The sequence below is a fragment of the Kutzneria sp. NPDC051319 genome (assembly GCF_040682195.1).
Lineage (GTDB): Bacteria > Actinomycetota > Actinomycetes > Mycobacteriales > Pseudonocardiaceae > Kutzneria.
On the sequence record NZ_JBFBAM010000010.1, the window covers coordinates 1 to 228,780 of the forward strand.

Genomic DNA, 228,780 nt, shown 5'->3' on the forward strand with positions numbered 1-228,780 from the left:
GCCGCACCGGCCGAACCGGTGCGGCGGCGACCCTAAACTCCGGCCCGTGCTCAACGGCGTCGCCCTGGTGGCCCTCCTGTCCGCGGCGACCCTCGCCCCCGCTCCGGCTGCCCAGACCTGCCGGGATGTGGCCATCCCCGTGACGATGCCGGTGGCCGGCCGGCAGACCGTCGCCGGCTCCCTGTGCTGGGCCGGGGACAAGCCCGCGCCGACGGTGCAGATCCTGTTGGCCGGGGCCACGTACAACCGCTCGTACTGGGATTTCCCGTACCAGCCGGAGACCTACTCCTACGTCCGCCGGGCCACCGCCGCCGGCTACACCACGCTGGCACTGGACCGCCCCGGCACCGGGGCCAGCTCCCGCCCGGCCGGCGCGTTGCTGACCAACGCCACCGAGGCCAGCGCCGTGCACCAGGTGGTGAACGCGGCCAGGCTGGGCACGTTCGGCACCGCCTTCACCCGGGTCCTGCTGGCCGGCCACTCCTACGGCTCCGTCGTCGCCTGGCACGAGGCCGCCACCTACGCCGACGTCGACGCCCTGTTGATCACCGGCATGGCCCACGAGGTGCAACCCGCCGCCGCCGTCCCCGTTGCCACCTCGCTGGTCCCGGCGTCGCTCGATCCCACCTACCTGACGACCCGCCCCGGCACCCGCGCGGTGTTCTGGCACGGCCCGCACGACGACCCCGCGGTCATCGCCGCCGACGAGGCGGCCAAGGACACCGTCACCACGTCCGAGCTGGCGGACACCCTTGTCGCGCAAGGATCTTCGATCACTGACGACATCGCGGTGCCGGTGTTGGTCGCCGAGGGCCAGCAGGATCTCGCCTACGCCGCCGCCCTACACACCGAAGCCGCGCACTATCCCAAGGCCCCGTGCGTCGACACGTACGAGCTGTCCGACGCCGGCCACGACCTCAACCTCGCGCCCCACGCCCAGGACTGGTCCGCCAAGGCCGTCCAGTGGGCCGACCGCGTCCTGGGCACCACGGGTGCCCCACCGCACTGCTAGCCGAAGTACCGCCCAGCGCCGATGTCGCAGCCCAGTTCACGCCACCAGCCGGCCTGCTCCTCCGACGCGATGCCGTTCACGGCCACGGTGACCCCGGACTCGTGGGCCAGATCAACCAGCTGCGTCAGCGAGCGTTGAACGACGGCGCCGGGACCCTCGGGCCGCGCCTGCCGCTCCACCAGCCAGCGGGCGATCCGCACCGACCGGAACTCCAGGTCCTCCAGGTACGAGAGGTCCTGCATGCCGACGCCGAACTCCTCGACCACCACGCCGATGCCGTTCTCGGCCAGGAATCCGACGTTGTCGGCGGCGGCCCCGGCGAGGGAAACGGCCGGCAGGCCCAGCCGCAGCCGTGACGCCGGCAGCCCGCTGTGGCCCAGCTCGCCGAGCACCCGGGCGACCAGCTCCTCGTCGTTGGCCAGGCACATCGGCAGGCTGATCTCCACCGGCGTCTCGCTGTCCAGCCCCGCGCCCTGCTCGCAGGCGCTGCGCAGCAGCCAGCCGCCCAGCGGCAGCATCATCCCGGTCTGCTCGGCCAGGTCCACGCACTGCCAGTGGTCGACCACGCCGTGGCCGGGCCGGTCCCACTGGAGTTGGGCCTGCACGGAATGCGTGCGGCCGGTGGCCAGCCGGACCTGGCGGTCGAACACCAGCCGCACCTCGCCGGTCTCCCACGCGCCGGGCAGCGCCGCGGCCATGGCCGAGCGGTCCTGGTCCTCGGCGTCGAGACGGGCGTCGTGCAGCTCCCACGGCGTGCCCTTGCGGCGGGCCCGGCGCAGCGTCAGGTCGGCGGTCTGGAACACGTCCTCCATCGACATTCCGGCCGGCGGCCGGTGCACCACGCCGATGGTCGCCGACGCGGCGACGCCCTGCCCGCCGGCCAGGTAGACCGGCTCGGCCAGCTCTTCGTTGATGCGCTCGACCATCGCCGTGACGCCGGGCGTGGCCGGCGTGTTCTCCACCAGCACGGCGAACTCGTCATGGCCGATGCGCGCGATCATGGCCCGCTCGCCCAGGAACACCGTGCGCAGACGGTCGGCGACGCTGCACAGCACCTGCTCCCCGGCGCGGCTGCCGAGCCCGTCGGTGATCACCGAGAAGGCGTCGAGGTCGAGCTGGTACAGCGTGGTGCCGGTGCCCTGGTCGACCTGGTTGAGCACGGCTTCCAGCCGGGTGCTCAGGTACTGGCGGTTGGGCAGGCCGGTCAGCACGTCGTGCAGCGACTGGTGTTTGAGCTGGTTCTGCAGCAGCTGGAGCTCGGAGTCGTCGTCGAGGATGACGACCAGCTCCCGCCCGCCGCGGACCGGCGCGATCGACAGCAGCGGCTGCACGGCCTCCTCGCCGGAGAACAACACGGTGCGGCGGTGGCGGATCCGTTCCACGCGGCCGTCGGTGAGCTCGGTGCAGGCGGTGCGGATGCGGGTCGCCTCGGGCGGCGGCATGAGGTCGAACAGCGTCCGCTCGGACAGCTCCGTCTCGCTGACGTCGAGGATCGCGCGCAGCGACTCGTTGCTGCGCAGGAAGCGGCCGGCGTGGTCGACGACGCCGATGCCGCTGGCCGAGGCGCCGCAGACCTCGTCGAACCGGGCCAGCGCCGCCAGCAGGCTCTGCTGGGTCTCGTTGGCCGCGCTGAACAGCGCCTTGGTCAGGTTCTGCTGCTGTTCGTAGATCGACTGCTTGGTGGCGTCGGCGTAGCCGGCGGCCAGCGCGCCCAGCACGGTCACGATGCGCTCGGTCACCTGCCGGCGGCCCCTCAGCTCGGGTTGCAGGAGCAGCCCGCCGCCGAGCACCTCGACGGTGCTGGACAGGCTGTCCTCGCTGACGCAGTTGAGGGCGACCAGCTGCCGCCCGACGCGGGCCGCGGCCGCGGTGTCCAGCGGCTCCGCCTCGGCCGCCCGGACCAGTTGGTCGAGCATCGTGCCGAAGCGCTCCTCGGCCTCGCCGTGCGAGAGCGGCAGGTAGTTGGACTGCGAGACCAGATAGGCCCACTTCTTGGTGAGCCGGGTCCGCTCGCGCGACCCGATCGGTTGACGCGGCTGCGGGACGCTCATGCCGATCGGCCTGCGCCTGCGCCGCCCCAAGAAGTGTCACAGTTGTGGACTACCGACAGCACTCGGGTTCACCTCGCCGTTGCCATGCCCCGCGGTGGCGGAAGCGTACCGGCCGGTTGAACCCGTCCATGATCGCTCGGCCTTGTTCACTCGAACGAGCGAACAAGGCCGAGGGGGACCCACGCAGACTAGCTGCGAACGGTTGCAGCCAGCTTGTCCAGCATCGCAGTGTGAATACGGCGCAGTCCGAGCGGCGCGAAGGTGCCCTCGAAGAAGCCGGCCACCCCGCCCGCGCCCTGCCACGTCGTCTGCACGTGCACGGCGCTGGACCCCTCGCCCCGCGGCTTGACCGTCCAGGTCGTCACCATGGTCGAGTTGGCGTCGGACTCCACCAGCGTGCCCGGCGCGGGCTCGCTGACCTCCAGCAGGCAGTCCCGCACCCGCTTCTTGGTGGCCTGGAGCTTCCAGTGCACCCTGGTGCCGGCGCCCGTGCCGCCGGCCAGCACCTCGTACTCGCTGTAGTTCTCGGGCAGGATCCCCGCCCGGGTGCCGGCGTAGTCCGCCAGCGCCGCGTAGACCGCGTCCGAGGGCTTGTCGATGACCCGCTCGGCGGTTGCCTTCACCTCTGCCATGGGTCCGATTCTCGCAGCGTCCCCCGGGGCGGGCGCGCTGGCCCGGCCGTGAACGTCGATCAACGAGATGCGTCACACGGGTCACGTTCGGTAAAACCGCGGTCACAATGGACCCGATCGATGACATCGACGGGCACAGTGCGTGACTGTGTGTTCACTCGTGCTGGACGCGGCCGCGACGGCGCGATAGGAACTGCGCACTGGCAGACAACCTCTGGCTGGAGGTGGCGCACATGCAGATCCGGGTGCTCGGGCAGTTCGAGGTGATCCGCGGCGAGGAGCGCATCACCCCCTCGCAGCCGAAACTGCGCCAGCTGTTCGCCCTGCTCGCCCTCAACACCAACACCGTGGTGCGGGTCGAGCAGCTCATCGAGGAGGTCTGGGGCTCCGAGCCGCCGACCAAGGCGATGGGCACCCTCCAGACCTATATGTCACATCTGCGCCGCCTACTGGCCGCCGACGACTCCACGGTCTCGGTCCTGCACACCAGGCACGTCGGCTATGCCCTCACGCTGCCGGAACAGGACGTGGACGCCGGTCGGTTCGGGCGTCTGGTCGCACGTGGACGGTCCGAGCTGGACAGCGGGCACATCGAGTCGGCCGCCGAGACGCTGCGCGCGGCGCTGGCGGTGTGGCGCGGCTCCGCGCTCAGTGACGTCGACGCCGGCCCGGTGCTCGGGCACCACATCCGCAGCCTGGAGGAGACCAAGGTCGGCGTGATCGACCAGCGCATGGAGGTCGAGCTCATGCTCGGCCACCACCACGAGGTCATCAACGACCTGAGCACGCTGGTCCGCGACTATCCGGCGCACGAGGGCCTGCACGTCAAGCTGATGATGGCCCTGCACCTGCTGGGCCGGCGCTCCGAGGCGCTGCACGTCTTCCAGCGCATCCGATCCACGCTCGTCGACGATCTCGGGCTGGAGCCCGGGCAGCAGCTCCAGCAGGTCCACCGGGGCCTGCTGGTCGGCAATCCCCAGCTCGACGCGTTGACGCCGACCGGCGCCATCCGGACCGGGCGTTGGGTGGAGCCGCCGGCGCAGCTGCCGGCCGACCTGCCGGTCTTCGTCGGCCGAACGGTGGAGCTGGCGGCGGCGGAGAGCCAGCTGCAACAGCCGGCCCGGTCCGCCCCGGCCGTGGTCTCCGTGGTCGGGCCGCCGGGCTCGGGCAAGACCGCCTTCTGCACGCACCTCGCGCACCGTGTGCGGGCCCGTTTCCCGCACGGCCAGCTGCACGCCGACCTGGCCGAGCAGACCCCGGTCGAGGCGCTCACCGGCTTCCTCCGGGCCATCCGCGGCACGGACGCGCAGCTGCCGGACAGCATCGAGGAGCGCAGCCACCTGCTGCGGGGCTGGACGGCCGAGCGCCGGGTGCTGATCATGATCGACAACGCCGTGAGCACGATCGAGCTGGCCCCGCTGATGCCCAGCGGCGGCGGGTGCGCGGTGATCGTCGGCTGCCGCACGCGGTTGCCGCTGCGGGGCACCAGCCTGGCCGTCGACCTGCAGCCGCCGGCCGAGGACGAGGCGTTGGAACTGCTGGGCTCGGTGATCGGCTGGCGGCGCATGCGGGCCGAACTGCCCCAGGCCCGCAAGCTGATCCGGCTGTTCGAGGCCTCCCCGATGGCCCTGGTGGCCGCGGCCAACCGGCTGGCCATCCGTCCACACTGGACGATCGCGGTGCTGCTGGAACGACTGCGGCATCGCGAGGACTGGCTCGACGAGCTGGTCAACGCCCGCGTCGACCTGGTCAGCAGCATCGAGCTGAGCTGCCGGTCGCTGTCCCCGACCCACCACGACGCCTTCTTCCGGCTGGCCGCCGCCGCGGACGAGCCGCTGACCACCCGCGGCGCGTCCGCGCTGCTGGGCTGCGACCAGCGGACCGCCGAGGCCATCCTGGAGTCGCTGGTCGAGCACCAGTTGGCCACGGTCGCGCCGGACACCTTCGGCGGGCAGTTCCACTACCGCTTCGCCCCGCTCGTGCGGGTCGCGGCCAGCTCGCTCAGCCAGTTCGCCGCCGCCTCCGCCCCGCCGGCCGACGCGAACGACCTCTGGATCCGCCGCGCGCCTTCGGTGTAGCCCAGGGCTTCGGTGATGGCCGTTGTCAACTGCTCTGTCGTGACCCGGCCGAACCGGACCCGCACACCGGCGCCGGCGTCGACAACCTGTTGGGCGACAATGGGTTGGTCGTCATGGATGGGGGCGACGACCAGCGGCACGCCGTGGCTCAGCGTCTCGCAGACCGTGTTGTGTCCGGCATGGCAGACCACCACGGCGCACTTCGGCAGCAACGCCAGCTGCGGAACCCGGCGCACGTCGGTCACCTCGCCCGTCGGGTCGACGACAACGCCTTGGTAGTCCGGGAGTTCGGCCAGCGCTTCGACAGCCGTCCTGAGGAACTTCTCGCCGGCCTCGGCGTTGGCGGTGCCGAGCGAGACCAGAACGACCGGACGGCCGTCCAGCTCGGGAAACGGCGTGTCGTCGGGCCGCTGGGTGATCGACGGCCCGACGTAGACGATGTGGCCCTTGGTCGGGCCGACCAGTTCCTCGGTGCTGAACGCCAACACGCCGTGCGGGGAGAACCGCAGGTCGTGCGTGGCTTCCGGCGATCCGTGGCGTTCGCGGAGGCCGTTGAGCAGCTCGTCCAGCCACGCCGCCACCTTCGGCAGCTCCGCCAGCGGCCGCACCAGCTCCGCCGAGGTCGTGGCCGAGGTGGCGAACGGAATGCCCCGCCTTTCGGCCACGAGCGCCCCGGCCAGCGCCTGCTGGTCCACCAGCATCGCGTCCGGCCGGAACTCCTCCACGGCCGCATCGACCAGCGGGGCCATGCCGTCGGCGAGGGGGATGAGGAACTCCTCCCAGAGGAACTTGAGGGAGGCGAAGCCCCGGAGCTGCGCGGGCCTCCCCACCACCGCCACCTCGGACAACGGCCGCCGCGAGGGATAGAAGGCAGCATCCTTTCCGACCAGTGGAGCCAAAGCCTTGGTCGGACCCACCCACCCCACTTCGTGGCCTTCCGCGGTGAGGCGCGCCGCCACCCCCACGGTCGGGTTGATGTGCCCGACCAGCGGGGGAACGACGAACAAGATCCGGCTCACGCGATCAGCTCTCGGGCCTGCACCGCCGCGTTGATCCACGGCACGTCGGTGTGGATCCCGCGCACCCACGGGATCAGCAGCTCCCGCACATTCCGATGGGCGTCGACCAGCACCGAGTGGTCCTGCCCGGGAATCACGACCGTCCGGCAGTGCGACAACGCCCGTTCGAGGGCGTGCGGATCCCCGCCCTGAAGTCCTTCGCCACCAAGGATGTGCAACACCGGCGTGGGCAGCGCCCGCAGGTCCTCGGCCGACATCAGCCGGCCGCTGGGCACCTCGGTGGTCATGGTCGTGGCGAACAGCTTGGCCGCGGCCTTGCGGGCCAGCTTGGCGTGGTGCGCCCCGTTCTGCGCCTCCAGGTCGAGGAACGTCTGCTCGCTGGACAGCTGCACGACCATGTACTCCATGGCCTGCACCATCCGATCCGACCACGGCTGCGTCGGCGGCTCGGACTCGATCGACACGATGCTGGCCACCTGCCACGGCCGGGCGAACGCGTGTCCGAAAGCGACAGTGCCGCCGAAGCTGTTGCCCACCAGGTGAACCGGGCCACGCAGCTCCAGAACATCCAGCAGGGCCCCGAGATCCTCGACGAAATGCTGGAACGTGTAGCCCGTGTCGGGGCCGTCGCTGCGACCGTGGCCGCGCAGGTCGTAGGCCAGCACGTTGATCCCGGCCGAGGCGACCGGCGCGGCCAGCGTCAGGTAGAAGCTGGCCAGGCTGTCGGTGCCGAGGCCGTGGATGAACACCACCGTCGGCGCCGTCTCCGGGTCGACGCCCTTGGCCGGCATCCGCTGGTAGTGCGTGTCGATGCCGTTGGCCAGGATCTTGCCCACATCAGCCTCCCGCGCGGGCCAGCGCCCCGGACACGAAGTCGACCAGGTCGCCGACCTTGAGCGCGATGACCTCGTCGAGGTCCTTGTCGGCCAGGAACTCGGCCAGGTTCACCGGCTCGCCCCAGCGCTCGGAGATCAGCGCGGTCAGCGTGACCAGGTCGATGCTCTCCAGCTCCAGGTCCTCGTTGAAGGAGCTCTGCTCGGTGATCTCCGCGTCGTCCACGCCGAGCTCGGCGAGCACCGTGCGCAGCATGTCGGCGATCTCGGTGAAGACGACGTCGCGGGACGCCTCGGTGGTGGTCATGCTTCCTCCTGATCGGCGGGACCGGCGGTCCACGCGACGACGTACTGCCGGGCCGGCAGGTCCGCCGGATTGCTGACGGCCACGCGTTCCAGGCCGTCACCGGGTGCTTCGGTGGCCGGATCCTCGATCGCGATGCTGACCGGCTCACGGCCGAACCGCGCGATCGAGACCCCGAGTTCGTGGGAGTGGGCCAGGGAAACGGCGACTTCGGGCAGCGGGAAGCCGTTGTGCCCGGACACCGTCACGCGGCCGTCGCTGTCGTCGACGAGGATCTCCGCCGGGAACACCGGTCCGGAACCGTTGTCCCACAACAGGTTACGCACGGCATCCTTGACGGCGATCCGGCCGAGCAGCCAGTGACGGCGGTTGCGCGGCGGCAGCTGGTCGTAGCAGGCCCGCTCGCGGCCGCTGAGGTACTTGCTCAGGTACAGCTCGCGCGAGGCCAGGTCCGGCCAGCGTTCGGCGACCGCCACCCAGCCGCCGGGTTGCCGCTGGGACAAGGCATTGCGCTCCGGGAAACGCCAGGCCTCGTCCAGCTCCATGTGGCTGTCGAAGCGGCGGTCGCGCCAGTCGGCGATCTGCGCCCACACCACGCCGTTCACCGTCAGCTGGGCGTCGACCTGGTAGATCCGGTCGCTGACGTCGACCACCTTGATCAGGCAGTCCACGGCCGTGCCCGGCGCCGGGTGCGGGCCGAAGAACTCGATGCGGCCCATCTGCACCGGGAAGGCGATCCGCTTGGTCGTCTGGGTGACCCAGATCCAGTAGCCCAGCAGCTGGCCGACGTTGTCCATCAGGCCGCCGGGCACGTCCGGGCTGGTGATCACGCCGCCGACGTGGTCGGCCCCGACGGTGGTCAGCGCCGTGATTCCTTGCAGCGCCGGGCCGTGGAACATCACGCGGCGCTCGTAGAATTCCCGCGCCGTCATGTCCGGCGTCGTGCGGTTCGCCACCGACCACACCCGATGCGGCCGCGGGGCCCATTCCGGCGCCAGCTCCACGACCGCCTGCGAGTGATCGCCGACCGCGACGCGAACCCGGTCCGGCCCAATGGGTTCCACGGTGATGGTCACGTCGACCGCCGGCGCGCCGATGAGCCAGCGCTGCAACCGCACGTCGTGCACGCGCACGGCTTTCAGCCCGGGGGCGGCCTCCTCGGCGGCGTCCATCATCAGCTGGATCAACGTGGTGCCGGGCACGACCGGGCGGCGGTCGGCCAGGTCGGGCCAGCCGTCCCGTTGCGGGGCAAAGCAATGGTCCAGCAGGAACGGCATCGAGTCGGTGGAGATGGTCAGCCGCTTGGTCAACGGCCGGATCGCCGGCATCCGCCGGGCGGCGATCACCTGCGCCGCCGACTCTGCGGTCTCCCTCAGCAACGCCTCCAACTCCGCCGCGATGGGGAAGTCGGCCGTCAGTTTGTCCAAACGGGACGGTCCGCCGGTGCTGATCGTCGTGTCGACCTTCACTAGCGGCGATCCGAGTTGCAGCGTGACCGGCTGACGGGTCGGCTCCAGCAGGGAGAAGTCCGGCGCCGCGCCTTCCACCCACAGTGCCGCGGCCACCAGGCGGAGCTGGTCGACACCACCGCGCTGGGTCGAATTCGCGGCCACGGTGAGGTGTTCGGCACCCTTCAAAGTGTCGTCGATCAGCGACCCCAGTTGCCCGCCGCCGACCTGGACGAACACCTTGACGCCGGCGTCGTGCATGGCTTGCACCGTGGCCCGGAACCGCACGGGCTCAATCAGGTGCCGGACGTACAGCTCTCGCACGCCGTCCGGGTCGGTCGGATACGGCGAAGCCGTGGTGGCCGACCAGATCGGCAGTGCCGCCCGGCCCATCTCCAGGCGGTCGGCCAGGTCGATGAACGGTTGCAGATACGGCTTGAGCATCGGCGTGTGGAAGCCGGAGCGGAACGGCAGCACCGCGCTGACCACGGCCCGCTGCCGGAACTCCGCGACCAGCTCGGCGATCTCGGCCGGCGGCCCGCAGACGATCGTCGAGTTCGGCGAATTGTCATGGGAAAGCACGATGTTCGGCCGGCTGGCGATGGCCTCGGCCACTCGCTCGACCCCGCAACCCAGGGTGGCGAACTCGACGCCCGGCACCTCGACGCCCGTGGGATCGAACGTGGCCAGCTGGTCGTCGACCGCCCGGTCGGAGAACATGCCGCTGACCGACATCGCGGTCCACTCGCCGATGCTGTGCCCGGCCAGCGCTGTCGGCGCGATTCCGATGCGCCGCAACGCCGTGTCCAGCAGCCGGCCGACCCCGAGCACGCTCATGCCGTGCCGGCCGAGGTCCCCGTTTCCCACGGATCGCTGCCGCAGCCCGAAATGGTCGGCGACATCGTCGACCCGAGGATCGAACTCCGCCTCCAGGCCCGGGAAAACGAAGGCGATGCCACCCGTGGGCAGCAGCGGTGACGGGCTGAACCAGACGTTGCTCCGCCCGCGCCAGGCCACGCCCTTGGCGATCACCTTCTCCGCCAGGGCGATTCGCTTGACGCTCGGATCCACAATGGCCAGACGCAGCCGACCGGCCTCGTTGTTCTGGCCTTGGTGCAGCCGCCGCAGCAGCTCCTCGGGCGTGTCGGCGGCGATCCGCAGGACCCGCACCGGCTCGTCGACGACGATCGCCGCCGGGGCCGGCCTGGCCGAAGGCGCCTGCTCCAGCACCACATGGGCGTTGATGCCGCCGAACCCGAAGGCGTTCACCCCGGCCCGACGCACCTCGTCGGTCCAGACCTCGGCCCGGTCGATCGGCCGGAACCGGGTGGCGTCCAATGCCGGGTTGGGGTCGTCGCAGTGCAGGGTCGGCAACAGCACGCCGTGATGCACGGCCAGAGCCGCCTTGATCAGACCGGCGATGCCGGCCGCCGGCATGGTGTGGCCGATCATCGACTTCACCGAGCCGATGACCGCCTTGGTGCCCTGCGCACCGCCGAACACGGTGGCCACCGTGGACAGTTCGGCCGAGTCGCCGGCCGGTGTCGCCGTGCCGTGCGCTTCCAACAGTCCGATGGAATCCGCGGCCGTCGGGTCCAATCCCGCTGCGTCCCAAGCCTTTCGCACCGCGAGGACCTGACCGCCGGGATCGGGGTTGAACAGGCTGGCGCTGCGACCGTCACTGGCCACGCCGGTGCCGCGCACCACCGCGTAGATCCGGTCGCCGTCCCGCTCCGCGTCGGCCAGCCGCTTGAGCACGACGATCCCGGTGCCCTCGCCGATCAGGATCCCGTCCGCGTCGCGGTGGAACGGCCGGATCCGCTGGCTGGTCGACAGGGCCTTGAGCTGCGTGAACACGCTCCAGAACGTGATGTCGTGGCAGTGGTGCACGCCGCCGGCCAACACCACGTCACAACGCCCGCTGCTCAGTTCGTGCACCGCGTGGTCGACGGCGATCAGCGAGGACGCGCAGGCCGCGTCAACCGTGTAGGCCGGGCCCCGGAGGTCGAGGCGGTTGGCCACGCGGGACGCCGCCAGGTTGGGCACCAGGCCGATCGCCGACTCCGGTTGTTCCGGCCCGAGCTGCTCGGTGAAGGCCGCCCGCACTCGCTCCAGCTCGGCCGCACCGAGGCCCGGCACCAACTCTCCCAGCGTGCGCACCAGCTGCACGGCGGTCCGCACCCGCTGGTCGAGCCGCACCACGCCCGGCGTGAGGTAGCCGCCGCGGCCGAGGATCACACCGATCCGGTCGCGGGCCGGCAGCCGGTCGTCGCCACCGGCATCGGCGATGGCCGACGCCGCCACCCGCATGGCGATCAGCTGGTCCGGCTCGGCCCCGGCCACCGAGTTAGGCATGATCCCGAACCGCGTCGGGTCCACGTCCGCGTACTCGTCGACGAACCCGCCGCGCCGGCAGTACAGCCGGTCGGCCCGCGCCGGGCCCGCCGGGTCGTAGTAAGCGGGATCCCAGCGCTGCTCGGGCACGTCGGTGATCGCGTCCACGCCGGTGACCAGGTTCCGCCAGTACGTCCGGAGATCCGGGGCGCCCGGCAGCAGCACCGACATGCCGACGATCGCGACATCGGACATCCGCGTCACCAACCGGAGGCCGTGTAGACCACGGCCCGCACGTCGTGGTCGCCGAACGCCAGCTCCCGCAGCAGGGCCATCGTGCCCTCCTCGGGGTCGATCAGCTCGATGCCGCGGCGGCCGTACTCCTGCTGCAACTCGGGCGTCACCATGCCGCCGTGCCGCGGGTCCGGCGCCCACGGTCCCCAGTGGACGGTCAGCGCCCGTGTGCCGGTCTTGGCCGCCCACAGGGAACCCAGCGTCTGCAACGCGTCGTTCGCCGCCGAGTAGTCGATCTGTCCGCGGTTGCCCAGCGCCGCCGCGATACTGCCGAACAGCGTCACGAAACGGGGCGGGGTCGGCAGTTCCTCGACCGCCGACAGCAGCGCCCGGGCCCCGTCGACCTTGGTGTCGAAGACGCGCCGGAACGAGTCGGAGTCCTTGTCGGCGATCAATTTGTCCTCGATCACGCCGGCCGCGTAGCAGACGCCGTCGATCCGGCCGTGGTCCGTGTAGATCTCCTTGACGATGCGGTGCAGCGCCTCCTGGTCGCGCACGTCCGCCGAGTGGTAGCCGACCGTGCTGCCCAGCGCCCGCAGCTCGTCCAGCGTCGCCCGCACCTCCCGGGCCGCGAGGATCTTCGCCGACAGGCGCTCGATGTCCGCCGGGTTGCGCTGTCCCTGCGCGATCAACGCCGCCCGCAGCGCCGTCTTGTCCTTCGCCGACGCCGTCGCCGGGTCTTCCGGCTCCGCCGGCAGCTGCGTGCGGCCGATCAGTTCGATGCGGCAGCCGGTGGTCGCCGCCAGCTTGGTCGCGAACTGCGCCGTGATGCCCCGGGCCCCGCCGACCAGCAGTACCACCGAGTCCCGGTCCAGCCCGATGGCCTGCGCCTCGGCCGTCCCGTCGCCCGCCGGCCCCGCCCCGGTCGTGCCCAGCGAGCCGAGCTCCACCGGCAGCATGTCGATCGTCTTCCGCGTCGCTTCGCCTCGCACGATCACCGGGTGCCGATCGTCGGCCAGCAGCTCGGCCATCAGCCCCTCGGTGGCCGCCGCCGGATCGACCTCGACCAGCTTGGCCACCGTCTCCGGGTACTCGCGGGAGATGGTCCGGAAGAAGCCCCGCAGGCCCACCACCCGGTCATCGGCTCGCTCGGCCACCGGCGACACCGCGAGCACCCACTGGGGCTCCCTCGCCAGCGCCGCCTTGAACTCCGTGAACGCCCCCGGCAGCACCGGATCGTCCCCGGGGGAGAGCGCCCCGAGATAGACCAGGTTGTCCGCGTTGTCGGTCACGGCCGCCCCGTGCAGTCCCAGCGCCGCGCCCACCTCGGCCACCAGTGCCGGATGCCCGCCGATGATGCGGAACTCCTTGCCGGATAAGACGGTCGACTCCAGCAACCGCGCCGGCCCGATCTCGGTCGGCACCATCTCGAAACGCCGAGGCGCCCGCCCACCCAGGACGGCGACCGGCTCGACCGCGACCGGCTCGGCGGCGGCAATCGGCTTCACTACCGAAACCGGTTCGGCGGCGGCAATCGGTTCGAGTGCTGGAACCGGCTCGGCGGCAGCCGGCGTCGCGTCGAACAGATCCGCGATCTGCTGGGCGGTCCGGGCCTTGGTCAGCTCCTCCACGTCCGAGGTCGCCGCCGCGCCCAGCCTGGTGACCAGGGTGCCGGCGATCTCCGTCCGCTTGATGGAGTCGATCGAGAGGTCGGCCTCCAGGTCCAGGGTGGGGTCGATCATGTCGGTGGGGTAGCCGGTCTGCTGGCTGATGACGTCCAGCACGGTGGTCAGCACGTCGACGACAACGGGCGCGGCGGGGGCCGCCACCTCGACCGCGGCCGGAACGGCCTGGGGGATCTCCACGGCGGGCACGGCCACGTGCTCGACGATGCGGGCCGGGGCGTTGGCGGTGCCGCCGAAGTAGGCGAGCAGCACGTCACGCTGGGCGGCGACCATCTCGCGGCTGGTGCGCAGGTACTCGCTGATCAGCGCGTCCTGCCCGACGCTCGGGGACCCCATCGACAACTCCACTCGTCGGGCGGGCACCAGCCCGCCGGCCAGGTACTGCCCGTCGGCGGTACGGACCAGCTGACCGTCGATCGTCCATCCGGGACGCCTCGGCGGGGTGGAAGTGCTGACGTCCAGGGCATCGCGCCCGCGGAACAGCCAGCTCGTGCGGACACTGACGCCGGAGACGGCCAGCTGGGCCACGGCGGCGAGGAAGCCCGGCACGCCGCCGTCGGTGGTGACGCGGACGTGCGCGCGGTCGCCGAGAATGGCCTCGACCAGCCGGGACAACACCTTGCCCGGCCCGACCTCCACGAACACCCGAGCCCCGGCCGCGTACATCGACTCGACCTGGTCGACGAACCGCACCGGCGCGCCGATCTGCGCGGCCAGTCCGGCCCGCACATCGCCCTCGTACGGGGCGGCGGTCCGGTTGGACCACACGGGAAGCTCCGGATCGCGAATGTCCTGAGTGGACAGAACGGAGCCGAACACCACGCCGGCTCCGGCCACCAGCGGGCTGTGGAACGCGCAGGCGACGGGCAGCCGTTTGCCGGAGATGCCCTGCGCCCGCAACGTCTCCACGGCGGCACGGACCTGGGCAGTCGGACCGGAGATCACGGCCTGCTTGGGGGCGTTGTGGTTGGCCAGCACCAACTCCTCGGTCAGCACGGACGCGATGTCCGCCGCCGGGGCCGTGAATGCCGCCATGGCGCCGGGATCATCCCCGGCCGCACCGAGAATGCTCTCGGCCCGGGCCCGGCTCAACGCCAACAACGTTGCCGGGCCGAAGGATCCGGCGGCGCTCAGCGCCACCAGCTCGCCGTAGCTGTGACCGGCCAACAGATCCGGTCGAATTCCGAGCCGACCCAGCAGCTGGTTGACCGCCAACCCGGCGATACCCAGCGTCGGCTGCGCGGCCCGGGTGTCGGTGATCCGGTCCTTACGCCGTTGCGCGCCGTCCGGGTCGAACGCCGCCGGCGGGAACAGCGCATCGGCCCATTCTCGCCCGAGGTGCAGCAGGTGCTGGATCTCCGGGAAGGCCACGAAGAGCTCGGCCAGCATGCCCGGCCGCTGGCTCCCCTGACCGGGGAACAGGAACGCGACCTTGCCCTCGACGCCGTGCGAGACAAAGACTCCGCGCTTCGGATCAGCCTGCCCCGCCGCGCCGGCTCGAAGCAGCTCCGGCAGCTCGCCCAGATTCCTTGCCACGATGGCGATCTGCACCGGCTCGCTGCGCTGCTCGGCCCGCCGCGACGCCGTCTTGGCCAGATCCCGCAACCGCCAGGGGCCCTTGGCCATGAGGTCGAGCAGCCACTCCACCGACCGTGCCGCCGACGCGTGGTCCGCGCCACGGAAGGTGAACAGCTCGGCCGCCCACTCGTCGTTGCTGTGCCGGGGAGTCGGGGCCTTGTCGTAGGCGGACAGCACCAGGTGGAAGTTGGTGCCGCCGAAGCCGAACGCGCTGACGGCCGCGATCCGTTCCGCCGCCGGGGCCGCCCATGGGGCCGCCTCGGCGTGCAGGACGAAGGGGTTGCCCTCGGTGTCCCACGCCGCGTTCGGCTGCGTCACGTGCAGCGTGGGCGGCTTGATTCCGTTGTGCAGGGCCAAAGTCGTCTTGATCAGCCCGGCGAGGCCGGCCGCGCACTTGGTGTGCCCGATCTGCGACTTCACCGACCCGATGGCGCAGGTGCCCGGCTGGGCCCCGTGCTCGCTGAACACCTTGGCCAGCGCGCCCAGTTCGGTGCGGTCGCCGACGACCGTGCCCGTGCCGTGGGCCTCGACCAGGCCGACCTGGGCCGGCGACACCCCGGCGTTGCGGTACGCCCGCTCCACCGCGTTGCGCTGGCCCTCCGGCCGCGGGGCCGTCAGCCCCAACGACTTGCCGTCGCTGGCGCTGCCGATGCCCTTGATCACCGCGTAGATCTTGTCGCCGTCCCGCTCGGCGTCGGCCAGCCGTTTGAGCACCACGCAGGCGACACCTTCGCCCAGTGTGGTTCCGTCGGCGCTGCTGTCGAACGTCTTACAGCGGCCGGACGGCGACAGCGCGCCGACCGAGCTGAACATCAGGTAGTCGTTGATGCCGTTGTGCAGGTCGGCCGCCCCGCACAGCACCATGTCGCTGGTGCCGAGGACGAGTTCCTTGCACGCCACGTCCACCGCCGCCATCGACGAGGCACACGCCGCGTCCACGGTGTAGTTCGCGCCGCCGAGATCCAGCCGGTTGGCGATGCGCCCGGCGATGACGTTGGCCAGCACGCCCGGGAACGTGTCCTCGGTCAGCCGCGGCAGCTGGCTGTCCAGCGCCTCGGGCAGTGTGCCCAGATAGGACGGCAACACCGTGCGCAGCGTGGTCGCGCTGGCCATGTCGCTGCCCGACTCCGCGCCGAACACCACGCTGGTCCGGGCTCGGTCGAAGGCCCGGTCGCCGTAACCCGCGTGCACGAGCGATCGATGCGCGGCCTCCAACGCCAGCAGCTGTACCGGCTCGATGCTGGCCAGCGAGGCCGGCGGAATGCCGTAGCGCAGCGGGTCGAACGGGATTTCCGGCAGGAAACCGCCCCACTTGGACGGCGTCCGGTCGGTTTCCCCGGCGGCCGAGTAGTAGACGCCGGCATCCCAGCGCTCCGGCGGAACCTCGGTCACGGCGTCGATGCCGGCCAGCACATTGGCCCAGAATGTCGGCAGATCCGGGGCTTGCGGGAACATGCAGGCCATGCCGACGATCGCCACGTCCAGCGGCTGAGGCTCGGGCTCGTCGGGGACATCACGGGTGACGCCGAGCTCTGCGGCCCGTGCCGCGTGAAACCGCATGGCGCCGTTGCTCACGCTGTCGTGCAGCGCCGCCACCGTGGTCACGGCGTCCCGCAGCACGGCGACCTGCCCGGCCATGAACATGCCCTCGCCCAGCTGGCGGTCCTCGTCCACGTCGAGCAGCTCGGCGCCGTCGCGCTCCACGCCCTTGCTGGCGATCCGCAGCCGTCCGATGTTGAGCTGCTCCAGCCGTTCCCAGACCTCGCGGTCCGGCACGCCCTGGCCGCGCAGTTCGTCCCGCAACGCCAGGAACTCCTCGGCGAATGGGCTGGTCACGCACCGCGTGGCGTGACCGGGGGCCGTCTCCAGCAGCGCCGTCCCGGAGGCGTCGATCACCTGCCGCTGGAACAGCGGCTGGACCGCCCCGTCGCGGACGGCCTCCTCGGTGAACAGGTAAGCGGTTCCCATCAGCACGCCGACGTCGCAGCGGTAGGCCCGCAGCGGTGTGGCCAGCGCGCCGACCATCGCCGCCGACCGCTCGTCGTGAATGCCGCCGGCGAACAACACGTCCATCTCGGCGTCCGGATTGGCGCCGAGGAATTCCAGCAATACCCCGAGCTGCGCTTCCCACAAGGGGAAACTCGACCGCGGGCCGACGTGGCCGCCGCATTCCGAGCCCTCGAAGATGAATCTCCGCGCGCCGGCGTCCAGGAACTGCTTGAGCAGTCCGGGCGACGGCACATGGAGGAACGTGGTGATGCCCAGCCGCTCCAGCGCGGCGGCCTGCGCCGGCCGTCCGCCGGCGATGATCGCGTACCGCGGGCGCAGCTCCTCGATGACCTCCAGCTGGCCCGTGCGGACCTCCTCGGCCGCGAAGCCGAGAATGCCGGCGCCCCAGGGGCGATCGCCCAGCCGGTCCATTGTCTCCCGGAGCAAAGCTCGGGTCTGCTCCTTGGTCGCCAGCGCCAACGCCACGAACGGCAGGCCGCCGTTTTCCGCGACGGAAGCGGCAAAAGCCGCGCGGTCGCTCACCCGGGTCATCGGACCCTGCGCGATCATGCTTGGGCCAGAAGGCTCTTGCGTCAGCGCCGCGAGCACCGCATCCTTGACCGCCCGCACGACGCGGTCGACGGTGCCGTGGTCGGCGGCGAACCGGGTGGCCAGAAAACCGTCCTGCCCCACGGGAATCCGGGCCTGCGAGGCCCCGCGCCGGACCCATCCGCCGCCGAGGCGGACCAACTGTCGCAGACCGTCCACGATGGTCGTCTCGGAACCATCCATTGGGCGGATTGCGGCGGCGGTCTCGTCGTCCACATCGGACTCCGAGAGCAGGGCCAGTTGTGTGTCGAGGACAACGCCGGCCGCGCCGCCGACCACGGCCGCCGCCGCGGTGTGCACGCCGATGCCGCCCCAGGCCCAAACCGGCAGGTCAACGGCGTCGACAAGCTGTTGCAGCAGGACAAAAGTGCTCAACTCGCCCACCGGGCCGCCGGCCTCGTGTCCACGGGCGACGATCCCGTGCGCACCCCGTTCGGCGGCTTGCACGGCCTCGGCCCTGCTCGTCACCTCGACCAGAACCCGGTGGTGCGCGGCCAGATCTGGAATAGACCACTTCGCGTCGTGTCCGAGCAGGACGGTGTGCACGTGATCACGGGGAAGATCGTCCGGTTGCAGTGCGCAGGCACCCGTGACCCGCACGCCGAACGGACCACCGGCCCAGCTCAGCAGCAGGTCAAGCGCCTCGCGGGCCCGCCGGTCGCCGACGCCGAGATCGAGGACTCCGAGACCGCCCGCGCGACACACCGCGGAAACCAATCGTGCGTCGGGAACGGTGAACGGGCTGACTCCGAGCACGAGATTCTGTGTGAATCCAGAGCCGGAGGTGTGTGCAACCATCGAGCCTCCGCGGGGATACGCCGACCGGTGGGTGCGCACATCGGTGTAGCCACACCCTAATTGGGTGGATCCGAGCGGAAAGGCTATGGCCGAAGCTGCCATTCCGTCAATTGAGGAACTGGGTAGTTCAGGAAGGTTTGCGTGGGAGTTCAGCGCGGCTCAAGCGTCGGCCTGGGCTGTGCGGCCGGATGACAACCGCGCTGACCTGGCTTGCTGCTCCGATCGGGTCGCGACCGATCGAGGTGGACGGGGCCAGGCCCTGCGGATGTCCGCGTCGTTGCCCGCTCGTATAAAGCAGATGAATTGGCAGGTCAGAAACTTATAGCTCGTCGTACTTGGCCGATTTTCCCCGTGACTTCTCGACCGGGTACCGCAATTCGTTGCGGGCCATCTTGTCCAACGTCGCCTGGGCCAGATCGATGCCGGTCACATCCGCGAAACGGAGCAGATACATGAACACGTCGGCCAGCTCCATTCGGACCCGGTCGCGTCGGTCCTGTTCGGACAGCGCCGCGGCGATCTCCTCGTCGCCGAGCCACTGCAACTCGGCCAGCAGCTCCCCGGCCTCGCCGGCCAGCGCCATCGCGAGGTTCTTGGGCGTGTGGAACTGTTCCCAGGCCCGGGCTTCCGCGAACGCGCGGATCCGGGACATGAGGTCCTCGATGTCCGTCACGGTCGCCACCGTAGCGGCTGAACTCGGGTCATCGGCCGGAATTACCGAGTAGGTGTCAAGTTCGGCCGAGTGACGCCGAGATCGGCCTGATCGGCCGCCGCCGTGCCGGCCTGCCATCCCGCCGCGCTGCCGACCGTGTACGACTTCTTGACGGTGGCCGGATGGAGCTCCTCGAACAGCTCTGACACCGCCTTCTCGCGGTCGGCCAGCACCGGCAGCAGCCGGTCGTCGGCCGCGTGGTCGTCGCTCTCCTCGGCCGCCGCGCGCAGCCGTTGGCCGATGCGAACGGCGTAGGCCAGCAGGAACGACTGCCGGTAGGTGCGGCTGCGGGTGTCGACGCCCGCGCCGGCGGCCACCATCGCCCGCGTCGCCTGCAACAACAGGGAGGTCGACAGCAGCTCGGTGATCTCCAGGTCGAGATCGGCCCCGATCAACGCGATGAAGCCGAGCTTCTCGTACACCACGCCCCGCGACCGGTTGGCCGCCGCGACCGCCGCCACCAGTTGCGCCTTGGCCCCCACGTAAGGCGTGTCCAGCCACACCCGACGGGAACTCGCCGTCTGCGCCACGTGTTCGTCGGCGTCGAGCAGCGCCCGCTCGAAGGCGTGCCGGCTCATCAGCTCCTGGGCCTTGGCCGACAACGCCTCGGCCTCCTCCGGAAACTCCGTCGACTCCGCTTTCGCGAGCAACCCTCGGACCTTGGCCAACACCTTCTGGTCCACGCCCGCGCCCAATAGCACGTCGGCCACGGAGGAACTGCCCGGCAACGGAAGGATCAACGGCAGCTTGGGCAGGGCCATCAAGGTCGCCAGCGCGACGATGGCCACCTCCAGCCCTTCCTGCTTGGACAGGATGTGCCGGGCCAACCACTGCTCGAAGTGCTGCCGGTCGTGCGGCCACCACGGCCGGGCCTCGATCTGCCGGAGCTGGTCGCGCCAGCGCTCGTGCAGGGTCGCCTCGGCGTGCTGGGACATGTCGACGGCGATCACGTCGGTGACGAAGCCGACGGCGAACCCGTCGCACTCCCGGCTGATCACCTGCACCAGGTCGTAGGGCAGCCAGCCGCTGGGCCACAGGAAGTTCAGCGCCCGGTGGAACACCCCGGCCACGGCGATCCCGAGCTGCCGGTCGTCGGCGTCGGCCAGGTACTCGGCCTCGGCGGCGGCGGTGTGCTTCTGTCCGTACGAGTAGTCGTTCGCCGTGGCCCACAGCCGCCCCGCGATGCCGTTGGCGTCGAGCGACCGTGCGTCGGCGCCGTTGGCCATCCGCTGCGCGTGTCGGGCGCGCGCCTGCTGCTTCGCGGCGCGCCGGGCCCGGTCTGAACTCCCCACGCGAAGAGGTTAGCGACCGAACCCGGCGTCACCGCGTGTTCACTCCACTGTCACGCTTTTCGCCAGGTTCCGTGGATGATCGACATCGTGTCCGAGCAGCACGGCGGCGTGATACGCCAGGAGTTGCAAGGGGATGCCCAGCAAGATCGGGTCCAGCTCCGGCTCGGCCTTGGGCACCACGATCGTGTGGTCGGCCAGCGCGCCCGGCAGCTCCCGATGGGCCAGCGCGAGGATCCGCCCGCCGCGGGCCTTGATCTCGCCCAGCGTGGTGAGGTTCTTGTCGTACAGCTCGTCGTCCGGGACGATCGCCACGGTCGGCGTCTCCGGGCTGATCAGGGCCAGCGGCCCGTGCTTGAGCTCCGAGGCCGGGTAGGCCTCCGCGTGCACGTAGGAGACCTCCTTCAGCTTCAGCGCGCCCTCACGGGCGACCGGCCAGCCCCGCACCCGGCCGATGAACATGACGTTGGGACACGTGCCGTACTCCTGGGCCAGACCGGCGATGTGGTCCTCCAGCTTGAGGATCTCCCCGATCTGCGACGGCAGCGCCCGCAACCCCCGCACGAGCCGCTGGCCGTCGGCCGGCGACAGGTCGCGGACCCGGGCCAGGTGCAGCGCCAGCAGGGCGAAGTCGACGGTGGTCACGGTGAACGCCTTGGTGGAGGTCACCGAGATCTCCGGACCGGCGTGCAGGTAGATGCCGCCGTCGCACTGCCGCGCGATGGAGCTGCCGACGGCGTTGACGACGCCCAGCACCCGGCCGCCCTTGCGCTGGATCTCCTGCACCGTGGCCAGCGTGTCGTAGGTCTCGCCGGACTGGCTGACCGCCACGTACAGCGTGTCGGGGTCGATCAGCGGGTTGCGGTAGCGGAACTCCGACGCCGGCTCGGAGTCCGCCGGCACCCGGGCCAGTTCCTCGATCAGCTGCGCGCCGATCTGCCCGGCGTAGTGGGCCGAGCCGCAGCCGAGGATCTTGACCCGCTTGAACTCGCGGGACTCGCGCGGCGTGAGGTTGAGCCCGCCCAGGTGGGCGGTGCCGAACCGGTCGTCCAGCCGCCCGCGCAGGGTCCGCTCCACGGCCGTCGGCTGGTCGTGGATCTCCTTGCGCATGAAGTGGCCGTAGCCCTCGGCCTGATAGTCGTCGTCCTCGACGTCCACGGTCGTCGGCGGGCGGGTGGTTACCCTGGCGTCCAGGGTGCGGGTGCTGAAGCCGTCGGCCGTCAGCACCGCGACCTCGCCGTCCTCCAGGTGCACGACCTGCGAGGTGTGCCGGACCAGCGCCATCACGTCGGAGGCGACGAACAGCTCCTTGTCGCCGACGCCGAGGATCACCGGACTGCCGTTGCGGGCGGCGATGATCCGGTCGGGCTGGCGGGTGTCGACCACGGCGATGCCGTAGGTGCCGACGATCTCCGGCAGCACCCGCCGGACCGCCTCCTCGATGTCGTCCACGTCCACCGCGGCGATCAGGTGAGCCAGCACCTCGGTGTCGGTCTCCGAGACGAGGACCACGCCGTTCGCGGTCAGCTTGGCCCGCAGCTCCTCGGCGTTCTCGATCACGCCGTTGTGCACCACGGCGACCCGACCCGAGCCGTCGACGTGCGGATGGGCGTTCTCCTCGCTCGGCACGCCGTGCGTGGCCCAGCGGGTGTGGCCGATGCCGACCGGCCCGGTCAGGCGGGCCGGCACGTCCTGCGCCAGCTGCCCGACCCGGCCCTTGACCTTGCGCACCCGCAGCTTGCCCCGGCCGACCACGGCCACCCCGGCCGAGTCGTAGCCGCGGTACTCCAGCCGCGCCAGGCCCTCAAGCAGGATCGGCACGCAGTCGCGCGACCCCACGTATCCCACGATTCCGCACATGGTCGTTCCTCACCCGTAGACGATGCGGCGCAGCTGCCGGAGCGACAGCTCCGGCGCCGCGACCCGGCGTTGCGGCAGCTCGGCCGCGATGCGTTCGAAGATCTGCTCGTTGGTCAGGCCGGCCGACCTGAGCTCGGCGTGGCGGCGGCGCACGACCGCCTCCACCGACTCGTCGAAGTAGGCCAGCACGTCGGCGACCACCCGGGTGGCCTCGCCCGGACCGAGCGCGGTGGTGCGCATCAGGTGCGAAACGAGCTCCCCGAACGGGTGATTGGCGGCGGACACGAGGAGCGACTCTGCCCGGGTTCAGAGGCGAAGGCAACGATCCTGCCCGAAATCGGGCAGGATCGTGTGACCAGAGCGGACAAAGCAAGGGCCGCGCCCCTCACACGGAGTGCGGCCCTGGACAGTGTGTCTGCCGGGTGTGTCTGCCGGCGCGGATCAGCCCTTGGCGGCGCTGCCCTTCTGCCAGTCGGCCCAGCTGAGCTCCCAGTCGCCGTAGGTGTCCCACAGCGGCAACTTGCCGCCGCCGGAGTTGGTCACCTCGACCACGTCGCCCAGGTTGAAGTGGTTGAAGAACCACTGCGCGTTCTCCGGGCTCAGGTTGACGCAGCCGTGCGAGACGTTGGAGCTGCCCTGCTGGTTGACGGTGTTCGGGTTCTCGTGCACGAACTCGCCGTCGTTGGAGATCCGCAGGTCCCAGTACTCGGTGGACTTGTAGTAGCCGGGCGAGCCGGGCATCACGCCGTAGGTCGCCGAGTCCATCACGACCTGCTGCTGCTTGTCGGAGATCACGTGCGGGCCGATCTGGGTCGGCGTCGAGTCCTTGCCCAGGCTGATCGGCATGGTGTTGACCACGGCGCCGTTGTGCAGGATGGCCATCTGCTTGGTGTTGCCGTCGGCCTTGGCGATCCACGAGTCGTGGATGGTGTAGGTGACCGAACGGTCGGTCTTGCCGTACACGCCGCCGCCCAGGTTGACGCCGTACAGGTTGGCGTCCAGCTTGATGGTGGTGCCGGCCTGCCAGTACTCGGCCGGGCGGTAGTGCACGGTCTTGGCGTCGATCCAGTACCAGGAGCCCTGCTGCGCCGGGGTCGAGGTCACGACCAGCGCCTTCTCGGCGGCGGCCTTGTCGGTCACGTTCTTGTCGAAGGACACGCCGATGATCTGGCCGACGCCGAAGGTCTGGCCCTGGCCCGGCGGCGCCGGGATCAGCGACGGGTAGGCCTGGTCCTTGGGCGTGAGCGTGGTGTACGTGCTCTTCTGCTCGGTCTGCTTACCGTCGGCGTTGGTGGCGTCGGCGACCACGGCGTAGCTGGAGCCGTAGCCCAGCGGCTCGGTAGTCGTCCAGGTCAGGCCGTCGGCCGACAGGTCGCCCTTGACCACGTTGCCCTTGGCCGTGTTGGTCACCACGACGTTGGTGATCTTGCCGCCGGACGCCTTGATGGTGATCGGCGTCGTCGGGCTGACCTGGTCGCCGGCGGTGATCGTGACCTGTGCGGCCGGCGCGGGGGGCTTGACCGATGTGGTCGCCACCGCCGAGCCGTCCGTGCTGGACGAGCAGGCGCTCAGCGCCAGCGCCGCCACGGCGAGCCCGACGATCCCCGCGGACCCCAGGCGCCGACGGCGTCCCGTGCTTCCTCCGACAAGCATGCAGCAACCCTCTTTACTCACGGCCGTGTCTCGGATCAGCCCGGACCGATTCGTGGCCGACCTCGCCCCCCAGAAGAGTAGGCGGCGGCCTCACTACCGATAAGACGTGGTGGGGCCTCCTGCGTTGCCTCGTTCCTTGAGGGGACCCGCGATCCGGTGAGGTTTGGTCCGCGTGATGCACCCGGCGGACCCGTTCCACGGGGGCTCATATCCCCGGAACGGGCGCTATTGGGCTGTTCGGGTGATCACCATGCGTGCCAATGGGGCAATTGCTGAAAGTTGGCTCAGAGAGTGCTGTCACGCCCTTCCGGTTCGCCGTTTCGGACCGTTCGAAACGTCGCCGGCGGCCCGGCGGGCGGCCGATCGGGCCGAAAACCGGTTCGACCTGCTCAGCCGGGTGAAGTCGATCAGGTGGCGTACGACACTCCCGTGGTCGCCGGATGGGGTGTTCCCCGCCGGTGGGACGGCGGGTGGACCGGCCACCGCGGGCCACCGCCCTGGATCGGTTCCGGCCAGGGCCGCTGACCTGGAGGAATGTTCAGCGGAAAGGCGTTTTCGCAGTACAGAGGGGGTACCCCCGTGGTTGTCCCACCCCGGCCTGCGCCCGCCCTCGCCGTGAACTCCGTGTGAGCCCCGGTTCACCTGGTTGAACTTATTCCGCTCGTCCGGTGTCACTGGAAAGGCTGGCGTAGCGTCACCCACGGGGTTGCCGCGACGCGCCAACAGGCGCGAACGCTGACGAAAGTCGTGGTCAGCGTGCATGATGGCGGTCGAGCAACCCCTCGTCGTGAGAAAGGACCATGAAGTTGGCTCTGCCCACACTGACCCCTGAGCAGCGTGCGGAAGCGCTGGCGAAGGCTGCGGAAGCCCGCAAGGCCCGCACCGCGCTGCTTGCTTCGATCAAGTCCGGTGAGACGACCTTCGGTGAGGTGCTCAAGCGGGCCAAGGACGACAAGACCGTCGGCAAGACGAAGGTCGCCCAGCTGTTGAAGGCCGTTCCCGGGCTCGGCGCCGTCAAGGTCGCCAAGCTGCTCGAGGAGACCGGCATCGACGCCGACCGTCGTGCCGCCGGCCTCGGCGACCGGCAGCGCCAGGCGCTGCTCGACGCGATCGGCTGAGCACGGCCATGTGCTCGAAGACCGATAAAGGTCCGGTTGACCGATATCGAGTCAGTCCGACCCGGCGCAGCTGTCGCGCCGGGTCGGACCGCTTTAGTCACCAGCCCGGATAACGCTCCAGCCAGGCGTCGTCGGTGGGCGGGTTCGTCCCGAACTCGGCCAGCGCGTCCCTGGTCACGGCCGTGATCGTCGGGCGAAGCTCCAGCCGCTCCAGCCACTCGGCCGGGATCGCGGCCACACCGTGCCACGCCCCGGCCAGGTTGCCGCAGACCGAGCCGGTGGAGTCGCTGTCGCCGGAGTGGTTCACCGAGATCCGCAGCGCCTCGGGCAGGTCGTCGGTCACCAGCATCGCGTAGACCGCGATCGCCAGCGTCTCCTCGCCGACCCAGCCCCCGCCCAGCTCCTCAGCCATCCGCTCGGGGCTGACCGGCCCCTCGTCGGCCAGCCGCACCGCCGCGGTCAGCCGTGCCAGCTGCTCCTCGTGCCCCGGCCACCGCGTCAGCACGGGCGTCAGCGCCGCGATGCAGTCCGGCAGCGAGGTGCCTTTCAGCAGGCCGTGCACCAGGAACGCCAGCGAGGCCGCCGACAGATAGCCGCTCGGATGGCCGTGCGTAAGGGCGGCGGTGGCTGCCCCCAGCGCGAACACCACCTCGGGATCCGTCGACCACAGCGCGACCGGCGCCGCCCGCATGACGCCGCCGCAGCCCTTCGAGTCGTTCAGCGGGTTGGCCATCGAGCCGGCCGGATTGCCGGCGGCGTACACCCGCAGCGCCGTCACGCACGTGTTGCCCGGGGCGCGGCGCGCGAACAGGCCGCGCTCGGTGATCAGCCAGCCGTCCGGCTGCGACCGGCCCTCGGCGAACGGGCCGCCGGCCTGCGCCCAGTCGAAGCCCTGCGTGTGCAGCCAGCGCTGCAGGGCGTGCTGCACCACCGGCACCGGATCGTCCACGCCGGAGACGCGGTCGCGGACATGGGCCCGGATCAGGCCCTCCAGCGTGAACAGGGTCATCTGGGTGTCGTCGGTGACCGTGCCGTCCGGGCCGCCCGGCCCGAAGCCGGTGACGCCGCGCTCGCCGTGCTGGCGCCGGATCATGTCGATCGGCAGGAACTCGATCGAGGCCCCCAGCGCGTCCCCGACCGCGCCGGCCAGCACGCAGCCCAGCACCCGGTCCGACCAGGTCAGCGCGGGCAGCGGCATCGGGAACTTGCGGCCGCTCTCGTCCAGGCCGATCGGGAAGTCGTGCCGGCCCGGGTCCGACGGCCGCAGCCGCTGTTCCACCGGCACGGCCAGGCTGTCCATGTGGAACCGGGTGATCCGGTCGATGTGCTCCTGGCCGGTGCCGGGAGCCCACTCCCACTCGCTCATCGCCATGTCAGCCCAGTTCCTCCAGTGCGATGTCCCAGCCCTTGATGCTCGGGTAGTACCGCTTTCCGGTGACGCGGAACGTCGCCCCCGGGCCGAACACCACCTCGCCGAACTGCTCGCCGTCCTCGGAGATGGCCCCGATCAGCTTGCCGCCGTGCCGGGCGTCGATGGTGTAGCGGACCAGGCCGTCGCCGGTGTAGGCCGGATTGGCCGAGGTGCTCAGGAAGGTCCGCTCGACGATCGTGTCGCCCAGCTGGTACTCGGCCGCGATGGACGCCGCCCGCTCCGGATCCCGCACGCCCAGCACCCGGGTCACCACCCCGGTGTAGGACGGCAGCTTGCTCAGCGCGCTCATCACGTGCTCGATCTGGCTGCCGCTGTCCGACGTCTGGTCGGGTGCCGGCGGTGCCGGATCCTGGATGGCGACCGGCGTCGGGACGGGGTCCAGCGCCGGCTCCGGGGCCGCGACCGGTTCCTGCTGCGGCGGCGGTTGCGTGAAGTCCGGCTCGGCGAAGGTCGGCTCCGTGAACGGCTTCTGTTCGAACGACGGCTGCTCGAACTGCTCCTCGGCGAAGAGGGCCTGCTCGGCCGGGTTCGACTCCAGGATCGGCGGCGGCCCGGCGGCGTGCTGCGGCTCTGGCTCTGGCTCCGGTTGCTGCTCAGGCTCCGGTTGCGGAACGTCGTCCGGCTCGGTCGCGTCGGCCCCTACCTGCCGCATCGCCTCGCGCACGGCGTCGGCCACCGCGTCGGCCAGGCTCGCCGGCGTGTGCTGCTCGAACGCGTCGCGGTCGAACGAGAGCCGGCGCAGGCCACCCACGCCGTCGACGACCACCGTCACCATGCGGTCCGGTGACTGGGCCAGACCCGTGCGCGCCCGCAGATCACGGTTGAGCTGCTGGACATGGGCCAGCTGCTGCTGCGCGCCGGCCAGCAGCTGGCCCATCGAGTCCAGCATCGCGGCGTTGCGCGCCAGCAGCTCCGCCATCTGCTCCGAATCGGTCATCCTCGCCCCTCTGATCGGCAGACAGGACGGTACCCAGCCGATGGGCCGATCACGGGGAAGTTGACGCAACGGCCGGCACAAAGCGGGGTTGAACTGCCCTGATCGGCCCGAGTGACGTACGCCACCGACAGCAACGCCCCCGGAGCGCCGGGCTCCGGGGGCGTTGCTCGTGGAGAAGGAGGGTCAGCCGTGCAGCGCCGACTTGGCCAGCCACTGGTCCCAGCCGACGGCCCAGTCGTAGAAGTCGCCGTCCTCCGGGCCGAGCTGCTGGGTGGAGCCGGTGATCTCCACCGGGTCGCCCGGCAGCACCTCGTTGAAGACGACCTGCGCGTTGGCCGGGGCCAGGTTCACGCAGCCGTGCGAGACGTTGGTGTTGCCCTGGGCCCAGATGCTGGGCGCGTAGCCGTGCACGAACTCGCCGTTGTTGGAGATGCGGACCGCCCACGGCACCACCACGTTCTCGTAGTGGTACTTCGGGTTGGTCATGGCGAAGGTAGCGCTCTTGGACATCACGATGTGCGTGCCGCTGTTGGTGACGCGGCCCGGGTCGGAGTCCAGGCCGTAGCTGGCCGGGTAGTCGGCGATCTGCTTGCCGTCCTGGATGACCAGCAGGTGGTGGGTCTGGGTGTTGCCCTGCAGGATCAGGCTGCGGCCCACGTTGAAGGACACCGACATGTCCTCCGCGCCGTACGCGCCGCCGCCGAACGACGTGCCGTACAGCTTGGCCATCACCGTGACCTTGGTGTTGGCCGGCCAGTAGTCCTTGGTGCGGTAGTGCAGGGTCTCGTTGTCCATCCACGCCCACGAGCCGGTGCTCGGGTTCGAGGTCTGCACGGTCAGCGCCCGCTCGACCGAGGCCTTGTCCTGCACCGGCGAGCTGAAGTTCAGCACGATCGGCTCGGCCACGCCGACGGTGGCGTTGTCGGCCACGTTGATCTGCGCGCTGATCGTTCGGCCCGGGCGCAGCGTGTGGAACGAGCCGCCCAGCGCCACCTTCTTGCCGTCCGCGCCCAGTGCCGAGCCCGACCATGTGTAGGTGTGGTCGTAGCCGAGCGACTCGGTCGCGGTCCAGCTGTGCTTGTCCGGCGCCACCAGGCCTCCGACCTCGCGGCCCTGGTCGTTGACCAGGTGCACGTCGGTGAGCCCGCCGTCGGCCACGATCACCTGGACCGGGTCGGCCGGCGAGACGTTCTGCGCGGTGTCACCGGGAATCTGCGTGACCTTGGCCGGCTTGGAGACCGCGGCCGGCGAGACCTTCTGCTCGGTCTGGGTCGGCTTGGTCTCCGGCGTGCTGGTCGAGCTGCACGCGGCCAGGCCGAGGACGGTGGCGAACACGCCTAACGTCACTGCCCAGCGAGTTCCTCCGACAGATCGGCGCACGGCCACCCCTTCCCCCGAAATCCCACTTCACCCCTGCACACCAATCGACGCCCCAGGTGCAGACCACGTTGACCGAGGTAAACGTGATTCGCATCACACGATTGGGTGACGTGTCGACCGATTCTTGAACGTTACCGGCGGACACCGACGTGAACGCTCTCGATCTGATCAAGGATTGGCCACTGTCCAGGGTGTCGCGTCACTGCCCCGAGGAGATGCTGCCGGCCAGGATCTGCCCCAGGCCGCTGCGGGTCGCCACCACCATCAGCCGGTCCCGGGGCACCAGTTGGTGCTCGGCCGAGGGCTGCCAGTCCAGGCGCTGCTCGGTGCGTCGCTGCAGGCCGATGACCCGGACCTCGAAGCGCTGCTCGACCTCCTGGATGGTCAGCCGGTTGAGGCCGGTTCCGTCGCCGACCGGAACCTCGGCGATCAGCAGCACCCGCCGGCCGACCGGGATCGTGCCGATGACCTGCCGTTCCACCATTGCCGCCGCGAAGGCCGGCGCGGCCAGGAAGGACACGCTGCGCGAGACGTTGATGTCGAAGCGGCGCTCCACCAGGCGGGCGAAGTCGTTGTCGAACAGGCGAAGGATCACCAGCAGGTCGTCGCGAATGGCGCGGGCGGTCAGCGCCGCCTCCAGGTTGACCACGTCGTGCGAACTCAGCGTGACCAGCGCCCGGCTGGTGCCGATGTAGGCCGCGCGCAGCGTGTCGTCCCGGCTGGCGTCCCCGATGATCACCGGCAGGCCCAGGCGCTTGGCCAGCGGGATGCCGCGGGCGTTGTCGTTCTTGTCGATGCACACCACCGGCACGCCCAGGTCGTGCAGCTGGGCCACCACCCGCACGCCGACCTGGCCCAGCCCGATGACCACCACGTGATCACGGAACGGGCCCTTCGGTCCGGCCGCCGCCGCCAGCCGCGCGCTGACCACCGCGTCCAGGGCCACCGCCGTGATGATCGGGATGATCGAGATGCCGACGATCGTCACCATCACCTGGGTGATCTTGTTCAGCACCGGCAGGCTGTCCAGCGGCTGCGCCGCCCCGGCCACGTCCAGCGCCGTCTCGTAGATCGCGTTCCACCACGTGTAGCCGCCGAACGTGGCGAACAGCGTGGTGCCGATGGCCAGCAGCACGAGAAGCGCCAGCGCCGCCGCGCCCACCTTGCGGTTGAACACCGATCCGAAGTTCCGGCGCACCGCCGCCATGAACCGCCCGCGCTGGCGACCGACCGCCCGCACCACGTCCGGGCCGTTGGTGAAAGCCAGCACCAGGTCGCCCGAGTGCGGCTCCGCCGGCAGCAGATCCGCGTTCGTGCTGTCGCTCGTGTCAGCCAGGCCGCAAATGATCCGCTCGGCGTCCACCTCGTCGCGCCGCACCACATACAAGGTGCGGCCGCTCACCCGGATGTGCGTCGGCCCCTCACGCCCCAGCGCCGCCGCGACGAACGACGGCGCCGCCATCGCCGCGTCCGACAGCACCGCGCAGTCCGCGAACAGCGTCCGCACCCGGTGGCCCAGGCTCATATTGAACTGCCGGAGCACCAGCCGCAGATCAGGGTTGATGTCCTGCGCCAGCAGCGCCGCGTGGATATTGCCCGCGTCATCGCTGCCCAGCAGCGCCAGCGCCCGCGCCGACCCCAGCTTCGCCTGCTGGAACGCCCCGTTGTCCGGCGCCGCCGCCTCGATGACCTTCACCCGGCTCAGCTGGGCGATTCTCGGCCCGTAGTTCTCCTGCTTGGACCGCAGGATCACGGTGACGTCCTCGTCGTACCGGTTGATCAGCTCGTCGACCAGTCGGAAGGCCAGTGGAGAGTCCCCACACACCACCAGATGCCGACGCCGGTCGTTCCTGCGGAGCTGGAGCGTCGGCACCCGTTGATCGTATGCGAGGCCCGCCCGCCCGGTGGGCGGTTGCCGCAGGAGACATCGCCCGTTCGGCGGCCGGGTCGGGTGCGGAAAGCCGAGGCCGACCAGCGAGGCCGGGCAGCACTGTGCGCAACAGGCCGGGCTGGTCGGGCGTGCTGGTCGATGCGTGAGGGGCATCGGCTGGCCAGCGGGGCCGGGTCGGCCGGGGTGGTGCGGCCGGTGGGCCGGACCGGGCTGGTCAGCGGGTGAGGGGGACCGGGCGGGTCAGCTGGGCCGAGTGGCCGCGAGAGGCTGATCAGCGGGGTCCGGGGTGGTCGGCCGAGGGCGGCCGACCGGGGGAGCGCTCAGTAGCGCCCGTTCTCCTGGTTCTGGGACTCCCAGGCCAGTCGCTGGGTGATCCACTCCTGGGCCAGGGCCTGCGGGGAGGTCTGGTGCACGGCGGCGAGCTCGCGCAGCTGCTCGTTCGCGGTCAGCGTCAGGCGCAGCTGATAGACCTGCGCGTTGCCGAAGCGGCGGCCGGACCCGGTGGTCTCGACGTCGCCCTCGGGCGCCAGCGCGGCCAGGTAGTTCTCCAGCTCGTGGTCCGGAGCGGCTTCCTGCTGCTCACGGGCGGGTTCGCGGTGTCTAGCGTCTTTTTTCCGTCCAAGCGAGGGAAGAGGCACGCCGAAGAGGATAACGGTTCGGTTGCGGGCCCATGACAGGTGTGTCCCCCGCCACACCCCGCCGGCATGGAGAGGCCCCCGCGTCAGGGGGAGGAACGCGGGGGCCGGAGGGGATCTCCACAGGCGCTGACCGGGGGTATGTCAGCTCAGACGATTGTGACATGGGTCGTTGTCGCGTGCGAGGGTTTCGCGGTGGATTCATGCCCGAATTTCCCCGCTTGAAAACCAGGTAGTCGGGCCGACCCGCGGCGATCATTGCCCACCCGGCTGAGTGGGGCTGCTCCGGACAGCGCCTTGCGTTCGACAGCGTTCGACCGCTACGGCGACGTTGAAACGGTGAAGATGTGAAACCGTCACGACTGCACGGAGTGTGACCGTTACCGTGACTCGTTACTCTTCGTCGCTTTCGCGTGCTACCTCGACTATGTGTCACTGCATTGGCGACGTGCGACCGCAAACGACACCCCGCGCCCCGCATACCCCCTGGCCTGCGGATACGTCCGTGCCGGACTCGGCAACCTGCTTCTCAGTGGAACCGTCTTGTTCGCCTGGCCGAACCGAACGGCGTCCCCGTGGCTCACGGTGAGCATCACCCATTGACATTCGTTCGGCAGTGCCTTCCCGAACCGGCTACCCCTCGCCGCCTCGCCCCTCCCGGTGTCCGGCTCGCGGCCCGCTCGAAAGATCGTCGAGTGCCCCCGGGATAGACGAAGTCTTCCGAACCGTGGAAGGTCACCCGTTTCCGCATTGCGGGATCCGCGACGTAAACCCCCCTGTGCGCCGTCTTCCCGATCGGGCGTTCGGCCCCGCAACTGCGCCATTTCAACGTTGTTCCGATCCGGCTTTGCCGCTGCCCCGCCGCCTCCGCCCGGTGATCCACACCCGCCACCGACCCCGCTCCCTCTCCGACCCCGCCACTCCCGCCCGCCCCTCGCCGTCCCCGGCCCGCCCGCTCCGCCACCCGCCCCGTGCCTGCTGCCCCCTGCGTCACATGTGCTCCGCGTGTGACGCAGGGAGACAAGTACGACGCGCATGTGCCATCTGATGCCCGTGGGCGCCTGCCGGCTCTCTACGCCACATGCGCTCCATATGTGGCACAGAGTGGCAAGTGGGAAGCGCATGTGACATTGCTGGCGTGCGGGCCGGAGGCCAGTAGGCCCCGATCGCCCCCAGGAAGAGCGGATCGAACCCGGTCGGCCCAGTCGGGCGGCGGCCTGTCCGGCGGCCCAGCAGACCGGCGCCCTGCCCAGCGGTCCAGCCGACCGGCAGCCTGTCCAGTGGTCTCGCCCGACGGGATCCGGCCTGGCAGCGCCGTCGCCGGCTGACCGATTGACGGGCCGAGGCCGGCATCATCGGGCAACTGGCTAGCTTTCCTCATCTTCTGCCGAGGGCGGACAAGCAAGATCGACTGGTCCCGCGGCGTAGTCGTGTGGAGTGGGGACCTGGGGCGCGAGCAGGGGACTGGACCGATGCAGGTGTTGGCGCAGTTGATCAGTAACCGGTCCGGTGCATAACTCACGGTCACTCTGCGTCTGAGGGGAATCACTCTCCGGGGGGCTGCAAGGGGTGGCACGGCTCGCTTAGCCTCGCCGCCGAGAGCTGAGTCGGGGAGGCACCATGAGCGGGTCCCTTGAAGTCCGAAAGTTCCTCTGGCAGCACGACGACTCGATGCCGCGAGGCTCGACCAACGGCGTGCCGGCCCAGCGCAGCGACGAACCGTCCAAGATCTCGGCCGATCAGGTGCACCGCGCCCGTCTCGCGGTGGCCCGAGGCGCGCTCGACGTGGACGACTGCCGCCAGCTGCTGGACATGCTCGGCCTGGCGCCGGGCGACGACGACGGCGTGCCGCCGGTCCGCCGCTGAGGCGGCGAAGCGGGGCACGGACGGCCATCGACCAGGACCGGTCGTCGGGGCCAACGGCGTTCGGGGCGCCGCCCGGCGGTCGGTCATCCCTCAAGCAAACGGGCGAACGCGAGACTTCGTCACCTCCGGGTTCGTGAGGTGTCCTCGCCTGGCCAATCGCCGCCAACAGATCGGGTGGCCCCGGCCAAATGTCGGTCCATGGCGACAAGTGGATGCGCGGGTGGTCCATTCGGTCGCTTGCTGACATGAATTGTCCGGCCGTGAATATCTGACGGCTGATGCCGCGTGAAGAATCATCAGAATTGTCGAACGCGGTGGGTGGGCCGGCGGCGGCGGAGTGTGGCGCAGCCCACTCGAACTGGTCGGGCGGCTCGGCGGGCTCCGGGAGGCCCTGAACAGGGCTTGATCGACCGCCCCGGGTCGCCGTGTGCTGCGAAAGTGCAGGTGGGGGGCGTCTGGGACAGTGGATTTGGAAGTTAACCCCGACCCGTTCTATGCTACTCGTGCTTCCAGCGGACAGCCGTTGGAGGGCCCGGAAGCCAAGGTCCCTCATGACGAGGTCCAAGGAAGACGGAGTCCTCATCGTCTAGCGGCCTAGGACCCCGCCCTTTCAAGGCGGTAGCACGGGTTCGAATCCCGTTGGGGGCACGGCAGTACAACAGTAAGGCCCAGTGGCGCAGTTGGTTAGCGCGTCGCCCTGTCACGGCGAAGGTCGCGGGTTCGAGTCCCGTCTGGGTCGCAAGAGTTCGATCGGGCTTCCGGTCTTCTCTGGCCAGGTAGCTCAGTTGGTACGAGCGACCGCCTGAAAAGCGGTAGGTCGGCGGTTCGACCCCGCCCCTGGCCACTCGCTCAGGGGGCGTGTGTCTGCGGAAAGCGCAGACATCGTCGCTCGTTGTTCGTTCTGGGGGGCGACCCCCAGACCCCCGAGGCCGGGCTTCGCCCGGCACGTGGTCGTAGCTGTCAAAGGGCGCAGGACACCATTGGTGTTCTGCGCCCTTTGTGCTATTCGCCGGCCGTGCGTTTCTTCGCTTACTTGTGACCCGCCACCCGCCCGGGTGGCGCAGCCGTGTCCTGCCCACGGATGGGCGTCACGTTCGGTTCAACAAAAGCCGTAACTTTTCCGTATAACCACCCCTATCGAGTTACTCGTCACTCAAGTGGGGGATATTTGGTCATGCCTATGGAACTGTTCGGCGGTAGAAGGAATAACCTGTCTGCCTAATCGTCATGGTCGTGAGTCGGATATCGTCCACGCCGACCCCGGCCGCCCTTCGAGCACGGCCGTGGGTTCTCGGTGGCTCTCACGCCCCGAATCAGTTGATCTTGGGAGACGGGATGCGGGTTCGGGTGAGACAGCTCAGACGGGGCGACGCCGCCGGCGCGGTGTCGATCCCGGCGCCCCCCGGCGTCCCGCAGCGCCAGCCGGCCGGCAGCAACCAGACCGAGAACAGGCCGATCGAGAACAGGCCGATCGAGAACAGGCCGATCGAGAACAGGCCGATCGAGAACAGGCCGATCGAGAACAGGCCGATCGAGAACAGACCCGCTCAGGACATGCCGGCCGAAGCCAGGACCGCAGCGAGCGGGTCGGTCGAGAGCAGGACCTCGGCGGTCAAGACGGCTGCGAGTAGTCAGATCGAGAGCAGGACCTCGGCGGTCAAGACGGCCGAGAGCGAGCTGGTCGAGAACAGGACCGTGCAGACCAGGCCGGTTGCGAGCAGTCGGACCGAGGGCAGGACCATCGGGGGCTGGCCGACCGAGGACATGGTGGCCGAGAACAGGTCCGTCGAGTTCAGGACCATCGGCGGCCGGCTGGAGCTGGACGAGAACAAGCCGGCCGAGAGCCGGACCGTCCAGGACAGGGCGGCCGCAAACACCCTGACCGAGAACTGGCTCGTCGAGAACAGGCCGGCCGAGAACAACAGGGCCGCCCAGAACTGGCCCGCCCAGAACAGGATCGCCCAGAGCTGGCCCGTCCAGGACAAGACCGCCGAGAACGGTTCCGCCGCCACTAGCGCCGCCGGCAGCAGCGCCGCCGGAGGCCGGACGGCCGAGGACGGACATCTCAGCGGCAGGCCCATCGAGAACCGGCCCGTCGAGAACCGGCCCGTCGAGGACCGGCCCGCTGCCCGGCCGGTGGCGACGTGGGAGGTCAAGTACCGGCGCGTGGTCATCGCCAGCGACCTCGGCGCGATCCTCGCGGTGGTGGTGCTGGTCGGGGCATTCGTGGCGAACTCGGCGACGGCGGGGGACTTTCCACAGGCGCTGGTGGCGATGGCCACCGTGGTCACGGTGCTGGCCTCGCTCACGGCGTGCCGGGCCTGGAGCACGGCGGTGCTCGGACAGGAGGCGGAAGAGTTCCGCCGCCTGGGCAAAGCGGTTGTCGCCGCGGCGGTGGTGCTGGCGGTGGTGAGCCTCGGCCTCGGCCTGCCGGGAGTGCGCGGCTGGATCTTCCTGGTGGTGCCGGCGATCGCGGTGGTGGCCTTCCCCCTGAGGTACATCCTGCGTCAACTGCTGCACCAGCGCCGCCGCGCGGGTCGGTGTCTGCTGCCGGTGCTGGTCGCTGGCAGCGTGGACACGGCGACGGACCTGATCGCCCGAACGCGACGCGAGCCGCACAACGGCTGGCGGGTCGAGGCCGTGTGCGCCAGCGGGACGTCGAAGTGGTTCGGCCCGGGCGATATCGACGGCGTGCCGATCGTGGGCCACCTCGACGAACTCGCCGACCACGTCCGGCGCGGCGGCTACCGAGTCGTCGCCATCACGTCCGATCCGTACTGGACGCCGCTGCGGCTCCAGCGCCTGGCCTGGCAACTAGAGGGAACCTCGGCCGAGATGGTCGTCGCCCCCGTCCTGATGGAGGTCGCCGGCCCGCGCGTGCACGTCACGGGCGTGCTGGGCATGCCGCTGCTCCGCGTGAGCGCGCCGACCTTCACGGGAGCCCGCCGAGTGGTGAAGGAGATCGTCGACAGGATCGGCGCGCTCCTGCTGCTGACGGTGCTGGCCCCGATCCTGATCACCATCGCCGCCGCCATCCGCGTCGGCGACCGCGGCCCCGCCCTGTACCGGCAGCAGCGCGTGGGCAAGGACGGAAAACCGTTCACCATCCTCAAGTTCCGCACGATGGTGGTCGACGCCGACCGCCGCCGCGCCACCCTGCTCGGCGGCAACGAGGCCGCCGGGCCGCTGTTCAAGATGCGCCGGGACCCCCGCGTGACGCCGATCGGCGCGGTGTTGCGACGCTTCTCCATCGACGAGCTGCCCCAGCTGGTCAACGTGTTGCGCGGCACCATGTCCCTGGTCGGGCCGCGGCCGCCGTTGCCCAAGGAGGTCGAGGCCTACGGGCCCGACATGCTGCGGCGGCTGCTGGTCAAGCCGGGCCTGACCGGCCTGTGGCAGGTCAGCGGGCGCAGCGACCTGACGTGGGACGAGTCCGTGCGGCTGGACCTGCGCTACGTCGAGGACTGGTCGCTCGCCCTCGACGCGCTGATCCTCTGGAAGACGGTGCGCGCGGTCGTGCGGGGCCAAGGGGCGTACTGATCGTGTCCCCAAGGGAACGGACCGAGGTGTCCTCGTGAAGGTCGTGCTGTTCTGCGGTGGTTACGGCATGCGCATGCGGGACGGAGCCGCCGACGACATCCCCAAGCCCATGCAGCGGGTGGGCCCGCGGCCGTTGCTGTGGCACGTGATGCGCTACTACGCCCATTTCGGACACACGGACTTCGTGCTGTGCCTGGGTTACGGCGGCCACCACATCAAGGACTTCTTCCTCGACTACCGCGAGACGGCATCCAACGACTTCGTGCTGAGCAACGGCCGGGTCGAGCTGCTCTCGTCGGACATCTCGGAGTGGACGATCACCTTCGCCCACACCGGCATCGACGCCCCGATCGGCGAGCGCCTGCGCCGCGTGCGGCACCTGCTCGACGGTGAGGACATGTTCCTGGCCAACTACGCCGACGTGCTGACCGACGCCCCGCTGGACGTCATGGTCGACCGCTTCGCCGGGGCCGAGGCCACCGCGTCGATGATGGTCGTGCCGCCGCAGTCCTCGTTCCACTGCGTGGAACTGGGCGAGCACGGCACAGCGACGGGCATCACGCCCGTGAGCCAGCTGCCGCTGTGGGAGAACGGCGGCTACTTCGTGCTGCGGCAGGAGATCTTCGACCACCTGCCGCCCGGCGGCGACCTGGTCGAGGACGCGTGCGGCGACCTGGCCAAGCGTGGCCGGCTGCGGGCCTATCCGTACCGGGGTTTCTGGCAGCCGGCCGACACCGTGAAGGAACGAGTCGCGCTGGAGCAGGCGTACAGGTCCGGTGATCGCCCGTGGATGCTGTGGGAGCGAGCATGAGACAAACGGAGGACACGGGACCTTGCCGGATGGAGGACGGTGGCCGACCCTGCACCGGTGATCCCGCCGTCAGCCCCGGAGGTCAGGTGAACCGGAAGTCCGCGCCGCCGCTGATCGGCACGGCGAGTGCGTCGGTGGCGGTCGGATTGCCCGTGTACAACGGCGAGCCGTATCTGAGCACCGCGCTGGCCAGCCTGCGCGAGCAGCGCGACGTCGACTTCGAGCTGTGGATCGGGGACAACTGTTCCACCGACGGCACGGAGGAGATCTGCCGCGAGGCCGCCCGCCAGGACGACCGCATCCGCTACCGGCGGCGTGAGCGTAACCTCGGCTCCACCGGCAACCACAACCGCCTGGTGCACGAGGCCAAGGGCCGCTACTTCACCTGGGCCGCCGCGGACGACGCGTACGAGCCGGACCGCTTGCGCAAGATGGTCGAGGCGCTGGCCGACCGTCCCGACGCGGTGCTGTCGTTCACCTCGGCCCGCCAGATCGACTCCGCCGGGCAGACGGTCGGGCACTGGGACAACCCGTGCCGCACCGACCACCGAGACCCCGTGGTCCGCATCCGCGACCTGGTCGGCATGGAACACGAGAACTACCACTGCTACGGCCTGTACCGGCGGGACGTGCTGGCCAGGACGCACCTGCTGCCGCCGGTGAAGAACAACGACCGGATCCTGATCGCCGAACTGGCGCTGTACGGCCGTTTTGTGGAGATCCGCGAGGAACTTCTGTTGCACCGCCTGCACGACCAGCGGCTCACGCAGTCGGTGTCGCAGCGGGACTGGTACCGCACCCAGCGCACCGACGGCAAACGCCTGGTAATGCCCAATGTGGAGGAAGCGGGCTGGTACCTGAAGGCGATCGCGGGGGCTCCCCTACGGCGCCGTGAGCGGGTGCTGGCACTGTTGGCGCTGCGGCCGTGGATTCGGGAGAACGCGGCGCCGATGGCCCACAACGTGGTGCGGGCGGCCGTCGACGGGGCCCGGATCGCCGCCTCGGCCCTGCGCAAATGACAGCGCGCAAGTGAGACTTCGACCGCGGGTGGCAGCCGGCGGTGTTCGGGTGAAGCGAAAGGGAACACGGACGTGGACGCGTTGGACATCCTGCGAGTGCTGCGACGGCGGTGGAAGATCACCGCGATGGTCGCCGCTGCGCTCGTGGTCCTGGTCGGCGCCGTGCTGTTCCTGGTGCCCCAGCAGTACAAGGTCACCGCGATCAGCCTGATCACGCCGTCGAGCAGCCAGGACGTGCAGAACCCGTACACCGCCGCGGGCCGGGCCGAGTCGCAGATGGCGGCGCTGCTGGTGACCGTGCTGACCTCCTCGGCCGTCACCGACGGCTACGAGGAGAAGGGCGCCACCGGGACCATCGAGGTCACCAACGCCAACGGCGTCACCGACACCTCGCAGACCGACAGCCCGTTCATCACGATCACCGTCACGGACAAGACGCCCGACGGCGCGGTCCGCGGCGCGCAACTGGTGCGGCAGCGGGCGATCGACGAGCTGAAGAACCGTCAGGACGCGGCCAAGGTGGCCGACGCGCAGCGGCTGACCGTCACCGACGTGCTGCCGGCGGCGAACCCGATCACCACTCGCGCCTCCCAGTACCGGGCCGTCGGCCTGGTCGCCGCGCTCGGGCTGGTGCTGGGCGTGCTCGGCGTGGTCATCGCCGACCGTGTCCTCACCCGCCGCAAGCGCGAAGACGAGCCGGAGAAGGACAAGGACGGCGACAAAGCCGACGGCGAACGCCGCCAGGGAGTGCTGCCCGAGTTCCTGCCGAGTCCGGCTCCGCCCAAGACTCCGTTGCAGCCCCCGACCGTCGAGCCGGCGACGATCAAGTTCTCACCCATGCGCAGCGAAGAGAAGCAAGGCGGGGGTAGCCGCCGATGACGATGGCAGCGGCCGGCAGACGGACGCCGGCCACCGCTGTCGCGGCCCACGCGCTGTTCCGGGTCTCCCCGCACGTCATCCTGTCGATCTACGTGCTGCTGCTGGCCTTGCCGCAGAACAACGTGCTGGTCGGCGGCGGCGGTGGGATCACGCCGGCCCGCGTGGTGGCCGGCGGCTGCCTGTTGTGGTGGCTGGTGGCGCGGTTCGCCGGCGGCTTCCGGCTCGCGGTCGGGGAGAGCCCGATCCGCCGAGTGTTGTTGCTGGCGTTGGCTTTGCTCGCCGCGGCGGATGCGGTGGCCTTCATGGGCGGCGTGCAGGACTCGCGGATCGCCAACGCCGATCGCGGCGCGATGCTGTTCGTGCTGGCGGCGGGCGCCGCCCTGCTGGTGTGCGACGGACTGAGCAGCACCCGGGCCCTGCGCGCGGTTTTCGCCGGCGCCGTGGTGGGATTCACCGGCTCGGCCGTGTGCGCCATCCTCCAGTTCGGCACCAGCGTCGACCTGCGCAAACTGACCGTCTTTCCGGGACTGGTCGCGCAGGGGCTCGGCGACCTCGCCCTCGGCCGTGGCGGCCTTGAGCGGTCCATCGGCTTCTCGGGCCATCCCATCGAGCTGGCCGCGACCACCGTCGCGATGCTGCCGCTGGCCCTGCATCTCGCGCGGTACGGGCGATTCAAGCCGTTGTGGTGGATCTGCGCGGTGCTGCTCATCGGCGGCCCGCTGGTGTCGATCTCCCGCACCGGCCTGCTCGGCCTGGCCGTGATCGGAATGTTCCTGCTGCCCCGCTACGGCCTGGTGCGCTGGCTGTTCGTGGCCGGCGTGCTCAGCAGCGCGGTGTTCGCCGCCGGTGTCGTCTGGCCGCGGCTGCTCGACGTGCTCATCGACACGGTCACCGGGTCCAGCAAGGACTCCAGCATCTGGTCGCGGCTGACCAAGTACGACTACGTGTGGTCGCACTTCCTGGCCAAACCGCTTGGCGGGCAGGGCTTCGGCACCTACGTGGCGCCGATCCAGCCCTATCTGGACAACCAGTACCTGCTGATCACCGTGGAGGCGGGGCTGCCGGGCCTGATCGCGTTCATCGCGCTGCTGGCCGTGCCGCTGTGGTGGGCCTTCCGGATCTGGCGGTCCAAGCACATCGACTCGCCGCCCCAGGTGCGGGACGCGGCCTGGGCCGTCGCGGTGGCGCTGCTGGTGTGCACGATCAGCTTCGGCACCTACGACGGGCTGGCTTTCCCCCAGATGGCTGGAATTTCGCTGTTGCTCGTCGGCTGCGCCGGTGCGCTGTACCGGATCGCCCAGCGAACCGAGGTGGCCGTATGACGCGGGTGATGGTCGCGGTCGTGACCTACAACTCCGCCGCCGATCTGCCGAGCCTCGTGGCCAGCCTGCCGGCCGGTCTGGACGGTGTCGACTGGCGGCTTGTCTTTGCGGACAACAACTCCGCCGACGACAGCGTCGAGGTGATCCGACGCCTGGCCCCGGCGGCGACGGTGGTGGAGACCGGCGCGAACCTGGGTTATGCCGCCGGCATCAACGCCTGCGCCGAGCTGGCCGAGCCGGACGAGGCCCTGTTGGTGTTGAACGCCGACGTTGTCCTTCAGCGTGGCTGCGCGCGGGCCCTGCTGGCCGCGTGCGCATCGGGCTCGGTCGGTGTGGCCGTCCCGTTTGTCACTCGATCGGATGGACTTGTCGAGCCGACATTGCGTCGTCGTCCGACGGTTTCACGCGTGCTGGCCGAGGCTTTGCTCGGGGCGCATGCCGGTTCGTTCGGGGAACGCGTGGCCACGCCGGCTCCGCCGCGTGACATCGACGTCGACTGGGCCAACGGCGCCGTGCTGCTGATTCCCGCCGATGTCCGGCGGCGCATCGGCCGGTGGCAGGAGGATTTGTTCCTCTACTCCGAGGAAGTCGACTACTGCCGCCGCGTCGTCGACGCCGGCTGGCGGGTTCGGCAGTGCGCGAATGCCCGCGCCATTCACCGCGGCGGCGATGTCACGGCGTCGCCGGCGCTGTGGGCCCAGCTGATCACCAACAAGGTCGCGCACGTGGCCCGCTGGGAGGGTCGCGCTGCCGCCGAACTCGTGTGGGCCACGTTGTTGCTGGCTCAACTCGTCCGACTACCGTTGCGCCGCGGCACCCATCGCCGCGCGCTGTTCGAACTCCTGCGTGGCCGTCGGGCGTTGCTCGCTGGCCTGCCGACCAATCCGGCCGCGCCGCCGGAGTTCCGCCGCCGCATCCCGGTGACCGGGACGATTGGAGGCCGTGCTTGAAGGACTACGCCCTGCTGCCGAGGCCGGTGAAGGACCTGCTCCGGCAGTCGGTCGGCCGCAACGTGGTCGGCGAGAACTGGTGGCGCCTGCGGTTCGCGGCCGAGCGGTTCGACGCCGAGCGGGCCGAGCACACCGAGGTCGTCGCGCTGGCGGCCGCTCTCGGCCGCGCGCCGTCGGCCACGGTCGCCGTTGTCATGCCGACCTATCGCCGTCCGGAGCGCCTGGTCGCCGCGGTCACCAGCGCCCTGAACCAGACGGTGCAGGACGTCGTGGTGATCGTCGTGGACGACGGTGGCGGCGAAGTCCGTGACCTGCCGGACGATCCCCGGATCGTCGCGTTGAGACTGTCGAAGAACCACGGCAGCCCAGGGTTGGCGCGCAATGTGGCCCTGCGGCTGAGTCGCTCGCCGTACGTGGCCTTCCTCGACGACGACAACACGTGGCGGCCGGACCACCTGGAACGGTCGCTGGCCGCGCTGAAATCCGGCGCGGGCATGGTCTACACGGCACTGCGGCGGCTGCGTGAGGACGGCAGCGAGCTCGACGTGCTGAGCCGGCCGTTCAACCGCGCGGCCCATCGCGACGGCGAGTGGGTCGACATCAATGCCGTGGTGCTGCGGCGTTTCCCCGGTGTCAGGTTCGATCCGTGGGCCCGGCCGCGCTGGGTGCATCCCCGTGAGGACTGGGAGTTCGTGCACCGCGTCTCCGGCAGGTTACGGGTCCACCACATTCCGGTGGCCACTGTGGACTATTCGGTGCACAGTGGCAGCTACTTCACCGACTGGGACGCGACCGCGATCGGAGCCACCACGTGAGCGAGGTCGTCGAGGACCCGCCGGACACCGACCGTGCCCTGTCCGGACAGGTCAAGCTGGGCCTGCGGTTCAGCCTGATCAACACGGTGTTCTCCCGCCTGGCGACCTTCGCCGTCGGCGTGCTGCTGGCCCGGCTGCTGGTGCCGGAGCAGTTCGGCCTCTACACGACCGCGCTGGTCGTGCAGACGCTGCTGCTCACCTTCAACGACTTCGGCACCGCGACCGCGCTGGTCCGCCACAAGGGCGACGTGCGGCCGATGCTGCCGACGGTGTGGACCATCTCCGTCGGCGGCGCGACCATCGTCTACCTGCTGTGCCTGCTGACGGCCCCGTTCCTGGCTTCTGGCCTCGGCTCACCGCAGGCCGCGGACCTGGTGCGGGTGCTGTCGCTCAACGTTCTGCTCGACGGTTTCGCGGCGGTTCCCGGCGCGTTGCTGACGAGAAACCTGAGACAGGCCAGGCGTCTCATCGCCGACGTCGCCGGACTGGTGGTCAACCTGGCCCTGACCGCCACGTTGGCGGTCACCGGGTTCGGCGCGTGGGCGCTGGTGATCGGCCACGTCAGCGGCACCGCCGTGGTCACCGTGCTGCTGCTGATCGTGACAAAGCAGCTGCCGAGATTTGGCATCAGCCGCAGGCATGTCAACGAGGTCGCCAAGTACGGCGGCGCGGTTGTGGTGTCATCGGTGGTGATGGTGCTGCTCCAATACGCCCCGCAGACGATCACCGGCCGCATGCTCGGCGCCACCGCGCTCGGTTTCTTCTACCTGGCCTCGAACGTGTCGAGCTGGCCGGCCTCGGTGATCACGACGACGGTGGAACGCGTTGGCCTGGCCACGTTTTCCCGGGCCCGTGACGCCGGCGTCGACCTCGATCGCGCCGCCTCCGCGGTGATCGGCATGGTCGCCATGGCGGTGCTGCCCGGCGGTGCGGCGCTGGCGCTGTTGGCCCCGCAGATCGTCGACCTTGTCTACGGCGACAAGTGGGCCCCGGCAGCCCCCGTGCTGGCCGGCCTGGCCGTGGCCACCGTCGCCCGCGTGCTGGCCGACCTCGTCTTCAACCTGATGATTACTGCGGGTTCGGCGTTGTCTTCCGTGCTGGTGCAGGTGGTCTGGCTGGTGGCGTTGGTGCCGACGGCCATCTTCGCCACGGCCCAATGGGGACTGGTCGGCATGGGCTGGGCGGTGGCCGCCGTCGCCTGCGTTGTGGCGCTTCCCGTGCACGCCTGGGGTTTGTGGCGGGCCGGAGTGCACGTGCCGGCGCTGTTGCGTGGCCTGGCGGTGCCGTTGCTGGCCACCGCGGCGGTGGTCGCGGCCATGCTGGCCACGGAACTGGTGCTGCACCACTCGTTGCTCTACCTGATCGCCGGTCTGCTCATCACCGGCACGGTCGTGGCCGCCGGCTGGTTTCTCGGACGGGACCGGTTGGCCACGGCACTGGACGCCCGGGCGGAGGCCTAAGTGGACGATGCCCGGTGCACTATCGTTGATGATCAAGGGATAGGGTCTCGCCCCATGCGATCGGGTATGCCCACGATTACCGTTCTCGGTGTGCCGGTCGCCGCGCTCACGGCGCGGCAGGCGATCAGCGAGGTGTCCGGCCTGCTCGCCGCGCCCGGACCGCAGACCCTGATGTACGTCAACGCGCACTCGATGAACCTGGCCCGCTCCCACCGCCGATACCGAGCCTGCCTCGCCGACGCCGACCTGGTGCTCAACGACGGGTCCGGCCTGGCCATGGCGGCCCGTGTGCGCGGCCGTCGGTTTCCGGCCAACCTCAACGGCACGGACTTCACGCCCGAGGTGCTGCGGCTGGCCGCCCAGGAGGGCCTCAGTGTCTACCTGCTTGGCGGTCGCCCCGGCGTGGCGGCGCGGGCGGCGGATCGGCTTGCCGAGCGCATGCCCGAGCTGAAAATCGTCGGCCACCACCACGGCTACTTCCGTGACGACGAGGGCGCCGCGGTCGCCGCGCGGATCCGGGAGACCGGGGCCGACGTCGTGCTGGTGGCGATGGGCAATCCACGGCAGGAGCTGTGGCTGTCCGAGCACCTCCCGGCCACCGGCGCGGCGCTGGGTGTGGCGGTCGGAGCCTTCCTCGACTTCGCCGCCGAGCTGGTTCCGCGCGCTCCCCGGTGGATGCGGCAGGCCGGGATCGAGTGGGTGTACCGGCTCATCCGGGAGCCGATGCGCCTGTTCACCCGTTACGTGGTCGGCAATCCGCTGTTCGTGGCGCGGGTGCTGGCCGACCGGGTCCTCGCGGCCCTTCGCTAGGGAGAAAGCCATGATCTGCTTCGTCACCAGCTATCCGTTGTCCCGTCAGGACCTGGGCGGCAGCGGATGGGTGGACCGGCGGCTGCTCCCCGTCTTCGCCGGCCTGGCTGACGAGGTCGAGGTGCTGTGCGTGACCGGTCCCGAGGGGGAGTGGCGGGAGCGGGTCGATGGCGTCGAGGTGACGGCCCGTGCGGCCGGCGACGTGCCGTTGGAGCTGCGGAGCGACCGGCTTTCCCTGGCCCGCGTGGCCGCCGGCATGCTGATCAGCCCGGAGCCCTATCTGGCCCGCAAGTTCACGGTGTTTCCCGGCTGGCGCAAGGCAGTTGAGCTGCTGCGCTCCCGTGCCGCCGGCCGGCGGGTGGTGACCAGCGGCTGGCCGGGCCTGGTGCTCGCGGCCGCCGCCGGGGTGCCGGTGGCCGCGCACGTGGCGCACAACGTGGAGTCGGTGATCGCCGAGGAGCACTCGCCGCGGCCGCTGCGGATGCTCGGCGAGATCCCGCGCCTGCGCCGGATGGAACGCCGGCTGCTCGCCCTGCCCGACCACGTCTACGCCCTGTCCCGGCAGGACGCTGCTGATCTTCATGCGACGGCGCTGCCGATCCCGCTGTCGCCGGCCGGCACCCCGGCCGGCCGCACGGTCGGCTTCATCGGCAAGGCGAGCTGGCCGCCCAACGCCCGAGCGCTGGAGGTGCTGCTCGGGCCGGTGCACGACCGGTTGACGGCCATGGGCGTCGATGTGGGCTTCGTGTTGGCCGGCAAGGGGACCGAGCAGTTCGCCGCGCATCCCCGGGTCGTCGCCAGCGGGGCCGTGGACGACGTCGCCGACTTCTACCGGCAGGTGGGGGTGGCCGTTGTGCCTCGGTTCGGCGCCAGCACGGGCGTCAGCGTGAAGGTGTTGGAGGCGGCCGAGTTCGGGGTGCCGTCGGTGCTGCCCCGGTCGCTGGCCGAGGCGATCGACCCTGACGGCCCGTGGCTGGTTGCCGAGACGGCCGACGAGGTGGCGGAGGCGATTCGACGATGGCGGTCCGGAGAGCAGGCGCCCGACGCCGTGGAATGGGCGCGCAAGCAGGACACCGCTCGTACCGCCGTCCTGCTGCGTGACGTGTTCGTCTGATGACCGAGGGATGCTCACCTAGGTCCCTACGGCCGGGTGGCGTTCTCGCACGGCGGGCGTAACAAAATCGCCCAAAAGGGGCATATACCCCGCGTTGGTGGACTTGGATTGGCGTCGCGACCCATCCGTCGCAGGATGGTCGTCGCGTCGACGGTGAGGAGGTCAGGTGCCGGGTCTGATCCGTCAGGCGTTGCGTTTCCGGGTGGGCATGCCCAGCCCGGTCACGCTCGGCCCCGTCGTGACCAGGGGGAAGGTCGTCGAGCTGCGACCGCCCGCCACCACCGACGCTGCCGAGTGGTCGCGGCTGGTGCGCCCGGAGCGCGCCCGGCTGGAGCCGCGCTGGCCGGAGAGCGACCTCGACTGGCCGACGCGGACCAGCGAGGCCGCCTGGCGGGACCGCTGCGCCGAATTCCGGAGGCTGGGCCGCGTCGGCGCCGCCCTGCCCTTCCTGATCACAGTCGACGGTGACATCGCCGGCGAGGTCCACCTGGACCGGATCGACCGCGACCGCGGCTCGGCCGAGGTGCAGGTGTGGATCTCGCAGGAATGCGAGGGGGACTCGATAGCTGTCTCCGCGCTGCGTTTGCTGCTGCACCATGCTTTCGGCGAGCACGAATTGCGCCGGCTCACGGCCGCGATCGCCGCCGACGACCGCGGCGCCGCCGCCCTGTTCGGTCGCGCGGGTTTTCGGCGTGAAGGAATTCTCCGTGTCTACCGCGAAAACGCCGATTACGAGCTGTGGTCACTACTGGCCACGGACCGGCCTGAAGAGCCCATTTCGGACATGCATATGGTGTCGGCGATGGACATTCCCAGTGGCGGCAGGGGATTCAAGCGGTCCAGCGCGTTGCAGCGTCGGCTACACGAGCTGGTCCCCGGCGGCGCCCACACCTATGCCCGCGGCTCCGACCAGTATCCCGAGGACATGGCGCCCGTCCTGGTGCGCGGCGACGGCTGCCGGGTCTGGGACGCCGACGGCAACTGCTTCATCGAGTACGGCATGGGCCTGCGCTCGGTCACCCTCGGCCACGGCTACCGACCGGTGCTCGACGCCGTGCACAAGGCGCTGGCCGACGGCGTCAACTTCTCCCGGCCGACCGAGCTGGAAGTGGCCGCGGCCGAGGACTTCCTGCGCCTGGTGCCCGGCGCGGGCATGGTGAAGTTCGCCAAGAACGGCTCGGACGCCACCACCGCCGCCATCCGGCTGGCCCGCGCGGTCACCGGGCGGGACATGATCGCCGTGGCCGACCAGCCCTTCTTCTCGGCCGACGACTGGTTCATCGGCGCCGTGGAGATGAACGCCGGCGTGCCCGAGGCCACCCGTGACCAGACCGTGCGCTTCCAGTTCAATGATCTCGACTCGCTGCGCCTGCGCTTCGCCGAGAACGGCAACCAGATCGCGTGCGTGGTGATGGAGGCCGCGACCGCGCTGGCCGAGCCGGAACCCGGCTTCCTGGAAGGGGTTCGCGCGCTGTGCGACGCCCACGGGGCGCTGCTGGTCTTCGACGAGATGATCACCGGGTTCCGGTGGTCGGCCAGCGGTGCGCAGTCCGTGTACGGGGTGCGGCCCGACCTGTCCTGCTGGGGCAAGGCCATGGGCAACGGTTTCCCGATCTCCGCGCTGGCCGGCCGGCGTGACCTGATGGAGCTGGGCGGGCTGCGCACGGACTCGCCGCGGGTGTTCCTGCTCTCGACCACGCACGGCCCGGAAACCGTTTCCCTGGCGGCATTTCGCGCCGTGGTGAAGGCCTACACCGAGGACGATCCGATCGGCGTGATGGAGCGCCGAGGCACGGCGCTGGCCGACGGCGTCAACGCGGCCGCCCGCGAGCTCGGGGTCGAGGAGTTCGTCGCCGCCATCGGCCGGCCCTCGTGCATGGTGTTCACCACGCGGGGCCCGGACGGCCGGCCGTCGCAGCCGTTCCGCACGCTGTTCCTCCAGGAGATGCTCCGCCGCGGCGTGCTGGGGCAGTCGTTCGTCATCTCGGCCGCCCACACGGTGGCCGACGTCGAGCACACCGTCCAGGCCACCCGTGAGGCGCTGGCCGTCTATCGCCGTGCGCTCGAAGACGGTGCCGTGGACCGGTTCCTGATCGGTCGGCCGGTCGCGCCGGCGCTGCGCTCGCTCGCCTCGCCACGTCAACTCTGATCCCGGACATCGAGCCCTGGGCACAAAAAATGAGGACGCTGGCCGATTTCCGACCAGCGTCCTCGGTTGACCACCGGTGAGGGTGCTCCGGCTCTGCCCCTCGTAGTGCCGGGGAGACGATCACCGGTGGCCAAGTTGTGGAGCCCCGACGCCACGGGGGCACGCGACGCCGGGGCGCCAGCCCCCGACCTGACCGGGCGCGGTCGGCAGGTCGGGAAGATCCGGGACATCGGGGGAGGGTCGTCGCCCGCGGCATGACACAACCGGGAGGACGTGCTCGACGCGATTGCCCTGCGCGGCGGTGACCCACTTGCTTGGGGGCATCCCCGGGCCCGGATCGGCTCGGCGCGGCCGCGAGAGGGCACAAGGGTGCCCCGCGGCCATGGGCGTCGTCAGTCGGGCGAGGTGCTGGGCAGACCGGGAGCGCCGTCGCTGACGCGCTTGGCGCTGTGTTCCTCGGTCGTCGAGCCGGGGGTGGGACGGAAGCCCGTGCCCGGCGGCGTGAAGCCGGCGATGCCGTTGGCGCCGCCGAGGTCGTGGCTGGCCGTGCCGCCGGTGGACGGGGCCGAGATGGGCTGCGCCGCCGGCTGTTGCAGCGGCAGGTCGATCGGCTGTTGCGGCAGGTCGGGCTGGACGCCGCTGGACGAGCCCATGGACGGCGCGGTGACCTTCGCGGCCGGCGGCGCGAGGTGGCTCACCGGCGGCGCGGCCGGCTGGACCGGCGGCACGGGCGGTGGGGTCGGCGCGGCCGGAGGCGGGGGCGGGGGCACGATCGGCTTCGTCGGCACCGAGACGGTCGTGGAACCCGTCCACACGTCGCCGGAGTCGCTGCCGGAGGAGGAGCTCTGCCCGCCGGTGGCGCCGCCGCCATGTCCGCCGGACTGGGGGCCGCCGGGATTGACCGAGCCGGAATCGGTTCCGCCGCCACCGCCCTGGTCGGACGGCGGCTGGATGGCCGACACGCCGCCGAGGTGGTGGTGATGGCCGCCGAGGCTGGTGACCAGGCCGTTGAACAGGTCGGACAGGTCCGACTGGAGTGTGTCGGCGGTGCTGCCGGCGGTGGCGTCGTTCTGGTGCGCGTCCGACGAGGTGGTGGCGTTGGCCACGGCGGCGCCGAACACGAAGGCCAGCAGCGTCAGGCCGCCGGTCACGGCGATGCGGATGACGGCAGCGCGCAGGGCGGCGCCGGCGCACCGCACCTCACTCGCGCTGGCCACTGTCACCACCACCGTCCGCCCTGCCGGCCCACAAACGTTGAAGTTGTCGGATCCGTCGTCGAGACATGTTGAGCATCGCGATGTCGATTTGCACATGTGCTCGTCGTCGACCGCTCGGATAGCGGCACGTCCGGGATCAGTCTCGCACAACGGGGCAACTGTGTGTCGTCATCGGCGGGCCGCCACTCGTTTGAGGGTTTTCGGCCGCGCGGTGGATCCGACCCGGGGCCGGACGCTTCTAACCCGGCGACCAACTCGCCCGCGGGGAGGAACGAGTGGAAGTCGACACAAGACCGGGCGCGGCCGAACTGCTCAGGGCCGCGGAACTCGGGGATCGGGCGGCCTGGCGCGAACTCGTCGCCCGGCACACGCCCACCGTCTGGGCTGTTGCCCGATCGCATCGGCTGGATCGTTCCGACGCCGCCGATGTCGTGCAGAACACCTGGCTGTCCTTGCTGGAAAATATGAATCGAATTCATGATCCGGCGGCGTTGGCGGCCTGGCTGGCCACCACCGCGCGGCGGCACTCGCTGCGCCTGCTGGCCGCTCGCCGCCGCGAGACCCCGGCTGACGAGGCACGATTGGACCTCGCCGAGGCCGATGCCGCCGACGTCGCCGTGCTGCGGGACGTTCGCGACGGCGTGCTGTGGCGGGCATTCACCCAGTTGTCCGAACACTGCCAGCGGGTGCTGCGGGTGGTCGTCCACTCGCCGGAACTGTCCTACCAGCAGGTCGCCGCCGCCCTCGGCATCCCGATCGGCAGCATTGGGCCGACAAGGGGAAGATGTCTGGCCGAACTCCGCCGAAAGGCATCGTTGTCGGGACTGTTCCGGGAGGATGCGCGATGACGCATGTGTCGGCCTGGGCGCTGGCCGGTGCGCTCGATCGCGCACTTCTCAAGCAACTCAGGGTGCTGCTGTGTGGAATCGACCCCGTTCCGCCCGCGGTCCTGATGGCCGCCTCTTCACTCGGTCAGCGCATTGTGCCGTCTCGGAGGGTAATGGCGAACACGGTGTTGATCGGGTGACTACGACAATGGGGTCCCGAACCTCTCGAGACCCCATTGTTACGGTTTGCCCGCTCGGGCGAGCTTGCGCAGCCGGGCGATCGCCTCGTCGATTACCTCGTCACGCTTGCAGAAAGCAAAACGCACCAGGTGCTGCCACTGCTCGGGATGATCGGTGAACACCTGCACCGGCACGCCCGCGACGCCGATCCGCTCCGGCAGCTGCCGGCACAGCTCGGCGCCGTCGGCGAAGCCCAGCGGCCGCACGTCCGCGCACACGAAGTAGGTGCCCGCGGCCTGCCGCACCGCGAACCCGGCGTCGGCCAGGCCCGCCGACAGCCGGTCGCGCTTGCGGCTCAGGTCGTCACGCAGCCGGTCCACCCAGGCCAGCTCGTTGCGCAGGGCGTAGGCGACGGCCGGCTGGAACGGCGCGCCGCCCACGAACGTGATGAACTGCTTGGCCGCGCGCACCGCCGCCACCAGTTCGGCCGGGCCGCACACCCAGCCGATCTTCCAGCCCGTGGCGTTGAACGTCTTGCCCGAGCTGGAGATGGCCACCGTGCGCTCGTACATGCCGGGCAGCGCCGACAGCGTCACGTGCTCGCGGCCGTCGTAGAGCAGGTGCTCGTACACCTCGTCGGTGATCGCGATCAGGTCGTGCTCGACGCACAGCTTCGCGACCTCCTCCAGCTCCTGCCGGGTGAAGACCGTGCCTGTCGGGTTGTGCGGCGAGTTCAGCAGCAGCGCCTTCGTGCGGGGCGTCACCGCCGCCCGCAGCGCGTCCACGTCCAGCGCGAACCGGTCGCCGTCCTCGACCAGCGGCACCACCTTGCGGGTGGCCCCGGCCAGCGCCACCGACGCCGCGTACGAGTCGTAGTACGGCTCGACCAGCAGCACCTCGTCGCCCGCCTCGACCAGCGCCAGCAGCGCCGCCGCGATCGCCTCCGTCGCGCCCACCGTGACCAGGACCTGCGTGTCCGGGTCGTACTCCGTGCCGTAGCGGCGGCGGTGCTCCGCGATCGCCTGCCGCAGCTCCGGCCGGCCGGAGCCCGGCGGGTACTGGTTGACGCCCTCGCCGATCGCCCGCTGGGCCGTCGCGAGCATCTCCACCGGGCCGTCCGTGTCCGGGAAGCCCTGGCCGAGGTTGACCGCGCCGGTTCGGGTGGCCAGCGCGGTCATCTCCGCGAAGATCGTCGAGGTGAACGGCCGCAGCCGGGGCACGAGAGCAGGTGTACGCACCCTCGGATCCTCGCCGATCCGTCCCCGAGATGTCATCCGCCCGTACCCCGATCTCCGTCACGCATCACGGCGCGTCGCCGTCCGCGCAGGGAGAATGGCCGATGTGGACCTGGAGAGACTCACCGCGGCGGAGCTGGTCAAGCGGCGTGCGCTGCGCCGGATGAAGGCCGTGGCCGTCGGACTGCTGGTGTTCGCCGCCATCGTCTACGTGCTCACCGGCGTCTTCGCCGGGCCGGTGTGGGTCGGCTACGTCCACGCCGCCGCCGAGGCCAGCATGGTCGGCGCCCTGGCCGACTGGTTCGCCGTCACCGCCCTGTTCCGCCGCCCCCTCGGCCTGCCCATCCCGCACACGGCCCTCATTCCCAACCGCAAGAACCTGCTCGGCGCCAGCCTCGGCGACTTCGTCGGCAGCAACTTCCTGTCCGAGCAGGTCGTCCGCGACCGCCTGCACCGGGCCGAGATCAGCAAGCGGGTCGGCGTGTGGCTTTCCCAGCGGGACAACGCCCAGCGCATCACCTCCGAGTTCTCCAACCTCGCCCGCGGCCTGGTCACCGTGCTCCGTGACGAGGACGTCCAGGCCGTCGTCGAGCACGCCGTCGTGCAGCGCCTCATGGCCATTCCCTGGGGGCCGCCCCTGGGCAAGCTGCTCGGCCAGGTCCTGGCGGACGGTTCCCACCACAAGCTCGTCGACCTCATGGCCGACCGGGCCTACGAGTGGGTCCGCGACAACCACGAGGCCATCAAGCGCATCGTCTCCGACCGCTCGCCGTCGTGGTCCCCCAAGTTCGTCGACTCCATCCTCGGCGAACGGATCTACAACGAGATCCTCGCCTTCGCCTGGGCCATGAAGACCGACGTCAACCACCCCATGCGGGACGCCGTCGACCGCTTCCTCATCGACTTCGCCGGCGACCTCCAGACCGATCCCCTCACCATGGAGCGGGCCGAGCAGGTCAAGCACCAGGTGCTCACCCATCCCGAGGTCCAGCACGTCATCGGCACCACCTGGGCCAACGCCAAGCGCATGCTGCTCGACGCCGCCGAGGACCCTTCCAGCGAACTGCGCCGCCGCGTCCTGGACGGCCTCATCTCCCTCGGCGTCCGCCTCGAGTCCGACGACTCCACCCGCTCCAAGGTCGAGGGCTGGATCGAGGGCGGCGCCGCCTACGTCGTCACCCACTACCGCGCCGAGATCCTCACCCTGATCACCGACACCATCGAGCGCTGGGACGCCGAGGAGACCTCCCGCAAGATCGAGCTCCAGGTCGGCCGGGACCTCCAGTTCATCCGCATCAACGGCACCGTCGTCGGCGCACTGGCCGGCCTGGTCATCTACGCCTGCTCGCAGCTGCTGTTCTGATCCCGCAAGCGTTTGCCCTACGTGAGTGGCTTATGTGCCCCCTGACGCCACCTAAGCCACTCACGTGCGTTCGAAGCCGGGGGTGCCGGGGCACGTGAGTGGCTTAGGTGGCCCTGGATGGCAAATGAGCCACTCACGTAGGGCAAGAGTGGTGGTGGGTCAGGACGCCGTGGCGCGGGCGCGTTCGCGCCAGGCGCGGGCCTTTTCGCGGTTGCCGCAGACGCGCATGGAGCACCAGGTGCGGGAGCGGTTGCGGGAGCGGTCGTAGAAGGCGAGGCGGCAGTCGGGGGCGGAGCAGATCTTGAGGCGGTCCCAGTAGCCGAGGACGGCGAGGCGGGCGGCGGCGGCGAGGACGGCGCCGAGGGCGTCGCCGGCGGTGAGGACGGGGACGCCGGCGCTGAGCTCGATGCGGATGGAGCCGTGGGCCACGGCGGGCGGCAGCGGGACGGCGGAGCCGTGATGGGCGAGGGCGGCGGCACGGAGGGCGTCGCGGCTGGATCGGGCCTTGGCGAGGGGGCCGGGGGCGCCGAGGCCGAGCGAGGTGGACCACTGGAGCCAGGAGCGCTCGTCGGAGAGCACGTCGGTGGACTCGGTCATGTTCACGGTGTTCAGGAAGGCGAGCAGCAGTTCGACGTCCCGCTCGGCGTCCCAACCGGTTTCCTGCACGGCGCGGGCGCCGGCGGCCGTACCAGTCACTACTCCACTGTAGGCGGAGAATCCAAGGGGCAAGATCGAGGCAGGTCAAATGCTATGCACCAGGGGTATAGCCCGAAGGTATACACCGGGGGTACAGTGGCGGGCATGTCGATCGGACTCACCCTGCTGGGCCTGCTGGAGACGGGGCCGCGCCACGGCTACGACCTCAAGCGGGCCTACGACGAGCACTTCGGACAGGACCGGCCGCTGCACTACGGCCAGGTCTACTCGACGCTGTCCCGCCTGCTGCGCGACGGCCTGGTCGAGGTGGACGGGGTGGAGGCGGGCGAAGGCCCGGAGCGCAAGCGGTACGCGATCACGGCATCGGGCGTGACGGACGTCCGCGACTGGCTGGTGACGCCGGAACGGCCGGAGCCGTACCTGCACAGCACGCTGTACACGAAGGTGGTGCTGGCCCTGATGTCCGGCCGCAGTGCGGCGGAGGTGCTGGACGTCCAGCGCGGGGCGCACCTGGAGACGATGCGGGCGCTGACCCGCCGCAAGCTGACGGGCGACCTCGCGGACCAGCTGATCTGCGACCACGCGCTTTTTCACCTGGAAGCCGACCTGCGCTGGCTGGAACTGACGGCGGCCCGGCTGGACCAGCTGTCGGCGGAGGTGCGGCGATGAGCGGGCCACTGTTGGAAGCCGTGAATCTGCACAAGTCCTTCGGCCCCACGCCGGCGCTGGATGGCGCGGGCATGAGCCTGTGGCCGGGCGAGGTCGTTGCGGTGATGGGCCCGTCCGGCTCGGGCAAGTCGACGCTGCTGCACTGCCTGGCCGGCATCCTGCGCCCGGACAGCGGGACGGTCTCCTACAACGGCACGGAGCTGAGCGCGCTGTCGGATGTGGCGCGGAGCGAGCTGCGGCGCACGGAGTTCGGGTTCGTCTTCCAGTTCGGGCAGCTGGTGCCGGAGCTGACAAGTCTGGAGAACGTGGCGCTTCCACTGCGGCTGGGCGGAATGCGCCGCCGCGAGGCGGAGCAGGCGGCGACGGAGTGGTTGGAGCGCCTGGAAGTCGCCGATGTGGCCGACAAGCGCCCGGGCGAGACGTCAGGTGGCCAGGGGCAGCGGGTCGCGGTGGCGCGGGCCCTGGTCACCCGGCCCAAGGTGGTCTTCGCGGACGAGCCGACGGGCGCCCTCGACTCCCTCAACGGCGAGCGCGTGATGCGGCTGCTGGTCGCCGCGGCCAAGGACACCACCGCGGCGGTCGTCCTGGTGACGCACGAGGCCCGCGTCGCGGCGTACTCCGATCGCGAAGTCGTTGTGCGCGACGGCAAGTCCACCCAGGTGGAGCTGATTCCGTGACGGTGTTGCGACTGCGGCCGCGACGAAGGCTCCGCCAGTGGTGGATCGACCTGATGCTGGGCATACGCCTGGCCGTCGGCGGCGGACGGGCGGGCTGGGGACGGCTGGCGCTGACGGCGGTCGGTGTCGGCCTGGGCGTGACGGTGCTGCTGGCCGCGACCTCGGTCAGCCACATGCTCCAGGCCCGCGACGACCGCGGCTACGCGCGAGCGGTCCCCACCAGCGAATCGGCGAAGATCCCCGGTGTCGACCCGGTCTACGCCGCCCTGCGGGAGACCACGTTCGACGACCGCGATTTCGAGGGCGTCATCGTCCAGAAGACCGGCCCGAACGCGCCACTGCCGCCCGGTGTCGACCGGCTGCCGGACGTCGGTGAGGTGGTGCTTTCCCCGGCGCTGCGCCAGTTGCTGGACTCGCCGCAAGGTGAGCTGTTGCGGCCCCGGTTCCCGGAACATGTTGTGGGAACGGTGGATCCGGGCGGGCTGACCGGTCCGCACGAGCTGTTCTTCTACGTCGGCGTGCCCGATGTGGCCGGGTCGTCCGGCTCGGCCGTCACCTACCAGTTCGGCCGGCCGAGCCAACCGCGCTACCTGGACGGCCTGCTGTGGCTGCTGATCGCGCTCGGCTCGGTCGCGCTGCTCATGCCGGTGGTGGTTTTTGTCGCGACGAGCACCAGACTTGCCGCCGCGGCAAGGGATCGGCGGCTGGCGGCGCTGCGGCTGGTCGGCGCGGACGGCGAGCAGGTGCGGCGGATCGCGGCCGGCGAGGCTTTTGTCGGCGCGCTGGTCGGACTGGCCGTCGGCGTGGGAATTTTCGCCCTCGGACGGGCGATCGTGCCGACCCTCGACCCGCCCGCCCTGCGCGGCGGCATCTTCGCCGCGGACGTCCGTCCTGATTGGACGCTCGTGGCGCTGATCCTGGTGGTCGTCCCGGTGCTCGCGGTGGTGATCGCGATGTTCTCGTTGCGGCGCGTCATGATCGAGCCGCTGGGCGTGGTGCGGCGGGCCCGCAACCAGCGCCGCCGGCTGTGGTGGCGGCTGGCGCCGCCGGTGGCCGGGGTCGCGCTGCTGGCCAGTCAGGGCGGCCGGCTCAGTCAGGCGCTCGACGGCGGCTCGCAGCTGCCGGTGACGGCGGGCATCGTGCTGCTGCTGTCCTCGGTGCCGCTGCTGCTGCCGTGGCTGGTGGAACGGGTGGTGGCCAAGCTGGGCGGCGGCTCCCCGGCCTGGCAGCTGGCGATCCGGCGGCTCCAGCTGGACAGCGGCACGCCGGCCCGGGTGGTCGGCGGCGTCGCGGTGGTGCTGGCCGGCGCGATCGCGTTGCAGACGCTGTTCATCCAGGCCGAGGAGGAGTACCTGCCGCCGGGCGGGATGCCGCCGGGCGTGTCGGTGAACATGACCGCGGCGCCGCTCGGCCAGGCGCTGGCCCTGGAGGCGGCGCTGCACAAGGTGCCGAACACGGCTACGGTCAACGCCTCCGTCACGGTCAACGTGCACGACGCCGCCAACGGGGCCACCATGCACGTCGGTCCGTGCCAGGAGTTGCTGCGGCTGACCGCGATCAGGCAGTGCCAGGACGGCGACCTGTTCACGTCGGCCAAGCCCCACAGCGGGGCGTTCGCACCGGTCGCCGGTCAGCACGTCATCCTCACCACCTACGGAAACGGGCAGCAGAAGGACACCGCATGGCAGATGCCGGCCGCCCTGCACACGACGACGCTGCTCACGGACGACACCGGGACCCTGTGGGCTACGCCGGGCGCCCTGGCCGGCCTCGACGCGGCGGTGGTCGATCTGCATGGGACCCTGCAGCCGACGTCGCCCGACGGCAACTACGTGGAGCACGTGCGCAACGCCCTGGCGCCGTTCGGCTGGAACGCCAACGCGTTCTCGGCGACGGACGCCTCCACCAGCACCTTCGTGCTGATCGCCCGGGTGCTGATGATCGGCTCGGTGATCACGCTGCTGCTGGCCGCGGCGAGCCTGCTGGTGGTGGCGCTGGAGCAGATCCGCGAGCGGCGACGGGCGCTGGCGGTGCTGGCCGCCAACGGCGTGCAGCGCATCGTGCTGGCCCGGTCGCAGTTGTGGCAGACGGCGGTGCCGATCGCCGTGGCGGTGATCGTGGCCCTGGTGTCGGGTCTGCTGCTGGCCGGTCTGCTGCTGTTCGTCACGAGGCAACCGCTCGACTTCGACTGGGCCACCATCGGGATCTTCGTGGCGACCGCCGTTGTCGCGGTCCTGATCAGCACCGGCTGCACGCTGCCGGCGCTGTGGCGGGCGGCGAACGCGGAAGGCCTGCGCGACGAGTGAAGCCGTCAGGCCTTGTGCGCCGAATCCTTGGCCAGGTGGTCCTGGATCCGCGCGTGCCGGAACTGGTAGCGCGCGCCGACCTGCCGGAGGACGCCCAGTTTGTGGGCGTCCTCCAAGAACTCCAGCAGCCGGTACGGCACCCGCCCGCGCATCGCCAGCCACGCCCGCGCCACGGTGAACCACCACCAGTTGCGCGACATCACGGCGAGCACGAAACCCAGCAGGGCGCCGGAACTGAAGCCCAGCCACACCATCCCGGTCCGCCCGGCCCCGAACAGCAACGCCGCCGCCGACCCGACGCCGACCCCGAACACCAGACACACCAACCCGACCAGAGCCCGATCCCGTGCCATGGTGGCCTCCGGGCTGGGTGGGCGGCTCAACTCCACCGGGCTGCCCAGCGAGAACCGCAGCGCCGTCGCGATGGCCACGCTCAGGCCGGAGATCAGCCCCGGATCCGCGCCGAACATGGCTCCGAACACCAGGCCGACCGCAGTGCCGGCGACCAGGCTCACCACCAGCATGCTGCGCGCGGCGCCGAACCGCATCGAGGCGGAAGCGTTGCGCCCCTTGGACGTCGCGTTGATCAGGGTGCCCACGCTGACAAGGCAGCCAGCGCTGGCCCCGGTCCACGAGGCCACGTCCAGCACGGTCAGCTTGTTCACCAGCGCCACCATCATGCCCACGCTCAGCGCCGTGAGCAGACCGAGCGAGACGGCGTTCAACACCGTCAGCCAGTACCGGTGCACCAGCCGCCGCAGCTCCCACCACGGCAGCTCCCGCTGCTGCATGCGCGCGGCGAGAAACTCCAGCCACACCTTGGCCTGCTCGGGCGGCCAGTGGTCCGAGGTCAGCGGCAGGTACTCGTTGTCCTCCTCCGGGAACAGCGTCGGCACCAGCTCGTCCAGCAGGAACTCCTCGATCGTGGCGCGATCGGGGAAACGGTTGGGGTCCAACAACTCCGTCGGGTTGGTGGCCACGTCCGCGTACTTGGTCCTGGTCAGCCACACCATCAGCGGGCTGCCCAGCGCCGCGGCCAGCGGACCGTTCGGGTCGTGCCGCAGCTGCATCAGCAGCGGCTCCCACCGGGACGCCCCGAACCGGCTCGAACTCCCGCGCAGCACCTCGGCCAGCGTCTCCTCGCCCACCGGCTCCAGCTCGACGACATGGGCGTTGCGCAGCGGGCCGGTCTTGGCCACCGTCGAGGTGTAGGCCCGGCGGCGTGACGTCAGCACGACCGGGGTGGCCGGCGGCATCGCGCGGTCGATGCCTTGCAGCGCCGAGATCCGGAGGTTGGCCGGCACCTCGTCGAAGGCGTCCAGGATCGGCAGCACCCGGCGCTGCTCGATGAGCAGGTCGGCGGCGTAGCTGCCGTACAGCTCGATGTTGCGCAGCGCCGGGTAGTCGTCCCTGAGCCGCTGCGTCATCCACGTGCGCAGGTCGACCCGCGGATTCCACGCCCCCAACGGAAGCACCAACGGCAGCGGGTCGTTCAACGCGGCGTCGTCCAGCAGCCCCAACGCCAACAGCGTGGCCAGCGACGACTTCCCCGAGCCGGCCGGCCCGAGCACCACCAGCCGACGACCCGGCAGCCGCCGGTACCAGGGCACCAGCTCCTCCAGCGAGCCGTACAGCTCCGCCGGCTGGCACTTAGGGTCGGCCAGCTCCGGCGAAGCCCCCAGCCACCGCACGTTCAGCTGGCACGGCGGCACCAGCTCCCGTCCCTCGGCCTCGGCCCGCAGCTGGGTCGTGGTGGCGGCCGCCAGGGCGCGGGTGGCCGCCGTGAGCTGGGCGGTCGTGCTGGGCTCGGTGGCGCCGGTCCGCCGCAGCCACGGGTCGAGCAGCCCGATCAACACGACGAACAGCAGCACCACCGCGCCCAGCCAGGTGGTCGGGTTGACGCCGTCCTGCGTCCACACCAGGCCGACCGTCGCCAACAGGGCGATCAGCACACAGGCGATGACAACGGCACGCTGCCGGATGAGGGACACGTCAGCATCATGACCGAACGGCCGTTACCGCGCGTCGGGAACCCATGGCGCGTCGTCACTCCGCATGCCGAATCGTTAACGGATGTGCGCCACGTGGTCGATGCTGGCCAGGTCGTCCTCGTCGTCAGTGACGTCGGCGGCGAACCACGCGTCGAGGATCTCGTCGAGCAGCGGCAGCGAGGTCATCCGCAGGCTCAGCGCCAGCACGTTGGCGTCGTTCCAGCGACGGGCGCCCTGCGCGGTGTAGGCGTCGGTGCACAGCGCCGCCCGCACGCCGGCCACCTTGTTGGCGGCGATGGACGCGCCGGTGCCGGTCCAGCAGCACACCACGCCCTGCTCGGCGCGGCCCTCGGCGACGTCGCGGGCGGCGGCTTCGCTGGCCCGGGCCCAGTCGCTGGACTCGCCGTCGCTGAGCGCGCCGTGCACCAGGACGTCGTGGCCGCGCTTGCGCAGTTCCTCGGCGATGTCGGCGCCGATCCCGTCGAGCATGTCCGCGGAAACCGAAATCTTCACTCGGCACACGCTACTCACCCCGCCGCCGGCCGGGCACGCAAGCGCCCTAGTCCAACGGCCAGCGGTGCGGTGAATCCGGGCTGTCCAGCCAGAACTCCTGTCCGCCGGGCGTGACCGTCAACCCGAACCGCTCGCGCGGCGGCTGCCCGAGCGACTCCCACTCCTCGTAGGCGGCCTCCGCGATGCTCCACAGCCGGCGCGGACCGCCCTCACTGACGCTGTGCCGCGAGTAGCACGCCCAGGAGCCGTCGGCATGGGCCAGCCACGTCTGGCTGCGGGTGTCCGACCACGCGCTCACGTGCGGCAGCGCCAGTCCCGCGAAGAACTCGAACCGATCGGCCGGCCGTAACAGCCGTTTCGGCGTCAACTCGGTCGTACGAGCCGATCCCTGGCTGCCGCGCACCTTGTCGGCCAGCTCGCTCACCCGCGGCCCGCGATGCGCCCGCAGCGGCATGAACCGCCCGTCCGAGGCCAGGACCCGGCCCGTGGCACGGCCGTCACCGTCCGGCGTGAGCTTGACCAGTCCGGCGCCGAGCTGTCGGTTCAGCGTCGTCACGATGTAGCCGCCGGGCGCGGTCTGGGCCAGCCACGCCAAGGGAATCGTCGACACCGAGCAGGTTCCCAGCACTCGGTCGTACGGAGCGTTGGCCGGATAGCCCTCGGCGCCGTCGGCGGCCACGCACGTGGGATGAAACCCCACGGCCGCAAGGTGTTCCGCCGCGCGGGCGGCGATCGCCGGGTCGACGTCGACGGTGGTGACGCGGTCCGGGCCGAGCCGGTGGCACAGCAGCGCCGCGTTGTAGCCGGTGCCGGCCCCGATCTCCAGCACGGTGTCGTCGTCGCGAATGTCCAAGGCGGCCAACATGATCGCCATGATCGAGGGCTCGCTGGAGGAGCAGGTCGGCGTGCCGCGCACCGGTCCGTCCAGCGCCGCCTGCCGCAGCGACTCGTCGCCGTCGAGCTGCGTGATGGCGACCCGGTTGCGATAAACGTTGCGCAGCCACGATTCCTCGGCGGAGGTGAGCAGGCTCCACGCCCCGTCGGGCCGCTGCTCGAACAGCCACGGCAGGAACTCGTGCCGTGGCACCTCCGCGAACGCCGCCAGCCAGCCGGCATCCAGCGGCAGGCCCTCCTCGACCAGCTCGTCCACCAGCCGGCCGCGCAGCCTGCGCGCCTCGGATTCCCGCTCGGCACGCATGCTGACCACGGTAGACCGGTGTGACAGCAACCACGCCACAACTGCAAGCACTGCGCTTGCAACTGCTAGCACTGGCACGTACGGTGGAAGCACGGAAGGAGGCGGGATGGACAACAAGCGCAGCGTCGCCGATCAGGCCGTGGACGCGGTCGCCGACCTGGGGCGAGACATCGGCGACTACATCCGCGAGCAGCGCAGCACCGCGCAGATCTCCCTGCGCCAGCTGGCGAAGCTGGCGGGAGTGTCCAACCCGTACCTGAGCCAGATCGAACGGGGCCTGCGCAAGCCCAGCGCGGAGATCCTGCAACAGATAGCCAAAGGGCTGCGGATCTCGGCCGAGGCGCTGTACGTGCAGGCCGGAATCCTGGAGCAGCGGGTGGGTGGCGCGGTGGTCGACGCCGTGCTCGCCGACACCGAGCTCACCGAGCGGCAGAAGCAGGTGCTGCTCGACGTCTACGAGACCTTCCGGCGGGAGAACGCTGCCAAGCGCCCCGCCGACGCAACCGAGGACACCGAGGAGTGATCCAGATGCCGACCCTTCCCACCACCGAGGACTTCCGCAAGACGGGCGAGACGGTCTCCGCCGCCTTCGCCGCGGTCCTGGAGCAGGCCAAGACCCCGCTGCTGGCCGCCCTCGGCGCCGGCGACCTGGCCGGCAAGGCCCTGACCGACGCCCTGACCAAGGCCCGCACCCAGGTCAACGAGCGCGCCGAGGCCGCCCGTGAGGCCGTCGAGGACCTGCCGGGCCTGCGCGAGAAGCTGGACCCGTCCGAGCTGCGCAAGCTGCTCGACACCTACACCTCCGCCGCCTCCAGCCTGTACGGCTACCTGGCCGAGCACGGCGAGGAGACGCTGAAGACGCTGCGCGAGCAGCCGCAGGTCAAGGTCGTCCTGGAGCAGGTCGGCGACCTGCAGAGCCGGGCCGACGAGGCGCTGGGCAACATCGCCCGCCGCACCCGCGCGACCGGCGAGAAGGTGGCCGAGGACATCGAGGACGCGGCCGAGAACATCGCCGAGGCCGTCGTGGACGCCGGTGGCGAGGCCGCCGCCGAGACCCGCAACGTGACCCGCAAGGCCGCCAACAAGGCGTCCGCGCCGAAGAAGCCGGCCGCCCCGAAGGTCGAGACGCCGGCCGACGAGACCCCCGAGGTCTGAGCCGTCGAACCGCGCCGGGGCACATCCTTCACGGGTGTGCCCCGGCACCGGCATTTCCGAGGGTCGCCTCCGGCACGTAGGGTGGGATCGTGACGTACGGGCTCGACTACTGGATCCTGTTCGCGATCTGGTGCGCAGGCATGCCGGTGGGCGCCTTCGCGTTCCTGCACGCGCTGGTCCAGCGCGCGGACGCGTTCACGGTCGCGGAGCGCATGACCAAGCTGGCGTGGTCGCTGATCACCGGCGGCGCCCTGGCCGGGCTCTACCTGTTCCGGCCGTACGGCACCACCTTCATCCTGTGGATGGCGGCGCTGGTCGCGGTGCTCGTCTACATCGTGGACGTCCGGCCGAAGCTCAACGAGGTCCAGCGCGGCGGCAATCGCTGGTGACCGGATCGCTGGCGAGCGGTCTGCGCTGGCAGGGGCACGGCCGGGACCTCCCGGTCACGCTGATCGCCCCCGGCCTCGGCGCGACGCCCGGCGAGGCCCGCATACCCGCATCCGGTTTGTCCGGTACGCGGGTTGTCGTCGCGTTTCCCTCGCACGGTGACGCCGCTGATGCCCCGGCCGGCTATTGGACGTACCCGACGATCGGCGCCGACCTGGAGCGCGTGGCCGACGAGGTCGGCGCCACGCGAGCGGTCGGTGTGTCGATGGGCGCCGGCGGCCTCACCGAGCTGCTGACCCGGCGGCCCGACCGTTTCGACCGTGTCGCCCTGCTGCTGCCGGCGGCGCTGGACAAGCCCCGCGCGACCCCGGCCATGTGGGCGTTCGAGCAGCTGGCCGACGCCGTCGAGGCCGGCGACGTGAATGGCCTGCGGGAGCTGGTCGCGGCCGAAGTGCCGGCCGGAATCGCCGTGGGGGAACACGTTTCCAGCCGTGTCGACGCGCTGATGAGGCTCGGCGACGCGTTGCGCACGCTGCCGGAGCAGGTGCCCGTCAATGACGCTTCGGCGTTGCAAGCCGTGCGGGCAGAGGTCCTGGTCATCGGGGCCGTCGGCGATCCGCTGCACCCCGAGCAGGTCGCCCGCGATGTCGCGGCGGCGCTGCCCTACGGCCGGCTGGAGCTCGTCGACTCGCCCGCGCCCCTGCTCACGCACCGCCGAGAGATCCGCTCGCTGCTGGTGGAATTCCTCGCTGGCTAGGGTGGCGTCATGGCGTGGAGCATTGCTGGCACCTTGCACGTGGAACCTGTCCTGAGCCGGACCGAACTGCTGGCCGAGCCCGTGCTCGCCGCGATTCGGGCGATGGACGCCGCCGACATCGAGCGCATCGGCGTCACGGAGATCGACCCCGACCTCGCCGACACGGCCGCGTTCTGCGAGCACTACGGCTCGCCGCTGGAGGCGTCCGCCAACTGCGTGGTCGTCGCGGGCAAACGGGCCGGGGAACTCCGCTATGCGGCCTGCATGATCCTGGCGACGACGCGGGCCGACGTGAACGGCGTGGTCAAGCGCCGCCTCGACGTGCGGAAGGCCTCGTTTGCGCCGATGGACGACGCCGTGGGCACCACCGGCATGCAGTACGGCGGCATCACGCCCATCGGCCTGCCGGCGGACTGGCCGCTGCTGCTCGACACCCGCGTGGCCGTCGCGCCGGAGCTGGTCATCGGCAGCGGCATCCGCGGCGGCAAGCTGCTCGTGCCCGGCGACCTGCTGGCCAAGCTGGCCGGCGCCGAGGTCATCGAGGGTCTGGCCAGCTAACAGTGCCGAACTAAAAGACCACCGTGCGGTTGCCGTGCACCAAAACGCGGTCCTCCAGGTGCCAGCGCAGCCCGCGGGCCAGCACGACCTTCTCGATGTCCCGGCCCTTGCGGACCATGTCCCGGTCCGAGTCGCTGTGGCTGACCCGGATCACGTCCTGCTCGATGATCGGGCCCGCGTCCAGCTCGGCCGTCACGTAGTGGCAGGTCGCGCCGACCAGTTTCACGCCACGGGTGTGGGCCTGGTGGTACGGCTTCGCGCCCACGAAGGACGGCAGGAAGCTGTGGTGGATGTTCACCGCGCGGCCCGCCCACGCCATGCACAGCTCGTGCGGCAGCACCTGCATGAACCGAGCCAGCACGATCGCGTGCGGCTGGTGGCTGTCCACCAGTTGCCGCAGCTGCGCGAACGAGGCGGCCTTGCCGTCGGCGTCGCCGACCGGGAACGTCACGTGGTGGAACGGGATGCCGTGGGCCTCGGTGATGCCGGCCAGCTCCCGGTGGTTGCCGATCACCGAGGTGATCTCCACGTCCAGCTCGCCCGAGGAGACCCGGCCGAGCAGGTCGTAGAGGCAGTGCCCCTCCCGCGACACGAGGATCACCGCCCGCTTGCGCTCGCCCGTGTCGGTGACCCGCCAGTCCGCCCGCGGCCCCAGCTCCCGGGCCACGCCCGCGAACCGCGCCGACAGCTCCCGCACGTCGAACGGCAGCGAGGAGGCCAGCACCTCCTGCCGCGTGAAGAACCAGTTCGTCGTCGGGTCCGTGTGATAGGCGGCCTCCACGATCCACCCGCCGGAGTCGGCCACGAAGCCGGCGATCTTGGCGACGATGCCGGTGCGGTCGGGACAGCCCAGGCTGATCACGTAGCGGCGTTCGGTGGAGGACACCCCGAGATTCTGGCAGAGATCACCACACGGCGACGCTGACCGGAAACGACCGGCCGAACCGGCCGCCGACCAAGATCAAGGGACCGATGCTGGCGTTCAGGCCGGCGCGACCGTCGACCAGGGCACCGTGAGCTCGCCCAGCCGCCAGCGCCGCCGGTCGTCCAGCACCGGCCAGCCCCGCTCGGCCACCATCCGGCACGTCTCCACCCAGCGCGCCCGCGGCCCGAACGGTGCGTACGGGGCGGCGGTCGCCCAGCAATCGTCCAGGGCCGCCAACAGCTCGTGTACCCGCTCGCCGGGCACGTTGCGGTGGATCAAGGCCTTGGGCAGCCGTTCGGCCACGTCGGACGGCGTCTCGATGTCCGAGGGCTTGCAGGCGATGGTGAACGTCAGGGGACCGGTCTCGTCGAGCAGCACCCAGCAGCACCGACGCCCGATCTCGTCGCACGTGCCCTCAACCAGCAGGCCGCCCGGCGCGAGGCGGCCGCGAAGGCCGTCCCACGCCTGCAGCGCGTCCTCCTCGGAGTACTGCCGCAGCACGTTGAACGCCCGCACCAGCATCGGCCGGAGCCCGGCCAGCTCGAAGCCGCCGCGCCGGAACACCAGCAGCGGGGGGTCGGCGGCATCCGAGGCCGCCGCCACCCGCTCCTGATCCAGCTCCAGGCCGACCATGCGCAGGTCGGGGCGCACGGTCCGGAGCCGAGCCGCCATCTCGACGGTCGTCACCGGCGTCGCGCCGTAGCCGAGGTCGACGACCAGGGCGCCGGGAACCAGCGCCTCCCGGACGGCGGCGCTGCCGACCATCCAGCGGTCGACCCGCCGCAGCCGGTTCGGGTTGGTGGTGCCTCGGGTCGGCAGCCCCAGCGCGCGGGCGCGGCCGGCCGCCAGCCGTGGTTGCTTGGCCATCAGCTCTGGTGCTCGTCCAACCAGGCCGTGGTGTGCTCGAACTCCTTGGTCAGCAGCTTCACGATCTGGCCGGAGACGACCTCCTCGACCTTGCCGCCGACGAACGGGATGCTCACCGCCACCTCGCCGCGCATCTCCATCAGCGACCCGCCGGCCGGCGCGTCGGACAACCGCATCGCGCCCCGGATGTGACCCGGGACACCCGGGATGCCGGCCTGCACGCGGCCCAGCCAGCCGCCGTCGCCGTTGCGGTCCCACTCCTCTGTGCGCTCGATCACCAGGTCGCCCTTGAGGAACGCGCGCACCGCCGAGGGCAGCTCGCTCGACGGCACGCCGTGTCGCAGCCGCAGGCTCACTTTCTCGCCGTTGACCTGGTGGTCCAGCAGGGAGGCGTCGGTGCCGCCGAGCTTGCTCAAGCGGTCGCGCAGGTAGGTCGGATCCACCAGGGCGGCGTGGACCTGGTCGGCGGTCCACCGGGTCGTCGCCTGGTGCTCAATGCGGCGTGCCATGCCGCGGAGGCTACCGTTGACGTCCGTGACCACCCCCCTGTCCAGCACCGAAGTTCGCACGTCCGTACCGCTGAGTCGGCACACGACGCTGCGGCTGGGCGGTCCGGCTGCCCGTTTCCTGCCGGCCACCAGCGCATCCGACGTCGTCGACGCGGTGCGGGCCGCCGATCAGGCGGGCGAGTCGCTGCTGCTGCTCGGGGGCGGGTCCAACGTGGTCGTCGCCGACGAGGGCTTCGCGGGCCTGGTCGTGCACATCGCGACCGAGGGGCGGTCCTTCGACCGGCTGGCCGACGGGCGGGTGGAGCTGACCATCGAGGCCGGCGAGGACTGGGACCGCACGGTCGCCTTCTCCGTGGAGCAGGGCCTCGGCGGGCTGGAGTGCCTGTCGGGCATCCCGGGCCAGGTCGGCGCGACGCCCGTGCAGAACGTCGGCGCGTACGGCGTGGAGATAGCCGACCTGCTGACCTCGGTGGACCTGTTGGACCGCCGCAGCGGCCGGGTGCACCAGGTGCAGGCCGAGGATCTGGGGCTGAGCTACCGGTCCAGCGTGCTCAAGGGCACCGACTCCGCCGTCGTGCTGCGGGCCCGGTTCGCGCTGCAGGACGGCGGCCGGTCCGCCCCCATTCGGTACGCGGAGCTGGCCCGGCTGCTCGATGTCGAGCTGGGGTCTCGTGTTCCCGTCGCCGACGCCCGCGCGGCCGTGCTGGAGCTGCGTCGGGGCAAGGGCATGGTGCTCGACCCCGAGGACCACGACACGTGGAGCGCGGGCTCGTTCTTCACCAACCCGATCGTCGACGACGCCGAGCTGCCGGGCGTGCTGGCCAAGATCGTGGCGCGGGTCGGCGCGGATGCGAAGGTGCCTCAGTACCCGGGCGGCCCCGGGCAGACCAAGCTCTCGGCGGCCTGGCTGATCGAGCGGGCCGGCTTCGGCAAGGGCCACCGGGCCGCCGACGGCCGGGTCTCGCTGTCCGGCAAGCACACGCTGGCCCTGACCAACCGGGGCGAGGCCTCCACCGGCGACCTGCTGGAGCTGGCCCGCGAGGTGCGCGACGGCGTGCTGACGGCGTTCGGCGTGCGGTTGCTGGCCGAGCCCGTGATGGTCGGCTGCCGGCTCTGACCAGGAACAACCCGTTCGGCCGCCGCTGAACGAGTGACAATGAGTCATCTGACACTCACCCCGCGTGTTTTCATGTTTTGAGGGGGACATGCGCTGGGGAGGAGGTCGCGATGACCACTGCGGACGAGCTGGTGCGGGCCGGAATCCGGCCGGTCAAGCGCCGGGTCGAGGTGGATCTGCTGTCCCGCCGGGGAGTCGTCGGCGTGGACATCGGCGAGAAGATCACCGGGGGCCGGCGCACCGGGCAGGTCGGCATCGTGGTGTACGTGCGGCGCAAGCACTCGGCGGTGCGGCCGGCCGACCTGGTGCCGGCCGAGATCGAGGGCATCGCGACCGACGTCGTCGACGATGACGTCGTGCTGCACCGAGCCCTGCTGGATGCCGAGTTCCCGCCCGCTCGTGGTGCGGAGCGACATCGTCAAGTGCTCGGCGGCATCAGCATGGGTCCATGGCGGACGGTTCTGCTGTCGCCGCCCGAGGCCCCGCGTCCCGGCGAGTACGCCATCGTCGGCACCCTGGGCGCGTTGGTGACCGACCGGACCGGCAACGGGCAGGTCATGGGGCTGACCACTTTTCACGCCGCGTGCGTGGACGACGCCTGGTCGGTCGGCGACGAGATGGTGCATCCGTCCCGTGTGGACAGTGGTGCCAGTCCTCGCGACACGGTTGGTTCACTGTGCCGCGCCGCGCTTTCCGGCTCCGTCGATGCCGCGGCCGTGCTGCTGACGCCCGGACGCGTATACCATCCGTCCATTGTGGACATCGGCGCGGTCACGGGACCCGCCGCCGCCGTGCGGGGGACCGTGGTGCGCAAACGCGGTCGCACCACGGGTTTGACCACCGGCCGCATCACGTCCGTCGACGCCACCGTGCTGCTGGACTACCGCGACGGCCTCGGCGTTCGGGTCCTGCGGGACCAGATCCGCATCGAGGCCGTCGGCGGTGTGCTGGGCGACTACGGCGATTCCGGCTCCGCCGTGGTCGATCCCGACAACCGGGTGGTCGGCCTCTACGTGGCCGGCAACCCCTCGGGCACGGTCGCTTTCGCCGGCCCCATCGGGAAAGTCCTCGACCAGCTGGACGTCGACCTGATCACCGACTAGTCGACCGGTGTCTCAGTCGCGGTGGGATCGCGTGGCCGAGGCCTGCGCCCGCGGCTTCATGACGATCTGGTCCAGGTTCACGTGCGGCGGCCGGGTCACCGCGAAGGCGATGACGTCCGCGACGTCGTCGGCCACCAGCGGCGTCAGGCCCTTGTACACGCCGGCCGCCCGGTCTGCGTCGCCGTCGAAGCGCACGACCGAGAACTCCGTCTCCACCAGGCCCGGCAGGACCTCGGTGAACCGGACCGGCTGGCCCAGTTCCTCGCCGCGCAGCGTGCGGTGCAGGGCCGACTGGGCGTGCTTGGCCGCGGTGTAACCCGCGCCGCCGTCGTAGATCTCCTGCGCGGCGATCGAGGTGACCGTGACGACGTGGCCGTTGCCGGAGGCGATCAGCTTGGGCAGCAGCGCCTTGGTCAGCCGCAGCGTGCCGATGACGTTGGTCTCCCACATCCGGCGCCAGTTGTCCTCGTCCGCGGCGTCCACGCGTTCGAGGCCGAAGGCCCCGCCCGCGTTGTTCACCAGGACGTTCGCCTCGGCGATCTGGTCGGTGAACGCCGCCACGGACTCGACGTCGGTCACGTCCAGCGACAGCGGCGTGCCGTCGATCTCGGCGGCGATCGCCTTGATCCGGTCGAAGCGGCGCGCGCCGAGCACGACGTGGAAGCCCTCGGCGGCCAGGCGGCGGGCGGTGGCCTCGCCGATGCCCGAGCTGGCTCCGGTGACGACTGCGATGGGGGGCTGAGTGCTCACGCCTTCGATCCTCTCGCCTGCGGCTGTATGCCCGCCACCGGTGGTCGGTGAGCAACCTCACAGGCACTTTCCGGTACCGATTCACATGATCAGACGTCGTCCTGATGGGGAGCAACGTGGGAGGCGATGGTGGGTACGGGTGCCCGGGTGAGAGCGGGTCTGGTGGTCGTGGCGGCGTTAGTGCTCGCGGGCTGTTCGGGCGGCGCGGGGCTGACGGCCATCGGCACAACTTCCGCCAAACCGCCTGCCCCGCCGGCCAAGCTGACGGCCACGCCGTTCGACGGGACCAAGGGGGTGACCGTCAACACGCCGGTGATCCTTACGGCGGTCGGCGGCACGGTCCGTGACATCAAGCTGGTCGACGCCGGCGGCAAGGCCGTCGAGGGTGTCGCGGCCCCCGACCGCGCGAGCTGGACCAACAGCGCGCCGCTGGACTTCGGGCAGACCTACACCTACAGCGGCGAGGCCGTGAACGCCGACGGCAAGGCCACCCCGCTGCACGGCAGCTTCACCACCGTCGCGCCGGGCACGCTGATCCGCGGCTCGCTCAACCTGGACGACGGCGCCACCGTCGGCGTGGCCGCGCCGATCGTGCTCCAGTTCGCCGGGCACGTCGACGAGAAGGCCCGGGCCGCCGTGGAGAAGGCCCTGACCGTGAAGTCCGACCAGGGCGACGTCGGGGCCTGGGGTTGGCTGCCCGACAACGACCAGGGCTCGCGCGTGCACTACCGGACCCAGGAGTACTGGAAGGCCGGCAGCAAGGTCTCCGTGGCCGCCAACCTGTACGGGGTGCCCCTGGGCGCCGACAACTACGGCAAGGCCAACCTGACCCTGGGCTTCACCATCGGCCGGTCCCAGATCGTGCGGGCCGACGTGAACTCGCACAGGATGACCGTGATCCGGGACGGCGCCACCGTCGCCACCTACGAGGCCAGCATGGGCTCCGGCGCGAGCCAGGACCGGGTCACCCGGTCCGGCACCCACATCGTGACCGAGAAGTGGCAGGACAAGGACATGTCCAACCCGCCGTACTACGAGCACGCCCACGAGCGCTGGGCGGTGCGGATCTCCAACAACGGCGAGTTCATCCACGCCAACCCCAACACCGTGGGTGAGCAGGGCAACAGCAATGTCACCCACGGCTGCGTCAACCTGTCCACCGCCGACGCCCAGGCCTACTTCGGCACCGCCATGTACGGCGACCCCGTCGAGGTCACGGGCTCGGACGTGGCCCTGTCGGCCGCCGACGGCGACCTCTACGACTGGGCCATGACCTGGGCCGCCTGGCAGGGCCTCTCGGCGCTGCGCTGAGGAGTTCGGACTGTGTCTGTTCGGGAAGAACTCGCCGCACCTTGGACGTTGACGACGTTGTGAGGGTGACGAGTGCCGACGGGACCGAGCTCGCCTGCCACGTGTCGGGACCGCAGGACGCGCCACCCGTGGTGCTGATCCACGGGTGGTCGGCCGCGGCGAGCAGCTGGGGCGATGTCGGGGCCGACCGTTTGCGAACTTTTGCCGTCGACCTTCGCGGCCACGGTTCGTCCGACCGCCCGGCCTCCGGCTACCGCTCGTCCGAGGTGTGGGCCGCCGACGTGGCCACCGTCCTCGATCTTGTCGGCGAGCCCGCCGTGCTGGTGGGCTGGTCCTACGGCGGGCTGGTCATCGCCGACTACCTGCGTCACTTCGGCTCCGCCGGGGTGGCCGGCATCGTGTTCGTCGGCGCCATCACCGAGATCGGCCGCCACCCCGGCGGCCGCGTCGGGCCGGCCATGCGGGCCGCCCTGCCGGCGGCCCTGTCCGAGGACGCCGACATCGCCGTGCCCGCCCTGCTGGAGCTGACCCGGCACATGACCGCGACGCCGCTGACCGGCGCCGCCCTCCAGGCCGGCCTCTCGGCGCCGTTGAGCGTGCCGCCGTTCGTGCGGGCCGAGATGTTCCAACGTGACGTCGACAACGCCGACCTCCTGCGGTCCGTCGACGTGCCCACACTGTTCATCCACGGCGCCGCCGACGCCGTGGTGGACGCCCGGGCCACCGAGTACGCCGCCGGGCTCGTTCCCGGCGCTGAGACCCGCATTTACGACGGCGTCGGGCACATGCCGTTCGCGGAACGTGCCTCGGAATTCAGCACCGACCTGGCCGCGTTCGTGGCCTCGACGAAGGCAGGATCCTGACGTGACTTCCCTGCACCGGGTGGCCGTGCTCTCCGTGCACACCTCGCCGCTGGAACAGCCCGGCACCGGCGACGCCGGCGGCATGAACGTCTACATCGCCCAGACCGCCCGGCGGATGGCCGACCGGGGCATCGCCGTCGAGGTCTTCACCCGGGCCACCTCCTCCGACCTGCCGCCCGTCGCCGAACTGGCGCCCGGCGTCACCGTCCGGCACATCGTCTCCGGGCCGTTCGAGGGCCTGGCCAAGGACGAGCTGCCCGGCCAGCTCTGCGCATTCACCGCCGGAGTGCTGCGGGCCGAGGCCCGGCACGAGCCCGGCTACTACGACGCCCTGCACTCCCACTACTGGTTGTCCGGGCAGGTCGGCTGGCTGGCCCGTGAGCGCTGGGGCGTGCCCCTCGTGCACACCGCGCACACGTTGGCCAAGGTCAAGAACGCCGCCCTCGCCCTCGGCGACACCCCCGAGCCCCGGATGCGGGTCATCGGCGAGGAGCAGGTCGTCGCCGAGGCCGACCGCCTGATCGCCAACACCGACGTCGAAGCCGGGGAGCTCGTGTCCCTCTACGACGCCGACCCGACCAAGGTCCTCACCGTGCCGCCCGGCGTCGACCTCGAGCGCTTCACCCCCGGCAGCCAGGCCGCCGCCCGGCTCGCCCTCGACCTTCCGCTGGACGCCGTCGTGCTGACCTTCGTCGGCCGCATCCAGCCCCTGAAGGCCCCCGACGTGCTGCTCCGTGCCGCCGCCTCGATGCTCGTCGCGGACCCCTCGCTGCGTTCGCGGCTCGTGGTCCTGGTCGTCGGGGGTCCTTCCGGTTCCGGTCTGGAGCAGCCCAAGGCCCTCCAGGAGCTGGCCGTCGAGCTCGACATCCTCGACGTCGTCCGCTTCATGCCGCCCCAGCGTGGCGAGTCGTTGGCCCAGGTCTACCGGGCCTCCGACGTCGTCGCCGTGCCCAGCCACAACGAGTCCTTCGGCCTGGTCGCCCTGGAGGCCCAGGCCTGCGGAACCCCCGTCGTCGCCGCCGCCGTCGGCGGGCTGCCCATCGCCGTCGTCGACGACGTCACCGGCCGTCTCGTCGGCTCCCACTCCGCGGACGACTGGGCCCGCGTCCTCGGCGACGTCGCCTCCCGTCGTGAGGACTTCGCCCGCAACGCCGTCGGCCACGCCCGCCGTTTCTCCTGGGACCGCACCACCGATGCCCTCCTGGCCGGGTACTCCTCGGCGCGGCGTGATTTCCTGTCGGAGGTGCGACGACGGGAGGTGACGGTGTGACCGCCACACTGGACGAGCTGGACGCTGTGATCGCTTCCGCCTTGCGGGACAGCGGCATTTCCTACGACCGCCGTGGTCCCGGGCGCTACTTCCTGTCCCTGCCCGGCACCAAGAAGCTCCAGACCAACTGCTGGCTCATCGTCACCGACCACGCCCTGCTCGTCGAGGCCTTCGTCTGCCGCCGCCCCGACGAGTCCTTCGAGGCCGTCTACCGCTTCCTGTTGCGCCGCAACGCCCGTCTCTACGGCGTGCACTACACCCTCGACGACCGCGGCGACATCTACCTCGTCGGCCGCATCGGCCTCCACGCCGTCACCCCCGACGAGCTCGACCGCCTCCTCGGCCAGGTCCTCGAGGCCGCCGACGGCGACTTCAACCCCCTGTTGGAGATCGGCTTCGCCGGCGCCATCCGCCGCGAATGGGACTGGCGCGTCTCCCGCGGCGAGTCCCTGGCCAACCTCAGCGCCTTCCAGCACCTCATCGGCGCCGCCGGCGACCACCCCGCCGTAGCCGACGAGAGCTGACGGGCAGCTTTCTTCCGGGCGAGTCCCGATCGTGACGTTCCGCCCGCAACGCCTGACCCTGCCTCCTCCGTCCCCTGGACGAATCCGAGAAGGGGAGGCGCAGGATGTCCCGTACCCGAAGAACACTGGCCGTTGTCACCGTCGCTGGAGCATTGCTCGCCGGCACTGTGCTCGCCGGCTGTTCCGCCGGCTCCAGCAGCAACACCGGCATGTCGGCCGTCGCCCCGAACAGCGCCGGCGGGTCGAGCGGCGGCGACTCGGCCAAGGCGCCACAGGTCAACGGCGCCCAACCGGGTAGCCAGTCCGGCGCCCAGTCCACGGCGCTGCCCGCCGCCGACGGCCGGCAGATCGTCCGCACGGCCACCATCAGCCTCAAGGCCAAGAAGACCGTCACCGAGGCCGTGACCGGCATTCGGCAGGCCGCCACGGCCGCCGGCGGCTACTCCAGCGACGAGAACTCCAGCGACGACCACGGCTCCCTCACCCTCAAGGTGCCCGCCGACAAGCTGGAGTCCGTGCTCGACCAGCTGCGATCCTTCGGCGACATCACCTCACGGGTCGAGCACACGCAGGACGTCACCGACGAGATGGTCGACGTGACCAGCCGGCTGGCTACTCAGCGTGCCAGCGTCGACCGCGTACGGGCGTTGATGGACAAGGCGTCGTCACTCAGCGACATCACCGCGTTGGAGAGCGAGCTGACCAAACGCGAGGCCGATCTCGAGTCCCTCGAACAGCGCCACGACTCCCTCGCCGCCCAGGTCGCCATGTCCACCGTGACCGTGGAAGTCAGCCGCACCGACACTCCCGCGCCTCCGCCCGAGGATCAGGCCAGCTTCCTCAGCGCACTCGCCGGCGGGTGGCACGCCCTGATTGCCACCCTCAACGGGATCGGCGTCGGTCTTGGCGCCCTGCTGCCGTTCGTGCTGGTCATCGGGATTCCCGCTGCCGTGGTGTACCTGGTGATCCGTCGTCGGAAGGCCAGGCCGCAGGCGGCGCCGTGAGGTGAACCGTGGGACGGTCCCGGGTCGAAGGGGAGTCGAGGCCCCGGGCCGTCCCACGTCAATTCACCCGCCGCGGCGGCGGTCCTGGGCGAGGGGGTGCCGCAGGGGGCCGTAGCGGGTCGGCGGTTCGACGGGGGGACGAACCGCACCGCACTCGCCGGATCGGGGAGTGTGAGAGCCGATCCGGTGGGCGAAGACAACTTCGCAGACCGATAATGCCCACCACAAGTAGATTCGCTACTCCATCAGTGTGAATCACGATGGAGTGTCGTAACGACGGTCCTTGCGGGAACAACATCAAGGTCGACTCGCGTGTGGGCTCGCTCACCACCGGTGCGCGTGGCAGGGTCCTCAGGGTCGCAGGTGTCGAAGCGAGCAAGGCAGGGTCGCCATGGTCTTTCGCAGTTCCCATCCCGATGTCGACATCCCCACGCAGCCCGTGCACGAGCTGATCTTCCGGGGCCTGTCCGAGAAGGCCGACCGACCCGCGCTGATCGACGGGATCAGCGGCCTCACCGTCACCTACGGCGAGTTCGCCGCCGCCGTCGACCGCCTCGCCGCCGCGCTGGCCGAGCGGGGCGTCGTCAAGGGCGATGTCATCGGCATCTTCGCCCCCAACAGCCCCGCCTACGCCATCACCCTGCACGGCGTCCTGCGGGCCGGCGCCGTCGCCACCACCGCCAACGCGCTCTACACCGCCGAGGAAGTCGCCGGCCAGCTCACCGACGCCGGCGCGAAGTCGCTGTTCACCGTCTCCGCCTTCCTCGACCGCGCCACCGCCGCCGCCAAGCTGGCCGGCATCACCGACGTGTTCGTGTTCGACAAGGCCGACGGGCACACCAGCCTCTCCGACCTGCTCGCCAGCACCGCCCCCGCGCCGTCGATCTCCTTCGACACCGCCGAGGACCTCGCCGTGCTGCCCTACTCCTCGGGCACCACCGGCCGGGCCAAGGGCGTCATGCTCACCCACCGGGCCCTGGTCGCCAACATCGTGCAGACCGACGCCATGGTCGACAGCTCCGCCATCAAGCGGGTGCTGGCCGTGCTGCCGTTCTTCCACATCTACGGCATGCAGGTCACCCTCAACCACGCGTTGGCCATCGGCGCCACCGTCGTCACCATGCCCAAGTTCGACCTCGTCGAGTTCCTCCGGGTCATCGCCGAGCACCGCACCGACCGCGTCTACATCGCGCCGCCCGTCGCCGTCGCCCTGGCCAAGCACCCCATCGTCGACTCCTACGACCTGTCGGCCATGAAGGTCCTCTTCTCCGGCGCCGCGCCCTTGGACGAGGAGCTCGCCGAGGCCGTCCACAAGCGCCTGGGCTGCAACATCAAGCAGGGCTACGGCATGACCGAGATGAGCCCCGTCAGCCACATCATCCCCGACACCCGCGACGACATCGCCATCGGAACCGTGGGGCTCATCGTCGCCAACATGGAGAACAAGATCGTCGACCTCACCACCGGCGACGAACTCGGCCCCGGCGAACGCGGCGAGCTCTGGTGCAAGGGGCCCAACGTCATGAAGGGCTACCTCAACAACCCCGAGGCCACCGCCGCCACCCTCGACTCCGACGGCTTCCTCCACACCGGCGACGTCGCCGTCATCGACGAGAACGGCATCGTCAGCATCGTCGACCGGGTCAAGGAGCTCATCAAGTACAAGGGCTACCAGGTTCCCCCCGCCGAGCTCGAGGCCCTGCTCCTCACCCACCCCCAGATCGCCGACGCCGCCGTCATCGGCGTCCACGACGCCGAGGGCGAGGAGGTCCCCAAGGCCTTCGTCGTCCCCCAGCCCTCCGCCACCCTCACCGCCGCCGACGTCATGACCTTCGTCGCCGACCGCGTCGCCCCCCACAAGAAGGTCCGCGTCGTCGAATTCCTCGACGCCATCCCCAAATCCGCCTCCGGCAAGATCCTCCGCAAGGACCTCCGGGCCCGGGAGACGGCCAAGTAGTCCCATTCCACCCCCCACGGCCCTCGGCGCTTCGCCGAGGGTCCGTCGGCGTCCGGTGATTGCCCGCCGCGTCCCTAGGGCAGCTCGTCGGTTTGGCGGCGTCGACGAGCCCTTGGCTATGTCAACTGATCCGTTGACATCTGTCGGCTGTCAACTAGCATGTTGACATGCCTGAGATGCCTACTCTGCCTGAGCTTGTCGGCTTGGTGCTCCTTGACGGCATCGCTGAGCCGCGCGATCCGGTGCGGCAGATCGCTGCGGCGGAGCGGATCGCCGGTGAGCTCAGCGCTCTCGGGGAAAGCCTGGTGGGCTTCTTCGTGGAGATGGCACGGGCCGAGGGGTGTTCGTGGACGGACATCGGCGCGCCCCGCGGCCTCAGTCGGCAAGGGGCGCAACAGCGGTATGCGCCGTTGATGGCGCAGCTGACTATCGACGATCTCATCCGCACGGGAGTCCTGGAGCGGTTTGACGACGGTGCGCTCGGGTGCCTTCGCCACGCCCAGGGGCGCGCGCAGCGGCTGGGCCATGATGCGGTGGACAGCGGGGATCTTCTGCTTGCGGTACTTGATGATCCGGCGGGGTTGGCCGGCGACGTCATCCGCGCGCTCGGCGCCGATCCGGCGGAGGTTCGCGCGGCCCTCGGGCTTGAGGCGGACGATGACGGGCCGGCCGCGGCGGACGGCCTCGCGCGGCCGGCGATCGGCCCGGACGTCCGCCGGGCGATCGACGGTGCGGTCGCGGAGGCGCACGGCCACGGCGTCACCGCGGGACACCTCTTCCTCGGCCTCCTGCGCGCACCGGGCAGCCGCGCCGGTCAGGTGCTCACGGCTCACGGGGTGACCAGGCAGGCGGCGCTCGCCCAGGTGCTCGGGCTCGCCGGACGTCCGACGGGGGACCAGGCATGACGGCTCTGCAGAAGGTCGTCGACGCGCTCGACGCCCTGCCGACCACGGCCTTTCTCGCGCTCGACCGGGGCCGGGTCGTGCTCGATCACGGCGCGACGGCCGTGCCGTCGTATCTGGCCTCAGCACGGAAAAGCGTCCTGTCCGTCCTCTATGGACCGGCGGTCGCCGCCGGAACGATCCGGCTCGACGCGACCCTCGACGAGCTCGGCATCGACGACATCGGCGGCCTGCTGCCGCAGGAGCGCCGCGCCACGGTGCGTGATCTGCTGACGTCGAGCTCCGGCGTCTATCACCCGCCGGCCACCGTGGCCGGCCCCGAGCGGGACGGGCCGGCTCGGGGCTCACAGCGGCCGGGAGTGTTGTTCCACTACAACAACTGGGACTTCAACGCCCTCGGCACGATCTACGAGCGGTGCACCGGACGGTCCGTCTTCGACGCGCTCGCCGAGGACCTGGCCGCGCCGCTCGGCTTCGACGACTTCGACCCGGGCCGCCAGCGACTGCTGGGCCGCGCGGACGTGTCCGAGCACCTCGCCCACCACTTCTTCCTTTCTGCCCGCGACCTCGGGCGGATCGGCGCGATGATGCTGCAACACGGTCAATGGGATGGCCGACAGGTGGTGCCCGAGTCGTGGGTGGCCGAGAGCACGTCGGTCCAGGTCGACCGCGGCGCCGGGGTGCAACTCGACTACGGCTACCTCTGGTGGCTCCCAAGGTTGTTGGGGCGCGGGTCTTTCCTGGCGATCGGCAACTTCGGCCAGTACCTGCTCTGCGCGCCGCCCGGGCTGGTGATCGTGCACCAGCGGGCCGTGCCCGACGACGTCGTCCTTGCCCGCTCTCAGGGTTCGGAGCCGCCGGTTCCGGTCGACACCGTGAGTCCACAGCAGTTCATGAAGGTGGCACTGATGGTGCGGGCCGCACTATGAGGTGGCGGGCTGAGTCGTCGCTGGGCGGAGCGATACTTCTGTGATGGACACGCCTGCGTCGTCGGAAAACGTCCAACAGGGCTGGGACGAACCCTGGTATCGCGTTCGCACGGACCGCTTCGAGGCGTCCTTCCTGCCGAACCCTGATGACGATCTGGACGCCGTGTGCGACATCGATGTCGTGGTTGTGCTGGCGGACGGATCGCGATGGACCGCGACGATGTTCACGCTCGAGGCGGTCGACCGGCTGATGGAGAAGTGGGCCCGCAGCGGTGAAGCCCTTGGCGGCCGCTTCTTCTGGTGCTCCGACGGCCTGATCGTCCGTGAGCCCGGCATCGAGAACATGGTCCAGGTGATCGGTGGCCTCCTCGACATCGAGGAGTTCGGCGACGTCTTCCGACGGTGCGAAGCCGAGTGATCAACGACCGCGTCATTTCGAAAACCCTTGCTGCCAAGGGGATTGAGCTCGTTCACCGGGGGACCCACTCGTCTTCCAGGATGCTGAACATCAGGGAGTCGCGCCAGCCGTCGCGGAGCAGGAGGGTGTGGCGGAGGCGGCCTTCGTAGGTCAGGCCCAGTTTGCGGAGGACGGCGGCGGAGCCGAGATTGCGGGGGTCGCAGGTGGCGTGGACGCGGTGCAGGCGGAGCTGGGAGAAGCCGATGGCCAGCAAGGCATGCCCGACGGAGGTGCCCAGACCACGGCCCCAGAGGTCGGGGTGGATGCCGTAGGCGATCTCGCCCTGACGATGGTCACGGCTGTGGAGGCGGATCTCGCCGGAGCCGATGGGGTGGCCGTCCACCAAGGCCATGTACACCCAACGTTCCCGCGGCGTGCGGGACCAAGCGGCGATCGCGGCCTGCACGTGTGCCCGCGACTGCTCCTCGGTATTGGGGCCCCAGGGCTGGAAACGGCAGAACTGCGGCAAGCGGCCCCAGGAATGCACCGCTGGCCAGTCATTGAACGTCATCGGCCGCAAGGTCAACGCGGGGGCGGTCATGACGTGATCAGTCCCAGTGGTTGAAGAGGAGTTCGCCGACGGTGGCGGGGCGCCAGTGGCGGATCTGGCGGTGCTCGGCCTCGTCCAACAGGGAGAGGTCGGCGCGGGCGAGGGGAGTCGCCAAGGCCTCGGCGGTCAGGGTGTCGAAACCGAAGAACGAGGAGGAGAGGTCGGGGCGGGAGAGGAAGGAGCCGTCGAAGGGCACGGGGGCGAAGGCGATCAAGGGCAGCGAGGCGTGGCAGACGACGCCGAGGTCGCCGGAGGGGAGCCGGAGGGTCAAGAGGTGGAAGTTGGGGGTGGGGCCGGCGGGGTGGAAATCGAGGACGTGGCCGACGGAATGTGCCATGGCCTTGAAGGCGCGGAGGTCGACGGGCGCGAGGGGTGGGGAGTCCACATGCCGGAAACCGGTGGCGCCGCGAGGGAGCTGCACGGTGCCGACGATAGACACGTGACGACGGCGTGAGCGACCGAGAAACGCAGCTGAGGAAGGTGGCCGGGTAAAGGGACTGCCCCGGACCAGGGGGGTGGGTTCCGGGGCAGTCGGTGCCCGCCTCCGTCATGGGGGGAGGGACGGGGCGTGCCCCATCAGGGTACGTCCATCGGGCGAGTTTCACCGGATCGGCGGGCAATTGCCGGTATCGCTGCTGATCAACGCGTTGTACCGTGCGGGGCATGGTGTCTGCGATCTGACATGGGCGGCGACGAGGAGAACGAGGAGCTGCTCCCGGACTACCGCGAACCACGCACGGTGTGTCACCTGTGCGGGGGCGTGGGCGAGATCGCGCACCCGGTGCTGGGTGTCCTCGGCGGCGTGCCGAGGACGGTGAACGCGGGACGCGTCTGTTACCTCTGTGAGGGGGACTCGGCGCTGCCGGGGCTGTGCCCGCCGCTGTGACGAACAAGGAAAACGCCACGGCGTAACCGGTTTCGAGGTCAGCTGACGTCGGCGGGGAACAGTCGAGGGGCGTACTCGGGCATCGACGAGCCGACGGCGGTGGGCACGCCGCTGACCAGGTCCAGGGACTGGAGCTGGGTGGTGACGGGCTGATGGATGCTCACGGGGTGGCTGTGCCGCAACAGGTAGAGCCGGCCGGGGTGGCGCGCGGAGAACGCGAGGCCGGCGATGGACGGCAGCGTCACGTCGAGCAGGGAGTAGGTGCGGCGGGCGCCGCCGGCAAGGTCGACGGTGATGACCTGGGTGGGCACGCCGGGCGACGGCGCGGAGACGCCGAAGGCGACGGACCGGCCGCCCGGTGAGAGAGCGCCGGGGGAGGAAAGACCGGCGAACCAGGCGTCGGGGAGCAGGGTGAACTGCCCACGGCGAAGCAGCCAGTAGCCGGCGAAGGTGTGCACGAGGGCGACGCCGTCGGAGCTGAGCTGGAGGCCGTCGGCGATGCTGCCGTCGGGGGCTTGTAGGGGCGAGAACTGGCCGCCGCGAACCGCGGAGACGATGGTGCCGGACTCGGTGGCGGAGTACAGCCGGTCGTCGCCGTAGGCCAGGGGGAAGTAGATGTCGGAGACGCCGAAACGAAGGGCGCCCTCGTACTGCAGGGCCAGCGAACCGAGACCGCCGAGGGCGGCGGGGTAGGTGCCGAGCACACGGGGACGGCCGTATCCGAACGCTGGGTGACCGCGGAGGATGTGGTCGCCGGCGACCGACTCCACCGTGATGATCTCGGTGCCGGACGGGTCCAGGTCGACGGGCACCTCGCCGGCGTGCACGGTCAGGTGCAGAGGAACGACCCAGGTGGCCTCGGCGGGACCGATGCCGAGGGTGAGAGTCCTTGTGCCGTCGGCATTGTCGACGTCGAGATCGAGGGCGTCGAACAGGAAGCGCGAGCCGCCACGGGAGGCGCCGCTGACGAAGGCGGAGGAGCTGACCGAGGACCCGAAGCGGAGGGAACGGGGCACCCGGTTGTCCTCGACGCGGACGCGGCCGTCGGAGCCGTAGACACGGAGCGTGGTGCCGCCGACCTCGTAGTGCTCGGCGGCGCCGAGCACGTGCTCCACCGACAGGGGCGTCGCCTGAGCGACGCCGGAGCTGATCAGGAGCAGGGCGGCCACAGCCGGCAGGAGCCTCACGGGAGGTGACGGTAGTGGATCACCACAACCGGTCTGGCAGGCTTGCCGCCATGAGCCTTGTCCTGCTTCGTCACGGTGAGAGCATCTGGAACGCCGAGAACCTGTTCACCGGCTGGGTGGACGTGCCCCTGTCCGAGAAGGGACTCGCGGAGGCGAAGCGGGGGGGTGAGCTGCTGAAGGACGCGAACCTGCTGCCGGACGTGCTGCACACCTCGCTGCTGCGCCGCGCGATCGCCACGGCCAACATCGCGCTGGACGGCGCCGACCGGCACTGGATCCCGGTCCGCCGCGACTGGCGCCTCAACGAGCGCCACTACGGCGCCCTTCAGGGCAAGAACAAGAAGCAGACCCTGGAGGAGTACGGCGAGGAGCAGTTCATGCTCTGGCGCCGCTCGTACGACACCCCGCCGCCGGAGATCGAGCTGGGCAGCGAGTTCAGCCAGGACGCCGACCCCCGCTACGCCGACCTCGGCCCGACGGCCCCGCGCACGGAGTGCCTGAAGGACGTCGTGACCCGCCTGCTGCCCTACTGGGAGTCGGCGATCGTGCCGGACCTCAAGGCCGGCAGGACGGTGCTGGTCGCGGCCCACGGCAACTCGCTGCGTGCCCTGGTCAAGCACCTGGACGGCGTCTCCGACGAGGCGATCGCCAAGCTGAACATCCCGACCGGCATCCCGCTGCGCTACGACCTGGACGAGAACCTGAAGCCGATCACGCCGGGCGGCACCTACCTCGACCCGGACGCGGCCGCGGACGCCATCCAGGCCGTCGCCAACCAGGGACGCTGACGCCCAGCACGCAACCGCGCAGGGCCGCCAGCGCCGCCGGCCCTGACACTCCTAACGCACGCCCAGGTCACGGGCCCGCAGCCCGGCCTGGAACCGGGAGTCGGCCGCCAGCAGCTCCATCAGCTCGGCCACGCGCCGCCGGTAGGTCCGCAGGGACAGGCCGAGCTTGCGCGCCGAGGCCTCGTCGGTGAGTCCGCTGCCCAGCATCTGCGCCACCTCGCGGTTGCGCTCGTCCAGCGCCGGCCCGTCGAACTCCCCGAGGTCCACGCCGGAATCCCAGGTGGCCTCGAACAGCATGGCCAGCCCGGCGACCACCTCAGGGGCCTGCACGACCGCGTAGTTGCGCACGCCGTCGACGGGCGGACCGGCGGTGATGGCGACCTTGCGGTCGATGATGATCGTCTCGTGGGACATGGGCGTGCGGCAGATCCGGATCCCCACGCCGACGCCGGCCAGCTGAGTCAGCTCGGCGGCCTCGGAGAGCACCTCGGGGTTGTAGACCTTGCGCACCCGCACGCCGGAGGAGATGCGCCGGCGCATCCGTTCGATGAGCCCGGCCCGCACCTCCATCGCGCCCCAGGTGGCCATGTCCCGCGCGGCGCACGTGAACTCGTGCTCGGCCATGAACAGATGCTGTGCCCGGGCCACGAGCTCGCGCTCCCCGTGCAGGACGACGACTTGGTCCACGGGGAAAGTCTCCGCCATCTTGGACACTTCTGGCCAACGGCGGGCGTTCGCCCGGCGCGAAGACGACGCTGGACCCATGACATCGAACATCTCGGCGACGCATGCCGGCCACTGGGACCTCGGCGGCCGCCAGGTGGCGCGGCTCGGGTACGGCACGATGCGGCTCACCGGCCCGGGCATCATGGGGCCGCCGAAGGACCACGACGAGGCGATCGCCGTGCTGCGTCGGGCCGTCGAGCTGGGCGTCAACCACTTCGACACCAGCGACTACTACGGCCCGTACGTGGCCAACGAGCTGCTCCGCGAGGCGCTGCGCCCCTACGACGGCCTCGTCCTCGTCACGAAGGTCGGCGCCCGCCGCAACGAGGAGGGCGCCTGGCTGAACGCGTTGGGCGCGGACGAGCTGCGCGAGGCGGTGCACGACAACCTCCGACGCCTGGGCGTGGAGCGGATCGACGTGGTCAACCTCCGCATGCCGGGATTCGCCGAACCAGAGGGCACCCCGCTGGAGGAGCAGTTCACGGTGCTGGCCCAGCTCCGTGAACAGGGCCTGATCGGCGAACTCGGTGTGAGTAACGTCACTCAGGACCAGCTCGCCCAGGCGCAGAAGATCGCGCCGGTGGTCTGCGTGCAGAACCTCTACAACATCAGCCAGCGCCGGGACGAGGAACTGGTCCGCACCTGCGCCGACCAGGGCATCGCCTACGTGCCGTTCTTCCCGCTGGGCGGCTTCGAGCTGGTCGACGACCCGCGCCTGAAGACGATCGCCGAGCACCACCACGCGACGGTTCCGCAGGTCGCGCTGGCCTGGCTGCTCCAGCGCTCGCCCAACCTGCTGGCCATTCCGGGCACGTCGTCGGTCGGGCACCTGGAGGAGAACGTCGCCGGGGCGTCGCTGCGCCTGTCGGCCGACGACGTCACCACGCTCGACGCCATCGCCTGACGTTCACCCCTCCGAGCGCACCTGTTGTCACATGCGCTTCCCATGTCGCGCCGAATGCCACATGGGAAGCGCATGTGACACCCCAAGGACACGACTGGGTGAACGGGAGCTGACGCGGCGTGGAACAGTGGCGTGCGGAGGTGTCACCGGTGTCACGGTTGCCGGTGCAGGGGTAGGCCGGCAGGCCCCTGACCTGCTTACGATGCGTGGTGTGACCGCATCGGGCTATCTCGCCCTGTCGATCGGCCTACTGGTGATCGGCTTGCTGGTTGGTTCCCTCATCGGCCGCACGCTGGCCAGACGGACCTCTTCGCAGCCGGTCGTCCTCACCGTCTCCGATCTCGTCCAGCGCGTGGTGCACTCCTCGCACAACGGCGTCGTCGTGCTCAACCACTTCGGCGACGTCGTCCTGCACAACCCCCGCGCCGCCGCCCTGGGCGTGGTCCGGGGCAGCCAGGTCGACGACCGCGCCCGCAAGGCCGCCGAGCTGGTGGCGGCCTCCGGCGAGGTGATGGAGGTCGACCTGTCGCCGCTCCAGTCGCGCGGCGGCCGGCAGCCGGAGGCGGTGCGCGGCGAGGTCCGCCCGCTGGGCGACGGCTTCACTGTTGTCGACGCCAACGACGAGTCCGAGGCCGTCCGGCTGGAGGCGATCCGCCGCGACTTCGTCGCCAACGTCAGCCACGAGCTCAAGACCCCGGTGGGCGCGCTCGCGCTGCTGGCCGAGGCCGTCCTGGACGCCGCCGACGACCAGATCGAGGTCCGCCGGTTCAGCAGCAAGATCCTGCACGAGGCGACCCGGCTGGGCCGGCTGGTCACCGAGCTGATCGCGCTGTCCCGGCTCCAGGGCGCCGAGCAGTTGCCGGAGTTGACCCCACTGGCCGTGGACGAGGTCGTGCGCGAGGCACTGGGCCGCAGTCGGCTGGCCGCCGAGTCGGGCGGCATCGAGATCACCACCGACGACAACAGCGACCTCGTCGTCGACGGGGACCGGACCCTGCTGGTCACGGCCCTGAGCAACCTGCTCGACAACGCCATCGCCTACTCGCAGCCCGGCAGCCCGGTCTCCGTGAGCCGCCGCACCGCGGACGGCTTCGTGGAGATCGCGGTCACCGACCGCGGCATGGGCATCGCCCCCGACCAGCAGCACCGGGTGTTCGAGCGGTTCTACCGGGCCGACCCGGCCCGCTCGCGCATGACCGGCGGCACCGGCCTGGGGCTGGCCATCGTCAAGCACATCGCCGTCAACCACGGCGGTGAGGTGAAGCTGTGGAGTCTGCCCGGCACCGGGTCGACCTTCACGCTGCGGATCCCGGCCCACGGCGCGCCCGCGCCGCGGTCCGGCGACGAACCGGAAGGAACGCGGCCCGCGCCGGCCGTCAACGACAGGAACAACGGGCTCGTCCCGACCGGAGACATCAGGCTCGTCCCGACCGGGGCGGACGGCGCGGACGCCGTCGACGGCGATCATGGAGGAAAGCTGTGACCAGGGTTTTGATCGTCGAGGACGAGGAATCCTTCGCCGACCCGCTCGCCTTCCTGCTGCGCAAGGAGGGCTTCACCGCCGCCCTGGCCGGCACCGGCCAGGAGGCGTTGGAGGAGTTCGACCGCAACGGCGCCGACATCGTGCTGCTGGACCTGATGCTGCCCGGCATGAGCGGCACCGACGTGTGCAAGGCGCTGCGCCAGCGCTCGGCCGTGCCGGTGATCATGGTCACGGCCCGGGACAGCGAGATCGACAAGGTGGTCGGCCTGGAGCTGGGCGCCGACGACTACGTCACCAAGCCGTACTCGGCCCGCGAGCTGATCGCCCGCATCCGGGCCGTGCTGCGCCGCGGCGGCGAGTCCGAGGAGCTGCTGCCGCAGGTCCTGGAGGCCGGCCCGGTCCGGATGGACGTGGAGCGGCACGTGGTGACCGTGGACGGCGTCGAGGTGTCGCTGCCGCTCAAGGAGTTCGACCTGCTGGAGTACCTGCTGCGCAACGTGGGCCGGGTGCTGACCAGGGGCCAGCTCATCGACCGGGTGTGGGGCGCGGACTACGTCGGCGACACCAAGACCCTGGACGTGCACGTCAAGCGGCTGCGGTCCAAGATCGAACCGGATCCGTCCGCCCCGCAGCACCTGGTCACCGTGCGCGGGCTCGGCTACAAGTTCGAGTCCTGATCCCGCGCCGTGCCCCATCCGGTGGACGCGCTTCACCGGATGGGGGATTACGGGATTGTCACGCCCGCCAGGTACGGTGCTCCGCGTGCGCCTAGGGGTGCTGGACGTCGGGTCGAACACTGTCCACCTGTTGGTGGTGGACGCGCATCGTGGTGCCCATCCGACGCCGATGTCGTCGGAGAAGTCGGTGCTGCGGCTGGCTGAGCAGCTCACCGGCAGCGGCACGCTGTCCCGGCACGGGGCCGACACGCTGATCAAGGCGGTGGCCGACGGCAAGGCCTCCGCCGTCCAGTTCGGCTGTGAGGACCTGATGGCCTTCGCCACCTCGGCCGTGCGCGAGGCCGGCAACTCCGCCGCCGTGCTCGACCGGGTCCGCAAGGAGACCGGCGTCGAGCTCGAGGTGCTGTCCGGCGAGGACGAGGCCCGGTACACCTTTCTCGCGGTGCGCCGCTGGTACGGCTGGTCGGCCGGCCGGCTGCTCAACCTGGACATCGGCGGCGGCTCGCTGGAGATCGCCGTCGGCCGGGACGAGAACCCCGACCTGGCCTGCTCGATCCCCATGGGCGCGGGCCGGGTGACCCGGACGCGGTTCAAGCACGACCCGCCGAGCCGGCACGAGCTGCGCGACACCGTGGAATGGCTGGACGAGCAGATCGCCCCGGTGGCCAAGCGGGTGCTGCGGCTGGGCGAGCCCGACCTGGTCGCCGCCACCTCGAAGACGTTCCGCACGCTGGCCCGGCTGACCGGCGCCGCCCCGTCCGACCGGGGGCCGCGGGTGCGGCGGGTGCTGACCCATGCCGGCCTGCGCCAGTTGATCGCGTTCATCTCCCGGATGTCCGCCGCGGACCTGGCCGAGCTGGAAGGCGTCAGCGCCGGCCGGTCGGCGCAGTTGGTCGCCGGCGCCCTCGTGGCGGAGGCCACCATGCGTGCGTTGTCACTCACAGAACTCGAGATCTGCCCCTGGGCTCTGCGCGAAGGTGTCATCCTTCGGCGACTGGACCACACGGACGGCGCGGCGCCGCCCGGCGAGACTGGACGGACGGCGCACTTCGGGGCACGGTGGAATCAATGAGTCGAGAAAGCGGTTCCGAGCGCAGTCAGCGCACGGTCGCGGAGTTGCTCGCCCAGTACGGGGCCAACTCCGAGGACAGTGCGCCCAGACGCCGTCGGCGCCGGGCCGACGAGCCGTCCGACACGTCACCCCAGACGATCATCGAACGGGTGCTGTCGGACAGCGGCGAGATGATGGCCATCCGCGACGACGTCGAGGAGACCACCGTCGGCGCCCAGCCGCCGGTGCGGCCCCAACAGCCGCTCCAGCAGCAGCCCCCGCCGCCGCCGGCCCCGCCCGTGGCGACGTCCTCGCAGCAGCTGCCCAAGCGGCCGATCCAGCAGCCCCCGCAGCCGGGCCCGCAGCAGCAGCCGCCCCCCATGCCCCAGTCCGGCCCTCCGCAGCCCCCGGTCGCTTCCCCGCAGCAGACCACCACGGGCATGCGCCCGCCGGTGCGCCCCGGCGCACCCGTCGCCGGCCGCCCGACTCCGCCGCCCCCGCCGCCGCGTATCGAGTCGTCCCGCACCAACCTCTCGCGTAACGACCTGATGCGGCAGGGTCCGCAGCAGCCGTCGGCCCAGCAGCAGGGCCCGCCGCAGCAGGCGCCCCAGCAGCCGTCGCAGGCCACTGGCTTCTACCGGCCGACGCCGCCCGGCACGCCACCGCCACCGCCGGTGGACGCCACCGCGGACACCACGTACCTGCCGCCGATCACCGCGGACACGCCGCCGCCGAACCCGCTGGTCAACCGGCTGTCCGGCGCGCCGCCGCAGGAGGGCGTCACCGATGTGATGCCGCGCATCCCGGCGGCGGTCGGCGAGAGCACGCAAGCCCACCCGGGCCCGCTCCTCGGCGACGATGATGGCGGCCCGTTCACCGGCCCCGGCACCCAGGCGCATCCCGGGCCGCTCGTCGATGACGACGACGACTACGAGTACGACTACCAGCAGGAGAACTCGTTCGCGTACGCCGTGGACCACGACGCGGCCCCGGCCGGTGTCGGCAGCGCGCTCGACGTGGACGAGAACGAGGACGATGAGCAGGCCGAGGGCTCCCCGGCCAAGCAGTGGCTGATGATGATCGCCCAGCTGGCCATCGGCGTCGTCGGCGGCGCCGCGCTCTGGCTGGGCTTCCAGTTCCTGTGGAACTGGCTGCCGGCGGCCGCGCTGGCCGCCGCGGTCGTGGTCATCGTCGCGCTGGTGATCGTCGTGCGGCGCATCCGCAAGGCCGACGACCTCCAGACCATGGTGCTCGCCGTGCTGGTCGGGCTGATCGTGACGGTGTCGCCGGCCGCGCTGCGGCTGATCGGGCACTAGTTGGCCAGTCGACACATCCCGATCGGGCTGTCCACGGCCTCGGTCTACCCGGAGTCGGCTGCCGCGGCCTTCGAGCTGGCCGGCGAGCTCGGCTACGACGGCGTCGAGGTGATGGTCTGGGCCGATCCCGTCAGCCAGAACATGGACGCCCTGCTCGACCTGTCCGACCGGCACGGCGTGCCGGTGCTGGCCGTGCACGCGCCGTGCCTGCTGATCAGCCAGCGGGTGTGGTCCTCCGACCCGGTGGTCCGGCTGCGCCGCGCGGTGACCGCCGCGCAGGTCCTGGACGCGCCGACCGTGGTCGTGCACCCGCCGTTCCGCTGGCAGCGCCGCTACGCCGAGCGCTTCCCGGAGCTGGTCGATGAGCTCAACGAGAGCAGCGGCGTGCAGATCGCCGTGGAGAACATGTTCCCCGTGCGGCTGCGCGGCACCGAGCTGTCGGCGTTCAAGCCGTCCGTCGACCCGACCGACGCCGGGCACAAGCACTACACGCTGGACCTCTCGCACACCGCCGCCGCGCAGATGGATCCGCTGGCCATGGCCGAGCGCATGGGCGAGGGCCTCGTGCACGTCCACCTGGCCGACGGCAGCGGCGCCGCGCGCGACGAGCACCTCGTGCCCGGTCGTGGCACCGCGCCGTGTGCCACGTTCTGTGAGCAGCTCGCCGCCGCCGACTTCGAGGGACAGGTCGTGCTGGAGGTCAACACCCGCAAGGCCCGCGGCCCGGGCGAGCGGGCGGCGGAACTGGCCGAGGCCTTGCTGTTCGCACGGCTCAATCTGGGGCAGAACTGATCGGTAACTTCGGTAACCGTGATCGTCGGATGGGACGTAGAGTCACGCCGTGCATCCGCTGCGAACCCTGATCCTCGCGGCCGGCGCCAACGATGCCGTCCGTAGGCTCGTGGCGACCGCGCCGGTGAGCCGGGACGTCGTGCGCCGGTTCGTCGCGGGTGAGGGCACCGACGACGTCGTCGGCGTCACCGCGCGGCTGGTGGCCGACGGGCTGTCGGTGTCGCTGGACTACCTCGGCGAGGACACCACCGACGAGGTGCAGGCCGAACAGACCGTGCAGGCCTACCTGCGGCTGCTCGACCGGCTGCACGCCGACGGGCTGTCCCGGCACGCCGAAGTCAGCGTGAAGCTCTCCGCCGTCGGGCAGGCGTTGGACGAGCGGCTGGCCCTCGACAACGCCTCCCGCATCGCCGCCGCGGCCGAGCAGTGCGGCACCACGATCACGTTGGACATGGAAGACCACACGACCACCGACTCCACCCTTCGGGTGCTGGCCGAGCTGCGGCGAACCTGGCCGTGGGTCGGGGCCGTGCTGCAGGCCTACCTTCGGCGCACGCTTGACGACTGCATGGCGCTGGCGGGCACGGGATCCCGGGTTCGGCTGTGCAAAGGGGCATACGCGGAACCGGTCACGGTGGCTTTTTCCAGCCCCCACGAGGTCGATCTCAGCTACGTACGCTGCGCAAACGCCCTCCTGGCGGGTCGCGGCTACCCCATGTTCGCCACCCACGATCCGAGACTTGTCGCCGTGATCGCCGAACGCGCGCTGTGGTACGGCCGTAAACCAGGTAGCTACGAATATCAGATGCTGTACGGAATCCGACCCGACGAGCAGCGACGGCTCGTCAACTCAGGTGAGGCGGTGCGTGTCTACGTGCCCTACGGCGAACAGTGGTACGGCTACCTGATGCGGCGGCTGGCCGAACGCCCCGCGAACACGGCTTTTTTCCTCCGGTCCCTGGTCGGTCGGTCATGAGCGCCGGACAGGCCTCGGCGATCCGGCCGTTCTCGGCCGCCTCCGCCGTGCGCCCGCTCGGCGACGGCACCGCCATCGCGGACCTGCCGCCGGACTGGACGGTCGGCACCAAGCCCCACGGCGGCTTCCTGCTCGCGCTGCTGGCCCGGGCCGGTGTCCAGGTGGTCGAGAGCACCGGCAGCGAGCTGCTGGACCCGCTCGCGGTCAGCGCCCAGTTCCTGCGCGCCCCGTCGGTCGGGCCCGTGATGCTCAAGACCGACATCCGCAAGGCCGGCCGCACGGTCGTGGTCGTCCGGGTCAGCCTCGAACAGCGGGGCTCCGCCTGCGTCGAGGCCATGGTCACCGTCGGCAAGCTGCCCGAGGAGCGCCCCGCCTGGCGTGACCTCCCCGAGCTGCCCGTGCTGCCGCCGGCCAACGCCATCGACCTGGGCTCCCTGCCCAACGCCGTCGGCGTCTTCAAGCTGGCCCGCGCCTGCGAGGTCCTCGTCGACCCCATCGGCGCCGGCTTCCTCGAACGCCGCACCGGCGACCCCCTCCGGCTGCGCATGTGGGTCCGCCCCCGCGGCGGCGAGCAGCCCGACCCCTACTTCGCCCTGGTCGCCGGCGACATCGCCATGCCGCTGACCTTCAACCTCGGCCGCTTCGGCTGGTCCCCCACCGTTCAGCTCACCGGCCTCGTCCGCGCCCGCCCCGAGCCCGGCTGGCTCCGCGCCCAGGTCGAGTCCCGCGCCGTCCATGGCCAGTGGTTCGACCAGGACGCCACCATCCTCGACGCCTCCGGCCGCCTGGTCTGCCAGGCCCGCCAGCTGGCCCTGAGCCCCCAGGAGACCAACAGCAGCTGAGCGGCTACAACCTGCTATAGCTTGTGCGAGCTGAGCGGTCCGCGGACGCGCTCGGACGTGAGCCCGGGATCGTGCCCGCGTTGTCGTGGGACCCCGGGCTTCGCGCTGTCTGGAGCACTTGAGCACGTCGATCGTGTGCGCCCGACTCAGCATCTCCCAGGCCTCCGGGTCGTCGTGCGGCTGTGAGGGCCGGGTTGTCTACAGTCCCGATCATGGACGACGGTCTCCGCAAGGCCCTGCTCGGGATCGCCGCGAACCCGTCCGCCCCGCCCGATGTCCTGCTCCGGCTGACCGTTCTGCGGGCAACCGCGGAGCACCTCGCCTGGCGACAGAAGAACCTTCCCGACATCGTGGTGGACGCACTGCTGGCTCTGGAGAACTCGACCGTCGCGCTGGCCCTGGACGGCCCACGGCAGCCCGGGGCCATCCGGCGCCGCATCGCCGAGCACCCCAACGTCGAGATCCGCGGGGCCTGGCGCCGATTCACCGAGGGCATGATCAACGTCGGAAACCGGGTGATGCCCGACGACCTGGCCGAATATGCCGGTCCGGACGGGCTGGCCGGTCTCGCCCGGCACGCCGACCCCGTGCTACGCACCGCCGTCGCGATGACGTGGGACACGATGCCCGTCGCGCTACGCCGGGACTTGCTGACCGATCCCGATCCCCGCGTCCGCACAGCCGCGGCCGGCCACCCACACCACTCCGCGCCCGACGACCTGCACGCCCGGCTGCTGGCCGACGAGGCCACCCGCAAAAAGGCGGCGGCCTACGCCACCCTGACGCCGCAGGCGATCCGGGAGTGTCTGGCCGGCGACGAAGGCGTTCGCGCCAATCTCGCGGCCAACCCCACCCTGCCGGCGCAGGCCCGTGACCAGTTGGCGGCGGATGCGCACCCGTACGTCCGCGCATGTCTATTGCTGCGCCAAGACCTGCCCGAGGACCACCGCCGACAGCTCTACGCGGAGCTAGTCGCCGAAAGCGACAGGTCCTTCGACGAAGCCGGCATCGCGTTGTGGGTGATCCGCCAGGATCAGCCATCCTGGCTTCGCTCCCTTGACCTCGCTGAGCGAATCGCCCACCTCGACTCGCCGATCCCGTGCTTCCGACTGTGTGCCGCGGACTCACCGGATCTGCCCCCGGAAGTGGTGCGGCGACTGCACACGCACGAGGACGTCGACGTGCGGCGCGTCGTCGCACGCCGTGACGACACCCCGCCCGAGGTGCTCGAACGGCTGGTCACCGAGCACGGCGAGGTGTGGCACCGCCGTCCGCTGATCGTCGAACACCCGAACTTCCCGCCGGCAGCGTTCATCAGGCTGGCCGCCAACGAAAGCCCACGTCGTCGCGTGATCGCCGTCCACGGCCCCGACCTGCCGGCCGACGTTGTCGCGGCACTGGCCGCCGATCCGATCGCCTCCGTGCGCGCCGGCGCCGCCCGTCATCGCAACATTCCCGTCGCGGCATGGGAAACCCTGCTTGCCGACGACGACCCCGAGGTTGTCGAAGCCGCCGGCGCCAACCCGGCGCTGCCGGTCGAGCTGATGCGCGACTTGCTCGATCGGGCTGGGTTGTAAGCACCTTTCCGGCCGAGTCTGCCCGCTGAGTTCGGTGGCCGCCTGAGCCCCGTGGCCCCGACACGTCAGAGCAGCTGGCGTACGCGGGCGGCCTCCCGCGTGAGGTGGTCGCGTTCCGGGACGGTGGTGGCCGCCCGGGCGGCCTCGGCGTAGAGGGCGGCGGCCTGGGTGAGGTTGCCGGCGCGTTCGTGGAGGTAGGCGGAGACGGCGGTATGGCGAGGCAGGGTGGGGTCGAGGTCGACCAAGGCCCGGAGGCCGGCCTGCGCGCCGTCGGCCTCGCCGACGGCCACCGCCCGGTTGAGCCGCACCACCGGGCTGTCGGTGATGGCCAACAGCTCGTCGTACCACTCGACGATCTGCACCCAGTCGGTGTCGGAGGTGCTGGGGGCGTCGGCGTGGAGGGCGGCGATGGCGGCCTGGGCCTGGTACTCGCCGAGGCGGTCGCGGGCGAGGGCGGCCTGGAGGACCGCGACGCCCTCGGTGATCAAACCGGTGTCCCAGAGGGAGCGGTCCTGGGAGGCGAGGGGGATGAGGCGGCCGCCGGGGCCGGTGCGGGAAGCGCGGCGGGCGTGGTGCAGGAGCATGAGGGCGAGCAGGCCGGAGACCTCGGGCTCGTCGGTCAGCACGAAGAGCTGGCGGGTGAGGCGGATGGCCTCGGCGGCGAGGTCGACGTCGCCGCTGTAGCCCTCGTTGAACACGAGGTAGAGCACCCGCAGCACGGTGCCGAGGTCGCCGGGGCGGTCGAGGCGCTGACCGTCGATCTTCTTCTTGGCCCGGCTGATGCGCTGGGCCATGGTGGCCTCGGGCACCAGGTAGGCGTCGGCGATCTGACGGGTGGTCAGGCCGCCGACGGCACGCAGCGTGAGGGCGACGGCGGCGGCCGGGGGTAGGGAAGGGTTGGCGCACAAGAAGAACAGCCGCAGGGTGTCGTCGCTGGCCGGCACGGGGCCGGCCGGGGGCTGCACCTCGACGGCCAGCTCCCGGCCCCGCCGCGACGACTCGGCCCGGACGGCGTCGAGGAACTTGCGCCACGCCGCCGCCACCAGCCAGGCCTTCGGGTCACGAGGCGGATCCGAGGGCCACGCCTCCAGCGCCCGGATCAAGGCCTCCTGCACGGCGTCCTCGGCCGACGCGAAGTCCGCGCCGCGCCGGACGAGGACGCCGATCACCGCGGGCACGAGCTCCCGCAGCAGGGATTCGTTCACTCCGTCACCGAGCTGTGCTCGCCGAGGAACGGCCGGACCTCCAGCCACTCGTGGATCGGCTCGCCGTTGGCGCCGGGCGCGGCCGACAGCTCGCCGGCCAGCTCCACGGCACGGTCCCAGGTGTCCACGTCGATGATCATCCAGCCGGCGATGAGGTCCTTGGTCTCGGCGAACGGCCCGTCGGTCACCGGCGGCCTGCCCTCGCCGTCCGAACGGACCCACGCGCCCTCGGGGGCCAGCGCCTGGCCGTCCACGTACTCGCCGGACTGCTCCAGCTTGGCCGCGAAGTCCCGCATGTACTGGATGTGCGCGTCCACCTCGGCCGGCGTCCACTTGTCCATCGGCACGCAGTTGATCGCCTCGGGGGCGCCGCGGTAGTGCTTGAGCAGCAGGTACTTCATGGCCGTTCTCCTTCGTTCGGTCCGTCCTGTGCCCCTGGGACGGAGCCGTCGCCCCATTCTCGACAACTCCGGGCAGATTTTTTTGACGAAACCGAAAACGCAGGTCAGACGCCCAGGTTGATGCCCTCGGTGCCGTCGGCGACCCGGCCGACGGCCTCGACGTCGTCGCCACGGCTGCTGGCGGAGAAGTGCCCGATGTTGATGGTCGCCCCGCGGTAGAAGGCCAGCACGACGATGAGCTCGCCGGGGCTGGCGGGGCCCCGGTCGCTGCACTGCCCGGGGCGGATGCCGACGGTCTCCATGCCGCCGCGGTTGGGCCACTGGAGCACGGCGTCGTAGTCGGCGAACCGGTCGACGCACAGCCGCACACCGCTGGCGGCGGGCGCCGCGGTCGCCACGACCGGGGCGACGAGGCCCAGTCCCACCGCGGCCATCGTCGCCGCGGTCGCCTTGGCCGCCGATGAAAGCATGTGTCTTCTCCTCAGCTCGGGGTCGTGTGGCACGGCTGCCACGCCGCGAACGTAGGAGCGATGTGCGGGCGGCGGGGACGGCCGAGCCGATCTTGGGGAAACCCCTCGGCAACCCCGGTCGCGAATCTCGGTGGCGGCGGCTGGCACGCTGGTGCGCATGACGACGATCGCGGTGCTGGGGGCAGGCAAGATCGGTGAGGCGCTGCTGTCCGGGCTGCTCGACGCCGGCTGGGGGCCGGGCGACCTGATGTTCACGGAGCGCTACGAGGAGCGCTGCCGGGAGCTGACGGAGCGGTACGGGGTGCGGGCGGTCACGGTGGCGGGGGCGGCAGCCACGGCCGAGGTACTGGTGGTGGCGGTGAAGCCGCAGGACATCGACCCGCTGCTGACGGAGCTGAACTCCCTGCTCAGACCGGGCACGCTGGTGGTGTCGCTGTGCGCGGGCCTGCCGACCGCGCTGTACGAGCGGGAGCTGCCGCAGGGCACGCCGGTGGTGCGGGTGATGCCGAACACGCCGATGCTGGTGGGCCAGGCGATGAGCGCGATCTCGGCCGGCGCGCACGCCACGCCGGAGCACATGGACCTGGTGGACAAGCTGCTGGGCAGCGTGGGCAAGGTGTTGCGGGTGCCGGAGTCCCAGCAGGACGCGGTGACGGCGCTGTCGGGCTCGGGCCCGGCCTACTTCTTCTTCCTGGTCGAGGCCATGATCGACGCCGGCATCCTGCTCGGGCTGCCCCGGGCGGTGGCGGCCCAGCTGATCATCCAGTCGGCGGTCGGCTCGGCGACGATGCTGGCGGACTCCGGCGAGCATCCGGTCACGCTGCGTGAGGCCGTGACCTCGCCGGCGGGCACCACCATCATGGCCATCCGCGAGCTGGAGAAGCACGGGGTGCGGGCGGCGCTGCTGGCGGCGATCGAGGCGGCGCGGGACCGGTCGGCGGAGCTGGGCCGCGCCCACGACGCCTGACCCCACCGCCCCGCAGAGATGTCACATGCGGTCCGCAGGTGCCTCTTGGAGGCAGGTATGCGCCGCATGTGACATTCGAAAGTGGGTGGTTGATCGGTGAGTGACGGTGGTGGGCTGCCGGATGGTCGAACCGCAGTGGCGGCGTGGTGCGTACGGGTGGATCCCGACACCACTGGGCGCACAGCGCGGCGCGGACGTCGCAGCAGCCCCATGCGTCCCGCTACGCTCGGGTGAGCACGTGCGTGTCGATACCGCCGGTGGGGAAGCCGACGGCGCGACACGTGTTTAAGGACGCGGTGACACATGCCGGCGCAGCAGCAGAAGGAGACACACCCCGGGCTCGCACAGGTGCAGTTCCTCACCATCGCCGAGGTGGCGAAGGTGATGCGGGTCTCGAAGATGACCGTGTACCGCCTGGTGCACTCGGGCGAACTGCCTGCCGTGAGGGTGGGCAAGTCGTTCCGCGTGACGGAAAGCGCGGTGCAGGACTACCTGGAGAACGCGTACTACGACGCGGGCTGAGTAGATCACAACAGCGCCCGGCTGGTACCTGTGCCAGCCGGGCTCGCCCGTGCGGGTAAAGTGACAGGTCGTTCGTGCTCGGTGCCATGGCCGCGTCCCCACGCGGCGGCAGGGGCTCGGCAGCCCTGGGCAGCACGAGGGCACCACCAAGATCACATCGTCTACACCTAAGGAACCCGTATGGGCTCGGTCATCAAGAAGCGTCGCAAGCGCATGTCGAAGAAGAAGCACCGCAAGCTGCTTCGCAAGACCCGGGTGCAGCGACGCAAGCGCGGCAAGTGAGGCGCTCGGCCTGAGGCCTGTTCGGCACCCGCGCGATCGCGCGGGTGCCGTCCTGCGTTACGGGTCCTTCACCAGATCCCGCCGATCGGGTGAGCCCGCGGTAAAACCCACGTGACCTGCGTCAATGCGGCGTACCTGGCCCCTGTTTCGGGCGGTCACGACGAGTAGCATCGCTCGGGTCGCCGCCTATGCAGGGAGTCGCATGGCGCCCAACATCGTCCTCGTCACCGGAGTCAGCCGCTTCCTCGGCGGCCATCTCGCCGCGCGCCTGGCCGCCGATCCGTCGATCGAGCGGGTGCTCGGGGTGGACACCGTGCCGCCGCCACGCGATCTGCTCCGGCGGATGGGCCGGGCCGAGTTCGTCCGGGCCGACATCCGCAACCCCCTGATCACCAAGGTCATCGCCAGCGCCCGGGTCGACACCGTGGTGCACGCCTCCGTCACCGCCAACCCGGCCGGTCCCACCGGCCGCACGGCGATGAAGGAGATGAACGTCATCGGCACCATGCAGCTGCTGGCCGCCTGCCAGCGGTCGCCCGCGGTGCGCAGGCTGGTGGTCAAGTCCACCAGCGCCGTGTACGGCGCCAGCTCGCGCGACCCGGCGATGTTCACCGAGGACATGGGGTCCAAGGCGCTGCCGTCCAGCGGCTACGCCAAGGACGCCGTCGAGGTCGAGGGCTATGTGCGCGGCTTCTCCCGCCGCCGCCCCGACGTGGCGGTGACCACGCTGCGTTTCACCAACTTCATCGGCCCGCGCATCGACACCGTGCTGACCAGGTACTTCGCCCTGCCGGTGGTGCCGACGATCTTCGGCTACGACGCCCGGATGCAGCTGCTGCACTCCGAGGACGCGCTGGCCGTGATGGAGCGGGCCACGCTGCACGACCTGCCCGGCGTGTTCAACGTCGGCGGTGACGGCGTGCTGATGCTGTCCCAGGCGATCCGCCGGGCCGGCCGGATCGCGCTGCCGGTGCCGAGCATGGCGGTGCCGACCGTCGGCCGGCTGGTGCGCAGCGCGCGGCTGGTCGACTTCTCGCCCGACCAGATGCGGTTCCTGAACTTCGGCCGCGTCGTGGACACCACCCTGCTCCAGCGGGACTTCGGCTTCACGCCGCGCTGGACGACCAAACAGGCGTTCGACGACTACGTCAGCGGCCGGGCGCTGCGCCCGGCGATCGACGTGGACACCCTCGCGGCGGCGGAGCGAGGCATTCTCGACCTCGCCGCGCGCATTCCGATCAGGTGAGTGAGGAGGTGGAACCCATGCCCGACGCACGCGTTATCCCGTTGCACGGCGCCGACCGGCCCGCGCCGAGAACGGCGCCGCCGGCGCGACCCCGGATGGAACAGGTGCCGCCACCCGCGGACACCGCACGCGACAAGGCCGTCGAGGCCGGCCCCGAGTGGGAGCGCAGGCTGGCCGACTCGCTGGCGTTCCTGCGTCGCCGCATCACCGGCGACTACCAGGTCGACGAGTTCGGTTTCGACCGGGAGCTGACCGACAACGTGATGATGCCGCTGCTGCGGCCGCTGTACGAGAAGTGGTTTCGGGTGGAGACCATCGGCCTGCACAACGTGCCGGCCGACAGCGGCGCGCTGCTGGTGGCCAACCACTCGGGCACGCTGCCGATGGACTCCGTGATGACCGCAGTGGCCGTGCACGAGCACCACCCGGCCAACCGGCACCTGCGCATGCTCGGCGCCGACCTGGTGTTCCGCACGCCGCTGCTGAGCTCCATCGCCCGCAAGACCGGCCAGACCCTGGCCTGCAACCCGGACGCGGAGCGGCTGCTGCGCGGCGGCGAGCTGGTCGGCGTGTGGCCGGAGGGCTTCAAGGGCGTCGGCAAACCGTACAAGGACCGGTACAAGCTGCAGCGGTTCGGCCGCGGCGGCTTCGTGTCGGCGGCGCTGAGGACCCGCACGCCGATCATCCCGGTGTCCATCGTGGGCGCCGAGGAGATCTACCCCAAGATCGGCGAGATCAAGCTGATCGCCCGGCTGTTCGGGCTGCCGTACTTCCCGGTGACGCCGACCTGGCCGCTGCTCGGGCCGCTGGGCGCGGTGCCGCTGCCGTCCAAGTGGTACATCGAGTTCGGCGAGCCGATCCGCACCGACCACTACGAGCCGGGGGCGGCCGAGGATCCGATGCTGGTGTTCAACCTGACCGACCAGGTCCGGGAGACCATCCAGCAGACCCTCTATCGGCTGCTCACCCAGCGTCGCAACGTCTGGCTGGGCTGACTCACTCGATCGGGTAGTCGACCGGCGCCATCGGGTCGCGGTGCCTACCGTGGTCGGATGGCGCTGTGGTCGCGGAGATCCGCATTGCTCGCGGCGCCGGCGATGGCCGCCGGCGGGCTGGTTGTCGCCGGCGCGCTGCCCGCGTCGGCGGCCACGAGCGACGCGCTGACGTTCGTCGCCTCGCGGGCCACCAGTTCGCCGTTGGACAAGGCCGTCGTCGGCACCACCTTCGGCGCGCTGCTCACGCTGTTCGACGCCAACTCGGCCGCCGCCGGTGACGGCTCGATGTTCGGCACCGTGGTCAACGTGACCGTGGACAACCCGGCCAAGCTCATCGTGCAGATGAAGATCGTGCTCCGGCTCAGCGCCGGGGCCAAGGGCGAGCTGCACCTGAGTTCCATGCACGCCATGGTTGTTCCGTCGCCGGTGCAGAACCCGCTGGCCATCGTCGGCGGGACCGGGCAGTACGCCAACGCCCGCGGCGAGGGCACGATCACCTATCCCACGCCGGACCGCATCAACATCACGCTGAACGTGGCGACCTGAGGCGTCAGACCAGTGCTTTGGTCAGGTCGGCCGCTTCCCGGGCGGTGCCCCAGGACAGGGTGACGCCCAGGCCGCCGTGGCCGTAGCAGTGGACGATGGGACGGCCGGCGAGCTCACGGGATTCGAGGCGGATGGCCGCGCGTTCGGGGCGTAGCCCGACCCGGTGTTCGAGGATCGGGGCGCCGGCCAGCCGGGGTTCGACGGCGGCGCAGCGGTCGAGGATGGCGGCGGCGATGGCCGGATCGGGGTCCATGCGCCAGTCGCCGACGGTGGACACGCCGCCGAGCACGATCTGGTCGCCGTGCGGGAAGTAGTGGGTGAACTCGGGCTCGGTGGAGATCTCCACGAAGAACTCCTCGATGCCGGGATTGGCCACCACGACCAGCTGCCCGCGGCTGGCCCGGACGGTCAGGTCGGGGACGAGCCGCCGAGCGCCGACGCCGGTGCAGTTGACCAACACCGGGGCCTCGTCGACGGCCTCGCTCAGGCGCGTGACGGTGCGGATGTCGAGACGCCCGCCGGCCGCGGTCAGGCGGCCGGTGAGATAGCCGAGATAGCGGGGCATGTCGATCAGGGGCACGCGGGCCCACTGGCCGCTGATGAAGCCAGGCGGAAGTTCGTTGCGGCCACACGTGATCAGGCCCGGGACCATGGTCACCTGGGGCGGCAGATCGTCCAGGGGCAGCGGGGTGCGGCTGGCCATCCGGCCGCGGGTGAGGCGGACGCCGGTGGCCGGATCGCGGGCCAGCCGGGTGAACTCCTCCAGCCCGACACGACTCCAGCCCAGCGCCCGATCGGCCGGTTCGGCGAACGCCGGGCCCCACATGGCGCCGGCCATCGCGGAGGTGGTCTGCCGCGGCAGGTCGGTGCTCATCACCCTGGTTCGCACGCCGGCCTCGGCCAGGCACACCGCGGTGGTCAGGCCGACCACCCCGGCCCCGATGACGAGCACGTCGTCACTCACGCTCGTCACGGTAGGGCATCGGGCAGCGAATACCGAGTCCGAAAGGGACAGTGCCGGCTACGATCCGCGACCATGTCCCAGCCAAGCGCACCCCCGCAGTTCCCCATCTTGATCTCGACCATGAACGACGTCCCCGGCTGCCGGGTCACGCACGTCTTCGGCGAGGTCTTCGGCCTCACCGTGCGCAGCCGCGCGATCGGCGTGAACTTCATGGCCGGCATCAAGTCCCTTGGCGGCGGCGAGGTGACCCAGTACACCCAGATGCTGTCCGACTCCCGCAACGAGGCGCTCGGCCGGCTCTGCCAGCAGGCCATGGGCTACGGCGCGAACGCCGTGCTGGCCATGCGCTTCGACTGCAACGAGATCGCCCAGACCATGAGCGAGGTCGCGGCCTACGGCACAGCCGTCTACATCGTGCCCAACGACCAGCCGGCCCAGCAGCACGCCGCCCAGGCCCACCAGCCGCCGGCCGCCCAGCAACAGCAGTACCAGCAGGCCCCGCAGCAGCAGCCACCGACGCAGCAGCCCCAGCGTTGATGCCGAAGGCGTGAAGGGACCATTCCTACACTCCGAGTGGAGGAATGGTCCCTTCCGAACGTGAAAGCGCTAAGCGCTGGGCGCTAGGAGGCGCGGCGGCGGTAGGCGATGCCGGCGGCTACGGCGCCGGCCAGGGCGCCGGCGCCGAGGACCGTGGGCACGCCGATGCGGGCGGCCTTGCGGCCGGTGCGGAAGTCACGGATCTCCCAGCCGCGGCGGCGGGCCAGCTCACGCAGGGCGGGGTCGGGGTTGACGGCCACGGCGGTGCCGGCGGTGGACAGCATCGGCACGTCGTTGATGGAGTCCGAGTAGGCGGTGCAGCGCCGCAGGTCGAGGCCCTCACGGGCGGCCAGCGCCCGCACGGCATGGGCCTTGGCCTTGCCGTGCAGCAGATCGCCCATGAGCCGACCGGTGTAGACGCCGTCCCGGGACTCGGCGACGGTTCCCAGCGCGCCGGTCAGCCCGAGCCGCCGGGCGATGATCGAGGCCAGCTCCACCGGCGTGGCGGTGACGAGCCAGACCCGCTGGCCGGCGTCCTGGTGCATCTGGGCCAGGGCCCGGGTGCCGGACCAGATCTTGGCCGCCATCAGCTCGTCGTAGATCTCCTCGCCGAGGTCGACGAGCTCTTGCACGCTGCGCCCGGCCACGAAACCCAGCGCCTGCTCGCGGCTGGCCCGCACGCTGTCGGGGTTCTCCTTGCCGCCGAGCCGGAACCGGAGCTGCCGCCAGGCGAAGCTGGCCAGGTCGGCGGTGGTGAAGTACTTCCGGCTGGCCAGGCCGCGGGCGAAGTGGAAGATCGAGGCGCCCATCATCATCGTGTTGTCGACGTCGAAGAACGCGGCGGCGGTCAGGTCCGGCGGCACCGCGAGGGCGGCCTCGAGGTCGGCGGCGGCCGCCACCGCCGCGTCGGCCGACGCCTCGCCGGCCACCTGGGCCATGCGGTCGAGTTCCGCCTGCTCCGCCTCGTCACGCCAGCGTGGCACCGCCGCGCCTCCCGCTTCGCCGCTCCTGCCGGGTCCTCATCGTGCAAGGGTAGCGATCAGCCGCCGAGCACAATGCCCGGTAGTCCGGGCAGCAGCGGCGGCAGGCTGATCACCGGCAGCGGCAGCGGCACGGAGACGTCGGTCGGCTTGGTGCTGGTGGTGGTCGGTCCGGACCCCTTGGACCCAGTGGTCACGGGTGAGGCCACCGTGGGCGTGGTGAAGGTGACGGTCGGCGTCGTGGTGGCGGTGCTCGACGACCCGCCGCCGGGCCCGGAGCCGCCCGGCCCGCCGCCGGGATGCGTGGCCGTGGTCGGCAGGGTGCTGTAGCTCTGCTGGACCGGCGGCCGCGTGGCGCAGGCGTCGGTGGCCGGCAGGGCTCCGACGTCGTCGGTGCCGCCAGCGGTGATCGTGTAGCAGTTCAGCCGCGCGATGAGGGCGTTGGCCCGCTCGGTGATGGCGGCCAGCAGGTCGGCGCTGGTGTCGGCGCGCTCGGGCAGTGACGGCCGCAGGGTCTTGAGCCGCTGCGACTGCGACGTGGCCCAGTCGCGCAGATAGGTCAGGCCGGAGCCGTCGCCGTTGGTGCTGAGCACGGTGAGCAGCCGCGAGCCGGCGGCGGCGTCGGTGTCGAAGTCGGTCAGCGCGGTCAGGTACGAACCGATGGGGGTGGCGCCGCGAGCGGCCATGCCCTCCATCTCGTCGATCCGCGCGGTGGCGAACTCGAGGTGCTTGCGGGCCTTGGCGGCGTCGTCGAAGGCGAGGCCGAAGGAGGCCGACTCGGCCGAGCGCTTGATCGCGTACAGCGGGTCGCCGGGCAGCGCGTCGCGGCTGAGCAGCAGGCTCATCGCGCCCAGCGACAGGATCAGGCAGAGGGCGGCGGCCAGGGCCACCATCAGACGGCCGGGTGCGGTGGACCGGGCGGCGGCTAAGTCCCGGACCGGGGCCGGCGGGGACTCGAAGTCCATGGCCTTGAACTCGGCGAGCACCCGCAGTCGCATGCGCTCCCGCTCCCGCGGGGTCGGCGCCACCGCGTCGGCCGAGCGCCGCAGCAGATCTGCGACGCGTTCGTGCTCCATCCGGGTCTCCACCTCACCACCTGTTCGTTCCCAATCCAGGAAACGACGGCGGCACTGCATCGGTTACGCGTAAGAGCATTGCGTCAGCGTTTGCGCACAGCTAGCGCAGTTCGGCCGGCAGCAGTTGGGCCAGCCGGCGTACCGCGCGATGCTGCAAAGCCTTGATCGCGCCCTCGTTCCGGCCCATCTGCTCGGCCGTCTCGGCCACCGACAGGCCCTGCAGGAAGCGCAACACGATGCACTCCCGCTGGTCGTCGTTGAGCTCGCTCACGCAGCGCAACAGCTCGGTTGATGTCGCCTCGTCCAGCACGGCCTGCTCGGGACCGGCCGTGACCTGGCGATTGTCGTCCAACTCGGCGGTGGTGACCTCCAGCCGGTACCGGCTCGACTTGACGTGGTCGAGCACGAGGTTGCGGGCGATGGTGACGAACCAGGCGCCGACGTCACGGCCCTGGTAACTGACCGTGGTGATGCGGCGCAGGGCCCGCAGGAACGTCTCGGAGGTCACGTCCTCGGCCAGCGTGCGGTCGCCGACCCGGAACAGCACGTACCGGAACACCTGGTCCACGTACCGGTCGTAGAGCAGGCCGAACGCCTCCACGTCGCCGCTCTGCGCCTTGTCCACGAGCTGCCACGCCTCGGCGTGCTCGTCGGCGGTGGGCGGCCGGCCACCTGGCTGTTTGGAACGGGCAGGGCTGCTCATAGGTCCAGCAGCACCTCCCTTGGTCGGCGTAGCGGCAGCATACGTGTTGTTACTTGCAGGTAGGTAGCGCTCACGGGCGGACCTTGATGGGACGTCGGGACCAGCTCCTGCGTGACGCGGGAGCACCGTGACAAAATCCAGCGGTCGGCTCGATGGGGAGGTCTCGTATGACCGGTGTCAGCAACGTGGCGGATCTGGTCCGCACCGCCGCGGTCCGTGGTCCGGATCACCCCGCGTTCATCGACGCGACCACCGGAGACATCCTGAGCTGGGCCGAGGTGGACGCCGCGACCGATGTCGAGGCCCACCGCCTGCGCGAGGCCGGCCTCCAGCCGGGCGACCGGGTCGCGGTGCGGCTGCCCACGTCCACGGAGTTCGCGGTGGCCGTGTTCGGCGCGCTGCGGGCCGGCGGCGTGGTGGTGCCGGTCAGCACCGGCGGCCCCATCCGTGAGCTGACCCGCGTGCTCAACGACAGCGACGCCTCGCTGCTCATCGGCGACGGCGACGGCGTGTCGACCAGGACGCTGCCCGCGCCGGTGCTGCGCGTCGACGGCGGCCTCACCGGCGAGTCGGTGCGCGGCGGCGAGGACGTGGCTGTGCTCGCGTACACGTCGGGTACCTCCGGTGTGCCGCGCGGGGCGATGCTGTCGCACCGCGCGTTGCTGGCGAACGTGGCGCAGTGCGCGGCGCTGCGCCCGGCGCCGGTGACCGCCGCCGACCGCGTGCTGCTCGCCTTGCCGCTGTTCCACTCCTACGGGCTTGGACCTGGACTGTTCCAGGTCGCGGCCGCCGGCGCGACCGCTGTTCTGCTGCAACGTTTCGACGCGGAGGCAGCAGTTGACACCATCGAGCAGCACCGGGTGACGACGTTGGTCGGCGTGCCCCCCATGTATCAGGCGCTGATGCACGTAGACGCCGCTCGCCTGCGTGACGCACTGGTCACGGTCCGGCTGCTGACCTCGGGCGCCGCGCCGCTGAGCCCGTCGCTGCTGGCGGCCGTGCAGCAGGCGACGAGCCTGCCGGTGTTCGAGGGCTACGGCCTCACCGAGACGGCCCCGGTGCTGACCTCCACGCTGGTCGGCGGCCAGATCAAGCCAGGCTCGGTCGGCCGCCCGCTGCCGGGCGTCGAGCTGCGGCTGGTGGACACCGACGGCCAGCCGTTCGCCGACGACGAGGAGTTCGTGCTGCCCGACGACGACGCCGGCCTGGTGTCGGTGCGCGGCGAGAACCTGTTCAGCGGCTACTGGCCGGACGGCGCGCACGGCCCCGACGCCGAGGGTTGGTTCCGCACCGGCGACGTCGGCTACCTCGACGCCGAGGGCGATCTGCACCTGGTCGACCGGGCCGGCGACCTGATCATCGTGAACGGCTTCAACGTCTACCCGCACGAGGTGGAGCAGGTCATCGCCGAGCTGCCCGGGGTCGCGGAGGCGGCCGTGGTGGGCGTGCCGAGCGAGACGACGGGCGAGGCGGTGAAGGCGGTGCTGGTGCTGGGCCAGGACGCCGAGCTCACGGCGGAGCAGGTGGTCGAGCACTGCGCGGAGCGGCTGGCCAAGTTCAAGGTGCCGGTCACGGTGGAGTTCGCCGAGGTCCTGCCGCACTCGGCGACCGGCAAGCTGGTGCGCAGCCGGCTGCGGCTGCCCCAGGGCTAGGTCGCCCGGGCGTAGGTTGATCCGCGTGAGCCACACCGTGACCGTGATGACGAGGGTCGGCTGCGACCACTGCGTGCAGGCCGAGGCCGATGTCCGGCGCATCTGCGACGAGCTGGGTGTGCCGTGGGCGGCTTCGGACGTGGACACCGATCCGGAGCTGCGGGCCGAGTACGGCGACCGGGTGCCGGTGATCCTGGTCGACGGCCGCGAGCACGGCTACTGGAAGGTCGAGGAGCCCCGCCTGCGGGCGGCGCTGGCCGACTGAGCCGAACGGCGGCCCCTCGGGGCAATGGGCAAGCACGGGACGGCCGTTCAGTGCTTGGCTGGGGGCATGACCCGCGAGATGTTCACGGAGCACTACTTCGCTCACGTGCACGAGTTCATGGCCACCGCCCGAGCCGAGGAGCCGGTGTTCCTCACCCGGTCGGTGAACGGCGTCCCGACCTGGGTCGTCACGCGCTACGACGACGTGCGGGCGCTGCTCACCGACGACCGGCTGAGCAAGGACTCCCCGCGGCTGGTCGAGCTGCTGACCGAGAAGCTGATCGCCGCCGGCCGCGAGCCCAAGCTGAACAACCTGTTCGGCAAGCACATGCTGAACTCCGACCCGCCCGACCACACCCGGCTGCGGCTGTTGCTGGCCAAGGGCTTCACCGCCCGCCGGGTGGCCTTGCTGCGGCCGTTCACCGAGCAGCTGACCGAGAACCTGCTGACCGCGTTGGCCACCGCCGACGGCCCGGTCGACGTCGTCGACGGCTTCTCGGTGGCGCTGCCGGCGATGGTGATCAGCGAGCTGCTGGGCGTTCCGCCCGAGGACCGGCACGAGTTCCAGGCCTGGACCGGCGCGCTGCTGTCCGGCGACCCCGTCCAGTACGTGCCGGCCGACCTGGCGATCAACGCCTACATGAGCAACCTCATCGCGCAGAAGTCGGCCACGCCGGGCGACGACCTGCTGTCGGCCATGACCAAAGCCAGTGAGGAGGGCGACCGGCTGTCCACGGACGAGGTGCTGGCCATGGCCTTACTGCTGCTGGTGGCCGGGCACGAGACGACCGCGAACCTGATCAGCTCCGGCATCCGGCGGCTGCTCACCACGCCGGGCCTGGCTGAGCAGCTGCTGGCCGACCCGGCGCCGGTGGTGGAGGAGATGCTGCGCGTCGACACCCCGGTGATGCTGGGGACCTCCCGGTTCACCACGGTGGACGTCCAGGTCGGCGGCGTGACCATTCCGGCCGGCGAGATCGTGGCGCTGTCGGTGGGGTCGGCCAACCACGACGAGGAGCGCTTCGCCGACAGCGCCGAGTTCGACCTGGACCGCGGGGCGCGCGGGCACATCGCGTTCGGGCACGGCCTGCACCACTGCCTCGGGGCGCCGCTGGCCCGACTGGAGGCCGAGGTCGCGCTGACGGCGTTCGCCCGCCAGTTCCCGGAGGCGCGGCTGGCGGTGCCGGTGGAGCAGTTGCCGCACCGTCACGCGGCGATCATGAACGGTCACTCCGAAATGCCCGTTGTGCTGGGCGCGCGGGCGGTCGTCACCAATTCGTAAGGCCGGATCGCTTGAACCTTCGGCCCCCGCGGCACGAAGTTGAAGTGTGGGTGCACCAACGACAGTCGAAGCTCCGCCGCGGCCGACCGAGGCGAGGATCCCGGCCGGCCCGGCGATGCTCATCGGACTGCTGGGCGTGGCGGCCGCGCTGGCCGCCGGCCATCTCGTCGCCGCGTTCATCGATCCGAACGCGTCGCCGTTCCTGGCCGTCGGCAACGCGGCGATCGACCTGACGCCGGCCTGGCTCAAGGAGTTCGCCGTCACGGCGTTCGGCACCGCCGACAAGCTGGTGCTGCTCACCGGCATGGGGGCGTTCCTGGTGGTGGTCGCGGCCGTGGCCGGGCTGCTGTCGCGGCGCAGCCCGATCCCCGGCACGGCGCTGGCGGCGGTGCTCGGCGTGGCCGCGGTCGCCGCCGTGTTCAGCCGTTCCGACCTCGGCCAGCTGGCCAGCCTCGCGCCGCTGGCCAGTCTGGTCGCCGGGGTGATGACCTTCCGACGCCTGCACGCGGCGGCGCTCGGCGTCCAGGAGGCCGACAGCGGGCCGCACGGCGTGGAGCGGCGGAAGTTCCTCCAGGGGGCCGTCGGCGTTGCCGTCGGGGCGGGCATCGCCGGCGTGGCTGGCCAGCTCATCGGCACGCGCGTGGACGTGGAGGGCTCGCGGGCCACGGTGACCCGGCGGCTGGCCAAGTTCCGGGACGGGACCACCGTCGCCGGCGCGGACTTCGCCCAGGACGGCACGCCGACGTACCTGACGCGCAACGAGAACTTCTACCGGATCGACACCGCGCTGTCGGTGCCCCGGCTGACCGCCGAGGGCTGGTCGCTGCGCATCCACGGCCTGGTCGGCCGGGAGCTCACGCTGAACTTCGACGACGTCATGGCCATGGACCTGATCACCCGCACCATCACCATGACCTGCGTGTCCGACGACGTCGGCGGCCCCTACATCTCGACCGCGCAGTTCACCGGCGTGCCGCTGCGCGACCTGCTGGCCAAGGTCGGCGTGAAGGACGGCGCCGACCAGGTCTTCTCCACCAGCACCGACGGCTACACCGCCGGCAGCCCGCTGGAAGTGATCATGGATCCGGGCCGCAACGCCATGCTGGCCGTGGGCATGAACGGCGAGGCCCTGCCGCCCGAGCACGGCTTCCCGGCCCGGCTGGTCGTGCCCGGCCTGTACGGCTACGTCTCGGCCACCAAGTGGGTCACCGACATCGAGCTGACCACCTTCGGCGCGAAGACCCAGTACTGGGTGCCGCGCGGCTACTCGGAGAAGGCCCCGATCAAGACGGAGTCGCGCATCGACAGCCCCCGCGGCCTGGGCTCGGTGCCGGCCGGCAAGGTCGTCGTGGCCGGCATCGCGTGGGCCCAGACCAAGGGCATCGCCAAGGTGGAGCTCCAGATGGACGGCGGCCCGTGGCAGGAGGCCGACCTCGCCGTGCAGCCGACCAAGGAGGCCTGGCGGATGTGGCGGCGGTCCTACCAGCTGCGGCCGGGCTCGCACACCGTGGTGGTGCGGGCCACCGACGCCACCGGCTACACGCAGACCGCCGACGTGGCCGATCCGGTGCCGGACGGGGCCACCGGCCTGCACTCCGTGGTGTTCACGACGGCCTGAGCAGGGGCGTCTCGCCCGAACGGGCGACGGCTTTCCGCACGCCGAGCCGCCAACTTTGTGCACGCGTTCACAAGCGCTACGGTTGACCCATCACACCAATCGAGGGAGCAACCAGCGTGGGTGCACGGCGGGGTGAGGACGTCGAGGTCGTGGCTGCCCCCGGCCGGCTTCCGGACGAACCGGCCGTGCGCGAGCGGGCCCGGGCCATTCCCGAGGCCGCCGTCGCCCGCCTCGCGGTCTACCTGCGGGTGCTGTCGGGCCTGGCCGAGCAGGGCGTGACGAGCATCGCCAGCGAGGAGCTCTCGGCCGCCGCCGGCGTCAACTCGGCCAAGCTGCGCAAGGACCTGTCCTACATCGGGTCCTACGGCACCCGGGGCGTCGGCTACGAGGTCGAGGTGCTCGTCGACCAGATCGAGCGAATCCTCGGACTTACGCGAAAGCACTCGGTGTGCGTGGTCGGCATCGGTAACCTTGGTCACGCGCTGGCCAACTACGGGGGCTTCCCGGGCCGGGGTTTTCCGGTCTCGGCGCTGTTCGACGTGGACGAGGATCTGATCGGGGTCCCGGTCGGAGGAATCCTGGTCAGCCATGTCGACGACATCGTCCGGGTGTGCTCCGAGCGGGAGATCTCGATAGGGGTGATCGCCACGCCGCCACCCGCCGCGCAGGCGGTCTGCGACCGTTTGGTATCCGGGGGCGTGCAATGCATCCTGAACTTCGCACCCGTCGTGCTCCAGGTTCCCGACCACGTCGAGGTGCGCAAGGTCGACTTGGCGGTGGAGATGCAGATCCTGTCGTTCCACGTGGCACGGCGCGCGGACGAGGCTGCGAACGCGGACGAGAGCGGAATGGTGGTGCCGGGGTGAACTCGAAGGCCGGCTCGACCGTTCTAGCCTGGGGGTGGTCGAAATGAGCCTGCTCGCGGTCGGTGTGTCCCACCGCACGGCCGAGGTGCGCACGCTGGAACGACTGGCGGTGTCCTCGGACAACCTGCCCAAGCTGCTCGACGAGCTGCTGGGCCAGGAGAACGTCACCGAGGCCCTGCTGCTGTCGACGTGCAACCGGATCGAGGTGTACGCGGTCGTCGACGCCTTCCACGGCGGTCTGGCCGACGTCACCAACGTGCTCTCGCGGCACTCGGGCATCGAGGTCAACGAGCTCTGCGAGCACTTCTACGTGCACTACGCCGCGGCCGCGGTCGAGCACCTGTTCTCGGTGGCCGCCGGCCTCGACTCGATGGTCGTCGGCGAGGCCCAGATCCTCGGTCAGCTGCGCGGCGCCTACTCCGACGCGGACGCGGCCGGCACCGTCGGCAAGACCCTGCACGAGGTCGCTCAGCAGGCCCTGCGGGTCGGCAAGCGCGTGCACAGCGAGACCGGCATCGACCACGCCGGCGCGTCGGTGGTGTCCGAGGCCCTGGCCGACGCCGAGCGCGTGCTGGACGGCCTGGCCGGCCGCAAGGCGCTGCTGGTCGGCGCCGGCTCGATGGGTGGCCTGGCCGCCGCGCACCTGCGCCGCGCCGGCATCGGCGAGATCGTCATCGCCAACCGCACCCCGGCCAACGGGGACCGGCTGGCCGCGTCGCTGACCGGCGAGGGCGTGCCCGCCCGCGCGGTCGGGCTCGACCGGCTCGCCGATGAGATCTCCGCCACGGACGTGCTGCTCGCCTGCACCGGCGCGATGGACGTGGTGGTGGACGTCGACCGGTTCGCGCCGGGCGCCCGCCGCGGCCCGCTGGTGGTCTGCGACCTCGGCCTGCCCCGCGACGTCGACCCCGCGGTCGCCGACCTGGACGGCGTCACGCTGGTCGATCTGGAGACGTTGCAGCACCGCCTGGCCACCGCGCCGTCGGCGCTGGACACCGAGCGGGCCCGGCGCATCGTCGCCGACGGCGTGCGCGACTACCTGGCCGGTCAGCGGTCCTCGGCGGTCACCCCGACGGTGACCGCGCTGCGCCGCCGCGCGGCCGAGGTGGTGGACGCCGAACTGTTGCGATTGGACTCGCGGCTCCCGGACCTGGATGATTCCCTCCGTGCGGAGCTGGCCAGGACGGTCCGCAGGGTGGTGGACAAGCTGCTGCACACCCCGACCGTCCGCGTCAAAGAACTGGCTTCGTCGCCCGGCGGGGCCGGCTACGCGGACGCTTTGCGGGAGCTCTTCGAGCTCGACCCGCAGGCGCCGAGGGTGGTCAGCACGCCACGCACTGTAGAGACCGAACACGGTGGAGACCGGTGAACCGGACGTTGAGGATCGGAACCCGAGGCAGTGCCCTCGCACTGGCCCAGACCGGCATGATGGCCGAGCGGCTGGAGCGCGCGGGAGCCACGGTGGAGATCGTCACCGTGAGCACCCCGGGCGACCGGTCGAACGCGCCCGTCGCCGAGATCGGCGTCGGCGTGTTCACCTCGGCCCTGCGCGACGCGCTGGCCAACGACGAGGTGGACGTCGCCGTTCATTCGTACAAGGACCTGCCGACGGCGCCGGACCCGCGGCTCGTGCTGGCCGCCGTGCCGACCCGCGAGGACCCCAGGGACGCCCTGGTCGCGCGGGACGGCATGGTGCTCGGCGAGCTGCCGGCCGGCAGCCGGGTCGGCACCGGCGCGGCCCGTCGGGTCGCTCAGCTCGAGGCGCTGGGCCTCGGCCTGGAGATGGTGCCGATCCGCGGCAACGTGGACACCCGGATCCGCAAGGTGTTCGACGGCGAGCTCGACGCCGTCGTGGTCGCCGCGGCGGGCCTGTCCCGGCTCGGCCGGCTCGACGTCGTGACCGAGTTTCTCGACCCGATCCAGATGCTGCCCTCCCCCGCGCAGGGTGCGCTGGCGGTGGAGTGCCGGGTCGACGACGTCGACACCGAACACCTGCTTCGCTCCTGCCTGGATGATCAGGCCAGTAGGGCCGCTGTCACCGCCGAGCGCGCGATGCTTGCCGCGCTGGAGGCCGGGTGCAGCGCGCCCGTCGGCGCACTGGCCGATGTGGTGGAAGACCTCGACGACGACGGCCGCACTGTGTTGCGCCTGTCGTTGCGTGGGGTCGCCGCGACGCCGCAGAACGAGCTGCTGCGCGCCTCGGCCACCGGTGACTTGACCACAGCAGAGCAGTTGGGCCGGGCGCTCGCGGCCGAACTGCTTGATCTCGGCGCCACGGTGCTCAGTGGCCCGGGGAGCAAGTGATGGGGAGTGCCCTGATGTCGACCCGCGCACGTAAGACCCCCGGACGCGTCGCGTTCGTGGGTTCCGGCCCCGGCGACGCCGGGCTGCTGACGGTTCGGGCCACGGAGTTGCTGGCCAGGGCAGAGCTGGTGGTGACCGACCCGGACGTGCCGTCCGAGGTCCTCGGCCTGGCCGAGGGCGCCGAGGTGCGCCCGGCCGTCGGCGAGCCGGGAGATGTCGCGAAGGACCTGGTCAACGAGGCCCGCAACGGGCGCAGCGTCGTCCGGTTGGTCTCGGGTGACCCGCTGACCCTGGACTCGGTGGTGACCGAGGCCCAGTGCGTCGCCAGGTCCACTGTGGACTTCGATGTGGTGCCCGGAGTTCCCGGCGGCACCGCGGTTCCGGCCTACGCCGGCGTCGCGCTGGGCGCCGTGCACACCGAGGCCGACGTTCGGTCCACTGTGGACTGGGCCGGCCTCGCCGCCGCGCCCGGCACGCTTGTCCTGCACGCCACCGGATCCCACCTCGCCGAGGCCGCGTCCTCGTTGGTGGAGCACGGTCTGGCCCCGCAGACCCCGGTCGCGGTGACCGCCGGCGGCACCGCCTTCGGGCAGCGCACCGTGGACACCTCGCTGGCCGCGCTGGCCGCCGACGCCGGTGACCTCTCCGGGCAGCTGGTCGTGACGGTCGGCAGCAGCGTCGCCGGCCGGTCCAAGCTGTCCTGGTGGGAGTCGCGGGCGCTGTACGGCTGGCGGGTTCTGGTGCCGCGCACCAAGGAGCAGGCCGGCGCGATGAGCGAGCGGCTGCGTGAGCACGGGGCGATCCCGGTCGAGGTGCCGACGATCTCCGTCGAGCCGCCGCGCAGCCCGGCCCAGATGGAGCGCTCGGTCAAGGGCCTGGTCGACGGCCGTTACCAGTGGGTCATCTTCACCTCCACCAACGCGGTGCGCGCGGTGTGGGAGAAGTTCCGCGAGTTCGGCCTGGACGCCCGCGCCTTCTCCGGCGTGAAGATCGCCTGCGTCGGGGAGAGCACCGCGGCCAAGGTGCGGTCCTTCGGCATCATTCCCGAGCTGATCCCCTCCGGGGAGCAGTCCAGCGAGGGCCTGCTGGCTGACTTCCCGCCCTACGACGACATCCTGGACCCGGTGGACCGGGTGCTGCTGCCGCGGGCCGACATCGCCACCGAGACGCTGGCGGCCGGTCTGCGCGAGCGCGGCTGGGAGATCGACGACGTGACGGCGTACCGCACCGTGCGGGCCGCGCCGCCGCCCGCCGACACCCGCGAGATGATCAAGTCCGGCGGCTTCGACGCGGTCTGCTTCACGTCCTCGTCCACCGTGCGCAACCTGGTCGGCATCGCCGGCAAGCCGCACACCCGGACGCTGGTCGCCTGCATCGGCCCGCAGACCGCGGAGACCGCCCGCGAGTTCGGCCTGCGCGTCGACGTGCAGCCCGAGTTCGCCACCGTGCCGGCCCTGGTCGACGCGTTGGCCCAGCACGCGGCCCGGCTCCGCGCCGAGGGCGCGCTGCCGCCCCCGCGCAAGACCAAGCGCCTGCGCCGGTCGTGATTTTCTAGCTTGATCGAAGGGGGCGCTCCGGCAACGGGACCGCCCCCTTCGCCATTTTCGCCCCACAAAAGGGAGTACTCGTCGTGTTCCCCACGCACCGTCCCCGCCGGCTGCGCCGCACCCCGGCCCTGCGCCGCCTGGTCAGCGAGACCAGCGTCGAGCCGCGCCAGCTGATCCTGCCGATGTTCGTCAAGGAGGGGGCGACCGAGGCCATCCCGATCGCCTCCATGCCCGGCGTCGTCCAGCACACCCGCGACACCCTGCGCAAGGCGGCCGTGGAGGCCGTGCAGGCCGGCGTCGGCGGCCTGATGGTGTACGGCGTGCCGCTGACCCACGACGCCGTCGGCTCCGGCGCGACCGACCCCAACGGCATTCTCAACGTGGCCCTGCGCGACCTGCGCAACGAGCTCGGCGACGACACCGTGCTGATGTCCGACCTGTGCCTCGACGAGTTCACCGACCACGGCCACTGCGGCGTGCTCGACTCCGACGGCGCCGTGGACAACGACGCCACCCTGCGCGTCTACGCCGACATGGCCATCGAGCAGGCCCGCTCCGGCGCGCACATGGTCGGCACCAGCGGCATGATGGACGGCCAGGTCGGCGTGGTCCGCGAGGCGCTGGACGAGGCCGGTTACCTGGACACCGCGATCCTGGCCTACACCGCCAAGTACGCGTCGGCCTTCTACGGTCCGTTCCGCGAGGCCGTCGGGTCCCAGCTCAAGGGCGATCGCAAGACGTACCAACAGGATCCGGCCAACGCGCGGGAGGCGCTGCGCGAGCTGTCGCTGGACGTGGCCGAGGGCGCGGACATCGTGATGGTCAAGCCGGGCCTGCCGTACCTGGACGTGCTGCGGGTCGTCGCCGACAACTCCGAGGTGCCGGTCGCGGCCTACCAGGTGTCCGGCGAGTACGCGATGGTCGAGGCCGCGGCGGCCAACGGCTGGCTGGACCGGCAGCGCACCATCCTGGAGACGCTGACCTCGTTCCGCCGGGCCGGCGCCGACATGATCCTCACCTACTGGGCCGCCGAGGCCGCGCACTGGCTGTCCGCGTGACCGCTCCTCGTTCGGTCGACGTGGCGCGCTGGCTGTGGGTGGTCAGCGCGCTGCTGTCGGCCGTCCGGTCGCTGGTGGTGCTGGCCGACCGTCAGGGACTGCGCGACCAGGTCCGCGGCGTCGACCCGGCGCTGACCATGCAGCAGGTCGAGGCGGCCGTCAACGGCGAGATCCTTCTCGGCCTGCTGTTCAGCGCGGGCATCGTCGCGCTGTACGTGTTGGTGGCCAACAAGATGCGGGCCGGCAAGGCGTGGGCACGAGTGCTGCTCACCTTCTTCGGCATCATCTTCGTGGTGCTGGGCGCGCTGGGCATGGTCGGCCTCGCCGGCGGGCTGGCGGAGTCCCAGGGCCTCACCGTGGACCCGACCGAGGTGGCGCTGTCGGCCCTCGGGCTGGTGGTCGACGTGGCCGCGCTGGTGTCGATGTGGCTGCGCCCCTCCAACGACTACTTCCGGGCTGCGTCTCTGGCGCCGCCTCCGGCGTCGCCGCGAGGCCGCTCGTGACCGGTGCCTTCCCTGGCCGGACCAGGCGCCGGCGCGGCCTCGCGGCAGGACCAGTTCCCCGGCTTACTGTGCTGGTGGGGCGCGTGTAGCGTGCCGGCGTGACCATTGACGAATCGGGCGAGCAGGACGTCGCCTACCGGCCAAGGATCGTCACCACCGCCGTCGTGCTCTGGTCCCTGTCGGCCGTCGTCTACCTCGGCGGGTCGGCGTGGGTGATGAGCATGCACCAGGCCCAGGTCGACGCGGCGATGGTGAACCTGCCCAAGACCATCACCCGGGACCAGGTCAGCGGGCTGCTGACCGTCGGCGAGTTCAGCGCGCTGATCATCGGCGTGCTGGCCGCGGCCGGCGTGTACCTGCTGATGAAGGCCAACCGCCGGGTTCGGATCCTGCTGACCGTGGTCGTGTTCCTGGAGCTGCTGTCCCAGCTGCTGTTCGGCCTCATCGCCGCCGGCACCCTGCTGGGCGTGCTCGGCCTGGTGCTGCTGTACCTGCCGCGCTCCAACGCCTACTTCGCCGAGCTCAAGCGCCAGGCGGTGTGACCGTTCGCTATGCCGAGCCCGGCTCGTCGTTCTGGCCGGTGCTGTGGGCGCCGGGTTTCGCGCTGCTGGGCCTCGGCGTCGAGGCGCTGACCGGCACGGTGCACGTGCTGGGCTGGGCGCTGGCGGCGGTGCTGCTCGCGGGCGTGTGGGCGCTCTGGGTGGCCGCCCGTCGCCGGCTGCGGTCCGTGTCGCTCACGGACGAGGTGCTGCGCCTGGGCGAGGAAGAGCTGCCGGTCGCGGACATCGCCGCCGTCGAGGAGGACGAGCCCGAGGCGGCCAAGGTGCTCGGTGGCGGCTGGGGCACACCCAAGGGCACCGGCGCGGTCCCGCTGCGACTGCACGACGGCAAGATCGTGCTGGCCTGGGCCCGTCGCCCGGACGAGCTGAGGGCGGCGCTACAGGCCATGTTGGCGGCGTGAGACGCTGGTGGGCATGAGCAGCCCCCGGTTGAACCAGCCGTGGCGCGCCGCGGTGGCGGGCGGCCTGGTGGTCGTCGCCGCGCTCGCGGTGCTGGCCGCGGTGTGGAGCTGGCAGCACGGGATCGTCACGTACGACCTCCCGGCCGGCCAGGGCACGCCGGAGCTGGTGTCGACCCGCTTCGTCGGCAGCTGGATGGCCGGCGCGGTCGGCCTGGGCACGCTGGCGGCGCTGCTGCTGGTCGGCGCCGGCCGGCAGCTGGTGCTGGCCCTGCGCACCCGTGACAGCAATCCGCTGCCGCCGGTGCAGTCCGCGGAGCCCCCGGCCGCCTAGATCTTGGGCAGCACCGGCGGCGCGGGCAGCACCGGCCAGGTCCGCGGGGTCGACGGCCCGCCGGCCATGCGCAGCGCCAGCTCGATGTAGCGGCGGTGCATCTCGGTCGGCGTGAGCGAGCCGTCGTCACGGAACCATTCGCTGATCAGCCCGCACATGTCCAACACCGCCCGCGCGGTGGTGGCCGCGGAGCCGCCGACGAGGTCGAAGACGCCGGCCTCCTGCCCGGCGGTGAGGACGTCGGCCAGTTCGTCGCGCAGGCGCCGGCGGCTGGCGTTCACGTCCTCAAGCCGGCCGCCGGTGAGCCAGCGGTACTCGTGGTTGCCGACCCGCGAGCGCTCCCGGTACTGCGCGTGGGCGGCGACGTGCACCGCGACCAGGGCGGCGTACTGGTCGACCGGATCGTCGCCGGCGGTGGCGCGGGCCCGGCTGGTATGCCGTTCGAGCTCGGCGTGGATGTCCAGCACCAGGACGTACAGCAGCTCGTCCTTGGACGGGAAGTGGTTGTACAGCGCGCCCTGGGTGAAGCCGCAGGCCTGGGTGATCTCCTTCACGGAGGTGGCCAGGAAGCCGCGCTCGTAGAACAGCGTGGTGGCCGCGGCCAGCAGTCTGTCGCGGGACCGCAGGGTCTCCACACTCGTCATCGGTCAATAGTCGCCCACTTGACCGCGGCGGCGGACAACCGGTAGGACGTCCCGGGGTATATGAACGGTCATTTACCGTACGAACGTGAAGGGTCCACGTTGTCGTCCACTCGACTTGTCGCCTTGACCGCCGTGCTCGCCCTGGCGCTGACCGCCTGCTCCGGAATGTCGGGCACACCGAAGCCGACCAAGTCCTCGGTGGACTACAGCGCGCAGGCCATGCAGGCCACCCAGGCCGCCATCAGCGGCACCTACCACGAGCCCTCGGCCCAGTCCCGGCCCGCGGCCCCGGGCAAGAAGCTGGCGGTCATCTCCTCCGGCCAGAACGCGATCAGCTCGGTGGTGCCGGCCAACGCCGTGCTGGAGGCGGCCAAGGCGATCGGCTGGGACGCCCAGATCTACGACGGCAAGCTGAACCCGCAGTCCTGGCCCGAGCTGGTGGAGCAGGCGGTGACCAGCGGCGTGTCCGGCATCGTGCTGGTGGCGGTGGACTGCCCGGTGGTGGCCAAGCCGCTGGCCGAGGCCAAGGCCAAGGGCATCAAGGTGGTCGGCATCTTCGCCTTCGACTGCAACGACCCGCTGTTCGGCGGCAACGGCCCGTCGCTGTTCAGCTCGTACGTCGACTTCGGCCCGCCGGTCAACCGCAACATCGACGACTTCTCCGACCTCTACGGCGCCGACCAGGCCAACACCATCATCGCCCAGACCAACGGGTCGGCCAAGGTCGTGCTGGTGACCGACAACGAGTTCACCTCGATCCGGCACGTCATCCAGGGCTTCCGCAACACCATCGCCAAGTGCGCCACCTGTTCCGTCGTCGGCGAGGTCGACATCAAGGCCGCCGACCTGACCGGGCCCAACGCCGAGGCGGAGGTGGAGAAGGCGCTGCGCGACCACCCGGACGCCAACGCCGTGAAGAGCCCGTACGCCGCGGCCACGCTGGCCGCGGTGAGCCCGGCGGTGATGAAGGTCAACCGCGCGGCCTCGCTGTACGTCATGGGCGGCGAGGGTTTCGAGCCGGAGCTGGACCTGATCCGCAAGCACCAGGGCGTCTCGGCGGTCACGATCATCCCGTCCGACTGGTACGGCTGGGCCGCGGTCGACACCGTCAACAGCCTGTTCCTCGGCCAGGAGCCGGCCGACTCGGGACTGGGCTGGCAGCTGATCGACGACGAGGTGAACCCGCCGTCCAACAACGCCTACAAGCCGACAATCGACTTCCGCAGCGCATATCGGGCGGCCTGGGGAAAGACCGGCTGAGCCACCTTCAGGCAACTCACAGGCAGCGTCCAGTCTGGTGACAGGGTGAACACAGAAGATCGGAGGTGGACACCGCCCTGGGGCATGGAAGCTGCCGCGCTCCCCCAGGCAGGGAAGCGAGCAGAGTGAGGAACCCGTGTTGTCGAGATTTCGACTGCGCCTGACCAGACGGCGGGTGATCATCATCGTGGCCGCCGTGGTGGTGGCCACCGGCGGTGGCGTGGCGTGGGCCGCGACCAGACCGGCCGCCGACGCCACGACGACGTCCTTCGCCACCGCGACCACCGCGACGCTGAAGCAGACCGTCTCGTCGTCCGGCACCATCCAGCCGGCCCAGCAGCAGAACCTGAACTTCGCCGTCTCCGGCCAGGTCACCGGGGTCACCGCGACCGTGGGCCAGCAGGTGACCGCCGGCCAGGCCCTGGCCACCGTGAACTCCGCGGCGCTGGCCGCGAACGTCGCCGAGGCGCAGGCGACCGTGTCCACCGACCAGGCCCGGCTGAGCTCGGACCAGACGGCCGGGGCCTCCAGCGCGCAGATCGCCGCCGACCAGGCCGCGGTCACCGCCGCGCAGAACTCCCTGACCAACGCCCAGAACGCCCTGGGCGAAGCCACGCTCACCTCGCCCATCGACGGCACGGTCGCCTCCGTGAACCTGACGGTGGGTCAACAGGTTTCCGGCGGCAGCACGTCGTCGTCGAGCGGCTCGGGCTCGGGTTCCGGCGCTGTCGGCGGCGGTGGGGGACAGGGTGGCGGCGGCGGTGGCTCGACCGGGTCCTCCTCGTCGTCGAGCTCCAGCTCCAGCAGCACCGCTCAGGTCGTGGTGATCTCCACCAACACCTACATCGTCAACGCCAGCGTGGACGACACCGAGGTGGGGCAGGTCAAGAACGGCGAGCAGGCCACCATCACCGCCAACGGCAGCACCGAGCCGGTGTACGGCACTGTCACCTCGGTGGCGATGCTGGCCAGCTCCTCGGCCACGGTCCCGAGCTACCCGGTGACCATCGCCGTCACCGGCACGCCGACCGGCCTGCACCCGGGGGCCAGCGCCACCGTGGCCATCACGGTCAAGCAGGTCACCGACGCCGTGGTCGTGCCGACGGCCGCGATCCACTACGAGGGCGGCAATGCCGTCGTCTACCAGATGTCCGACGGCAAGCAGGTCTCCAAGCAGGTCACCACCGGCATGACGTCCGGCGGCCAGACCCAGATCGTCAGCGGCCTCAACGACGGCGACCAGATCGTGGCGCCCAGCCGTGGCACCGGAACCGGCACCGGCACCACGAGGGGCGGGACCGGCACGGGCGGGACCGGCCGCGGCGGCTTCGGCGGCGGCACGGGCGGTTTCGGGGGCGGGGCCGGCGGCTTCGGCGGTGGCGCCGGCGGTTTCGGTGGCGGCGGCCGCGGCGGCGGCGCGACCGGCGGGGCCCCGCAGGGGAATGGCGGCTGAGCCATGAGCCTCGACATGACCACGCCGATCCCCCCGGTGATCGGCGGGCCGAAGACGGTCATCGGCATCCAGGACGTCACCAAGATCTACCAGACCGGCTCGGTGGAGGTGGCCGCGCTCGGCGGCGTCTCGCTCCGTATCGACGAGGGCGAGTACGTGGCGATCATGGGGCCCTCGGGCTCCGGCAAGTCCACCCTGATGCACATCATCGGCTGCCTGGACGTGGCCACCGCCGGCCGCTACTTCCTGGCCGGCGAGGACGTGAGCGGGCTGTCCGAGAACGAGCTGGCGGTGATCCGCAACAAGCGCATCGGCTTCGTGTTCCAGCAGTTCAACCTGCTCACCTCGCTCACCGCCTGGCGCAACGTCGAGCTGCCGCTGAGCTACGCCGGCGTGCCCAAGGCCGAGCGCAAGCGGCGGGCCGTGGCCGAGCTGGAGCGAGTGGGCCTCGGCGACCGCGTGGAGCACAAGCCGACCGAGCTCTCCGGCGGCCAGCAGTCCCGCGTGGCGCTGGCCCGGGCCCTGGTCAACGCCCCGTCGCTGATCCTGGCCGACGAGCCGACCGGCGCGCTGGACTCCAAGGCCACCGCCGACGTGCTCAACGTCTTCTCCGACCTGCACCGCGCCGGCCACACCATCGTGCTCATCACGCACGAGGAGGACGTCGCCGCCCGCGCGCAGCGGGTCGTGCGGCTGCGGGACGGGTTCATCGAGTCGGACACCAGCAACCTTGTAGGGGGTGTCTGATGGGCTGGCTGGAAACTCTGCGGACCAGTTGGGACGCCATCAGATCGCACCGCCTGCGGTCCGGGCTGACCATGCTCGGCATCCTCATCGGCATCGCGGCCGTGATCCTCACCGTCGGCCTCGGTGAAGGGGCGCAGCAACAGGTCAGCAGCGCCATCAACGCCCTGGGCACCAACCTGCTCGTCGTCACGCCGGGCAGCTCGACCACCGGCGGCGTGCGCGGCGGCTCCGGCACCTCGGTGTCGCTGACCGCCAGCGACGCGACGGCGTTGGGGGACAAGGCGGTCGCGCCGGACATCCAGGCCGTGGCCCCGAGCAACAGCCGCTCCGAGTCGCTGACCGCCGGGTCCACCAACTGGACGACCTCGGTCGTCGGCACCACCCCGGACTGGCTGGGCGTGCGGGCGCGAACCGTTGACGTGGGACGGTTCCTCACCAATCAGGACATCAGCGGCGAAGCGGCCAATGTCGTGCTCGGCCCGTCGACCGCCCAGGAACTGTTCGGGGGAGCCGATCCCGTCGGTCGCACGGTGACGATCGGGAACATTCCCTTCACGGTGGTGGGCGTGCTGGCTTCCGAGGGAACCTCGTCCGCGCAGAACCAGGACGACCAGGCGGTGGTGCCGATCAGCACCGCCTCCGACCGGATCTTCGGCGGGTCGACCCGGACCTCCGTACAGTCGATATACGTGGAAGCGACGTCCGCGGACACCCTGTCGGCCGCCTACCAGGAGGCCAACCAGGAGCTGCTGACCCTGCACCACGTGACCGACCCGACCGCCGCCGACTTCACCATCGCCAGCCAGGAGTCGCTGCTGTCCACCGCGACCTCGGTCAGCAAGACGCTGACCATCCTGCTCGGCGGCGTGGCCGCGCTGTCGCTGCTGGTCGGCGGGATCGGCGTCATGAACATCATGCTGGTGTCGGTGACCGAGCGGATCCGCGAGATCGGCCTGCGCAAGGCGCTGGGCGCGAGTCCCACCCTGATCCGCCGGCAGTTCCTGGTCGAGGCGTCCGTGCTCGGCCTGGCCGGCGGCCTGCTGGGCGCGCTGCTGGGGATCGTGGGCGCGCTGGTGCTGCCGGGGCTGATCTCGTCCACCATCACCGTGTCCCCGACCGCCACCGTGCTGGCCATCCTGACCTCGATCGCCATCGGCATGGCCTTCGGCGTGTACCCGGCCAGTCGGGCCGCCCGCCTGGCCCCGATCGACGCACTCCGTAGCGAATGAGCTGGAGCCCAACGATGTCCGTGCAGATCCGCAAGGCCGCCCTCGGCGTTATGGCCGGTGCGCTGGCGTTCACGCTGGCCGCCTGCGGCGGCTCCTCGCCCGCCGCGCCGGCCGGCAACCCCAGCGGCAAGCAGCAGACCCCCGGCGGCAACCGCAACGGCGGCGCGCCGCCCGGGGTGTTCGGCAGCATCGCCGCGGTGTCCGGCCAGACGCTCCAGGTGCAGAACCCGCAGAGCGGCCAGACCGCCGTCACCTACGACGGCTCCACCAAGATCACCAACTCGGTGGCCGGCACGCTGGCCGACGTCACCTCCGGAGCCTGCGTGAGCGTGGTCGGCACCTCCAGCGGCCAGGGGCAGCCGGTCGGCGCCACCGCCGTGACGATCACCCAGGCCGGGGCCGACGGGTGCAACTTCGGCGGCGGCCAGCGGCCCTCCGGCTCCAACACGCCGCGGCCGTCCGGCTCCAACACGCCGCGGCCGTCCGGCTCGAACCGGCCGCGGCCCAGCGGCAGCAACGGCCCCCGGCCCAGCACCGGCAACAACCCGGCCGGCGGGCCGCGGGCCTTCGGGGCCGTGACCGCGGTGTCGGCCACCGGCTTCACCGTGCACTCGACCTTCGGCACCAACGCCACCGACGTCACGGTCACCGTCACGTCGGCGACGACGTACACCAAGACCGTCACCGCCGATCCCGCCGCGCTGGTTGTGGGCGCATGCGTTGCGGCGCAAGGGAAGGCCGACGACACCGGCGCGGTGGCGGCGACCTCCATCGCCGTCAGCAAGGCCGGTCCCAACGGCTGCACCGGCGGCTTCCGTGGCGGCCGTGGCGGCTTCGGCGGCGGCCGGGGTGGCGGCGGCAACGGTGGGGGTAACGGCGGCGGCAATGGTGGTGGCAATGGCAACGGCTGAGCCGAAAAGACGAGGGTTCCGCCGCTCCCGGGTGGTGATCGGCATCGTGGTGCTGGTCCTGCTCGGCGGCGGGGCGGCGGCCTACGCCGCGACCAGGAGCGACGATCCCTCGTATCGCACGACCACCGCCGGCCCGGCCAAGGTCACGTCGGTGCTCACCGGCACCGGCACCGTGCAGCCGGTTTCCGAGGCCACGGTGAGCTTCCCGGTCACCGGCCAGGTCGCGACCGTGAGCGTGAAGCAGGGCGACACGGTGACTTCCGGGCAGGTGCTGGCGCAGCTGAACACCACCACCCTGTCGGGCCAGCTCAGCTCGGCCCAGTCCACTTTGGCCACCGCGCAGGCCAAGCTGGCGGCCGACCAGAACAGCCAGACCACGGTCGTGCCGACCTCGTCGACGCCTTCGAGCGGGGGATCGGGCGGCGGCTCGTCGTCCAAGCTCACCCCGCTGCTGAAGTCCATCTCCACCGGGCAGAACGCGGTTCGCGGGGCGCAGCAGAAGGTGGACGCCGACCTCAAGCTGGCCGGCGCGGCGCTGAAGCAGGCGCAGACGACCTGCCCGGACATCATCAAGCAGCTCGGGTCCGGTGGGTCCACCCCGCCGGCGGGCACCACTGATCCGACTTCGACGTCGACTTCCACCCCGCCGACGTCTACAACCCCGCCGCCACCGGCCGCGCCGCCAGTGAGCGTCACCGACTGCACCGATCTGTTGCAGCAGGTTCAGGACGCGCAGGCCAAGACCGCCGCCGACGAGACGGCGCTGAGCCAGGCCGAGGCGTCATTGTCGACGGCCCTCGGCCAGGCGGCGGCCGCCGTGCAGCAGTCGTCCTCGTCTTCTTCCTCGACCGCAACGAAAACGCCCTCTGGTAGCACCGGCGGCAGCCAAGGCGGATCTCGTGGCGGCTCGTCGACGCCGCCCTCGGCCGACCAGATCGCCGCCGACCAGGCGTCCGTCGACGCGGCCGACGCGCAGCTGGCCGCCAACCAGCAGAACCTGGCCGCGGCCAGCCTGGTCAGCCCGATCGACGGCACCGTCGCCCAGGTCGACCTGGCCAGCGGCCAGAGCGCCTCGGCCAACTCGACCACCGCCAAGATCGTGGTCATCGGGACCGGCGGCAACCAGGTCACCACCTCGGTCAACGACAACCAGGTCGGCCAGGTCAAGCCCGGGCAGCCGGCCACCATCACCCCCGACGGCGCGGGCAAGCCGCTGACCGGCAAGGTCGTCGCCATCGGCGCGCTGGCCAGCACCACCACCGGCGGCGCGTCCGGCTTCCCGGTGACGATCTCCCTGGACGGCGGCGGCACCGCCCTGTTCGCCGGCTCCACCGCGACCGTGGCGATCACCCTCGGCAGCGCCCAGGCCGCCGTCACCGTGCCGACCTCGGCCGTGCACACCCTCGGCGCCACCAGCTTCGTGACGACGCTGGTGGACGGCACGCCGGCCAGCAAGCGGGTCACCGTCGGCGTGATCGGCGCGACCGTCACCCAGATCACCGGCGGCATCAACGCCGGTGACGAGGTCGTGCTGGCCGACCTGAGCCAGGCCCTGCCGTCGGCCACCACCGGCGCCGGCGCCCGCGGTTTGACAGGCGGCGGCGGAGGCTTCCGCACAGGTGGGACGGGCACTGCGGGTGGCGGCGCCGCGACGGGAGGCCGGGGCGGCAGGTGAAGCCCGACACGCTCGGTTCCGGGGTGGAGCAGTATGTGCCTATGCCCGAGCCAAGCAAGCGCAGCCGGCTGCTCGTCGTCGAGGACGAGCCGAGCATCAGGGAGCTGCTCGCCGCCAGCCTTCGGTTCGCCGGATTCGACGTGGACACCGCGTCCACCGGCACCGACGCGCTGCGCAGCGTCGAGCGGGAGCGGCCGGACCTGATCCTGCTCGACGTGATGCTGCCCGACCGGGACGGCTTCGAGGTCGTGCGGCGGCTGCGCTCGGGCGGGCTGGGCGTGCCGGTGCTGTTCCTGACCGCGCGGGACGGGGCCGAGGACAAGATCACCGGGCTGACCATCGGCGGCGACGACTACGTCACCAAGCCGTTCAGCCTGGAGGAGGTCATCGCCCGGGTCAACGCGGTGCTGCGGCGGACCAAGGCGCAGCCGGAGCCGCCGGACAACCGGCTGCGCTACGCCGATCTGGAGCTGGAGGTGGACAGCCACGAGGTGCGCCGGGCCGGGCGCCTCGTGCAGCTGTCGCCGACCGAGTTCAAGCTGCTGCACTTCCTGCTGCGCAACGCCGGCCGGGTGCTGTCCAAGGCGCAGATCCTGGACCAGGTGTGGCACTACGACTTCAACGGCGAGGCCGGCGTGGTCGAGTCGTACATCTCCTACCTGCGCCGCAAGGTGGACGACGTGGAGCCGCGCCTGATCCACACCGTCCGCGGCGTCGGCTACGTGCTGCGGCAGTCCACGACATGACTCGCGTCGTGAAGTGGTTCCGCGACTACTTCGGCCGCATGCCGCTGCGGGTGCACCTGGTGTCCGGTCTGGTGCTGCTGGTCGCGGTGGCGCTGTTCGGGGCCTGGTTCATCACGTCCAAGGTCCTGGAGAACTACCTCTACGGCCAGATGGACAACCGGCTGCACACCATGCTGGTGTCCACCCAGCGGCAGGCCCAGGACGGCATCGAGCGGCCGCGGCCCCCCGGGTTCCGGCCCGGCTTCCGGCTGCCCGGCCGCAGCCTGGTCGTGCTGCGCACACCCACCGACTCCCGCGAGCTGACCACGCCCTCGGACGACGGCAGCTCCCGGCCGGCGCTGCCGCCGATGGGTCAGCTGGCCGAGGGCTCGGCCGTGACGCTGCTGTCGCAGAACGACGGCGGCCCGCGCTGGCGGGTGCAGGCCTCGCGGCAGGGCGACATCGAGATCGTGGTCGCCACGGACCAGCGCGACCTGGACACCGCCGTGACCGACATGCGGATCCGGTCGCTGATGATCTGCCTCGGGGCCCTGGTGTTGGTCGCCGGGCTCGGCTATGCCTTGGTGCGCGGCAGCATGCGGCCGTTGGAGGAGGTCGAGCAGACCGCCGACGTCATCGCGACCGGCGAGCTCTCCCGCCGCGTTCCGGTGCGGCGGCCGGGCAGCGAGGTCGGGCGGCTGGCCAACTCCCTCAACGTGATGCTGGGGCGCATCGAGGAGGCCTTCACCGCCCGGCAGCAGTCCGAGGAGGCCGCCCGCCGCTCGGAGAACCGGATGCGGCAGTTCGTCGCCGACGCCTCGCACGAGCTGCGGACCCCGCTCACCTCCATCCGGGGCTACGCCGAGCTGTACCGGCAGGGCGCGGTCACCTCCACCGCCGAGGTCGCCGAGGTGCTCGGCCGCATCGAGGACCAGGCCGCCCGGATGGGGCTGCTGGTCGAGGACCTCTTACTGCTGGCCCGGCTCGACCAGCAGCGCCCGCTGGAGCAGCGGGTGGTCGACCTGACCGTGATCGCCGTGGACGCAGTGCACGACGCCCGGGTGCTCGACCCCGACCGGAAGATCGGGCTGCACCTCGACGTGGCCATCGATCCCGACGAGGAGGAGGGCAGCGCCCTCACCGTGCTCGGCGACGAGGCCCGGCTCCGCCAGGTGCTCAGCAACCTGGTCAACAACGCCATCACCCACACCCCCGCCGCCACCCCCGTCGACGTCCGCCTGTCCCGCCGCGACGAGGCCGGCCGGCCCATGGCCGTCGTCGAGGTCTCCGACCAGGGCCCCGGCCTCACCGCCGAGCAGACCGAACGGATCTTCGAGCGCTTCTACCGGGCCGACGCCGTCCGCAGCCGCGAGAACGGCGGCACCGGCCTGGGCCTGGCCATCGTCGCCGCCCTGGTCGCCGCCCACGGCGGCCGCGTCGAGCTGGACACCGCCCCCGGCGACGGCGCCACCTTCCGCGTCCTCCTACCCCAGCAACCCTGACCCCCGCGAGTCACGCTCTGCGGCACACCGAAATGCGGTGTCGAGCAGATCGGCGGGCTCGCCTTCACCTGATGCGGCGACGCTGTGACGGCGTCACCGTGGCGCGTCATGTGATGGCGTGACGGCGGCCACGTGGCGTCACCTGTAAGACTGGAGGTCGTGACGATCGAGCAAGCAGCCAGCGTGGACACCTCCCGTGCGCTGTTCGACCGGGCGGCCAAGGCGACGCCGGGCGGGGTCAACTCGCCGGTGCGGGCCTTCCACTCGGTCGGCGGCACGCCCCGATTCATGGTTCGCGGCGAGGGCCCGCACCTGTGGGACGCCGACGGGAACCGGTACGTCGACCTGGTCAGCTCGTGGGGCCCGATGATCCTGGGCCACGCCCACCCCGAGGTCGTGGCGGCGGTGCAGCGGGCGGCGTCGGCCGGCCTGTCCTTCGGCACGCCGACCGAGGGCGAGGTGCTGCTGGCCGAGGAGCTGATCGCCCGCGTCGCGCCGGTGGAGCAGGTGCGCCTGGTCAACTCCGGCACCGAGGCGACGATGAGCGCGATCCGGCTGGCCCGGGGCTTCACCGGCCGGCGCAAGATCGTCAAGTTCGCCGGCTGCTACCACGGCCACGTCGACGCGCTGCTGGCCCAGGCCGGCTCCGGCGTGGCGACGCTGGGCCTGCCGACGACGCCCGGCGTCACGGGCGCGCAGGCGGCCGACACGATCGTGCTGCCCTACAACGACATCGAGGCCGTCAAGGCGGCGTTCGAGGCGAACGAGGGCGAGATCGCGGCGATCATCACGGAGGCGGCCGCGGGCAACATGGGCGCGGTGGCGCCGGATCCCGGCTTCAACGCTGCCCTGCGCGAGGCCTGCCACACAGGAGGCGCGCTGCTGATCATGGACGAGGTGATGACCGGCTTCCGTGTCTCCAAGGCCGGTTGGTACGGCCTGGAGCACGTGCCGGGCGACCTCTACACGTTCGGCAAGGTGATGTCCGGCGGCCTGCCGGCGGCGGCCTTCGGCGGCCGCGCCGACGTGATGGGCAAGCTGGCCCCGAGCGGCCCGGTCTACCAGGCCGGCACGCTGTCCGGGAACCCGGTGGCGGTGGCCGCCGGCCTGACCCAGCTGCGGCTGGCCGACGACGAGGTCTACCGCAGGCTGGACCGCAACGCCCGGCTGCTGGGCGAGCTGTTCGACGACGCGCTGACCGCCGAGGGCGTGGCCCACCAGGTGCAGTACGCCGGCAACCTGGTCAGCGTCTTCTTCAGCGAGGAGCCGGTTCGCGACTACGCCGGCGCGCAGGCGGCGCAGACCTGGCGCTTCCCGCCGTTCTTCCACGCACTGCTCGACCGGGGCGTCTACCCGCCACCGAGCGCCTTCGAGGCGTGGTTTGTCAACGCCGCCATGGACGACGCCGCGTTCGAGGTCATCGAGCAGGCGCTGCCGCACGCCGCGGCGGCCGCCGCAGCGGCCAAGGAGGACGGTCAGTGACCGAGCTTGCGAGGGCGCCATTCAGCACAGGGACCTGGGTCGCAGACCCGCCGAGCGCTAGCGAGGTGGGACTGTGACTCGCACCCTCGTTCATCTCATGCGCCACGGTGAGGTGCACAACCCGACCGGCATCCTGTACGGCCGGCTGCCTGGCTTCCGGCTGTCCGCGCAGGGTGAGAAGCAGGCCATCCGGGTCGCCGAGCACCTGGCCGACCGCGACATCGTGCACGTGGTCGCCTCGCCGCTGGAGCGGGCCCAGCAGACCGCCGGCCCGATCGTCGACTCGCACCGCCTGGAGCTGGTCACCGACGACCGGCTGATCGAGGCGGACAACCAGTTCGAGGGCCTGAAGGTCTCCGTCGGCGACGGCGCGCTGCGCTCGCCGAAGCACTGGGCCAAGCTGCGGAACCCGTTCGAGCCGTCCTGGGGCGAGCCGTACCTGAAGATCGCCCACCGCATGCTGGGCGCCGTGCACCGCGCCCGCGCCGCCGCCGCCGGCCACGAGGCCGTCTGCGTGTCGCACCAGCTCCCGGTCTGGACCACGCGCTTGTTCCTGGAGGGCAAGCACATGTGGCACGACCCGCGGAAGCGGCAGTGCTCGCTGGCTTCGCTCACCACGCTCACGTTCGAGGACGAGATGTTGGTGCGGGTCAGCTACTCGGAGCCGGCCGGCAGCACCGACCCGAGGGTCACGGGCGCATGAGCGACAAGGGAGTCGCTCGGTTCAAGCGCGTTGCCGTCGCCGTCGCCGCGATGGCCGCGCTGGCCGCCTGCACCACCGGCAAGGACGCCGTCATCCAGGGCCAGGGCACGTTCCAGTTCACCGCGCCCGGCGGACAGACCCACATCGACTACACCGGCCAGCAGCGCCAGCCGCTCAAGGAGCTGTCCGGCGACAGCCTGCTCCAGGACGGCCAGCAGGTGAAGCTGAGCGAGTACACCGGCAAGATCGTCGTGATCAACATCTGGGGCGCCTGGTGCGGGCCGTGCCGCAAGGAGGCGCCGCAGCTCCAGCAGGTCTACGACGAGACCAAGGACCAGGGCGTGCAGGTGCTGGGCGTGGACGTGCGCGACGACAAGGCGGCGGCGCTGGACTTCTACCACAACGCCAAACTGGACTATCCGTCGATTTTCGACCCGCCGGGGCGGTCGCTGCTGGTGCTGCAGGGCTACCCCCGCACCACGACGCCGTCGACGCTGGTGCTGGACCGCCAGCACCGGGTGGCCTGGGTGTCGCTTTTGCCGGTTGAGCGCGACGAACTGCTGTCCAAGGTGAAGCAACTCATCGCCGAGAAGTAGGGCCCAGTTCACCGCACGTTTCCGTTCGTATGACGGGTGTTCCGAACGCTTTCGAGCAATTAACCTCGCGTTCGGTCCCGCCCCACCACGGATGGAGCATATCCATGGCCGACTCGAACTCCCACCTCACCAGGCGTCGGTTCCTCGGCGCCGCCGCCGGAACGGTCGCGGCGGCCGGTGCGCTCGGCGCGCTGCCGCCCGGCATGGCCGAGGCGCTGGCCGAGCCCCGCCGCCGCGGCCGCATCAGCGATGTGCAGCACGTGGTCGTCCTGATGCAGGAGAACCGCTCCTTCGACCACTACTACGGCACGATGCGCGGCACCCGCGGCTTCGCCGACCGCAGCGCGGTGATCCAGCCCAACGGCAAGGACATCTACCACCAGTACGACCTCGTGCGCAGCGACGGCAACGCGCTGCTTCCGTTCCATGTGGACACCAAAAAGGTGGACGGGCAGGACCTCGGCGACCTCGGCCACGGCTGGGACGACCAGCACCTGGCCATGAACGGTGGCGCCAACAACTCGTGGATCACCGCCAAGGGCGAGATGACCATGGGCTACTTCACCGAGCAGGACATCCCCTTCCACCGCGCGCTGGCCGACTCCTTCACCCTGTGCGACGCCTACCACTGCTCGGTGCAGGGCCCGACCACGCCCAACCGGCTGTACCTGTTCAGCGGCACCATCGACGCCGACGGCAAGTACGGCGGCCCGGTCAACTACAACCCGGCCGACTACAAGGGCGTGCTGCGCTGGACCACCTACCCCGAGCGGCTGCAGGACGCGGGCGTGTCGTGGAAGGTGTACGCCAACAAGGAGGTCGGCGACGACGGGGCGCACCCGTTCGTCGGCGACTACGGCGACAACCCGCTGTGGTTGTTCGAGCAGTACCACGCCGACTACAACAGCGAGCTGTCCCGGCGGGCCAGCGTGTTCCAGACGTGGGAGCCGGATTCCGGCAAGGGCAAGGACGTCAACCACGTGCTGTCGGACTTCATCGCCGACTGCGCGGCCGGCACGCTGCCCAAGGTGTCCTGGATCGTCGCCCCGTACGGCTACTGCGAGCACCCCGAGGCGCGCCCGGTGGACGGCGCCGCCTACACCCAGGCCGTGCTGAACGCCTTGTGGGCCAACAAGAAGCTCTGGGACAACACCGTCGTCCTGATCGACTACGACGAGAACGACGGCTTCTTCGACCACGTGCCGCCGCCGATGGCCCCGGCCGGCACGGCCGGCGAGTTCATTAGCGGCAAGTCCATCGGCCTCGGCGCCCGCGTGCCGATGACGGTGATCTCGCCGTGGAGCCGTGGCGGCTGGATCAACTCCGAGGTCGCCGACCACACCTCGGTGATCCGCTTCCTGGAGCAGTGGACCGGCGTGCGCGAGCCGAACATCACCGACTGGCGCCGGGCCATCTGCGGCGACCTGACCAGCTGCTTCGACTTCGCCACGAAAAACGCGGCGATCCCCCTGCTGCCGGACACCGCCGCGCTGCGCAAGATCGCCGACGACACCGAGACCAAGCTGCCCAAGCCGGCCCCGCCGGCCATCGGCAAGCAGGTCACGCCGCTGCAGGACCAGGGCACGCGCCCGGCCCGGCCGCTGCCCTACCAGCCGGCCGCCACCACGTCGCTCTCGGCCGACAAGGGCACGCTGACCACCACCTTCGCCAACTACGGCGCCGGCGACCTCCAGCTGTGGGCGTTCCGCGCCGACGGCAGGACCGACGGCCCGTGGCAGTACGACGTGCCGGCCGGCCAGCAGGTCAGCGACACGTGGAAGATCTGGAGCTACGGCTACAAGTACAACGTCGCCGTGCACGGCCCGAACCGCTTCCGCTGGCAGTTCGCCGCTGACGTGAACAAGGCCGGCGCCATCGACGCCGTGGCCGGCTACACCTCCGACTTCAAGCTCAAGCTGGCCCTGACCAACCCCAGCGCCGCGGCCGTGAAGTTCACCGTCACGACCAACTACTACGGCAGCGGCAGGCAGAGCTTCTCCGTTGCCGCCGGCCAGACCGTCGAGCACACCTTCGCGCCGGTCGAGGGCTGGTACGACCTGAGCGTGACCATCGACGCCGACCCGGTCTTCCTGCGCCGCTACAGCGGCCACATCGAGAACGGCCGCCCCAGCATCACCGGCTGAGCGAGGCCAGGTACCGGTCGGTCAGCAGGTTCTGCGCCAGCCGACCGACCGGTCCGCCCAGCTTGGCCAGGAGCGTCGCCGGGCGGGAGAACGCCGTCACCACGAACGACACCGCTCCGTCGTCGGCCCGCTCCACCACGAACGCCTCCTCGCCGCTGACCGGATGCCCCGGCAGCGTCCCGTAGGCGAAGCCCTGCCGGGTCGGCTCGTCGATCACGTGCACCACGCGGCACGGCACCTGGATCGGGCCCAACCGCAGCACCACCACGGCATCCGGCTCCACCCGGGCCGACGACGCCTGCACCCGCAGCCCGGTGGCGACCTGCGGCCGCCAGCCCAGCAGCCGGTCCCCGGCCTCGTCGAAGCCGGCGGACAGCCGCACGCGACGGCTGATCGTGCGGTAACCGGCCGGCAGCGCGCCGGCGGTCGCGCCGACCTCGGCGTAGGTGAACGGGGCCGCTTTCAGCTCGGCGGCGCGGGCGGCGGACAGCAGTTGGACGGTCACCGGCCCATTCTCCCGGCGCCGATGGCCGCCAGCAGCATCGGCAGCGATCGGTGCAGCTCCCGCTGCCAATCGGGCCAAGCGTGCCGGCCGCCGGCGTAGAACTCCGTCGTGACCGGGACGGCCGCCGCGTGCAGCCGATCCACCAGCGCCTGCGACTCCCCGCGGACCACGTGCTCGATCTCGTCGCCGTCGCCGCACGACAGGAACAGGGCCTTGCCCCGCAGGCCCGACACGTCTCGAACCGAGTGCTCACGCCACATCCCGACCTCGTTCGGCCGCGCCGGATCACCCCACAGGTTGTGCCAGTCGGAGCCGGGGCACAGCAGCCACATCGACTCGGTGGCGTCCGGGTAGGACAGCGGATCCACGGCCCCGCTGTACGCCGCCGCCGCTTGGAACAGGTCCGGATGTGCTGCGGCGTAATGCATCGCGCCCATACCGCCCATCGAGTTGCCGGCCACCGCGCGCCGGTCGCCGGCGTGGTAGCGGGTCTCCAGGATCCGTCGCAGCTCCGTCAGATGGAACGTCTCCCAGGCCGGCGCCCCGCCGCGGCCCTGGTTCCACCAGTCCGAGTAGTTGCCGCAGTGGCCGCCGTCCGGCATCACGACGATCGCCCCGATGTTCAGCGTGGCCACATCCGTGTGGTCGGTCCAGGCCGCGTGATCGTCGCCGGAACCGTGCAGCAGATACAGCACCGGCCAGGTGCGGGTGGCCTCCCGGGACCAGTCCGGCGGCAGCAGCAGTCGCGTGGTCACCTCGCCGCCCACGGCCGCGGACCGCATCGTCACGTCCACCTCTCGGCCGGTCAGCCAGTGCTCGGCCAGTCCGGCGTCGCCGGCGAACTCCGGCGGGCCGGTCAGCAACACCGCCAGCGCCAGCACCGCGAGCAGGGCCTTCACAAAGATCAGATGCCCCGAGGTCGCGGCCGGCAAACCGGGTAGCACATCGCGCCGAAAACGGGCGGTGACCTGCCCCGGTTGCTCGGTGACCTGGGCCACTACCTACTCTCGGTCGAGTGAACGCGCTGGCCGAGCTAGCCACGTCGGGGCCGCTGTTGCTGGCCGCGGCGGTTGCCTTGCTCGCCGGCGCGGTGTCGTTCGCCTCCCCCTGCTGCCTGCCGCTGGTGCCCGGCTACCTGGCGTACCTGGCCGGCCTGGTCGGCGCGGACGCCCCGGCGGTGAGCGCCGACGAGCCGGCCAAGGCGGGCCGCTGGCGTGTGGTCGGGGCCTCGGGGCTGTTCGTGCTGGGCTTCACCGTGGTGTTCACCATCGGCTCCGTCACGCTGTTCGGGCTGACGGATCTGTTGCTGCTGAACGCGGAGTGGCTGCAGCGCATCGGCGGCGTGGTGACGATCCTGATGGGCCTGGTGTTCGTGGGCCTGGTGCCGATGTTGCAGCGGGATCTGCGCCTGCACCGCAAGCCGCGCGTGGGCCTGCTGGGCGCGCCGGTGCTGGGCGCGGTGTTCGGGCTGGGCTGGACTCCGTGCGTCGGACCGACGCTGGGCGGGGTGCTGTCGCTGACCGCCGGCACGCCGGTGGGCCCGATCGCGCTGCGCGGCATCTTCCTCATCCTGATCTTCTGCATCGGCCTGGGCGTGCCGTTCGTGCTGATCGCCATGGGCGCCCGCTGGGCGGTGCGGGTCACCGGCTGGCTGCGCCGGCACGTGCGGGGCGTCCAGTTGGCCGGCGGCGGCCTGCTCATCGTCGTGGGCGTGCTGCTGGTCTCCGGCCTGTGGGGCCAGCTGCTCGCGATCATTCAGGACAACTTCGCGACGAATGCGTCGGTGCCGCTGTGACGAACGCTCTCGCCTACCTCCGCAACACCTGGCGCGGCCTGACGGCGATGCGCACGGCGCTGATCCTGCTGGCGCTGCTGGCCCTTGGCGCGCTGCCGGGGGCGCTGCTGCCGCAGCGGCAGCTGAACGCGGGCAAGGTCAGCGACTACATCACGGAGCACGGCTGGTGGGGCCGGCTGCTGGACACGCTCCAGTTCTACGACGTCTACGCCAGCGTCTGGTTCTCCGCGATCTACGTGCTGCTGTTCATCTCGCTCGTGGGCTGCCTGACGCCGCGCATGTTCGAGTACGCCAAGCAGGCCCGCCAGCAGCCGGTGATCACCCCGCGCAACCTGGCCCGGCTGCCGCACCACGGCACGTCCACTGTGGACGTCGCGGTGGACGACGTGGTCGAGGCCTCCCGCAAGCGCTTGCGGGGCTGGCGCATGGTCGTGCGCGAGGAGGACGACGGCGCCCGCACGATCAGCGCCGAACGCGGCTACCTGCGCGAGACCGGCAACCTCCTGTTCCACTTCGCGCTGCTGGGCCTGATCGTCGCCTTCGCCTTCGGCAAGCTGTTCGGCTACGCCGGCCAGGTCGCGGTGATCGCCAACGGCTCGCAATTCTGCAACTCCGGCCTGTTCGCGTACGACAGCTTCACGCCCGGCCTCAAGGTCGACGGCACCGAGCTGGACCCGTTCTGCATCAAGGTGAACGACTTCAAGGCCACCTACCTGCCGGACGGGCAGGCCAACAGCTTCGACACCGGCGTGCAGTACCAGACCGGCGCCGACCTGAACTCGGACCGGTGGGAGCCCTACGACCTGCGGTCCAACCACCCGCTGCGCACCGCGGGCGACCGCGTCTACCTGCTCGGCCACGGCTACGCCCCGCAGTTCACGGTCACCTTCCCGGACGGCCAGACCCGCACCAAGGCCATCCAGTGGAACCCCAGCGACCTGAACACCATGCTCTCCAGCGGCACCACCACGTTCGACCCGCCGAACACCACCGACGAGACCGAGCTGCGCAAGCACCAGATCGCCATCACGGGCCTGTTCGCGCCGACCGCGGTCTTCGACGGCACGCTGATGTCGTCGATCTACCCGGGGGCCAACGACCCGGCCGTCGCGGTCCAGGTCTACGAGGGCGACCTGGGCAACAACTCGGGCTACGCGCACAACCTGTTCACCATCGACCAGTCCATGGTGGAGCAGGGCCGGCTGGTGCAGAAGGCGATGAAGAACCTCAAGCTGGGCCAGGAGATCGCGCTCCCGGACGGCACGAAGATCAAGTTCGACAAGGCGCTGGAGTTCGTCGGCCTCCAGGTCTCGCACGACCCCAGCCAGGACTTCGTGCTGGTGTTCGCGGTGCTCATGCTGGTCGGCCTGATGGGCTCGCTGGCCATCAAGCGCCGCCGGCTGTGGCTGCGGGTGACACCTTCGGGTGAAGGTACGGTTGTCGAGGTCGGCGGCCTGGCCCGCACGGACCAGGCCGGGTACGGCGAGGAATTCACCAGGCTTTCCGCCGAACTCCTGACGGGGAAGAAGAGGGACACCTGATGCCGGTCAACGAGACGCTGGCCCGCTACAGCGACTGGAGCTACGTCTCCGCGGTCGTCGTCTACGTCCTGGCCATGGTGTTCTACCTGGTCGAACAGGCCATGACCAAGACCAGGCGGCAGGCCGCGCGCGAGCTGACCGCGGTCGGCGGCGGCAGCGCCGAGGCCGTCGACGCCCCGGCCGAGTCGGTCGTCGTCACGCGCTCGCCCCGGGCCGACCGCTTCGGCCGCATGGGTTTCTCCCTCAACGTGCTCGGTGTCCTGCTGCACGCCGCCGCGGTGATCCTGCGCGGTGTGGCCACGGACCGCGTGCCGTGGGGCAACATGTACGAGTACGGCTCGGCTGTCTGCCTGTTCGCCGTGATCGGCTGGCTGGTGCTGGCCAAGCGCTTCGACATCCGCCGCCTGAGCGTGTGGGTGCTGTTGCCGATCGTCGTGCTGCTGTTCCTCGGCGGCACCGCGCTCTACACCCCGGCCGCCCCCGTGCAGCCGGCGCTGCAGTCGTACTGGCTGGCCATCCACGTCACCGCGGTGTCCATCTCCAGCGGCCTGCTGCTGCTGCCCGGCGTGGCCAGCCTGCTGTACCTGTTCCGTGCCGCGTACGAGCGCAACGGCCGGTTCGCCGGCTTCGCCGCCCGGCTGCCCAAGGCCGAGGTGCTCGACCGGCTGGCCTACCGGGTCACCGTGGTCGGCTTCCCGCTGTTCACCTTCGCGATCATCTGCGGCGCGATCTGGGCCGAGTCGGCGTGGGGCCGGTTCTGGGGCTGGGACCCCAAGGAGACCTGCGCGTTCATCGCCTGGGTGATCTACGCGGTCTACCTGCACGCCCGGGCCACCGCCGGCTGGCGCGGCAACCGCGCGGCGGTGATCAACATCCTCGGCTTCGCGTCGATGGTGTTCAACCTGTTCTTCATCAACCTGGTGACATCGGGCCTGCACTCCTACGCCGGGGTCGCGTGACCCCGTGTCGACCCGGCGGAACGCGCCTACTACCGTCGTCAACGGACGGGGAGGTCTCGATCCGCTAGCGCAGGGAGGACCCCAGCGGTGACCGGTCGTTTTGATGAGTCCGAGGGCTGGAAGTCGCCCGGCCAGGATCAGGCCGTCCAGTCCGGTCCGCACCCCGTAGACCCGTCGTCCTCCGGGTCGTACCAGGTCAGCGGCGGTCAGTCCGGCCCGTATCCCGTGGGTGGCGGCCAGTCCGGCCCCTATCCGGTCGGCGGCGGCCAGTCCGGCCCGTACCCGGTGGACCCGGCCCAGCAGCCGCAGCCGCCCGCGCCGCAACCGCAGCAGCAGCCGGCCTACCAGCAGCAGCCCTACGCCCAGCCGGGTGGTTATCAGCAGCCGCAGTACGGCCAGCCGCCCCAGTACGGGCAGCAGCCCGGCCAGCAGGCGCTGTCCCCGCAGGAGCTGATCAAGCAGAACAAGCGGCCGCCGCAGTCCGGCTGGCGCCGCAGCCTGCACCAGCTCTCCGGCGGGCTGGTCAACCTGGGCGAGAGCCCGGCCGACGTGCGCCGCCGCGAGCTGATCGCCCGCATCAACCAGCCCCAGCGCGGCTGCTACAAGATCGCGATGCTGAGCCTGAAGGGCGGCGTCGGCAAGACCACCACCACGACCACGCTCGGCTCCACCTTCTCCTCGCTGCGCGGCGACCGCGTGATCGCGGTGGACGCCAACCCGGACCGGGGCACGCTCAGCCAGAAGATCCCGCTGGAGACCACCGCCACCGTGCGGCACCTGCTGCGCGACGCCAAGCGGATCACCCGCTACAGCGACGTGCGGGCCTACACCTCGCAGGGCCCGAGCCGGCTGGAAGTCCTTGCCAGCGAACAGGATCCGGCCGTCTCGGAGGCGTTCAGCGAGGACGACTACCGGCGCGTGGTCGACCTGCTGGAGCACTTCTACAACATCGTGCTCACCGACTGCGGCACCGGTCTGATGCACTCGGCCATGGCCGGCGTGCTCGACCTGGCCGACTCGCTGGTGATCGTCTCCTCCGGCTCGGTGGACGGCGCCAACAGCGCGTCGGCGACCATCGACTGGCTGGAGGCGCACGGCTACCGGGACCTGATCCGGCGCTCCGTGGCCGTGATCAACTCGGTGCGGCCGCGGGCCGGCAAGGTGGACCTGGACAAGCTGTCCCAGCACTTCGCCAGCCGCTGCCGCGCGGTCGTGCGCATCCCGTTCGACCCGCACCTGGAGGAGGGCGCGGAGATCGAGCTGGAGCGGCTCAGCCCGGACACGCGGCTGGCGCTGCTGGAGTTGGCGGCCACGGTCGCCGACGACTTCCCCACGCGCTGAGCCGAGCATGGCCGACGCGGCCGAGGACAGACTGAAGGTCAGCAGCCTTGAGCTGTTCTTCGATTTGGTGTTCGTCTTCACGATCACCCAGCTGACCTCGGTCCTATCGCACCATCTCGACCCGGTCGGGCTGGCGCAGATGGCGTTGCAGCTGGGCGTGATCTGGTGGATGTACGGCGGTTACGCCTGGCTGACCAACGCCGTGCCGCCGCGCAAGGCCACCACGCGTGGGCTGCTGGTGCTGGCCATGGTCGCCTACCTGGTGCTGGCCATCTCCGTGCCGAGCGCGTTCGAGGCGGACCGCTGGGTATTCGCCGGGGCGTACCTGGTGATCGTGCTGGTGCACAGCGGCGTGTTCCTGACGACCACGCATCCCGGCAACCGGCGCGGCATCCTCCGTGTGCTGCCGTGGAACCTGACCGTGCCGCTGCTGCTGTTCGTGGCCGCCGCGGTGCCGGACGGGCCGTGGCGGTGGGCCTGCTGGGCTCTGGTGGCCGTGCTGCTGTGGATCGGCGCGCTGGTGCGGCTGCCCGACGACATCGAGGTGCGCCCGTCGCACTTCGTGGAGCGACACGGGCTGGTGCTGATCATCGCCTTCGGCGAGTCGGTGGTGGCCGTCGGCATCGGGGCGGCCGACATCGAGGTGACGCCGGGCCTGATCGTGGCGGCCGCGCTGACCATGGTGATGCTGGCCGGGCTGTGGTGGTGCTACTTCGCCGGCGACAACGAGGAGCGGGCCGAGGCGGTGCTGTCCGGCGCCGCCAACCACAAGCGCGTCCTCATGTCGCTGCTCGGCTACGGGCACTGCTTCCTGTTGCTGCTCGGCGGCATCATCGTGCTCGCCGCCGGCGTGAAGAAGGCGGTCGCACACCCGTGGGACGCGCTCCCGGCGCCGGCCGCGCTGGCCCTCGGCGGGGGCGTCGCGCTCTACCTGGTCGGCGACGTGCTGCTGCGGCTGGTGCTGCACCTCGGATCGAACTGGACCCGCTGCGTCGCCGCGGTCCTTGCCGCGGCCAGCACGGTGGTGGGGGCGACCGGATCGGCCGTCGCCCAGCTCGCCGTGTTGACCGCGGTGGTGCTCCTGCTGGTGGCGGCCGAGCACCTGGGCCGTCAGCCTGGCGGGTTGCCGTCCTCGGGGTGACGCTTGGCCTGCTCGGCCAGCTTGCGCAGGAACTCGGGGTCGTCATCCGGCCCGACACCGCGCTTGGCCTTGCTGCCGACGTGCACCCGGTCGGAGCCGAATGCGCGCCAGAGCAGATAGGCCACGGTTATCGCGCCGATCACCGCGAGCAGGTAGACCATGCGGCACCTCCGGTCAACTGCTCCGAGACTATCTCGTGAACAGTGGGTTCGGGGTGTGCCGCTCAGGCGTTACGCACCGGCTCCGTCGCCTCGGTGGTCAGCTCGGCGAGCAGGGTCTTCACCTCGGACTCGCGGAACCGCCGGTGGCCGCCGGGGGTGCGGATGGAGCCGATCCGGCCCGCCGTCGCCCAGCGGGTGACGGTCTTGGGGTCGACACGGAACAGGGTGGCCACCTCGCCGGGGGTGAGCAGGCGCTCTCCGGCGTGCTGGCGGGGGTGCGGCACGGTCGCGGTCACTCTCGACCTCCCAGTCGCTTGGTTCGGGCGTTCCGGTCGCATCGTGGCATCTCACCCTGCGGGTACTCGAACGCTTGGGTGGAGGTAAAGAGGTAGTAAGGCCCAAAAGGTACAAAAGCGGGCAGCGGTGCATACGTTTGCACAAGCGCTCCCGACAGGGGCGCGGCGGGCCGTGCACCAATGATCACCTGTTCTACGCCGTCACCGGTCTAGGCCTTGTGAAGTCCAGAGACCGCGAGGCCGCGCCGGTGCCTGGACCGTCGGTCAGGGAAGGCGCCGGTCACGAGCGGCCGAGCCGCGACGCCGAAGGCGGCGCCGACAAACACAGTCCTAAGATTTCCGGATGGACGCCCTGGATCGTCAGATCATCGCCGCCCTGCGGGCCAACGGGCGGGCGACCTACGCCGACCTCGGCCGCCAGGTCGGCCTGTCCGCCTCCGCCGTGCACGAGCGGGTCGGCAAGCTGGAGTCCTCCGGCGTGATCACCGGCTACCACGCGGTCGTCGACCCGCGGCTGGTCGGCCTGGACGTGACCTCGCTGGTCGGCATCCACGTGTCCGACACCGGCGACGACGACGAGGTGGCAGCCGCGCTGGCCCGGCTGCCCGAGGTCGAGTCCTGCTACGCGGTGGCCGGCGACGAGGCCTTCGTGGTCAAGGTCCGGGTGGCGACCGTCGACGACCTGGAGCGGGCGCTGCGCCGGTTGCGCAAGATCGACGGCGTGGCCCGGACCAACACCACGGTGGTGCTGTCCACCCGTTTCGAGGGACGGCCCAACAGCCCCGAGGAGCTCGGCGCCTGGGCCGAGTAACCTGGGCAGCCGTGGAGACCAGCACTTTCGGCCGTGACATCGCGCTGTACACGGGGGCCCGGATCGGGCTGCTCGTGGTGATCGCGTTCCTGCTCACGCTCGCCCATGTGCCGCTGCTCATCGCCCTCGCGGTCGGGCTCGTGCTGGCCTGGCCGCTGTCCATGGTGCTGCTGCGGCCGCTGAACGCCCGCATCGCCGCCGCGCTCACCGAGCGCCGGGCCGAGCGCCTGAAGATGCGCGCCGAGCTGCGCGGGGAGGCGTCCGAATGAGCGTCGACGCCACCCGATGTTGGGTCCGTGAGGCCGTCCGCATCATCGAGGCCGACGCCAACCGCAGCGCCGACACGCACCTGCTGGCCTTCCCGCTGCCGCGGGAGTGGGGCGTGGACCTCTATCTCAAGGACGAGTCAACTCATCCGACCGGTTCTCTCAAGCACCGCCTGGCCCGATCGCTGTTCCTGTACGCCATCTGCAACGGTTGGGTGACCAAGGGCACACCGGTGATCGAGGCGTCGTCCGGCTCGACCGCCGTCTCCGAGGCCTACTTCGCCCGCCTGCTGGGCCTGCCGTTCATCGCCGTCATGCCCCGGTCCACCAGCCGGGAGAAGATCACCCTCATCGAGCGCCAGGGCGGCACCTGCCACTTCGTGGACGAGCCCGGCGCCATCTACGACGAGTCCCGGCGGCTGGCCGGCGAGCTCAGCGGCCACTACATGGACCAGTTCACCCATGCGGAGCGGGCCACGGACTGGCGGGGCAACAACAACATCGCCGAGTCGATCTTCGACCAGATGGCCTCCGAGCAGCACCCCGAGCCGGCCTGGGTGGTCGTCGGCGCCGGCACCGGCGGCACCAGCGCCACCATCGGCCGCTACGTGCGCTACCGCCGGCTGAGCACCCGCCTCGCCGTCGTCGATCCCGAGATCTCGGTGTTCTACGACGCCTGGCAGTCCGCCTCGCCCGCGCTGACCGGCTGCAAGGGCTCGCGCATCGAGGGCATCGGCCGTCCCCGCGTCGAGCCCTCCTTCGTCGGCGACGTCATCGACCACATGATCAAGGTCCCGGACGCCGCCTCCATCGCCACCATCCGCTACGTGCGCGACCTGCTCGGCCGCAAGGTCGGCGGCTCCACCGGCACCAACCTGTGGGGCGCCTTCCAGATCATCGCCGGCATGCGCCGCCACGACCGCGCCGGCAGCGTCGTCTCCCTGCTCTGCGACGGCGGCGAGCGCTACGAGAACACCTACTACGACGACGCCTGGGTCGCCGCCCAGGGCCTCGACCTGCGCCCCCACACCCAGACCCTGGAGAAGTTCTTCGCCACCGGAGACTGGGTGGCCTGAACTCGATATTGCCACCAAGGTTCCTACCGCTGGTAGTATTGCTGGTATGAAACTCAGTGTGAGCTTGCCGGAGGAAGACGTCGGCTTCGTTGACGAGTATGTGAAGCACACCGGAAGTTCCTCGCGATCGGCTGCCATCCACGACGCGATTGCGCTACTGCGCAGTGCCAGCTTGGAGGACGCCTACCTGGTCGCATGGCAGGAGTGGGAATCCGACGGCGAAGCCGAAGTCTGGGAGATCGCCGTCGGAGACGGGGTCGTCGATGCGCAGGGGTGACGTCTACTGGGCCGATCTTGAACCTGCGCGTGGTTCTGAGGCCAACAAGGTCAGGCCGGCCGTGATCGTGAGCAACGACGCGGCGAATCGCGCTGCCGACAGGGCTGGGCGTGGCATTGTGACCATCGTGCCGGTGACCTCGAACACCGCCAGAATTCTGCCGTTCCACGTCCTGCTGACCGCCGGGGACAGCGGACTCTCGGCTGGCTCCAAGGCGCAGGCCGAACAGGTGCGCGCGGTGTCGACGGATCGACTGCACGGCCGGATCGGGGAGCTTCCTGTCGAGACGCTGAAGCAGGTGGACGAGGCCCTTCGGCTGCATCTCGCGCTGTAGGGCCTGAGCTACTCCTCCGCGCCTTCGTCGGGGCCGGGGTCGCCGCCTTCGGCCCGCACGACCAGACGGTCCAGGTAGTGGTTCCAGCCGATGCCGTGGGACTGGAACAGCTCCAGCGGCAGGCCGCGGTGGGTGAGGGTGAGCACGGTGGCGGCGCCGTCCGGCCGCAGGGTGATGTCCACAGTGGACGAACCGGGCGGCACGGGGTTGCCGGGCGTCTCCCAGCCCCACGTGAAGGCGATGCGGTGGTAGGGCTCGACGGCGACGAAGCGGCCGGAGGCCACGTTGCCCTCGCGCACGTTCATCCGGAACACGCCGCCGGGCCGCGGATCGATCTCGGCCTCCTCGCCCTGCCACAGCAGCCAGCGGTCGGCGTCGGTGAAGAACGAGAACACGGTCGGCGGCAGGGCGTTGATGCGCCGCTCCACGACCAGTTCCGGGGCCTGCGTCGACGGCTCGGTCATGCCGACCGTCCCTCCTGTTCGGCGTTGTCCCGCTCGACCTGTTCGGCCAACGCGGCGAGGGTGTCCAACTCGGCGGTCCACATCGACTCCAGCCACGCGGCCAGCGGCCCGAGCGCGGCGCGGTCGGCGCGGTAGAGCCGCCGGTTGCCGTCCTTTCGCACGCTGACCAGCCCGGCCTTGCGCAGCACGGCGAGGTGCTGCGACACGGCCCCGAACGTCACGTCGAAGTGGGCGGCGACGTCGCCGGCCGAGCGCTCGGCGTCCCACACCAGGCGCAGGATCTCCCTCCGGCGGGGTTCGGCCACCGCGTGCAGCGCGTCCACGTCGGCAGTTTAGCGCCGACTAAAGCTTGCGGACAGTGCCCGTCGGGGCTAACTTTAGCCACGGCTAAAATAGGTCCCGACGAAGGAGCCCGAGATGACCGTGGACGTGAGCGTGCAGGTGCCGACGAGCGCCGAGGAGACCTACGCCTGGCTGACCGAGCCGGCCCGGCTGCGCCGGTGGCAGATCATCGCCGGCAGCACGGAGCTGCGGGTCGGCGGCGAGTTCCGCTGGCTGATCGCCCCGGGCCACACCGCGCTGGGCGCCTTCACGGCGATCGAGCCGGGCCGGCTGGTCTCCACCTGGGGCTGGGAGAACAACGAGGAGGTGCCGCCCGGTTCGTCCACTGTGGAGCTCACGGTCGAGCCGAATGCCGACGGCGCAACGGTTCGGCTCGTGCACGAGGGCCTGCTGTCCGACGCGCAGGCCAAGGGCCACACCGAGGGCTGGGAGCACTTCCTCCAGCGTCTCAAGGCCGTGACCACGACCGGCGACGCCGGCCCCGACGAGTTCTCGGCGATGAGCGAGGAGAACAGGCTCGACGCGGCCGAGGCGTCGCTGGCGGTCTGCCTCCGTGTGCTGCGGGCCATCGGCGCCGACCACGGCACCGACCAGACGCCGTGTGCGAAGTTCACCGTGGACGACCTCCTTGAGCACCTGCTCGGTTCGCTTGTCGCCCTCGGGGGCATGGCCGGGCGGCCGTTCGAGGCCACCACCGCCGGCACGCCCGAGGAGCGGGTCGCCGACGCCGGCCTGCGCGCGACCGAGGCGTGGCGGGCTCGGGGCCTCGACGGCATGGTCACCAGCCGCGTCGGCGAGATCCCGGCCGAGCTGGGGGCATCCATCCTGTCGGTCGAACTTCTCGTGCACGCCTGGGATTTCGCCACCGCGACCGGCGTGGCCATCGCCGCCGACGACAAGCTCAGCGCCTACGTCCGGGAACTGGCCGGCACCCTGATCGCGCCGCAGATGCGCGACGGCGACCAGTTCGCCGCCGAGGTTCCCGTCGGCCCCGATGCGGGCACCCTCGAGAAGCTCATCGCCTACACCGGAAGGGCGGCCTGATGGAGTACACGAACCTGCCCGAGTCCGCCGAGTACCTCAAGGCCCGCGAGGAACTGCGGCTCGCCGAGATAGACCTGATGCGACAACGGGAACGCGTCGCCCAGCAGCGCCGCGACCTCCCGCCCGGCCCAGTGATGCCCAACTACGCCTTCGACAACGGCGCCGTGACGCTGGGCGACCTCGTCACCGACCGGCCGTTGATCGTCTATCACCTGATGTACGGCAAGAAGCAGACCACGCCCTGTCCGATGTGCACGATGTGGCTCGACGGCTTCAACGGCGTCGCCCACCACATCGCCCGCAACGCCGACTTCGCGGTCGTCGCCGCGGCCGAGCCGGACGAGCTCCGGCGCTTCGGACGTGAGCGCGGCTGGGACCAGCTGCGGCTGCTTTCCTGCGGTGACAACACGTTCAAGCGCGATCTGCGCAGCGAGGACGAGGCCGGCAACCAGGACTCCACCCTCTCCGTGTTCGCCCGTGACGGCGAGGGCGAGATCCGGCACCACTACACGACCCGGCCGCGCATGGGGGAGGACATCCAGGAGCGCGGCATCGACCTGTACGCCCCGGTGTGGCAGCTGCTCGACCTGACGCCATCCGGCCGTGGCGACTGGTATGCCGGTCTCGACTACGGTCGACTCGTCAGCGGGAACCGAACCTGAGACGAGGGCACGCGCGGTGAGCAATCCGGTGCGGTGGGGAATCATGGGCACGGGCGGGATCGCGGGGGCGTTCGCGACCGACCTGAAGCTGACCGACTCCGGCACGGTCGTGGCCGTCGGCTCACGCAGCCAGGCCTCGGCCGACCGGTTCGCCGACGCGATCGGCATCGAGCGCCGGCACGCCAGCTACGAGGACCTGGCCGCCGATCCCGACGTCGACGCCGTCTACGTCGCCACGCCGCACCCGCTGCACCACCCCAACGCGCTGCTGGCCCTGCGCGCGGGCAAGCCGGTCCTGGTGGAGAAGCCGTTCACCATGAACGCCGGCGAGGCCCGCGAGCTGGTGAAAGTGGCTCGGGACAACAACGTCTTCCTCATGGAGGCGATGTGGACCCGGTTCCTGCCCGGTATTCGGCACGTCCGCGAGCTGATCGGCGGCATCGGTGACGTCGTCACCGTCACCGCCGATCACGGGCAGTGGTTCGCCGAGGACGCCGAGCACCGGCTGTTCGCGCCCGCGCTGGGCGGCGGCGCGCTGCTGGACCTGGGCGTGTACGTGGTGTCCTTCGCGTCCATGGTGCTCGGCGCGCCCAGCAAGATCGTGTCCATCGTCGACCCGGCCTTCACCGGCGTCGACGGCCAGACCTCGATGATCCTCGGTTACGGCAGCGGCGCGCAGGCCGTGCTGACCTGCACCCTGCGGGCCAAGAGCCCCACCCGGGCGGCCATCATCGGCACCGACGGCCGGATCGAGATCGACGGCCCCTTCTACGCCCCGGCCACGGTCACCCTGACCCCGCGCGACGGCGAGCCCACGGTGTTCGAGTCCGTGCACGAGGGCAGCGGCCTGCGCCACGAGGCCGACGAGGTGGCGCTGCGCCTGGCCGCCGGCGACACCGAAAGCCCCCTCATGCCCCTGGACGAGACGGTGTCGATCATGGAGACGATGGACGCGGTGCTGGCCCAGGCCTAGTGGGCGCCCAGGGCGAGGCCAGCCGCGGTGGCGACGGCCCACACCAGCATGGCCAGGCCCGTGTCCCGCAGCACCGGGATGAGGGCCTTGCCGCCGGCGCCCTTGATCATCTTGCGGGAGCTGGTCAGCAGCAGCGGCAGGGCCAGGAAGCCCAGCAGCAGGTAGCCGTCGCGCAGGCTGCCGACGATGCTGACCAGGAACGGCACCAGGATCAGGCCCAGGTACAGGTTGCGGGTGTCCCGGTCGCCGATCAGCACGGCCAGCGTGCGCTTGCCGGACTCGGTGTCGGTGGGGATGTCCCGCAGGTTGTTGGCCACCAGCACGGCGCTGGAGAAGCAGCCGATGGCCACCGCCCCGCCGATGCCGTAGCCGCTGAACTGCCCGGCCTGCACGTACAGCGTGCCGAGCACGGCGATCAGGCCGAAGCAGATGAACACCGCGACCTCGCCGAGGCCGGCGTAGCCGTAGGGGCGCTTGCCGCCGGTGTAGAACCAGGCCGCCGCGATGCACAGAGCGCCGACCGCGATCAGCCAGTACGAGCCGCTCAGCACCGTCACGGCCAGGCCGGCGACCGCCGCCACGCCGAAGCAGACGAACGCCGCCAGGCGCACCGTCTGGGGCTTGGCGACCTTGGACCCGACCAGCCGCAGCGGGCCGACCCGCACGTCGTCGGTGCCCCGCACGCCGTCGGAGTAGTCGTTGGCGAAGTTCACGCCGATGATCAGGGCCAGCGCGACGACCAGCGTCAGCACGCCCCTCGTCACGTCGAACGCGCCGAGCGCGAGCGCGGCGCCGTTGCCCACCAGCACCGGGGCGATGGCGTTGGGCAGGGTGCGCGGTCGGGCACCCTCGATCCACTGTGCGACCGTGGCCATGCCGTCATCTTCCGACACGGCCACGGCCGCCCGTCAACCAGGGCCTATGTCCACAGGTAGGTGACGGTCACCCAGGCGTTGTCGGTGAGCTTGAGGCCGTCGAGGAAGGTGCCGTCGGCCAGGTCGATGCCGGCCGGGTTGGAGACCTTGCGGCCGAACTGGTCCTTGCCGCCGTTGTAGCCGCTCTGGTACGCCGCCTGCGCCTCGGGCTTGCCCTGCGGCAGGTCCTTCCAGGACTGCCGGCTGGCCTTCGGGTTCCAGTAGTCGTCCTTGGTGTTCCAGGGCCCGACGTCCCACACCGGGGCGGTCTCGCAGCGGCCGTTGGCCGCGCAGACCTTCACCTGGTACGTCTTCTTCCCGTTGGGGGACAAGGACTTTCCGGACGGCAGCGCGACGAAGTGGTCCCGTGACTTGATCTTGTGGCCATTGGCCGTGGTGCCGCCGACCAGGCCCTCGCGGGTCGCGTACACCTTGTACGACCGCGACGCCAGCGGGGCGGCCATGGGCGTCATGGCGGTGCCGGCCGTCAGCGTCAGCCTGCGGGCCTCCAGGCCGGTCGAGCCGGCCGGGGCGGTGAGCATCATTCGGGCCTGCACGGTCGCGCTGGCCTCGGGCAGCACGGCCGGGGCGTCCGGCGTCGCCTCCGTCCACTCGGTCCACTGGCCGTCCGCGCGCAGGCCGCGCACGTCGACCGCCAGCTCCGAGTCGGCCGGCACGGTGGCGTCCACAGTGGCCGAGACGGTGTTCGACTTCGCCGGCAGCTGCCGCGGGTCGAACATGATGATGCCGGTCTCCAGGTCCAGCTGGTCGGTCGCGGCGTGGGCCGGGCCGCCGGCCAGGCGGACCAGGCCGTCGGCGTTGGCGATGTTGCTGTTGTCCTCGTTGTGCGACGCCAGATCGGCCGTCCAGGTGGTGCTCGTCGCGGCGGTGGCCGGGGCCGTCGCCGCCAGCGTGAGGGCGGCGGCCGCCGCCAGCAGCAGGGGTGTTGTTCGCATGCACCGAGGGAATCGGTGACTTCGTGACTACTCAACGTGATACGGCGATGTGCCCGTGAATTGCTCACAACGTCGTCGGTCACGTCTGCCGGTCAGCCGAGTGCCTTCCTGAGGGCCGCTCGGTCCACCTTGCCCGGGCCCAGCAGCGGCAGCGCCGGCAGGAACCGGATCACCTTCGGCACCGCCGCGCGGCCGGCCCGGTCCCGGACCGCCTCGCGCAGCCGCTGTTCGCTCGGCTCACCGTCGGCGACCACCGCGGCGGCGACGATCTGGCCCCATTCCGGGTGCGGCAGGCCGACCACGCAGGCGTCGGCGACGCCCTCGACCGCCGTCAGGGCCCGTTCGACCAGCAGCGGGGCGATTTTCACGCCACCAGTGTTGATCACGTCGTCGATCCGGCCGATCACCTCAAGGCGGCCGTCATCGGTCCAACGGCCGAGGTCGCTGGTGCGAAACCAGCCGTCCACGAACGGGGACTCGCCGTCGAAGTTGCGATAGCCGTCGGCCAACATCGGCCCCCTGATGTCGATGCGGCCATCGCTCAGCCGGATCTCGACGCCGTCCAGCGGCACGCCGTCGTACACGCAGCCGCTGGCCGTCTCGCTCATGCCGTACGAGGGGACGGCGTTGACGCCTTCCTCCCGGCACCGCCGAAGCAGGTCCTCGGGCATGGCCGCCCCGCCCATGACGATCGCGTCGAAGCCCCGGAGCGCTTCGAGGGCGCCGTCGTCGGCCATCAGCCGGGTCAACTGGGTCGGCACCAGGGCGGTGTAGTGCCGCCCCGGCGCCTCCAGCGCCACGAAGGCCGCCTTGGTGAAGCTCTCCGCACGGAAACCGTCCGTCAGGTCGTCCACGACCGGCTCTGTGCCCGCGAGCAGCGAGCGGATCAGCACCTGAAGGCCGCCGATGTACCGTGCCGACATCGCCAGCAGCCACGTGCCCGGCCCGCCCAGACGGGCGTGGGTGGCCATGGCGGAGGCCTTGATGGCGTCGGACGACAGCAAGGCGCCCTTCGGTGCCCCCGTCGACCCCGACGTGCCGATGACCAGCGCGATCCGGTCGTCCACCGGCCGGTCCACCTCCAGCGCCGCCGGCAGGCCCGGCTCCTGGTCGGTGACCGGCAGCAGCGCCGGGCCGTCGCCGTCCAGCGCCGCCGCCAGGGCCGGCAGCAGCGCCAGCACCTCGGCCGGCCGGGTCGGGACGGGCAGGGCCCGCAGCTCGCGAGGCATCAGAAGTAGTACGGGTAGTCGGACCAGTCGGGGTCGCGCTTCTCCAGGAAGGCGTTGCGGCCCTCGACGGCTTCGTCGGTCATGTAGGCCAGGCGCGTGGTCTCGCCGGCGAAGATCTGCTGGCCGACCAGGCCGTCGTCGATCATGTTGAACGCGTACTTGAGCATGCGCTGCGCGGTCGGGGACTTGCCGTTGACCTCGCGGGCCCACTCCAGCGCGGTCTTCTCCAGGTCCTCGTGCGGCACGACCGCGTTGACCATGCCCATCTGGTGGGCTTGCTCGGCGGTGTAGGGGCGGCCGAGGAAGAAGATCTCGCGGGCGAACTTCTGGCCGGTCTGGCGGGCCAGGTAGGCCGAGCCGTAGCCGCCGTCGAAGCTGCCCACGTCGGAGTCGGTCTGCTTGAAGCGGGCGTGCTCGGCGCTGGCCAGGGTGAGATCGCACACCACGTGCAGGCTGTGCCCGCCGCCGGCGGCCCAGCCGGGGACCACGGCGATGACGACCTTGGGCATGAACCGGATCAGCCGCTGGCATTCCAGGATGTGCAGCCGGCCGGCGCGGGCGCGGTCCACGGTGTCGGCGGTGTCGCCGGTCGCGTACTGGTAGCCGTCGCGGCCGCGGATGCGCTGGTCGCCGCCGGAGCAGAAGGCCCAGCCGCCGTCCTTGGGGGACGGTCCGTTGCCGGTGATCAGCACGCAGCCGACGTCGGAGGACATCCGGGCGTGGTCCAGCGCGACGTAGAGCTCGTCCACGGTGTGCGGACGGAAGGCGTTGCGCACCTCGGGCCGGTTGAACGCGATGCGGACCGTTCCCTGGTCCACGGCGCGGTGGTAGGTGATGTCGGTGAAGGTGAAGCCGTCGACGGCGCGCCACGCGCTCGGGTCGAACAAGTCGGACACGTGTTCATCAGGCACACCTGGGAGAATAGGCGTGTGAACCCGTCCACCGCGCAGGCCCGTGTCCTGGTCGACGAACTCGCACGCAACGACGTGCGGCAGGTCGTGCTGTGTCCTGGATCACGCAATGCGGCGCTGGCGATGGCCTTGCACCACGCCGCCGTGGCCGGGAAGTTGACCCTGCACGTCCGCATCGACGAGCGGTCCGCCGGCTTTCTCGCGCTCGGCATCGCCCGTGGCACCGGCCTCCCGGTGGCCGTGGTCTGCACCTCCGGGACGGCCGTGGCCAACCTGCACCCCGCGATGATGGAGGCCGCGCACAGCCATCTGCCGCTGATCGCCCTGACCGCGGACCGGCCGATCGAGCTGGTCGGTTCCGGCGCCAGCCAAACCACCGTGCAGCACGGGATTTTCGGCGCCCTGGTGTCCACCGTGGACTTTCCCATGGCCGAGCCCCGCCCCGGACAGAACGCCGTGTGGCGGGGCATGGTCTGCCGTTCGCTGCGTTCGGACGGTCCGGTGCACCTCAACGTGCCGTTCCGGGAGCCGTTGGTGCCGGACGGCTCCGACGACTGGCCCGAGTCGCTCGACGGCCGGGCCGACGGCCGGCCGTGGACATCTGTCGCCGCTGCTGGTGAAACCCGTTCCGGTGCAACGGAAATCGGGCACCTCGGTGAGCGCACCCTGGTCGTCATCGGCGATGTCGCCCCGGAGATCGCCCGTGCCACGGCCACGTTCGCCTCGGCCGCCGGCTGGCCGGTGATCGTCGAGCCGCTGGCCTTCGCCGCCGGCGACACCATCGGCACCGGCTCGCTCCTGCTGTCCGCCGGTCTGCCGCCGGCGCTGCGGCCGGAGTCCTTGCTGGTCGTCGGGCATCCCTCGCTCAGCCGTGGCGTGCAGCGGGTCATCCGCGAAACCCCGGTCGTGCACGTGATCTCCGATCATCCACAGTGGACCGATCCGCAGCATCAGGCCGACTACGTCACCGGCCCGCTCGCCGTCGATCCGCCCCGCTTCGGCGACGCGTGGCTGTCCCGCTGGCGGGACGCCGACGTGAGCGCCAAGTCCGTCGTGGACAAGTTCCTGGCCGATGAGCGGTGGCCCACCGGCCTGCACGTCGCCCAGACGTTGATCGACGCTTTGCCCTACGGCTCAACGCTTTTCCTCGGTTCGTCCAACCCCGTCCGTGACGTCGACATGGCCGCCGCGCACCGTGCGGACCTGCGCTTGTTCTCCAACCGCGGGCTGGCCGGCATCGACGGCACGCTGTCCTGCGCCGTCGGCGTGGCCCTCAGCGCCGAGCACGGCTACGCCCTCGTCGGCGACCTCACTTTTCTCCACGACATCAACGGTTTACTCATCGGCCCCAGCGAACTTCGGCCCAACCTGGCCGTTGTCGTGCTCAACGATGACGGCGGCGGCATCTTTTCCCTGCTGGAGCAGGGTTCTCCCGAGCACGCCGACTCGTTCGAGCGGATTTTCGGCACCCCGCACGGCGCCGACCTGGCCGCCCTGTGCGCCGGCTACCGAGTGCCGCACACCCTCGTCGACTCCGCCGCCGCGCTCCGCGACGCCCTCGCCCCGGCCGATGGCATTCGGGTCATCGAGGTGTCCGCCGATCGCGCTCGGTTGCGGGATCTGCACTCCCGACTGCGTTCCGTCATCAGCGAAGCCTGGTAGCGGTCAAGCGATCTCGTTGCGTAGGAACCTACTAACGTTGGGTAGTGCCTGCGGGGCGGCCTCTCTAGGTTCGGGCGTACTGGTCCGATTGGGGAGGCTCGCCTTGAGATCCACTGCGCTCGTCACGCTCGCGACGGCCGTCGCCGGGCTGCTGCTCGCCGGCACCGCGGCCGCCGCGCCCGCGCCCGGCGGCCAGACCGTCGGCGACCCCTACTACCCGAACGACGGCAACACCGGTTACGACGTCGGGCACTACGACTTACGCCTGCAGTACCAGCCGCCCACCGATCAGCTCAGCGGAACCGCGACCATTCTGGCTACCGCCACCCAGGACCTGTCGCAGTTCTCGTTCGACTTCGGCCTGCACACCGATTCCGTGCTGGTCAACAACCTGCCGGCCACATACACCAGCACCGGCTCCAAGCTGGTCATCACGCCGGCCAGGTCGCTGGCCAAGGGCAGCGCGGTCACCGTTGTCGTTCGCTACGACGGGATTCCGTCGAAGGTCACCATCAACGGCGAGCAGGACTGGCTGCGCACCCCCGACGGCGCCCAGGCCGTCCAGGAGCCGCACATCGCCGCGTTCTGGTATCCGGCCAACGACCATCCCACCGACAAGGCCACCTACGACGTGTCCGTGGCCGTCCCCAACGGCACGCAGGTGATCTCCAACGGCACGCTGGTCAGCTCGCCCAGCCAGCTCGGCCAGACGCGCTGGAACTGGCGCAGCACCAAGCCGCAGGCCACGTACCTGACCTTCATCGCCATCGGCAAGTACGACATCCGGCGGTCCACCGGTCCCGACGGCAAGCCCGTCATCAACGCCTACGGCGCGAACATCGGCGACAACCATGACGCCGCCGTGGCCAGCGTCGAGCGCACTCCCGAGGTCCTCTCCTGGGAGTCCAGCGTCTTCGGGCCGTTCCCCTTCGAGGCGGAGGGCGGCGTGGTGCCGGCGGTGAACTTCGGCTTCGCGCTCGAGAACCAGACCCGGCCCGTCTACACGCCCGGCTTCTTCCGGTCCGGCGCCGACATGTCGGTGATCGTGCACGAGAACGCGCACCAGTGGTTCGGCGACGCCGTGTCCGTGCACCGGTGGAACGACATCTGGCTGAACGAGGGCTTCGCCAGCTACGCCGAGTGGCTGTGGTCGGAGAAGGAGGGCGAAGGCACCGCCCAGCAGTTGTTCGACTACTACTACAACTCCGTGCCCGCCGACGATGCCCAGTGGCAGGTGCTGCCGGGCGACCCCGGCGCCGACAACCAGTTCTCCGACTTCGCCGTCTACACCCGCGGGGCCCTCGCCCTGCACGCCCTGCGCACCGCCGTCGGCGACGACTCCTTCTTCGCCATCCTCAAGGCCTGGGTCGCGTCCCGCGAGTACAGCGACGGCACCATCGACCAGTTCATCGCCATCGCCGAGAAGATCTCCGGCAAGCCCCTGCACGACCTCTTCCAGCAGTGGCTGTTCACCCCGGCCAGGCCCGCCGTGCCCGCCTCCTTCTCGGCCCACACCACCCCCGTCAAGCCCAGGTCCGTCGCCGAGATCGACCGCACCCAGGTCCTCCTGGCCCAGTCCCACCACTGACCTTCCCGGCTTCGCCAGCGGCGCTCGCCCGGCTCGGGCGAGCGCCGTTTGTCAACAGGCTGTCCACAGGTTTCGAGGTTATCCACAAGGTTGTCCACAGGCTGATCCACAAGCGTCGGCCGCCAGGTAGAGGAGCTCGCCCCGGTCGTCCGCCCGCCGATGGCGCAGCGTCATGCCCAGGTCGGCGGCGATCCGCAGGGAGGCCGCGTTGGCCGGCCGGACGGTGGCCCACACCCGCCGGACACCGGCCGCGAAGCACTCCGCCAGCACCGCATGCGCGGCCTCGCCGGCCAGCCCGCTCGTGTGCATGACCAGCATCCGGCGGTCGATCCACCCGGCAGTCTGCTCGACCGTGGTGAACGGGCCGCTGCCGATGGTGTGTGTCCGGGGATCGCTGAAGATCGCGTGCAGCTCGGCCAGGTCCGCCGGTTCGAAGCACTGCAACCGCATCCGTGACGTCTCGATCAGTGACCGCATTCGTCCCCCGGCGATGGTGATTTCCCGGATGTTCCCCGCGCGCGTCCCCGGCCAGCATGAGGGCATGCGGGCGAGGGATGAGCGGCAGTTGGCGGAGACGGTGCGGCCGGAGCTGGCCGCGGGGGAGCGGATCGAGCTGCTGGGCCAGGCCAGCGTGACGACCACCTCGGCGAAGGAGCAGGTGGGGGTCGCGGTGGCGACGGCGGTGCTGTCGGGCGGGACGGCCGCGGCGACGGTGGTGCCGGAGACGATGTACCTGGTGCTCACGGACTGCAGGCTGCTGGTGCTGCGGCCGGGCCTGACGATGCGCAGGTCGAAGGTGGTGGCCAGCCTGCCGCGTCGGCTGATCACGCTGAGCGGCGTCAAGCAGGGGCCGCTGAAGGTCAAGTTCAAGCTGGCGGTGGCCGGGGAGCCGGTGGTGTTCCGGGTGGCGTTTATCTTCGCCAAGGCCGACGGCCGCCGGTTCGCCGAAGTGCTGGGCGAGGCCGGAGCGCGCCGCTGAGCCGCGCCGCCCGGACCAGCTGGACCTGGCCCGATGAACAACACCGACGGCATGGACCAGCGGTTCCCGGCCTTCGCGAGCTGGGCGGCAGCACCTGCCGTCGATCAGAAACCTGGTCGTGATGTCATCGAGGCAGGCATTGCCGGTCCGCAGACAGGCGCCGTAGCCGCCGGGTCACTTTCGTTCTGCACCAACAGAATGTTGGTCGGTGCTGTAGGCCGGCCGACGACGTGCGCTGCTAGTCGGCGCGCTCAAGGGCGTCCCTGATCGGGATCATCTTGGCGGCTGCCTCGGCGACCTCGGTGTCGGGATCGGAATCCGGCACGACACCGCCGCCGGCGAACAGCCGCACGGAGGAATCCGCGACCTGGGCGCACCGCAGCGCAATGCCGACCTCGCCGTCGCCGTTGGCGTCGACCCAGCCGACCGGGCCCGCGTAACGGCCGCGATCCATGCCTTCGAGCTCGGTGATCGTGGCCACGGCCTTGGCCCGCGGGGTCCCGCCGACGGCGGCGGTGGGGTGCACGGCCCCGGCCAGCCGCAGCAGGGAGGAATCGCCGGCCAGCTCGCCGGCGACGTCGCTGGCCAGGTGCATGACGTTGGGCAGCCGCAGCACGTGGGGCCGCGGCGACACCGACATCGAGGAGCAGAACGGCTGTAGCGCCTCGGCCAGCGACTCTACGGCGTAGGTGTGCTCGCCCTGGTTCTTGGCCGAGGCCAACAACTCCTGGGCCAGCTCATCGGCGTCGACGCCGGCGTGCGGCCACATCGTGCCGGCCAGCACCCGCGAGTAGACGTGGGAGTCCTGACGCCGCATCAACATCTCCGGTGTCGCGCCGACCAGCCCGTCCACCGAGAAGACCCAGCAGCTGGGGTACTTGGCCGACAGCCCGTGCAGTAGGAACCGCGGATCGACGGCGTCTTCGGTGTGCGCGATCAGATCGTGGGCCAGGACGACCTTGTCCAGCTCGCCGGCCCGCATCCGCGCCACCGCCTGCGCCACGGCGTCGCGGTAGTCGGTGACGGACAGCTCACCCTCGGAGTAGCGGATCGTGGACGGCTTGCGCACCGGCTCCACGGTGTGGAACGGGCTCTCGGCCGGCTCGCCGATCTCGGTCACCCACGTGATGCCGTCCCGCCGCCCCACCAGCACCCGCGGCACCACCAGCACCGACGACCCGGGGTCGTCGGCGAACGCCATGCTCACGAACGCGACCGGCCCGGAGCCGGGCAGGCGCACCTCGTCCACGCAGTCGATGCCGGCCGCGTAGTCCCGCCACCAGCGGTCGGCCTGCTCGAACCGGTCCGCGCCGGACGGCTCGAACCGGGCGGCCTCGCCCCAGCCGACCAGCCCCTCGCCCCGCATCACCCAGGCCAGCGTGCCGTCGGCCGACGGCAGCAGCCGGAGCAGGTCCTCATCGGTCGCCACCACCCGGCTGCGGGCACGGAGACCGGTGGTGCGGGCGTTCGGAGCGGTCATCACGCCTTCGAGCGTAGAGCGCACTCCGGCCGTCCGTGACTCCGAGCGGGCCTACACTCGGGCGCTGTGGTGGAGAACGCAGTCGCGACCCGACTGGCGGACACGGCCGCCCGGCGACCGTCACGCTGGGCGTTCCTCGGCATGGACAAGCTCACGCCGGGACGTCGTGCCTGGCTGATCGCCGTGGTGGCGACGGCTGTGCTGATCACGGTCATGGGCCTGCTGCTGGTCGTCGGGGCCTGGCGTGACGACCACGCCATCGAGGCCCGCATGGGCCATGCCGACGCCGACGTCCTGTCCGTGGCCATCGACCGGACCGTGGTGAGGTTCACCACGCCCGACGGCGGCGCGCACAGCCCCTTCAACGGCGTGCTCTACCCGCAGGACCTCCAGGCGGGCCAGCGTGTGCAGGTCGAGTACGACACGTCCCACCCCAACGACCTGGTCCGCGTGGCCGGCCGGGACTACCGCCTGACCTTCCTGCCGGTCGGCATGATGATCGGCATCACCTGGGCACTCGCGGCGGGGCTGATCTGGTGGCTGCGACGTCCAAGGACTCCTGCCACCACGTGAGCACCTCGTCGGCCACGCCCGGGGCCGCGACCAGCAGGCCGTCCAACGGCAGCGGATCGCCGGAACCGCGCCGGTCCAGCACGACGGCGCCGGACTCCACGGCCAGCGCCACCGCTCCGGCGACATCCCACTCGTGATAGCTGTGCAGCACGGCTGCGGCGGCGTGGCCCAGCGCGACCTGGGCCACCGACAGCGCCGCTGATCCGAGCACGCGCACACCGGTGCGGGCCTTGGCGGCACGGGCGATGAAGCTGTCCATGCCCGGCCACGGACCGGTCTTGGTCCACTCCGTGCACATCACAGCCCCGGCGACCTCGGTCTTGTCCACCAGCTTGACCGGTGTGCCGTTGGCCCGGGTGCCACGGCCGCGCGCGGCGGCGTAGATCTGTGCCCGGTACGGGTCGGCGACCACGCCGACCACCGGGCCGTGCTCGTCGAGCAGCGCGAGGCTGTAGGCGCACCAGGGGATGCCGGCCACGTAGTTGGTGGTGCCGTCCACCGGGTCCACCACCCAGCGGTAGGGCGCGGCGCTGATCCCCTCGTCGGCGCCGAAGGCGTCGCCGTGCACGGGGATGCCGGGGAACTCGCTGGCCAGCACGCGGCGGGTGTGGCGTTCCAGGGTGCGATCGGTGTCGGTGACCCAGTCGAACGGGGAGTCCTTGGACTCCGGACGCGCGCCCCGGCCGGCCGTCGCCGTGATCACGTCGGAGGCGTCGTTGGCCAGGCGACCGGCGACCTCCAGTGCCCGGGACAGCAGCCCGGGGTCAACCGGCTGAATCGATCGGGATGACAAGAGGGTCACGCCACCCGAGCGTGAACGCGATGGGTGTCGCCGATGAGAAGCAGAGGTGACGTCCCGGAGATCACCAGATCAAGTCTGCGGGCCGGCCGGTCGCCCGCCAATCCCTGACCTGAGGATTTCGGGCAGCGTTCGCCAACCGGCCACCCTGCGTACGGGATGGGCGCGGACGCTGGGCCTGTGCGCGTCGCGATCGTCACCGAGAGCTTCTTGCCGCAGGTCAACGGGGTGACGAACTCCGTCGTCCAGGTACTGGCGCACCTGCGCCGGCACCGGATCCCGAGCCTGGTCGTCTGCCCCGGCCCCGGCCCCGACCGGCATGAGGACACCCCGGTCGTGCGCCTGCCGGCCGTCGACTTCCCGTTCGTCACGTCCCTGCCCGTCGGCGTGCCGACCCGCAGGGTGCTCACCGCCCTGGCCGACTTCAAGCCGGACCTGGTGCACGTGGCGTCGCCCTTCGTGGTCGGCGCCCGTGGCCTGTCGGCCGCCCGCAAGCTCGGCCTGCCGACGATCGCTGTCTACCAGACCGACATCGCGGGCTTCGCCGGCTCGTACGGATTCGGGCTGGGCGCTCGTACCGCCTGGCGGTGGACCAAGCGGCTGCACACCCTGGCGACCCGCACCCTTGCCCCGTCGACCTGGGCCGTTCGGGAGTTGCGGGAGCGCGGCGTGCCGCGGGTGCACCGGTGGGGCCGAGGCGTTGACGTCGAGCGCTACGACCCGCACAAACGGGACGACAGGCTGCACCGCGAGCTGGCCCCGAACGGCGAGATGCTCGTCGGCTTCGTGGGACGGCTGGCGCCGGAGAAGCGCGTGGACCGGCTGGCCGCGCTGAACGACGTGCCCGGCGTGCGAGTGGTCGTGGTCGGCGCGGGCCCGGACGAGCCGGTGCTGCGGGACAAGCTGCCCGACGCCGCCTTCCTGGGGCTGACCACCGGCGAGGACCTGGCCAAGGTCTACGCGAGCCTGGACGTCTTCGTGCACACAGGCCCGCACGAGACGTTCTGCCAGACCGTGCAGGAGGCGTTGGCCTCGGGTCTGCCGGCGATCGCCCCCGACGCCGGCGGGCCGTCCGACCTGATCGACGACGGCCGCACCGGCTTCCTGCTGTCGCCGTGGTCGGACGACGAGTTCGCGGCAGGACTGCGACGAAGCATCGAACTGCTGCGCGATGACGCCACCAGGGCCGCCTTCGGTGCGGCCGCCCGGCGGTCCGTGCAGGCCAGGACGTGGCCCGCGATCTGCGACGAGCTGCTCGGGCACTACACCGAGCTGCTCGACCAGCCGGAGTCCCGGTGCGCGTAGTCCAGCTCGCCAACTTCTACGGACCACGATCGGGCGGGCTGCGCACCGCCCTGCACCACCTCGGCGCCGGCTACGCGCTGCACGGCCACGACGTGATCCTGGTCGTGCCGGGCCGTCGTCCCGATTGCGAGGTGCTGCCGTCCGGCGTCAAGCGCATCACCCTCCGTGCCCCGGTCATCCCCGGCACCGGCGGTTACCGCGCCGTCGATCCGTGGCGGGTGCGGGTGCTGCTCGACCGGCTTCGGCCCGACCGGCTGGAGGTCTCCGACCGGCTCACGCTGCGGGGCATGGGGCATTGGGCCCGTGAACACGACGTGCCCAGCGTCGTCATCTCGCACGAGCGCCTTGACCGGCTGCTGGAGCAGTTCCTCGTGCCGCGGCGGCCGGCCGTGCGGGGCGCGGACTGGGCGAACCGGCGGATGGCCGCCAGCTACGACACCGTGGTCTGCACCACCGACTTCGCCCGCGCCGAGTTCGACCGAATCGGCGCCACCAACGTCCGCCGCGTCCCCCTCGGCGTCGACCTGCGCGAGTTCACCCCGTGTCGGCGGGACTCCTTCGTGCGGAACGACTTGGCCCGTGGTGCCCGCACCCTGATGGTCCACTGCGGCCGTCTCTCACCTGAGAAGCACGTGGAGCGCAGCGTCGACACCGTCGCCGAGCTGTACGAATCCGGCGTCGACGTGCGTCTCGTCATCGCCGGCGACGGCCCCCGCCGCGAGGCCCTCGAACGCCGCGCCGCCGGCCTGCCCGTCACCTTCCTCGGTTTCGTGTCATCCCGACCCCAGGTCGCCACCCTCCTCGCCTCCGCCGACGTGTCGTTGGCGCCCGGCCCGCACGAGACGTTCGGCCTCGCCGCCCTGGAGGCCCTCGCCTCCGGCACCCCCGTTGTCGTCTCCGCCTCCTCCGCCCTGCGGGAGCTCGTCGCCCCCGGCTGCGGCGCCGCCGTCTCCGACCACGCCCCCGCCTTCGCCTCCGCCGTCGAGTCCCTGCTGGCCGACCCCGAGGCCGACCGCCGCGCCGCCGCCCGTGCCCGGGCCGAACAGTTCCCCTGGCCCGCCGCCGTCGACGGGATGCTGGCCGCCCTGCGCGCGAGGTGACATAGGCTCCCGTCATGTCGCGAGCCGGCTTGGACAAGAACCCGCGCGAGGTCGCCGAGATGTTCGACGGCGTGGCCAAGGGCTACGACCTGACGAACTCCGTCATGACGCTCGGGTTCGACCGGCGGTGGCGCGAGTGGACCCGTCGGGCGCTGGACGCCCGCGCCGGCGAGAAGATCCTCGACCTCGCCGCCGGCACCGCCGTGTCGACCGTCGAGTTCTCCAGCGCCGGCGCCTGGTGCGTGGCCGCCGACTTCTCCCTCGGCATGCTCCGCTCCGGCGCCCGCCGCCCCGTGCCCAAGATCGCCGCCGACGCCCTGCACCTGCCCTTCGCCGACGGCTCCTTCGACGCCGCCACCGTCTCCTTCGGCCTGCGCAACTTCCAGGGCACCGTCTCCGCCCTCCGCGAGATGGCCCGCGTCGTGCGCCCCGGCGGCCGCCTCGTGATCTGCGAGCTGTCCAAGCCCACCTGGAAGCCCCTGCGCCAGCTCTACAGCAACGTCGCCTTGCGCTTCCTGCCCGTCATCGCCAAGCCCGTAGCCTCCAACACCGACGCCTACACCTACCTCGCCGACTCCATCCGCGACTGGCACGACCAGCGCACCCTCGCCGAACTCATCGCCGAGGCCGGCTGGGAAGACGTCGCCTGGATGAACCTCACCGCCGGCATGGCCGCCATCCACCGCGCCACCAAACCCGCCTAGCCCCCGCCCTCGCCCCCCACTTTTTCGCTACGTGAGTGGCTCATTTCGCATCTACGGCCACCTAAGCCACTCACGTGCAGCGCGCAACCACGGCCCCGGGGCACGTGAGTGGCTTAGGTGGCTCTAGGAGCGAAATGAGCCACTCACGTGCAGGAAGCGCGGGTGGTGATTGAGGCCGGGGGAGGTAAATGAGCCACTCACGTGCAGGAACGGCTACTGGTGGGTTGCTTTGACGGGAGGGCGTGGGCGGGCGGCAGCGCTGGCGTGGGCTGCGGTGAGGTCACGGAGTACAGCTGCGGTGTCTCGTTGCAGCTGGGAGGGCACGGTGTGCACGACGAGGACACCAGCGGCGGCGAGGGCGGAGTGCTTGCGCATCGTCCGCGTGTATCCCTCGGGCGTCAGGTGGAACTCCAGCGAGTCGATCTCCCACGCCAGGCCGACGTCGTCCCACCACGCGTCCATGACACCGAGGCTCTGCCCGCCGGCTGTGTGCAACGCGACATTCCACGCCGGCTTCGGGAGGCCACTGCCCTGGACCAGGGAGTGAGCCCAGGCCTCGGCCACCGACCGCACACCGTCGTCGACCTCTGACAGCACGGTCCGCACGATGGCGGTGCCACGCAGTCGGCGGACCGCGACCTCGTCGGTCAGCGATGAGACCGTGCAAAGCCCTCGTTGGAGGCCGTCAGCGAGCATGGCCCGGACAACATCGAGCTGCTGCTGCCTGCGCGCGGCGTCGACGAGCGCCCGCTCGACGCTGACCATGGGGAATCCGTCGGTCAGGTGGATGGACCACGGCCGCCGGGATCGTTCCACAACCATGAACGATTGGCTGGCCAAGGCGCGTGCGTTGGGCACCAGCACATGCACCGAGCTGTTACCGGGCAACCGACGTACGCCATGTCGGTGAGCTGCCTCGAGACCGGTCAGCGCCGCCCCTGGACCGGCTCGCAGCAGTGCGGCGCGGACCATCTGCCGCCTGGTCGGCGAGCCGCCGGTCACGAGGTAGACGCCGGTCAGCAACCGGGTCCAGCCTCCGCCTGGTTGACACTTGCGCGCCGGAAGCCCCTGGGGCACACCGAGCCGCAACAGGGCGGTCCAGGTGGCGACGGCGTCGGGGAACATGTCGGCCAGTGCGGCAAGGTCGCGGGAGTTGCATCGAGTCACTCATCCAATGGTGGGCACGGATCGCGGCGGCGCAACCACCCCGTCATCGGCTGTGGACAACTGGCCGCGAGGCCGTCGGGTTGTCCACAGCTAGACTCACTTTGACCTGCTAGTGAACGAATTCACGAGGGAGTCCGGCATGAGCACGCCCAGCCGAGGCCAGGCCGGCGATGACGCCGACGTGATCGTGGTGGGGGCCGGGCCCGCGGGCTCGACCGCTGCGACGTACCTGGCGCGGGCCGGGCTGGATGTGCTGCTGCTGGAGAAGAGCACGTTCCCGCGGGAGAAGGTGTGCGGGGACGGCCTGACGCCCCGCGGCGTGAAGCAGCTGATCGACCTGGGCATCGACACCAGGGAAGAGGCGGGCTGGCTGCACAACAAGGGCCTGCGGGTGATCGCGGGCCGCACGAAGCTGGATCTGGCCTGGCCGGAGCTGGCGAGTTTTCCGCCCTACGGCGTGGTGCGCACCCGCAAGGACTTCGACGAGATGCTGGCCCGCAACGCGCAGAAGTCGGGGGCCCGGCTCAAAGAGGCGACGACGGTGACCGAGGCGATCAGGAACGAGCGCACGGGCCGGGTCCAAGGCGTGAAGTCCAAGGACGGCAAGGAGTTCCACGCGCCGATCGTGCTGGCCTGCGACGGCGTGTCGGCCCGGCTGGCGCTGTCGATGGGCATCGAGAAGCGGGACGACCGGCCGATGGGCGTGGCGGTGCGGCGCTACTACCAGAGCCCCCGCACGCATGACGACTACCTCGAGTCGCACCTGGAGCTGTGGGATCGCTCGAACCCGGCCAATCCGGTGCTGATGCCGGGCTACGGCTGGATCTTCGGCATGGGCGACGGCACGGTGAACGTGGGCCTGGGCATCCTGTCCACCTCGAAGGCCTACGGCCGCACCGACTACCGCGCGCTGATGAAGACGTGGCTGGACGGCACGCCGGAGGAGTGGGGCTTCCGCGACGAGAACGCGCTGGGCAAGGTCGGCGGGGCCGCGCTGCCGATGGGCTTCAACCGCACCCCGCACTACCGCGACGGCGTGCTGCTGGTGGGCGACGCGGGCGGCACGGTGAACCCGTTCAACGGTGAGGGCATCGGCTACGCCATGGAGTCGGCCAAGCTGGCGGCGGAGTGCGTGGTGCAGGCGATGGCCCGCCCGGCCGGCATGTCCCGCGAACACGCCCTGCACGCCTACCCGACCCGCCTGCGCGAGGCGCTGGGCAGCTACTACCGCCTGGGCAACATCTTCTCCAAGCTGATCGGCAACCCGACGATCATGCGCACGGCCACCCGCTACGGCATGCCCCAGGAGACGCTGATGCGGCTGGTGCTGAAGCTGCTGGCGGGCCTGTACGACCAGAAGGACGGCGACGCCATGGACCGGGTGATCACGCTGGCCACGAGGCTCGCGCCCGCGGTCTGAGATGATGATCACAACGGCCCGCGAGCCGAAAGTCGATCACCGAGAGTGATATGACGTTTGTGCTGCTCAAGGACCGGAAAAATCCCCTCGCACGAGGGGATTTTTCATTTCCGGGCCATTCTCCGATTTATGACGAAAACACCCGATCGGCGTAGTCGGAAGTCACTCGTCATGATCTTGAACTGACGCTGTTGTCAACCCCCTGGGCGACCCCGGGGAGGGGGGCATACACTCGGCTCGCTTGTGAACTGGTTCACAAGCTTGTGAAGAATTTCACAAGGCTGGCAGGCGTCGGCGGTGGGAGGTGTCGGTGAACGCGCAGGTCGGGGCGGTCGAGGTTAGGTCTGCCTTACCCAAGGTGCGGCGAACGTCACCCCTAGGGTTCCGTCACGAGGCCGGTGATCGGCCCCACACGGAGGAGACGAAAAGGTGCTGAACGTCGCTGAAGCCGCAGCGGCCCCCTCGGCTCTGGGGGCCTATGTCCCGCTGGTGTGCCTGTTCGTGCTGGCGGCCGCATTCGCGTTGTTCTCGGTGACGGCGGCGCCGTTCACCGGACCCCGCCGCTACAACAAGGCCAAGCTGGACGCCTACGAGTGCGGCATCGAACCGTCGCCGCAGCCGATCGTCGGCGGCGGCCGGATGCCGGTGGCGTACTACCTCACCGCGATGCTGTTCATCCTGTTCGACATCGAGATGGTCTTCCTCTACCCGTTCGCGGTGAACTCCGACGCCCTGGGGCTGTTCGGGGTCGTGGAGATCGTCCTGTTCATCGCAACCGTCGGGTTCGCCTACGCATACGTGTGGCGCCGCGGCGGGCTGGACTGGAACTGACCTAGGGAGCGGCGAGATGGGTCTTGAGGAGAAGCTCCCCAACGGGATCATGTTGGCCAGCGTGGAAAAGCTGGTCAACTGGACGCGCAAGTCGTCGCTGTGGCCGGCCACCTTCGGGCTGGCCTGCTGCGCGATCGAGATGATGACCACGGGTGCGCCCCGCTACGACCTGGCGCGCTTCGGCATGGAGGTCTTCCGGGCGTCGCCCCGCCAGGCTGACCTGATGATCGTGGCCGGCCGGGTGACCAACAAGATGGCCCCGGTGCTGCGCCAGATCTACGACCAGATGCCGGAGCCGCGCTGGGTGCTGGCGATGGGCGTGTGCGCCTCGTCCGGCGGCATGTTCAACAACTACGCCGTGGTGCAGGGCGTCGATCACGTCGTCCCGGTCGACATGTACCTGCCGGGCTGCCCGCCCCGCCCCGAGATGCTCATCGACGCGATCCTCAAGATCCACCAGAAGATCATGGACGAGCCGCTCGGCGCCAAGCGGGCCGCGCTGCTGGCCGAATCCGGCTACCGCACGAAGCTGGAGCCGTCCTCGGTCCACTACGGCAAGCCCGGCAGCAAGCAGTTCCGCGGCCCGGTCGATCCCAGCCATCGCCACCAGCTCACCGCCGGGGAGTGACGCGTTCCCGTGACTGACAAACCCACCACCCCTGAGACCGGCGGCGAGCAGTCCAGCGCCGACCGCCCGGTCGGCGGACTCGAACCGCGCGGCGCCGAGCCGGCGGGCGGCCCCCTGTTCACCGGCAAGGCCCGCCAGGGCATGTTCCACATCTCCGGCTCCGGAGACACCTCCGGCTTCGGCGGCCTGCGGCTGCCGGCACACGTGGCCGCGCCCAGCGAGCGCCCCTTCGGCGGCTGGTTCGACGAGGTCGCCGACGAGCTGCTGGCCGCGATCAACGAGAAGGAGCTGCCGGCCGACACCGTGCAGCAGATCACCGTGGACCGCGGCGAGATCACCTTCTACATCCGCCGCGAGCAGCTGCTGGAGGTCGCCCGCATCGTGCGCGACGACCCGGCGCTGCGCTTCGAGCTGTGCAGTTCGGTGTCCGGTGTGGACTACGGCGCTGATGTGCCGCAGCGGCTGCACTCCGTCTACCACCTCACGTCGATGACCTACCGCCGCCGGATTCGGCTGGAGGTCTGCGTCGACGTCGACGACGCGCACATGCCCAGCGTGGTCTCGGTCTACCCGACCGCGGACTGGCAGGAGCGCGAGGCCTGGGACATGTTCGGGATCGTCTACGACGGCCACCCCGCGCTGACCCGAATCCTGATGCCGGACGACTGGGACGGCCACCCGCAGCGCAAGGACTACCCGCTGGGCGGCATCCCGGTCGAGTACAAGGGCGCCGAGATCCCGCCGCCCGACCAGCGGAGGTCGTACTCATGAGCAGCACCGAAGAGGACATCTACGCAAGTTCTCGGGAGACGACCGAGGGCACCGTCTTCAACGTCTTCGGCGGCGACTGGGACGAGGTCGTGGAGGACGCGCTCGGCAACGAGCGCATCGTCATGAACCTCGGCCCCCAGCACCCGTCGACGCACGGCGTGCTGCGGCTGGTGCTGGAGCTGGAGGGCGAGACCGTCACCCAGGGCCGCACCGTCATCGGCTACCTGCACACCGGCATCGAGAAGAACGTCGAGTACCGGAACTGGACCCAGGGCGTCACCTTCGTGACGCGCATGGACTATCTGGCGCCGCTGTTCAACGAGGCCGCCTACTGCATGTCGGTCGAGAAGCTGCTCGGCGTCGAGGTGCCGCAGCGGGCGCAGGTCGGCCGCGTGCTGCTGATGGAGATCAACCGCATCGGCTCGCATCTGGTGGCGCTGGCCACCGGCGGCATGGAGCTGGGCGCGCTGACCGGCATGACGGCCGGTTTCCGCGAGCGCGAGGAAGTCCTGCACCTGCTGGAGTTCCTCACCGGCCTGCGGATGAACCACGCCTACATCCGGCCCGGCGGCCTGGCCCAGGACTTCCCGGTGGACGCGGTCGAGAAGATCACCGACTTCGTCAAGCTGATGAAGAAGCGGCTGCCCGACTACGACAAGCTGCTGACCGGCCAGCCGATCTGGAAGAACCGACTGGCCGGCATCGGCGTGCTGCCGGTGGACGCCTGCCTGGCGCTGGGCATGACCGGCCCGATCCTGCGGTCGGCCGGCCTGCCCTGGGACATGCGCAAGGTCGAGCCGTACCTGGGCTACGAGACCTACGACTTCGAGGTGCCCACCTCGACCGACGCCGACTGCTACGCCCGCTACCTGCTGCGCCTGGAGGAGATCCACCAGTCGCTGCGCATCATCGAGCAGGCGCTCAAGCGCCTGGAGCCGGGCCCGGTCATGGTCTCCGACGCCAAGATCGCGTGGCCGGCCCAGCTGACCATCGGCTCGGACGGCATGGGCAACTCCCTGGAGCACGTCCGCAAGATCATGGGGCAGTCGATGGAGTCCCTGATCCACCACTTCAAGCTGGTCACCGAGGGCTTCGCGGTGCCGGCCGGCCAGGTGTACGTGCCGGTGGAGTCGCCGCGCGGCGAGCTGGGCTACCACGTCGTCTCCGACGGCGGCACCCGGCCGTTCCGCGTCCACGTGCGGGACCCAAGTTTCGTGAACCTCCAGTCGATGCCGGCGATGAGCGAGGGCGGCATGGTCGCCGACGTCATCGCCGCGGTGGCCTCGATCGACCCGGTGATGGGTGGGTGTGACCGGTGACCTCTGATCTCTCCGACGAGCTGTTCGGCTCGGACATCGCGGACAAGGCCAAGGCGATCATCGCCCGGTACCCGCGGGCCCGCTCGGCGCTGCTGCCGATGCTGCACCTGGTGCAGTCGGTCGAGGGCTACGTGAGCGTGGACGGCATCGCGTTCTGCGCCGACCAGCTGGACCTGACCACCGCCGAGGTGAGCGCGGTGGCCACGTTCTACACGATGTACAAGCGCAAGCCGTGCGGCGAGCACCTGGTCAGCGTGTGCACGAACACGCTGTGCGCGGCGCTGGGCGGCGACGCGATCTACGACGGGCTGCGCAAGCACCTCGGCCGCGACGGCAAGGCGCTGGGCCACGAGCAGACCTCCGGCGAGCCCGGCGAGCCCGGCTCGATCACGCTGGAGCACGCCGAGTGCCTGGCCGCCTGCGACCTCGCGCCGGTGTTGCAGGTCAACTACGAGTTCTACGACAACCAGACGCCGGAGTCGGCGCTCGACCTGGTCAAGCAGCTGCAGGCCGGCAAGAAGCCGGACCCGACCCGCGGCGCCCCGCTGACCGACTTCCGTCAGGTCGAGTTGCAGCTGGCCGGTTTCGTGGACGGCCGCGAGTCCGATGTGGACGGTCCGTCGGCCGCGCCGGAGACGCTGCGTGGAGCCAAGATCGCGCACGAGAAGGGGTGGACCGCGCCGACGATGCCGGACTCGGTCTCCTTCCCCGCTCTGCCGGAGAAGAAGTGAGGGGGCGGCAGTGAATAACGACGTCAAACCACTGACCCCGGTGCTGACCAAGCGGTGGCTGTCGCCGAGGTCGTGGACGATCCGGACCTACGAGCAGCTGGAGGGCTACACCGCCCTGCGCAAGGCGCTTGAGGCCCACCCGGACCAGCTCATCCAGCTGTGCAAGGACTCCGGTCTGCGCGGGCGTGGCGGCGCGGGCTTCCCGACCGGCATGAAGTGGGGCTTCATCCCGCAGGGCGACGGCAAGCCGCACTACCTCGTGATCAACGCCGACGAGGGCGAGCCGGGCACCTGCAAGGACATCCCGCTGATGATGGCCGACCCGCACTCGCTGGTCGAAGGCATCATCATCACCTCGTACGCGATCAGGGCCAACTTCGCCGCCGTCTACGTGCGCGGCGAGGCGCTGCACTGCATCCGCCGGATGCAGGCCGCGGTGCGCGAGGCCTACGAGGCGGGCTACCTGGGCAAGGACATCCTCGGCTCGGGCTTCGATCTGGACGTGGTGATCCACGCCGGCGCCGGCGCGTACATCTGCGGCGAGGAGACGGCGCTGCTGGACTCGCTGGAGGGCCTGCGCGGCCAGCCGCGGCTCAAGCCGCCGTTCCCGGCGACCTCGGGCCTGTACGAGTCGCCGACCGTGGTCAACAACGTGGAGACCATCGCCAGCGTGCCGTTCATCGTCAACGGCGGCTCGGACTGGTTCCGCACCATGGGCCGGGACCGCTCGCCGGGCCCGAAGATCTACTCGCTGTCCGGGCACGTCACCAATCCCGGCCAGTACGAGGCGCCGATGGGCACCACGCTGCGCGAGCTGCTGGAGCTGGCCGGCGGCATGAAGGACGGCATCCCGCTGAAGTTCTGGACGCCGGGCGGCAGCTCGACCCCGCTGTTCACGGCCGACCACATGGACGTGCCGCTGGACTTCGAGGGCGCGGCCGAAGCCGGCTCCATGCTGGGCACCACCGCGCTCCAGCTGTTCAACGAGACCGTCTCGGTGCCGTGGGCCGTGATGAAGTGGACCGAGTTCTACAAGCACGAGTCCTGCGGCAAGTGCACCCCGTGCCGGGAGGGCACCTACTGGCTGGTGCAGATCCTGCAGCGGATGGTGCGCGGCGAGGGCACGGCCAGCGACATCGACACGCTGCTGGACATCTGCGACAACGTGCTGGGGCGCTCGTTCTGCGCGCTCGGTGACGGCGCGGTCAGCCCGATCACCAGCGGCATCCAGTACTTCAAGGACGAGTTCCTGGCGCTGTGCGACACCAACGCGGCCAGCACCGGGAAGCACGCACTGGCAGGAGCGCACTGAGAGATGACTGTCGCACCTGAGAAGCCGACGTCGTCGGAGCTGGTCGTCCCCGAGGGCCACGTGAAGCTCACCATCGACGGGCTGGAAGTGGTGGCTCCCAAGGGAGAGCTGCTGATCCGGACCGCCGAGCGGTTGGGCATCGTGGTGCCGCGGTTCTGCGACCACCCGCTGCTCGAACCGGCCGGCGCCTGCCGGCAGTGCCTGGTCGAGGTGGAGATGGGTGGCCGGCCGATGCCGAAGCCGCAGGCCAGCTGCACCATGACCGTGGCCGACGGCATGGTGGTCAAGACCCAGCGCACCTCGCCGGTGGCCGACAAGGCCCAGCAGGGCGTGATGGAGCTGCTGCTCATCAACCACCCGCTGGACTGCCCGATCTGCGACAAGGGCGGCGAGTGCCCGCTGCAGAACCAGGCACTGGCCCACGGCCGCGCGGAGTCCCGGTTCGTCGAGACGAAGCGGACCTTCCCCAAGCCGATCCCGATCTCCAGCCAGGTGCTGCTGGACCGGGAGCGCTGCGTGCTGTGCCAGCGCTGCACCCGGTTCTCCAAGCAGATCGCCGGCGACCCGTTCATCGACCTGCTGGAGCGCGGCTCGCAGCAGCAGATCGGCGTGGCCGAGGAGCAGCCGTTCCAGAGCTACTTCTCCGGCAACACCATCCAGATCTGCCCGGTCGGCGCGCTCACCAGCGCCGCCTACCGGTTCCGCTCCCGCCCGTTCGACCTGGTGTCCACGTCGAGCGTGTGCGAGCACTGCTCGTCCGGCTGCTCGCAGCGTTCGGACTGGCGGCGCGGCAAGGTGACACGCCGGCTGGCCGGCGACGACGCGGCCGTGAACGAGGAGTGGAACTGCGACAAGGGCCGGTTCGCCTTCCGCTACGCCACCTCGGCCGACCGCATCCTGCGGCCGATGGTGCGTGACGAGGAGACCGGCGAGCTGGTCGAGACCTCCTGGACGGACGCGCTGCGCAAGGCGGCCGACGGCCTGGCCGCGGCCAAGGCCAACGGCGGCGCGGGCGTGCTGGCCGGCGGCCGGGTGACGGTCGAGGACGCCTACGCGTACTCGAAGTTCGCCCGGGTCGCCCTGGGCAGCAACGACGTCGACTTCCGGGCGCGCGCGCATTCCATGGAGGAACTGGACTTCCTGTCCTCGCACGTGGTCGGCACCTCCCCGGACAACGGCGGCGTCACGTACGCCGACCTGGAGTCCGCGCCCGCCGTGCTGTGCGTGGCCTTCGAGCCGGAGGAGGAGTCGCCGATCGTCTTCCTGCGGCTGCGCAAGGCATCCCGCACCGGAAAGACGAAGGTCTTCCACCTCGGCCAGCACACCAGCGGCGCCGTCGAGAAGACCAACGGCACTCTGCTGCGCTGTGTTCCCGGCGGCGAGCCGGCGGCCATCGAGGGCCTGTTCTTCAACTCCACCACCGCGGGCGCCTTCGAGGCGCTGTCCGGCAGCGGGGCGGTGATCCTCGTCGGCGAGCGCGCCGCCGAGATCCCCGGCCTGTTCTCGTCGGTGCTGCGGCTGGCCGAGCGCACCGGCGCCCGCGCGGCGTGGATCCCGCGCCGGGCCGGCGAGCGTGGCGCGCTGGAGGCCGGCGCGCTGCCGAACCTGCTGCCCGGCGGGCGTCTGGTCACCGACCCCACGCTGCGGGCCGAGGTCGAGCAGGCGTGGGGCCTCGCGGCCGGCGCGCTGCCGGCCCAGCCCGGTCGCGACACCGACGGCATCCTCGCCGCGGCGGCGTCCGGCGAGCTGGCCGGACTGCTGGTCGGCGGCGTCGACCCGTACGACCTGAGCGACCCGGAGCTCGCGCTGCGGGCCCTGGACAAGGCCTTCGTGGTCAGCCTGGAGCTGCGGCCCAGCGCCGTGACCGAGCGGGCCGACGTGGTGCTGCCGATCGCGCCGTCCGCGGAGAAGTCCGGCAGCTACCGCAACTGGGAGAACCGCGACCGCGCCTTCAGCACCACGCTGGACGGCACCGGCGCGCTGCCCGACTGCCGGGTGCTGGACACGCTGGCCGTCGAGATGGACGCGGACCTGTTCACGCAGACGCCCGCGGCCGCGGCGGCCAACCTGGCCCGGCTGGGCGCCCCGCGCACCAGCCGCCGGGCCGAGCCGCCCGCGGTGCCGGCTCCGGCGGCCCCGACCGCGGCCGAGGGCCAGGTGCTGCTGGCCAGCTGGCGGCAGCTGATCGACAACGGTTCGCTGCAGGACGACGAGCCCAACCTGGCCGGCACGGCCCGCACCGCCGTGGTGCGGGTGTCGCCGTCGACCGCCGACAAGCTCGGCGTCGTCGAGGGGCACGCCGCGACCGTGGCCACCGACCGCGGCAGCGTCACGCTGCCGGTCGAGCTGGCCGACCTGCCGGACGACGTGGTGTGGCTGCCGGGCAACTCCGGCGGCTCGCGGCTGCGCCGGACCCTGGGCGTCGGGCACGGCGCGACGGTGACCTTGCACGCTGGCGGAGGGGACGCATGAGCTACCTATCAGCCCCCAGCCCGAACACGGGGCAGCTGCTGGCCGGCGACCCGCTGTGGCTGGTGATCGTCAAGACCGTGGGCATCTTCGCCTTCCTGGTCGTGATGACGCTGTTCATGATCTGGTTCGAGCGCCGGGTGGTGGCCCGGATGCAGCACCGGCCCGGCCCCAACCGGGTCGGTCCGGCCGGTCTGCTCCAGTCGCTGGCCGACGGCCTCAAGCTGGCGTTCAAGGAGGACATCCGGCCGATCCTGGCCGACAAGTGGGTGTTCTTCCTGGCGCCGGTGATCTCCGCGGTGCCGGCCTTCCTGGCCTTCTCGGTGATGCCGCTGGGCGGCGAGGTCAACATCTTCGGCTACGACACCGCGTTGCAGCTGGCCGATCTGCCGGTCGGCGTGCTGGTGGTGCTGGCCTGCTCGTCCATCGGCGTGTACGGCATCGTGCTGTCCGGCTGGTCCTCCGGCTCGCCCTACCCGCTGCTGGGCGCGTTGCGCTCGGCCGCGCAGGTGATCTCGTACGAGATCGCCATGGGCCTGTCCATCGTCGGCGTGGTGCTGCTGTCGCACTCGATGTCCACCGCCGAGATCGTGAACTCGCAGCAGGGCCCGTGGTACGTGCTCACGCTGTTCCCGAGCTTCGTGATCTACCTGATCTCCATGGTCGGCGAGACCAACCGGGCCCCGTTCGACCTGGCCGAGGCCGAGTCCGAACTGGTCGGCGGCTTCCACACCGAGTACAGCTCGCTGAAATTCGCGCTGTTCTTCCTGGCCGAGTACATCAACATGGTCACCGTCTCGGCCTTCGCCACCACGCTGTTCCTGGGTGGCTGGCACGCGCCGCTGCCGTTCAACCTGATCGCCAACGGCTACTTCGACAGCGGCTGGTGGGGCCTGCTCTGGTTCGTGGGCAAGATGATGGTCCTGCTGTTCGTGTTCGTCTGGCTGCGCGGCACCCTGCCCCGCATGCGCTACGACCAGTTCATGCGCATCGGCTGGAAGGCCCTGGTGCCGATCAGCCTGGTCTGGATCGTGTTGGTGGTCTGCGTCCGCGCCTTCCCACACGCCCAGGACTGGCCCGTGGTCGGCACGATCATGCTGGTCGGGATCATGATCGTCGCCGTGCTGGTGGTGGTCGCCCTGATCCCCGAACGCAAGCAGGCCTCCGACCCGGACCGGGTCCTGGTCACCGGCGGCGGCTACCCGCTGCCCCCGCTGGACCTGAAGGTCCCGAAGGCGCCCAAGCGCCGCCAGGTCGTGGCCAAGCCGGCCGAATCGCCTGAACCCGCTGCCGTGGCGGCGTCGTCCACCCCGAAGGAGGCCAGCGATGGGGATTCTTGATCCCCTCAAGGGCTTCGGCGTCACCTTCTCGACGATGTTCAAGAAGGTCGTGACCGAGCAGTACCCGGAGGACTACCGTCCGACCGCCGCGCGCTACCACGGCCGGCACCAGCTCAACCGGCACCCGGACGGGCTGGAGAAGTGCGTCGGCTGCGAGCTGTGTGCCTGGGCCTGCCCGGCCGACGCGATCTTCGTCGAGGGCGGCGACAACACCGAGGACGCGCGCTACTCGCCCGGTGAGCGGTACGGCAAGGACTACCAGATCAACTACCTGCGCTGCATCGGCTGCGGCCTGTGCATCGAGGCCTGCCCGACCCGCTCGCTCACCATGACCAACTTCTACGAGTTGGCCGACGACGACCGGCAGCGCCTGATCTTCACCAAGGAAGACCTGATGGCGCCGCTGCTGGCCGGCATGGAGCAGCCGCCGCACTCGATGCGGCTGGGCGAGAACGAGCAGGACTACTACGTCAACGGCCCCGAACTCGCGCGAGGGGAGGCGGCCAAGTGAGCGCGCTCATCCAGTTCGTGATGCAGCAGCAGGAGACCGCGCCGCCCGCGCCGGACGTGGTCACCACGGGCGAGGCCATCGGCTTCTGGATCCTCGGTCCGCTGGCCCTGCTCGGCGGGCTGGGCATGCTGTTCGCCCGCAACGCCGTGCACTCGGCGCTGTTCCTGGTGCTGACCATGCTCAGCCTGGGCGTGCTGTACATGCTGCAGCAGGCGCCGTTCCTGGGCTTCGTGCAGATCATCGTCTACACCGGCGCCGTGATGATGCTGTTCCTGTTCGTGCTGATGCTGGTCGGCCGGGACAGCTCCGACTCCGTGGTGGAAGTGCTGCGCGGGCAGCGGGTCATCGCCGCGATCTTCGGCATCGGCTTCGCCGGTGTCGCGGTCTCGGCGCTGCTGCGGGCCGTGTCGGCGGTGCCGTCGGTCGGGCTGGCCCAGGCCAACCAGGGCGGCAACCTCAACAACGTCGGCAAGCTGATCTTCACCGACTTCCTGTTCCCGTTCGAGCTGACCTCGGCGCTGCTGATCACCGCCGCCGTCGGCGCGATGGTGCTGGCCTTCGTCGGCAAGAGCAAGCAGGCCCTCAAGTCCCAGCGCGAACTGGTGATCGAGCGCTTCCGCGGCAACCGGCCCTCGCCGCTGCCCGGCCCCGGCGTGTTCGCCACGGCCAACTCGGTGGCCACCCCGGCGCTGCTGCCGGACGGCTCCGTGGCCCCCGAATCGCTGTCCGAGCTGATCGAGGCCACCGCCTCGGAGACGTTCGAGCACGACCGGGCCGAGGTCGCCGGCGCCGAGCACCACGCCGACGCGCACGCGCTGACCGGCACGAGCGAGGAGGCGAAGCGATGACGCCGACCTACTACCTGCTGCTGTCCGCGCTGCTGTTCAGCATCGGCGCGATCGGCGTGCTGGTCCGCCGCAACGCCATCGTCGTGTTCATGTGCATCGAGCTGATGCTCAACGCCGTGAACCTGACGCTGGTGACGTTCTCGCGGATCAACGGCCAGCTCGACGGCCAGGTGATGGCGTTCTTCGTGATGGTGGTGGCCGCCGCCGAGGTCGTGGTCGGCCTGGCCATCATCATGGCCATCTTCCGGACCCGTCGCTCGGCCTCGGTCGACGACTCGAACCTGCTCAAGTACTAAGGGGCGACCGGGAAAATGACGGATATCTCCGCGGTCGGGCAGTTCGCCTGGCTGCTGCTCGTGTTGCCCCTGGTCGGCGCGGTCATCCTGCTGCTGGCCGGCAGGGCCGCCAACAAGTGGGGCCATCTGCTCGGCTGCGCGACGGTGCTGGCCGCCTTCGTGTACGGCGTGATCCTGTTCTTCGACATCACCGGGCACGAGGCCGACAAGCGGGTCTCGGAGCTGCACCTGTTCTCGTGGATCCCGGTGAAGTCGCTGGCGATCGACTTCGGGCTGCGGCTGGACCCGCTGTCGGTGACCTTCGTGCTGCTGATCACCGGCGTCGGCGCGTTGATCCACATCTACTCCATCGGCTACATGTCGCACGACGACGGGCGGCGGCGGTTCTTCGCCTACCTCAACCTGTTCGTCGCGGCGATGCTGCTGCTGGTGCTGGGCAACGGCTTCGTGACGCTCTACTTCGGCTGGGAGGGCGTGGGTCTCGCGTCCTACCTGCTGATCGGCTGGTACCAGAACCGGCCGTCCGCGGCGACCGCGGCCAAGAAGGCCTTCCTGATGAACCGGGTCGGCGACGTCGGCCTGGCCATCGCGATCTTCCTGCTGTGGGCCAACCTCGGCACCACCCAGTACACCGAAGTCTTCGCGCGGATCCACGAGCTGTCGCCGGGCACCATCCTGGCCATCAGCCTCCTGCTCCTGCTGGGCGCCTGCGGCAAGTCCGGCCAGTTCCCGCTGCAGTCCTGGCTGCCCGACGCGATGGAGGGCCCGACCCCGGTCTCGGCCCTCATCCACGCGGCAACCATGGTCACCGCCGGTGTGTACCTGATCGCCCGGTCCAACCCGATCTACGACCTCACCGAGGACGGGCGGCTGGTCGTCACCATCATCGGCACGATCACGCTGCTGATCGGGTGCATCGTGGGCTGCGCCTACGACGACATCAAGAAGGTGCTGGCCTACTCCACCGTCAGCCAGATCGGGTACATGATCCTCGCGGTCAGCCTCGGCCCGATCGGCTACGCGCTGGGCATCGTGCACCTGCTCACGCACGGCTTCTTCAAGGCGGGGCTGTTCCTCGGGGCCGGTTCGGTCATGCACGGCATGAACGACGAGGTCGACATGCGCAAGTTCGGCGGCCTGTACAAGCGGATGCCGATCACGTTCGTCACCTTCGGCCTCGGCTACCTGGCCCTGATCGGCTTCCCGTTCCTGTCCGGCTACTACTCCAAGGACGCCATCATCGAGGCGGCGTTCTCCGGAGAGGGCTGGCACGCCTGGGTGTTCGGCGGCGCGGCCATGCTCGGCGTGGCGCTGACGGCGTTCTACATGACCCGGCTGATGCTGATGACCTTCTTCGGCAAGGAACGCTGGAAGGACATCAAGTCCGAGGACGGCAAGGACTTCCAGCCGCACGAGTCGCCGGCCGTGATGACCGTGCCGATGATCATCCTGGCCGTCGGCTCCATCGGCGCCGGCTGGTTCCTCACCAGCGGCGACCGCCTGGCGCAGTGGCTGGAGCCGTCACTCGGCCAGCTCCGTGAGCACGGCGAGGGCCCGATCCCGGAGATCGGCCTGACGGTGATCTCCCTGGCGCTCATGGTGATCGGCGCCGGCGCGGCCTGGTTGTTCGTCGGCCGTAAGGACGTTCCGCTGGTGAAGCCGGAGAAGGTGTCCTGGCCCGTCCGCGCGGCCCGCGCCGACCTGTACGGCAACGCCGTCAACGAGGCGCTGTTCGCCAAGCCGGGCGAGGCCCTCACCCGGGGCCTGGTCGTGCTGGACGACAAGGGCGTCGACGGCGCCGTCACGGGGCTGGCCGGCACTCTCGGCTTCCTGTCCTCGCTGCTGCGGCGCACCCAGACCGGGTTCGTCAGGTCCTACGCGCTGACCATGCTGGGCGGCTCCGTCCTGGTGGTCGCGGCACTGCTGATGGTGAGGTTCTCCTGATGGGAACTGGGTTGCTGATCGCCCTGCTGGTGCTGCCGCTGGTCGGCGCGCTGGTGGTGGCGTTCCTGAAGAACGACGACCGGACCGCCAAGATCACCGCGCTCGGCGTGACCCTGGCCGAGTTCGTGCTCGCGGTGCTGCTGTGGATCAGCTACGAGCCGGGCGGCGCCCGCATCCAGGCCTCCTCCTCGGTGGACTGGATGTCGCAGCTGGGCGTACACCTGTCGTTCGGCGTCGACGGCATCGCGCTGGTGATGATCGGCGTGATCGCCCTGCTGGTGCCGATCGTGATCGGGGCCGGCTGGGCCGACAAGCTGCCGACGGGTCGTTCCGCCGGCGGCTTCCTGTCGCTGATCCTGGTGCAGGAGGCGTTGATGGTCGGCGTGTTCGCCGCCACCGACGTGTTCCTGTTCTACGTGCTGTTCGAGATCATGCTGATCCCGATGTACTTCCTCATCGGCGGTTACGGCGGCGCCCGCCGTCAGTACGCGGCGGTGAAGTTCTTCCTGTACTCGTTCCTCGGCGGCCTGATCATGCTGGCCTCGGCGATCGGCTGCTACTCGCTGGCCGCCGACAAGCTGGGGCACGGCACCTTCGACTGGGCGACGCTGGTGACCGTGGTGCGGGACGCGCCGCTGGGCACCCAGGTGTGGCTGTTCTTCGGCTTCTTCCTGGCCTTCGCCATCAAGGCGCCGCTGGTGCCGCTGCACACCTGGCTGCCCGACGCCGCCGAGCAGGCGCCGATCGGCGTGGCGGTGATCCTCGTCGGCGTGCTGGACAAGGTCGGCACCTTCGGCTTCCTGCGCTACCTGCTGCCGATGTTCCCCGAGGCCAGCAAGGTCCTGGCGCCGCTGGTGCTGGTGCTGGGCGTGATCGGCGTGCTGTACGGCTCGCTGCTCGCGGTCGGGCAGACCGACCTCAAGCGGCTCATCGCGTACGTGTCGATCGCCCACTTCGGCTTCATCGCGATCGGCATCTTCGCCTTCACCTCGCAGTCCGAGGTCGGCGCGGTGTCGTACATGGTCAACCACTCCATCGCGACCGGCATGCTGATCCTGGTGATCGGCATGGTGATCGCCCGCGGCGGGTCGACCAAGATCGCCGACTACGGCGGCATGTCGAAGCTGACCCCGGTGCTGGCCGGCCTGTTCCTGGTGGCCGGCCTGTCCACGCTGTCGCTGCCCGGCACCAACTCCTTCATCTCGGAGTTCCTGGTGCTGCTGGGCTCCTACCCGACGCAGCCGGTGTACGCGGTGCTGGCCACCATCGGCATGATCCTGGCCGCGCTGTACGTGCTGTGGCTGTACCAGCGGGTCATGCAGGGTCCGGTGCGGGGCAACGCCCTGGTCGGCGTGTCCGGCGGTCCGGGCGCGGCCACCGACCCCGGCAAGGCCGCGGTGACTGACCTGAACAAGCGTGAGCTGCTCGTGCTGGCGCCGCTGGTGCTGTTGATTCTGGTGCTTGGTGTGTACCCCAAGCCGGTGCTGGACATCGTCGGCCCGTCGGTGTCGGCGACCATGAGCGCGGTGGGCGTGACCGATCCGGTGCCCGCGCAGGAAGGCAAGTGACGTGCTCTCCAATTTCCTCCTGCAGGCCCCGAGCCAGATATCGCCGCCCGATGTGTCGTACGCGGCGATCGCGCCCATCCTGATCATTCTCGGCGCGGCCTGCCTCGGCGTGCTCTTCGAGGCCTTCCTGGCCAAGGAGTCGCGCTGGGCGGCCCAGGTCGCGCTGTGCGTGGTGGCCATCCTGGCCGCCGGCGTCGCGCTGATCCTGTTCATGAACAGCGACGCCGCCAAGGGCGGGGTCGCCGGGCACACCGGCGTGCTGACCCTGGCCAACGTCATCTCCATCGACCAGCCCGCCCTGTTCCTGTGGGGCACGCTGCTGGCGCTGGGCCTGCTGGCCCTGCTCCTGCTGGCCGACCGGACCGTCGACCCGGAGGGCGCGCTCCAGACCGAGGCGTTCCCGCTGTTCCTGTTCGCCCTCGGCGGCATGCTCGTGTTCAGCGCGTCCAACAACCTGCTGACCATGTTCATCGCGCTGGAGGTGCTCAGCCTCCCGCTGTACCTGATGTGCGGCCTGGCCCGTAAGCGCCGGCTCATCTCGCAGGAAGCCGCCGTCAAGTACTTCCTGCTCGGCGCCTTCGCCTCGGCGTTCTTCCTCTACGGCACGGCGCTGCTGTACGGCTACGCCGGCTCCGTGCGGCTCGCCGACATCGCCAGCGCCGCCGTCGGCACCGACCGGTCCGACACCCTGCTGTTCGCCGGCCTCGGGCTTCTGGTCGTCGGCCTGCTGTTCAAGGCCGCCGTCGGTCCGTTCCACACCTGGACCCCGGACGTCTACCAGGGCGCTCCCACCCCCGTGACCGCCTACATGGCCGCCTGCACCAAGGTCGCCGCGTTCGGCGGCATCCTGCGGGTGCTCACCGTCGCCTTCCAGTCCACCCAGTGGGAGTGGCGGGGCGTGCTGTGGGCCGTGTGCATCGTGTCCATGGCCATCGGCGCCATCTTCGGTCTCACCCAGACCGACGTGAAGCGCATGATCGCCTACTCCTCGGTGGCCCACGCCGGCTTCCTGCTGGTCGGCGCCATCGCCATCAACGCCGACGGCCTGCAGTCCACCCTGTTCTACCTGGTGGCCTACGGCTTCACCACGATCGCCTCGTTCGGCGTGATCTCCCTGGTGCGCAAGGGCAACGGCGAGGCCTCCGACCTGTCCGAATGGGCCGGCCTGGCCAAGCGGTCGCCCCTGGTGGCCGCCGTGTTCACCTTCCTGCTGTTGGCCCTGGCCGGCATCCCGCTGACCAGCGGCTTCATCGGCAAGTTCGTGGTCTTCTCCGCCGCCCTGCGCGACGGCATGGCCCCCCTCGTCGTCATCGCCCTGATCTTCAGCGCCGTCGCCGCGTTCTTCTACCTGCGCGTCGTCGTCCTGATGTACTTCAGCGAGCCCGCCGAGGACGGCCCCACCGTCACCGTGCCCGGCACCTTCACCATGGTCGCCATCTCCCTCGGCGTCTTCATCACCCTGGTGCTCGGCGTCGTCCCGGGCTTCCTGCTCGACTGGGCCCACGTCGGCTTCCTGGGCTGAGCCCCGTTTTCCACCCGAAAGGGGCGGTCCCATCCGGGACCGCCCCTTTCGCGTCGTCTGAGGGTCCTCACCAACAAAAAGACCCGGCCCCTCGCGAAGGTCGTTCGCGGTCGGCCCGGCGCCGGGATTGACGGTGGCGACGGGCACATGCAGCCGCGCCCGTTCGAGCGGGAACTGGAGATCGCTGTCGTTGGACAGCACGATGGCGGCGTCCACCTCGTCGGTGAGCACGTCGGTCTTGGGCCGCGGCACATACTTGCCGTCCGTGATCACCGCGATAGGAGTGTGGGTCCGCAGTGCGCCGATGTAGGTCTGCTGGTCGGCCAGCGAACTCGGGTCACCGGCTCGATCGCGCGGCGCGGTGCAGTAGGCGAACCGGGTCAGCCGGGGGTTCGGCCAGATCCTGGGGTTACACGCCAACTCTCGTTACGTTGGGTGACCGATTGGCGGAATTCATGTACGCGTCGTAGTTTGCGGGTGGTGGATCGCGAGACGACCGTCCGTGATCGGGTGACTGCGGGGCGACGCGACGGAGCTATCCTGGAGTTCTCCGCACCACTACCCAGGCACGACGGATCTCGCGGCGATTACGCTGCTGGGGACGTGACACTACTGCTGGGGAAACAGCCAGCAGCCGGGCCGCTGTAGGGGACACATCCACGTGACGGGCAACCAGCACACGCATACCGCCTCGGAGCGGGGCATCCGATTCGACTTCGCCGATCCGGCGCTGGCCGACGCGGTGCAGGACGGCCTGGGCAGAGTCGAGAACCTGCTGCGGTCGGTCGTGCAGAGCGATCTCGACTTCGTCACGGAGACCTCGCTGCACCTGGTGGACGCGGGGGGCAAACGTTTCCGTCCGCTGTTCACGCTGCTGGCGGCGCAGTTCGGGGACGCGGACCGTGAGGACGTGACCAAGGCGGCGGCGGTGGTGGAGCTGATCCACCTGGCCACGCTGTACCACGACGACGTGATGGACGAGGCGACGATGCGCCGCGGCGCGGTCAGCGCCAACGCCCGCTGGGACAACACGATCGCCATCCTGACCGGCGACTTCCTGTTCGCGCACGCCTCGAAGCTGGTGGCCGACCTGGGCACGGAGGCGGGCCACATCATGGCGGCCACCTTCAGTCAGCTGGTCACCGGCCAGATGCGGGAGACGATCGGCCCGGCCGCGGGCCAGGACCCGGTGGCGCACTACCTGAAGGTCATCGACGAGAAGACGGGCTCGCTGATCGCCACGTGCGGCCGGTTCGGCGGCATGTTCGCGGGCGTGGGCCCGGACCAGGTGCGGGCGCTGAGCACGTTCGGCGACGCCTGCGGCTCGGCGTTCCAGATCTCGGACGACATCATCGACATCGCCTCCCCGGCCATCGAATCGGGCAAGACGCCCGGAACGGACCTGCGCGAGGGCGTTCGCACGCTGCCGATGCTGTACGCGCTGACCGATCCGGACCCGCAGGGCGACCGGCTGCGCGAGCTGCTGGCCGGCCCGATCACCGACGACACCCTGGTGGACGAGGCCCTGAAGCTGCTGCGCGAGTCGGCCGGCATGGAGCAGGCCCGGCAGACGCTGAACGGCTACGCGGACCGGGCCCGGGCCGCCCTGGCCGCGCTTCCCGCCGGTCCGGCCCGGGACGCGCTCGACTCGCTGGCCGACTATGTGGTGGCACGCACATACTGAACAGCTCACCCGTTAGTGTCATGCTGCCCTGAACGAGCAAGGCCCCCGAACGGGCCGGCGGCCGTTAGCCTGCCGCAAGGGCCAGCAGGCACTAGGAGGGTGTAGTCCGGTGATGTGGGTGTTCGGGCAGGTGTGGTTGCTCTGCCTGCTTGCGTTCGTGATCGGCGCGGTGTTGGACCACCTGCTGTTCACACGTCCGCTACGCAGGCAGGTCAGGACGCTGGAGATCCAGCTGGCCAAGGCGAAGCGGGCCGAGGCCCTACCACCGCCGGTGCCCGCGGAGACCGACGCCGAGCGGACCGGCATCGTCGACGAGCGGCCGTTGGCCAACGCCGGCTGGGACCAGGACCGGCGGCCCTCCTGGGAGCGTGAGCACGACCAGGAGCAGCGCACGCTGTCCGCGCCGGTCCCCGAGTCGGACGGCTACGCCCCGACGCCCGAACCGGGCGGTTACACCCCCACGCATGAGCCGGACCTCGGCTACGCCCAGCCGTATCAGCAGCCGGAGCCCTACCAGCAGCCGGAACCGGTCGAGCCGGCCACGACCTTCGCGACCGCTCCCTCCTTCGAGCAGCACGACCACCACGCCGAGCCGGAGTCGGAGCCCGTCCACGAGCCGGCCCCGACGGTCGAGCCGGAGCCCGCCGTCGCGGAGCACGAGCATGAGCCCGAGCCCGAGGCGGACCCCGAGCCGCAGCCGGTGCCCGAGCAGCCGCAGCCGCCGGCCGACGACCAGCCGACCCAGATCCACGCTCCGGTCCCGGCCGCGCCGCCGATCCCCAACCCCAGCCCGGCCGAGATGACGGCCGCGATCAACCGGCTGGTCGGGGAGGCGAACGCGGCGGAGACCACCAGCATCCTGCCGCCGGCTCGCGACGACCACGAGGACATGGAGCTGGCCGACGTCGGCCCGGCGACCCAGGCCCACGGCCAGCTCGCCCACGCCCCGGCCGACGACCTCGAGGACGAGCCCCTCGTCGACGACATCGCCGAGGAGGAACTGACCGCGTCCGAGCGGGAGGCGGCGGCCGAGACCACCGGCCCGGTCAAGGTGTCGGTGATCGCCGCGGCGGAGAAGGCCGTGCAGGAGCGGCGGCTGGCCGGAGAGCTGGCCGAGGACGAGCCGGCGGATCAGGACGAGGAACAGGCCCCGCGGCACAGCCTGGCCGACAACGAGCCGGCGCACGCCTTCGAGCCGGAGCCCGAACCGGCCTACGAGCCGGAACCGTTCCAGTTGCCGGAGCCCTTCCAGTCGGCCGAGCCCTACCAGCCGGTCGAGGCCTTTGAGTCGGCGGACGCGTTCCAGCCGGTGACGGCCTACGAGCCGCAGCCGGATGCCAACCTGGCCGATGCCTTCCATCCGGTCCACGCCTACGCGGAGTCCGGTGAGCAGGCGCCCGAGGCCGAGGACGAGGTGCAGCTGGAGGCGTTGGCCGAGCCGATCCGGCTGGACCCCAACCAGTTCGGCAAGCCGATCCCGCCCGGCGCCCTCACCCCGCCCGGCAGCGTGACCCCGCCGGAGCCGGCCGAGTCGGCGTCGCCGCTGCCGACCCGCCCGCAGCCGCAGCCTCGGCCGGAGCCGGCCCCGATGGAGGCGGTGTCGCGGCCTCGTTCCCTGTTCGAGCCGGTGCTGGACCCGGAGGGCGAGGACCCGTACGACGACCTCGACGGCTTCACGCCGATCCAGGAGCCGACGACCCGGTCGTTCTCGTCCACCGACTCGGTGCCGTTCACCCCGATCCTGGCCCCCGAGCTGCTGGCCAACGAGCAGCCGAAGCCGCCGGTGGTCACGTCCACCCCGGCCGGTCTGCCCAAGCGCACGGTGAGCAACTCGTGGCCGCGCGGCGGCAACGGCCTCGGCGTCGGCCCGCAGCCGTTCGACCCGGCCCCGTTCCGGCCGCGGGCGCTGAGCTCGATGCCGCGCAACACCGACGCGGCCCCGATCCGCCGGCCCTCCAGCGGCGGTCCGCGGACCCCGTTCGGGCCCGGCTCGGCGCTGCCCAAGCCGGACGGTTCGGCCCCCTCGGACGACTACAGCGTCAAGGCGGTCATCGGCACGCGCACGTACCACGCGGCCGGCAGCGGCGACTTCGACGCCGTGTTGGCCGAGGTCTGGTTCCGTAGCACCGACGAGGCCGAGCGGGCGGGCTTCACTTCCGGCTCCTAAGCGAAACGACCAACGGCCCCCGGCGAGATCTTGGGTTCTAGTGGTCGTCGCAACACCCCAGCTCAGGGGGATGCGATGGACTTCGAGATCCGGGACCGGTCAATCAACCAGGGCGGTCGACGTCTGACGCACGAGCGCGAGGCATACCTTGCGCTCGTGCGTCAGGGCGTAAGCAGCAGGGAAGCCTGCAAGATCGTCGGAATCAACAGGCGAACCGGCAAGCGCTGGCGTAACGGCCGTAATCCGTCCGGCCGCGTGGCAGGAGCGCCGCCGATCACCTCGACAGCACCGCAGGTTGTGCGGGGCCGATACCTGTCCGAGGACGAGCGGATCGTGATCGCCGACCGTCGGCGAGCCGACGTCACGATCCGCCAGATCGCTGCCGAGCTGGGCCGCGCCCCGTCCACGATCAGCCGGGAACTACGCCGCAACGCCCACCCCGACAGCAACGACTACCGGCCACACGCGGCCCAGCGTCGGGCCGACGCCCGTCGGCCACGACCGAAACCCAGCAAGATCGCCGCCAACCCAGGCCTGCGCCAGGCCGTCCAGGACGGGCTGGACCTGCGGTGGAGCCCGGAACAGATCGTGCGACGCTTGCGCCGGGACTTCCCCGACCAGCCAGGGATGCACGTGACCCACGAGACGATCTACCAGGCCCTCTACGTCCAAGGCCGCGGCGAGCTCTGACGTGAACTGGCCGCCGCCCTGCGCACCGGCCGTGCGCTACGCCGCCCTCGCCGTCAGGCCCAGCAGCGCACACCCCGTATGGCCGCCCCGATGGTCATGATCAGCGAGCGTCCCGCCGAGGCCGCCGACCGGAACGTGCCCGGTCATTGGGAAGGCGACCTGATCATCGGCAAGGACAACAAGTCCGCCATCGGCACGCTGGTCGAGCGGGCCACCCGCTACGTGATGCTGGTCCACCTGCCGACCGGGCGCACGCCGGACAAGGTCCGCGACGCGCTCATCGACACCATCAGCGGCTTGCCCGTACACCTGCGGCGCTCGCTGACCTGGGACCAGGGCAGCGAGATGCATCTGCATCACCAGTTCAGCCTGGCCACCAACATGCCGGTCTACTTCTGCGACCCGCACTCACCCTGGCAGCGCGGCAGCAACGAGAACACCAACGGCCTGCTACGCCAGTACTTCCCCAAGGGCACGGACCTGTCCGTGCACAGCCGCGAACACCTCGACGCGGTCGCGGTCCAGCTCAACGGCCGCCCACGCAAAACGCTCGGCTGGGACACCCCAGCCGAGCGCTTGGCTAAGCTCCTGACCGACGCCAGCTAGCTACTTGTGTTGCAACGATCCCTAGAAACCGCCGATCGCCGGGGGCCGTTCGTCGTATGTGAGCCGTCAGTCGGCCAGCACGGTCCAGGTGTCCTTGCCACGCAGCAGACCGCCCAGATCCGCCGGCTTGGCGGCCTTGGCCGTCTCGACCTGGTGCCGGGCCAGGTCGTCGTAGGTGGCCCGCTGGACGTTGCGGAACACGCCGGTGACGGTGTGGTCCAGGTTGTGGTTGCCCAGTCGGGACAGCGCGAACGCGTAGGACGGGTCATCGAGGGTGGCGTCGTGCACGACGAGGTTCTCCTCGCCGACCTCGGCCACCTCGACGACCTTCAGCGAGCCGGTCTTCGGGTCGCGGGCCACGCCGTGCTGGCCCTGCGCCCCGAACTTGATCGGCTCGCCGTGCCGCAGCGGCACCAGCCGCTCCTCGCGCTCGCCCGACTCCTTGAGCACGTCGAACGCGCCGTCGTTGAAGATCGGGCAGTTCTGGTAGATCTCGACCAACGCGGAGCCGCGGTGCTCGGCCGCGGCCCGCAGCACCTCGGTGAGGCCCTTGCGGTCGGAGTCCAACGCCCGGCCCACGAACGACGCCTCGGCGCCCAGCGCCAGCGACACCGGGTTGAAGGGGTGGTCCAGCGAGCCCATGGGCGTGGACTTGGTGACCTTGCCCTCTTCGGAGGTGGGCGAGTACTGGCCCTTGGTCAGGCCGTAGATCCGGTTGTTGAACAGCAGGATCTTGAGGTTGACGTTGCGGCGCAGCGCGTGGATCAGGTGGTTGCCGCCGATCGACAGCGCGTCGCCGTCGCCGGTGACGACCCAGACCGACAGGTCCTCACGCGAGGTGGCCAGGCCGGTGGCGATGGCCGGGGCACGCCCGTGGATGGAGTGCATGCCGTAGGTGTTCATGTAGTACGGGAACCGGCTGGAGCAGCCGATGCCCGACACGAACACGATGTTCTCGCGCTTGAGGCCGAGATCCGGCAGGAAGGACTGCACGGCGGCGAGCACGGCGTAGTCGCCGCAGCCCGGGCACCAGCGCACTTCCTGGTCGGTCTTGTACTCCTTGGCCGTCTGCTTGCCCTCGAAGGTCGGCACACCCGCGAGCCCGCCCAGCTGAGGTAGCCCGAGATCGATCGCGGTCACGCGTCCAGTCCCTTCACGAAGTCGATCAGCACGTCCTGGAGTTCCTCGGCCTTGAACGGCAGACCCGCGACCTTGGTGTAGGACACCGCGTCGACCAGGTACTTGGCCCGGATCAGCATGGCCAGCTGGCCCAGGTTCATCTCGGGGATGACGACCTTGTCGTAGCGGGCCAGCACCTCGCCCAGGTTCTTGGGGAACGGGTTGAGGCTGCGCAGGTGCACGTGGGCGACGTCCATGCCCAGGCGGCGCACCCGCCGGCAGGCCGCGCCGATCGGGCCGTAGGAGGAGCCCCAGCCCAGCACCAGCACGCGGGCCGCGCCGGACGGGTCGTCGATCTCGGCGTCGGCCACCGTGATGCCGTCGATCTTGGCCTGGCGCAGCCGGACCATCTTGTCGTGGTTGTCCGGGTCGTAGGAGATGTTGCCGGTCTTGTCGGCCTTCTCCAGACCGCCGATCCGGTGCTCCAGGCCCGGCGTGCCCGGCACGGCCCACGGGCGGGCCAGCGTCTCCGGGTCGCGCAGGTACGGCCAGAACTCGCCCGAGCCGTCGGTGGCGTTGGGCTCGGTGGCGAACTCCACGCTCAGGTCCGGCAGGTCCTCGACGTTCGGGATCATCCACGGCTCGGAGCCGTTGGCGATGTAGCCGTCGGACAGCAGCAGCACCGGCGTGCGGTAGGTCAGCGCGATGCGGGTCGCTTCGAGGGCGGCGTCGAAGCAGTCCGCGGGCGAGCGCGGCGCGATGATCGGCACCGGGGCCTCACCGTTGCGGCCGAACATGGCCTGCAGCAGGTCGGCCTGCTCGGTCTTGGTCGGCAGACCGGTGGAGGGGCCGCCGCGCTGGACGTCCAGCACGATCAGCGGCATCTCGGTCATCACGGCCAGGCCGATGGTCTCCGACTTCAGGGCGATGCCCGGGCCCGAGGTCGAGGTGACGCCCAACGCGCCGCCGAAGGCCGCTCCGAGGGCGGCGCCGATGCCGGCGATCTCGTCCTCGGCCTGGAACGTGGTCACGCCGAAGTTCTTGTGCTTGGCCAACTCGTGCAGCACGTCGGAGGCCGGGGTGATCGGGTAGGTGCCGAGGAACACCGGCAGCTTCGAGCACTGCCCGGCCGCGACGATGCCGTACGCGAGCGCGGTGTTGCCGGTGATCTGGCGGTAGGTGCCGGTGGCCAGCTTGGCCGGGGCGACCTCGTAGGTGACGGCGAAGGACTCGGTGGTCTCGCCGTAGTTCCAGCCGGTGTGGAAGGCCAGGATGTTGGCCTCGGCGATGGCCGGGTTCTTGGCGAACTTCTCGCGCAGGAACCGCTCGGTGCCCTCGGTCGCCCGGTGGTACATCCACGACAGCAGGCCCAGCGCGAACATGTTCTTCGCGCGCTCGGCGTCCTTCTTCGACAGCCCGGTGGGCTCCAGCGCGGCGCGGGTGATGGTGGCCATGGCCACCTGGTGCACGTTGTACTGCGCCAGGGACTCGTCCTCGAGCGGGTTCGCGGCGTAGCCGACCTTGGTCAGGTTGCGCTTGGTGAACTCGTCGGTGTTGACGATCAGCGTGCCGCCGGCCGGGAGGTCCGCGATGTTCGCCTTCAGCGCGGCCGGGTTCATCGCCACGAGCACGTCGGGGCGGTCGCCGGGGGTGAGGATGTCGTAGTCGGCGAAGTGCAGCTGGAAGCTGGACACTCCGGGCAGCGTGCCCTGTGGCGCGCGGATCTCGGCGGGGAAGTTCGGCAGGGTGGCGAGGTCGTTGCCGAAGGCGGCGGCCTCGGACGTGAACCGGTCACCGGTGAGCTGCATGCCGTCACCGGAGTCGCCGGCGAAGCGGATCACAACCCGATCAACCTTGCGGACGTCCGTCGTGCGCGTCCCCCTACCCACGTCAATACTCATGGGCTCGACAGTGCCTTTCTCCTCGGCCACGTCACGCCCTGGCCGACTGGCGGCGCCGGCCCGGCGCTATCTCACGAGCGTAGTCGTCGGGCAACCGGTGTTCTCGCAGTCTTTGGTGATCACTGTTCACCGTCGGCTCGGCGCGGCGCTCCCACCTGCTGTTAACGGTACTTACCGCCGGTAAGATGAGACTTCGTTCTGCGGCGCACGTCACAGTAATGTGCGTCGCTGTCCGACATGTGGGATTTCCCCTCAATTGCTGCTGATGCGCCGCCGCAGCGCCGCCAGCCGCTCGGCGAAGGCCGGTGAGTCGATCGACTCCAGCTGCGGACGGATCTCCAATTCCACGGCGTCGGCGTGCGCGTCGGCCGCCGCCGTGGCCCGCATCGTGCGCTTGGTGGCGATCACCAGATCCCGGGGCGCGTCCGCCGCCTTCGCGGCCAGCTGGACCGCCTGCTCGACCACGTCGTCGACGACATCGAGCACCAGGCCTGCCCGCAGCGCCGCCTGTGCGTCGTGCACCTGGCTGAACAGCGTCATCGCGGCCGCCTGCTGCGGACCGACGATTCGTTGCAGCATCCACGTCATGCCGCCACCGGGGTGAATGCCCAGCTGGAGGAACCGGGCATCGAACTTCGCGCGGGCGCCGGCCAGCCGCACATCGCAGGCCAGCGCCAGGTTCAGGCCCGCACCCACGGCGGCCCCGTTGACCGCCGCGACCGTCGGCAGCGAGCAGTTCGCCACCCCCAGGAAGCCCGCGTAGATGTCCCGCAGGCCCCGCTCCCGGGCCTCGCCCAGCGCCGTCAGGTCCGCGCCCGCGCAGAACGCCGGCGGCGTCCCCGTGACGACGATCGCGCCTGTGCCTTCGTCCGCCTCACAGGCCCGCACCGCCTCGGCCAGCTCGGTGGCCAGGGCCAGGTTCAGGGCGTTGCGGCGGTCGGGGTCGTGCACCGTCAGCACCGCGACCCGGTCGCGGCGGTCGACAAGGATCTGGCTCATGGCCGCAGGCTAGTGCTCGGGGGCCGGCGGACGATCCAGCAGCGTGGAAAGCACCACCGTGGAGATCGTGCGGTCCACGATGTCCAGGCCGCGCAACCGCTCCAGCACCGTCTCCAGGTGGTGGATGTTGGCCGCCCGCAGGTGCACGATCGCATCCGCCGCGCCCGACACCGTGTACGCCGCGACCACCTCGGGCAGCGGCTCCAACCGGCCGCGGATGTCCGACGGCGGGATGTTGCCCCGGCAGTGCACCTCCACGAAGGCCTCCGTGCCCCAGCCCAGGGCCTCCGGGTCGACCACCGCCGTGAAGCCGCGGAGGACGCCCAGATCGAGCAGTTTGTCCACCCGGCGCTTCACCGCCGGGGCGCTCAGGCCCACCGCGCTGCCGATCTCCGCGTAGCTGGACCGGGCGTCGGTCACCAGGCACGAAACGATTCGCTGGTCGATGGCGTCCATACGCAACATTCTGCACCATTGGACGCAATGCAGCGGCGTTGATCGATGGTCCTCGCACCATTTACATTTCGATCCATGTCCGCCACGCTCGACGCGCCGCTCCCCTCCTCGGAGCAGATCGCCCAGGTTCGGGTGCCGACCACCCGTCGGTACCTGATGTGCCGCCCGGAGTACTTCACCGTCGAGTACTCGATCAACCCGTGGATGGATCCCGCCCGTCCGGTGGACACGCGGGTCGCCGTCGAGCAGTGGACCGCGCTGATGCAGACCTACCAGGCGCTGGGGCACAAGGTCGAGCTCATCGACCCCGAGCCCGGGCTGCCCGACATGGTCTTCGCCGCCAACTCCGGCACCGTCATCGACGGCGTCGTGCTCGGCTCCCGGTTCCGCGCCGAGCAGCGGGCCGCCGAGGCCGACCACTTCCGGCGCTGGTTCCTGCGCAACGGCTACCGCGACGTCACCATGCCCACCTCCGTCAACGAGGCCGAGGGCGACTTCGCGTGGACCGGCACCGTGCTGCTCGCCGGCACCGGCTTCCGCACCGACCCCGGCGCCCACGCCGAGGCCCAGGAAGTCCTCGGCGTCCCCTTCGTCTCCCTGCGCCTCGTCGACCCCCGCTACTACCACCTCGACACCGCGCTGTTCGTGCTCGACGACCGCTCCTCGCGGCCCGAGATCTGCTACTACCCCGAGGCCTTCTCGCCCGGTTCCCAGCGGGTGCTCCGCCGCCTGTTCCCCGAGGCCGTCATCGCCACCGCCACCGACGCCGAGTGCCTCGGCCTCAACGGCGTCTCCGACGGCCACAACGTCGTCCTGCCCGCCGAGGCCACCGCCCTCGGCTCACGCCTCGCCTCCCGTGGCTACGAGCCCGTCTACGTCGACATCTCCGAGCTCCGCAAGTCCGGCGGCGGCCCCAAGTGCTGCACCATGGAACTGCGGGACTGATCGCCCGGAAGACTCCCGGCCCCGGCGGCGTTGCCTCGTACATGGAGCTCGACGAGACAACCCGCACCCTGTTGGACGGCAAGAACTTCGCCACCGTCGCCACCCTCGACCGCGATGGTGGCCCCCACACGTCCGTCGTCTGGACAACCACCGACGGCAACGCTGTGCTGTTCTCCGTCACCGCCGACAAGCAGAAGGCCCGCAACCTGGCCCGCGACCCCCGCATCAGCCTCACCGTCTTCGACGCCGCCAATCCCTACCACTCGGTCGACATCCGCGGCACCGTCGAGCTCATCGAGGACCCCGACAAGTCCCTGCCCCGCCGCCTCTCCCAGAAGTACCTCGGCCAGGACCCGCAACCCGAACCCGCCGACGTGCGCCGGCTGATCGTCCGCATCACCCCGCACAAGATCACCGGCTTCTCGGCCTGACCGCCGAAATCGTCAAGCGCGGGCTGACAAGCTGATCCCATGAGGTTTCGGTTCCGGGATGCGATGCGGCTGATGCGCAAGCACGACCCGCAGCTACAGGAGGACGGCTTCCATATGCTGCGGCCGCATGCGGCGGAGCACGTGGAGGAGCTGATCGCGGAGTTCCGGGCCGAGAAGGAGGATCACGGGCTGCGGTGCTGGCTGGTGGAACTGATCGGCGACGCCCGGTCGGAGGCGGCGCGGCCGCTGCTGACGGAGCTGCGGGACGACGAGGACGAGTCGATCAGGGGCTGGGCGAAGCGGGGCCTGGAGATGCTGGGCGGCAAGGAGTCACGCGGCTGAGGGACAACCCGGAGGGCGGGCTCCGCGTCGGCCGGTCATGCGCAAGGTGCTGATCATCTCCGCGGTGGTGCTGCTGGTGCTGGTCGGCGGCGGGGTGGGGCTGTATCTGCTGATGAACGCCCGCACCTTCCAGCTGTTCGGCGGCCTGACGTATCGGGTGGACACGGAGCAGAAGGTGGTGGCGCTGACCTTCGACGACGGGCCGTCGGACAAGGCGGCGTCGATCGAGAAGGCGCTGGCCGGCCAGCACGTGCCGGCGACGTTCTTCCTCATCGGCGACGAGATGGAGAAGCACCCGGGGGTGGCCGAACAGCTGGCGGCGCAGGGGCATCAGCTGGCCAACCACTAGTACACGCACAGCCGGATGGTGTTCGTCGGGGCCGACTTCGTGGCCTCGGAGATCGAACGGACCGATGCGCTGATCCGCAGGGCCGGCTACCAGGGCGACATCGTGTTCCGGCCGCCGTACAGCAAGAAGCTCTTCCAGCTGCCGCGCTACCTGGCCGACCACGACCGCAGGACGGTCACCTGGGACGTGGAGCCGGACTCCGACTCTGGCGACCCGGCGCACGACGACCCGAACGCGATCGCGCGGACGACGCTGGACCAGGTCCGCCCGGGCTCGATCATCCTGCTACACCCGTGGAACGCCGACCACGACGCCGATCTCGCGGCCCTGCCGCGCATCGTGGACGGCCTGCGGGCCAAGGGTTATCGCTTCGTCACGGTGAACGAGCTGCTGGCCACGCACTGACTGTCGTAAGGACCCGCACGACCGTCGGCCACTTGATCGGTGACCGACGGTCGTGAGTCCACTCTGGATGGTGACCTACGCGGTGACGGCTTCCGGCTCGACGACGCCGATCAGCTCGGCCACGTCCGGCTCGGCGATGTCCAGTGCCGGCTCCAGCCGGCCGAGGCCGGTGCCCCAGTCCTGGTCGGCCAGGGCGAACGCGGACACCACCAGCGGCGCGGCGGCCCGGCCGGGGCGCACCATGTCCTGGAACAGGTCCAGCTCCAGCCGCCCGCCGATGCGGCCCGGCCGCAGCCGCAGCGTCCCATGTGGAGCCTCGTCCTCGTGCGCCCACCGACACGCCCACTCGGTCCACACGATCGGCCGCTCGATCTCGTGCGTCGGCGACACGGCCTTCACGTTGGCGCCGATGGTGCTGATCCGGTTGTTGTCGGCCGCCGCGACCAGCATGTCCTCGAACTCCATGGAGCCGATGCCGATGTCGTGGCCGGCGACCAGCGCCACCTGCACCAGGGCGATCGGCACCTGCGGCAGCGCGTCCTCGAAGCACGTCATGGCGCCGCCGTAACGGGTGTTGATCTCCGTCGGCCGGAAGCCGTCGGCGGTGGCCACACCGTCCAGGGTGAACGTGCCGCGGTAGCCGACGGTGGTGCGCAGCTGCTCGCCGACCCGGCGGGCCAGGTTGCGCATCTCGTCGCGGATCTGCGCGGGCGGGTCGTAGAAGCTCGCGCACCCGGCGTACAGGAAACGCGCCGACTCGGTGCGCCGCGGCACGACCATCTCGATCGGACGCAGCACGGCGGTGCCGTCCGGGAACACGATCCCGTGCACGGACACCGGAATGCCCTCCAGGAACGGCATCACGCGGATGAAGTCGCACTTGGACGCCAGGTGCCGGAACACCCGCCTGGCCTCGGACCGGGTCCGCACGCGGCGCACGAAGTTGGCCCCGCCGTTGATCGCCGGGCCGTCGCCCGACCACACCACGCCCCAGCCGCTGTCCAGCAGCTTGGACGCCTCCCACAGGGAGTTGAACGACTCGCCCGCGGCGTCGAAGACGGCGGCCGGCGCGTGCGGCACCGACAGGTCCCGCCACAGCGAGTCGATCGTCGTCTTGTTCTCCAGCGCCACCCACTCGGGTTTGCGGCAGTTCAGCACGGGGCGGCCGCCGACCTCGGGCAGCGCCATGTAGTGCGAGCCGATCACCAGCGCGTCGCCCGTCGGGTCGAACTCGCGCAGCGCCCCGGCCAGCTCCGGGGCGGGACTACTCAGCGCTTCCTCAAGGCCCATCTGCTCCGTGGCGATCAGACCGCTGATGCCCAGGGTGAGCCAGGTGGCCACCTGCGGGTCGTACAGCGGGGCGGAATCGTCGGTGCTGATCACGAGCGTGCGGTCGGCGCCGAGGTGGTGCAGTTCCTGCACGCGCCTGGACAGCCGGGTGCCCCCGGCGAGCACGACCTGGCGACCGCCGAACAGACCACGGAGGCGCTCGGAGAGCGCACGAAACTGATGATCCATAGTCATGGACTCACTTAGCTGAAGTGCCTTGAGGCCGGCGAGCGCCGGATGCCCGAAGCATAGAGCCCGCCGCCTGGTCGCCAAAAGCACGGTCTGGCAACGGTATCGGGGCCTCAGCGCGAAATCATGCGGTCCGCCCGCGCGGTCGGCATCAACATCACCATCCGGTTCACGCTGCCCTGCGCCCTGACCCAGGTGCCGGGGTCGGCGAGCACCTCGTCGACCTCGCGGTCGTCCAGTTCGGGGGCCTCGTCGAAGATCGCGTTGCACGGTTCCCTGATCTCGACCAGGTCCCGGTCGATCAGATCCCGCACCACCCGGCGGAAGCGGGGGATCAGCGCCCTGATCGCCTCCTCGTCGGCGCCCGGGATCCAGACCGTGCCGCCCCGCTCGGAGTGCCCGAGGAAATCGGAGATCACCCCGTTGAGGTAGGCCTCCTCAATTGTGTTGATCATGACCCAGTACTCTTCGGGCCCGAGTTCCTCCCAGAAACTCACGCCGCCTCCTTCGTCGGCCGCGTGAGCACCGCTACTGTGATCGATGGTTCGCGCGCAAGCTCGCTCACGTGCCCATCTTCGCCGCCGGCACAAGCCCCGCCATTGGCACGTCTAGGCTTGCGCTTCGTGACCACGACGACGTCGACCGTTCGGCTGAACTGGGGCACCCGTTACGAGGTGACGGTGCTCGATCTGGGCCTGGCCTGCTGCGGCGTCGAGGTGATGGCCGCACTGCACGGACGCGGCGAGGACACCCCGGAACCGGTCTCGGCGGACGCCCCCGAGGTCGCCCATGTGCTGGTCGTCTCCGGAACCGTTACCGATGTGATGCTGCCCGCCGTCGTCGCCAGCTACGACGCGATGCCCGCACCCAAGTACGTGCTGTCGGTCGGCGCGTGCAGCAACACCGGCGGCCCCTACTGGGATTCCTACTGCGTCACCAAGGGAATCGACCAGATGCTGCCGGTGGACGTGGCCGTGCCCGGCTGTCCGCCCCGTCCGGAGGCCCTCCTGGACGGCCTCCGCGCCCTGCACCGCATGGTGACGTCATGACCGCTGCCTCCGCCGAACTCGCCGCGCGAATGGTGGACCTGCTGCCATCTGGCGCTACCAAGTCCGCTTTCGCTCAGTCCGTGGTCACCGTTGCGCTGGCTGATTGGGTGACCGCCGCTCGGCTGGCCCGTGACGAACTCGGCTGCACGCTGTTCGACTGGCTGGGGGCCGAGGACGCCGGCCGACCCGGCGCCGTGGGCGAGCGGCACACCGTGCTGCTGCACGTGGTTTCCCCGGCCAGCCGCGACGGCCTGCTTCTGCGCACCGAGGTGGGCGTGGGCGAGGAGCTGCCCAGCGTCGCCGCGGTGTGGGCCGGTGCCGCCTGGCACGAACGCGAGGCCGCCGAGATGTTCGGCCTCGCGCTCGTCGGCCCCGAGCCCGCGCACCTGCTGCTCTCCGAAACCTTCGCCGGGCACCCGCTCCGCAAGGACTTCGTGCTCGCCTCACGTGTTGTGCGCCCGTGGCCCGGCGCACTGGAACCCGGCGAGTCCACCGCCGCCCCCAGCCGCCGCCGGCTCGCCCCGCCCGGCGTGCCCGATCCGTCCTGGGGTCCGCGCCGAGAGGAGGAGCAGTCATGACCGACGTCACCGAGGGCGCCCAGTCGCCGGCCCGCACCCGCGGCGTGATCGCGCTGCTCGAGGCCAACTGCACGGTGTGCATGATCTGCGCCCGCGAGTGTCCCGACTGGTGCATCCACATCGATTCGCACACCGAGACCGTGCACCAGGAGGGCGCGGCCCGGCCCCGCCAGCAGAACGTGCTGGACCGGTTCGCCATCGACTACGGCCAGTGCCTGTACTGCGGCATCTGCGTCGAGGTCTGTCCCTTCGACGCGCTGCACTGGGCACCCGAGCACGACTACCCGGGCACCGGCGAGCATGCCGTCGCTGAACTCGTGCACGAGCGTTCTGACCTGGGCAAATGGGTCGCGCAAGTGCCCCCGCCGCCGCCGCTGGACGCCGCCGCCGAGGCCGCGCCCGAAGCCGCCGCGACGCGCCCGGGCCGTGGTGCCCCCGGAACTGGGACCAGGCCGGGAGCGTTGTCAGGAAGGACGAGACGACCCGGAGGCTGAGTTAGGTGCACAAGCACGTCAACGGGTTGAAGACGGCGGTGCTGCTCGGCGCGCTCAGCGGGCTGATCCTGCTCATCGGCCAGTTCTTCGGCCGTACCGGCCTGCTGATCGGCCTCGTGGTGGCCCTCGGCATGAACGCCTACGCCTACTTCAACTCCGACAAGCTCGCGCTGCGCGCCATGCACGCGCGGCCCGTGTCGCAGGTGGAGCAGCCCGCGATGTACCGGATCGTGCGTGAGCTCGCCACCTCCGCCCGCCAGCCCATGCCCCGGCTCTACATCAGCCCCACCCAGGCCCCCAACGCCTTCGCCACCGGCCGCAATCCCGCCAACGCCGCCGTCTGCTGCACCGTCGGCATCCTCGAGCTGCTCGACGAGCGTGAGATCCGCGCCGTGCTCGGCCACGAGCTCTCCCACGTCTACAACCGCGACATCCTCATCTCCTGCGTCGCCGGCGCCCTGGCCAGCATCGTCTCCGTGCTGGCCAACATCGCCATGTTCGCCGGCATCTTCGGCGGCGACGACGATGACCGGCCCAATCCCCTCGCCCTGCTGCTCATCGCCCTGGTCGCCCCCTTCGCCGCCGGCATCGTCCAGATGTCCGTCAGCCGCTCCCGCGAGTTCCAGGCCGACCAGTCCGGCGCCCAGCTCACCGGCGACCCCTTGGGCCTGGCCTCCGCCCTGCGCAAGCTCGAACACGGCACCCAGGCCGCCCCCCTGCCCCCCGACCCCTCCCTGGTCTCCCAGTCCCACCTCATGATCGCCAGCCCCTTCCGCGCCGGCGAGGCCGGGGCACGCCTGTTCTCCACCCACCCCCCGATCGCCGAGCGCATCCGCCGGCTAGAGGAGATGGCCCGCAACGGCTTCCGGTAAAGCCGACCGCCTCACCAGCCCGCCGACCACCTCCCGGTCGCTACCGCCTGGGACTGACGGTCCGCCTCGCCACGCGCTGCCGCGCTACCTCCCCGGTCCTATCACCAGGTGCTGTCTCCGCCGCGCGACGTGATTGCTGCCGAGCCGCCTCGCCGGTCGCTGTCACCGGGTGCCGTCTTTGCTGCGCCCCGTGGCTGCCGCGTCACTTCCCCGTCGCTGCCAGGTGTTATCTCTGCCGCGCGACGTGCCGGCTGCCGAGCCGCCTCGCCGGTCGCTATCACCGGGTGCCGTCTTCGCTGCGCCACGTGGCTGCCGCGTCACTTCGGGCCATCGCTGCCATCAGGTGTTATCTCCGCCGCGCGACGTGACTGCTGCCGAGCCGCCTCGCCGGTCGCTGTCACCAGGTGCTGTCTCCGCCTTGCCACGCGCTGCCGCGCCGCATCCGGTCGTTGCCACCAGGGGCCGTCTCCGCCGTCCCACGCGGCTGCCGAGCCGCCTTCACGATCGCGCTGCCGCCGGGGGCCGTCTCCGGCGCGCCACGTGCCTTATCGGGCCGTCGGCGCCTGCTGCATTCCTTCCACAGCCCCCATTGCCGGGCCCGGAACACAGAACGGCCGCCGGACCCGGTGGGGGCGGCGGCCGCTGTGAGAGGCGGACGGTCAGGCGGGCGTCGCGCCGGCGGAGACCGCGACCTCCATGACGTACTGGCCGTAGCCGGACTTCGACAGCTTCTGGCCCAGGGCGTAACAGGCGTCAGCGTCGATGTAACCCATGCGCAGCGCGATCTCCTCGAGACAGGCGATGCGCACGCCCTGCCGGTGCTCCAGCACCTGGACGAACTGGCCGGCCTCCAGCAACGAGTCGTGCGTGCCGGTGTCCAGCCAGGCGAAGCCGCGGCCCAGGTCGACCAGGCGGGCCTTGTCGCGCTCCAGGTAGATCCGGTTGACGTCGGTGATCTCCAGCTCGCCCCGGGCCGACGGCGCGAGGTTCTTGGAGATCTCCACCACCTCGTTGTCGTAGAAGTAGAGGCCGGTGATCGCCTTGTTGGAGCGGGGCTCGGCCGGCTTCTCCTCGATCGACACCAGCTTGCCGCTGCCGTCGACCTCGCCGACGCCGTAGCGCTCGGGGTCGCGCACCGGGTAGCCGAACAGCACGCAGCCGTCGATGCCGACGGCGTGCTTCTGCAGCATGGACGCGAAGCCCTGGCCGTAGAAGATGTTGTCGCCCAGCACGAGCGCGACGCTGTCGCCGCCGACGAACTCCTCGCCGATGATGAACGCCTCGGCCAGGCCGTTGGGCTGCGCCTGCTCGGCATAGCTCAGCTGCAGCCCGAACTGGTTGCCGTCGCCCAGCAGCCGACGGAAGCTCGGCAGGTCGGCCGGCGTGGAGATGATCAGCACCTCGCGGATGCCGGCCAGCATCAGCACCGACAACGGGTAGAAGATCATCGGCTTGTCGTAGACCGGCAGCAGCTGCTTCGACACGGCCTGCGTGATCGGATGCAGCCGGGTGCCGCTGCCCCCGGCCAGGACGATGCCCTTCATGACCGTTCCCCCTACCGGTAGTTCGTGAACTGGAGCGCGATCTCGAAATCCTTGGACTTCAGCAGCGCGATCACCGTCTGCAGGTCGTCCTTCTTCTTCGCCGACACCCGCAGCTGGTCGCCCTGGATCTGCGCCTGCACGCCCTTCGGGCCCTCGTCGCGGATGGCCTTGGAGATCTTCTTGGCCTTGTCCGACTCGATGCCCTGCACCAGCGTGCCCGTGACCTTGTAGATCTTGCCGGACACCGCGGGCTCGCCGACCTCGAACGCCTTCAGCGAGATGTTGCGCTTGATCAGCTTCTCCTTGAAGACCTCGACCGCCGCCGTGCAGCGCTCCTCGGTCTCCGCCTGGATCGTGATCGCCTCCTCGCCCGCCCAGGCCACCGACGCTCCGGTGCCCCGGAAGTCGAACCGCGTCGACAACTCCTTGCCGGCCTGGTTCACCGCGTTGTCGACCTCCTGTCGGTCGACCTTGCTCACCACGTCGAACGACGGGTCCGCCACGAGTCCTGCACCTCCGCACACCGGTCCGGTAGATCCACGGAGGCTACCCGTAGGGATACCGGTTGGAGACCGCCCCCACGGGTTATGTATAGTTCTGCCCACGGACGCCACAACGGGTCCGCGAAGCCGAGCCAGGTTGCCCGAGTGGCCAAAGGGAGCTGACTGTAAATCAGCCGCGAAAGCTTCGGAGGTTCAAATCCTTCACCTGGCACGCGCGGGATGGGCGGGGTATGTCTGCAGTAAGCGCAGACGTATCCCGCTCTTCGTGTTTTCTGGGGCTCCCGCCCCAGACCCCGAGGCAGGGCGGGCTTCGCCCCCCTGCACCCCCCGGATCGGTGGGGTGACGGGGTTGTGTCGTTGAGGGGTGTGGGGTTGGCGGGGGAGGCGTTGGCCTTCGGCCTCGCCTGGCGTGGGTTGGGGGCGTTCCACTGAGGACTGTGCCGCCTGACATGCCATGCGGCTGCCCGGCGTGACCAGGTCTCGTCTGTCGACGGAATGGTCGGGTCAAGTGATGTGGGGGGAGTGCCGTCGGAATGGCGGGATCCGCACGTCAACGGGATTGTCTGGCCGGCCCATTGGCCTGTTGCGGATAGTTGATCAGGTCTGACGGCGCGGATGGATGCCGTTGTTGGGGCATCGTGCGGCTGAGAGCTACATCACGGGGGCAGTGCTGATCGTGTGCGAGCCACGCGTCTGGGGGATGGCGGGGCTGGGCCGGGGTGGAGATCGCGGGTTTGGTGTGGGATTGCCGCGCAGGGGTGGCTGGTGAGGCCCTTGCTGGGCCAGGCGCTGGCGCGGGGTGTGTTGGTGCCGGGTGGGAGAAGTAGATGGCCGGCGCCTGGGGCTTCCCCTCCCAATGACGCCGGCCACGAGAGGAAGACTAGCACGAGTTCGAACATGAGTTCGAGTGTTGTCATGAGGTTGTGATCTTCTGACGGGTGGGGTCGTCGGGGTTCAGGGCGAGGTGCAGCAGGCGGGCCTTGATGGCGGCGCGGCTGCGGCCGAAGTGGGTGGCCAGCTGGGGGACGGGGTCGGCGGTGTCCGTCCACAGGCGACGGAGCTCGTCGTCCTGCTCGGCCGACCACGGACTGCCGGCGTTGGCGGGGGCCTCGCGGGACTTCGCCGAGGTGCGGGCGCCGGTGCGGATGGCGGCGAGACCACGGAGGGTGGCCTCGATGAGCTGGCCGGCGGGGACAAGATCGGTGATGGGCAAGATGAAGCTGCCCTCGGCGACGACATCGCCGCCTGGCAGCTGGGCCTCGAGTTCGACCGTGACGGACACGTCGGTGTCCATCCGGATATGGACCGCATAGCTGCGGTCGCCAATGACTTCGTCGCCCCTGATCTGGACAGTGGTGCGCATGGGTGACCTCCTTGCCGGGCCACGCTAGGCGGGATAACGCTGCCCCCGCTGGAAGTGCCGGTTCGTGATCTTGTGGCAGGGGTGTTTGCGCAGGTGGAGGCTTGTCAAGTCGGGGGTGGAACGCGAGGGCCGAAAGCCGCCAGCGTGGGGGTGCGGGGGCGGCGAGGATCGAGGCATGGGCGCATTTCGGTTCGGGGTGTTGGCGGAGACGGCGCGCAGTGTCGGCGAGGTGGTGGCCACGGCGCGGCGGGCGGAAGACCTGGGGTACGACACGGTGTTGCTGCGCGACCACTTCGTGGCGGAGCCGTACGGAGAGCAGGTGGCACCGCTGATCGGGCTGGCGGCGGTGGCGGCCGCGACGACGCGGCTCGGGGTGGGAACCCTGGTGCTGGACAACGACTATCGGCACCCGGTGATGCTCGCGAAAGAGGCGGCGACGCTGCAGGAACTGTCCGGCGGACGGTTCGAACTGGGACTGGGGGCGGGGTGGCTGCGGGTCGAGTACGAGGCGGCGGGCATGGCGTTCGACCGCGCGGGAGTGCGGGTCGGGCGGTTGGAGGAGTCGGTGCGGGTGCTGAAGGAACTGTTCGGGGGTAAGGAAGTTCGGTTCGACGGGGAGCACTACCGGGTTGACGGGGTGACGAACTTTCCGCCGGTCGAGCGGGCACCGCGGGTGCTGATCGGGGCGGGGAGCCCGCGGATGCTCCGACTGGCCGGACGCGAGGCCGACACGGTGGGAATCCTGGCCAAGGCGCTGCCCGGCGGCACGATTTCGGACGCCATGGAAGAGCGACTTACTACCGCGTTTGCCACCAAGGCGGACTTGGTTCGCGCCGAGGGGCGGGACGTGGAGATCAGCTCGGTGGTGTCGGTGGAGCTGTCCGACAACCCCCGCGCGGCGGCGGAACGGTATGCGGCGGAGCGTGGCTGGGGCGCGGGCGGGGCCGACCTGGTCGAGGACATGCCGGCGAAGTTCCTCGGACCGCTCGACCACGTCATGGAGCTGGCGCACCGGCGGCGGGAACGGCTGGGACTGTCCTATTTGGTCGTGTCGGACCGCGAGTTGGAGGCGGCGGCCCCGATGGTGCGGGCGCTGTCGGGCAAGTAGCGCAGCGAAGTGGGTGCCCAGTGGTGTGGGGGAGCGCTGTCAGGGGCGGAGGGCGGGCCGGCGGTGCCAGCTGGTCCACAGAGGACGGTAGCCCTGGACGGACCAGAAGGGCGCGGAGCGAGGGTTGGGGAGGGCGTAGTGCAGCAGGGTGGTGGCGATGCCGGCGGCGTCCAGTTCACGGTGGACGTGGGTGACGAGGGCGGTGCCGATGCCGGTGCCGCGGAGGTCGGCGCGGACGCCGCCGATGCCGAGGTAGGCGGTGGGGGAGGCGGCAGTGCGGTCGGCGACCCAGGCGGAGTGGGGCGGCAGGTCGACGGTGACGATGCCGGCGGGGCGGCCGGAGACCTCGGCGAGCCAGACGCAGGGGCGGTCCCGGTTCATCAGCTCGGTCATGTGCTGGCGCAGGCCGGCCTCGGTGGAGGGGCGCTCGGTGAGGGCGCCGAACTGGGTGTCGTAGCGAACGACTTCCATATCTAGTGCCACACAGGCCGCCAAGTCGGCTTTCGTCGCATGACGGATGGTCGCCTCGGGGGCGGCGGCGGGGAAGACGCCGGCGCGTCGGACGGCGGTGACGATGAGCGGGGCGAAGCCGTGGCGGACCAGGGCGGGCACGGCGGCGGTGTCCCGGCTGGGCCAGGTGATCATGGCGACGCAGTCGTCGTCGCCGGGCGTCGCGACCCGGGCCAGGTGCTCCTCCCAGCGATCGAGCAGGGGATCGAGGTCGGCGCCGGCCAGGCGGACGGTCAGCGTGTGCCGGCGCAGGGCGCCCCAGGTGGCGTCGAGCGAATCGGGATCGGCCTCGGACGAGGCGGCCAGGCCCAGTGCACCGACAGTGGCGATCAGGTCGCCGTTCAGCGGCGGGTCGGCCGGCAGCAGTGGATCGAGCAGGGCCAGGCGCGCGGCGTGCTGCCGCTCGACATCGATGTCCACGTGGAGACATCCAACTCCGGCGACGGGGCGAAGTCGCGGGAATTACTGAGGGTCATCAACACGGGGTGTGATCGGCGCATCCGAGTGTCCGTTTTGCCGGCGTTTTGTCCGCTTAATCGTTTCAAGAGGCCGGCCGGACGTGCAAATTGCTCTTTCCGACGCCAAACTGTTCACTGGGAGTGTTGCCTTCGTCAACTAGACGGGCCACACTCGCTCAACCGGGGTAAACTGCGCATGAAGGGGTTCCGGAGCGCTCGGGACCCCTCGGTCGTGCCAAGGACACCACCGGCAGGAGTGTCGACGACAGGGGGGAAGGCGCCCTGTCAGCGTGGCCCGACGAGGAGGGTGGATGACCGACCACCGCCGTGCCGTCCAACCCGAGGTGCCACGTCCGCCGGTTCGCGCGCAGCTTGATCCGCAGCGTACCCGGCGGTACCGCCTGTTCTCCGCGGCGGTGCTGCTGATCGGCGTCGGCGTCACGGCGGCCGTGCTGTTCGGCCATGTCGATCACCCGCAACCCGAGCAGCTGCTGATCGCCGGCCCGCTGCTGGCCGTCGGCTTCCTGCTGTCCGAGCAGCTGTCCATCGACTTCGACGTCCGGCAGATCAGCTGGACGATCTCCTTCGCCGAGATCCCGCTCGTGCTCGGCCTGGTCACGGTGCCGTTCGAGGTAGTCCTCGCGGCCTACCTGGTGGCCGGCCTCGGCGTGCAGATCAGCCGGCACAAGATGCGGCACCTGAGCTACCACGCCGGCATCATGTGCCTTGAGGTGGCGATCCCGTACGCCGTCTTCTACCTGCTCACCAACGACTTCGCCGCGATGCCCGTGTGGGCCGCCGCGGCGCTGGGCGTGCTCACGTCGCCGCTGGTCAGCACGGCTCTCGGCCTGGGTGCCATGCACGTGCTCGGCGGCGAGCTGCGGATGCCGTCGGCGGCGCGGCTCGGCCTGCGCTCGCTGGTCGTCTGCCTGATGAACGTGACCGTCGGCCTGGTCGCGTACGTGCTGGTCAACAACGCCCCGTGGGGTTGGCTGCTGGCCGGCCTGCTCGCCGCCTCCATGGTGGCGCTGTACCGGGCCTACTCCGGGCTGCTGCGCGAGCAGCGGGACCTGGAGACGCTGTCCGACGTCAGCCTCAACGTGGCGCGCTCCGGCCAGGACGTGATGAACAAGGCGTCGGTGCTGACCAACGTGCTGCCGCCCGAGGACCCCGCCGACTGGCAGGCCATCGTGGAGCGCATCCGCGACCAGCTCAACGCCAAACGTGTGGTGCTGCACCTCAAGATGGACTCCGTCGACGAGGTGCGGCGCCTGGTGGCCGGCGTGCCGCTGCCCGACGGCTCCGACGTGGACCGCGACGACCCGATCCTGCAGCTCGCCGGCAACCACGTGCGCTACTTCAAGCTGTCCGACGCCGCCGACGACGTGCAGGAGGCGCTGCGCCGCCGCGGCGTCTACGAGGTGCTGGTGGTGCCGCTGCGCGGCGCGAGCCAGCCGCTCGGCGCCATGGAGGTGCACGACCGGCTCAGCCGCTGGCGTGGCTTCGGCAGCGCCGACGTGCGGCTGCTGCGCACGCTGTCCAGCCACCTCGCCACCGCCATGGACAACCGCCGCCTGGTCGGGCGGCTGCGTCACCACGCGTACCACGACCCGCTCACGGGCCTGCTCAACCGCACCGGCTTCCGCGAGGTAGCCGGCGATCCCGTGCGCGGCGACGAGTCGTGTGTGGTGATGCGCATCGACCTGGACGTGATGTCCGGCGTGGCAGACGCCCTCGGTTACGCGTGGGGCGACCGCATGGTGCTGGCCGCGAGCCGGCGCCTGCGCGACGCCCTCGGCGGCGAGGTGCCGCTGGCCCGGCTGGAGGGCGGCTCCTTCGCCGCGCTGCTGGTCGACCGCACGCACGAGCAGGCGCAGGAGATCGGCGAGAAGCTGCGCGCGGGGCTGTCCATGCCGTACCCGGTGGACAAGCTGACCATCGAGGCCAGCGCGCTGATCGGCTACGTCGCCAACACCGCCGAGGACGGCGACGACACGCTCGACGTCGACACGCTGTTGCAGCGGGCCGACGTGGCGGTGCAGGCCGCGCACAGCGGCAGCGACCCGGTGCGCGGCTACGCGCCGAGCATGGGCCAGATCTTCCTGCGGCGCTTCCAGCTGGTCACGCAGTTCCGTTCGGCGCTGGAGACCGGCCAGGTCACCGTGCACTACCAGCCCAAGATCGCGCTGCCGAGCCGGCAGGTCGTCGGCGTCGAGGCGCTGGTGCGGTGGCGGCACCCGGAGTTCGGGCCGCTGGACCCGGACGAGTTCGTGCCGGCCGTCGAGGCCACCGGCCTCGTCGACGCGCTCACCTCGTTCGTGATGGACCAGGGCCTGCAGCGGGTGCGGTCGTGGCTGGACCGGGGGCTGCGGATGTCCGCCGCGGTCAACCTGTCCGTGCGCAACCTCGCCGACGCCAACTTCCCGGACCTGGTGGCCGAGGCGCTGCGCCGCTACGACGTGCCGCCGCAGCTGCTCACCTTCGAGCTGACCGAGTCCGGCGTGATGTCCGACCCCGAGCGGGCGCTGCCGGTGCTGCGCCGACTGCACGCGATGGGCGTGACGCTGGCCGTGGACGACTTCGGCACCGGCTACTCCTCGCTGGCCTACCTGCGACAGCTGCCGGTGGACGAGGTGAAGATCGACAAATCCTTCGTGCTCGGCATGGGCACCGACCTGTCGGACATGGCCGTGGTGCGGGCCATCGTCGAGCTCGGCCACTCGCTGGGCCTGACCGTGGTGGCCGAGGGCGTCGAGGAGGACTCGGCCCGCGAGCAGCTCGTGAGCATGGGCTGCGACGTCGCGCAGGGCTACCTGATCTCCCGGCCGCTGTCCGAGGAGCGCTTCGAGGCCTGGCTGCGGGCGCGGACGATTCGGGCCCGTGGCCTGCGGGATGAGACGGTTCTCACGTTGGTCAGTTGACGCAGGTCGGCGGCTGCCACCCGATTTCGTGATCAGTGGGGTCGTGCGCTAGAGTTCTAATCGCTCCGCAAGAGCAGGCCCCAATAGCTCAGTCGGCAGAGCGTCTCCATGGTAAGGAGAAGGTCTACGGTTCGATTCCGTATTGGGGCTCACAGCCGGGCAAGCCGTGCTCGCAGAAAGCGCGAGCACGGCTGTTCGCTGTGTCTATGGCGGTGTAGCTCAGTTGGTAGAGCAAGCGACTCATAATCGCTGTGTCGCCGGTTCAAGTCCGGCCATCGCTACTCGATGGGGGACGTGTGCTCAGCGAAGCTGAGCCCAGTCGCTCCGCCATTACACTGGGGCTCTCGCCCCAGACCCCAGCCAGGGGGCTCGCCCCCTGGACCCCCGGCACGGGGGACTATCGATAGGAGAGGTGCCCCGTGGCTGCGACCGACGTGCGACCGAAGATCACCCTCGCGTGCGAGGAGTGCAAGCACCGCAACTACATCACCAGGAAGAACCGTCGGAACGACCCCGACCGCCTGGAGATCAAGAAGTTCTGCCCGAACTGCAAGACGCACCGTGCGCACAAGGAAACCCGCTGACGGTTTCCCCATGCAGCACCGCCAGAGCCCGCCCCGCATGTCGGTGGCGGGCTCTCCGCGTTCTAACCTGGCCCGGTGCCACTGGACCAGTCGTTCACAGGACGTAGCTACCCGCCGGGTGACGTGTACGAGGTAGGCCGCGAGAAGATCCGCGAGTTCGCCGACGCGGTGGGCGCGACCAGCCCGCTGCACCGCGACCCCGAGGCCGCGCGGGCCGCCGGCTACGCCGACGTCATCGCGCCGCCGACCTTCGCCACGATCATCTCCATGAAGGCCACCTCGGTCATCGTCGACGACCCCGAGCTGGGCCTGGACTACAGCCGGGTGGTGCACGGCTCGCAGACCTTCGTCCATCACCGGCCCATGGTCGCCGGCGACCGGCTGGTCTCCACCTCGCACGTGGACGACGTGCAGACCCGCATGGGCAACGACTTCCTCACCATCCGGGCCGAGATCGCCACCGAGGACGGCGAGGCCGTGTGCACGTCGACCGGGCTGCTGGTGGCCCGCGGGGAGGACGCGTGATGAGCAGGCTGCCCGCATCCAAGGTCATCAAGGGCGACGAGCTGCCGGTCAAGCAGGTCCGGGTCAAGCGCGACGACCTGGTCCGCTACGCCGGCGCGTCGCTGGACTTCAACCCCATCCACTGGAACGAGCGCTTCGCCGACGAGGTGGGCCTGCCCGGCGTGATCGCCCACGGCATGCTGACCATGGCCCTGGCCAACGAGCTGGTCAGCGACTGGGTCGGCGACCCGGGCGCCGTGATCGAGACCACCACCAAGTTCACCCGGCCGGTGCCGGTGCCCAACGACGGCGTCGGCGCGCTGCTGGAGATCACCGGCAAGGTCACCGAGGTCCGCGAGGACGGCACGGCCAAGGTGTCGGTCACCGTCACCTTCGAGGGGCAGACCGTGCTCGGCCGCCCCACCGCCACCGTCAAGCTCGGCTAGTCCGATGGCGTGATGCTGGGAAGGGGGCTTTCCCGCGCTCGGAGTGCGGGAAAGCCCCCTTCACACACAAAAACCGCTACTTGGCCTCGCGGAGGAGGTCGCCCATGCGGTTGACGCCGGTGACCAGGTCCTCGTCGCCGAGGGCGTAGGACAGGCGGAAGTAGCCGGGGGTGCCGAAGGCCTCGCCCGGCACCACGGCCACCTCGGCGTGCTCCAGCACCAGGGCGGCCAGCTCGCTGCTGGTCTGCGGCCGCTGGCCGCGGATCTCCTTGCCCAGCACGCCCTTGACCGACGGGTAGGCGTAGAACGCGCCCTTCGGGGTCGGGCAGTGCACGCCGGGGATGGCCGACAGCAGCTCGACCATGGTCTTGCGGCGGCGGTCGAAGGCCGTGCGCATCGCGTACACGGCGTCCAGCGAGCCGGACACGGCCGCCAGCGCGGCCCGCTGCGACACGTTGGCCACGTTCGAGCTCAGGTGCGACTGCAGGTTGGCGGCGGCCTTGGTCACGTCGGCCGGGGAGATCATCCAGCCCACCCGCCAGCCGGTCATCGCGTACGTCTTGGCCACGCCGTTGAGCACCACGGTGGTGTCGGCCAGCTCCGGCACCAGCACGGGCAGCGAGTGCGCCTGCGCGCCGTCGTAGACCAGGTGCTCGTAGATCTCGTCGGTGACGACCCAGATGCCGTGCTCCAGCGCCCAGCGGCCGATCGCCTCGGTCTGCTCGCGGTCGTAGACGGCGCCGGTCGGGTTGGACGGCGACACGAACAGCAGCACCTTGGTGCGCGGCGTGCGGGCCGCCTCCAGCTGCTCGACGGTGACCAGGTAGTCGGTCGACTCGTCCGCCGTGACCTGCACCGGGACGCCGCCGGCCAGCGCGATCGCCTCGGGGTAGGTGGTCCAGTACGGCGCCGGCAGGATGACCTCGTCGCCGGGGTCGAGCAGGGTCGCGAACGCCTGGTACACGGCCTGCTTGCCGCCGTTGGTGATCAGCACCTGGCTCGCCTGCACCTGGTAGCCGGAGTCGCGCAGCGTCTTGGCCGCCACCGCCTCGCGCAGCTCGGGCAGGCCGGCCGCGGGCGTGTAGCGGTGGTTGCGGGGCTCGCGGGCGGCGGCCGCGGCCACCTCGACGATCGCCTCGGGCGTCGGGAAGTCGGGTTCGCCTGCGCCGAATCCGATCACCGGGCGGCCGGCCGCCTTGAGCGCCTTGGCCTTCGCGTCCACCGCGAGGGTGGCGGACTCGGCGATGCCGCCGATGCGGGCGGAGACGCGGCGGCGGGCCGCGGGGCTGTCAACAGGGGGAGCTTCGGGGGCTGCCATGGCCTTCATGGTGGCAGACGCCACCCACCGAATTTGCGTCCGGGGGGCCCGAACAACGCTGTTGACCAGTGCGGTTGCAGTGACCACCCATTCGTGCCGTAGACTCGTCGAGCCGGGACGTGATGAGGCCTGTTCCCACGAAGCTCGTGGGACGGCTGAAGACGGCCTCAAAGGGGTGTAGCTCAACTGGCAGAGCAGCGGTCTCCAAAACCGCAGGTTGCAGGTTCAAGTCCTGTCGCCCCTGCATCGATGCTTTTGGTGAGCGGAGGATGGCGTGAGCGAGGACCGCGAGCAGGAGCGGGCAGAGAAGCGCGAGGGCGCTGCTCGTCCGGTCACCGCCGCAGCGCGACGCGAGCGTCGCGCCTCCGCCCGCCAGGTCGCGCCGGAGAGCGGCAGCGACCAGACTGAGTCGGCCAAAGCCGACTCGGCCAAGGTTGTCAGCAGCACCGGCAGGACCACGCAATCGAAGCGCGAGCAGGGCGTGGAGACGGCGGCGCGTGACCGCAAGGCCAAGCGCCCCAACGTCTTCAAGCGTCTCGCACGTTTCCTCCGCGAGGTCGTCGCCGAATTGCGCAAGGTCATCTGGCCGACCCGCAAGAACCTGCTGACGTACACGATCGTCGTGCTGGTGTTCGTGGCCGTGATGGTGGCGTTGGTCTTCGGTCTGGACTACGCCTTCTTCCAGGGCGTGGCCTTCCTGTTCGGCAAGTAGCCGAACGGGTGCGGGGCCACCGGTCGCCGGCATGAGCGACCGGACACTGACGCACGAGAGGAAGCGAGACCCAGCTGTGACCTCCGAGAACGGCGCCGCCGCCGGCCAGGAGCTGTCTGACATCGACGAGCAGGAACTCGACGCCGTGACCGGCGACGAGGACGCGGCCGTCGAGTCCGACCAGGACGTGGCCGAGGAGACCGAGGTCGAGCAGGTCGAGTCCGAGGACACCGACGAGCAGGCCGACGCGGCCGTCGCCGAGACCGACGCGGCTGAGAGCGACGCCGCCGAGGGCGACGCGGCCGCCGACGAGAACCTGGACCCCGCCGAGGAGATGCGGGCCGCGCTGCGGCACGCCCCCGGCGACTGGTACGTCGTGCACTCGTACGCCGGGTACGAGAACAAGGTCAAGACCAACCTCGAGACGCGCATCCAGACCCTGGACATGGAGGACTACATCTTCCAGGTCGAGGTGCCGACCGAGGAAGTCACCGAGATCAAGAACGGCCAGCGCAAGCAGGTGCAGCGCAAGGTGCTGCCCGGCTACATCCTGGTCCGGATGGAACTGATCGACTCCTCCTGGAGTGCTGTGCGCAACACCCCCGGTGTCACCGGGTTCGTCGGCGCCACCTCCAAGCCGTCCCCGCTCAGCCTGGACGACGTGCTCAAGTTCCTGCTTCCGCAGGTCGAGCAGGACACGGCCAAGGCCGAGGGCGGCAAGAAGTCCGCCGCCGCGTCCAAGCCCACCGTCGAGGTCGACTTCGAGGTCGGCGAGTCCGTGACCGTCATGGACGGCCCGTTCGCCACGTTGCCCGCTACCATCAGCGAGGTCAACGCGGACGGCCAGAAGCTGAAGGTGCTCGTGTCGATCTTCGGTCGCGAGACGCCGGTCGAGCTGTCGTTCACCCAGGTCTCCAAGATCTGACCGGTTCCCGACAGGGAGCCGAGCAGCCACGCGGGTGGCGGGCAGGGCCTCCGCGCGGAACCACACGAATAACAGGACACACGAAATGCCACCCAAGAAGAAGAAGCTCGCAGCGATCATCAAGCTGCAGATCAAGGCCGGTCTCGCCAACCCCGCGCCGCCCGTCGGCCCGGCGCTCGGCCAGCACGGCGTCAACATCATGGAGTTCTGCAAGGCCTACAACGCCGCGACCGAGTCGCAGCGTGGCACCGTCGTGCCGGTCGAGATCTCCGTGTACGAGGACCGCTCGTTCGACTTCAAGCTCAAGACCCCGCCGGCCGCGAAGCTGCTGCTCAAGGCCGCCGGTGTGGAGAAGGGCAGCGGCGAGCCGCACAAGACCAAGGTCGCCAAGGTCAGCTGGGCCCAGGTGCGAGAGATCGCCCAGACCAAGATGACCGACCTCAACGCCGACGACGTGGACCAGGCGGCGAAGATCATCGCCGGCACCGCGCGCTCCATGGGCATCACGGTCGAAGGCTGACCCACCACACTTTCCGAAGGCGTGGGAGAGCTGGGCGCAGCTCGTCACCACTACTGATCCACGAAGGACAGAATTATGCAGCGCAGCAAGGCCTACCGTCAGGCCGCCGAGCTGGTGGACAAGGAGCGGCTGTACTCGCCGCTCGAGGCCGCCACGCTGGCGAAGGAGACCTCCAAGGTCAAGCTGGACGCCACCGTCGAGGTCGCGATCCGTCTTGGTGTCGACCCCCGTAAGGCCGACCAGATGGTTCGTGGCACCGTCAACCTGCCCCACGGCACCGGCAAGACCGCTCGGGTGATCGTGTTCGCGACCGGCGACAAGGCCGCCGAGGCCGAGGCCGCCGGCGCGGACGCCGTCGGCAGCGACGACCTGATCGAGCGCATCCAGGGTGGCTGGCTCGATTTCGACGCCGCGATCGCGACGCCCGACCAGATGGCCAAGGTCGGTCGCATCGCCCGCATCCTCGGCCCCCGTGGCCTGATGCCCAACCCCAAGACCGGCACCGTGACGCCGGCGGTCGCCAAGGCGATCACCGAGATCAAGGGCGGCAAGATCAACTTCCGGGTTGACAAGCAGGCCAACCTGCACCTGGTGATCGGCAAGGCCTCGTTCGACACCGACAAGCTGGTGGAGAACTACGCGGCCGCGCTGGACGAGGTGCTGCGGGCCAAGCCGTCCGCCGCCAAGGGCCGGTACCTGAAGAAGGTCACCTTCTCCACCACCATGGGCCCCGGCATCCCGGTCGACCCGAACCGCACCCGCAACCTGCTGACCGACGAGGCCAGCGTCTGAGTGCGACTCAGCTGAACGAGAGGGCCGCATCCCGCGAGGGGTGCGGCCCTTTTCCGTTGTCCGCCTAGCTTCCGGCCGGCGGGCAGCTGGGCGGGTCGGGCTGGTGATCCAGGACGATCCAGCCGTTGGCCGTGTTGCCGACCTTGAACGTGCCCAGCGACTCGCCGCCGGTGATGGACATGGCGCAGGAGTAGACCGTCGCCGCCGCGGTGCCGTCCTTGTGCACCGCGCCCTGGGGCACCGTGACGCCGGCGTAGGCGTTGCGGTCGGTGACCGCCTTGGACGCCTTGTGGATCGCCTCGACGCAGTTGGCCGCGCCGAGGTCCTTGGCGAAGTTCACGCCGCCGATCCCGCCGAGCACGCTGCTGCACACCAGATCCGGCTCGTCGGCGGCGACCGCCGCGTACGCCGAGACGACGACGAAGTTCGGATCGGCCTCGCCCTTGAGGGGCTGGCCGCCGCCGGCCGCGCCCGAGCCGGTCGAGCCGCCCGGGCCGGTGTCTGCGGGGGCGAAGATGTTGGACAGGTAGTACTGACCGCCGCCGAGCACCGCCAGAATCACGATGCCGGCCGGGAGGTACGCGCGCCGCCGCCGCTCCTTCGCCACCGGTCAAGGCTAGCGTTTTGGAGTAACGGGCACCGGGTTGCTACCCTTGTTCCAGTTCCACCGAAGACCGCTGGTGTCTGGCCTGTCCAGACGAAGGTTCCGCGAGAGCGGACGGCCCGCGCAGGAGGACGAGGCAGCTGTATCTGCGTGAGCAACTCGCGCCCATGATCTTGACGCCCCGTGCCGCTCTGCGCAGGGGCGTTTTCTCTTGTCAGGACCTCCTCCAGTGGTCGCCCGCGATGTGTTCGCGGGTCCCCGCTACCAAGCAGAGAGGAGGCGACCATGGCGAAGCCAGGCAAGGTCACCGCCGTTGCTGAGATCTCGGAGAAGTTCCGGGCCAGCTCGGCTGCGGTTGTCACCGAGTACCGCGGGCTGTCCATGGCGCAGCTCACCGTGCTGCGGCGCGCTCTCGGCAAGGGCACCACGTACACCGTCGCGAAGAACACCCTGGTCAAGCGTGCCGCCGAGGACGCTGGCGTCGAGGGGCTGGAGAGCCTGCTCGTCGGCCCGACCGCCATCGCATTTGTCGAGGGCGAGCCGGTCGACGCGGCCAAGGCGCTGCGTGACTTCGCGAAGGACAACAAGGCCCTTGTCATCAAGGGCGGCTACATGGACGGCAAGGCCCTCTCGGTCGCCGAGGTCGCGCAGATCGCCGACCTCGACTCCCGTGAGGTGCTGCTGGCGAAGCTCGCCGGCGCCATGAAGGGCAACCTGTCCAAGGCCGCCGGCCTGTTCCAGGCGCCTGCTTCGCAGGTCGCCCGGTTGGCCGCCGCGTTGCAGGAGAAGAAGGCCGCCGGTGCGCCGGCCGCCGAGGCCGAGGCTGCGGCCGACGCCCCGGCCGAGGCCTGACCAAGCCACATCCCCGCCTGCATGGCGGCCACGTTATTCATGAGGAAGGAACGCCATCATGGCTAAGCTCACCACCGACGAGCTGCTCGACGCCTTCAAGGAGATGACCCTCCTGGAGCTGTCCGCGTTCGTGAAGCAGTTCGAGGAGACCTTCGAGGTCACCGCCGCCGCGCCGGTCGCCGTCGCCGCCGTGGGTGGCGCCGCTGCTCCGGCCGAGGCCGCCGAGGAGCAGGACGAGTTCGACGTCGTGCTGGAGTCGGCCGGCGACAAGAAGATCCAGGTCATCAAGGTCGTCCGCGAGGTCGTCTCGGGCCTGGGCCTGAAGGAGGCCAAGGAGCTGGTCGAGTCCGCTCCGAAGCCGGTCCTGGAGAAGGTCGCCAAGGAGGCCGCCGAGGCCGCCAAGGAGAAGCTCGAGGCCGCTGGCGCCAAGATCTCGCTCAAGTGATCTCGTAGCTCCACAGCTGTTCCCCGCAGAGGCGGTCACCCGTTAGGGTGGCCGCCTCTGCTGCATCTGGACCATAACGGGTCGGCAACGGGTTCCCGATCGGGGGAAACTCGCCAGTAACCTTCGCGGTCCGTGGTCGTTGCACCAGGGTGACGACGTCCCACGGCGTCGCTGCGCTGCGGGGTGCACAATTCGCACTCGGAGTAATTCGGGTCACGAGGAGGTGCGGATGGGCGTCGAGGTGGTCGTCGAGGGACTGTCGAAGTCCTTCGGCAAGCAGACCATCTGGCGGGACGTGTCGCTGACCCTGCCTCCCGGCGAGATCAGTGTCCTGCTCGGTCCGTCGGGCACCGGCAAGTCGGTTTTCCTCAAGTCCCTGGTCGGTCTGCTCAAGCCCGAACACGGCCGGATCGTCATCACCGGCACCGACATCGTGCGCTGCTCGGAGCACCGGCTCTACGACGTGCGCAAGCTGTTCGGCGTGCTGTTCCAGGACGGCGCGCTGTTCGGCTCGATGGACCTGTTCGACAACATCGCCTTCCCGCTGCGCGAGCACACCAAAAAGGGTGAAGCGGAGATCCGGCGCATCGTGCTGGAGAAGATGGAGATGGTCGGCCTCATCGGGGCCGAGAAGAAGCTGCCCGGCGAGATCTCCGGCGGTATGCGCAAGCGCGCCGGCCTGGCCCGGGCGCTGGTGCTGGACCCCGAGATCATCCTGTTCGACGAGCCCGACTCGGGTCTCGACCCGGTCCGCGTGGCCTACCTGAACCAGCTGATCGTCGACCTGAACGCGCAGATCGACGCCACCTTCCTCATCGTCACGCATGACATCGGCACCGCACGCACCGTGCCGGACAACATCGGCATGCTGTTCCGGCGCGAGCTGGTCATGTTCGGCCCGCGCGAGGTGCTGCTCACCTCGACCGAGCCGGTCGTCGAGCAGTTCCTGATGGGACGGCGCGAAGGCCCGATCGGCATGAGCGAGGAGAAGGACGCCGGCCAGGCCGCCGCCGAGCTGGCGGCGCTGCGGGCCGGTGGGTCCTCCGGCACGCTCGGCGGCCCGAAGGGCGGCGGCGGCACCGGCATCGTGCCGCAGCTGGAGCCGACCGCGGGCCTGCCGGTCCGCCGGGCCGTCGAGCGCCGCCGGGACCGCGTGATGCAGATCCTGCACACGCTGCCGGCCACGGCCCAGGACGCGATCATCAACAGCCTGACCCGCGAAGAGCAAGCTCACTACGGTGTGTTCGCCGGCGCGGGCGTGACGCAGGTCCAGCCGCCGGTGCAGACGTCCACGGCGAACCAGGTCCCGACTCCGGCCCCGAGTCCCACACCGCGGCCGACCCCGTACCCGCGCACCGCGAACCTGCCGCAGAGCGAGTGGCAGCCGCAGTCCGGCGCGCTGAACTCCGACGACGCGCCGGCCGTCGCCCCCGAACCGGGGCGCAAGCGAGGCTGGCTGCGTCGGGGCGGTGAGAAGTGACCGCACCGACGACCAATTTCCCGGGCGCCGGTGCGCTGCGGGAGACCGGCAGGCTGTTCGCGCTGGGACTGGACACCACCCGCATGGTGTTCCGCCGTCCGTTCCAGGTCCGCGAGTTCATCCAGCAGTGCTGGTTCATCGCCAGCGTCACCATCCTGCCGACGGCGCTGGTCTCGATCCCGTTCGGCGCGGTGATCGCGCTGCAGCTCGGCTCGCTGACCCGGCAGATCGGCGCGCAGTCCTTCACCGGCGCGGCCTCCGTGCTGGCGATCATCCAGCAGGCCAGCCCCATCGTGACCGCGCTGCTGATCGCCGGCGCCGGCGGCTCGGCGATCTGCGCTGACCTCGGTTCCCGCAAGATCCGCGACGAGATCGACGCCATGGAGGTGCTCGGCGTCTCGCCGATCCAGCGCCTCGTGGTGCCGCGAGTGCTCGCGTCCATGCTGATCTCGTTGCTGCTCAACGGAATGGTCAGTGTGGTCGGCGTGCTCGGCGGCTACTTCTTCAACGTGATCCTGCAGGGCGGCACGCCCGGCGCCTATCTGGCCAGCTTCTCGGCCCTGGCCCAGCTGCCGGACCTCTGGATCAGCGAGATCAAGGCGGTCATCTTCGGCTTCCTGGCCGGCATCGTGGCCGCCTACCGCGGGTTGAACCCGGGCAGCGGACCGAAGGGCGTCGGCGACGCGGTGAACCAGTCCGTGGTCATCACGTTCCTGCTGCTGTTCTTCGTGAACTTCGTGCTCACCACGATCTATCTCCAGCTGGTTCCGGCGAAGGGGATGTGACGTGGCCTCGATGCGCCGGGCGGTGAACCGTCCACTTGAGATACTCGACACCTTCGGCGACCAGCTCGCCTTCTACATCAAGGCGTTGGCCTGGACGCCGCGCACGCTCACCCGCTACTTCAAGGAACTGCTGCGGTTGCTGGCCGAGGTGAGCTTCGGCAGCGGGGCGCTGGCGGTCATCGGCGGCACCATCGGCGTGATGGTCGGTCTGTCGGTTTTCACCGGAACCGTTGTCGGCCTTCAGGGTTACGCCGCGCTCAACCAGATCGGCACCTCGGCCTTCGCCGGCTTCGTCTCCGCGTACTTCAACACCCGCGAGATCGCGCCGCTGGTCGCGGGCCTGGCGCTGTCGGCCACCGTCGGCTCCGGCTTCACCGCGCAGCTGGGCGCGATGCGCATCTCCGAGGAGATCGACGCGCTGGAGGTGATGGGCGTGCCGAGCCTGCCGTTCCTGGTCACCACGCGCATCATCGCCGGTTTCATCGCGGTCATCCCGCTGTACGTGATCGGCCTGCTCACCTCGTACGTGGCGGCGCGCACGATCACCGTGGAGGTGTACGGGCAGTCGGCCGGCACCTACGACCACTACTTCAACCTGTTCCTGCCACCGGTCGACGTGCTCTGGTCGTTCGGCAAGGTGCTCGTCTTCAGCGTGGTGATCATTCTGGTGCACTGCTTCTACGGCTACCGGGCCACCGGCGGCCCGGCCGGCGTCGGCGTCGCGGTCGGCCGCGCGGTGCGGACCGCCATCGTGACCACCAGCCTGCTGGACTTCTTCCTGAGCCTGGCCATCTGGGGCACCACCACGACGGTGAGGATCGCCGGATGAGGGTCGCCAGGCGCAGGCTCATGGGCGTCGCGTTCATCGCGGTCATCGCGTTGATCGTGTGGTTCTGCATCGCCGTGTACGCCGGCACGTTCACCAAGTCCGTGACGGTGCTGCTGCGCACCGACCACGTCGGCAACCAGTTGCAGACGCAGTCGGACGTCAAGGTGCGCGGGCTGATCGTCGGCGAGGTCTCGGCCATCACGTCCACAGGGGACGGTGCGCAGCTCGCGCTGGCGCTGCAACCGGACAAGGTGGGCCTGATCCCGTCCAACGTGACGGCCCAGCTGCTGCCCAAGACCCTGTTCGGCGAGCGCTACGTGGATCTGGTGCTGCCCAACGATCCCTCGGCCAAGTCCATCGCCGCAGGCGATGTGATCGGGCAGGACCGCAGCAGCTCGGCGATCGAGCTGGAGCGGGTGCTCGACGACCTCATGCCGGTGTTGCAGGCCGTGCAGCCGGAAAAGCTGGCCACCACGCTGACCGCGATCGACCAGGCGCTGTCCGGCCGGGGCGAGCAGCTCGGGCAGACGTTGGTGCAGCTGGATTCCTACCTCGGCCAGCTGACCCCGTCGCTGCCCGACCTGGACGCCGACATCACCAAGCTGGCGTCCCTTTCGGACACCTACAACAAGGCCGCGCCGGATCTGGTCAACGCCCTGTCCGACCTGACCACGACGAGCAAGACCCTGGTGGAGCAGAGGCAGAATCTGTCCACTTTGTACTCCTCGGTGACGACGGCCAGTGGCGATCTGACGAACTTCCTGTACGCCAACCGGAACAACCTGATCAACCTGGTGGCCACGGCCAAGCCGACGCTGGACGTGCTGGCCAAGTACGCCCCCGAGTACCAGTGCCTGTTCAAGCAGATCGTCGGCTTCGCGCCGCGCATCGAGCAGGCCTTCGGCAAGGGCACCGACAACCCGGGCCTGCACATCACCCTGGAGATCACCGCCAACCGCGGCAAGTACGTGCCCAACCAGGACGAGCCGCGCTACGCCGACACCCGCGGCCCGCGCTGCTACGACCTGGTCCCCGCGCCCAACCCGTTCCCGCAGTACCCGCCGGACGGCCCGCTCAAGGACGGCTCCAAGGCGCCGACGCCGGCCCGCAGCGTCAACGACGGCATCCTGCCGGCCGGCACGGCCACGTCCACCCAGTCGGCGTCGCTCGGCCTGCCCAACTCGACCCAGGAGCTGGACATGCTCTCCCTGCTGCTCGGACCGTCGATGGGCCTGTCGCCCAACGACGTGCCCGGCGCCAGTGGCCTGCTGGTCGGCCCGCTCTACCGGGGTTCGGAGGTGACGCTCAAGTGAGGGGCATCGCCGGGCCGCTGACCAAGCTGGTCATCTTCATGGTGATCACCGTGCTGGCCACCACCCTGCTCGCGCTGACCATCGCCAACATCGACTTGCGCTCGGCCAGCGACTACTCGGCCCGGTTCAGCGACGTCACGTCCCTGAACGTGGGCGACGACGTGCGGATCGCCGGTGTCCGGGTCGGGTCGGTCGACAGCATCCAGGTGGTGGACCGCCGGCAGGCGCAGGTGGCGTTCTCCATCGACGGCGGCCACCGGCTGCCGTCCTCGGTGACCGCGACCATCAAGTACCGCAACCTGGTCGGCCAGCGCTACATCGCGTTGGAGCCGGGCGCGGGCGACCCGAACTCGATGCTGCCGGCCGGCGGCACCATCCCGCTGGACCACACCAAGCCCGCGCTGGATCTGACCGTGTTGTTCAACGGCTTCAAGCCGCTGTTCCAGGCGCTGTCGCCGGACGACGTGAACAAGCTGTCGTACGAGATCATCCAGGTGTTGCAGGGCGAGGGCGGCACCATCGACAGCCTGCTGGCCCACACCGCGTCGCTGACGACCACGATCGCCGACAAGGACAAGGTGATCGGGCAGCTCATCGACAACCTGAACTCGGTGCTGGACACCGTCAACGCGCACGGCGACCAGCTGTCCACGCTGATCTCCCAGTTGCAGCAGTTGGTCACCGGCTTCGCCCAGGAGCGCAAGCCCATCGGCGACTCGATCGCGGCGCTGGGCGACCTGGCCGACAGCACCGCCGGCCTGCTCCAGCAGGGCCGTGAGCCGCTCAAGAACGACATCGCGCAGCTCGGCGTGCTGTCCAAGAACCTGGGCGACAACGACACGCTCAACCAGTTCCTGCAGACGCTGCCCGGCAAGGTGGAGACGATCACCAGGACGGCCACCTACGGCTCCTGGTTCAACTTCTTCCTGTGCAGCGCCAGCGGCACGGTCGCGGTGCCGCCGATCATCTCCCCGGTGACGCTGCCCGTCGCGCCGGTGACCCAGGCGAGGTGCAAGGCGTGAAGCCCTTCCGTGAGCGCAATCCGCTGATCATCGGGGCCGTCGGGCTGACCGTCATCGCGCTGCTGATGCTGGCCGCGTTCTTCGCCGACGACCTGCCCATCATCGGCGGCGGCACGACGTACTCGGCCGACTTCAGCGAGGCCGCCGGGCTGGTGCCGGGCAACGAGGTGCGGGTGGCCGGCGTGAAGGTCGGCAAGGTCCGCTCGGTCAGCCTGGACGGCGACCACGTCAGGATCGACTTCCGGGTGGACGACGCCTGGGTCGGCGACCAGACCACGGCCGCCATCAAGATCAAGACGTTGCTGGGCCAGAAGTACCTGGCGCTGGACCCGCAGGGCGCCAAGGCCCTCGACCCCGGCACGGCCATCCCGCGCAACCACACGCTGTCGCCGTACGACGTGAACGAGGCCTTCAACGGCCTGGCCACCACCGTCGACCAGGTCGACACCAACCAGCTGGCGCAGAGCTTCGAGGTGCTGTCCCAGACCTTCGCCAACACCCCGCAGGACGTGAAGATCGCGCTGAACGGGCTGTCCGCCCTGTCCAAGACGATCTCCTCCCGCGACCAGCAGCTGGCCCAGCTGCTGAGCAACACCAACCAGATCACCAAGACGATCTCGGACCGGGACAAGGAGTTCCAGACGCTGCTCTCGGACGGCAACCTGCTGCTGCAGGAGCTGCGCAACCGGGAGAGCGCCATCACCCAGCTGCTGACCGGAACCAAGGCGCTGTCGGCGCAGCTGTCCGGCCTGGTCAACGACAACCAGGCCCAGCTCCAGCCGGCGCTGCAGCAGCTGGACAAGGTCACCACGGTGCTGGAACGCAACCAGGCCAACCTGTCCAAGGGCATCGCCGACCTGGCCCCGTTCTACCGGGTGTTCGCCAACACCCTGGGCAGCGGCCGTTGGTTCGACACCTACATCTGCGGGCTGCTGCCGCCCTCCATCGGCCCCATCAATCCCGAGGGGTGCTCGCCATGATGGCCACCAGGACCCGACTCGGCCTGGCGCAGGCGGTCGCCATCGTGTGCGTGCTGGCGCTCGTCGTCGCGACCGCAGTGTGGTGGCTGCTGTCGGCCACCAACCAGAACAGGATCACCGCGTACTTCTCGGCGGCGGTCGGCCTCTACCCGGGCTCCGACGTGCGGGTGCTCGGCGTGCGGGTCGGCAGCATCGACACCGTGACGCCGCAGGGCACCACCGTGAAGGTGGAGCTGTCGGTGGACAAGTCGGTCACCGTGCCGGCCAACGCGCAGGCGGTCGTGGTGTCGCCCAGCGTGGTCAGCGACCGGTACGTGCAGCTGACGCCGGTCTACACCGGCGGCGCGCGGATGGCCGACAACGCGACCATTCCCCGTGAGCGCACGGCCACGCCGGTGGAGCTGGACCAGCTGTACCAGAGCCTGGACAAGCTGACCACGACGCTGGGGCCCAACGGCGCCAACAAGGACGGGGCGCTGTCGGACCTGCTCAACACCGCCGCCGCCAACCTGGCCGGCAACGGGCAGAACCTCAACGACACCATCAAGCAGCTGGGTCAGGCCACGGCGACGTTGTCCGGTTCCAAGGACGACCTGTTCGGCACCGTGGACAACCTGCAGAAGTTCGTGACCACACTGGCCCAGAGCGACCAGCAGGTGCGGACCTTCAACGACCAGCTGGCCCAGGTTTCGGGCTACCTGGCCGGTGAGCGCACCGACCTCGGCGACGCGCTCAACCAGCTGTCCACCGCGCTGGGCCAGGTGCAGGGCTTCATCAAGGACAACCGGGGCGAGATCAAGTCCAATGTGGACAAGCTCGCCGACGTGACCAAGGTGCTGGTCGACCAGCGGGCCGCGCTGGCCGAGACGCTCGACATCGCGCCGCTGGCCCTGGGCAACCTGCAGAACACCTACAACGCCGCCTCGGGCACGCTGGACACCCGGGCCGACATCAACGAGCTCACCCAGCCGCCGATCACCATGGTGTGCAACCTGATCAAGCAGACGACGCCGAAGAACGTGCCGCAGATCCTGTCCGACGCCTGCGGGCAGCTGGCCGGCGTGCTGGAGAAGGCGCTGCCGCTGCCCTCGGCGGCGCAGGTCATCGAGGCGTTGCAGCAGGGCAAACTGCCGCCGCTGCCGGTGCCGCTGCTCGGCAAGTCCATCGTCGGGGGTGAGAAGTGAGGCGTCGAATCCCCGCGCTGGCGGTGCTGGCCGTGACCGCCGCGACCGTGCTCGGCGGGTGCAGCGGCGGCGAGTTCGGCGGCGTCTACGACCTGCCGCTGCCCGGCGGCGCCGACCTCGGCGACCACCCGTACGAGGTGCACATCGAGTTCAAGGACGTGCTGGACCTGGTGCCGCAGGCCGGCGTGAAGGTCAACGACGTGGCCATCGGCAAGGTGGCCGAGGTCGGCCTCGGCCCGGACGGCTGGACCGCCGACGTGACGGTCGAGGTCAACGGCGATGTGAAGCTGCCGGCCAACGCCTCCGCGCAGCTGCGCCAGTCCAGCCTGCTCGGCGAGAAGTACGTGGAACTGGTGGCGCCCAACAACCCCACCGGCCGGCTGGCCGGCGGCGCGACCATCCCGCTGGACCGGACCAACCGCAATCCCGAGGTCGAAGAGGTGTTCGGGGCGCTGTCCCTGCTGCTCAACGGCGGCGGCATCGGCCAGATCCAGGACATCTCCAAGGAGCTCAACAGCGCGCTGTCCGGCAACGAGCCGCAGATCCGCCAGCTGCTGACCAACCTGAACACGGTCGTGTCCAATTTGGACGCTCACCGCAACGACATCACGCGGGCGCTCGACGGCCTCAACCGCCTGTCCGGCACGCTGAACACGCAGCGCGACGAGCTGGCGGGGGCGATCGACAACCTCGGGCCGGGGCTCGCGGTGCTGACTCAGCAGCGCGACCAGTTGGTGACGATGCTGAACTCGCTGAGTTCGCTGTCCGGCGTCGCCGTCGACACCGTGAACAAGAGCCAGGCCGACCTCATCGCCGACCTCAAGGACCTCCAGCCGGCGCTGACCCAGCTGGCCGCGTCCGGGCAGAACCTGCCCAAGTCGCTCCAACTGCTGCTGACCTTCCCGTTCCCGGACGCGACGGTCGCCGGCGTGAAGGGCGACTACACCAACCTGTACGCCGACCTGGACCTCAACCTCGGCGACGTGGTGTCCAACCTGGGCCGGTCCCGGCAGAGCCTGCTGCCCAGCATTCCCGGCCTGACCGGCGGGTCCGGCACCGGCGTTCCGCTGCCGCTGCCCACGCCGCCGGGCGGCTCCAGCTCCGGCGGTCTCGGTGGCCTGCTCGGCGGACTCCTGGGTGGGGGTGGGCACTGATGCTGACTCGCAGGGTGCGGCTCCAGATCGTCGCCTTCGTGGTGATCGCGCTGGTCGGCGTGAGCTACGCCGGCTTCCGCTACGCCGGCGTCGACCGCCTCTTCGGCCCCCGCGGCTACGCGATCAACGTCGCGCTGGCCGATTCCGGCGGCATCTTCACCGGCGCCGAGGTGACCTATCGCGGTGTGACCATCGGCCGGGTCGGGCCGCTCGCGCTGACCAAGGACGGCGTCAGCGTCGAGCTCGACATCGACTCCGACGACACCAGGATCCCGGCCAACTCCGAGGCCGTCGTGGCCGACCGGTCCGCGGTCGGCGAGCAGTACGTCGACCTGCGGCCGAGCACCGACAGCGGGCCCTACCTGGCCTCGGGCGCGACCATCCCGCAGGCCCGTACCCAGACTCCGCCGCCGGTGCAGGGACTGCTGACCAACCTGGACAACCTGGCCGGCTCGGTGCCGACGCAGTCGCTGCGCACGGTCGTCGACGAGCTGGACACGGCCTTTCAGGGCACGGGCCCGAACCTGCAGACGCTGCTCGACACCACCAGCAGCTTCACCCAGGCCGCGGCCCAGAACCTGCCGCAGACCACCAAGCTGCTCGCCGACGGCAGCACGGTGCTGCAGACGCAGCTGGACAAGTCCTCGGACATCCTGTCCTTCAGCCACAGCCTGGCCCAGCTCGCGGCCCAGCTGAAGAGCTCCGACGGCGACCTGCGCACGCTGATCGCCAACGCGCCGCAGGCCGCCGACCAGCTCGACGGCGTGCTCCGCGACAGCGGCGTGCCGCTGGGCAACCTGACCGCCAACCTGCTCACGACCTCGCAGATCCTGTTGCCCCGCCGCGACGGCCTCGAGCAGATCCTCGTCACCTACCCGGCAGTGGTCGGCGGTTCGTACACGGTCGTGCCCGGCGACGGCACGGCCCACTTCGGCCTGGCCGTGAACCTGTTCGACCCGCCGCCGTGCACCAAGGGCTACGAGGGCACGGCCCGGCGCGCCGGCGACGTGACCACCCCGGCGGCGCCCAACACGCAGGCGTACTGTGCCGAACCCACGGGCAGCCCGATCGACGTGCGCGGCGCGCAGAACGCCCCGTACGGCGGCAAGCCGGCGACGCCGGTGGCCGGCACGGGTGGCGGCCAGGGACAGCAGTCGCAGTCGGCCGTGTCGGGCCTGGGCCCGCTGGCCGGGTTGCTACCCGGGCTCGGCGGCGCGAACCTGGGCCCGGCGGGTCTGGCCCAGCTGCTCGGCCTACCGGGCTGACCGCGACGAGTAGGCCTACCCTGACCGACGTCGAACCTGGAGAGGCATGGCGAACCAGCAGACAACCGAGGCGAACCGATGGCTGTCGGCGCTGTCCGCGGTGGCGGCGGTGCTGCTGATCGCGGCGCTGATCTTCTGCGGCGTGTCGCTGGTGGGCTGGCTCGGCGCCTCGGGCGACGAGTCGGTGCAGTTCGCCACCGACCGGGACGACGTGCTGCGGGTCGGCAAGCAGGAGCTGATCAACTTCTACACGATGGACTTCAAGGATCCGGACGGCTCGTTCAACCGGCTCGTGCAGTCCTCCACCGGTGACCTGGCCACGGTCATCAAGCAGAACGAGGCCGACTGGAAGAAGCAGCTCGCCGCCGGGAAGACCACCTCGACCGCGAAGGTGACGGACGCCGCGGTGACCGAGCTGGACGACCGGGCCGGCACCGCGACCATGATCGCTATCGCCGTGGTCGACGTCACGCCGAACAACGGCCAGCAGCCCAGCCGGGTACCCATGCAGGTCCAGCTGACCAGGACGGACCAGGGCTGGAAGCTCAGCCAGGCCGGCTCGGTCACCCTGGGCGCGCAGTAGCCGGCCGCGGAAGGGATCAGCAGGTGCCCCCACCCCGTCGTAACGCCAATGCCCAGCCGCCGGTCCGGCGGCCCCGGGTCGCCGGCCTGCGCCGGCCGACGCCCGCCGCCCAGCCCGAGGCTGCCCCCTCCGAGGCCGCCCCCTCCGAGGCCGCGCCGCCCGTGGACGAGCGGGTGTCCGGCCGGCTGCCCGTCGACGAGGCCCCGGCCGAGTCGCAGGTCGAGGTCGTCGCGCCCGCGGTGATCGGCGCCGAGCCGGAGCCGGCCGCCGCGACGGATTCCCGGCCGGATTCCGAGCCGGCGGAGCGCGAGTTCACGAAGGTGTTCCCGGACGACGAGCCCGAGCCGGCGGCCCGGGAACGACGGCCGGTCGGCGAGCGGATGGCCCCGGTCGGCCGCGCGCTGGCCCGGCTGCGGCCGCGGACCGTGCTCGGCCCGATCGTGATGGTGCTGGTGGCCGCGGTGCTGACGGCGGCCGGCTTCTGGTTCCGCGGCGAGGCCGGCATGGTGCTCGACAACGGCTCGGCGGCCAACAAAGCGCTGACCGACACGGGGGCCACCACCGACGTCGTCACCCAGGTCACCCAGGACCTGCAGGCCATCTCCTCGTACAAGTACACCGATCTGGCCGGTGCGCAGAAGGCGGGCCAGGCGGCGAGCACCGGGAAGTTCCTCGACGACTACAACAAGCTCTTCGACCAGGTGAAGTCGCAGGCGCCGGCCCAGAAGGCGGTGGTGACCGGGCAGGTCGCCAAGATCGGCGTGCGGGTGTTGCAGGGCGACGACGCGATCCTGCTGGCCTTCATCCAGCAGACGACAACACGGGCCGACACGAACAAGTCCAGCTCGGTCGGACTCGTCTACACGGTCACCGCGCACCGATCGGGCGGAAAATGGCTGGTCAGCGAGCTCACGCCGAGGTGAGCGGGCGGAGCGCGTGTTCGCAAATGCCACGAGTACGGCCGGCGAGCCGCCATTACTCCTCCCTTTCACACCCGCACACTCGGTGAGCTGGTAAATATTGATCAACCGTTCGGGTGGCTGGGGAGGTCGGGTCCGTGATCAAGTGGCATCGGGATGACGGCGCCGTTGTCGGCACCCTGGAGCCCGAACGCGTGGCCTGGCTGCGCAGCAGGCTGGCGGAGTTCCACGCGCTGCTCGACTGGCGGCTGAGCCAGTACACGACGGACTACCCGCTCGGCGAGGTGCTCGGCATCGCGCTGCCCACCGAGCCGACCGACCACCCGCCGCTGCAGGCCGTGCTGCGCATGCACGTGCCGGACAGCGAGCCGGCCGAGGTCCGCCTGTGGTGGGAGCCGGAGCTGATCGGCGGGCTGCGCGCCGCGGTGGCCGACGCCTGGCGCAACCTGCCGACCGAGGGCGGCGTGGTGCGGCTGGCCGACGACCCGCAGCGGCTGCGGGCCTGGACCCGAGTGTTGCTCAGCCTGCGCATCGCCTACCTCGCGACCTGGGTGCCGGAGGCGCTGTCCGCGCCGCTGCCCGACGACGCCCCCGCCGACCAGCGCCGCCGGTACGACCGGGCCTGCTGGCTGCGCGCGGTGGTGGACACGCTCGGCGAGTTCACCGGGCTGGGCGCGTCCAGGGGCTGACCGAGCGGCAGCGGCGTCCGCGGCGGTCCCGCCGCGCCCGCGGGCCCGGCGAGCAGCAGTTCGCGCTCGTGCTCGGGCATGGCGCGCAGGTCGTCGAGGTCGGCGAGCTTGAGCGCGCTGCACCCGTTGCCGTACGCCCGCGCGAGCCCGAGCAGGTACTGCAGGCTGGGCCGGCCGCGGGAGGCGGGCCAGTTCTCGCACTCGCTGACCCGCTCGGCGCTGACCGCCCGGCCGGGATTGGCCCGGTTGTAGCGGTGCGCGAGCTGCACCTGCGTCCAGCCGAGCGCGTAGCGCCAGGCCAGCCGGGGCCGGGCGCCGAAGCGCTGTGCCATCTCGGTGGCGATCCGCTCGATCGGGCAACCGAGTTCGAGCATCCACGCCCGCACCTCGTCCCGCTCCGCCTTGCTGACCATTCATGTCCCCCTTGTCCGGGACCGCCGCGCACACACCCCCTTTCCGGATCCGAACCTAGCCCCGCACCCCGACAATTCGCCCTCCCTGCCAAGAAAACCGAGCGCCGGACCCGAACTTCTGGCCCGTTTCCGGGGTGAATCCACAGCTCACAGGGGTCGAAACGAGCCAAGAAAAGATTGGGGATCCATACGGGGTCGATCAGTGGCTTCCAGCGCGAGGCTTGTCCCATGACCGACATCTCGCCCACGAAGACCATCGCGGTGCTCGGCGTGCGCCCCACCGACCGCACCGCAGCACTGAACATCCTGGCGGCCCGGCTCGCGGCCGCGGGCCTGCGCCCGGTCCCGGTGCCGGACGACCCGGTGCTCGCCGACCCGGGTCCCGGCACCGCCACGGTCGGCCGGAGCCCGACCGTGGCCCAGCTCCGCCGGGCGGACTGGGTGACCGCGTTCGACACGGTGCTGGCCGCGTGCGACCGCGAGCGCGAGGCCCGCACGCGGGTGCCGACGGGCGTGCTGCTGGTGAGCGGGGCCGCCCTGCGCGCGGTCGCGCGCTACCGGGCCGGCCTCGGGCTGCGCGGCGAGGACTACGACGCGTCGATCCGTGGCTGGCTGGAGGGCCCGGCCGCGGGCGCGGTGGCCGGCTACGCCGCGGTGCTGCACGTGCGCCCGGCCGCCCCGGTCGGCCCCGGGGAAAGGGTGCTCGACCGGGCGCTCACGGAGGTGCTCGAGCGGCTCGCGACACCCCCTTGCACGATCTTCACCAGTGCTTCCAGAAGTGACGTTCGCCACACCGTTTCGGCCGTGGTGGCCCTGGCGACCCGCCAGGGTGTGCCAACCTCTTTCGAGTGTGATCATCTGCCCGTCCGACCGTCGCCGCTGGTCAGCGCGGTCCAAGCGGGTGGATTTGCTGTCCGCCACTGGAGTGATCGGCCGGTGACACCTTGACTGCGAGCCTGGGCAGGGTCACTCTGTCGGTGAGCACCGCCGTGGGCCTTCCAGGGACCCCTCGACAGTTGCCATTCTCCGGGCTAGACTGCCCCTTTGCGCTGCCCTCTGTCCGTTTGCCCTTCGCCGAGAGCACGGGATTCGGGGAGCCACGCACCCTTGACAGACGCGTTAGTCCCTGCTGACGCGGCTGCCGCCAGTACATCAGTCCCTGGAAGGACGCATCTTGGCAGTCTCCCGCGCGACCAAGGCCACTGCTGCGACCAACTCCACCGGAATTCCCGGAGCACCTCGGCGTGTCTCGTTCGCGAAGATCCGCGAGCCGCTGGCCGCTCCCAACCTCCTCGAACTGCAGACTCATTCGTTCGAGTGGCTCACCGGCAATGAGGCGTGGTTCCAGCGCCGGGTCGACGCCGGTGACGAGGCCCCGACCGGTGGTCTCGAAGAGGTCCTCAACGAGATCTCCCCGATCGAGGACTTCTCGGGCTCCATGTCGTTGTCCTTCTCCGACCCGCGCTTCGACGAGGTCAAGGCCTCCGTCGAGGACTGCAAGGACAAGGACATGACGTACGCGGCCCCGCTGTTCGTCACCGCGGAGTTCACCAACCACACCACCGGCGAGATCAAGAGCCAGACGGTGTTCATGGGTGACTTCCCGATGATGACGGACAAGGGCACGTTCATCATCAACGGCACTGAGCGGGTGGTGGTCTCCCAGCTCGTGCGTTCGCCCGGCGTCTACTACGACACCGCGATCGACAAGACGACCGACAAGGACGTCTTCAACGTCAAGATCATCCCGAGCCGGGGCGCCTGGCTGGAGTTCGACGTCGACAAGCGCGACACCGTCGGCGTGCGCATCGACCGCAAGCGCCGCCAGCCGGTCACCGTGCTGCTCAAGGCCCTCGGCTGGACCACGGAGCAGATCCGCGAGCGCTTCCACTTCAGCGAGACGCTGCTGGCCACGCTGGAGAAGGACCACACGGCCGGGCCGGACGAGGCGCTGCTGGACATCTACCGCAAGCTGCGCCCGGGCGAGCCGCCGACCAAGGAGAGCGCGCAGGCGCTGCTGGAGAACCTGTTCTTCAAGGAGAAGCGCTACGACCTGGCCAAGGTCGGCCGGTACAAGGTCAACAAGAAGCTGGGCCTCGGCTTCCCGGTGTCCACCGGTGTGCTGACCGAGGACGACATCGTCACCACCATCGAGTACCTGGTCCGCCTGCACGCGGGCGACACCGAGATGACGGCCGGCGACACCACGGTGCCGGTCGAGGTCGACGACATCGATCACTTCGGCAACCGCCGCCTGCGCACCGTCGGCGAGCTGATCCAGAACCAGATCCGGGTCGGCCTGTCCCGCATGGAGCGGGTCGTGCGTGAGCGCATGACCACCCAGGACGTCGAGGCGATCACCCCGCAGACCCTGATCAACATCCGGCCCGTCGTGGCCGCGATCAAGGAGTTCTTCGGCACCTCGCAGCTGTCGCAGTTCATGGACCAGACCAACCCGCTGGCCGGTCTGACCCACAAGCGCCGGCTGTCCGCGCTCGGCCCGGGTGGTATCTCCCGTGAGCGCGCCAGCATGGACGTGCGCGACGTGCACCCGTCCCACTACGGCCGGATGTGCCCGATCGAGACGCCGGAAGGCCCGAACATCGGCCTGATCGGCTCGCTGTCCTCGTTCGCGCGGGTCAACCCGTTCGGCTTCATCGAGTCCCCGTACCGCAAGGTCGTCGACGGCCGGGTCACCGACCAGATCGACTACCTGACCGCGGACGAGGAGGACCGCTACGTCAAGGCCCAGGCCAACACCCTGGTCGACGACGAGGGCAACTTCCTCGAGGACCGCGTCATGGTCCGACGCAAGGGCGGCGAGACCGACCTCGCCGACACCGCGGACGTGGACTACATGGACGTCTCGCCGCGCCAGATGGTGTCGGTGGCGACCGCGATGGTGCCGTTCCTCGAGCACGACGACGCCAACCGCGCGCTCATGGGCGCCAACATGCAGCGTCAGGCGGTGCCGCTGCTGCGCAGCGAGTCCCCGCTGGTCGGCACCGGCATGGAGCTGCGCGCCGCGGTCGACGCGGGCGACGTGGTCATCGCCAAGAAGTCCGGTGTGGTCGAGGAGCTCTCCGCCGACTTCATCACCGTGATGGCCGACGACGGCAGCCGTCAGACCTACGCGATGCACAAGTTCCGCCGGTCCAACCAGGGCACCTGCATCAACCAGAAGCCCATCGTGAACGAGGGCGACCGGGTCGAGCACGGCCAGGTCATCGCGGACGGTCCGTGCACCCAGAACGGCGAGATGGCGCTGGGCAAGAACCTGCTCGTCGCGATCATGCCGTGGGAGGGTCACAACTACGAGGACGCGATCATCCTGAGCCAGCGTCTGGTCCAGGACGACGTGCTCACCTCGATCCACATCGAAGAGCACGAGATCGACGCCCGCGACACCAAGCTCGGCGCCGAGGAGATCACCCGGGACATCCCGAACGTCTCCGAGGAGGTCCTCGCCGACCTCGACGAGCGCGGCATCATCCGGATCGGCGCCGAGGTTCGCGACGGCGACATCCTGGTCGGCAAGGTCACGCCCAAGGGCGAGACCGAGCTGACCCCGGAGGAGCGGCTGCTGCGCGCGATCTTCGGCGAGAAGGCCCGCGAGGTGCGCGACACCTCGCTGAAGGTGCCGCACGGCGAGACCGGCAAGGTCATCGGCATCCGGGTGTTCAGCCGGGAGGACGACGACGAGCTGCCCCCCGGCGTGAACGAGCTGGTCCGCGTCTACGTCGCCCAGAAGCGTCGCATCCAGGACGGCGACAAGCTCGCCGGCCGGCACGGCAACAAGGGCGTCATCGGCAAGATCCTGCCGGTCGAGGACATGCCGTTCATGCCGGACGGCACGCCGGTCGACATCGTGCTGAACACGCACGGTGTGCCCCGCCGTATGAACATCGGCCAGGTGTTGGAGACCCACCTCGGGTGGATCGCCAAGCAGGGCTGGAGCATCGACGGCGACCCGGAGTGGGCGTCCAAGATGCCCGAAGAGCTCTACGAGGTGCCGCCGAACACGAACACCGCGACGCCGGTGTTCGACGGCGCCCGCGAGGAGGAGATCATCGGCCTGCTCGGGTCGACGACCCCGAACCGCGACGGCGAGCGCATGGTCGGCCAGAACGGCAAGGCCACGCTGCTCGACGGGCGCAGCGGCGAGCCGTACCCGTTCCCGGTCGCGGTCGGCTACATGTACATCCTCAAGCTGCTCCACCTGGTCGACGACAAGATCCACGCCCGGTCGACCGGCCCGTACTCGATGATCACGCAGCAGCCGCTGGGTGGTAAGGCGCAGTTCGGTGGCCAGCGCTTCGGTGAGATGGAGTGCTGGGCGATGCAGGCGTACGGCGCCGCATACACCCTCCAGGAACTGCTCACCATCAAGTCCGACGACAAGTTGGGCCGCGTGAAGGTGTACGAGGCCATCGTCAAGGGCCAGAACGTCCCCGAGCCCGGGGTGCCGGAGTCGTTCAAGGTGCTGCTCAAGGAGCTGCAGTCCCTCTGCCTCAACGTGGAGGTGCTCTCCAGCGACGGCGCCGCGATCGAGATGCGTGACGGCGACGACGAGGACCTGGAGAGGGCGGCCGCCAACCTCGGCATCAACCTCTCCCGGAACGAGTCGCCGTCCGTCGACGACGTCGTGAACTGACCTTCGCCGCGCTGACTCCGGTGTTCCCCGAAACGCCGGAGTCGGCGTCCCGACCCCCAGGCAGCAATCAACCCGAAGGGGAGAAGAGCCGACGTGCTCGACGTCAACTTCTTCGATGAGCTCCGCATCGGCCTTGCCACCGCAGACGACATTCGCCAGTGGTCCTACGGCGAGGTCAAGAAGCCCGAGACCATCAACTACCGCACCCTCAAGCCCGAGAAGGACGGACTCTTCTGCGAGAAGATCTTCGGTCCGACCCGGGACTGGGAGTGCTACTGCGGCAAGTACAAGCGCGTCCGCTTCAAGGGCATCATCTGTGAGCGCTGCGGCGTCGAGGTGACCCGCGCCGAGGTGCGCCGTGAGCGGATGGGCCACATCGAACTGGCCGCGCCGGTCACCCACATCTGGTACTTCAAGGGCGTCCCCAGCCGGTTGGGCTATCTGCTCGACCTGGCCCCCAAGGACCTCGAGAAGATCATCTACTTCGCCGCGTACGTCATCACCGCGGTGAACGGCGACCTGCGCCACAACGACCTGCCCACGCTCGAGAGCGAGATGCAGGTCGAGCGCAAGCGCGTCGAGAACCGCCGCGACGCCGACGTGGAGGCCCGCGCCCAGAAGCTCGAGGCCGACCTGGCCGAGCTCGAGGCCGAGGGCGCCAAGAGCGACGTGCGCCGCAAGGTCAAGGAGGGCGGCGAGCGGGAGATGCGCCAGCTCCGCGACCGCGCCCAGCGTGAGCTGGACCGGCTCGACGAGATCTGGACCACCTTCACCAAGCTCGACACCAAGCAGCTGATCGCCGACGAGATGCTCTACCGCGAGCTGATCGACCGCTACGGCGACTACTTCACCGGCTCGATGGGCGCCGAGTCCATCCAGCAGCTGGCGAAGGACTTCGACGTCGACGCCGAGGCCGACTTCCTGCGGGAGACCATCCGCAGCGGCAAGGGCCAGAAGAAGCTGCGCGCGCTCAAGCGGCTCAAGGTCGTCGCGGCGTTCCAGCAGACCCGCAACTCGCCCATGGGCATGGTGCTCGACTGCATCCCGGTGATCCCGCCGGACCTGCGGCCGATGGTTCAGCTCGACGGTGGCCGGTTCGCCACCTCCGACCTGAACGACCTGTACCGCCGCGTGATCAACCGCAACAACCGGTTGAAGCGACTGATCGACCTCGGCGCGCCCGAGATCATCGTCAACAACGAGAAGCGGATGCTGCAGGAGGCCGTCGACGCGCTGTTCGACAACGGCCGCCGCGGCCGGCCGGTCACCGGCCCGGGCAACCGCCCGCTCAAGTCGCTGTCCGACCTGCTCAAGGGCAAGCAGGGCCGGTTCCGCCAGAACCTGCTCGGCAAGCGCGTCGACTACTCCGGCCGTTCGGTCATCGTGGTCGGCCCGCAGCT

Annotated in this window: 216 protein-coding genes, 7 tRNA genes and 1 pseudogene (1 of these 224 only partly in view); 159 read left to right on the forward strand and 65 right to left on the reverse strand. The window is 70.5% G+C overall.

From position 1 onward, the window contains the following. A partial coding sequence (locus AB0M73_RS12315) for an alpha/beta hydrolase (RefSeq protein ID WP_363890293.1) occupies positions 1–1,012 on the forward strand: 1,012 nt, incomplete at its 5' end. On the opposite strand, the gene AB0M73_RS12320 is transcribed toward AB0M73_RS12315, so the two are convergent. Together AB0M73_RS12320 and AB0M73_RS12325 are read right to left on the reverse strand one after the other, a co-directional pair. Next, positions 1,009–3,063 (reverse strand): EAL domain-containing protein, encoded by a 2,055-nt coding sequence (locus AB0M73_RS12320; protein ID WP_363890295.1) that lies wholly within the window; start codon positions 3,061–3,063, stop codon positions 1,009–1,011. The genes AB0M73_RS12315 and AB0M73_RS12320 overlap by 4 nt on opposite strands. A 188-nt stretch (positions 3,064–3,251) precedes the next feature. Then, positions 3,252–3,695 carry an SRPBCC family protein gene (locus tag AB0M73_RS12325; protein ID WP_363890298.1) on the reverse strand — a complete coding sequence of 148 codons (444 nt, stop codon included), beginning with the start codon at positions 3,693–3,695 and terminating at the stop codon, positions 3,252–3,254. A 233-nt stretch (positions 3,696–3,928) separates the two neighbouring features. On the opposite strand from AB0M73_RS12325, the gene AB0M73_RS12330 reads away from it, so the two are divergent. Continuing rightward, complete coding sequence (locus AB0M73_RS12330; RefSeq protein WP_363890300.1) at positions 3,929–5,773, forward strand: BTAD domain-containing putative transcriptional regulator; 1,845 nt, start codon at positions 3,929–3,931, stop codon at positions 5,771–5,773. Here the strand turns inward: AB0M73_RS12330 and AB0M73_RS12335 are convergent. From AB0M73_RS12335 to AB0M73_RS12380, 10 genes are all read right to left on the reverse strand, one after another. Beyond that, entirely contained in the window at positions 5,656–6,792 is a 1,137-nt protein-coding gene (locus AB0M73_RS12335) for a glycosyltransferase (RefSeq protein WP_363890302.1), read from the reverse strand. The genes AB0M73_RS12330 and AB0M73_RS12335 overlap by 118 nt on opposite strands. Beyond that, complete coding sequence (locus AB0M73_RS12340; protein WP_363890304.1) at positions 6,789–7,628, reverse strand: alpha/beta hydrolase; 840 nt, start codon at positions 7,626–7,628, stop codon at positions 6,789–6,791. The genes AB0M73_RS12335 and AB0M73_RS12340 overlap by 4 nt, the downstream gene beginning before the upstream one ends. A gap of 1 nt (position 7,629) precedes the next feature. Continuing rightward, complete coding sequence (locus AB0M73_RS12345; protein WP_043721206.1) at positions 7,630–7,932, reverse strand: phosphopantetheine-binding protein; 303 nt, start codon at positions 7,930–7,932, stop codon at positions 7,630–7,632. Beyond that, the gene (locus tag AB0M73_RS12350; RefSeq protein WP_363890305.1) at positions 7,929–11,966 is read right to left on the reverse strand and encodes a beta-ketoacyl synthase N-terminal-like domain-containing protein; all 4,038 of its coding nucleotides are present in this window, start codon (positions 11,964–11,966) and stop codon (positions 7,929–7,931) included. The genes AB0M73_RS12345 and AB0M73_RS12350 overlap by 4 nt, the downstream gene beginning before the upstream one ends. Before the next feature lie 5 nt (positions 11,967–11,971). Beyond that, complete coding sequence (locus tag AB0M73_RS12355) at positions 11,972–18,562, reverse strand: SDR family NAD(P)-dependent oxidoreductase (RefSeq protein ID WP_363890306.1); 6,591 nt, start codon at positions 18,560–18,562, stop codon at positions 11,972–11,974. A 361-nt stretch (positions 18,563–18,923) separates the two neighbouring features. After that, a complete protein-coding gene (locus AB0M73_RS12360) occupies positions 18,924–19,277 on the reverse strand; it encodes a nucleotide pyrophosphohydrolase (RefSeq protein WP_363890308.1) in 354 nt (117 codons plus the stop codon). Positions 19,278–19,318: 41 nt separating this feature from the next. Beyond that, the gene (locus AB0M73_RS12365) at positions 19,319–20,608 is read right to left on the reverse strand and encodes a DUF2786 domain-containing protein (RefSeq protein ID WP_363890310.1); all 1,290 of its coding nucleotides are present in this window, start codon (positions 20,606–20,608) and stop codon (positions 19,319–19,321) included. A 39-nt stretch (positions 20,609–20,647) separates the two neighbouring features. Continuing rightward, positions 20,648–22,465 (reverse strand): glutamine--fructose-6-phosphate transaminase (isomerizing), encoded by a 1,818-nt coding sequence (gene glmS, locus AB0M73_RS12370; RefSeq protein WP_363890312.1) that lies wholly within the window; start codon positions 22,463–22,465, stop codon positions 20,648–20,650. Between the two features lie 9 nt (positions 22,466–22,474). Beyond that, positions 22,475–22,705, reverse strand: coding sequence for a hypothetical protein (locus AB0M73_RS12375; RefSeq protein WP_363890650.1), 231 nt, complete (start codon positions 22,703–22,705; stop codon positions 22,475–22,477). Between the two features lie 201 nt (positions 22,706–22,906). Next, positions 22,907–24,118 (reverse strand): Ig-like domain-containing protein, encoded by a 1,212-nt coding sequence (locus tag AB0M73_RS12380; RefSeq protein WP_363890316.1) that lies wholly within the window; start codon positions 24,116–24,118, stop codon positions 22,907–22,909. Between the two features lie 806 nt (positions 24,119–24,924). On the opposite strand from AB0M73_RS12380, the gene mihF reads away from it, so the two are divergent. Continuing rightward, on the forward strand, positions 24,925–25,236 hold the full coding sequence (gene mihF, locus AB0M73_RS12385) for an integration host factor, actinobacterial type (RefSeq protein WP_184868828.1): 312 nt from the start codon (positions 24,925–24,927) through the stop codon (positions 25,234–25,236). Positions 25,237–25,333: 97 nt separating this feature from the next. Here mihF and AB0M73_RS12390 read toward each other — a convergent pair whose 3' ends face one another. From AB0M73_RS12390 to AB0M73_RS12410, 5 genes are all read right to left on the reverse strand, one after another. Next, complete coding sequence (locus AB0M73_RS12390) at positions 25,334–26,608, reverse strand: ADP-ribosylglycohydrolase family protein (RefSeq protein WP_363890317.1); 1,275 nt, start codon at positions 26,606–26,608, stop codon at positions 25,334–25,336. Position 26,609: 1 nt separating this feature from the next. Beyond that, a complete protein-coding gene (locus AB0M73_RS12395) occupies positions 26,610–27,605 on the reverse strand; it encodes a YbaB/EbfC family nucleoid-associated protein (protein ID WP_363890319.1) in 996 nt (331 codons plus the stop codon). A 183-nt stretch (positions 27,606–27,788) separates the two neighbouring features. Beyond that, positions 27,789–28,952, reverse strand: coding sequence for an Ig-like domain-containing protein (locus AB0M73_RS12400; RefSeq protein ID WP_363890322.1), 1,164 nt, complete (start codon positions 28,950–28,952; stop codon positions 27,789–27,791). 232 nt (positions 28,953–29,184) lie between these two features. After that, positions 29,185–30,858, reverse strand: a complete 1,674-nt coding sequence (locus AB0M73_RS12405) for an NAD-binding protein (protein ID WP_363890324.1) — start codon at positions 30,856–30,858, stop codon at positions 29,185–29,187. 338 nt (positions 30,859–31,196) lie between these two features. Then, the gene (locus tag AB0M73_RS12410; RefSeq protein ID WP_043721218.1) at positions 31,197–31,514 is read right to left on the reverse strand and encodes a hypothetical protein; all 318 of its coding nucleotides are present in this window, start codon (positions 31,512–31,514) and stop codon (positions 31,197–31,199) included. Positions 31,515–33,131: 1,617 nt separating this feature from the next. Between AB0M73_RS12410 and AB0M73_RS12415 the strand changes: the two genes are divergently transcribed. The 15 genes from AB0M73_RS12415 (at position 33,132) to AB0M73_RS12485 (ending at position 48,246) form a co-directional block, all read left to right on the forward strand. After that, a complete protein-coding gene (locus AB0M73_RS12415; protein ID WP_363890327.1) occupies positions 33,132–33,377 on the forward strand; it encodes a hypothetical protein in 246 nt (81 codons plus the stop codon). 575 nt (positions 33,378–33,952) lie between these two features. Continuing rightward, positions 33,953–34,025: transfer RNA gene (locus AB0M73_RS12420), tRNA-Glu, on the forward strand. A 17-nt stretch (positions 34,026–34,042) separates the two neighbouring features. Continuing rightward, positions 34,043–34,116 (forward strand) — tRNA-Asp (locus AB0M73_RS12425). A 31-nt stretch (positions 34,117–34,147) separates the two neighbouring features. After that, positions 34,148–34,221, forward strand: a tRNA-Phe gene (locus AB0M73_RS12430). A 1,292-nt stretch (positions 34,222–35,513) separates the two neighbouring features. Beyond that, positions 35,514–36,917, forward strand: coding sequence for a sugar transferase (locus AB0M73_RS12435; protein WP_363890654.1), 1,404 nt, complete (start codon positions 35,514–35,516; stop codon positions 36,915–36,917). A 34-nt stretch (positions 36,918–36,951) separates the two neighbouring features. Further along, positions 36,952–37,728 (forward strand): glucose-1-phosphate cytidylyltransferase, encoded by a 777-nt coding sequence (locus AB0M73_RS12440; RefSeq protein WP_363890329.1) that lies wholly within the window; start codon positions 36,952–36,954, stop codon positions 37,726–37,728. A gap of 86 nt (positions 37,729–37,814) precedes the next feature. Continuing rightward, positions 37,815–38,747 carry a glycosyltransferase gene (locus AB0M73_RS12445; protein WP_363890331.1) on the forward strand — a complete coding sequence of 311 codons (933 nt, stop codon included), beginning with the start codon at positions 37,815–37,817 and terminating at the stop codon, positions 38,745–38,747. Positions 38,748–38,819: 72 nt separating this feature from the next. Next, entirely contained in the window at positions 38,820–39,626 is an 807-nt protein-coding gene (locus AB0M73_RS12450) for a Wzz/FepE/Etk N-terminal domain-containing protein (protein WP_363890333.1), read from the forward strand. After that, positions 39,623–40,948 (forward strand): O-antigen ligase family protein, encoded by a 1,326-nt coding sequence (locus tag AB0M73_RS12455; protein WP_363890335.1) that lies wholly within the window; start codon positions 39,623–39,625, stop codon positions 40,946–40,948. Before AB0M73_RS12450 ends, AB0M73_RS12455 begins: the two co-directional genes overlap by 4 nt. Beyond that, on the forward strand, positions 40,945–41,898 hold the full coding sequence (locus tag AB0M73_RS12460) for a glycosyltransferase family 2 protein (RefSeq protein WP_363890337.1): 954 nt from the start codon (positions 40,945–40,947) through the stop codon (positions 41,896–41,898). Before AB0M73_RS12455 ends, AB0M73_RS12460 begins: the two co-directional genes overlap by 4 nt. Further along, a complete protein-coding gene (locus tag AB0M73_RS12465) occupies positions 41,895–42,713 on the forward strand; it encodes a glycosyltransferase (protein ID WP_363890340.1) in 819 nt (272 codons plus the stop codon). The genes AB0M73_RS12460 and AB0M73_RS12465 overlap by 4 nt, the downstream gene beginning before the upstream one ends. Continuing rightward, entirely contained in the window at positions 42,710–44,173 is a 1,464-nt protein-coding gene (locus tag AB0M73_RS12470; protein ID WP_363890342.1) for a lipopolysaccharide biosynthesis protein, read from the forward strand. Before AB0M73_RS12465 ends, AB0M73_RS12470 begins: the two co-directional genes overlap by 4 nt. Before the next feature lie 90 nt (positions 44,174–44,263). After that, positions 44,264–44,983 (forward strand): WecB/TagA/CpsF family glycosyltransferase, encoded by a 720-nt coding sequence (locus AB0M73_RS12475; protein WP_363890343.1) that lies wholly within the window; start codon positions 44,264–44,266, stop codon positions 44,981–44,983. Between the two features lie 10 nt (positions 44,984–44,993). Beyond that, entirely contained in the window at positions 44,994–46,097 is a 1,104-nt protein-coding gene (locus AB0M73_RS12480; RefSeq protein WP_363890345.1) for a glycosyltransferase, read from the forward strand. Between the two features lie 166 nt (positions 46,098–46,263). Beyond that, positions 46,264–48,246, forward strand: coding sequence for a glutamate-1-semialdehyde 2,1-aminomutase (locus AB0M73_RS12485; RefSeq protein WP_363890347.1), 1,983 nt, complete (start codon positions 46,264–46,266; stop codon positions 48,244–48,246). Between the two features lie 392 nt (positions 48,247–48,638). On the opposite strand, the gene AB0M73_RS12490 is transcribed toward AB0M73_RS12485, so the two are convergent. After that, positions 48,639–49,463 carry a hypothetical protein gene (locus AB0M73_RS12490; protein WP_363890350.1) on the reverse strand — a complete coding sequence of 275 codons (825 nt, stop codon included), beginning with the start codon at positions 49,461–49,463 and terminating at the stop codon, positions 48,639–48,641. A 275-nt stretch (positions 49,464–49,738) separates the two neighbouring features. Between AB0M73_RS12490 and AB0M73_RS12495 the strand changes: the two genes are divergently transcribed. Continuing rightward, on the forward strand, positions 49,739–50,311 hold the full coding sequence (locus tag AB0M73_RS12495; protein WP_363890353.1) for a sigma-70 family RNA polymerase sigma factor: 573 nt from the start codon (positions 49,739–49,741) through the stop codon (positions 50,309–50,311). A 218-nt stretch (positions 50,312–50,529) separates the two neighbouring features. Here the strand turns inward: AB0M73_RS12495 and AB0M73_RS12500 are convergent, their stop codons facing one another. Then, on the reverse strand, positions 50,530–51,708 hold the full coding sequence (locus AB0M73_RS12500) for a pyridoxal phosphate-dependent aminotransferase (protein WP_363890355.1): 1,179 nt from the start codon (positions 51,706–51,708) through the stop codon (positions 50,530–50,532). Positions 51,709–51,868: 160 nt separating this feature from the next. Between AB0M73_RS12500 and AB0M73_RS12505 the strand changes: the two genes are divergently transcribed. Further along, the gene (locus AB0M73_RS12505) at positions 51,869–53,068 is read left to right on the forward strand and encodes a DUF445 family protein (protein ID WP_363890657.1); all 1,200 of its coding nucleotides are present in this window, start codon (positions 51,869–51,871) and stop codon (positions 53,066–53,068) included. Between the two features lie 159 nt (positions 53,069–53,227). On the opposite strand, the gene AB0M73_RS12510 is transcribed toward AB0M73_RS12505, so the two are convergent. Next, positions 53,228–53,764 carry a CGNR zinc finger domain-containing protein gene (locus AB0M73_RS12510; protein WP_363890357.1) on the reverse strand — a complete coding sequence of 179 codons (537 nt, stop codon included), beginning with the start codon at positions 53,762–53,764 and terminating at the stop codon, positions 53,228–53,230. Between the two features lie 105 nt (positions 53,765–53,869). Here AB0M73_RS12510 and AB0M73_RS12515 point away from each other — a divergent pair, with 105 nt between their 5' ends. Genes AB0M73_RS12515 through AB0M73_RS12525 form a run of 3 tightly spaced genes read left to right on the forward strand, consistent with a single transcriptional unit; the run spans position 53,870 to position 57,377 of the window. Next, positions 53,870–54,394 (forward strand): PadR family transcriptional regulator, encoded by a 525-nt coding sequence (locus tag AB0M73_RS12515; protein WP_363890359.1) that lies wholly within the window; start codon positions 53,870–53,872, stop codon positions 54,392–54,394. Continuing rightward, positions 54,391–55,071 carry an ABC transporter ATP-binding protein gene (locus tag AB0M73_RS12520; RefSeq protein WP_363890362.1) on the forward strand — a complete coding sequence of 227 codons (681 nt, stop codon included), beginning with the start codon at positions 54,391–54,393 and terminating at the stop codon, positions 55,069–55,071. The genes AB0M73_RS12515 and AB0M73_RS12520 overlap by 4 nt, the downstream gene beginning before the upstream one ends. Continuing rightward, a complete protein-coding gene (locus tag AB0M73_RS12525; protein WP_363890365.1) occupies positions 55,068–57,377 on the forward strand; it encodes an FtsX-like permease family protein in 2,310 nt (769 codons plus the stop codon). Before AB0M73_RS12520 ends, AB0M73_RS12525 begins: the two co-directional genes overlap by 4 nt. A gap of 5 nt (positions 57,378–57,382) precedes the next feature. Here the strand turns inward: AB0M73_RS12525 and AB0M73_RS12530 are convergent, their stop codons facing one another. The 3 genes from AB0M73_RS12530 to tgmC form a co-directional block, all read right to left on the reverse strand. Further along, on the reverse strand, positions 57,383–59,368 hold the full coding sequence (locus tag AB0M73_RS12530; RefSeq protein ID WP_363890368.1) for an NACHT domain-containing protein: 1,986 nt from the start codon (positions 59,366–59,368) through the stop codon (positions 57,383–57,385). Between the two features lie 75 nt (positions 59,369–59,443). After that, positions 59,444–59,881, reverse strand: a complete 438-nt coding sequence (locus AB0M73_RS12535; RefSeq protein ID WP_363890369.1) for an RpiB/LacA/LacB family sugar-phosphate isomerase — start codon at positions 59,879–59,881, stop codon at positions 59,444–59,446. 46 nt (positions 59,882–59,927) lie between these two features. Beyond that, positions 59,928–61,079 carry an ATP-grasp peptide maturase system methyltransferase gene (gene tgmC / locus AB0M73_RS12540; protein WP_363890371.1) on the reverse strand — a complete coding sequence of 384 codons (1,152 nt, stop codon included), beginning with the start codon at positions 61,077–61,079 and terminating at the stop codon, positions 59,928–59,930. Positions 61,080–61,185: 106 nt separating this feature from the next. Here tgmC and AB0M73_RS12545 point away from each other — a divergent pair, with 106 nt between their 5' ends. The 5 genes from AB0M73_RS12545 to AB0M73_RS12565 all read left to right on the forward strand — a co-directional run bounded on the left by AB0M73_RS12545 (position 61,186) and on the right by AB0M73_RS12565 (position 63,936). Then, complete coding sequence (locus AB0M73_RS12545) at positions 61,186–61,602, forward strand: helix-turn-helix transcriptional regulator (RefSeq protein WP_363890372.1); 417 nt, start codon at positions 61,186–61,188, stop codon at positions 61,600–61,602. 5 nt (positions 61,603–61,607) lie between these two features. Then, positions 61,608–62,234: a hypothetical protein gene (locus AB0M73_RS12550; protein ID WP_363890374.1), complete on the forward strand. Its 627-nt coding sequence runs from the start codon at positions 61,608–61,610 to the stop codon at positions 62,232–62,234. Between the two features lie 89 nt (positions 62,235–62,323). Next, on the forward strand, positions 62,324–62,623 hold the full coding sequence (locus AB0M73_RS12555; RefSeq protein ID WP_043721260.1) for a DUF2516 family protein: 300 nt from the start codon (positions 62,324–62,326) through the stop codon (positions 62,621–62,623). Next, positions 62,620–63,378, forward strand: coding sequence for an alpha/beta hydrolase (locus AB0M73_RS12560; RefSeq protein WP_363890376.1), 759 nt, complete (start codon positions 62,620–62,622; stop codon positions 63,376–63,378). Before AB0M73_RS12555 ends, AB0M73_RS12560 begins: the two co-directional genes overlap by 4 nt. A gap of 9 nt (positions 63,379–63,387) precedes the next feature. Further along, a complete protein-coding gene (locus tag AB0M73_RS12565) occupies positions 63,388–63,936 on the forward strand; it encodes a YbaK/EbsC family protein (protein WP_363890379.1) in 549 nt (182 codons plus the stop codon). 10 nt (positions 63,937–63,946) lie between these two features. Here AB0M73_RS12565 and purU read toward each other — a convergent pair whose 3' ends face one another. The 3 genes from purU to AB0M73_RS12580 form a co-directional block, all read right to left on the reverse strand. Further along, complete coding sequence (purU, locus tag AB0M73_RS12570) at positions 63,947–64,822, reverse strand: formyltetrahydrofolate deformylase (RefSeq protein WP_363890381.1); 876 nt, start codon at positions 64,820–64,822, stop codon at positions 63,947–63,949. Between the two features lie 96 nt (positions 64,823–64,918). Then, the gene (locus AB0M73_RS12575) at positions 64,919–65,728 is read right to left on the reverse strand and encodes a class I SAM-dependent methyltransferase (protein WP_363890384.1); all 810 of its coding nucleotides are present in this window, start codon (positions 65,726–65,728) and stop codon (positions 64,919–64,921) included. Beyond that, on the reverse strand, positions 65,728–66,237 hold the full coding sequence (locus tag AB0M73_RS12580; RefSeq protein ID WP_363890387.1) for a DUF2505 domain-containing protein: 510 nt from the start codon (positions 66,235–66,237) through the stop codon (positions 65,728–65,730). Before AB0M73_RS12580 ends, AB0M73_RS12575 begins: the two co-directional genes overlap by 1 nt. A 16-nt stretch (positions 66,238–66,253) precedes the next feature. On the opposite strand from AB0M73_RS12580, the gene AB0M73_RS12585 reads away from it, so the two are divergent. Both AB0M73_RS12585 and AB0M73_RS12590 read left to right on the forward strand, forming a co-directional pair. Beyond that, positions 66,254–67,354 (forward strand): UDP-N-acetylmuramate dehydrogenase, encoded by a 1,101-nt coding sequence (locus tag AB0M73_RS12585; RefSeq protein ID WP_363890390.1) that lies wholly within the window; start codon positions 66,254–66,256, stop codon positions 67,352–67,354. Positions 67,355–67,464: 110 nt separating this feature from the next. Continuing rightward, positions 67,465–68,457 carry a hypothetical protein gene (locus AB0M73_RS12590; protein WP_363890393.1) on the forward strand — a complete coding sequence of 331 codons (993 nt, stop codon included), beginning with the start codon at positions 67,465–67,467 and terminating at the stop codon, positions 68,455–68,457. A gap of 12 nt (positions 68,458–68,469) precedes the next feature. Here AB0M73_RS12590 and AB0M73_RS12595 read toward each other — a convergent pair whose 3' ends face one another. Beyond that, positions 68,470–69,207: an SDR family NAD(P)-dependent oxidoreductase gene (locus AB0M73_RS12595; protein WP_043721263.1), complete on the reverse strand. Its 738-nt coding sequence runs from the start codon at positions 69,205–69,207 to the stop codon at positions 68,470–68,472. A 147-nt stretch (positions 69,208–69,354) separates the two neighbouring features. On the opposite strand from AB0M73_RS12595, the gene AB0M73_RS12600 reads away from it, so the two are divergent. The 9 genes from AB0M73_RS12600 (at position 69,355) to AB0M73_RS12640 (ending at position 78,385) form a co-directional block, all read left to right on the forward strand. Further along, positions 69,355–70,518 carry an Ig-like domain-containing protein gene (locus tag AB0M73_RS12600; RefSeq protein ID WP_363890394.1) on the forward strand — a complete coding sequence of 388 codons (1,164 nt, stop codon included), beginning with the start codon at positions 69,355–69,357 and terminating at the stop codon, positions 70,516–70,518. A 65-nt stretch (positions 70,519–70,583) separates the two neighbouring features. Beyond that, the gene (locus AB0M73_RS12605) at positions 70,584–71,381 is read left to right on the forward strand and encodes an alpha/beta hydrolase (RefSeq protein ID WP_363890396.1); all 798 of its coding nucleotides are present in this window, start codon (positions 70,584–70,586) and stop codon (positions 71,379–71,381) included. A gap of 10 nt (positions 71,382–71,391) precedes the next feature. Next, on the forward strand, positions 71,392–72,651 hold the full coding sequence (mshA, locus tag AB0M73_RS12610) for a D-inositol-3-phosphate glycosyltransferase (RefSeq protein WP_363890660.1): 1,260 nt from the start codon (positions 71,392–71,394) through the stop codon (positions 72,649–72,651). Beyond that, on the forward strand, positions 72,648–73,175 hold the full coding sequence (locus AB0M73_RS12615) for a YbjN domain-containing protein (protein WP_043721265.1): 528 nt from the start codon (positions 72,648–72,650) through the stop codon (positions 73,173–73,175). Before mshA ends, AB0M73_RS12615 begins: the two co-directional genes overlap by 4 nt. 104 nt (positions 73,176–73,279) lie before the next feature. Then, entirely contained in the window at positions 73,280–74,179 is a 900-nt protein-coding gene (locus AB0M73_RS12620; protein ID WP_363890397.1) for a DUF4349 domain-containing protein, read from the forward strand. Between the two features lie 391 nt (positions 74,180–74,570). Beyond that, the gene (locus tag AB0M73_RS12625; RefSeq protein WP_363890399.1) at positions 74,571–76,136 is read left to right on the forward strand and encodes an AMP-binding protein; all 1,566 of its coding nucleotides are present in this window, start codon (positions 74,571–74,573) and stop codon (positions 76,134–76,136) included. A gap of 167 nt (positions 76,137–76,303) precedes the next feature. After that, positions 76,304–77,041 carry a Clp protease N-terminal domain-containing protein gene (locus AB0M73_RS12630; RefSeq protein WP_363890400.1) on the forward strand — a complete coding sequence of 246 codons (738 nt, stop codon included), beginning with the start codon at positions 76,304–76,306 and terminating at the stop codon, positions 77,039–77,041. After that, complete coding sequence (locus AB0M73_RS12635) at positions 77,038–77,967, forward strand: serine hydrolase (RefSeq protein ID WP_363890402.1); 930 nt, start codon at positions 77,038–77,040, stop codon at positions 77,965–77,967. Before AB0M73_RS12630 ends, AB0M73_RS12635 begins: the two co-directional genes overlap by 4 nt. Before the next feature lie 43 nt (positions 77,968–78,010). Further along, positions 78,011–78,385 carry a hypothetical protein gene (locus tag AB0M73_RS12640; protein WP_363890403.1) on the forward strand — a complete coding sequence of 125 codons (375 nt, stop codon included), beginning with the start codon at positions 78,011–78,013 and terminating at the stop codon, positions 78,383–78,385. Positions 78,386–78,437: 52 nt separating this feature from the next. Here the strand turns inward: AB0M73_RS12640 and AB0M73_RS12645 are convergent, their stop codons facing one another. Then, entirely contained in the window at positions 78,438–78,965 is a 528-nt protein-coding gene (locus AB0M73_RS12645) for a GNAT family protein (RefSeq protein WP_363890405.1), read from the reverse strand. Positions 78,966–78,972: 7 nt separating this feature from the next. Further along, positions 78,973–79,395: a hypothetical protein gene (locus tag AB0M73_RS12650; RefSeq protein ID WP_363890408.1), complete on the reverse strand. Its 423-nt coding sequence runs from the start codon at positions 79,393–79,395 to the stop codon at positions 78,973–78,975. Between the two features lie 261 nt (positions 79,396–79,656). Here AB0M73_RS12650 and AB0M73_RS12655 point away from each other — a divergent pair, with 261 nt between their 5' ends. Next, a complete protein-coding gene (locus AB0M73_RS12655; RefSeq protein ID WP_043721283.1) occupies positions 79,657–79,860 on the forward strand; it encodes a hypothetical protein in 204 nt (67 codons plus the stop codon). Positions 79,861–79,898: 38 nt separating this feature from the next. Here AB0M73_RS12655 and AB0M73_RS12660 read toward each other — a convergent pair whose 3' ends face one another. After that, positions 79,899–81,047, reverse strand: coding sequence for a hypothetical protein (locus AB0M73_RS12660; protein WP_363890410.1), 1,149 nt, complete (start codon positions 81,045–81,047; stop codon positions 79,899–79,901). A gap of 50 nt (positions 81,048–81,097) precedes the next feature. Between AB0M73_RS12660 and AB0M73_RS12665 the strand changes: the two genes are divergently transcribed. Then, on the forward strand, positions 81,098–81,835 hold the full coding sequence (locus AB0M73_RS12665; protein WP_363890412.1) for a phosphoglyceromutase: 738 nt from the start codon (positions 81,098–81,100) through the stop codon (positions 81,833–81,835). A gap of 51 nt (positions 81,836–81,886) precedes the next feature. Here AB0M73_RS12665 and AB0M73_RS12670 read toward each other — a convergent pair whose 3' ends face one another. After that, positions 81,887–82,522 carry a helix-turn-helix transcriptional regulator gene (locus AB0M73_RS12670; RefSeq protein WP_363890414.1) on the reverse strand — a complete coding sequence of 212 codons (636 nt, stop codon included), beginning with the start codon at positions 82,520–82,522 and terminating at the stop codon, positions 81,887–81,889. A gap of 76 nt (positions 82,523–82,598) precedes the next feature. On the opposite strand from AB0M73_RS12670, the gene AB0M73_RS12675 reads away from it, so the two are divergent. From AB0M73_RS12675 to AB0M73_RS12715, 9 genes are all read left to right on the forward strand, one after another. Continuing rightward, on the forward strand, positions 82,599–83,465 hold the full coding sequence (locus tag AB0M73_RS12675; protein WP_363890416.1) for an oxidoreductase: 867 nt from the start codon (positions 82,599–82,601) through the stop codon (positions 83,463–83,465). A 202-nt stretch (positions 83,466–83,667) separates the two neighbouring features. Continuing rightward, positions 83,668–84,948: an ATP-binding protein gene (locus AB0M73_RS12680; RefSeq protein ID WP_363890418.1), complete on the forward strand. Its 1,281-nt coding sequence runs from the start codon at positions 83,668–83,670 to the stop codon at positions 84,946–84,948. Continuing rightward, positions 84,945–85,625 carry a response regulator transcription factor gene (locus AB0M73_RS12685; protein WP_363890420.1) on the forward strand — a complete coding sequence of 227 codons (681 nt, stop codon included), beginning with the start codon at positions 84,945–84,947 and terminating at the stop codon, positions 85,623–85,625. Before AB0M73_RS12680 ends, AB0M73_RS12685 begins: the two co-directional genes overlap by 4 nt. An 85-nt stretch (positions 85,626–85,710) precedes the next feature. After that, a complete protein-coding gene (locus AB0M73_RS12690) occupies positions 85,711–86,697 on the forward strand; it encodes a Ppx/GppA phosphatase family protein (protein ID WP_363890422.1) in 987 nt (328 codons plus the stop codon). Further along, on the forward strand, positions 86,694–87,992 hold the full coding sequence (locus tag AB0M73_RS12695) for a hypothetical protein (protein ID WP_363890424.1): 1,299 nt from the start codon (positions 86,694–86,696) through the stop codon (positions 87,990–87,992). Before AB0M73_RS12690 ends, AB0M73_RS12695 begins: the two co-directional genes overlap by 4 nt. After that, positions 87,993–88,784, forward strand: coding sequence for a sugar phosphate isomerase/epimerase (locus AB0M73_RS12700; RefSeq protein ID WP_363890426.1), 792 nt, complete (start codon positions 87,993–87,995; stop codon positions 88,782–88,784). Between the two features lie 49 nt (positions 88,785–88,833). Beyond that, a complete protein-coding gene (locus tag AB0M73_RS12705; RefSeq protein ID WP_363890427.1) occupies positions 88,834–89,760 on the forward strand; it encodes a proline dehydrogenase family protein in 927 nt (308 codons plus the stop codon). Continuing rightward, positions 89,757–90,602 (forward strand): thioesterase family protein, encoded by an 846-nt coding sequence (locus AB0M73_RS12710; RefSeq protein WP_363890428.1) that lies wholly within the window; start codon positions 89,757–89,759, stop codon positions 90,600–90,602. The genes AB0M73_RS12705 and AB0M73_RS12710 overlap by 4 nt, the downstream gene beginning before the upstream one ends. Before the next feature lie 212 nt (positions 90,603–90,814). Next, entirely contained in the window at positions 90,815–92,179 is a 1,365-nt protein-coding gene (locus AB0M73_RS12715; RefSeq protein ID WP_363890429.1) for a hypothetical protein, read from the forward strand. 65 nt (positions 92,180–92,244) lie between these two features. Here AB0M73_RS12715 and AB0M73_RS12720 read toward each other — a convergent pair whose 3' ends face one another. The 3 genes from AB0M73_RS12720 to AB0M73_RS12730 form a co-directional block, all read right to left on the reverse strand. After that, the gene (locus tag AB0M73_RS12720) at positions 92,245–93,384 is read right to left on the reverse strand and encodes a sigma-70 family RNA polymerase sigma factor (protein ID WP_363890432.1); all 1,140 of its coding nucleotides are present in this window, start codon (positions 93,382–93,384) and stop codon (positions 92,245–92,247) included. After that, positions 93,381–93,785 (reverse strand): YciI family protein, encoded by a 405-nt coding sequence (locus AB0M73_RS12725; protein ID WP_043721300.1) that lies wholly within the window; start codon positions 93,783–93,785, stop codon positions 93,381–93,383. Before AB0M73_RS12725 ends, AB0M73_RS12720 begins: the two co-directional genes overlap by 4 nt. A 104-nt stretch (positions 93,786–93,889) precedes the next feature. Further along, positions 93,890–94,255: a hypothetical protein gene (locus AB0M73_RS12730; protein WP_363890434.1), complete on the reverse strand. Its 366-nt coding sequence runs from the start codon at positions 94,253–94,255 to the stop codon at positions 93,890–93,892. Positions 94,256–94,412: 157 nt separating this feature from the next. On the opposite strand from AB0M73_RS12730, the gene proC reads away from it, so the two are divergent. The 6 genes from proC to AB0M73_RS12760 all read left to right on the forward strand — a co-directional run bounded on the left by proC (position 94,413) and on the right by AB0M73_RS12760 (position 98,813). Then, positions 94,413–95,222, forward strand: coding sequence for a pyrroline-5-carboxylate reductase (proC, locus tag AB0M73_RS12735; protein ID WP_043731032.1), 810 nt, complete (start codon positions 94,413–94,415; stop codon positions 95,220–95,222). Between the two features lie 303 nt (positions 95,223–95,525). After that, positions 95,526–95,744: a helix-turn-helix domain-containing protein gene (locus AB0M73_RS12740; protein ID WP_043721305.1), complete on the forward strand. Its 219-nt coding sequence runs from the start codon at positions 95,526–95,528 to the stop codon at positions 95,742–95,744. Positions 95,745–95,924: 180 nt separating this feature from the next. Next, positions 95,925–96,026 (forward strand): AURKAIP1/COX24 domain-containing protein, encoded by a 102-nt coding sequence (locus AB0M73_RS12745; RefSeq protein WP_015105422.1) that lies wholly within the window; start codon positions 95,925–95,927, stop codon positions 96,024–96,026. A 202-nt stretch (positions 96,027–96,228) separates the two neighbouring features. Beyond that, positions 96,229–97,272 (forward strand): NAD-dependent epimerase/dehydratase family protein, encoded by a 1,044-nt coding sequence (locus tag AB0M73_RS12750; RefSeq protein ID WP_363890438.1) that lies wholly within the window; start codon positions 96,229–96,231, stop codon positions 97,270–97,272. Positions 97,273–97,289: 17 nt separating this feature from the next. Next, a complete protein-coding gene (locus AB0M73_RS12755) occupies positions 97,290–98,267 on the forward strand; it encodes a lysophospholipid acyltransferase family protein (protein ID WP_043731034.1) in 978 nt (325 codons plus the stop codon). 57 nt (positions 98,268–98,324) lie between these two features. Further along, positions 98,325–98,813 carry a hypothetical protein gene (locus AB0M73_RS12760; protein ID WP_363890441.1) on the forward strand — a complete coding sequence of 163 codons (489 nt, stop codon included), beginning with the start codon at positions 98,325–98,327 and terminating at the stop codon, positions 98,811–98,813. Positions 98,814–98,817: 4 nt separating this feature from the next. On the opposite strand, the gene AB0M73_RS12765 is transcribed toward AB0M73_RS12760, so the two are convergent. Further along, a complete protein-coding gene (locus tag AB0M73_RS12765) occupies positions 98,818–99,777 on the reverse strand; it encodes an FAD-dependent oxidoreductase (RefSeq protein ID WP_363890443.1) in 960 nt (319 codons plus the stop codon). A 72-nt stretch (positions 99,778–99,849) separates the two neighbouring features. Here AB0M73_RS12765 and AB0M73_RS12770 point away from each other — a divergent pair, with 72 nt between their 5' ends. Continuing rightward, positions 99,850–100,314 (forward strand): YbjQ family protein, encoded by a 465-nt coding sequence (locus tag AB0M73_RS12770; protein WP_363890445.1) that lies wholly within the window; start codon positions 99,850–99,852, stop codon positions 100,312–100,314. A gap of 83 nt (positions 100,315–100,397) precedes the next feature. Here AB0M73_RS12770 and AB0M73_RS12775 read toward each other — a convergent pair whose 3' ends face one another. The 3 genes from AB0M73_RS12775 to AB0M73_RS12785 form a co-directional block, all read right to left on the reverse strand. Further along, complete coding sequence (locus AB0M73_RS12775) at positions 100,398–101,252, reverse strand: HAD-IB family hydrolase (RefSeq protein ID WP_363890662.1); 855 nt, start codon at positions 101,250–101,252, stop codon at positions 100,398–100,400. A 101-nt stretch (positions 101,253–101,353) separates the two neighbouring features. Further along, positions 101,354–102,370 carry a DUF5667 domain-containing protein gene (locus AB0M73_RS12780; protein WP_363890448.1) on the reverse strand — a complete coding sequence of 339 codons (1,017 nt, stop codon included), beginning with the start codon at positions 102,368–102,370 and terminating at the stop codon, positions 101,354–101,356. 100 nt (positions 102,371–102,470) lie between these two features. Then, positions 102,471–103,073 carry a sigma-70 family RNA polymerase sigma factor gene (locus tag AB0M73_RS12785; RefSeq protein WP_363890450.1) on the reverse strand — a complete coding sequence of 201 codons (603 nt, stop codon included), beginning with the start codon at positions 103,071–103,073 and terminating at the stop codon, positions 102,471–102,473. Between the two features lie 167 nt (positions 103,074–103,240). On the opposite strand from AB0M73_RS12785, the gene AB0M73_RS12790 reads away from it, so the two are divergent. The 13 genes from AB0M73_RS12790 to AB0M73_RS12850 all read left to right on the forward strand — a co-directional run bounded on the left by AB0M73_RS12790 (position 103,241) and on the right by AB0M73_RS12850 (position 115,459). Next, positions 103,241–104,725, forward strand: coding sequence for an AMP-binding protein (locus AB0M73_RS12790; protein ID WP_363890452.1), 1,485 nt, complete (start codon positions 103,241–103,243; stop codon positions 104,723–104,725). A gap of 46 nt (positions 104,726–104,771) precedes the next feature. Then, a complete protein-coding gene (locus tag AB0M73_RS12795) occupies positions 104,772–104,990 on the forward strand; it encodes a glutaredoxin family protein (protein WP_363890665.1) in 219 nt (72 codons plus the stop codon). A 66-nt stretch (positions 104,991–105,056) separates the two neighbouring features. Then, positions 105,057–106,271: a cytochrome P450 gene (locus AB0M73_RS12800; protein ID WP_363890455.1), complete on the forward strand. Its 1,215-nt coding sequence runs from the start codon at positions 105,057–105,059 to the stop codon at positions 106,269–106,271. Between the two features lie 115 nt (positions 106,272–106,386). Further along, a complete protein-coding gene (locus tag AB0M73_RS12805; protein WP_363890668.1) occupies positions 106,387–107,889 on the forward strand; it encodes a molybdopterin-dependent oxidoreductase in 1,503 nt (500 codons plus the stop codon). A gap of 149 nt (positions 107,890–108,038) precedes the next feature. Next, positions 108,039–108,755 carry a redox-sensing transcriptional repressor Rex gene (locus AB0M73_RS12810; protein WP_232241495.1) on the forward strand — a complete coding sequence of 239 codons (717 nt, stop codon included), beginning with the start codon at positions 108,039–108,041 and terminating at the stop codon, positions 108,753–108,755. Positions 108,756–108,798: 43 nt separating this feature from the next. Next, the gene (locus tag AB0M73_RS12815; protein ID WP_363890458.1) at positions 108,799–110,124 is read left to right on the forward strand and encodes a glutamyl-tRNA reductase; all 1,326 of its coding nucleotides are present in this window, start codon (positions 108,799–108,801) and stop codon (positions 110,122–110,124) included. Beyond that, positions 110,121–111,059, forward strand: a complete 939-nt coding sequence (gene hemC, locus AB0M73_RS12820) for a hydroxymethylbilane synthase (protein ID WP_363890461.1) — start codon at positions 110,121–110,123, stop codon at positions 111,057–111,059. Before AB0M73_RS12815 ends, hemC begins: the two co-directional genes overlap by 4 nt. Positions 111,060–111,073: 14 nt before the next feature. Next, a complete protein-coding gene (locus tag AB0M73_RS12825; RefSeq protein ID WP_363890464.1) occupies positions 111,074–112,606 on the forward strand; it encodes a bifunctional uroporphyrinogen-III C-methyltransferase/uroporphyrinogen-III synthase in 1,533 nt (510 codons plus the stop codon). Between the two features lie 83 nt (positions 112,607–112,689). Beyond that, positions 112,690–113,664 (forward strand): porphobilinogen synthase, encoded by a 975-nt coding sequence (gene hemB, locus AB0M73_RS12830; protein WP_363890467.1) that lies wholly within the window; start codon positions 112,690–112,692, stop codon positions 113,662–113,664. Continuing rightward, positions 113,661–114,167 carry a hypothetical protein gene (locus AB0M73_RS12835; protein WP_363890469.1) on the forward strand — a complete coding sequence of 169 codons (507 nt, stop codon included), beginning with the start codon at positions 113,661–113,663 and terminating at the stop codon, positions 114,165–114,167. Before hemB ends, AB0M73_RS12835 begins: the two co-directional genes overlap by 4 nt. 98 nt (positions 114,168–114,265) lie before the next feature. Further along, positions 114,266–114,709 carry a hypothetical protein gene (locus AB0M73_RS12840; RefSeq protein WP_363890471.1) on the forward strand — a complete coding sequence of 148 codons (444 nt, stop codon included), beginning with the start codon at positions 114,266–114,268 and terminating at the stop codon, positions 114,707–114,709. Then, positions 114,706–115,128, forward strand: coding sequence for a hypothetical protein (locus tag AB0M73_RS12845; RefSeq protein ID WP_363890472.1), 423 nt, complete (start codon positions 114,706–114,708; stop codon positions 115,126–115,128). Before AB0M73_RS12840 ends, AB0M73_RS12845 begins: the two co-directional genes overlap by 4 nt. Before the next feature lie 13 nt (positions 115,129–115,141). Further along, entirely contained in the window at positions 115,142–115,459 is a 318-nt protein-coding gene (locus tag AB0M73_RS12850) for a hypothetical protein (RefSeq protein ID WP_052395556.1), read from the forward strand. Here AB0M73_RS12850 and AB0M73_RS12855 read toward each other — a convergent pair. Further along, on the reverse strand, positions 115,456–116,103 hold the full coding sequence (locus AB0M73_RS12855) for a TetR/AcrR family transcriptional regulator (protein WP_363890473.1): 648 nt from the start codon (positions 116,101–116,103) through the stop codon (positions 115,456–115,458). The two genes, AB0M73_RS12850 and AB0M73_RS12855, sit on opposite strands and share 4 nt — an antisense overlap. A gap of 132 nt (positions 116,104–116,235) precedes the next feature. On the opposite strand from AB0M73_RS12855, the gene AB0M73_RS12860 reads away from it, so the two are divergent. The 12 genes from AB0M73_RS12860 (at position 116,236) to AB0M73_RS12915 (ending at position 130,530) form a co-directional block, all read left to right on the forward strand. Beyond that, on the forward strand, positions 116,236–117,363 hold the full coding sequence (locus AB0M73_RS12860; RefSeq protein ID WP_363890672.1) for a substrate-binding domain-containing protein: 1,128 nt from the start codon (positions 116,236–116,238) through the stop codon (positions 117,361–117,363). A 139-nt stretch (positions 117,364–117,502) separates the two neighbouring features. Further along, positions 117,503–118,816 (forward strand): HlyD family efflux transporter periplasmic adaptor subunit, encoded by a 1,314-nt coding sequence (locus AB0M73_RS12865; protein ID WP_363890474.1) that lies wholly within the window; start codon positions 117,503–117,505, stop codon positions 118,814–118,816. A gap of 15 nt (positions 118,817–118,831) precedes the next feature. Then, complete coding sequence (locus AB0M73_RS12870; RefSeq protein WP_363890476.1) at positions 118,832–119,563, forward strand: ABC transporter ATP-binding protein; 732 nt, start codon at positions 118,832–118,834, stop codon at positions 119,561–119,563. Beyond that, entirely contained in the window at positions 119,563–120,792 is a 1,230-nt protein-coding gene (locus tag AB0M73_RS12875; protein WP_363890478.1) for an ABC transporter permease, read from the forward strand. The genes AB0M73_RS12870 and AB0M73_RS12875 overlap by 1 nt, the downstream gene beginning before the upstream one ends. A 14-nt stretch (positions 120,793–120,806) precedes the next feature. Continuing rightward, on the forward strand, positions 120,807–121,703 hold the full coding sequence (locus AB0M73_RS12880) for a DUF5666 domain-containing protein (protein ID WP_363890481.1): 897 nt from the start codon (positions 120,807–120,809) through the stop codon (positions 121,701–121,703). Continuing rightward, complete coding sequence (locus AB0M73_RS12885; RefSeq protein ID WP_363890482.1) at positions 121,690–123,378, forward strand: HlyD family efflux transporter periplasmic adaptor subunit; 1,689 nt, start codon at positions 121,690–121,692, stop codon at positions 123,376–123,378. Before AB0M73_RS12880 ends, AB0M73_RS12885 begins: the two co-directional genes overlap by 14 nt. A 41-nt stretch (positions 123,379–123,419) precedes the next feature. Continuing rightward, complete coding sequence (locus tag AB0M73_RS12890; RefSeq protein WP_043731054.1) at positions 123,420–124,124, forward strand: response regulator transcription factor; 705 nt, start codon at positions 123,420–123,422, stop codon at positions 124,122–124,124. After that, a complete protein-coding gene (locus tag AB0M73_RS12895; RefSeq protein ID WP_363890483.1) occupies positions 124,121–125,605 on the forward strand; it encodes a HAMP domain-containing sensor histidine kinase in 1,485 nt (494 codons plus the stop codon). The genes AB0M73_RS12890 and AB0M73_RS12895 overlap by 4 nt, the downstream gene beginning before the upstream one ends. Before the next feature lie 159 nt (positions 125,606–125,764). Beyond that, complete coding sequence (gene hemL / locus AB0M73_RS12900; RefSeq protein WP_363890485.1) at positions 125,765–127,087, forward strand: glutamate-1-semialdehyde 2,1-aminomutase; 1,323 nt, start codon at positions 125,765–125,767, stop codon at positions 127,085–127,087. A 97-nt stretch (positions 127,088–127,184) separates the two neighbouring features. Further along, positions 127,185–127,790 (forward strand): histidine phosphatase family protein, encoded by a 606-nt coding sequence (locus AB0M73_RS12905; RefSeq protein ID WP_363890675.1) that lies wholly within the window; start codon positions 127,185–127,187, stop codon positions 127,788–127,790. Further along, positions 127,787–128,386: a TlpA disulfide reductase family protein gene (locus tag AB0M73_RS12910; RefSeq protein WP_363890486.1), complete on the forward strand. Its 600-nt coding sequence runs from the start codon at positions 127,787–127,789 to the stop codon at positions 128,384–128,386. Before AB0M73_RS12905 ends, AB0M73_RS12910 begins: the two co-directional genes overlap by 4 nt. Before the next feature lie 104 nt (positions 128,387–128,490). Next, positions 128,491–130,530, forward strand: coding sequence for a phosphocholine-specific phospholipase C (locus AB0M73_RS12915; RefSeq protein WP_363890488.1), 2,040 nt, complete (start codon positions 128,491–128,493; stop codon positions 130,528–130,530). Here AB0M73_RS12915 and AB0M73_RS12920 read toward each other — a convergent pair. Next, on the reverse strand, positions 130,520–131,035 hold the full coding sequence (locus AB0M73_RS12920) for a DUF1990 domain-containing protein (protein ID WP_363890490.1): 516 nt from the start codon (positions 131,033–131,035) through the stop codon (positions 130,520–130,522). The two genes, AB0M73_RS12915 and AB0M73_RS12920, sit on opposite strands and share 11 nt — an antisense overlap. Beyond that, positions 131,032–132,033 (reverse strand): alpha/beta hydrolase family protein, encoded by a 1,002-nt coding sequence (locus AB0M73_RS12925; protein ID WP_363890491.1) that lies wholly within the window; start codon positions 132,031–132,033, stop codon positions 131,032–131,034. Before AB0M73_RS12925 ends, AB0M73_RS12920 begins: the two co-directional genes overlap by 4 nt. Before the next feature lie 17 nt (positions 132,034–132,050). On the opposite strand from AB0M73_RS12925, the gene AB0M73_RS12930 reads away from it, so the two are divergent. The 5 genes from AB0M73_RS12930 (at position 132,051) to AB0M73_RS12950 (ending at position 137,812) form a co-directional block, all read left to right on the forward strand. After that, positions 132,051–132,830 carry a cytochrome c biogenesis CcdA family protein gene (locus AB0M73_RS12930; protein WP_363890492.1) on the forward strand — a complete coding sequence of 260 codons (780 nt, stop codon included), beginning with the start codon at positions 132,051–132,053 and terminating at the stop codon, positions 132,828–132,830. Positions 132,831–132,877: 47 nt separating this feature from the next. Then, the gene (locus AB0M73_RS12935) at positions 132,878–134,371 is read left to right on the forward strand and encodes a cytochrome c biogenesis protein ResB (RefSeq protein ID WP_052396708.1); all 1,494 of its coding nucleotides are present in this window, start codon (positions 132,878–132,880) and stop codon (positions 134,369–134,371) included. Beyond that, positions 134,371–135,330, forward strand: a complete 960-nt coding sequence (gene ccsB, locus AB0M73_RS12940; RefSeq protein ID WP_363890494.1) for a c-type cytochrome biogenesis protein CcsB — start codon at positions 134,371–134,373, stop codon at positions 135,328–135,330. The genes AB0M73_RS12935 and ccsB overlap by 1 nt, the downstream gene beginning before the upstream one ends. Before the next feature lie 87 nt (positions 135,331–135,417). Continuing rightward, on the forward strand, positions 135,418–136,671 hold the full coding sequence (locus AB0M73_RS12945; RefSeq protein WP_363890495.1) for a MinD/ParA family protein: 1,254 nt from the start codon (positions 135,418–135,420) through the stop codon (positions 136,669–136,671). A gap of 7 nt (positions 136,672–136,678) precedes the next feature. Continuing rightward, entirely contained in the window at positions 136,679–137,812 is a 1,134-nt protein-coding gene (locus AB0M73_RS12950) for a low temperature requirement protein A (RefSeq protein WP_363890497.1), read from the forward strand. Here AB0M73_RS12950 and AB0M73_RS12955 read toward each other — a convergent pair. Next, positions 137,782–137,973 (reverse strand): hypothetical protein, encoded by a 192-nt coding sequence (locus AB0M73_RS12955; protein WP_363890498.1) that lies wholly within the window; start codon positions 137,971–137,973, stop codon positions 137,782–137,784. The genes AB0M73_RS12950 and AB0M73_RS12955 overlap by 31 nt on opposite strands. A gap of 62 nt (positions 137,974–138,035) precedes the next feature. Beyond that, positions 138,036–138,269 (reverse strand): BldC family transcriptional regulator, encoded by a 234-nt coding sequence (locus AB0M73_RS12960; protein ID WP_043721356.1) that lies wholly within the window; start codon positions 138,267–138,269, stop codon positions 138,036–138,038. A 343-nt stretch (positions 138,270–138,612) separates the two neighbouring features. Here AB0M73_RS12960 and AB0M73_RS12965 point away from each other — a divergent pair, with 343 nt between their 5' ends. The 5 genes from AB0M73_RS12965 to AB0M73_RS12985 are packed head-to-tail and all read left to right on the forward strand — an operon-like array spanning position 138,613 to position 141,033. Further along, positions 138,613–139,080, forward strand: a complete 468-nt coding sequence (locus tag AB0M73_RS12965) for an Lrp/AsnC family transcriptional regulator (protein ID WP_043721357.1) — start codon at positions 138,613–138,615, stop codon at positions 139,078–139,080. Positions 139,081–139,091: 11 nt separating this feature from the next. Beyond that, on the forward strand, positions 139,092–139,349 hold the full coding sequence (locus AB0M73_RS12970) for a DUF4229 domain-containing protein (protein ID WP_043721359.1): 258 nt from the start codon (positions 139,092–139,094) through the stop codon (positions 139,347–139,349). Then, on the forward strand, positions 139,346–140,422 hold the full coding sequence (locus AB0M73_RS12975; RefSeq protein WP_363890501.1) for a PLP-dependent cysteine synthase family protein: 1,077 nt from the start codon (positions 139,346–139,348) through the stop codon (positions 140,420–140,422). Before AB0M73_RS12970 ends, AB0M73_RS12975 begins: the two co-directional genes overlap by 4 nt. 46 nt (positions 140,423–140,468) lie before the next feature. After that, positions 140,469–140,699 (forward strand): ribbon-helix-helix domain-containing protein, encoded by a 231-nt coding sequence (locus AB0M73_RS12980; protein ID WP_363890502.1) that lies wholly within the window; start codon positions 140,469–140,471, stop codon positions 140,697–140,699. Then, the gene (locus AB0M73_RS12985) at positions 140,686–141,033 is read left to right on the forward strand and encodes a type II toxin-antitoxin system PemK/MazF family toxin (protein WP_363890505.1); all 348 of its coding nucleotides are present in this window, start codon (positions 140,686–140,688) and stop codon (positions 141,031–141,033) included. The genes AB0M73_RS12980 and AB0M73_RS12985 overlap by 14 nt, the downstream gene beginning before the upstream one ends. A gap of 8 nt (positions 141,034–141,041) precedes the next feature. On the opposite strand, the gene AB0M73_RS12990 is transcribed toward AB0M73_RS12985, so the two are convergent. Beyond that, positions 141,042–141,497: an SRPBCC family protein gene (locus tag AB0M73_RS12990; RefSeq protein ID WP_363890507.1), complete on the reverse strand. Its 456-nt coding sequence runs from the start codon at positions 141,495–141,497 to the stop codon at positions 141,042–141,044. After that, positions 141,494–141,820 (reverse strand): metalloregulator ArsR/SmtB family transcription factor, encoded by a 327-nt coding sequence (locus AB0M73_RS12995; protein WP_043721366.1) that lies wholly within the window; start codon positions 141,818–141,820, stop codon positions 141,494–141,496. Before AB0M73_RS12995 ends, AB0M73_RS12990 begins: the two co-directional genes overlap by 4 nt. Before the next feature lie 94 nt (positions 141,821–141,914). Between AB0M73_RS12995 and AB0M73_RS13000 the strand changes: the two genes are divergently transcribed. The 3 genes from AB0M73_RS13000 to AB0M73_RS13010 are packed head-to-tail and all read left to right on the forward strand — an operon-like array spanning position 141,915 to position 144,518. Continuing rightward, complete coding sequence (locus tag AB0M73_RS13000; protein ID WP_363890511.1) at positions 141,915–142,883, forward strand: TIGR03086 family metal-binding protein; 969 nt, start codon at positions 141,915–141,917, stop codon at positions 142,881–142,883. Further along, on the forward strand, positions 142,883–143,545 hold the full coding sequence (locus AB0M73_RS13005; protein ID WP_363890513.1) for a DUF899 family protein: 663 nt from the start codon (positions 142,883–142,885) through the stop codon (positions 143,543–143,545). Before AB0M73_RS13000 ends, AB0M73_RS13005 begins: the two co-directional genes overlap by 1 nt. A 28-nt stretch (positions 143,546–143,573) precedes the next feature. Beyond that, complete coding sequence (locus AB0M73_RS13010) at positions 143,574–144,518, forward strand: Gfo/Idh/MocA family oxidoreductase (RefSeq protein WP_363890679.1); 945 nt, start codon at positions 143,574–143,576, stop codon at positions 144,516–144,518. On the opposite strand, the gene AB0M73_RS13015 is transcribed toward AB0M73_RS13010, so the two are convergent. The 4 genes from AB0M73_RS13015 to AB0M73_RS13030 all read right to left on the reverse strand — a co-directional run bounded on the left by AB0M73_RS13015 (position 144,515) and on the right by AB0M73_RS13030 (position 148,528). Beyond that, a complete protein-coding gene (locus AB0M73_RS13015) occupies positions 144,515–145,393 on the reverse strand; it encodes a 1,4-dihydroxy-2-naphthoate polyprenyltransferase (RefSeq protein ID WP_363890516.1) in 879 nt (292 codons plus the stop codon). The two genes, AB0M73_RS13010 and AB0M73_RS13015, sit on opposite strands and share 4 nt — an antisense overlap. Before the next feature lie 44 nt (positions 145,394–145,437). Further along, the gene (locus tag AB0M73_RS13020) at positions 145,438–146,388 is read right to left on the reverse strand and encodes a hypothetical protein (protein ID WP_363890519.1); all 951 of its coding nucleotides are present in this window, start codon (positions 146,386–146,388) and stop codon (positions 145,438–145,440) included. A gap of 92 nt (positions 146,389–146,480) precedes the next feature. Further along, positions 146,481–147,617: an o-succinylbenzoate--CoA ligase gene (menE, locus tag AB0M73_RS13025; protein ID WP_363890520.1), complete on the reverse strand. Its 1,137-nt coding sequence runs from the start codon at positions 147,615–147,617 to the stop codon at positions 146,481–146,483. Beyond that, positions 147,617–148,528 carry a 1,4-dihydroxy-2-naphthoyl-CoA synthase gene (locus tag AB0M73_RS13030; protein WP_363890522.1) on the reverse strand — a complete coding sequence of 304 codons (912 nt, stop codon included), beginning with the start codon at positions 148,526–148,528 and terminating at the stop codon, positions 147,617–147,619. Before AB0M73_RS13030 ends, menE begins: the two co-directional genes overlap by 1 nt. A gap of 18 nt (positions 148,529–148,546) precedes the next feature. Here AB0M73_RS13030 and menD point away from each other — a divergent pair, with 18 nt between their 5' ends. Further along, positions 148,547–150,190, forward strand: a complete 1,644-nt coding sequence (menD, locus tag AB0M73_RS13035; RefSeq protein ID WP_363890523.1) for a 2-succinyl-5-enolpyruvyl-6-hydroxy-3-cyclohexene-1-carboxylic-acid synthase — start codon at positions 148,547–148,549, stop codon at positions 150,188–150,190. Positions 150,191–150,293: 103 nt separating this feature from the next. Beyond that, positions 150,294–151,778 carry a M1 family metallopeptidase gene (locus AB0M73_RS13040; protein ID WP_363890524.1) on the forward strand — a complete coding sequence of 495 codons (1,485 nt, stop codon included), beginning with the start codon at positions 150,294–150,296 and terminating at the stop codon, positions 151,776–151,778. A gap of 78 nt (positions 151,779–151,856) precedes the next feature. Here AB0M73_RS13040 and AB0M73_RS13045 read toward each other — a convergent pair whose 3' ends face one another. Beyond that, entirely contained in the window at positions 151,857–152,255 is a 399-nt protein-coding gene (locus AB0M73_RS13045; RefSeq protein ID WP_363890527.1) for a GNAT family N-acetyltransferase, read from the reverse strand. A gap of 64 nt (positions 152,256–152,319) precedes the next feature. On the opposite strand from AB0M73_RS13045, the gene AB0M73_RS13050 reads away from it, so the two are divergent. Further along, positions 152,320–152,757: a hypothetical protein gene (locus AB0M73_RS13050; protein WP_363890529.1), complete on the forward strand. Its 438-nt coding sequence runs from the start codon at positions 152,320–152,322 to the stop codon at positions 152,755–152,757. A 238-nt stretch (positions 152,758–152,995) separates the two neighbouring features. Here the strand turns inward: AB0M73_RS13050 and AB0M73_RS13055 are convergent, their stop codons facing one another. Further along, on the reverse strand, positions 152,996–154,237 hold the full coding sequence (locus tag AB0M73_RS13055; RefSeq protein WP_363890681.1) for an isochorismate synthase: 1,242 nt from the start codon (positions 154,235–154,237) through the stop codon (positions 152,996–152,998). Positions 154,238–154,303: 66 nt separating this feature from the next. Here AB0M73_RS13055 and AB0M73_RS13060 point away from each other — a divergent pair, with 66 nt between their 5' ends. Beyond that, on the forward strand, positions 154,304–154,810 hold the full coding sequence (locus AB0M73_RS13060; RefSeq protein WP_363890530.1) for a DUF3592 domain-containing protein: 507 nt from the start codon (positions 154,304–154,306) through the stop codon (positions 154,808–154,810). On the opposite strand, the gene AB0M73_RS13065 is transcribed toward AB0M73_RS13060, so the two are convergent. Further along, positions 154,743–155,612, reverse strand: a complete 870-nt coding sequence (locus AB0M73_RS13065; protein WP_363890533.1) for an inositol monophosphatase — start codon at positions 155,610–155,612, stop codon at positions 154,743–154,745. The genes AB0M73_RS13060 and AB0M73_RS13065 overlap by 68 nt on opposite strands. Before the next feature lie 177 nt (positions 155,613–155,789). On the opposite strand from AB0M73_RS13065, the gene AB0M73_RS13070 reads away from it, so the two are divergent. From AB0M73_RS13070 to AB0M73_RS13080, 3 genes are read left to right on the forward strand one after another with little or no spacing between them, the layout of a single operon-like run. Next, on the forward strand, positions 155,790–156,914 hold the full coding sequence (locus tag AB0M73_RS13070; protein WP_363890535.1) for a glycosyltransferase family 1 protein: 1,125 nt from the start codon (positions 155,790–155,792) through the stop codon (positions 156,912–156,914). Beyond that, positions 156,905–158,014, forward strand: a complete 1,110-nt coding sequence (locus tag AB0M73_RS13075) for a glycosyltransferase (RefSeq protein WP_363890536.1) — start codon at positions 156,905–156,907, stop codon at positions 158,012–158,014. Before AB0M73_RS13070 ends, AB0M73_RS13075 begins: the two co-directional genes overlap by 10 nt. A gap of 14 nt (positions 158,015–158,028) precedes the next feature. After that, positions 158,029–158,718, forward strand: a complete 690-nt coding sequence (locus AB0M73_RS13080) for a demethylmenaquinone methyltransferase (protein WP_363890538.1) — start codon at positions 158,029–158,031, stop codon at positions 158,716–158,718. A gap of 213 nt (positions 158,719–158,931) precedes the next feature. Here AB0M73_RS13080 and AB0M73_RS13085 read toward each other — a convergent pair whose 3' ends face one another. Further along, positions 158,932–159,885: a hypothetical protein gene (locus tag AB0M73_RS13085; RefSeq protein ID WP_363890539.1), complete on the reverse strand. Its 954-nt coding sequence runs from the start codon at positions 159,883–159,885 to the stop codon at positions 158,932–158,934. Positions 159,886–160,024: 139 nt separating this feature from the next. On the opposite strand from AB0M73_RS13085, the gene AB0M73_RS13090 reads away from it, so the two are divergent. From AB0M73_RS13090 to AB0M73_RS13175, 18 genes and pseudogenes are all read left to right on the forward strand, one after another. Then, positions 160,025–161,305, forward strand: coding sequence for a geranylgeranyl reductase family protein (locus tag AB0M73_RS13090; protein WP_363890541.1), 1,281 nt, complete (start codon positions 160,025–160,027; stop codon positions 161,303–161,305). A gap of 429 nt (positions 161,306–161,734) precedes the next feature. Next, a complete protein-coding gene (locus AB0M73_RS13095; RefSeq protein WP_043721392.1) occupies positions 161,735–162,136 on the forward strand; it encodes an NADH-quinone oxidoreductase subunit A in 402 nt (133 codons plus the stop codon). 16 nt (positions 162,137–162,152) lie between these two features. Further along, positions 162,153–162,764, forward strand: a complete 612-nt coding sequence (locus tag AB0M73_RS13100) for an NADH-quinone oxidoreductase subunit B family protein (RefSeq protein ID WP_363890544.1) — start codon at positions 162,153–162,155, stop codon at positions 162,762–162,764. Between the two features lie 9 nt (positions 162,765–162,773). After that, entirely contained in the window at positions 162,774–163,535 is a 762-nt protein-coding gene (locus AB0M73_RS13105; protein WP_363890545.1) for an NADH-quinone oxidoreductase subunit C, read from the forward strand. Then, on the forward strand, positions 163,532–164,854 hold the full coding sequence (locus tag AB0M73_RS13110) for an NADH-quinone oxidoreductase subunit D (protein ID WP_363890546.1): 1,323 nt from the start codon (positions 163,532–163,534) through the stop codon (positions 164,852–164,854). The genes AB0M73_RS13105 and AB0M73_RS13110 overlap by 4 nt, the downstream gene beginning before the upstream one ends. Then, the gene (nuoE, locus tag AB0M73_RS13115; protein ID WP_363890548.1) at positions 164,851–165,585 is read left to right on the forward strand and encodes an NADH-quinone oxidoreductase subunit NuoE; all 735 of its coding nucleotides are present in this window, start codon (positions 164,851–164,853) and stop codon (positions 165,583–165,585) included. Before AB0M73_RS13110 ends, nuoE begins: the two co-directional genes overlap by 4 nt. A gap of 10 nt (positions 165,586–165,595) precedes the next feature. Next, the gene (gene nuoF / locus AB0M73_RS13120; RefSeq protein ID WP_363890550.1) at positions 165,596–166,897 is read left to right on the forward strand and encodes an NADH-quinone oxidoreductase subunit NuoF; all 1,302 of its coding nucleotides are present in this window, start codon (positions 165,596–165,598) and stop codon (positions 166,895–166,897) included. A 3-nt stretch (positions 166,898–166,900) separates the two neighbouring features. Next, on the forward strand, positions 166,901–169,369 hold the full coding sequence (locus AB0M73_RS13125) for an NADH-quinone oxidoreductase subunit G (RefSeq protein ID WP_363890553.1): 2,469 nt from the start codon (positions 166,901–166,903) through the stop codon (positions 169,367–169,369). Then, positions 169,366–170,706 carry an NADH-quinone oxidoreductase subunit NuoH gene (gene nuoH, locus AB0M73_RS13130; protein WP_363890556.1) on the forward strand — a complete coding sequence of 447 codons (1,341 nt, stop codon included), beginning with the start codon at positions 169,366–169,368 and terminating at the stop codon, positions 170,704–170,706. The genes AB0M73_RS13125 and nuoH overlap by 4 nt, the downstream gene beginning before the upstream one ends. Beyond that, on the forward strand, positions 170,693–171,217 hold the full coding sequence (gene nuoI, locus AB0M73_RS13135; protein WP_363890558.1) for an NADH-quinone oxidoreductase subunit NuoI: 525 nt from the start codon (positions 170,693–170,695) through the stop codon (positions 171,215–171,217). The genes nuoH and nuoI overlap by 14 nt, the downstream gene beginning before the upstream one ends. Before the next feature lie 20 nt (positions 171,218–171,237). Next, the gene (locus AB0M73_RS13140) at positions 171,238–172,065 is read left to right on the forward strand and encodes an NADH-quinone oxidoreductase subunit J (RefSeq protein ID WP_363890684.1); all 828 of its coding nucleotides are present in this window, start codon (positions 171,238–171,240) and stop codon (positions 172,063–172,065) included. Next, the gene (gene nuoK / locus AB0M73_RS13145) at positions 172,062–172,361 is read left to right on the forward strand and encodes an NADH-quinone oxidoreductase subunit NuoK (protein WP_043721411.1); all 300 of its coding nucleotides are present in this window, start codon (positions 172,062–172,064) and stop codon (positions 172,359–172,361) included. The genes AB0M73_RS13140 and nuoK overlap by 4 nt, the downstream gene beginning before the upstream one ends. A gap of 15 nt (positions 172,362–172,376) precedes the next feature. Then, complete coding sequence (gene nuoL, locus AB0M73_RS13150) at positions 172,377–174,305, forward strand: NADH-quinone oxidoreductase subunit L (RefSeq protein WP_363890562.1); 1,929 nt, start codon at positions 172,377–172,379, stop codon at positions 174,303–174,305. Then, positions 174,305–175,873, forward strand: a complete 1,569-nt coding sequence (locus AB0M73_RS13155) for an NADH-quinone oxidoreductase subunit M (RefSeq protein ID WP_363890564.1) — start codon at positions 174,305–174,307, stop codon at positions 175,871–175,873. The genes nuoL and AB0M73_RS13155 overlap by 1 nt, the downstream gene beginning before the upstream one ends. 1 nt (position 175,874) lies before the next feature. Next, positions 175,875–177,395 (forward strand): NADH-quinone oxidoreductase subunit NuoN, encoded by a 1,521-nt coding sequence (nuoN, locus tag AB0M73_RS13160; protein ID WP_363890567.1) that lies wholly within the window; start codon positions 175,875–175,877, stop codon positions 177,393–177,395. Between the two features lie 703 nt (positions 177,396–178,098). Continuing rightward, the gene (locus AB0M73_RS13165) at positions 178,099–179,079 is read left to right on the forward strand and encodes a polyprenyl synthetase family protein (protein WP_363890686.1); all 981 of its coding nucleotides are present in this window, start codon (positions 178,099–178,101) and stop codon (positions 179,077–179,079) included. 109 nt (positions 179,080–179,188) lie between these two features. Further along, positions 179,189–181,246 carry a hypothetical protein gene (locus AB0M73_RS13170; protein WP_363890569.1) on the forward strand — a complete coding sequence of 686 codons (2,058 nt, stop codon included), beginning with the start codon at positions 179,189–179,191 and terminating at the stop codon, positions 181,244–181,246. A 75-nt stretch (positions 181,247–181,321) separates the two neighbouring features. Continuing rightward, positions 181,322–182,542, forward strand: a pseudogene (locus tag AB0M73_RS13175) (IS30 family transposase). A 66-nt stretch (positions 182,543–182,608) separates the two neighbouring features. Here AB0M73_RS13175 and AB0M73_RS13180 read toward each other — a convergent pair. The 4 genes from AB0M73_RS13180 to AB0M73_RS13195 all read right to left on the reverse strand — a co-directional run bounded on the left by AB0M73_RS13180 (position 182,609) and on the right by AB0M73_RS13195 (position 187,017). Continuing rightward, the gene (locus tag AB0M73_RS13180) at positions 182,609–183,682 is read right to left on the reverse strand and encodes a 2-oxoacid:ferredoxin oxidoreductase subunit beta (protein WP_363890572.1); all 1,074 of its coding nucleotides are present in this window, start codon (positions 183,680–183,682) and stop codon (positions 182,609–182,611) included. Next, positions 183,679–185,562, reverse strand: coding sequence for a 2-oxoacid:acceptor oxidoreductase subunit alpha (locus AB0M73_RS13185; protein ID WP_363890575.1), 1,884 nt, complete (start codon positions 185,560–185,562; stop codon positions 183,679–183,681). The genes AB0M73_RS13180 and AB0M73_RS13185 overlap by 4 nt, the downstream gene beginning before the upstream one ends. 252 nt (positions 185,563–185,814) lie before the next feature. Beyond that, positions 185,815–186,561, reverse strand: coding sequence for an enoyl-CoA hydratase (locus AB0M73_RS13190; RefSeq protein ID WP_363890578.1), 747 nt, complete (start codon positions 186,559–186,561; stop codon positions 185,815–185,817). A 9-nt stretch (positions 186,562–186,570) separates the two neighbouring features. Beyond that, positions 186,571–187,017: an Lrp/AsnC family transcriptional regulator gene (locus tag AB0M73_RS13195; RefSeq protein WP_043731082.1), complete on the reverse strand. Its 447-nt coding sequence runs from the start codon at positions 187,015–187,017 to the stop codon at positions 186,571–186,573. Positions 187,018–187,092: 75 nt separating this feature from the next. On the opposite strand from AB0M73_RS13195, the gene ddaH reads away from it, so the two are divergent. From ddaH to AB0M73_RS13220, 5 genes are read left to right on the forward strand one after another with little or no spacing between them, the layout of a single operon-like run. Continuing rightward, positions 187,093–187,962 (forward strand): dimethylargininase, encoded by an 870-nt coding sequence (gene ddaH / locus AB0M73_RS13200; RefSeq protein ID WP_363890581.1) that lies wholly within the window; start codon positions 187,093–187,095, stop codon positions 187,960–187,962. 41 nt (positions 187,963–188,003) lie between these two features. Continuing rightward, entirely contained in the window at positions 188,004–188,393 is a 390-nt protein-coding gene (locus AB0M73_RS13205) for a PPOX class F420-dependent oxidoreductase (RefSeq protein ID WP_363890583.1), read from the forward strand. Between the two features lie 39 nt (positions 188,394–188,432). Further along, positions 188,433–188,735: a hypothetical protein gene (locus AB0M73_RS13210; RefSeq protein WP_363890585.1), complete on the forward strand. Its 303-nt coding sequence runs from the start codon at positions 188,433–188,435 to the stop codon at positions 188,733–188,735. Between the two features lie 37 nt (positions 188,736–188,772). Then, entirely contained in the window at positions 188,773–189,084 is a 312-nt protein-coding gene (locus tag AB0M73_RS13215) for a polysaccharide deacetylase family protein (RefSeq protein ID WP_363890586.1), read from the forward strand. Between the two features lie 15 nt (positions 189,085–189,099). Next, positions 189,100–189,489, forward strand: coding sequence for a hypothetical protein (locus AB0M73_RS13220; protein ID WP_363890588.1), 390 nt, complete (start codon positions 189,100–189,102; stop codon positions 189,487–189,489). A gap of 75 nt (positions 189,490–189,564) precedes the next feature. Here AB0M73_RS13220 and AB0M73_RS13225 read toward each other — a convergent pair whose 3' ends face one another. Next, the gene (locus AB0M73_RS13225) at positions 189,565–191,013 is read right to left on the reverse strand and encodes a hypothetical protein (protein WP_363890590.1); all 1,449 of its coding nucleotides are present in this window, start codon (positions 191,011–191,013) and stop codon (positions 189,565–189,567) included. 107 nt (positions 191,014–191,120) lie between these two features. Continuing rightward, positions 191,121–191,504, reverse strand: a complete 384-nt coding sequence (locus tag AB0M73_RS13230) for a hypothetical protein (protein ID WP_363890592.1) — start codon at positions 191,502–191,504, stop codon at positions 191,121–191,123. A gap of 126 nt (positions 191,505–191,630) precedes the next feature. Here AB0M73_RS13230 and nuoB point away from each other — a divergent pair, with 126 nt between their 5' ends. The 4 genes from nuoB to htpX are packed head-to-tail and all read left to right on the forward strand — an operon-like array spanning position 191,631 to position 194,000. Further along, positions 191,631–192,056, forward strand: coding sequence for an NADH-quinone oxidoreductase subunit NuoB (gene nuoB, locus AB0M73_RS13235; protein ID WP_363890593.1), 426 nt, complete (start codon positions 191,631–191,633; stop codon positions 192,054–192,056). Continuing rightward, a complete protein-coding gene (locus tag AB0M73_RS13240; protein WP_363890595.1) occupies positions 192,053–192,634 on the forward strand; it encodes an NADH-quinone oxidoreductase subunit C in 582 nt (193 codons plus the stop codon). Before nuoB ends, AB0M73_RS13240 begins: the two co-directional genes overlap by 4 nt. Then, positions 192,631–193,128 carry a 4Fe-4S binding protein gene (locus AB0M73_RS13245; protein ID WP_363890597.1) on the forward strand — a complete coding sequence of 166 codons (498 nt, stop codon included), beginning with the start codon at positions 192,631–192,633 and terminating at the stop codon, positions 193,126–193,128. Before AB0M73_RS13240 ends, AB0M73_RS13245 begins: the two co-directional genes overlap by 4 nt. A gap of 5 nt (positions 193,129–193,133) precedes the next feature. Beyond that, the gene (htpX, locus tag AB0M73_RS13250) at positions 193,134–194,000 is read left to right on the forward strand and encodes a zinc metalloprotease HtpX (RefSeq protein WP_043721448.1); all 867 of its coding nucleotides are present in this window, start codon (positions 193,134–193,136) and stop codon (positions 193,998–194,000) included. Positions 194,001–194,659: 659 nt separating this feature from the next. Here htpX and rfbA read toward each other — a convergent pair. Both rfbA and AB0M73_RS13260 read right to left on the reverse strand, forming a co-directional pair. Then, the gene (rfbA, locus tag AB0M73_RS13255; protein WP_363890600.1) at positions 194,660–195,544 is read right to left on the reverse strand and encodes a glucose-1-phosphate thymidylyltransferase RfbA; all 885 of its coding nucleotides are present in this window, start codon (positions 195,542–195,544) and stop codon (positions 194,660–194,662) included. Between the two features lie 11 nt (positions 195,545–195,555). Beyond that, a complete protein-coding gene (locus AB0M73_RS13260; protein ID WP_043721449.1) occupies positions 195,556–196,047 on the reverse strand; it encodes a YajQ family cyclic di-GMP-binding protein in 492 nt (163 codons plus the stop codon). Between the two features lie 130 nt (positions 196,048–196,177). On the opposite strand from AB0M73_RS13260, the gene AB0M73_RS13265 reads away from it, so the two are divergent. Next, positions 196,178–196,258: transfer RNA gene (locus tag AB0M73_RS13265), tRNA-Tyr, on the forward strand. 702 nt (positions 196,259–196,960) lie between these two features. Here the strand turns inward: AB0M73_RS13265 and AB0M73_RS13270 are convergent. After that, on the reverse strand, positions 196,961–197,410 hold the full coding sequence (locus tag AB0M73_RS13270; protein WP_363890603.1) for a hypothetical protein: 450 nt from the start codon (positions 197,408–197,410) through the stop codon (positions 196,961–196,963). Between the two features lie 175 nt (positions 197,411–197,585). On the opposite strand from AB0M73_RS13270, the gene AB0M73_RS13275 reads away from it, so the two are divergent. Continuing rightward, entirely contained in the window at positions 197,586–198,518 is a 933-nt protein-coding gene (locus AB0M73_RS13275; protein WP_363890604.1) for a TIGR03621 family F420-dependent LLM class oxidoreductase, read from the forward strand. Positions 198,519–198,557: 39 nt separating this feature from the next. Here the strand turns inward: AB0M73_RS13275 and AB0M73_RS13280 are convergent, their stop codons facing one another. Further along, positions 198,558–199,448, reverse strand: coding sequence for a GNAT family N-acetyltransferase (locus AB0M73_RS13280; protein WP_363890607.1), 891 nt, complete (start codon positions 199,446–199,448; stop codon positions 198,558–198,560). Between the two features lie 349 nt (positions 199,449–199,797). Here AB0M73_RS13280 and AB0M73_RS13285 point away from each other — a divergent pair, with 349 nt between their 5' ends. The 6 genes from AB0M73_RS13285 to AB0M73_RS13310 all read left to right on the forward strand — a co-directional run bounded on the left by AB0M73_RS13285 (position 199,798) and on the right by AB0M73_RS13310 (position 203,941). Then, positions 199,798–202,407: an EAL domain-containing protein gene (locus AB0M73_RS13285; protein ID WP_363890609.1), complete on the forward strand. Its 2,610-nt coding sequence runs from the start codon at positions 199,798–199,800 to the stop codon at positions 202,405–202,407. A gap of 77 nt (positions 202,408–202,484) precedes the next feature. Then, positions 202,485–202,557 (forward strand) — tRNA-Thr (locus AB0M73_RS13290). A gap of 58 nt (positions 202,558–202,615) precedes the next feature. After that, a tRNA-Met gene (locus AB0M73_RS13295) sits at positions 202,616–202,688 on the forward strand. A 138-nt stretch (positions 202,689–202,826) separates the two neighbouring features. Next, the gene (gene rpmG, locus AB0M73_RS13300; protein ID WP_015105301.1) at positions 202,827–202,991 is read left to right on the forward strand and encodes a 50S ribosomal protein L33; all 165 of its coding nucleotides are present in this window, start codon (positions 202,827–202,829) and stop codon (positions 202,989–202,991) included. Positions 202,992–203,066: 75 nt separating this feature from the next. Next, the gene (locus AB0M73_RS13305; RefSeq protein WP_043721458.1) at positions 203,067–203,516 is read left to right on the forward strand and encodes a MaoC family dehydratase N-terminal domain-containing protein; all 450 of its coding nucleotides are present in this window, start codon (positions 203,067–203,069) and stop codon (positions 203,514–203,516) included. Next, entirely contained in the window at positions 203,516–203,941 is a 426-nt protein-coding gene (locus tag AB0M73_RS13310) for a MaoC family dehydratase (protein ID WP_363890610.1), read from the forward strand. Before AB0M73_RS13305 ends, AB0M73_RS13310 begins: the two co-directional genes overlap by 1 nt. A gap of 76 nt (positions 203,942–204,017) precedes the next feature. On the opposite strand, the gene AB0M73_RS13315 is transcribed toward AB0M73_RS13310, so the two are convergent. Continuing rightward, positions 204,018–205,259: a pyridoxal phosphate-dependent aminotransferase gene (locus tag AB0M73_RS13315; protein WP_363890611.1), complete on the reverse strand. Its 1,242-nt coding sequence runs from the start codon at positions 205,257–205,259 to the stop codon at positions 204,018–204,020. A gap of 171 nt (positions 205,260–205,430) precedes the next feature. On the opposite strand from AB0M73_RS13315, the gene AB0M73_RS13320 reads away from it, so the two are divergent. From AB0M73_RS13320 to rplA, 5 genes are all read left to right on the forward strand, one after another. Next, positions 205,431–205,503: transfer RNA gene (locus AB0M73_RS13320), tRNA-Trp, on the forward strand. A 30-nt stretch (positions 205,504–205,533) separates the two neighbouring features. Further along, on the forward strand, positions 205,534–205,971 hold the full coding sequence (gene secE, locus AB0M73_RS13325) for a preprotein translocase subunit SecE (RefSeq protein ID WP_363890613.1): 438 nt from the start codon (positions 205,534–205,536) through the stop codon (positions 205,969–205,971). 76 nt (positions 205,972–206,047) lie between these two features. Further along, positions 206,048–206,896, forward strand: coding sequence for a transcription termination/antitermination protein NusG (gene nusG, locus AB0M73_RS13330; protein ID WP_363890615.1), 849 nt, complete (start codon positions 206,048–206,050; stop codon positions 206,894–206,896). Between the two features lie 85 nt (positions 206,897–206,981). Next, entirely contained in the window at positions 206,982–207,416 is a 435-nt protein-coding gene (rplK, locus tag AB0M73_RS13335; RefSeq protein WP_043721464.1) for a 50S ribosomal protein L11, read from the forward strand. Positions 207,417–207,488: 72 nt separating this feature from the next. Continuing rightward, on the forward strand, positions 207,489–208,208 hold the full coding sequence (gene rplA / locus AB0M73_RS13340; RefSeq protein WP_052395569.1) for a 50S ribosomal protein L1: 720 nt from the start codon (positions 207,489–207,491) through the stop codon (positions 208,206–208,208). Positions 208,209–208,272: 64 nt separating this feature from the next. Here rplA and AB0M73_RS13345 read toward each other — a convergent pair whose 3' ends face one another. Continuing rightward, a complete protein-coding gene (locus AB0M73_RS13345) occupies positions 208,273–208,815 on the reverse strand; it encodes a hypothetical protein (protein WP_363890617.1) in 543 nt (180 codons plus the stop codon). A 282-nt stretch (positions 208,816–209,097) separates the two neighbouring features. On the opposite strand from AB0M73_RS13345, the gene rplJ reads away from it, so the two are divergent. The 17 genes from rplJ to AB0M73_RS13430 all read left to right on the forward strand — a co-directional run. After that, positions 209,098–209,664 (forward strand): 50S ribosomal protein L10, encoded by a 567-nt coding sequence (rplJ, locus tag AB0M73_RS13350; RefSeq protein ID WP_363890619.1) that lies wholly within the window; start codon positions 209,098–209,100, stop codon positions 209,662–209,664. Positions 209,665–209,722: 58 nt separating this feature from the next. After that, complete coding sequence (gene rplL, locus AB0M73_RS13355) at positions 209,723–210,109, forward strand: 50S ribosomal protein L7/L12 (protein ID WP_043721471.1); 387 nt, start codon at positions 209,723–209,725, stop codon at positions 210,107–210,109. A gap of 229 nt (positions 210,110–210,338) precedes the next feature. Further along, the gene (locus tag AB0M73_RS13360) at positions 210,339–211,589 is read left to right on the forward strand and encodes an ABC transporter ATP-binding protein (RefSeq protein WP_363890621.1); all 1,251 of its coding nucleotides are present in this window, start codon (positions 210,339–210,341) and stop codon (positions 211,587–211,589) included. After that, positions 211,586–212,374: an ABC transporter permease gene (locus AB0M73_RS13365; protein WP_043721472.1), complete on the forward strand. Its 789-nt coding sequence runs from the start codon at positions 211,586–211,588 to the stop codon at positions 212,372–212,374. The genes AB0M73_RS13360 and AB0M73_RS13365 overlap by 4 nt, the downstream gene beginning before the upstream one ends. 10 nt (positions 212,375–212,384) lie before the next feature. Next, entirely contained in the window at positions 212,385–213,203 is an 819-nt protein-coding gene (locus tag AB0M73_RS13370; protein ID WP_043731096.1) for an ABC transporter permease, read from the forward strand. Beyond that, positions 213,200–214,516 carry an MCE family protein gene (locus tag AB0M73_RS13375; protein WP_363890623.1) on the forward strand — a complete coding sequence of 439 codons (1,317 nt, stop codon included), beginning with the start codon at positions 213,200–213,202 and terminating at the stop codon, positions 214,514–214,516. The genes AB0M73_RS13370 and AB0M73_RS13375 overlap by 4 nt, the downstream gene beginning before the upstream one ends. Then, positions 214,513–215,538: an MCE family protein gene (locus AB0M73_RS13380; protein ID WP_043721476.1), complete on the forward strand. Its 1,026-nt coding sequence runs from the start codon at positions 214,513–214,515 to the stop codon at positions 215,536–215,538. The genes AB0M73_RS13375 and AB0M73_RS13380 overlap by 4 nt, the downstream gene beginning before the upstream one ends. Next, on the forward strand, positions 215,535–216,518 hold the full coding sequence (locus AB0M73_RS13385; RefSeq protein WP_363890626.1) for an MCE family protein: 984 nt from the start codon (positions 215,535–215,537) through the stop codon (positions 216,516–216,518). Before AB0M73_RS13380 ends, AB0M73_RS13385 begins: the two co-directional genes overlap by 4 nt. Further along, a complete protein-coding gene (locus AB0M73_RS13390; protein WP_363890690.1) occupies positions 216,518–217,702 on the forward strand; it encodes an MCE family protein in 1,185 nt (394 codons plus the stop codon). The genes AB0M73_RS13385 and AB0M73_RS13390 overlap by 1 nt, the downstream gene beginning before the upstream one ends. A 23-nt stretch (positions 217,703–217,725) precedes the next feature. Then, positions 217,726–218,856 carry an MCE family protein gene (locus AB0M73_RS13395; RefSeq protein ID WP_363890693.1) on the forward strand — a complete coding sequence of 377 codons (1,131 nt, stop codon included), beginning with the start codon at positions 217,726–217,728 and terminating at the stop codon, positions 218,854–218,856. After that, positions 218,856–220,121, forward strand: coding sequence for an MCE family protein (locus AB0M73_RS13400; RefSeq protein ID WP_043721482.1), 1,266 nt, complete (start codon positions 218,856–218,858; stop codon positions 220,119–220,121). Before AB0M73_RS13395 ends, AB0M73_RS13400 begins: the two co-directional genes overlap by 1 nt. Before the next feature lie 46 nt (positions 220,122–220,167). Further along, positions 220,168–220,704, forward strand: a complete 537-nt coding sequence (locus tag AB0M73_RS13405) for a hypothetical protein (protein ID WP_363890628.1) — start codon at positions 220,168–220,170, stop codon at positions 220,702–220,704. 23 nt (positions 220,705–220,727) lie between these two features. Beyond that, a complete protein-coding gene (locus AB0M73_RS13410; RefSeq protein ID WP_363890630.1) occupies positions 220,728–221,627 on the forward strand; it encodes a hypothetical protein in 900 nt (299 codons plus the stop codon). A 134-nt stretch (positions 221,628–221,761) separates the two neighbouring features. Continuing rightward, the gene (locus AB0M73_RS13415; protein WP_363890633.1) at positions 221,762–222,313 is read left to right on the forward strand and encodes a DUF2017 family protein; all 552 of its coding nucleotides are present in this window, start codon (positions 221,762–221,764) and stop codon (positions 222,311–222,313) included. Positions 222,314–222,954: 641 nt separating this feature from the next. Continuing rightward, a complete protein-coding gene (locus AB0M73_RS13420; RefSeq protein ID WP_363890635.1) occupies positions 222,955–223,674 on the forward strand; it encodes a hypothetical protein in 720 nt (239 codons plus the stop codon). A gap of 226 nt (positions 223,675–223,900) precedes the next feature. Further along, positions 223,901–227,380, forward strand: coding sequence for a DNA-directed RNA polymerase subunit beta (locus AB0M73_RS13425; RefSeq protein ID WP_043721488.1), 3,480 nt, complete (start codon positions 223,901–223,903; stop codon positions 227,378–227,380). Positions 227,381–227,473: 93 nt separating this feature from the next. After that, positions 227,474–228,780, forward strand: the beginning of a protein-coding gene (locus AB0M73_RS13430; RefSeq protein ID WP_363890639.1) for a DNA-directed RNA polymerase subunit beta'. It continues 2,593 nt past the right edge of the window; 1,307 of the gene's 3,900 nt are visible here — the first part of the coding sequence; the start codon lies at positions 227,474–227,476; the stop codon falls past the right edge of the window.

Excerpts from the sequence above, each read along its gene's own strand:
- AB0M73_RS12320 (WP_363890295.1), bottom strand. The coding sequence starts at position 3,063 with ATGAGCGTCCCGCAGCCGCGTCAACCGATCGGGTCGCGCGAGCGGACC.
- AB0M73_RS12325 (WP_363890298.1), bottom strand. The coding sequence starts at position 3,695 with ATGGCAGAGGTGAAGGCAACCGCCGAGCGGGTCATCGACAAGCCCTCG.
- AB0M73_RS12330 (WP_363890300.1), top strand. The coding sequence starts at position 3,929 with ATGCAGATCCGGGTGCTCGGGCAGTTCGAGGTGATCCGCGGCGAGGAG.
- AB0M73_RS12345 (WP_043721206.1), bottom strand. The coding sequence starts at position 7,932 with ATGACCACCACCGAGGCGTCCCGCGACGTCGTCTTCACCGAGATCGCC.
- AB0M73_RS12350 (WP_363890305.1), bottom strand. The coding sequence starts at position 11,966 with ATGTCCGATGTCGCGATCGTCGGCATGTCGGTGCTGCTGCCGGGCGCC.
- glmS (WP_363890312.1), bottom strand. The coding sequence starts at position 22,465 with ATGTGCGGAATCGTGGGATACGTGGGGTCGCGCGACTGCGTGCCGATC.
- AB0M73_RS12375 (WP_363890650.1), bottom strand. The coding sequence starts at position 22,705 with ATGCGCACCACCGCGCTCGGTCCGGGCGAGGCCACCCGGGTGGTCGCC.
- AB0M73_RS12380 (WP_363890316.1), bottom strand. The coding sequence starts at position 24,118 with ATGCTTGTCGGAGGAAGCACGGGACGCCGTCGGCGCCTGGGGTCCGCG.
- AB0M73_RS12390 (WP_363890317.1), bottom strand. The coding sequence starts at position 26,608 with ATGGCGATGAGCGAGTGGGAGTGGGCTCCCGGCACCGGCCAGGAGCAC.
- AB0M73_RS12395 (WP_363890319.1), bottom strand. The coding sequence starts at position 27,605 with ATGACCGATTCGGAGCAGATGGCGGAGCTGCTGGCGCGCAACGCCGCG.
- AB0M73_RS12415 (WP_363890327.1), top strand. The coding sequence starts at position 33,132 with ATGAGCGGGTCCCTTGAAGTCCGAAAGTTCCTCTGGCAGCACGACGAC.
- AB0M73_RS12455 (WP_363890335.1), top strand. The coding sequence starts at position 39,623 with ATGACGATGGCAGCGGCCGGCAGACGGACGCCGGCCACCGCTGTCGCG.
- AB0M73_RS12460 (WP_363890337.1), top strand. The coding sequence starts at position 40,945 with ATGACGCGGGTGATGGTCGCGGTCGTGACCTACAACTCCGCCGCCGAT.
- AB0M73_RS12480 (WP_363890345.1), top strand. The coding sequence starts at position 44,994 with ATGATCTGCTTCGTCACCAGCTATCCGTTGTCCCGTCAGGACCTGGGC.
- AB0M73_RS12505 (WP_363890657.1), top strand. The coding sequence starts at position 51,869 with ATGAAGGCCGTGGCCGTCGGACTGCTGGTGTTCGCCGCCATCGTCTAC.
- AB0M73_RS12515 (WP_363890359.1), top strand. The coding sequence starts at position 53,870 with ATGTCGATCGGACTCACCCTGCTGGGCCTGCTGGAGACGGGGCCGCGC.
- AB0M73_RS12520 (WP_363890362.1), top strand. The coding sequence starts at position 54,391 with ATGAGCGGGCCACTGTTGGAAGCCGTGAATCTGCACAAGTCCTTCGGC.
- tgmC (WP_363890371.1), bottom strand. The coding sequence starts at position 61,079 with ATGCGTGCCGAGCGGGAATCCGAGGCGCGCAGGCTGCGCGGCCGGCTG.
- AB0M73_RS12545 (WP_363890372.1), top strand. The coding sequence starts at position 61,186 with ATGGACAACAAGCGCAGCGTCGCCGATCAGGCCGTGGACGCGGTCGCC.
- AB0M73_RS12550 (WP_363890374.1), top strand. The coding sequence starts at position 61,608 with ATGCCGACCCTTCCCACCACCGAGGACTTCCGCAAGACGGGCGAGACG.
- AB0M73_RS12565 (WP_363890379.1), top strand. The coding sequence starts at position 63,388 with ATGGCGTGGAGCATTGCTGGCACCTTGCACGTGGAACCTGTCCTGAGC.
- AB0M73_RS12575 (WP_363890384.1), bottom strand. The coding sequence starts at position 65,728 with ATGGCCAAGCAACCACGGCTGGCGGCCGGCCGCGCCCGCGCGCTGGGG.
- AB0M73_RS12580 (WP_363890387.1), bottom strand. The coding sequence starts at position 66,237 with ATGGCACGCCGCATTGAGCACCAGGCGACGACCCGGTGGACCGCCGAC.
- AB0M73_RS12590 (WP_363890393.1), top strand. The coding sequence starts at position 67,465 with ATGACCACTGCGGACGAGCTGGTGCGGGCCGGAATCCGGCCGGTCAAG.
- AB0M73_RS12620 (WP_363890397.1), top strand. The coding sequence starts at position 73,280 with ATGTCCCGTACCCGAAGAACACTGGCCGTTGTCACCGTCGCTGGAGCA.
- AB0M73_RS12625 (WP_363890399.1), top strand. The coding sequence starts at position 74,571 with ATGGTCTTTCGCAGTTCCCATCCCGATGTCGACATCCCCACGCAGCCC.
- AB0M73_RS12630 (WP_363890400.1), top strand. The coding sequence starts at position 76,304 with ATGCCTGAGATGCCTACTCTGCCTGAGCTTGTCGGCTTGGTGCTCCTT.
- AB0M73_RS12635 (WP_363890402.1), top strand. The coding sequence starts at position 77,038 with ATGACGGCTCTGCAGAAGGTCGTCGACGCGCTCGACGCCCTGCCGACC.
- AB0M73_RS12640 (WP_363890403.1), top strand. The coding sequence starts at position 78,011 with ATGGACACGCCTGCGTCGTCGGAAAACGTCCAACAGGGCTGGGACGAA.
- AB0M73_RS12645 (WP_363890405.1), bottom strand. The coding sequence starts at position 78,965 with ATGACCGCCCCCGCGTTGACCTTGCGGCCGATGACGTTCAATGACTGG.
- AB0M73_RS12655 (WP_043721283.1), top strand. The coding sequence starts at position 79,657 with ATGGGCGGCGACGAGGAGAACGAGGAGCTGCTCCCGGACTACCGCGAA.
- AB0M73_RS12665 (WP_363890412.1), top strand. The coding sequence starts at position 81,098 with ATGAGCCTTGTCCTGCTTCGTCACGGTGAGAGCATCTGGAACGCCGAG.
- AB0M73_RS12675 (WP_363890416.1), top strand. The coding sequence starts at position 82,599 with ATGACATCGAACATCTCGGCGACGCATGCCGGCCACTGGGACCTCGGC.
- AB0M73_RS12680 (WP_363890418.1), top strand. The coding sequence starts at position 83,668 with ATGCGTGGTGTGACCGCATCGGGCTATCTCGCCCTGTCGATCGGCCTA.
- AB0M73_RS12695 (WP_363890424.1), top strand. The coding sequence starts at position 86,694 with ATGAGTCGAGAAAGCGGTTCCGAGCGCAGTCAGCGCACGGTCGCGGAG.
- AB0M73_RS12710 (WP_363890428.1), top strand. The coding sequence starts at position 89,757 with ATGAGCGCCGGACAGGCCTCGGCGATCCGGCCGTTCTCGGCCGCCTCC.
- AB0M73_RS12715 (WP_363890429.1), top strand. The coding sequence starts at position 90,815 with ATGGACGACGGTCTCCGCAAGGCCCTGCTCGGGATCGCCGCGAACCCG.
- AB0M73_RS12725 (WP_043721300.1), bottom strand. The coding sequence starts at position 93,785 with ATGAAGTACCTGCTGCTCAAGCACTACCGCGGCGCCCCCGAGGCGATC.
- AB0M73_RS12730 (WP_363890434.1), bottom strand. The coding sequence starts at position 94,255 with ATGCTTTCATCGGCGGCCAAGGCGACCGCGGCGACGATGGCCGCGGTG.
- proC (WP_043731032.1), top strand. The coding sequence starts at position 94,413 with ATGACGACGATCGCGGTGCTGGGGGCAGGCAAGATCGGTGAGGCGCTG.
- AB0M73_RS12740 (WP_043721305.1), top strand. The coding sequence starts at position 95,526 with ATGCCGGCGCAGCAGCAGAAGGAGACACACCCCGGGCTCGCACAGGTG.
- AB0M73_RS12745 (WP_015105422.1), top strand. The coding sequence starts at position 95,925 with ATGGGCTCGGTCATCAAGAAGCGTCGCAAGCGCATGTCGAAGAAGAAG.
- AB0M73_RS12750 (WP_363890438.1), top strand. The coding sequence starts at position 96,229 with ATGGCGCCCAACATCGTCCTCGTCACCGGAGTCAGCCGCTTCCTCGGC.
- AB0M73_RS12755 (WP_043731034.1), top strand. The coding sequence starts at position 97,290 with ATGCCCGACGCACGCGTTATCCCGTTGCACGGCGCCGACCGGCCCGCG.
- AB0M73_RS12760 (WP_363890441.1), top strand. The coding sequence starts at position 98,325 with ATGGCGCTGTGGTCGCGGAGATCCGCATTGCTCGCGGCGCCGGCGATG.
- AB0M73_RS12770 (WP_363890445.1), top strand. The coding sequence starts at position 99,850 with ATGTCCCAGCCAAGCGCACCCCCGCAGTTCCCCATCTTGATCTCGACC.
- AB0M73_RS12775 (WP_363890662.1), bottom strand. The coding sequence starts at position 101,252 with ATGGCCCAGGTGGCCGGCGAGGCGTCGGCCGACGCGGCGGTGGCGGCC.
- AB0M73_RS12780 (WP_363890448.1), bottom strand. The coding sequence starts at position 102,370 with ATGGAGCACGAACGCGTCGCAGATCTGCTGCGGCGCTCGGCCGACGCG.
- AB0M73_RS12785 (WP_363890450.1), bottom strand. The coding sequence starts at position 103,073 with ATGAGCAGCCCTGCCCGTTCCAAACAGCCAGGTGGCCGGCCGCCCACC.
- AB0M73_RS12790 (WP_363890452.1), top strand. The coding sequence starts at position 103,241 with ATGACCGGTGTCAGCAACGTGGCGGATCTGGTCCGCACCGCCGCGGTC.
- AB0M73_RS12795 (WP_363890665.1), top strand. The coding sequence starts at position 104,772 with ATGACGAGGGTCGGCTGCGACCACTGCGTGCAGGCCGAGGCCGATGTC.
- AB0M73_RS12800 (WP_363890455.1), top strand. The coding sequence starts at position 105,057 with ATGACCCGCGAGATGTTCACGGAGCACTACTTCGCTCACGTGCACGAG.
- AB0M73_RS12805 (WP_363890668.1), top strand. The coding sequence starts at position 106,387 with ATGCTCATCGGACTGCTGGGCGTGGCGGCCGCGCTGGCCGCCGGCCAT.
- AB0M73_RS12815 (WP_363890458.1), top strand. The coding sequence starts at position 108,799 with ATGAGCCTGCTCGCGGTCGGTGTGTCCCACCGCACGGCCGAGGTGCGC.
- AB0M73_RS12825 (WP_363890464.1), top strand. The coding sequence starts at position 111,074 with ATGTCGACCCGCGCACGTAAGACCCCCGGACGCGTCGCGTTCGTGGGT.
- AB0M73_RS12850 (WP_052395556.1), top strand. The coding sequence starts at position 115,142 with ATGAGCAGCCCCCGGTTGAACCAGCCGTGGCGCGCCGCGGTGGCGGGC.
- AB0M73_RS12855 (WP_363890473.1), bottom strand. The coding sequence starts at position 116,103 with ATGACGAGTGTGGAGACCCTGCGGTCCCGCGACAGACTGCTGGCCGCG.
- AB0M73_RS12870 (WP_363890476.1), top strand. The coding sequence starts at position 118,832 with ATGACCACGCCGATCCCCCCGGTGATCGGCGGGCCGAAGACGGTCATC.
- AB0M73_RS12875 (WP_363890478.1), top strand. The coding sequence starts at position 119,563 with ATGGGCTGGCTGGAAACTCTGCGGACCAGTTGGGACGCCATCAGATCG.
- AB0M73_RS12880 (WP_363890481.1), top strand. The coding sequence starts at position 120,807 with ATGTCCGTGCAGATCCGCAAGGCCGCCCTCGGCGTTATGGCCGGTGCG.
- AB0M73_RS12885 (WP_363890482.1), top strand. The coding sequence starts at position 121,690 with ATGGCAACGGCTGAGCCGAAAAGACGAGGGTTCCGCCGCTCCCGGGTG.
- AB0M73_RS12890 (WP_043731054.1), top strand. The coding sequence starts at position 123,420 with ATGCCCGAGCCAAGCAAGCGCAGCCGGCTGCTCGTCGTCGAGGACGAG.
- AB0M73_RS12895 (WP_363890483.1), top strand. The coding sequence starts at position 124,121 with ATGACTCGCGTCGTGAAGTGGTTCCGCGACTACTTCGGCCGCATGCCG.
- AB0M73_RS12905 (WP_363890675.1), top strand. The coding sequence starts at position 127,185 with ATGCGCCACGGTGAGGTGCACAACCCGACCGGCATCCTGTACGGCCGG.
- AB0M73_RS12910 (WP_363890486.1), top strand. The coding sequence starts at position 127,787 with ATGAGCGACAAGGGAGTCGCTCGGTTCAAGCGCGTTGCCGTCGCCGTC.
- AB0M73_RS12915 (WP_363890488.1), top strand. The coding sequence starts at position 128,491 with ATGGCCGACTCGAACTCCCACCTCACCAGGCGTCGGTTCCTCGGCGCC.
- AB0M73_RS12935 (WP_052396708.1), top strand. The coding sequence starts at position 132,878 with ATGCGCACGGCGCTGATCCTGCTGGCGCTGCTGGCCCTTGGCGCGCTG.
- ccsB (WP_363890494.1), top strand. The coding sequence starts at position 134,371 with ATGCCGGTCAACGAGACGCTGGCCCGCTACAGCGACTGGAGCTACGTC.
- AB0M73_RS12950 (WP_363890497.1), top strand. The coding sequence starts at position 136,679 with ATGGCCGACGCGGCCGAGGACAGACTGAAGGTCAGCAGCCTTGAGCTG.
- AB0M73_RS12955 (WP_363890498.1), bottom strand. The coding sequence starts at position 137,973 with ATGGTCTACCTGCTCGCGGTGATCGGCGCGATAACCGTGGCCTATCTG.
- AB0M73_RS12965 (WP_043721357.1), top strand. The coding sequence starts at position 138,613 with ATGGACGCCCTGGATCGTCAGATCATCGCCGCCCTGCGGGCCAACGGG.
- AB0M73_RS12975 (WP_363890501.1), top strand. The coding sequence starts at position 139,346 with ATGAGCGTCGACGCCACCCGATGTTGGGTCCGTGAGGCCGTCCGCATC.
- AB0M73_RS12980 (WP_363890502.1), top strand. The coding sequence starts at position 140,469 with ATGAAACTCAGTGTGAGCTTGCCGGAGGAAGACGTCGGCTTCGTTGAC.
- AB0M73_RS12985 (WP_363890505.1), top strand. The coding sequence starts at position 140,686 with ATGCGCAGGGGTGACGTCTACTGGGCCGATCTTGAACCTGCGCGTGGT.
- AB0M73_RS12990 (WP_363890507.1), bottom strand. The coding sequence starts at position 141,497 with ATGACCGAGCCGTCGACGCAGGCCCCGGAACTGGTCGTGGAGCGGCGC.
- AB0M73_RS13000 (WP_363890511.1), top strand. The coding sequence starts at position 141,915 with ATGACCGTGGACGTGAGCGTGCAGGTGCCGACGAGCGCCGAGGAGACC.
- AB0M73_RS13005 (WP_363890513.1), top strand. The coding sequence starts at position 142,883 with ATGGAGTACACGAACCTGCCCGAGTCCGCCGAGTACCTCAAGGCCCGC.
- AB0M73_RS13015 (WP_363890516.1), bottom strand. The coding sequence starts at position 145,393 with ATGGCCACGGTCGCACAGTGGATCGAGGGTGCCCGACCGCGCACCCTG.
- AB0M73_RS13020 (WP_363890519.1), bottom strand. The coding sequence starts at position 146,388 with ATGCGAACAACACCCCTGCTGCTGGCGGCGGCCGCCGCCCTCACGCTG.
- menE (WP_363890520.1), bottom strand. The coding sequence starts at position 147,617 with ATGCCTCGCGAGCTGCGGGCCCTGCCCGTCCCGACCCGGCCGGCCGAG.
- AB0M73_RS13045 (WP_363890527.1), bottom strand. The coding sequence starts at position 152,255 with ATGCGGTCACTGATCGAGACGTCACGGATGCGGTTGCAGTGCTTCGAA.
- AB0M73_RS13050 (WP_363890529.1), top strand. The coding sequence starts at position 152,320 with ATGCGGGCGAGGGATGAGCGGCAGTTGGCGGAGACGGTGCGGCCGGAG.
- AB0M73_RS13055 (WP_363890681.1), bottom strand. The coding sequence starts at position 154,237 with ATGACCGCTCCGAACGCCCGCACCACCGGTCTCCGTGCCCGCAGCCGG.
- AB0M73_RS13080 (WP_363890538.1), top strand. The coding sequence starts at position 158,029 with ATGTCGCGAGCCGGCTTGGACAAGAACCCGCGCGAGGTCGCCGAGATG.
- AB0M73_RS13090 (WP_363890541.1), top strand. The coding sequence starts at position 160,025 with ATGAGCACGCCCAGCCGAGGCCAGGCCGGCGATGACGCCGACGTGATC.
- AB0M73_RS13100 (WP_363890544.1), top strand. The coding sequence starts at position 162,153 with ATGGGTCTTGAGGAGAAGCTCCCCAACGGGATCATGTTGGCCAGCGTG.
- AB0M73_RS13110 (WP_363890546.1), top strand. The coding sequence starts at position 163,532 with ATGAGCAGCACCGAAGAGGACATCTACGCAAGTTCTCGGGAGACGACC.
- AB0M73_RS13125 (WP_363890553.1), top strand. The coding sequence starts at position 166,901 with ATGACTGTCGCACCTGAGAAGCCGACGTCGTCGGAGCTGGTCGTCCCC.
- nuoH (WP_363890556.1), top strand. The coding sequence starts at position 169,366 with ATGAGCTACCTATCAGCCCCCAGCCCGAACACGGGGCAGCTGCTGGCC.
- nuoI (WP_363890558.1), top strand. The coding sequence starts at position 170,693 with ATGGGGATTCTTGATCCCCTCAAGGGCTTCGGCGTCACCTTCTCGACG.
- AB0M73_RS13140 (WP_363890684.1), top strand. The coding sequence starts at position 171,238 with ATGCAGCAGCAGGAGACCGCGCCGCCCGCGCCGGACGTGGTCACCACG.
- nuoK (WP_043721411.1), top strand. The coding sequence starts at position 172,062 with ATGACGCCGACCTACTACCTGCTGCTGTCCGCGCTGCTGTTCAGCATC.
- nuoL (WP_363890562.1), top strand. The coding sequence starts at position 172,377 with ATGACGGATATCTCCGCGGTCGGGCAGTTCGCCTGGCTGCTGCTCGTG.
- AB0M73_RS13155 (WP_363890564.1), top strand. The coding sequence starts at position 174,305 with ATGGGAACTGGGTTGCTGATCGCCCTGCTGGTGCTGCCGCTGGTCGGC.
- AB0M73_RS13185 (WP_363890575.1), bottom strand. The coding sequence starts at position 185,562 with ATGAGTATTGACGTGGGTAGGGGGACGCGCACGACGGACGTCCGCAAG.
- AB0M73_RS13190 (WP_363890578.1), bottom strand. The coding sequence starts at position 186,561 with ATGAGCCAGATCCTTGTCGACCGCCGCGACCGGGTCGCGGTGCTGACG.
- AB0M73_RS13195 (WP_043731082.1), bottom strand. The coding sequence starts at position 187,017 with ATGGACGCCATCGACCAGCGAATCGTTTCGTGCCTGGTGACCGACGCC.
- ddaH (WP_363890581.1), top strand. The coding sequence starts at position 187,093 with ATGTCCGCCACGCTCGACGCGCCGCTCCCCTCCTCGGAGCAGATCGCC.
- AB0M73_RS13205 (WP_363890583.1), top strand. The coding sequence starts at position 188,004 with ATGGAGCTCGACGAGACAACCCGCACCCTGTTGGACGGCAAGAACTTC.
- AB0M73_RS13210 (WP_363890585.1), top strand. The coding sequence starts at position 188,433 with ATGAGGTTTCGGTTCCGGGATGCGATGCGGCTGATGCGCAAGCACGAC.
- AB0M73_RS13215 (WP_363890586.1), top strand. The coding sequence starts at position 188,773 with ATGCGCAAGGTGCTGATCATCTCCGCGGTGGTGCTGCTGGTGCTGGTC.
- AB0M73_RS13220 (WP_363890588.1), top strand. The coding sequence starts at position 189,100 with ATGGTGTTCGTCGGGGCCGACTTCGTGGCCTCGGAGATCGAACGGACC.
- AB0M73_RS13225 (WP_363890590.1), bottom strand. The coding sequence starts at position 191,013 with ATGACTATGGATCATCAGTTTCGTGCGCTCTCCGAGCGCCTCCGTGGT.
- AB0M73_RS13240 (WP_363890595.1), top strand. The coding sequence starts at position 192,053 with ATGACCGCTGCCTCCGCCGAACTCGCCGCGCGAATGGTGGACCTGCTG.
- AB0M73_RS13245 (WP_363890597.1), top strand. The coding sequence starts at position 192,631 with ATGACCGACGTCACCGAGGGCGCCCAGTCGCCGGCCCGCACCCGCGGC.
- rfbA (WP_363890600.1), bottom strand. The coding sequence starts at position 195,544 with ATGAAGGGCATCGTCCTGGCCGGGGGCAGCGGCACCCGGCTGCATCCG.
- AB0M73_RS13270 (WP_363890603.1), bottom strand. The coding sequence starts at position 197,410 with ATGCGCACCACTGTCCAGATCAGGGGCGACGAAGTCATTGGCGACCGC.
- AB0M73_RS13275 (WP_363890604.1), top strand. The coding sequence starts at position 197,586 with ATGGGCGCATTTCGGTTCGGGGTGTTGGCGGAGACGGCGCGCAGTGTC.
- AB0M73_RS13285 (WP_363890609.1), top strand. The coding sequence starts at position 199,798 with ATGACCGACCACCGCCGTGCCGTCCAACCCGAGGTGCCACGTCCGCCG.
- AB0M73_RS13310 (WP_363890610.1), top strand. The coding sequence starts at position 203,516 with ATGAGCAGGCTGCCCGCATCCAAGGTCATCAAGGGCGACGAGCTGCCG.
- AB0M73_RS13315 (WP_363890611.1), bottom strand. The coding sequence starts at position 205,259 with ATGGCAGCCCCCGAAGCTCCCCCTGTTGACAGCCCCGCGGCCCGCCGC.
- rplK (WP_043721464.1), top strand. The coding sequence starts at position 206,982 with ATGCCACCCAAGAAGAAGAAGCTCGCAGCGATCATCAAGCTGCAGATC.
- rplJ (WP_363890619.1), top strand. The coding sequence starts at position 209,098 with ATGGCGAAGCCAGGCAAGGTCACCGCCGTTGCTGAGATCTCGGAGAAG.
- rplL (WP_043721471.1), top strand. The coding sequence starts at position 209,723 with ATGGCTAAGCTCACCACCGACGAGCTGCTCGACGCCTTCAAGGAGATG.
- AB0M73_RS13360 (WP_363890621.1), top strand. The coding sequence starts at position 210,339 with ATGGGCGTCGAGGTGGTCGTCGAGGGACTGTCGAAGTCCTTCGGCAAG.
- AB0M73_RS13370 (WP_043731096.1), top strand. The coding sequence starts at position 212,385 with ATGCGCCGGGCGGTGAACCGTCCACTTGAGATACTCGACACCTTCGGC.
- AB0M73_RS13375 (WP_363890623.1), top strand. The coding sequence starts at position 213,200 with ATGAGGGTCGCCAGGCGCAGGCTCATGGGCGTCGCGTTCATCGCGGTC.
- AB0M73_RS13390 (WP_363890690.1), top strand. The coding sequence starts at position 216,518 with ATGGCCACCAGGACCCGACTCGGCCTGGCGCAGGCGGTCGCCATCGTG.
- AB0M73_RS13400 (WP_043721482.1), top strand. The coding sequence starts at position 218,856 with ATGCTGACTCGCAGGGTGCGGCTCCAGATCGTCGCCTTCGTGGTGATC.
- AB0M73_RS13405 (WP_363890628.1), top strand. The coding sequence starts at position 220,168 with ATGGCGAACCAGCAGACAACCGAGGCGAACCGATGGCTGTCGGCGCTG.
- AB0M73_RS13420 (WP_363890635.1), top strand. The coding sequence starts at position 222,955 with ATGACCGACATCTCGCCCACGAAGACCATCGCGGTGCTCGGCGTGCGC.